Source organism: Streptomyces sp. NPDC096048 (assembly GCF_044763415.1).
GTDB lineage: Bacteria > Actinomycetota > Actinomycetes > Streptomycetales > Streptomycetaceae > Streptomyces.
Map to the genome: position 1 here is coordinate 498,762 of NZ_JBIWGG010000004.1, position 181,684 is coordinate 680,445.

A 181,684-nucleotide genomic window follows, 5' to 3' on the forward strand; every position below is an offset into this window, starting at 1 on the left:
CCTCCTCGGCCGCCGTCGCCGCCGTGTTCGGGGTGCCGCCGCAGGTCGCCCTGGAGCGCATGTACCAGGTGCAGGCGGTCGCCGGGCGCTACGACGTCGTGCAGTTCCAGGGCCGTGACCTGCGTCTGCTGCTCGCCAAGAACCCGGCGGGCTGGCTGGAGACCTTCTCCCTGATCGACCCGCCGCCGACGCCGGTGATCCTCTCGGTGAACGCGCGCGGCGCCGACGGCACGGACACGTCCTGGCTGTGGGACGTGGACTACACCCGGCTGACCGGCCACCCGATCTGCGTGATCGGCGACCGGAAGCTGGACCTCGCGGTGCGCCTGGAGGTCGCGAACCAGCAGTTCCAGGTGTGCGAGGACCTCGACCAGGCGGTGCAGCTGTGCCCGCCCGGCCGGATCGAGGTCATCGCGAACTACACCGCCTTCCAGGACCTGCGCCGCCGCGTCGGCAACTGACCGCGAGACTTCAGGGGACTTTCGTGAGCGACAACCAACTGCGGATCGTCTGGATCTACCCGGACCTCCTCAGCACGTACGGCGACCAGGGCAACGCCCTCGTCGTGGAGCGCCGGGCCCGCCAGCGCGGGCTCGACGTGGCCCGGCTCGACGTGCGCAGCGACCAGCCGATCCCGACCTCCGGTGACATCTACCTGATCGGCGGCGGCGAGGACCGCCCGCAGCGGCTCGCGGCCGAGCGGCTGCGCCGCGACGGGGGGCTGCACCGGGCGGTGGAGAACGGCGCGATCGTCTTCTCCGTCTGCGCCGGCTACCAGATCCTGGGCCACGAGTTCATCAACGACCTGGGCCAGCGCGAGCCGGGCCTCGGCCTGCTCGACGTGGTCTCCACGCGCGGCGAGGGCGCCCGGTGCGTCGGTGACGTCCTCGGCGACATCGACGCGCGCCTGGGGCTGCCGCCGCTGACCGGCTTCGAGAACCACCAGGGCGTCACCCACCTCGGTCCGGGCGCCCGTCCGCTCGCCCAGGTGCGCTTCGGCAACGGCAACGGCACGGGCGACGGCACGGAGGGCGCGTACAACGACACGGTCTTCGGCACGTACATGCACGGCCCGGTGCTGGCGCGCAACCCGCTGATCGCGGACCTGCTGCTGAAGCTGGCCCTCGACGTGAACGCCCTGCCGCCGACCGACGACCGCTGGTACGAGGCGCTCCGCAACGAGCGCATCGCGGCTGCGCAGCAGCCGGCGTAGGTACCGTTGCGCGGCAGCCGGCGTAGGTACCGTTGCGCGGCAGCCTGCGTGACCTTCCTGGGGCGGGCCCGTCTGATGACTCATCCGCACAGGTGAGCGGGCACGTCCAGTAGGCGGACGCACGGTTCGGTCCCGCCCCCCGGTGCCGCTAGGGTGGCGGGGATCGAGCCGGACAGCGCGGTCCGGACCCGTGCCACGTTGAGAAGGTATTTCGGGCTATGCGCATTGGTGTCCTCACGTCCGGCGGCGACTGCCCCGGCCTGAACGCCGTCATCCGGTCCGTCGTGCACCGCGCCGTCGTCGACCACGGCGACGAGGTCATCGGCTTCCGGGACGGCTGGAAAGGCCTCCTGGAGTGCGACTACCTCAAGCTCGACCTGGACGCGGTCGGCGGCATCCTGGCGCGCGGCGGCACGATCCTGGGCTCCTCCCGGGTCCGTCCCGAGCACCTGCGGGACGGCGTCGAGCGCGCCCGGGGCCACGTCGAGGAACTCGGCCTGGACGCGATCATCCCGATCGGCGGCGAGGGCACGCTGAAGGCGGCCCGGCTGCTGTCCGACAACGGTCTGCCGATCGTGGGCGTGCCGAAGACCATCGACAACGACATAGCGGTCACCGACGTCACCTTCGGCTTCGACACGGCCGTGACCGTCGCCACCGAGGCCCTGGACCGGCTGAAGACCACCGCCGAGTCCCACCAGCGGGTGCTGATCGTCGAGGTCATGGGGCGGCACACCGGCTGGATCGCGCTGCACTCGGGCATGGCGGCCGGCGCCCACGCCGTCGTCGTGCCGGAGCGGCCCTTCGACATCGACGAGTTGACCGCGAAGGTCGGCGAGCGGTTCTCGGCGGGCAAGCGGTTCGCGATCGTGGTGGCCGCGGAGGGTGCCAAGCCGAGGGCCGGCACCATGGACTTCGACGAGGGCGGCAAGGACGTCTACGGCCACGAGCGCTTCGCCGGGATCGCCCGTCAGCTCTCGATCGAGCTGGAGGAGCGCCTCGGCAAGGAGGCCCGGCCGGTGATCCTCGGGCACGTCCAGCGCGGCGGCACGCCGACGGCGTACGACCGGGTGCTGGCCACCCGGTTCGGCTGGCACGCGGTGGAGGCCGTGCACCGCGGAGAGTTCGGGATGATGACGGCGCTGCGGGGGACGGACATCGTCACCGTGCCGCTCGCCGACGCGGTCGAGTCGTTGAAGACGGTGCCGGATGCGCGGTACGCGGAGGCGGAGTGCGTGCTGTGATTTGCGGGACCGCTGAGAGCTCGGGACATGAGGTTCGTCGCGGGCTGCGGGCCGTGTGTGGCTGATCGCGCAGTTCCCCGCGCCCCTGACGTGGCGCTGGACCGCCCCCGGTCACAACAGTGGCCGGGGGCGGTTCTAGTCTGGTGCGGACAGACAGCGCTCAACCCCCACGAAACAGGAGCCGGCGGATGGATCACAGCGGGCACGGCATGACGATGAATCTGCCGCCGTTCACGCTGGGGCGAGGTCTCGCGTGGTCGGCGGACCCCTTCTTCCTGATCGCCTGTCTCCTGGGGCTGGCACTGTACGGGTGGGGCGTCGTCCGGCTGGTCCGGCGCGGCGACAAGTGGCCGGTGGGGCGGACCGTGTCCTTCGTCGTCGGTGTACTGAGCATCGTGTTGATGATGTGCACCAAGCTCAACGACTACGGCATGGTCATGTTCAGCGTGCACATGGTGCAGCACATGATGATCAGCATGGTGTCGCCGATCCTGCTCCTGCTCGGTGCCCCGATCACCCTGGCCCTGCGCGCACTGCCCACGGCGGGGCGTGGCCGCAAGGGCCCCCGCGAGGTGCTGCTGATGCTGCTGCACAGCCGCTACATGCGGATCGTCACGCACCCCGCGTTCACCATCCCGCTGTTCATCGCGAGCCTGTACGCGCTGTACTTCACCCCGCTCTTCGACTTCCTGATGGGGTCCAAGGTCGGGCACATCGGGATGATGGTGCACTTCCTCGCCGTCGGTGTGGTGTTCTTCTGGCCGATCATGGGCGTCGACCCGGGCCCGCACCGGCCGGGCTATCTGATGCGGATGCTGGAGCTGTTCGCGGGCATGCCGTTCCACGCGTTCTTCGGCATCGCGCTGATGATGGCGTCCTCGCCCATGGTCGAGACGTTCAGGAACCCGCCCGCGTCGCTCGGCATCGACGCGCTCTCCGACCAGAACGCGGCCGGCGGCATCGCCTGGGCCTTCAGCGAGGTCCCGTCCGTGCTGGTGCTGCTCGCGCTGCTGTTCCAGTGGTACGCCTCGGAGGAGCGGCAGGCCCGGCGCAGCGACCGGGCCGCCGACCGCGACGGGGACAAGGAACTTCAGGCGTACAACGCCTATCTGGCCTCACTGAACACACGCGGCGGCTGACGACGGCTCCGGTCAGTAGCATGTGGCGCGTCGGGGGAAACCGCCCGGGGGGAGCGGTATGTCACGTCACGTGGGCCGGGTCGTCGCCGGCCGCTGTCTGCTGCTGCGCCCGCTCGGCGACGGCGGGTCGGACCGGGTGTGGCTCGCGCACGATCAGCGGCTGGGCTGCGAGGTCGCGCTGAAGACCGCCCGCGCCGGGGCCCGGGACCTGCCACGGCCGCGCGACCATCCGCTCGTGGTGACCGTTCACGACGTGGTGGAGCACGAGGGTGTGCCGTGGACGGTCATGGAGTACGTCGCGGGCGCCGTCGAGCTGAGGCGACTGGTGGCCCGACGCGGTCCGCCGGCCCCGGCCGAGTGCGCCCGGATCGGGCTCGCCGTGCTCTCCGTGCTCGACGCGCCGGCCGGCGGGAACGAGCGGGGTGCGCCGCACCGTCGGGTGGGGCCCGCCGACATCCTGCCGGCACCGGACCACGACGGCGCGCCGTACGGCAGGATCCTGCTCCTGGACCGGGCCGGAGACGGGGACGGTCTCCTCGCGCTGGGCCGCACGCTCCACTACGCCGCCGAGGGCCGCGAGCCCTCCCCCACGGGGGCGCCCGTACGCGCCGGTGCGCTGGGGCCCCTGCTGGAGAGGCTGCTGGACGGGGCCCCGGGGCCGCGCGTCACGGCGGCCGAGGCGGAGGCGGAACTGGCGTGGATCGTCACGCCGCAGACCGACGCGTACGTCCGGCCGCGGACCCACCCGGGATCGCAGCCTCCCTGGTCCGCACCGCCCACGCCCGTGCCCCGACCGGCGCCGCCGATCGCCCGACCGGCGCCGCCGATCGGCCGGCCGCCGCCGCCTCCCCCGCCGGGCACCGGCGTCCGCGCCCACGGGTCCCGCGTGCCGCTCTGGCCGGCGGGCTCGGTCTGGTCCTCGCGCTGGGCGGCGTCTGGTACGCCCTGGCCGACCGGGCGGCCGACGGGACCGGGGCACCGTACGGCGACGCCGTGGGGCTCGTGGCACCGCTGGAGGACGGGGACTGCCTCCGCGCCCGGTGGCCGGGCGGCATCCGGTTCGCGGGGACGCCGCGCCTCACCGTGGACCCGGGCTGCCGAAGCGCGGCGCCCGACGGCCAGGTGATGGCGTTCGTGCCCGCCTCCTCCGCCGAGGAGGCCCGCGAGCTGGGGCCGGCGCGGTGCGAGGAGCGGACGCGCGAGGTCCGGGGTCGGCCGGCCGGGGTGCGCGGTGTGGCGGTGGTGCCGGCCGACGACGGATTCGAGACCGCCCGCAGGCGCACCGCCTGCCTGGTGCTGGGCGCGCACGGGCCGGTGTACGGGCCGCTCGGGCGGCATCGGGAGCCGGGGTCGGTGTTCGCGGACACCGCGACCATGCAGCGCCGGGACTGTCTGGACGTGCACTCCGCGCGGGAGGTCCGGCTGGTGTCCTGCGCGGGCCGGTACGACGCCCAGGTGCTCGGTTTCACCCGATTGGCCTCCGGCGTCACGCTCGCCGAGGCGCCCGGGGCGGCGGACCGGGCGTGTGCGCGGGAGGTGCCGCCGCGCGACTACGGATTCGCCCCCTCCCCGCACGAGGCCGGGTCCCGGACGGCCGCGGGGGCCTGGAAATCCGGCTCATATCTTGCCGTCTGCACCGTAAGGAGGCGGAACGGGGGCACCATGGAGGGGAACGGACCATGAGGAGGGTGTCGCGATGCCCGGTTCCACGGACAGTTCCACGAAGACGATGGGAGCGCTCACCATCGGCGGCCTGGTCGCGGTGACGGCCTACACGGTGGCGCTCGGGAGCAACGGCTGGCTGTGGTTCGGCTGGGTCGTGCTGGGCCTGATCACCTTTGGGATGGTGGCCACCCGCAGCACCTGAGCCCCACGCCGGGGCGTACCAGGCTTCACTCGCGGCCGAGCCTGGCCGCCGAGTGCACGCCCGGCTGGTACTTCGGCAGCCGGACGGTGATCTTCATGCCCGCGCCGACGGCCGTCTCGATGACGAGGCCGTGGTCGTCTCCGTAGACCTGGCGGAGCCGGTCGTCGACGTTGGACAGCCCGATGCCGCCCGACGGGCTCACCTCGCGCGCGAGGATGCGGCGCAGCAGGCCGGGGTCCATGCCGGCGCCGTCGTCCTCGATGACGACCAGCGCCTCGGCGCCCGCGTCCTGCGCGGTGATCTGGATGCGGCACCGGTCGGACTTGCCCTCCAGGCCGTGCTTGACGGCGTTCTCGACGAGCGGCTGGAGGCAGAGGAAGGGCAGGGCGACCGGCAGCACCTCGGGGGCGACCTGGAGGGTGACGGCGAGGCGGTCGCCGAAGCGGGCCCGCACCAGCGCCAGGTAGTGGTCGATGGCGTGCAGTTCGTCGGCGAGGGTGGTGAAGTCGCCGTGCCGGCGGAACGAGTAGCGGGTGAAGTCCGCGAACTCCAGGAGCAGCTCGCGGGCGCGCTCGGGATCGGTGCGCACGAAGGACGCGATCACCGCGAGCGAGTTGAAGATGAAGTGCGGGGAGATCTGGGCGCGCAGGGCCTTGATCTCGGCCTCGATGAGCCGGGTGCGGGACTGGTCGAGGTCGGCCAGCTCCAGCTGGACGGAGACCCAGCGGGCGACCTCGCCGGCGGCCCGGACCAGGACGGCGGACTCGCGGGGCGCGCACGCGACGAGGGCGCCGTGCACCCGGTCGTCGACGGTGAGCGGGGCGACCACCGCCCAGCGCACCGAGCAGTCGGGGGTGTCGCAGGTGAGCGGGAAGGCTTCGCCGCGGCCGGTCTCCAGCGGTCCTGCGAGACGTTCCATGATCTCCGAGCGGTGGTGGGCGCCCACGCCGTCCCAGACCAGAACCTCCTTGAGGTCGGTCAGGCACAGCGCGTCCGTGCCGAGCAGGGAGCGCAGCTTGCGGGCCGACTTTCCCGCGGTCTCCTCGGTCAGGCCGGCGCGCAACGGGGGTGTGGCCAGGGAGGCGGTGTGCAGGGTCTGGAAGGTGGCGTGCTCGACCGGCGTGCCGAGTCCGCCGAGGTGCTGCGGGCGGGCCGTGCGGCGCCCCAGCCAGAAGCCCGCGGCCAGGAGAGGGAGCACGGCGACGACCAGGCCAGCGAGGAAACCGCCCATGGAGCCGCTCACGGGGCCACCTCCTTGCGCAGGTCGTCCGCGGCGCGCCGTTCGTCTCTGCGCAGGTCCTCTCTGCGCAGGTCCTCCGTGCGCAGTTCCTCCGCGCGCAGCTCTTCCGGCAGGTGGAAGCGGGCCAGGATCGCCGCCGTCCCGGCCGGTACCCGGCCCGGGGTGGCCAGGGAGACCAGCACCATGGTGAGGAATCCCAGCGGCACCGACCAGAGCGCGGGCCAGGCCAGCAGCGCGTGCAGCGCACCGCCGTCACCCGGGAAGCCGGCCATGGTGGCGGCGACGGCGCACAGGGCGGAGCCGCCGCCCACCAGCATCCCGGCCGCCGCGCCGGTCGGGGTCAGCCGCCGCCACCAGATGCCGAGGACGAGCAGCGGGCAGAAGGAGGAGGCGGACACGGCGAAGGCGAGGCCGACGGCGTCGGCGACCGGCAGCCCGCCGACCAGCGCGCTCGCCGCGAGCGGTACGGCCATGGCGAGGACGGTGCCGAGCCGGAAGTGCGGTACGGCGCGCGACGGCAGCACGTCCTGGGTGAGCACGCCCGCGACGGCCATGGTCAGCCCGGACGCGGTCGACAGGAAGGCGGCGAAGGCACCGCCCGCCACCAGGGCGCCGAGCAGGTCGCCGCCCACTCCCCCGATCACCCGGTCGGGCAGCAGCAGGACGGCCGCGTCGGCGTCGCCGGTGAGGGTCAGCTCGGGCGCGTACAGGCGGCCGAGGGCGCCGTAGACGGGCGGCAGCAGGTAGAAGGCGCCGATCAGGCCGAGCACGGCGACGGTGGTGCGGCGGGCGGCGACGCCGTGCGGGCTGGTGTAGAAGCGGACCACGACGTGCGGCAGCCCCATGGTGCCGAGGAAGGTGGCGAGGATCAGCCCGTAGGTGGCGTACAGCGGGCGTTCGGTGCGGCTCTCGGCCCGGGAGGGGGACAGGGCGTCGTCGGCGCCGCGTCCGGCGGCCGGGACGGGGGTGTCCTCGGCGAAGGTGAGCCGGGTGCCGGACTCGATGTGATGGGTTCCGGTGGGCAGGCCGATCCGGGCGTCGTCGTGCATGCGGCCGTCCACGGTGCCGTCGACGGTGACGGTCAGCGGACGGTCGAGCTTGAGGGTGAGGCTGTCGTCGACCCGGACGGAGCGCTGCTCGCGGAAGGTGGCGGGTTCGTCGAAGGGCCGGCCGGGGGCGCCGTCACCCTGCCAGGCCAGCACCAGGAAGAGGGCGGGGACGAGCAGGGCGGTGAGTTTCAGCCAGTACTGGAAGGCCTGGACGAAGGTGATGCTGCGCATGCCGCCGGCGGCGACGATGGCGGTGACGACGACGGCGACGATCACCCCGCCCAGCCAGTCGGGGGCGCCGCTCAGCACGGTCAGGGTCAGTCCGGCGCCCTGGAGCTGGGGCAGCAGGTAGAGCCAGCCGACGCCGACGACGAAGGCCCCCGCGAGCCGCCGTACCGCCTGGGAGGCGAGCCGGGCCTCGGCGAAGTCGGGCAGCGTGTAGGCGCCGGAGCGGCGCAGCGGCGCGGCGACGAAGAGCAGCAGGACCAGGTAGCCGGCGGTGTAGCCGACGGGGTACCAGAGCATGTCCGGGCCCTGGACCAGGACCAGGCCCGCGATGCCGAGGAAGGACGCGGCGGAGAGGTACTCGCCGCTGATGGCGGCGGCGTTGAGGCGGGGGCCGACGGTGCGGGAGGCGACGTAGAAGTCGGAGGTGGTGCGGGAGATGCGCAGGCCGAAGGCGCCCACGAGGACGGTGGCGACCACGACGAGGGCGACGGCGGGTATGGCGTAGCTGGAGTTCATGGCGCCTTCACGGCCTGGCTCGACAAGGTCACCGGTCCTCGACGAGGCGGACGAAGTCGCGTTCGTTGCGCTCGGCGCGGCGCACGTACCAGCGGGCGAGGAGGACCAGCGGGGCGTACAGGCCGAAGCCGAGGACGGCCCATTCCAGGCGGCGTGCGTCGGGCATCGCCGCGAACAGCAGCGGCAGCGGCCCGACGAGGAGCCCGAGGACCGCGAAGGCGGTGAGGCCGGCGCGCAGCTGGCTGCGCATCAGGGACCGGACGTAGGTGTGCCCGAGGGTGGTCTGCTCGTCGATCTCGGTGCGCGGGCGGTAGTACCCGGAGGCCCGGCGGGTCCGCCTGGGCGGGCCGGTGACGGTGACGCGGCGTTCGGTGGGGTCCTGGGGCATGTCTCACGGCCTCCGCATGAGCAGGTCCCGCAGTTCGCGGGCGTGGCGCCGGCTGACCTGGAGTTCCTCGGTGCCGACCAGGACGCTGACGGTGCCGGCGTCCAGGCGGAGTTCGCCGATGTGGCGCAGGGCGACGAGGTGCCGGCGGTGGATGCGGACGAAGCCGCGGGCGCGCCAGCGCTCCTCCAGGGTGGACAGGGGGATGCGGACGAGGTGGCTGCCCCGGTCGGTGTGCAGGCGGGCGTAGTCGCCCTGGGCCTCGACGTGGGTGATGTCCTCGACGGGGACGAAGCGGGTGACGCCGCCGAGTTCCACGGTGATGTGGTCGGGGTCGGGTTCGTGCACGGGTATGCGCGGAGCGGGGGCCGTGGTGCCCCGGCGTTCGACGGCGCGGCGGACCGCCTCGGCGAGCCGTTCCCTGCGGACGGGTTTGAGGACGTAGTCGACGGCCTTGAGGTCGAAGGCCTGCACGGCGAAGTCCTCGTGCGCGGTGACGAACACGACCAGCGGCGGCCGGGCGAACCCGCTCAGCAGCCGGGCCAGGTCGAGCCCGTCCAGGCCCGGCATCTGGATGTCGAGGAAGACGACGTCGATGGCGTCCGGACCGTCGGGGCCCGACTCCAGGGCGCGGTTGATGCGGCGCAGCGCCTCGGTCGCGTCGCCCGCGCCCTCCGCCGTGCCGATGCGGGGATCGGCGTTCAGCAGGTACACGAGTTCCTCGAGCGTGGGGCGTTCGTCGTCGACAGCAAGGGCGCGCAGCATGAGGCTGGAGTGTAGGAGCAATCCGTACGCCTGCACACGCCCCGAGGTGGACGTATCCGCTGGATACAGTGCCCTCATGAACAGCAGGCCCGCCTCGTTCGACGAACTCGACCGGAAGATCGTCACCGCCCTGGTGGCGAACGCCAGGACGTCCTTCGCCGAGATCGGCGCGGCGGTCGGGCTGTCCTCGACGGCGGTCAAGCGCCGGGTGGACCGGCTGCGCGAGACGGGCGTGATCACCGGGTTCACGGCGACGGTGCGCCCTTCCGCGCTGGGCTGGCGCACCGAGGCGTACGTGGAGGTGTACTGCGAGGGCGCGGCTCCGCCGAGGCGGCTGGCGGAGGTCGCGCGCGGCTATCCGGAGATCACGGCGGCGATGACGGTGACCGGCGGTGCGGACGCGTTGCTGCATGTGCGGGCGCGGGACGTGGAGCACTTCGAGGAGGTGCTGGAGCGGATCCGGGCCGAGCCGTTCATCCGGAAGACGATCAGCGTGATGGTGCTGTCCCATCTGATCCAGGACGCTCCGGAGGCCGGCGCGAGCCTCCCGGCGCCCGAGGGCGCGGCACCCCACCCGGCCGAGGGCGCAGCAGACGTGCGCTGACCTGGCCCAGGACGCAGTGATCCTGCGCCAACACGCAGCTTTTGTCGCTTGTCGTCCGTCTCCTTCGCTTTCTACCGTGGTGTCATCCCTCAGTCACAGCCCGTCAGGAAGCGGAGGAACCCCTCTGTGCCCGAATCCCGTGTGCCGCGCCGGCGGCGCTTCCTGGTCTGCGAACCCAGACACTTCGCCGTGCAGTACGCGATCAACCCGTGGATGTCGACCGGCCGACCGGTCGACGTCATCCGCGCCCTGGACCAGTGGCAGGCACTGGTCGACGCCTACCGCGCCCACGGCCACACCGTCGACACCGTCGGGGCGGTCCCGGGCCTGCCCGACATGGTCTTCGCCGCGAACTGCGCGGTCGTCGTCGAGGGCCGGGTCTTCGGCTCCCACTTCCACGCGCCCGAGCGCCGTCCCGAGTCCGTGCCCTTCGAGGCGTGGTTCAAGACGGAGGGCTTCGAGGTCCACCACCCCGAGGCGGTCTGCGAGGGCGAGGGCGACCTGGTCCCGGCCGGCCGCTGGATCCTGGCCGGCACGGGATTCCGTACGACCCCTGAGGCGCACCGCGAGGCGCAGGAGTTCTTCGGCGTGCCGGTGATCTCGCTGACGCTCGTGGATCCGTACTTCTACCATCTGGACACGGCCCTGTTCGTGCTCGACGACGGGAAGGACGGGGCCGCCGGGAACGTCGCCTACTACCCCGGGGCCTTCTCGCCCGGCAGCCGTGAGGTGCTGGAGCGGCTCTACCCGGACGCGGTGATCGCCACCCGCGAGGACGCCATGGCGTTCGGGCTCAACTCCGTCTGCGACGGACGGCACGTGTTCATCTCGCCCGGGGCCCGGGGACTCGCCGATCAGCTTGCCGGCCTCGGCTACGTCCCCGTCCCCGTCGACCTGTCCGAGTTCCACAAGGCCGGTGGCGGCATCAAGTGCTGCACCCAGGAGATCCGGGAGATCCGCTCATGACCGTACCCGTCCGCGACCGCGGCTCCGAGGAGCTGATCCGCGCGGAGGAGCCCGTCCTCGCGCACAACTACCACCCGCTGCCCGTGGTCGTGGCCCGTGCGGAGGGCGCCTGGGTCGAGGACGTGGAGGGCCGCCGCTACCTGGACATGCTGGCCGGCTACTCGGCCCTCAACTTCGGCCACCGGCACCCGGCGCTGGTCGAGGCCGCCCACCGCCAGCTGGACCGGCTCACGCTGACCTCGCGCGCCTTCCACAACGACCGGCTCGCGTCCTTCGCCGAGCGGCTGGCCGCGCTGACCGGCACGGACATGGTGCTGCCGATGAACACCGGCGCTGAGGCGGTGGAGAGCGGCATCAAGGTGGCCCGCAAGTGGGCCTACGACGTCAAGGGCGTCCCGGTGGACCGGGCGACGATCGTGGTCGCGGCGGACAACTTCCACGGCCGTACGACGACGATCGTGAGCTTCTCCACGGACGAGACGGCCCGCTCGGGCTTCGGCCCCTTCACTCCCGGCTTCCGGGTCGTCCCGTACAACGACCTGGCGGCGATGGAGGCGGCGGTCGACGAGACGACGGCGGCCGTGCTGATCGAGCCGATCCAGGGCGAGGCGGGCGTGCTGATCCCGGACGACGGCTATCTGGCCGGTGTACGGGAGCTGACCCGCCGGGCCGGGTGCCTCTTCATCGCGGACGAGATCCAGTCGGGCCTCGGCCGCACGGGGCGCACCCTCGCCGTCGCGCACGAGTCGGTGGTGCCGGACGTGGTGCTGCTCGGCAAGGCGCTGGGCGGCGGCATCGTGCCGGTGTCGGCGGTGGTCGGCAGCCGGGAGGTGCTCGGTGTGCTGCATCCGGGCGAGCACGGTTCGACGTTCGGCGGCAATCCGCTGGCGGCCGCGGTCGGCACGGCGGTGGTGGAGTTGCTGGAGACGGGCGAGTTCCAGCGCCGGGCGACGGAGCTGGGAGCGGTGCTGCGCGAGGGTCTGACCGCCCTGGTCGGCAAGGGCGTCGTCGGTTTCCGCGCGCGCGGGCTGTGGGCGGGCGTCGACGTCGACCCGGCGCTCGGCACGGGCCGCGAGGTCAGTGAGCGTCTGATGCGCGAGGGCATCCTCGTCAAGGACACGCACGGCTCCACGATCCGCCTGGCGCCGCCGCTGACCGTCACCGGTGAGGAGCTGGAAGGGGCGCTCGGGACACTGGAGAAGGTCCTCACGTCCTGACCCCGGACGTCCTGACCCCGGACGTCCTGACCCCGCCCGGAGGTCCTGTCACGGAGCGGCTCGGCCCCGGTCGAGCCGCTCCACGTGTGTCACGTTGTCCCGGTCCTCGGCGTCCTCGCTGAGCCCGCCCGCGAACCAGGCGTCGAGGATCTCCCGCAGCAGCGGCGCCGACGTCAGCCGCAGGCTGATCGCGAGCACGTTGGCGTCGTTCCAGCGGCGGGCCCCGTCCGCCGTGTACGCGTCGGCGCACAGGGCCGCCCGTACGCCCGGCACCTTGTTCGCGGCGATCGACGCGCCGGTGCCGGTCCAGCAGCACACCACGGCCTGGTCGGCCGTGCCGTCGGCGACCTCCCGCGCCGCCCGCTCCGAGCACACCGCCCACCGGGGGTCCGCCCCGGGCCGCAGCGCGCCGTGCGCCAGCACCTCGTGGCCCCGTCCGCGCAGCTCGTCGACGAGGAGGCGGGCGACGGGTTCGTCCATGTCGGAGGAGACGGAGATGCGCATGCGGGCAGCGTACCCACCGCGGCCGTCCGCGCGCCGCTCACCTCATCGGCTCAACCACATGACCGAAGTCACGACCATACCCAGCATGATCGGGGGAACGGTACGACCTGAGAAATGTACGACCGAGCAGCACTCCGCCGGGAGCGGCTGCCCGTGGAAAGGGAGTCCGCCACGTCCCCCACCGAGAACGGCCAAGAATCCGACGCCGCGGCGGTCCGCCGCCACCCGGCCCTGTTCCGGGCGATCAAGCGCCGGCAGAACCCCCGGCTGCGCCGGTCGGACATCACCGTCACGGACGAGGCCGCGGTCAAGAGGGCGGTGAAGGCCGCCTCTCTGGGCAACGCCATGGAGTGGTTCGACTTCGGCATCTACGCGTATCTGGCCGGCACCATCGGCCGCGTGTTCTTCCCCTCCGGGAGCGACACCGCGCAGCTGCTCTCCTCGTTCGCCACGTTCGCCGTGGCGTTCCTGGTGCGTCCGCTCGGCGGCATGGTCTTCGGTCCGATGGGTGACAAGGTCGGCCGCAAGAAGGTGCTCGCGCTGACGATGATCCTCATGGCGATCGGCACCGCCGCCATCGGGCTCATCCCCAGCTACGACTCCATCGGCTTCTGGGCTCCCGTCCTGCTGATCCTGTTCCGCCTGCTCCAGGGCTTCTCGACCGGCGGCGAGTACGGCGGTGCCTCCACGTTCATCGCCGAGTACGCGCCCGACAAGCGGCGCGGTTTCTTCGGCAGCTTCCTGGAGCTGGGCACGCTGGCCGGGTACACCGGCGCCGCGAGTCTGGTCACCGGCCTCACGACCTGGCTCGGCAGCGACACCATGGACGCCTGGGGCTGGCGCATCCCCTTCCTCGTCGCGGCGCCGCTCGGCATCGTCGGTATCTACCTGCGGCTGAGGCTGGACGACACGCCCGCGTTCCTGAAGCTGGAGGACTCCAACGTCCACGTCTCGGAGGCGGCGACCGCGGTGGAGACCACCGCGCGGGGCGACCTCGCCAAGATCTTCCGCACGCACTGGCGGCAGCTGGTGCTGTGCATCGCGCTCGTCGGCGCGTACAACATCACCGACTACATGCTGCTGTCGTACATGCCCACGTATCTCTCGGACGAGCTGGACTACAGCGAGAGCCACGGTCTGATGATCCTGGTGGCCACCATGGTGCTGCTGATGCTGATCATCAACCAGGTCGGCCGCCTGTCCGACCGCTACGGCCGCAAGCCCCTCCTCATGACCGGCATGATCGGCTTCCTCGTCCTGTCCGCCCCGGCCTTCGTGCTGGTGCAGGACGGCAGTCTGCTCGCCGTCTCGGCCGGCATGCTGATGCTCGGTCTCTCCCTGGTCTGCCTGCTCGGCACGATGTCGGCGGCGCTCCCGGCGATGTTCCCCACCAACGTCCGGTACGGCTCCCTCTCGGTCGGCTACAACCTGTCCGCGTCGCTGTTCGGCGGGACCACGCCGCTGGTCATCACCGCCCTGATCAGCGTCACCGGCTCCGACATGATGCCCGCCTACTACGCGATGGCCGCGGCCCTGGTCGGAATCGTGGCCGTGGCCTGCATGAAGGAGACGGCCCAGCAGCCCCTCGAAGGCTCCCCGCCGTCGGTGCAGAGCCAGGAGGAGGCGGCGGAGCTGGTCGAGTCGCGGGCCCCCACGCCGAAGTTCTGACCACGCGTCGTCGGGCCGGAACGCGCCCCACCGCCCGGTCGATGCCTCGTTCGATCGAAGAGGGGCTGAACCGGGCCCGGCCCGATCGGCACGGTCCGGGCTACGATCGATCACCGGACGCGGACGTCCCACACGGAGCCGTGCCGTGCCTACCGGGAGAGTGGGAGACACACCGTGTTCTACTACGTGCTCAAGTACGTACTGCTGGGCCCGCTGCTGAGAGTCGTCTTCCGCCCCCGGATCGAGGGCCTGGACCACGTGCCGGCGTCGGGGGCGGCCATCGTCGCGGGCAACCACCTCTCGTTCGCGGACCACTTCCTGATGCCCGCGGTGCTCAGACGCCGCATCACCTTCCTCGCCAAGGCCGAGTACTTCACCGGGCCGGGCCTCAAGGGCCGGCTGACCGCCTTCTTCTTCCGCAGTGCCGGGCAGATCCCCGTCGACCGTGCCGGTAAGGAGGCGGGGCAGGCCGCGATCCGCGAGGGGCTCGGCGTGCTGGGCAAGGACGAGTTGCTCGGCATCTATCCGGAGGGCACCCGCTCGCACGACGGCCGGCTGTACAAGGGCAAGGTCGGAGTCGCCGTGATGGCGCTCAGGGCCGGGGTGCCGGTGGTGCCCTGCGCGATGATCGGCACCTTCGAAGCGCAGCCGCCGGGCCGGAAGATCCCGAGGCTGCACCCCGTGGTGATCCGCTTCGGCGAGCCCCTGGACTTCTCCCGCTACGCCGGCCTGGAACGGGAGAAGGCCGTGCTGCGCGCCGTCACCGACGAGATCATGTACGCCGTCCTGACGCTGTCCGGCCAGGAGTACGTCGACCGGTACGCGGCCGACGTGAAGGCCGAGGAGGCGGCGAAGACGGCGAAGGGGCCGAGGTTCCCCCGGCTGCCGCACCGCTAGGGGGCCGCCGCTCGGGGCTCGTTGCCCGCCGTCGGCGCTCCTCGCGTCTGCCGTCGGCAGAAGGGCGTGGTCGGGTGGCCGGGTGTGCGCCTACGGTCGCCGTATGACACGTGCTGTGGTGGTCGGAGCGACGGGGCAGATCGGCCGGGTGGCGGTGGGGGCGCTGGCCCGCGACGGCTGGGAGGTGACGGCCGTCTCGCGGGGCGGCGAGCGGGACGGGGACTGGCCCGAGGACGTACGTGTGGTGCGGGCCGACCGGGAGGACGACGCGGCCCTGTCGGCGGTGGTGGGTGACGGCTGTGACGTCCTGGTGGACATGGTGGCCTTCGGGGAAGGGCACGCGCGGCAGCTGGGCCGGCTCGCCGGACGGGTCGGCTCGGCGGTGGTGATCTCCAGCGTGTCGGTCTACGAGGACGACAAGGGCCGCAACTTCGACACGCAGGCCGAACCCGACGGCTTCCCCGAGTATCCCGTGCCGCTCACCGAGGAGCAGCGCACGGTCCGTCCGGGCGACACCTCGTACTCCACCCGCAAGGTCGCACTGGAGCGTGAACTCCTCGCGGCGGGCGACCGGTTGCCCGTCACCCTGCTGCGCGCGGGCGCGATCCACGGGCCGCACTGCCGGACCCCGCGCGAGCTGTACTTCGTCAAGCGCAACCTCGACGGCAGGCGTCGGCGCGTCCTCGCGTACGGCGGTGCGAGCCGCTTCCACCCGGCGAGCGTGCACACCATCGCCGAGCTGATCCGGCTGGCCGCCCCGCGGCCGGGGACGCGCGTTCTGAACGCGGTCGACCCGGACGCGCCGACGGTGGCGGAGATCGCGGCGGCGATCGACGCGGTGATGGGCGTGGAGGCCGAGGACGTACTGGTGGACGGTCCGCCGCCCGCGGACGGCGTGGGCGACACGCCGTGGTCGGTGCCCACGCCCGTCGTGTGCGACATGACGGCGGCGGAACGGCAGTTGGGCTACCGCCCGGTGGTCCGGTACGCCGAGACCCTGCCGGACACGGTCGCCTTCCTGGAGGAGCGACTGGCCGGCCGGGACTGGCGGGAGGCGTACCCGAAGATGGCGCGGGCTTACGGCGACCTCTTCGACTACGCGGCGGAGGACACCTGGCTGGCGGCGCGGGAGGGCTGAGGACGGCGGAGGGGGCGGCCGGTCGGACCGGCCGCCCCCTCCTCGTGTCCGCTCGTCGTTACGGCTTGGGCGTGGCGTGCGGGGCGCAGGTCACGTCCCGGGCGTCCACCTTGCCGGTGAGCAGGTAGGTGTCCACCCGGTCGTTGATACACGGGTTGACCAGGCCGGTGACGCCGTGCGAACCGGCGTCCCGTTCGGTGATCAGACGCGATCCCCCGAACCGCTGGTGCAGTTCGACGGCGCCCGCGTACGGGGTGGCCGCGTCCCGCTCGGACTGGACGATCAGCACCGGCGGAAGTCCCTTGCCGCTCTTCACGTTCACCGGGGTCCGCTGCTTGACCGGCCATGTGGCGCACGGCAGGTTCATCCAGGCGTTGGCCCAGGTCATGAACGGGTGGTCGCGGTGCAGCCGGGTGTTGTCCCGGTCCCAGGTGTTCCAGTCGGTGGGCCACTTGGCGTCGGTGCACTCCACGGCGGTGTAGACGGCGTTGCCGTTCTCCGCGGAGGCGTTGCCCGCTGTGTCGGACGGGTCGGGGGCGGCGGCGTCGACGAGGGCCTGGGTGTCACCGGCGGCGTACTTGCCGAAGACGGTCGCGACCGGCACCCACGCGGAGTCGTAGTACGGGGCGCTCTGGAAGAAGGAGATCAGTTCCGCCGGGCCGACGACCCCGCCGAGCGGCTCCTTCTTCGCGGTGGCGCGCAGTTCGAGCCACTTCTCCTGGACCTCGGCGCGGGTGTCGCCGAGGTGGAAGGTGGCGTCGTTCTTCGCGACCCAGTCCTGCCAGTCCTTCCAGCGCCGCTCGAAGGCGACGTCCTGGTCCAGGTTGGCCTGGTACCAGATCTTGTCGCGGGACGGGTTGACGACGCTGTCGACGACCATCCGGCGCACGTGGTCCGGGAAGAGGGTGCCGTAGACGGCGCCGAGGTAGGTGCCGTAGGAGACGCCGAGGAAGTTGAGCTTCTTCTCGCCCAGCGCGGCGCGGACGACGTCGAGGTCGCGCGCGGTGTTCGGCGTGGTCATGTGCGGGAGCATCTCGCCGCTGCGCTCGTAGCAGCCCTCGGCGTACTCGCGGGCGAGCTTGCGCTGGGCGAGCTTGTCGGCCTCGGAGCCGGGCACGGGGTCCATCTTGGGTGCCTTGACGAACTCCTGCGGGTCGACGCAGGAGATGGGCGCGGACTTGCCGACGCCGCGCGGGTCGAAGCCGACGAAGTCGTAGGCCTTGGCCACGTCGGCCCAGACCGCGCTCTTGCCGGTGACGCGGGCCGGGAAGCGCAGGCCGGAGCCGCCCGGGCCGCCGGGGTTGTAGAGGAGCGCGCCCTGGCGCTCGGCCTTGGTGCCGGTGTTGCCGATGCGGTCGACGGCTATCCTGATCTGCTTGCCGAAGGGCTTGGCGTAGTCGAGCGGCACCGTGACGTAGCCGCACTGGATCGGCTTGGGCAGGTTCCAGTCGGCGGGGCAGTCCTGCCAGTCGACACCGGCCCGCGCGGCACGGGCCGCGGCGATGGCGGTGCCGCGGGCCTCGCGGTCCCAGCCCTTCGCGTGTCCGTGGCCGGTGGCCGGAGCGGCGTTCGCGGCGGGCGCCGCGACGGCGCCGGCCACGAGTGTGGCGGTGACCAGTGCTCCGGCCGATCCGAACGCCGCCGTCCTGCGCCCCAGTCTGCTCTTCCTCAAGTGGCCCTCCCCGTACATGATTGCGACAAGTACGGGGATCCTCGCGGCTGTGCGTTCCCTGAGGACAGAGGTGATACTACTTCTTTGCCAATCCGATAAACGGAGAATAATGTTCGATCGCCGGGACCTCAGCCCAGCGCGTCCGACGCCTCCTCCAGCAGCCGCCTGAGCAGCAGGGCGTCCGGGGCCACGGCCGTCACCAGTACGGCGGGCCCGGCGAGCGGCATGACCGCCACGCCCTCGGTGAGGGCCCGCGCCGCCGGTGGTCCGGCCGCGAACTCCGGTCGTACGACGACGAGCTGTCCGACGGCACGGTGCCCCGCCAGCCCGGCGGGGCCGTCCCAGCCGCCCGGGGCGCCGGGACCGCAGGCCAGTTCCTGATCGAGTACGCACCGGCCGGCGATCCGTACGGTCAGACGGCTGGTGAGCCGCCCCGGTTCCTCGCCGGACCGGCCGAGCACTTGTTCCTCCCGCAGCAGGAAGCGGGCGTTGCGGGCGAGGTCGACACGTGTGGTGACGTGCAGGTCGCTACCGTGCGCGGAGATCAACTGCTCCGGCAGCCAGTGGAGTTCGGAGTCGTCGCCGACGGCGAGCTCGACGTCGTAACGGGCCCCGGCCTTGTCCTGCCCCGGCAGGGCGAGGGTGGCGGCGGCCGAGCCGACCCGGAGCCGGGCGCCCCGGTCAGCCTCGGCGGCGACCGTGAAGCGGTCGCCGCCGAGCGGCCCGCTCATCGTGCCGACCAGCATCACCCGGGCCTCGGCACCGCTCCCCCGGGTGCGCCGCACCGCGAGGGGGCCCTCCCCCTCCAGCACCGGCAGGACGGTGCCGCCGCGTCCGTCGCCGTGGGCGAGCACGCGCGCTTTCGCCCGTACGCCGCCCGGAGTGGTCACGCGGTCCACGCGGCGATCCGGTCCCGCACCCAGTCCGCGACCTCCCGCACGCCGCCCTCGCTCCGCAGCGACTGGAGTACGACGGGCAGTTCACCGCGCTGTGCCTTCGCGTCGGCCGCCATGCGCGCGAGGTCCGAGCCGACGTACGGGGCGAGGTCCACCTTGTTCACGATCAACAGGTCGGCGGTGGTGACGCCGGGTCCGCCCTTGCGCGGGATGTCGTCTCCCCCGGCCACGTCGATGACGAAGATCTGGGCGTCGACGAGCCCCTTGGAGAAGGTGGCGGTGAGGTTGTCCCCGCCGGACTCCACCAGGACCAGGTCGAGCGGCCCGGCCTCGTCCTCCAGATCCTCGACGGCCTCCAGGTTGGCGGAGATGTCGTCCCGGATCGCGGTGTGCGGGCAGGCCCCCGTCTCGACGGCACTGATCCGCTCCGGCGGCAGCACCGCCTCCCGGAGCAGGAACTCGGCGTCCTCACGGGTGTAGATGTCGTTGGTGACGACGGCGAGGGAGAAGTCCTCCCGCAGCGCCCGGCAGAGCGCGGCGACGGTCGCGGTCTTCCCGGATCCGACGGGCCCGCCGAGCCCGATCCGCAGGGCGCGGCGGCGTCCGTCGGGCCGGTGGGCGTCGGCGGAGACGGCGGGGAGGTCGTGGTGATGGTCAAGATGCATGCTGCGACTCCTGTACGAGAACTGAGGCCGGCTGTGTCCGGCCCGTCCGGCGTCTGGAAAGCCGAGGCCGGCTGTATCCAGCCCGTGCCGGGGTCTCCCCCTCTGGGGAGTTTGAGGACGAGGCCGTCAAGGCCGACGGGGGTCCAGGGGGCGGGGCTCCCTGGCGGGGCCGAAGGGACAGAGCCCCTGGGGTCGGGAAGGGAAAGGGGCGGCGGGGCGAACCGGCCCCACGAACCGGCCCCCTACGAGGCGAACAACCGCACGGGCCATGCGGCATGCGTCTCCGCCCCGATCTCCAGCAACGGCGCCGACCGCGCGGGCAGCACGTCGACCCCGCCGGTCACGGCCTGCCGCCCCGCCTCCACCGCGTCCCGTGCCACCCGGTCGAGGTCCGGCGCGAGCCGCGCGAGCACACCGGTCGCGTCGAACGGGTCGAGGCTGAGCAGCCGCACCACGGCCGTCGCCGGCCCGCTCACCCCCTCGTAGGCGGAGCAGTACGCCGCGTCCAGCGGCCCGAGCCCGGCCGCGCGCGCGGTCAGCCCGAGCACGACGGGCTGGTGGGCGCCCTTGGGAAACCGCTGCGCCAGCGCGTCGAGTTCGGGATGCGGCCAGGTGGCGCGGGCAGCCCGCAGGAGCTGCCGCCCGAGCCTGCGTGCCGCCAGCCGCAGCGCGGGTGACGGGGTGCGGGCGTCCGCGGCGAGGTCGAGTTCGCTGGGGTCGACGCCGAGGGCCGCGGCCGCCGCGAGGGAGGCCGCGACGGCCCCGCTCGTGTGCAGCCGCCCCCGGCAGAACTCCTCCAGGCTCGCGGCGTCCGTGATGCGTCGGGCCCTTACGGCGGCCTCCGCCCCGCCGGAGTGGGCGTGACCTCCGGCGGGGAAGCGGCCGTCCGCGAGGACGAGCAGTGCTGCGCGGCTCATGTCGGCGCTCAGAAGAGGAAGTACCGCTGCGAGAGCGGTAGTTCGGCGACGGGCGCTGGTTCGACGAGCTCGCCGTCGATGGTCACCGCGAAGGAGTCCGCGGCGACCTCGACGCGTGGCAGGGCGTCGTTCTGCCGCATGTCGGCCTTGGTACGGCCGCGGGTCGACCGGATGGGCACGAACGCCCGCCCGAGACCGAGGCGTTCCGGCAGCCCGGCCTCGATGGTCGCCTCCGCCACGAAGGCGACCGAGTTGGCGGCGGGTGCCGTGCCGAGCGCGCCGAACATAGGGCGCGGCAGGACCGGCTGCGGGGTGGGGATGGAGGCGTTGGCGTCGCCCACCTGCGCGTACGCGATCTGGCCGCCCTTGAGCACCAACTGCGGCTTCACTCCGAAGAACCGCGGGTCCCAGAGCACCAGGTCGGCGAGCTTGCCGGCCTCGACGGAGCCGACCTCGTGCTCGATGCCCTGGGCGACGGCGGGGTTGATGGTGTACTTGGCGACATATCGACGGGCGCGCAGGTTGTCGGCGCGGGTGTCGCCGGGCAGGAAGCCCCGGCGACGTTTCATCACGTGCGCGGTCTGCCAGGTCCGCAGGATCACCTCTCCGATGCGGCCCATGGCCTGGGCGTCCGACGCCATGATGGAGATCGCTCCCATGTCGTGCAGGATGTCCTCGGCCGCGATGGTGCTGGGCCGGATGCGGGACTCCGCGAAGGCCAGGTCCTCGGGGACCGCGGGGTTCAGGTGGTGACAGACCATCAGCATGTCGAGGTGCTCCTCGACGGTGTTGACGGTGTGCGGCCGGGTCGGGTTGGTGGACGCCGGCAGCATGTTGGGCAGCGAGACCGCCGTGATCATGTCAGGCGCGTGGCCGCCGCCGGCACCCTCGACGTGGAAGGCGTGCAGGGTGCGGCCGGCGACGGCGTCGAAGGTGTCGCCGACGAAGCCCGCCTCGTTCAGGGTGTCGGTGTGGACGGCGAGCTGGACTCCGGACTCCTCGCACACGTCCAGACAGGCGGAGATGACGGCCGGGGTGGCGCCCCAGTCCTCGTGGATCTTGAAACCGAGGATGCCGGCGCACAGTTGGTCGCGCATGGACTCCTTGGACATGGTGCTGCCCTTGCCCAGGAAGCCGATGTTGACGGGGCTGGACTCCAGGGCGGCGAACATCCGCGCGAGGTGCCAGGAACCCGGGGTGACGGTGGTCGCCTTGCTGCCCTCGGCGGGGCCCGTGCCGCCGCCGATCAGGGTGGTGACGCCGGAGGCGAGGGCCTCGTCGACGGCGGCCGGCGCGATGAAGTGGACATGCGTGTCGATGCCGCCGGCGGTGACGATCTTGCCGTTGCCCGCGATGACCTCCGTCTCGGGACCGATGACGAGGTCGGGGTGGACGCCGTCCATGGTGTCCGGGTTGCCGGACTTGCCGATGGCGGTGATCCGGCCGTCGCGGATGCCGATGTCGGCCTTGACGACGCCCCAGTGGTCGATGATCACGGCACCGGTGACAACGGTGTCGGGAGCGCCGTCGGCGCGGGTGGCACGGGACTGGCCCATGGACTCGCGCAGCACCTTGCCGCCGCCGAAGACGGCCTCGTCGCCGGAGCGGCCGGGGCCGCCCGAGCGGTCCTCCTCGATCTCCACGAGGAGGTCGGTGTCGGCGAGCCGGACGCGGTCGCCGGTGGTCGGGCCGAACAGGTCGGCGTAGGCGGGACGGGAGAGTTCAGGCATCGAGGGCACCTCCGGTCGCGCCGCGCAGACCCATGACGACGCGGGCACCCGCGAGGGGAACGAGTTCCACGTCGACCGGGATGCCGGGCTCGAACCGGACGGCGGTGCCGGCCGCGATGTTGAGCCGCTTGCCGCGGGCGAGTGCGCGGTCGAGGTCGAGAGCGGGGTTGGCCTCGGCGAAGTGGTAGTGGGAGCCGACCTGGACGGGCCGGTCGGCGGTGTTGAGCACGGTCAGGCGGGTGGTCTCGCACCCCTCGTTGAAGGCGACCGGCCCATCGGCGAAGAGGATCTCTCCGGGAATCATGACCGCCGCCCCGTCAGATGATCGGATCGTGGACGGTGACCAGCTTGGTACCGTCGGGGAAGGTGGCCTCGACCTGCACGTCGTGGATCATCTCGGGGATGCCCTCCATGACCTCGTCACGGTGGAGCACCTTGCGTCCGGAGGCCATGAGTTCGCCGACCGTGCGACCGTCACGGGCGCCTTCGAGGAGGTGCGAGGTGATCAGTGCGACGGCCTCGGGGTAGTTGAGTTTCACGCCTCGGGCACGGCGCTTCTCCGCCACGTCCGCCGCCACATGGATGAGCAGTCTCTCCTGCTCGTGCGGGGTCAGTTGCATTTACCACCTCACAGGGCATGACGCCAGGACCGGGCGGTCCGGCTGCCGCGGCCACCGCGACGGCTCTAGATGTAACACACATGAATGCGCCGGGACGGCACCCGCCTGTGCTCCAGAACCGCAGGTGGATCGAGGTGCAGAGTAGGGCTAGAGTGTTTCGGCCACGTCACCCGGATTTGACCGACTGATTACCGGGGCCCGCGGCGACCTCTCGCATGCTCAACACTCCCCGCATGCCCGCCTGGAGCGCCTCCGGAGAGAAACCGCCGAACAGCGCGTACTGGGCACCGAACCCCTGCACCGTGGCCATCAGCGTCCGGGCCACGGCCTCCGGGTCGACGTCGTCGCGCATCATGCCGGTTTCCTGGTAGCGGACCACGACCTTCGCCCAGGCCGCCGTCACCTTGGTGAACCCTTCACCCAAAAGGGCGGACAGCGCGTCATTGCGCAGCGTCTCACCCCAGGCCTGGATCATGAGCCGCGGGAACAGCCACTCGCCGTCGTCCGTCACGGCCGGCCGCTCCCGCGCCATGTGCGCCAGGGTGCGGGCGATGAGTTCGTCGGGCATGGGCGGCGGGCTCTCCTGCGCGGCACGCTCGTAGACGCTGCGGAGGGCGCCGAGCACCTCGGTGACGATGGCCTCGATCAGCTCCTCCTTGCCGCTGAAGTACCGGTAGACGGCGCCTGCCGAGAGGTCGACCTCTTTCAGCACGTCCTGCATCGACGTGGCGTGGAAGCCGTTGCGGGCGAAGCAGAGCGCGGCGCCGTCGAGGATCTGCCGGCGGCGGGCGTCGAGGTGTTCCTGGGATACGCGGGCCATGACCCCAATCTAAAACGAACGTTCCTTCTTGACAAGGACGCCGAACGGTCGCACGGTGGTGTCCCAAGTAAAACGAACGATCCTTCTTTTTGATAGGAGCTCTCATGGACAGCCGTCGCATGATCGCCGTGATCGTCCTGGTTCCCGTGCTGGTGTCGCTGGCCCTGTGGGCCTTCGCCTGGCCGGCCGCCCGCACGGCGCCCCATGATCTGCCGCTCGGTGTGGCGGGGCCGCCGACCGCGGTCGCGCAGGTGGAGCAGCGGCTCACCCAGCGCGAGGGCGCCTTCGAGATCCACCGCTACGCCGACGAGGACGCGGCCCGCGACGCCGTGGAGGAACGGACCGTGTACGGCGCGGTGATCGCAGGCGACCGGGGCCCGAAGCTGCTCACGGCGTCCGCGGCCGGCCCCGCCGTCGCCCAGCTGCTGCAGCAGGCGGTCACCGGACAGGCCTCCGCCTCGGGGACCCCGGTCCAGGTCGTCGATGTGGTGCCCGCTCCCGAGGCGGACCCGCGCGGCGCGGCCTTCGGCGCGAGCGTGCTGCCGCTGGCGCTGGCCGGGATCGCGACGGGCACGGTGACGACCCTGCTGGGGCTGCGCGGCGCCCGCGCGGTCGCCGCCCTGGTCGGCGCCGCCGGGCTGACCGGCCTGGTCGCGGCGGCGATCGCACACAGCTGGCTCGGGGTGGTCACCGGTGACTGGTGGGCCGTGGCCGGCGTGTTCGGGCTGTCGACCCTGGCCGTCGGCGCGGGTATCGCCGGGCTCGGGGCGCTGCTCGGGCGGGCCGGTCTCGGGTTGGGCGGGGCCGTGATGATGCTGCTGGGCAACCCCTTCTCGGGAGCGTCCTCGGCGCCGGAGATGCTGCCCCAGCCGGCCGGTGCGATCGGCCAGTGGCTGCCGTCGGGCGCGGGCGCCTCGCTGTTGCGCTCGGTGTCCTTCTTCGACGGCGCCGCAGCCGCCGGCCCCGCGCTGACGCTCACGTGGTGGGCCGTGCTGGGTCTGGGCGCGGTACTGCTCGGCGGCGCGCTTCGGCAGCGCGCGCGGGGCGACTCACCGGCGCCCGACCGGGCCCCGGCACCGGCGGCGGCCGCCTGAACGAGCCCGGTCGGCCCGCCCTGGGTGGTGCGGCTTGCGGCCGACGGCAACGCCGCTCGGGCAGCGCTCACACCCGAGAGCCGGTGCGGGGCCGGCACGCGTTCCGCGCACTGACCCGAGGGCCAGTGCGCGAAGGCGTGCCGGCCCCGCGCCCGCGGCACGATCCGCCGGACAGGCCCTACGTCGGGTCCGGCCCCCGGTGTTCCGCCGCGATGCCGAAGCGGTGGGGCTCGCGGGGCGCGGAGGAGGCGGCGTCGCGGACTCCGGTGACCGAGGTGATCACCTGGTCCCCCGGTGCTTCCCGGGGTTCCTCCAGACGTTCGAGGTCGGCGGCGGAGACGAGGGCGACGAGAGGCTTGCCGTGGCGCGTGACGACGACGCGTTCACCGCCGTACACCACCCGGTTGATCAGGTCGGCGAGCTCAGCCCTGGCTTGCGTCACCGGAATCTCGTAGGCCATGCCCCCAGCTTACGGTTCACCTCGCGACGACCGGCTGCGCCGCCGTTCGGCGGGGAGGACGATGGAGGCGGGGGCGAGCACAGGCCACCGGCCCGCGGGAGGTGCCCCATGACAGGCGAACCGTCGTTCTTCGAGCTCGGCGTGGCAGATCCCGAGCGCGGGCGCGCCTTCTACGGCGGCCTGTTCGACTGGGCCCTCGAAGCCGGCCCCACGGGGCGCGGGTTCTCCATCGGCACCGGCGGCGTGCCGGGCGGCCTGCACGGCGGTGACGCGGGAGCCTCGCCGTACCTCTTCTTCCGGGTCGACGACCTGGACGCCGCCCTGGCCAGGGTGCGGGAACTGGGCGGCTCGGTCCAGGACCTCGGCGAGGAGGGCGAGGAAGACGCGGGGTCGGTGGCCCGGTTCGGCCGGTTCGCGCTGTGCCGGGACGACCAGGGCTCCTCTTTCGGCCTGCACGAGCCGCCGACCGGGGGATGAACGCGGCCCTCACCGGTCCTCGAAGGCTCCCTTCCGCTGCCCGCGAACGGCCGAACCCCAACGATTCCCCCCTCTCATAACGTACGTCCTGTACATTTTTTACAGGATGCAGTGCAGCCGAACACGGTTCTGCCACGAGGAGGGGTTCGCCATGACCCGACCGTTCGCCCGTCACGTCCTGCCCGAGTTCACCGAGCGCGCGAGCGCCGGGAACCGGACGACGGACCCGTACTCGAAGCTGCTGGAGGAGCGGATCGTCTTCCTCGGAGCGCCGGTCGACGAGACCTCCGCGAACGACGTGATGGCGCAGTTCATGTATCTGGAACACCAGGCCCCGGACCGGGACATCGCGCTCTACATCAACTCGCCCGGCGGCTCCTTCACCGCGATGACGGCGATCTACGACACCATGCGCTACGTCGCCTGCGACGTGGAGACGACCTGCCTCGGACAGGCCGGCTCGTCCGCCGCGGTGCTGCTGGCGGCGGGCACACCCGGCAAACGCGCCGTCCTGCCGGGCGCGCGGGTGGTCATCCATCAGCCCGCGCTCACCGTCCCGGTGGAAGGGCAGGCGAGCGACCTGGCCATCCGGGCCGACGAGTTGATCCGCGTCCGCGCCCACCTGGAGGAGATCCTCGTACGGCACACAGGGCGCAGCCCCGAACAGGTGAACGCGGACATCGAGCGGGACACCGTCCTGGACGCGCAACAGGCCCTGGAGTACGGACTGGTGGACCGGATCGTGCCCAGTCGCAGGTCCGTGTCCCCGACATCCGGCGCGAGGTGATCCGGCCATGCTGCCACCGGAGCTGCCGCCTCTGCCCGCCCTGACCCGCGCCGAAGCGGAGCTGATCGACCGGTACCTGGACGTCGTCGATCTGCTCGGGCGCATCAACCCCGCGCGGGAGGGCGACACCTACCGCGGGCTGCGGGCCGCCCAGGCGCTGGTCGGCAAGGCGGCCGCCCTGCGCGACGCGCTGGCGCTGATGCACCGGCGGAGCGAGACGGAACTGCACGCCACGACCCTGGCCCGGGCGCTGCGCGTGCTGGACGGTGAACGGCGGACGGCTCGAGTCGGCCTTCCGCCCTGTTCCGGCAGTTGAGGCACCCGCAGTCGAAACGGACCGAACGGCTTACCGCCTTTCGGCGTAGGAACACCTCCGATTTGCGACCGGCCGAGCTTGCGCGACCCGCGTGTCCGGACAGCGGGATGAGCCACTGCGTCGCTGGTCCCGGGGTCGTCACCACACCCATCGATGGCTCGAACACAGCGCCGTCCACCCGAACGGGTGAGTGGTGAGTAACAACACAAAGGGCACGTTCCGTTGGGAATTTCCCCTCGGGCGAGACAAGATCCGTGACTGACGACAAGCCCCCGCCGCAGCGGCGGGGCGGTCCGGGCGGACGCCGAGTCCTGCCGCCGCCCGGACGACCGGTCGACAGGAGTGGATCGGCAGGAGTGGAGGACCCGAGCACGACGGGTCGCCGGAACGGTCGTCTCCGTGGGAGACGCACCGGGCCGAGCAGCCCTTGGGGTGAAGCCGCACTCGTGCGGCCGGGCAACTTCGCCAGCCCGAATCCGACAGGTCATCCTTCACAGGCGGCTGACGAAGGGTTGCGCATGTCCGCGCTCAATCGTGTCCCGTCGCTGATGGCCCGTGCCGGTACGGCCTCGGCCCTCACTCTCGCCGCCGTGGGCGGTTCCGTAGTGGTTCCCGGTGTCGCCTCCGAGGCGGCCGCGGCGAGCCATGCGACGAAGGCCCTCAAGATCGCCGCCTCCAAGAAGGGCGCGCCGTACAAATGGGGCGCCGTCGGACCAAGCAGGTTCGACTGCTCGGGGCTGACGCTGTACTCGTTCAAGAAGGCCGGCAAGACGCTGCCGCGCACCGCCGCCCAGCAGTACAACCAGACCCGTCATATCTCCGCCAAGAACCGCAAGACCGGGGACCTGGTGTTCTTCCACTCGGGCCGCAGCGTCTACCACGTCGGCATCTACGCCGGGAAGGGCAAGATCTGGCACGCCCCGAAGACCGGGGACGTGGTGCGTCTGCAGAAGATCTGGACCGGCAGCGTCTGGTACGGCCGGGTCAAGTAGCCCGCCCGAGGGGGTGACGGCGTCCTGCCCCGCCGTCGCCCCCCTCGGGTGCGCGGTATGCGCCTGGGACGCGCCGGGTGCCGTCGGCGCGTCACCGCCGCGGTTCCTGGCCTCCCACGGCCTGCCCGGCGACCGTGGCCGGTTCGGCGGGCACCGGACCGCCCGGCGGCGCCCAGGGCAGTTCGATGGAGACGGTCTTGCCCCCCTCGCGTGTGGGCCGCACTCTCAGCTTGCCGCCGCACTCCGCCGTCAGCCAGCGGATGATCACCATGCCTCGGCCGTTGTCCTGCTGGACGGCCGCGGGCAGGCGCTTGGGGAACCGCGGGTGGCTGTCGGTGACACCGATGCGCAGCCGCTCGTCACGGTCGAGCACGAGGTCCACGGTGAAGGTGGGTGACTGTCCGAACGTGTGCTGGACCGCGTTGGTCGTCAGCTCGGAAACGATGAGCCGGACGGTTTCGGACACGTCGGTCTCCGGCGGCAGGCCCCACTCCGCCAGTGTCCCGACGACATAGGTACGCGCGGCGGCCACCGAGGCTGGATCGCTCGGCAGAGTGACGGATGCTTCCAGATGGTCTGCCATGGCGACGTCGTCCCTTTCCCACGGGACCGCAGCCGGACACGGAGCGGATGGTTCGAGTACGGTCCCGGACTGGTGCTTCGCCGCCAGACTGCCATCACCGGGCCGGTGAAGGGCGGCGATCCACCAAGATATGCATATATCTGTCGCTCAAAGCGGTGAACTCTGCGACGGCAGAGCGTATTCGGGCGGCCCATAAGGAGTAAGGGAGTGGCCCATGCAGCACGGCCCCGTGGTGCGCCGTCGGAAGCTGGGCGCCGAACTGCGCGCCCTGCGCACGTCGACGGGTATCACCAGCGGCGAGGCGGCCCGGCTGGTGGGCTGGCACCAGTCGAAGGTCAGCCGGATCGAGACCGGGACGAGCGGGGCGAAACCGGCCGACGTGCGGTTACTGCTGGACGCGTACGGCGTGGACGACGACCAGCTGCGGGAGCTGCTGGTGATGCTGGCGGGCTCCGACGACGCGGGCGGCCGGAACCACTGGTGGCACGCCTATCGCGGGGTACTGCCCCCGACCTACCGCGACTTCATCAGCCTGGAGTCCCAGGCGAGCGCGATGCGCACACTGGAGACCACGGTGGTCCCCGGGCTGCTGCAGACACCGGAGTACGCCCGCGCGGTGACGCGCGCCGCGGCGGACGGGCTGCCGGAGGAGCGGCTGGACACGCTGGTGGAGGTCCGGCTGGCCCGGCAGGACGTACTGCGGGCGCAGCCGCCGCTGCTGCTGAGCGCGGTCCTGGACGAGGCGGTGCTGCGCCGCGAGGTGGGCGGCCCCGGTGTCATGTCCCGTCAGCTGGCGCGCCTGGTCGAGGCCGCGCGCCTGCCCCATGTCCGGCTCCAGGTACTGCCGTTTGCCGCCGGGGCGCACATCGGTGTCACCGGCCCTTTCGTAATCTTCTCTTTTTCGAGCACTTCGGATCTGGACGTGGTTGTTCTCGACCACTTGACGAGTAGCCTGCATCTCGAACGGAAAGAAGACCTAGAGGCCTATACCGAGGCCTTCAACGCCCTTCTGATCCATGCCCTTTCGCCCGAGGACTCGTTGGACTTCATCGCCGCGACAGCGGCAGGCGCGTAAGGAGGCACCATGACAGGCTCACCGTCCGCACTCTGTCGGCACATCCCTGCCGGCACCGATCTGCACGGCGTGCGGTGGCTGCGCAGCAGCTACAGCACCGGAGCGAACAACTGCGTGGAGACGGCCCGGCCGTCAGCCGGCCCCTGGGCCGGACTGCTGGCTGTGCGGGACTCCAAGGACCCGGCCGGGCCCGCGCTGCTCTTCTCCCCCGGGAGCTGGGCGACGTTCACGGCCGCCGTCCACCGCGGCTGAACCGGCCCGGCACCGGGCGAAGCACGGCCGTGTCACGCCGACTCATGGTCGCGTTTCGCCGATCACCCGTACAGCGCGTTCGATCTGTTCCCCGGAAAGGTCCGCACGAGCGGTCAGCCTGAGCCGTGAGATGCCGTCGGGTACGGAAGGAGGGCGGAAGCAGCCCACGGACAGGCCGGCCGCACGGCAGTCGGCCGCCCACCGCACGGCCCCCTCCGGGGAGGGGGCGCGCACCGAGACGACCGCGGCGTCCGGACGTACCGCCGAAAGCCCGAGGGCGGTCAGGCGGCTGTGCAGTTCCGCCGCCACCTCGCGTGCCCGCGCCGCCCGCTGGGGCTCTCGGCGCAGCAGGGTGAGCGCCGCCAGCGCCGCGCCCGCCGACGAGGGGGCGAGGCCGGTGTCGAAGATGAAGGTCCGGGCCGCGTTGACCAGGTGGTCGATCACCCGGGCGGGGCCGAGCACGGCACCGCCCTGACCGCCGAGCGACTTGGACAGCGTCACCGTCACGACGACGTCGTCGGCGCCCGCGAGTCCCGCCGCGTGCGGGGCGCCCCGGCCGCCGTCGCCGAGGACACCGAGGCCGTGGGCGTCGTCGAGGACCAGCCCGGCGCCGCGCTCCCGGCACGCCTCGGCGAGCGCGGCGAGCGGCGCGGCGTCGCCGTCGACCGAGAAGACCGTGTCGGAGACGGTGACGGCGGGCCCGTCGTGCGTCGCCAGTGCCTTGCGTACGGCGTCCGGGTCGGCGTGCGCCACGACCTGGGTCGTCCCGCGCGCGAGCCGGCAGCCGTCGATGAGCGAGGCGTGGTTGCCCGCGTCGGAGACGACGAGGGAGCCGTGCGGAGCCAGCGCGGTGACCGCGGCGAGGTTGGCCGCGTAGCCGGAGGAGAAGACGAGCGCGGCCTCGAAGCCGCAGTAGGCGGCCAGTTCGCGTTCGAGCTCGGCGTGGAGTTCGGTCGTGCCGGTCACGAGCCGGGAGCCGGTCGCACCGCCGCCCCAGGTCCGCGCGGCCCGGGCCGCCCCCTCGGTGACCTCCGGGTGCCGGGCCAGGCCGAGGTAGTCGTTGCTCGCCAGGTCCAGCAACGGCGAGTCGGCCGGGCGGGGGCGAAGAATCCGTACGAGCCCGGCCCGGCGGCGCGCCTGGGCCTGCTCGTCGATCCAGCCGAACGCCATGGGTCGGTCCTCCGGAGTTTTGTAGGCAGTGGACAGACATTAGCGGCCCGACAGCCCCCGCGAGGTGTGGCAATACCCACACGGCGATCTGTCAGTGTTGTGCAAAGTCTCCTTGGCCCCGGGCGGCCCCTTAGGACAGGATCGGCTCTCATGGACCTGCTGAACACGCTGGTGGACAAGGGGCTTCGGCGCGAGTCGCCGACCCGCGAGGAGGCTCTTGCCGTCCTCGCCACTTCCGACGACGACCTGCTCGATGTGGTGGCCGCGGCCGGCAAGGTGCGCCGCCACTGGTTCGGCCGACGGGTGAAACTCAACTATCTCGTCAACCTCAAGTCGGGCCTGTGCCCCGAGGACTGCTCCTACTGCTCGCAGCGGCTCGGCTCCAAGGCCGAGATCCTCAAGTACACCTGGCTCAAGCCCGACCAGGCCTCCCAGGCCGCCGCCGCGGGCGTGGCCGGGGGCGCCAAGCGGGTGTGCCTGGTGGCCAGCGGACGCGGTCCGACCGACCGGGACGTGGACCGGGTCTCGGACACCATCAAGGCCATCAAGGAACAGAACGAGGCCGTCGAGGTGTGCGCCTGCCTGGGCCTGCTCTCCGACGGCCAGGCGGAGCGGCTGCGCGAGGCGGGCGCCGACGCCTACAACCACAACCTCAACACGTCCGAGGCGACGTACGGGGACATCACGACCACGCACACGTACGCCGACCGGGTGGACACGGTGAACAAGGCGCACGCGGCCGGGCTGTCCGCCTGCTCGGGACTCATCGCGGGCATGGGCGAGAGCGACGAGGACCTGGTCGACGTGGTCTTCTCGCTGCGTGCGCTGGACCCGGACTCGGTGCCGGTCAACTTCCTGATCCCGATGGAGGGCACGCCGCTGGCCAAGGAGTGGCACCTCACCCCGCAGCGGTGCCTGCGCATCCTGGCGATGACGCGGTTCGTCTGCCCGGACGTCGAGGTGCGCATCGCGGGCGGGCGCGAGGTCCACCTGCGCACGATGCAGCCGCTCGCGCTGAACCTGGCCAACTCCATCTTCCTCGGCGACTACCTCACCAGCGAGGGGCAGGCGGGCCACGCCGACCTGGAGATGATCGCGGACGCCGGGTTCGAGGTGGAGGGCGCCGGCGAGGTGACCCTGCCGGAGCACCGGGCGGCGGAGCGGGGCGGGTGCGGGTCGCACGCGGACGGCGGTGCCTGCGGGTCGCACGCCGAGGGCGGGGGCTGCGGGTCGCACGCGGACGGTGGTGTGTGCGGGTCCGTACCGGCCGGGGCCGGTCGCGGGGCCGGCGCGCCCGCCGAACCGGCGGTGGCCGGCGAAGCCCGTACGGACCTGGTCGCCGTACGCCGCCGCGGTGCCGGCACGGACCTCGCGCCCAATGCCTGAGCCCGCACTGACCGCGGACGACCTGCTGGCCCTCGACCGGCGGCACGTCTGGCATCCCTACGGCCCCATGCCCGGTCGGCAGGACCCGCTCGTCGTGGAGTCGGCGAGCGGGGTGCGGCTGCGTCCGGCCGACGGCTCGGGCGAACTCGTCGACGGCATGTCGTCCTGGTGGTCGGCGATCCACGGCTACAACCACCCGGTGCTGAACGAGGCCGCGCGCGACCAGCTGGGGCGGATGAGCCATGTGATGTTCGGCGGTCTCACCCACGAGCCCGCCGTGCGGCTGGCGAAGCTGCTCGTCGACATGTCCCCCGAGGGCCTGGAGCACGTCTTCCTCGCCGACTCCGGGTCGGTGTCGGTCGAGGTCGCGGTGAAGATGTGCCTGCAGTACTGGCGCTCGCTGGGCCGCCCCGCCAAGCGCCGCCTGCTGACCTGGCGCGGCGGCTATCACGGCGACACCTGGCAGCCCATGTCGGTGTGCGACCCCGAGGGCGGGATGCACGAGCTGTGGGCGGGCGTCCTGCCGCGCCAGGTCTTCGCGGACGCGCCGCCGACGGAGTACGAGGAGTCCTACGCGGATCACCTGCGCGCGCTGGTCGAGCGGCACGCCGACGAACTGGCCGCGGTGATCGTCGAGCCGGTGGTGCAGGGCGCCGGCGGGATGCGGTTCCACTCCCCCGCGTATCTGCGGGTACTGCGGGAGGCGTGCGACGCGCACGGCGTGCTGCTGGTGTTCGACGAGATCGCGACCGGGTTCGGGCGTACGGGCGCGTTGTTCGCGGCGGAGCACGCGGCGGTGACGCCGGATGTGATGTGCGTGGGCAAGGCGCTGACCGGCGGCTATCTGACGATGGCGGCCACGCTGTGCACGTCACGGGTGGCCGACGGCATCTCGCGGGGCGAGGTGCCGGTGCTGGCCCACGGGCCGACGTTCATGGGCAATCCACTGGCGGCGGCCGTGGCCTGCGCCTCCATCGGGCTGCTCCTCGGCCAGGACTGGCTCGGGGAGGTCAGGCGGATCGAGGCGGGCCTGCGTGACGGGCTGGCACCCGCCGCCGAGCTGCCGGGCGTGACCGACGTACGGGTGCTCGGCGCGATCGGCGTGGTGCAGCTCGACCACGCCGTCGACATGCGGGCGGCGACGGAGGCGGCCGTGCGCGAGGGCGTGTGGCTGCGGCCGTTCCGCGACCTGATCTACACCATGCCGCCGTACGTCACGGGCGACGCGGACGTGGCACGGATCGCCCGCGCGGTGTGCACGGCGGCACGGGAGGGATGACATGCCGGTACTGGTGATCACGGGCACGGGCACGGAGATCGGCAAGACGGTCGTGACCGCCGCCGTCGCCGCGGCGGCGCGGGCGGGCGGCCGGTCGGTGGCCGTACTGAAGGCCGCCCAGACGGGTGTACGGCCGGACGAGCCCGGGGACGCCCAGGAGGTGGCGCGCCTCGCGGGTGCCGTGACGGCCGCCGAAGTGGCCCGGTACCCCGAGCCGTTGGCCCCGGGTACGGCCGCGCGCCGGGCCGGCCGGGCTCCGGTGCGCCCGCAGGAGGTGGCGGAGGCCGCGGACAAGCTGGCGACCGAGCACGACCTGGTGCTGGTCGAGGGCGCGGGCGGCCTGCTCGTGCGCTTCGACGCGGCCGGCGGGTCGCTGGCGGACGTCGCCGGGCTCCTCGGAGCGCCGGTGCTGCTGGTGGCGTCGGCCGGGCTGGGCACGCTGAACACCACGGAACTGACGGCGCGTGAGCTGCGTTCCCGTGGGCTGGAGCTGCCGGGCGTCGTGATCGGCAGCTGGCCCGGGGCCCCGGACCTCGCCTCGCGTTGCAATCTCGCGGACCTCCCGGTCGTGGCCGGGGCTCCCCTGCTGGGCGCCCTGCCCGCCGGAGCGGGCTCCCTTCCGCCGGCGGCCTTCCGGTCGACGGCACCGCACTGGCTGGCGCCCCGGCTGGGGGGCACGTGGGACGCGGACGCGTTCCGGGCCCGGGAGGCGCCCTGACCGGGCGCTTACGCACCTCTGAGGCGCCACACCGGCGGCGGCGCCGGGTGCCGGACACGTTCGGGGCCGGACACGTTCGGGGCCGAGGGGCACGCTGACCGGTGGCGGCAGGCCCCCGTCCACCACCAGCGGCCGCCTTCCGGCCGGGGCGCCGCACTGGGCGGCGCCCCGGCCGGGGAAGCCGCGCGCCGGACACGCCTCGGACCCGGAAGGCACCCCGGCTGGCGGTACGGCCTGAGGCTGCCGCCGGGCGGGACGCGGCGGGCTGGGGCCCGCCGCCCCCGCCCTCGTCTCGGGGTCTCTGGGGCCCTGCGGTCGGCGCCCCCGGCCGCCCCAGGGACCCAGAGACCCCGAGACCCAGAGACCCAGGGCACTGACGCTGAGCGCGCGCCACCGCCACCGCCCGGCCCTCGACCGGCCCGGCCCAGCCCGCGGCCGGAAACGAGCCGTCCGCGCGGTGGGTGCGCGGGGCTCGAACGGGGGACAATCGCGGTAAGGCACCACCTCGTGAGGGAGGTCCCATGGCGCTGCGATCCGCCCGTGCCCGCGGGGTGCCGCGGGACGCCGTGCACCATCCGCTGTTCGCCCGCTGCTACGCCCGGTTCAGTGTGGGGGCCGAGACCCGGATGGGAATGGGGAGCGTGCGCGAGCGGCTGCTCGCCGGGCTGTCCGGGCGGGTGATCGAGGTCGGTGCGGGCAACGGGCTGAACTTCTCGCACTACCCGGGCACCGTCTCGGAAGTCGTCGCCATCGAACCTGAGCGCGTGCTGCGGCAGTTGGCCGTCGAGGCGGCGCTGCGTGCCCAGGTGCCGGTCGACGTGGCGCCGGGTGCGGCGGAGGCCCTCCCGGTCAAGAGCGAGGCCTTCGACGCTGCCGTGGTCTCGCTCGTGCTGTGCAGTGTCCGCGACGTACCACGGGCGCTCGGGGAGCTGCGGCGGGTGCTGCGGCCCGGCGGACAGGTCCGGTTCTTCGAGCACGGCCGGGGCGGTGGGCGGGTGATGACCTTCACCCAGCGCGCGCTGGACCGGACGCTGTGGCCTCCGCTGTCCGGCGGCTGCCATCTGTCCCGCGAACCGGTCGCCGCGCTGCGGGACGCGGGGTTCGCGCTCGGGCCCTACCGGCGGGTGATGATGCCGGAGAACGGGCCGGCCCTGCCGAGTTCGTACTGCGTGCTCGGCACGGCCTGGCGGCCGCCCGAAACCGACGCGTAGTCACACGCTCCACCGGCGCAGCTCCTCGGCGATGTCGTCGACCGAGGCTTCACCGCTCTGGACCAGCAGGGCGAGGTCCCGTACCTGCTCGGGCGTGGTGGCGACCTTGACCCCGCCGGCGACCAGGCGGCGCGGGCGTGGGGACCGTCGTAGCCGAGGGTGTCGCATATCTCGGCGCGGTGGCGGGCGACGGCCGCGACGAGCGCTCCCCCAGTCGGTGACCTGTCCGGCAGCAGCGGCAAGGGGGCTCCCGAGCCGACCGGCAACCCGGACCCGCGGGCCGGGCTCCCGCCGCGTGAACGTGCTGGCGGCCGTCGCACACGGCCTGATTGACTCCGCGGACCCCTTGGCCGAAGTCACCTGTCTACGAGGAGAGTTCAAGTCGCGTCCTTCCGCTTCGGCGTCACCCTCATGGCACTGACCGCCCGCCACGCCGCGATCGCCGCCTTCACGGGCGCACGTACGGTGCGAGGCAGTACGACGGGGCAGCCGGCCGTCGTCACCGCCGAGGAGCTCGACGAGCGCGTGGCCCGCTACCGGGAGCCGGCGGCGGATCGTGAGGAGCCGGCGGAGCTGAACCTGCTCGTCCGGATGGTCGTCGTGACCGAGGACCGCGAGGCCGCCGTCCGCCCCCTTCTGGGGCACGTGCCGCACCTGATCATCGACCAGGTGGTGGAGCTGCCCGTCTTCCTGGCCGGGACCCTGGAGCAGATCACCGCGCGGGTGAGGGCGCGGCGCGAGCGGTACGGATTCACCTACCTGGCGGTGCTGGAGCCGTACATGGAGGCCTTCGCTCCGGTGATGCGGGCGCTGCGCGAGGACTGAGGGGCGGTCGGCGCGCGGGCAGGGCGGTCCGTATGCCGGAATGTCGGGTGGCGGCCGGGCGCGCGTGATGGGATCGCCGCATGAGCGAACCGCGTATACGGGCCGCCGGGCCCGAGGATCTGGACGCCGTGCTGGCCTTCTGGAAGGTGGCCGCCGAGGGGACAAGTATCAGCGACGACCGGGAGGGCGTGGAGCGGCTGGTCGCGCGCGACCCCGAGGCGCTGATCCTGGCCGAGCGGGGTGGTGACTTGGTGGGCACGGTGATCGCGGGCTTCGACGGCTGGCGCTGCCATCTGTACCGGCTGGCGGTGCACCCGGACCACCGGCGCCAGGGCATCGGCTCGGTGCTGCTCGCGGCCGCGGAGAAGCGGTTCGTACGGCTGGGCGGGCGGCGCGGGGACGCGATGGTGCTGCGGCGCAACGAGCGGGCCCAGCATGCCTGGCGGGCGGCCGGGTACGCGCCCGAGGAGCAGTGGCGACGCTGGGTGAAGCCCCTCACGGACTGAAAGGTGTGAACACCGGCGCATGAGCGAGTCCGCATCGGCGATCCTCCCGGCGCCCGTCCTGGCGCCTCTGACGGGGCCTCCCACGGCGCTCGCCTCCTCCGGTGCACGACATCGCGCGGTCCTGCGGGTCCTGGCCGATCATGGATCCGAGGTGACCCGATGACCGAAGTGCTCCTGCTGCTGGTGGCGATCCTGCTCTCGCTCGTGTGCGGCGCCTTCGTCGCGGCCGAGTTCTCGCTGACCACCGTCGAACGCGGCGAACTGGAGCGGGCGGCGGCGAGCGGCGAGCGGGGCGCGGCAAGCGCCCTGAAGGCCGTGCGGAACCTGACCTTCCAGCTCTCCGGGGCGCAGCTCGGCATCACGGTCACCAACCTGGTGGTCGGCATGCTCGCCGAGCCCTCGGTCGCCGCGCTCATCTCGGGCCCGCTGGAGAGTGTGGGGGTGTCCCGCTCGGCGGCCTCCTCGCTGGCGCTGGTGCTGGGCACGGCCCTGTCGACGGTCTTCCTGATGATCGTCGGCGAGCTGGTGCCGAAGAACTGGGCGATCTCCTCACCGTTGGCCGTCGCCAGACGGGTGGGCGGCCCGCAGCGCTGGTTCAGCGCCGCCTTCCGGCCCTTCATCACCCACCTGAACAACACGGCCAACCGCATCGTGCGCGTCTTCGGTGTGGAGCCCGCCGAGGAGCTGGCATCCGCGCGTGGGCCGCAGGAGCTGGCGGCGCTCGCCCGGCACTCGGCCAAGGAGGGCGCGCTGGAGGCGGACACCGCCGAGTTGTTCGTCCGGACCCTGAATCTGGCCGACCTGACGGCACAGAACGTGATGACCCCGCGCGTGCAGGTCGTCGCCCTCGACGCCCGGGCGACGTGCGAGGACGTGGCGAACGCGACGCGGGCCACCGGGCTGTCCCGGTTCCCCGTCTACCAGGACACGCTCGACGCCGTGGTGGGCACCGCGCACGTCAAGGACGTCCTGGCGGTGCCCGCCGAGCGGCGGCCCGGCATCCCGGTCGCCGAGCTGATGCGCGAGCCGCTGCTCGTCCCGGAGTCACTGACCGTCGACCGGCTGCTCGACCGGCTCTCCGGGCGGCGCACGATGGCCGTCGTGATCGACGAGTACGGCGGGACGGCGGGCGTGGCCACCCTGGAGGACATCGTCGAAGAGGTCGTCGGCGAGGTGCGGGACGAGCACGATCCGCACGAGACGCCCGAGCTGGACACGGCCGGCACCGACGAGCAGGGCCACGCGCTGTACTGGGCCGACGGCGCGGCACGCGTGGACCGGCTGTCGCGCCTGGGCCTCAGGGTGCCCGACGGGCCGTACGAGACGGTCGCCGGGCTGGTCGCGGCCGGGCTGGGGCGCATCCCGGCCGTCGGCGACACTCTGGAGGTCGCCGGCTGGCGGCTGGACGTCGTGGACGCCACGGGTCGCAGGGCGGCCCGGGTACTGCTGCACGCGCCGCTCGACGACGCGCGCGCCACCGAGGGCGAAGGGGAGACCGGCCGGTGACCGCCGTACAGCTGCTGATCGGTCTGGCGACGCTCGTCGTCAACGCGTTCTTCGTGGGCGCCGAGTTCGCGCTGATCTCCGTGCGCCGCAGCCAGGTGGAGCAGTACGTGGAAGCGGGGGCGGCGGGGGCGGCGGGGGTGGCGGGCGACCGGCGTGCGAAGAGCGTGCTGTGGGGTCTGGAGCACGTGTCGGCGCTGATGGCGGCGGCCCAGCTGGGCATCACGTTGTGCACGCTGGTCCTCGGTGTGGTCGCGGAGCCGGCGATCGAGCACCTGCTGGAGCCGGTGTTCCACGCGGTGGGCATCCCGTCCGGCGCGGGTCACGCGTTGTCCTTCGTGATCGCCCTCGCGCTGGCGACCTATCTGCACATGCTGCTCGGCGAGATGGTTCCGAAGAACATCGCGCTGGCCGAGCCGGTGCGCAGTGCGCTGCTGCTCGGGCCCCCGCTGGTGGCGCTGTCCCGTGCGCTGCGCCCGGTGATCTTCACGATCAACGCCTTCGCGAACGCGCTGCTCAAGCTGCTCAGGGTCGAGACGAAGGACGAGGTCTCGGCGACCTTCACGGACGCGGAGCTGGCCGAGATCGTCAAGGACGCCAGTGAGGCCGGGTTGATCGACGACCGGGCCCAGGAGCGGCTGCACGACGCCCTGGAGCTGGGCCGGCGGCCGGTGCGGGACGTGGTGCTCCCGCTGGAACGCGTCGTCCACGCGCGCGTGGGCATCACCGCGGAGCAGTTGGAGCGACTGTCGGCGGAGTCCGGGTTCTCCCGTTTCCCGGTGGTGGACGACGGGCGCCGGATCGTCGGCTACCTGCATGTGAAGGACGCTTTGGACGCCTCGTCGCGGGACCTGCCGTTCCGGCTGCGGGACATGCGGCCCATCGCGAGGGTCCGGGAGCGGACCCCGCTGGACGACGTGCTCACCGCGATGCGCCGCAGCCGTACGCATCTGGCGGCCGTGATCGGCTCCGACGGACGGCTGGCGGGACTGGTGACCATGGAGGACGTGCTGCGTGAGCTGTTCGGGCAGCGGATCTGAGCCTGCCCGGCCCGGCGGAGGGCGACCGACCGAGGGGTATGTGCAGGCGCTACCATTTCTGTCGCCATGCAGACGAATCCCACTCACGCCAGCCTTGTCACCGTCGGCGACTCCTTCACCGAGGGCATGTCGGACCTGCTGCCCGACGGCTCCTACCGGGGCTGGGCCGACCTTCTCGCCGCTCGGATGGCCGCCCGGTCCCCCGGTTTCCGGTACGCGAACCTCGCGGTGCGCGGGAAGCTGATCGGGCAGATCGTCGATGAGCAGGTCGACGTGGCGGCGGCCATGGGAGCCGACGTGATCACGCTGGTCGGCGGGCTCAACGACACGCTGCGACCCAAGTGCGACATGGCCCGGGTACGGGATCTGCTGACGCAGGCCGTGGAGCGGCTCGCCCCGAACTGCGAGCAGCTGGTGCTGATGCGCAGTCCGGGCCGCCAGGGCCCGGTGCTGGAGCGGTTCCGGCCGCGCATGGAGGCGCTGTTCGCGATCATCGACGATCTGTCCAGGCAGCACGGCGCCGTGGTCGTCGACCTGTACGGGGCCGACTCGCTGGCCGACCCGCGCCTGTGGGACGTGGACCGGCTGCATCTGACCGCCGACGGGCACCGCCGGGTCGCGGAGGCCGTGTGGCAGTCGCTCGGCTACGAACCCGAGGATCCCGAGTGGCACGCGCCGATCCCGGCGACGCCGCCGCCGGGTTGGCTCATGCGCCGGACCGCGGACGTCCGGTTCGCCCGGCAGTACCTGCTGCCCTGGATAGGCCGCAGGCTGACGGGCCGGTCGTCCGGGGACGGACTGCCGCCCAAGCGTCCCGAGCTGCTGCCGTACGAGGACCCGGCGTGACCCCGTTCCGGCCCGTGCCGCAGCCGCCCGGGGGATCTTCGTAGCTTCCGGGGGACCTTCGTAGCTTCCGACGAACAACCCCGCGGCGCTGGCCTGCACGAATCGCCAGTAGAATCCGTTTACGTGACTTCCGCTCCCGCCAAGCCCCGCATCCCGAACGTCCTCGCCGGACGCTACGCCTCCGCCGAGCTCGCCACGCTCTGGTCGCCCGAGCAGAAGGTGAAGCTGGAGCGGCAGCTCTGGCTCGCCGTGCTGCGGGCCCAGAAGGACCTCGGCATCGAGGTGCCCGACGCCGCTCTCGCCGACTACGAGCGCGTCCTCGACCAGGTCGACCTGGCCTCGATCGCCGAGCGCGAGAAGGTCACGCGGCACGACGTGAAAGCGCGGATCGAGGAGTTCAACGACCTCGCCGGGCACGAGCACGTGCACAAGGGCATGACCTCACGCGACCTGACGGAGAACGTCGAGCAGCTCCAGGTCCGGCTCTCGCTGAAGCTGATCCGCGACCGCTCGGTGGCCGTCCTCGCCCGGCTGGGCAAGCTGGCCGGCGAGTACGCCGAGCTGGTCGTGGCCGGCCGCTCCCACAACGTCGCCGCGCAGGCCACGACGCTGGGCAAGCGCTTCGCCACCACCGCCGACGAGCTGCTCGTCGCCTACGGCCGGGTGGAGGAGCTGCTCGGCCGCTACCCGCTGCGCGGCATCAAGGGGCCGGTCGGCACCGCCCAGGACATGCTGGACCTGCTCGGCGGGGACGCGGGCAAGCTCGCGGAGCTGGAGCAGCGGATCGCCGAGCACCTGGGCTTCTCGCAGGCGTTCACCTCGGTCGGCCAGGTCTACCCCCGCTCGCTGGACTACGAGGTCGTCACCGCGCTGGTGCAGCTGGCGGCGGCGCCGTCCTCGCTGGCGAAGACGATCCGGCTGATGGCCGGGCACGAGCTGGTCACGGAGGGCTTCAAGCCCGGCCAGGTCGGCTCCTCGGCGATGCCGCACAAGATGAACACCCGCTCCTGCGAGCGCGTCAACGGCCTGATGGTGATCCTGCGCGGCTACGCGTCGATGACCGGCGAGCTGGCGGGCGACCAGTGGAACGAGGGCGACGTGTCCTGCTCGGTGGTGCGCCGCGTGGCCCTCCCCGACGCGTTCTTCGCCCTCGACGGGCTGCTGGAGACGTTCCTGACCGTGCTCGACGAGTTCGGTGCCTTCCCGGCCGTCGTCGCCCGGGAGCTGGACCGCTACCTGCCGTTCCTCGCCACCACCAAGGTCCTCATGGGCGCGGTGCGGGCCGGCGTCGGCCGCGAGGTCGCGCACGAGGCGATCAAGGAGAACGCCGTGGCCTCCGCGCTGGCGATGCGCGAGCAGGGCGCCGAGCGCAACGAGCTGCTCGACAAGCTGGCCGCCGACGAGCGCATCCCGCTGGACCGGACCGGGCTGGACGCGCTGATGGCCGACAAGCTGTCCTTCACGGGCGCCGCGGCGGACCAGGTCGGCGTCCTCGTCGGCCGGATCGAGGAGATCGTCAAGCAGCACCCGGCGGCCGCGGGCTACACCCCCGGAGCCATCCTCTGACGCGCTTCACCAGGGACGAGCTGGAGGCCGCCCGCGACCGTCTCATACCGGACGTCGTCGCGGACGGTCTCCAGGTGCTGTTCTGCGGGATCAACCCCGGCCTGATGACGGCGGTGACGGGCCACCACTTCGCCCGACCCGGCAACCGCTTCTGGCCGGTCCTGCACCTGTCCGGGTTCACGCCGCGGCTGCTGAAGCCGTCGGAGCAGGGTGAGCTGCCGTCGTACGGGCTCGGCATCACGAACGTCGTCGCGCGGGCCAGCGCGCGGGCGGACGAGCTGACCGCCGAGGAGTACCGCGAGGGCGGCCGGCTGCTGGCGCTGAAAGTGGCGCGGTTGCGGCCCCGTTGGCTGGCCGTGGTCGGTGTCACCGCGTACCGCGCGGCGTTCGACGACCGGAAGGCGCAGGTGGGTCCGCAGGAGCGGACGATCGGGGACACGCGCGTGTGGGTGCTGCCCAACCCCAGCGGGCTCAACGCGCACTGGACGGCGCAGACGATGGCGGAGGAGTTCGCGCGGCTGCGGGTCGCGGCGGAGGCGGAGACGGACGCGTAGGTGCGGGCGTGGGGAGCGGTCACGGTGGCGCCTGCTCCGTGACGACGGCCAGCAGCCGCACCTCGTCCGTCTCGTCCCGGTCGGCGACGGCCACCGCGACCCACCGGCCGGCGCCCTCCGCCTCCCACAGGTACGCCACGTCCGCGCGGGCGCTGAGACCGGCCCACGGCTCGGGTATGTCCTCCGCTTCGGTCCGCAGCAGGACCGTCCGCAGGTTCCAGGGGTCCGTCTCCCCCCAGCGCGGGGCGAGGCGCTCGCAGAGAGCGTCGCGGTACTTCTCGTACTGCTCCACCGTCACCGCCCGCTCCCCCGGGTCGCCGCCGCGCAGGCCATGGCTGCTCTCCAGCACCGCCACGAAGTGGCCCGGCTCCCCTGCGCCCCCGGCCGACGGGCCGTGCTCCGCCGGGAAGGGGCGGAAGCACAGCTCGTCGATGAGGGCGATGTGCCGCGCGATGTCCATGCCGTCCAGTAAACCGGCCGCCACTGACAATTGGCGGGGCGTCAGCCGTCGGCGAGGTCAGGCGTCCCGGCTGCGCAGCCGCCAGGCGCCGGCGAGGAGGGCCGCGGTCGCCCACAGCGCGGTCACCGCGAGTCCCGCCCAGGGCCCCAGAGTTCCCTCGTGCGTCTGATACAGGGCGACTTGCCCCGCCTTGTCCGGCAGGAAGTCCGTGGCGCCACCCGCCACGTCCCCGACCACGAAGGAGATGATGAGGATGAACGGGATCAGGGTGCACAGGGTGGCCAGGCCGCTGCGGAACAGGGCGGTGAGGCCGGCCGCGAGCAGGGCCATCAGCATGAAGTAGATGCCGCAGCCCACGACGCCCCGCACCTGCTCGCCGACGGTGAGTCCGCTCGCCGCCGAGCCGAGGCCCGCCCGGGCCGCGACGAGGGCGACGGACGCGGTGAGCAGCCCCACGGCGAGGGCCGGTACGGCGACGATCACGAGCTTCGCCGCGAACCACCGACCGCGCCGTGGAACGGCGGCCAGGGAGAGCCGGATCCCGTTGCCGTGGTACTCGGACGAGACGACCATGGCCCCGAAGGCGATGGCGGCGATCTGGCCGGGCATGACGCCGGAGAGGGACATGAACAACGGGTCGAAGTCCGGGTCGGAGGTGTCGGAGACCCCGGCCAGCGCGGAGAAGGCGGTGGTGACCGCGAACAGGGCCAGCAGGGTGCCGCACAGCGAGCGCAGGGTGCGGACCTTGAGCGCCTCCGAGCGGAGTACGGGCGTGAAGTACATGGTCAGGCCTCCTGGGGCTGTGCGGTGAACTCGGCCTCGGCGGCCGTAAGGTCGAGATAGGCCTGTTCCAACGTGCCTTCGTCCGACGCCAGTTCGAGAAGGGGTACGCCCGCGCCGGACACGATCCGGCCGATGTCGTCCACGCGCGCGTGGTGCACGGTCCAGTACCCGTCGTCGTGTTCCACGGCGTCGTGGCCGTGCCGGGCGAGGGCGCTCTTCAGCGCGGTGGCGTCGGAGGTGCGGATGCGGACACGCGGCCGCACGCGCGCGTCGATGAACTCCCGCATCGGCGTGTCGGCGAGCAGGCGGCCCCGGCCGAGGACGACCAGGTGGTCGGCGAAGGACGCGGTCTCGTTCATCAGGTGACTGGAGACCAGGACCGTGCGTCCCTCGGCCGCGAGCCGGCGCAGCAGTCCGCGGACCCAGATGATGCCCTCGGGGTCCAGTCCGTTGGAGGGCTCGTCCAGCATCACCACTTCGGGGTCGCCCAGCAGGGCGGCGGCGATGCCCAGCCGCTGGCGCATGCCCAGCGAGTACGTCCGCACCCGGTGGCGTCCCACCGACGCGATGCCCGTCTCCTCCATCACCTCGTCGACCCGGCGCGAGGGTACGCGGTTGCTCGCCGCCAGGACGCGCAGGTGGTCCCGGGCGGTGCGGGAGCCGTGGGCGGCCTGCGCGTCGAGCAGGGCGCCGACGTGCCGCAACGGCTCGTGGAGGGTGGCGTAGGGGCGTCCGCCGACGGTCGCGGTCCCGGAGGTGGGCCGGTCGAGGCCCAGGACGAGCCGCATGGTGGTGGACTTTCCGGCGCCGTTGGGGCCGAGGAAGCCGGTGACCCGGCCGGGGTGCACGGTGAAGGTGAGGTCGACGACGGCTCGTCGGGTGCCGTACTCCTTGGTGAGGTTCTGGACGTCGATGCTGGTCATGGCTGCAGCGTGCCGGTCGGTGCGGGGGCGGGTCCTCCCCCGCACGTGGAGATCGTCTCCCCCGTGCGGGGGAGGTGTGCTGTCAGTGGCGGCTGACAGGATGACGGAATGGTCCGCTTTCTGCGCCCGCTGCTTCGGGGGACGACGTACACACGGCTGCTGCACCTGTGGGTGCCCATGCTCGTGGTGAGCGTGTGGGCGCTCATCGACGACACCAAGCTGTGGGTGCCCGCGGCGGTGCTGGTCCCGGTCGGCTTCATCCCGGCCGTGCGGACCGGCGAGGGCGTGCAGGCCCGGCTGCTTCTCACGCCCGGCTCCGAGGACTCCGCCTTCTCGGTCGCGCCCTCGGCGACCTGGCGCGACCGGCTGCGCACCGTGGTGTGGCTGGAACTGCGCATGCTGCTGGGTGCCTTGACCACGGGCGTCTGCGTCTGGCTGCCCATTCTCACCGTTGACCTGGTCCGGCTCGCCCTGGGACACCGGATCGGCGACATCCCGGTCCTGCGCGACGCCGCGCCGCACTGGGCGTACGCGCTCCTCGCGCCGCTCCCTCTGCTCGCCGCGTACGGCGCCGTGGTCGGCCTCGGCGTCCTGGCGACGGCGGGCGCCCGCGCGTTCCTCGGACCGTCCGCCGCCGAACGGCTCAGCGCCCTGGAGGAACGCACCGAACAACTCCTGGAACGCAACCGCGTCGCCCGCGAGTTGCACGACTCCATCGGCCACGCGCTGACCGTCGCCGTCGTGCAGGCGGGGGCCGCCCGCGCGGCGAACAGCCCCGAGTTCACCGACCGGGCCCTGACCGCGATCGAGGAGACCGGCAGGGCGGCCCTGGAGGACCTGGAGCGGGTGCTCGGCGTCCTGCGGGAGGCGGAGCGGCCCCTGAGCAGCAGACCGACGCTCACGGACGCCGACCGTCTGCTGGAGTCCGCCCGCGCATCCGGGTCGAAGATCGACGCCGAGATCACGGGACCGGTGGAGGCCCTGCCGGGCCCGGTCTCCCGCGAGGGCTACCGCATCCTCCAGGAGGCGCTGACCAATGTGCTGCGACACGCGGGGGCGGTGCCCGCTCGGGTCCGCGTCGAGGTGGCGGACGGCGCGCTCACCCTGGAGGTGCGCAATCCGCTGCCGGACGGGAGGAGGGTCACGCCCGGACGCGGCAGCGGGCTGCGCGGCATACGGGAGCGTGCCGCGCTGCTGGGCGGGCGGGCGCACACGGGACCCGACGAAGCCGGTGACTGGCAGGTGCGCGTCGAGCTGCCGCCCGGCTGATCTACGCTGGCCGGATGCCGGTCAGAGTGCTCCTCGTCGACGACGAACCCCTCGTACGCGCGGGCCTGCGGGCGGTGCTGGAGGCGCAGCCGGACATCGAGGTGGTCGGCGAGGCGGCCGACGGGGCGGCGGTCATTCCACTGGTGCGGCAGGTACGGCCGGACGTGGTCGCCATGGACGTCCGGATGCCGCTGCTGGACGGCATCGAGGCCACGCGCGCACTGCTGCGGACGGTGACCGATCCGCCGAAGATCCTCGTCGTGACGACCTTCGAGAACGACGAGTACGTGTACGAGGCGCTGCGCGCGGGCGCCGACGGGTTCCTGCTGAAGCGGGCCAGGCCGGCCGAGATCGTGCACGCGGTGCGGCTGATCGCCGAGGGCGAGTCCCTGCTGTTCCCGGCCTCGGTGCGGCAGCTCGCCGCCGAGTACGGCGACGGCGGCGGGAACCGCGCGGCGCGCGCCGTGCTGGAGCGGGCGCAGCTGACCGAGCGGGAGGACGAGGTGCTGCGGCTGATGGCGCGCGGGTTGTCGAACGCGGAGATCGCCGCCCGGTTGGTCGTCGGCACGGAGACGGTGAAGTCGCACGTGAGCTCGGTACTGGCGAAGCTGGGGGCACGGGACCGCACGCAGGCGGTGATCACGGCGTACGAGTCGGGTTTCGTGGCGCCGGGGTGAGGCACTCCGGCCGTCCGGGCACGGGCGGACCGGCACTCGCCGGGGCGGAGCGGGCCGAGTACGATCCGGCCAACACGCGCACGAGCTGGGAGGACGGACGTTGGGCGGGCTGACCGGTGGAGATCCGTCGCTGCTGCGGAGGATCAACTCCGCTGTGGTGCTGCACGCGTTGCGTGCCACGGACTGCGCGACGCTGACCGAGATCACCCGGGTGACGGGGCTGTCCCGGCCGACCGTCGAGGGCGTCGTCGAGGGGCTCATCGAGGCCGGTCTCGTCGTCGAGGCGGCGGCCGACGAGGGCACGGCCCGACGGCAGGGGCGGCCCGCGCGGCGGTTCAGGTTCCGGGCGGAGGCCGGGCATCTGCTGGGTCTCGAGATCGGCTCGCACCGCGTCGCCGCGCTCCTGTCCGATCTGGACGGCCGGGTCATCGGCGCCCAGGCCAAGGACGTCGACGAGACCGCCACGGCGGACGAGCGGCTGGAGCGGCTGCGCACCGCGGTCGCCGAACTGCTGCGCCGGGCGGGTGTCGCGCGCGGCTCGCTGCGGGCCGTGGGGGCGGCGACGCCCGGGATCGTCGAGGCGGACGGCACGGTGCGGCTGAGCACCGCGCTGCCCGAGTGGACCGGCCTGCGCCTGGGCGAACGGCTGAGCCGTTCCTTCAAGTGCCCGGTGCTGGTCGAGAACGACGCGAACGCGGCGGCGGTCGCCGAGCACTGGAAGGGCGCCGCCACCGAGTCCGACGACATCGTGTTCGTGCTGGCCGGGCTGAGCCCGGGGGCCGGGGCGCTGATCGGCGGGCGGCTGCACCGGGGGTACGGCGGGGCGGCCGGCGAGATCGGCGCGCTGCATCTGCTGGGGCGCGACGTGACGCCGGAGACGCTGCTGTCCACCACGGGCCGGCCGCTGCACCCGCTGGACGAGCAGGCGGTCGCCCGGGTGTTCGCCGAGGCCCGTGAGGGCGACCAGCGGGCCCGCGCGGCAGTCGAGCGGTTCATCCAGCGGCTGGTGCACGACGTGGCGGCACTGGTGCTGGCCCTGGACCCGGAACTCGTCGTCGTCGGCGGCTGGGCGGCCGGGCTGGACGGCGTACTGGAGCCGCTGCGCCGGGAGCTGGCCCGCTACTGCCTGCGCCCGCCGAAGGTGGCCCTGTCGCTCCTCGGCGAGGCCGCCGTGGCCACGGGCTCGCTGCGGCTGGCCCTCGACCATGTGGAGGAGCAGTTGTTCGCGGTGGAGGGGGCGACGGCCCGGCGCTGAGCCGCGCCGGGCCACGGCGGAGGCGGGTCCGGCCGGCGGGAGGTGTCCGGGGCCGTCCGGGGCTCAGGAGGCGCGGGTCTCGGGGCCGTGGTGGATCTCCACGTCGCCGAAGTCCCCGAACGTCAGCCGACAGGTGTCCGCGCGGTAGGTGGCGACGGAGAGCGCGGCGGTGCGGCCCTCGGCGAGGTAGCGGGTGGTGACCACGAGGACGGGCGCTCCCGGGAGCCGGTCCAGTTCCTTCGCGGCCTCCGCTCCGGCCGACCCCAGCTCCACGGCGCTCTCCCGCCGCTCCAGCTCTCCGCGCTGCAGTTCGCGGAGCACGACCCGCGCGCGTGCGGCGCCGGAGGGCGCGTCGATGGCGGTGAGGTCGGGCACGGAGGAGGGCGGGATGTAGAGCAGCTCCGCCGCTACGGGCTGGCCGTGCGACACCCGGGAGCGGCGGACGATGTGCACGTGTTCGTCCCGGCCGGTGCCCAGGGCGTCGGCGACGGCCGCGGGCGGAGCGGCCGGCACGCAGTCGGCCGGTTCCCAGGCGTCCTCGGCCGTTCCGGGCCAGGCGTGGCGCTCGGTGCCGACGGCCACGCCCACGCGCGGCGGGGCGACGGTCGTACCGACGCCGCGGCGGCGCTGGAGCCTGCCTTCCAGTTCGAGCTGTTCCAGGGCCTGCCGGAGCGTGGCGCGGGCGACGCCGAAGCGGGCGGCGAGGTCGCGCTCGTTGGGCAGGACCTCGCCCACCGAGAACTCCGAGTCCAGGGCCTCGCTGAGCACGGTCCTGAGGTGCCAGTACTTCGGTTCCGGCACCGATTCCAACTGCGTGGTCCCCACCCTGTCCTCCGCAATCGCCGTGGTCCGGCGGCGTTTTGACGCCCTTGTTTATTAAAGGTTGTTGCAGTTCTCTGCGACCATAAAACGGCCCACACCCTTGGTCAAGACCAATCCCGCGACAGGACGGCGAAGCCCCCGTCGCGGGACGGGGGCTCGATCCGTGGCGGAGGGGCGGATGGCGCGGCCGGCTGCCTGCCCTAGGGGGTGTCCAGGGAGCGCAGTTTGTCGGGGTTGCGAATGATGTACACCGACTGGATGCGCCCGTCGGCCACGTCCAGCTGGAAGACGGAGTCGGGCCTGCCGCCGGACAGGGCCAGCAGGGCCGGGCCGCCGTTGAGCTCCAGGAGGCGGAAGGAGAAGTCCGGGATCCCCTTCTGTGCGGCGCCGAGCAGGAAGCGGCCCACCTTGTCGGAGCTCTCCAGTACGCGCAGGGGCGCCTTGGACTTGCCACCGCTGTCGCCGACCAGCCGGACGTCGGGCGCGAGCAGCGCCATCAGCCCTTCCAGGTCGCCGTCGGTCGCGGCGGCGAGGAAGCGTTCGGTGAGGTCCCGGCGCTGCGCCGGGTCGACGTCGTAGCGGGGCCGCCGCTCGTCGACGTGCTTGCGTGCCCGTCCGGCGAGCTGGCGCACCGCGGCCTCACCGCGCTCCAGCATCGCGGCGATCTCGGCGTACGGGTAGCCGAACGCCTCCCTCAGGACGAAGACCGCCCGCTCCAGCGGTGACAGCGACTCCAGGACGACGAGCACGGCGAACGACACCGAGTCGGCGAGCACGGCCCGCTCGGCGGTGTCCGGTACGGCGTCCCCGAAGTCGGTGGCGTAGGGCTCCGGCAGCCAGGGGCCGACGTACGTCTCACCCCGCGACTTGATCTGGCGCAGCCGGTCGATGGCGAGGCGGGTGGTGACGCGCACCAGGTACCCGCGCGCCTCCCGGACACCGGAGCGGTCGGCGCCGGACCAGCGCAGCCAGGCCTCCTGGACCACGTCCTCCGCGTCGGCGAGGCGGCCCAGCATGCGGTAGGCGACCCCCAGGAGGACGGGGCGGTGCTCTTCGAAGACATCGGTCGCGGTTTCGGTGGTCACCGTTCCATCCCAGCGGACGCGTGCGGCCGTGTCCAGGCGGAATCGCCCCACCCGAAGCCGACCGACGACCGGGGTCTACCCGTCGGTAGCTCTTACTGACAAGGTGTCTACGCAACGCCATCGTTCATCTGTTCCCGAAGACATTTGTTCCCGAAGACATCCGTTCCCGTAGACGTGTGTTCCCGCAACACGTGTTCCCGACAAGGAGCCCCATGTCCGCAACGCTCTCCTTCACGGCCCCCACCGAGCACGGCCCGCAGGACATCACCCTCGCCTACGCGCGCGTGGGCGAGGGCGAGCCGCTGCTACTGCTGCACGGCATAGGTCACCACCGGCAGGCCTGGGACCCGGTGGTCGACATCCTCGCGACCGAACGCGAGGTGATAGCCGTGGACCTGCCGGGGTTCGGGCAGTCGTCCGCGCTGCCGCACGGCCTGCCGCACGATCTGCCGACGACGAGCGCGGTGCTCGGCGCCTTCTGCGCGGCGCTGGGGCTCGACCGGCCGCACGTGGCCGGCAACTCGCTGGGCGGTCTGCTGGCCCTGGAGCTCGGCCGCGAGAACCTGGTGCGGTCGGTGACGGCCCTGTCCCCGGCCGGCTTCTGGACGCAGGCCGAGCGGCGCTACGCCTTCGGCGTCCTGCTGGGGATGCGCCGGACCGCCCGGAGCCTGCCCCTCCCCCTGGTCGAGCGGTTGTCCCGCACCGCGGTCGGCCGCACCGCGCTGACGAGTACGATCTACGCCCGCCCCGGCCGCCGCTCCCCCGAGGCGGTCGTCGCCGAGACGCTGGCGCTCGCCCACGCGCAGGGGTTCTCCGAGACGCTCCGGGCCGGACGGGGCGTGCTGTTCACCGATGACGTGCCCGGTGTCCCCGTCACCGTGGCGTGGGGCGACCGGGACCGGCTGCTCCTGCCGCGGCAGGGCATACGCGCCAAGCACGCCATTCCGCGGGCCCGCCTGGTACGGCTGCCCGGCTGCGGCCACGTCCCGATGAACGACGACCCGGCGCTGGTCGCCCGTGTTCTCCTGGACGGCAGCAGGGCTCAGTCGGCCAGGGCCTTGAGGACCTCGTTCAGCACGGTCGCGTTGTAGGGCATGCTCACGTGCGGGGTGTGGTCGTCCGGGTCGATGTCCTGCAGGACGATGTTGTTGACCTAGCGACCCTCGGTCTTCGCGAGGGCGCACGACGTGTACGGAGTGACCACGTCGTCGTACTGGGTGGCGATGACGGTGTGGCGGACGCCCTCCGTCGTCTCGCCGAGACCGGCCAGCTCGCGCTGGAAGGGGTGGTCGTGCTGGAGTTGCGGCCAGGCCGGCACGACCTCCCCGACGGCGCCCTGTTCGAGGAGTCCCACCGCGCCGGCGATCTGGCGGGCGAGGTTCATCCGCCCCTGTGCCGTGACTCCGTGGTTGCTGGGCGCGATGCCGACGAAGTTGTGCGCCTTGGGCCCTCCGCCCAGGGCGTTGAGGTAGTAGCGCGGCATCATGCCGCCCTGCGAGAAGCCGACCAGGTCCACCTGCTGGGCGCCGGTCCGCCGCAGCACCTCGTCGACGAAGTCCGCGAGCTGCCGGGCGGAGTGCTTGATGTCGCCCAGGCCGAAGATCTCGGGGTTGCCGTGGTGGCCGTAGTCGAGCCGGAAGACCCGGTGACCGTGCTGCCGCAGCAGCGGTGCTGCCGTGTTCCAGGTGCAGCCCCGGTTGCCGGGGGGTGCCGTGCACGAGCACCACCGGACGCGGATGCTCCGCGGTGGGCGGGGCGTTCCAGTCGTCCCCCGCCGGACGTCGACGGTCGCGATGACCTGCGCTCCGCCGGCCCGCGCGACCGCACCGGGCGGTGCGGGGTCTCGGTGATGTCCGTGACGACGTCGTCCGAGTCGGCACCGGGGATCCGGGGATTGAGGAAACTCACGGTCTTCTCCCTTGCGTCGGGGAACGGCGCGGAGTTCGTCGACTCCTCAGGCTCCCGTCCGTGGAATTCCGCGGCCGATCGAGCCGGCCTGACCGGACATGCTCACGACGAAGGAGCGGCGGGCTCCCGGGCCGGTTCGGTGGGGCAGCTTCTGAAGGCGAGTACGGCGTTGTGGCCGCCGAAGCCGAAGGAATGGCTCAGGGCGAGGTCGACGGGCTGCGCCCGGCTGGTGCCGGTGACGGCGTTGATCTCGGCGTCTCCTTCCTGTTTTTCGAGGTTGGCCACGGGGGGCACCCGGCCGTGGGCCACGGACAGCGCGGTGATCGCCGCTTCGACCGCCCCGGCCGCGCCGAGCAGATGGCCGAGGGTGCCCTTGACCGAGGTCACGGAGGGCTGGTGAGGGAAGAGGCGACGGATCAGACGGGCCTCGGCGGCGTCGTTGAGCGGCGTGCTGGTGCCGTGCGCGTTGATGTGCTGCACGTCCGCGGGGCGGGCGCCGGCGTCGTCGAGGGCCCGCCGCACGGCGAGGGCGGCGCCCTTGCCCTCGGGGTCGGGTGCCACGGGGTGGTGGGCGTCGGACGATGCTCCGTAGCCGGCCAGCAGAGCGTAGCCGGGGCGTCCGCGGGCCCTGGCCGCAGTCGCCGGCTCCAGGACCAGGGCCGCGCCGCCCTCCGCCATGACGAAGCCGTCCCGGGCGCTGTCGAAGGGCCGGGAGGCGGCCCGCGGGTCGTCGCCGCGGCGGGACAGCGCGCCCATCCGGTCGAAGCCGGTGACCCAGAGGGGCTGTACGACCGCGTCGGAGGCGCCCGCGACGGCGATGTCGCAGGCCCCGGAGCGCAGGAGTTGCAGGGCGGTGCCGATGGCGGTGGCGCCGGAGGCGCAGGCGGTGACCGTGCACAGCGCCGGGCCCCGGGCGCGCAGGTGGATGGTGAGCTGTCCGGTGGCCATGTTGGGCAGGAACATCGGCAGCAGCATCGGTGAGACGCGCGCCGTGCCCTGGTCGAGCAGTTTGCGGTGCTGTTCCAGCATGGTGCCGGTGCCGCCGGCCGAGCTGCCGAAGACCACCGCGACGCGGTCCGCGTCCCAGTCGGCCGGGTCCAGGCCGGCGTCGGAGACCGCCTCCAGGGCGGCGTTTAGGGCGAACTGGGTGAAGCGGTCGTACTGCCAGGGGCGTGAACCGGGGACGTGACCGCGGGGGGAGAAGTCCGGTACGAGGCAGGCGAAGTCGACCGGAAGACCCTTGAGTTCGGGGACGTACCGGGCGGTGGGGCGGCCCGCGCACACGCCGTCCCAGGTGGCCTCGCGGCCGGTGCCGGCCGGAGTGACCAGGCCGATCCCGGTGACGGCGACGTCGGGCCGGGCGCCGGTCACGACTTGACGGCCTGGGCGATGACGTCGGCCACGCCGGCCAGGGTGAGGTCCGGGTCGGCCTCGCCGTCCTGTACTTCGATGCCGAGTTCCTCGGTGAGTACGACGAAGAGCTCCACCACGGCCAGCGAGTCGAGGTCCAGCTGCTCGAAGGTCGCGGTGGGGACGATGGCCTCGGGGGGCACTTCGAACTTCTCGCTGAGAACCGAGGCGAGCAGGTCGTAGGCGCGGCTGTGGGGGGTGGTGTCGGTGGTCATGTCAGGGGTGTCCTTTCCGGTCCGACGGGCGGTACCCCGGGGTGGTGGGGGTCCGTGGTGGTGGGGTTCCGTAGTGGTGGTGTCCCGCGGTGGCGGGGCTCCGTGGTGGCGGGTCGGCGGTCAGCCGAGCGCGGCCGGTGCCTCCAGTTCCGCCTTGACGTCCTCGAGCAGGGCCATCGCGTCCCTGCCGTTGACCACCCGGTGGTCGTAGACCAGGCCGAGGTGGACGAACCGGTGGGTGCGAGGGGTGCCCTGCGCGTCCAGGAGCACCTGGTCGTCGACGGCGCCGATGGAGATCACGCAGGTCTGGCCGGGGAAGACGATGGGGGTGGCCAGGACCATGCCCTCCGTGGTGTGCGGGGCGACCATGATGTTGGCCCCGGCGAGTTCGGCGGCCTGGAACGTGCCCCGGAACGCCTTGCTCCGGAAGCCGGTCAGCAGGTCGGCGATCCGGTCGCTGCTCAGCTCGGCGGCGTCGTGCACCACCGGGGTGTACAGACCTCGGCCCGCGTCCATGGTGACGCCCACATGGGCCCGTTCGCTCTCGCGTACCCCGCCGTCGTCGGTGAGCGCGGCGAACATCAGGGGGTGCGCCGCGTGCCGGCGCGCCACCGCCTTGATCAGCAGGACGGGCAGGGAGACGAAACTGCCGGTGCGCTCGGACAGCTGCCGGGCCAGTTCCTCCGCCTGTCCGACCTCGACCTTGGCGTAGGCGGCCGCGGCCGGAACGGTCCGCATCGACTCGGTCACCACCGCCCCCACCGTCCGCTGCTGCTTGGACAGTTGGCGCTCGGCGGAGGCGGGCGCCGACGCGGCCCGCCGCACCAGGGCCTCGACATCGGCCGTACGGACGACCGTGCGCCCGAGACCGCGCAGCTCGGCCTCGGCCACGCCGTGGTGGTCGGCGAGGGCGCGGGCCGCGTTGGTGATGTTCAGCTCCGTGTCGGGGGACGTGGATGTCGCCGCCGGGGTGGCGGCCGACGCCCGGTAGGAGTCGCGCTCCTCGGCCGACTCGAAGAGGTAGGCGATGGTCTGCCCCGGCCTGCAGTCCTGGCCGCCGCCGACGAGGACGTGCAGGATCCCGGGGCCGGTGCTCTCGATCTCCTCACTGGCCTTGGAGGTCTCCACGACCGCCAGCGGTTCCTCGCCCTCGATGCTGCTGCCGTCGGGGACGAGCCACTCGACCAGGGTGTAGCTGGAGTCGTTCGTGTTGAGCGTGGGCAGCTCGATGCCGATCACTTCGTCGCCTCCATGATCGCGCGGTGGATGGTGGACGGCTGGAGCAGCACGTCGTGCTCCAGGTGCGCCGCGGTCGGTACGATGCTCGGCTCGGCGCTCAGCGGCAGCACCGGGCGGGTCAGCCGGCTCCACAGCTGCTCGTGGAGTTGCTGTGCGAGCAGCTCGCCCCAGGTCCCGTCGGCCGTGGAGTCCTCCATGACACAGATGCGGTCGGCACGGGACAGCACCGGGAGCAGCGCCTTGCTGTCGAAGGGGTAGAGCTGGGAGGGCACCAGCAGTTCACACGTGATCTCCTCTTCGAGGAGCAGGGTGCGCAGGGCGGTGACGGCCCGTTCGGTGAGCCCGCCCGGGGCCAGGACGATCCAGTCGGGGGGCCCGCAGTCCGGCGCGAACACCCGGGCGGTCTCGCTGGGATCGGCCAGCACCTCGTAGCGGAAGAGGTCGTCCACGATCCCCGCCCGGTACATGGCGCGGGTGTAGAGCACCTTGTCCTCGAAGAGCACACCGGGCTCCTCGCGGTCGAGCATCGCGGTCAGGACGCGCTGGTTGTCGTGGAACGGGGAGACTTCCCGCAGGTGCAGCGAGGGAATGCCGAGGAAGTGCTTCTGCAGGCTCTGGCTGTGCGTCGGACCGTACCCGCGGTTGCCGCCGGTGGGGCAGCGGACGACCATGCTCATCGGGACCCTGCGGCCGTACATCGACACGGACTTGGCGGCGAAATTCAGCAGCGGGTCGAAGGCCAGCGCGGCGAAGTCCGAGAACATCATCTCGACCACGGACCGGTTGCCGGCCAGGGCCAGGCCCGCGCCCACGCCGGCGATGCCGCCTTCGCTCAGCGGTGAGGAGAGCACCCGGTCCGGGAAGCGGTCGGAGAGCCCCCGGGTCACTTTGAACGCGCCACCGTAGGGGTCGGCGACGTCCTCGCCGATCAGATAGGTGCCGGAGTGAGCGCCGAGGAGGTGGTGCAGTGCGCTGTTGAGGTTCTCGGCCACGCGCTGGCGCCTGGTCATCGGGCCTCCCATCGGGACGCCGGACGCGCGCCGACCTCTCGTACGACGGCGGCGACGGCCTCCGCCTGTTCCTGGTCGGCGGCGGCGAACTGTGCGGGATGGTCCTGTCGGTAGCGGCGGTACCAGTCGTGCCGGGCCGCTCGCTCACGGACCTCGGCCGCGCGGGTGTCGTCCCCCTTGCTGTGCGGGCCCACGCGGTGGGTGACGCACTCGACCACGTACGGCCGGTGCCGGTCGCGGACCTGCTCGACCACGGGGGCGAGGGCGGCGCGTACGTCGGTCACGTCCACGGAGTCGATCCGCAGGTGGCCGACGCCGAAGGCCGCCGCCCGGGTGGCGACGGTGCCGGACATCTGCCGCTCGGTCGGTGTCGACTGGGCGATCCCGTTGTGCTCCACCACGACGAGCACCGGGACCTGCCACAGCTGCGCCATGTTGAGCGCCTCGTACACGGCGCCCTCGCCCCAGGTGCCGTCGCCGATGTGGACCACCGCGATCCGGCCCGGCTCGGCCCGCTTCAGGTGCAGGCCGACTCCCACGGCGACGGGCAGGCTCTGGCCCTGTACGCCGGTCGACAGGTAGCGGTCGCGGTAGATGTGCTGGCTGCCGCCCACACCGTGGCAGACGGCACCGGCCCGCCCCATGATCTCCGCGAGCAGACCGTGCGGGTCGTGGAAGCGGGCCAGGTAGTGGCCGTGCCCGCGGTGGTTGCTGAAGACGTAGTCGCCCTCGTCCAGCAGCGGGTAGAGCGCGACCGGGATGTACTCCTGGCCGAGGCAGGTGTGCGTGGTGCCGTGCAGCCGGCCCTGGGAGAACAGCTCCAGCACGGCCAGTTCGAAGTGGCGGATCATCAGCAGGGTGCCGAGATCGGCGTCGGACAGACGGGACAGGGGACGGGCCACGACACCGGCTTCGGGTTCGCCGGCGGGCCCGAGGTCGACCGCGGGGGACGCGGACGCGACGTTCATGTGGTGCTCCTTACGGAAGTTCGACCACCTGGGCGCACCAGGTCAGCCCGGCGCCGAAGCCCAGGAGCAGCGCCTTGTCGCCGGGCCGTACGGTGGCCGAGGCGAGCAATGACTCAAGGGCCAGCGGGATGGACGCCGAACTGGTGTTGCCGTCGGTGACGATGCTGCGGGCGATCGCCACGTGCGCGGGCGGGCGCAGTCGGCGCACCATCGCGTCGATCAGCCGCCCGTTGCACTGGTGCGGCACGAAGGCGCCGATGTCGTCCCAGGTGAGCCCGGCCGCGTCGAGTGCGTCCCGGGCGACTTGCGGCATGTGCGAACCGAACCAGCGGACCACCCGGGTGCCGTCCATGTGCATGTACGGGCGGGCGGCATCGGGTTTGGGCGGGGCGCTGGTCATCCAGGGCTCACCAGCGCCGTGGGTTCCCCACACCGCCGGTCCGATCCCGCCGTGCTCGGCGGCGCTGACCACCGCGGCCCCGGCGGCATCGCCGAAGACCATGACGGTCCCGCAGTCGTCGGGGTCGGTGATGTCGCTCAGCCGCTCGGCGGCGACGACCAGGATCTGACGCGCCTGCTGTGCGGCGATGAGCCCGGAGGCCAGGGTCAGCCCGTAACTGAACCCGGCGCAACCGCCGTTGATGTCGAAACCGCCGGCCCGGCCGGCTCCGATGCGGTGGGTGAGACTGGCGGCCCGGCACGATGCCTGGCCGACGCTGCTGGCGGAGGAGAACAGGACACAGTCCAGGTCCTCGGCGAGCACGCCCGCGTGGGCCAGGGCCTTGTCCGCCGCCTGCGCGGCCATCTCGACGAAGGTGTCGTCGGGGTCGGCCTTCAGCCTGGTCCGGATGCCGGTGATCTGCTCGATCCAGCCTTCCTCATGGCCGAACCTGGTGTCGAGTTCGGCGCTGGTGAGCTGGCCACCGGGGCGGTAGACGCCGATGCCGGTCAGCCGTCCCGTGCCCCGGGCCATCAGCGGGCTCCGTCCGACGCGGCGACGGCTGCCCGGCCGTTCACGTACTCGAGGGTCCGCCGGACGGTGCGCAGGTCGTGCACCGCCTCGTCCGGGATGGGAACGCCGTAGCGCTCCTGGATCCGCTCGGCCAGTTCGATGACGGCCATCGAGTCGAACCCCAACGAGGTGAAGGGTGCGTCGGGCGGCTGCTCCGAGAGCGCCCGGGCCGCTTCGGCGCCGGCGATCTCGGCCACCATCGCCGTCAGGTCTTCCAGAGTGAAAGGAGACATGCGGAAACTCCAGCTGATGAGATGCGAGGAGGGGTGCACGGGAGGTGAGGGCCGCGCGTGGGTCACTGGACGGGCAGCATGACGTCGCGGCTCAGGAACGCGAGCACCCTGCGGAAGTAGTCGGAGTCGAGCACGGGCGGGGCGCGGTGCGTGGACGCCGCGGTGGGGCCGGCGGTGTCCTGCCCCGGGGCCGGGATCATCTGCCGGAGGGTCTCGCCGGCCAGCCGCATGGTGCTGCGGGGGACCTCGTCACCCAGGTCGCGAAGCCGCTCCAGCCAGGTGTCGAAGGGAACGAGCGGAAGGTCGACACCCGCGTCCGCGAAGCCCTGGAAGTACGACCGGAAGGGCAGCGGGTCGGGATCGATCACGTGGAACACCTGTCCTCGGGCACGCCGGCTCAGGGACAGGTCGACGATGGCGCGGCTGGTGAAGTCCACCGTGCCCACCGGCAGGAGACCGGGGTGATCGGGGGCGCAGCCGGCGCGGATGCTCGCCGTCGTCAGGTGGACGAACCAGTCCGACTTCCCCACCAGGCCGGTGCGCGAGTCCGCCAGGATCACACCGGGCCGGTGCACCATCGTGGGCGATCCGCGGTCCGCGGCCTGCGCGACCAACTGCTCGGCGACCCATTTGGTGGCGCAGTAACCGGAGACACCGGTCCCGGCCTCGCGCGCCGCCGGGATCACCCCCATCGTCGAAATGTAATGCACGGGAATTCGGCGGGTCCGGGTCGCCAGTCTCAGGATTTCCTGGGTTCCCGACACATTGCAACCGCGCAGGATCGGGTAACTCGCCAGAAGATTGACCCAAGCACCGCAGTGGTAAATGACGTCGATGCCGCGCGAGAGGCCGGAGAACTCCTCGTCGGTCAAGCCGAAACGCGGCTTCGCCAGGCTGCCGGGCACGACGTCGACCCGGGACATGTGATGCACCGGCACATCCCGGGCGCGTAACTGACCGGCGAGCCGCTCCCGGGCCTGCGCGGCCGACTCCGCCCTCACCAGGCAGTGGATTCGAGCGTCGGTCACCTCCAGCAGGTCGGCGAGCAGGAAGCCGCCGAGGAATCCCGTGGCTCCCGTCAGCAGAATTCTCTCGGGCGGTCCTTCGGAAACATCCGGCAGAGACGACGCATCGATCTCCGTCGGAAGTCGCAAATCGTCGGTGATCGGGAAACTGGCCATACCAACACCGCATTTCAGCACAGGCGAGATTCGGTACTGCCCTGAACACTCCCCGCACCTCACGAGGTCTATTACAGAAATCTTCCACCAGTGGGAGCACAGGGCGCATCCTCTCGGCCGTCACCGCACCCACTCCACCACCACGGGTGAGTAGGGCTCATTCATTCGAACAGGCCGCGGCTCCGAAGGGACGGCCGGAACGTACGCCCGGAGCGCGTTGCCAAAATCGCGCGCCGTCGGTTGCGCACCAACGCGCTGACGGGGACCAGGCGTTGGGAAACGGGGGGCGGGGGCGGCCCGAGCGTAAAGACAGATGAGACGGACACAGCCAATGGGTCGCGAGGCAAGGGGGGTTGAGCCATGGCCGCAGGGCCCGAGACGCCGGAGGTCCCCGATCCCGGTGACAACGGGGCGAGTTCACACTCCGTTCCACCGAAGGCGTTGCCCGGGGCGTGGCAGCCGCTGCTCGGCCGCCCGGCCCTCGCGGAGCTGCTCGGGCACCCTCTCGCGGGCGCCGCCCTGACGGAGATGTGCCGGCTCCTGCCACCCCACGTCGCCGTGCACTCCCTGCGGACGTTCCTGCTGGCCGACGCCTGTGCGCGGACCCACGGGACCGCCTACGACCGGGTCGGCCTGCTGGCCGCCGCGGCGTTCCACGACGCCGGGCTGGTAGGGCGCACTCCGCTCGGTCGCGGTGGATTCCCTTGCCTCTCCGCCCAGTTGCTCGACCACTTCCTGGCCCGGCAGCAGGTGGGCACGGTGCGGCGCACGACCCTCACACGTGCGGTGCGCGAGCACATGCGGCCGTTCCCCGCACGCGACGCCGGACCCGAGGCGCGGTTGCTGCACTTCGGCGTGTGGCTGGACGTCACCGGGCGCGGCGAGCGGCAAGTACCCGGTGACCGGCGCACGTTGGCCGGGCTGGCGCCCACCCCCGGGTTCGCCGTGTCCTTCTCCGCCCGGGTGCTGGCCTGCGGGCTGCGCCGGGTGCTGCCGGGCTCCCCCGCCACCCACCGGTGACCAGGGAGCCCGGCGACTCGCTCTTCCCGTCGCGAAAGGAACCGCAGACATGCAAGAAGACCAGCGTGTTTTCGATGTCGCCATCGTCGGAGGCGGCATCGGCGGGACGATGCTGGGGACCGTGCTCGCACGTCACGGCGTGCGCGTGCTGCTGCTCGAAGGCAGCGGCCACCCCCGGTTCGCCATCGGAGAGTCCACCGTCCCCGAGACCACGTTCGGCCTCCGGGTCCTGGCCCGCCGCTACGACGTCCCCGAACTCGAGCACCTGGCGACCAACGCGGCACTGCGCCGCCACGTGTCGTCGAACAGCGGGGTCAAGCGGAACTTCAGCTTCATCTACCACCGGGAAGGTGAGCCCACCCGGCCCGACGAGTGCACCCAGTACCCCACCTGGGGACCCCCGCTCGGTCCCGACTCGCACTACTTCCGGCAGGACGTGGACGCGTACATGTTCCACGTCGCCGTGTCCTACGGCGTGACCGCGTACACCCACACCATGGTCGACGACGTGAAGTTCGAGGAGGACGGCGCGACGCTCGTCACCCGGGACCGGGGCACCTTCCGGGCTTCGTACGTGGTCGACGCCGGCGGCATGCGGGCGGTCCTGCCCGAGCGCCTCGGGCTGCGGCAGGAACCGCCCTACCGCACGAGGTCACGCACGATCTTCACGCACATGGTGGACGTGCGCCCCTTCGACGCCGTGGCGCCTTCGCGTGAACAGCACGGCATGCCCAGCCCGTTCAGCCAGGGAACGCTCCATCACATGTTCCCGGGCGGCTGGTTCTGGGTCATCCCTTTCGACAACCATTCGACCAGCACGAACCAGTTGTGCAGTGTCGGCATCAACCTCGATCTCGACCAGCACCCCCGGCCGGAGGACATCTCGGCGGAGGAGGAGTTCTGGCGGTACGTGCGCCGGTTCCCCAGTGTGGCCCGGCAGTTCGAGGGGGCGCGGGCGGTCCGGCCGTACGTGTCCACCGACCGCACCCAGTTCGCCTCGCAGAAGGTGGTCGGCGACCGGTGGTGCCTGCTGCCGCACGCCAGTGACTTCATCGACCCGCTCTTCTCCAGCGGTCTCGCCGTGACCGTGATGGCGCTGAACGCGCTGAGCCACCGGCTGATCGACGCGGTGCGCCAGGACGACTTCGACACCTCCCGGTTCGCGTACCTGGATCACTGGACCAAGCGCATGTTCCGGTTCTACGACGACCTGGTGTCCTGCAGCTACATCGCCTTCGACGACTTCGACCTGTGGAACGCCTGGAACCGTGTGTGGACCATCACCACGCTGTACGGCACGAACGCCCAGAACCAGGTCGCCGTGACGTTCGAGAAGACGCACGACCCGGCCTGCTTCGACATGCTGGAGATGCCGCCGTACCGAGGTCTCCAGGGTATGGACAACCCGTGGGTGGAGCGGATGTTCGACCAGTCGCGGGACGCCGTACTCGCCTATCGCGCGGGCGAGTTGACGAAGGAGCAGGCGATCGCACGCATCTACGAGGTGCTGGGCGAGAGCGGACTGGCACCGACGGTGTGGGGCACCCTCGACCCCGACGACCGGTGCCCGTCCGGGGTGTTCACCCTCTGGCCGCTGATGAAGATCCTGCTGTGGGGCAAGTACCGCTCACCGCGGCACGTCCGGGGCTCCTACTTCACCGGCGGGGCGCGGCTCGTGGGCAAGGAAGCGCTCCAGGCGTACACCACCGAGCTGCGCGCCGGCAGCTCCCAAGTGCACCAGACCGTACGGGACATGTGGCTCAACTGGAACCGCGACTGGGCACGGCGGCCCGCTCCTCGGAAATGAGCGCGAAAAAACATTCCTGCCGACTGCCGGAGGTGAATATTCCGGTTTGCCGCTCCAGGGCCTCGGGTAGGAAAACCACATGGCCGACAAATGGAAAGTCGGCCACGGTTCTCCCTGCTCGATCCGAGAGACAACGGGCTGCAATCCACGATGGTGCGACATTCCACCTGCCAATCGCCCGCTGAATGCTCCTGGGAAGACATCTTCCAGCATCAGGACCGCCTCATGCGGCTGGTTCGGCGAAGACTACCAAGTTTTCAGGACGCCGAGGACTGCGTTCAGGAAACCATGGCCCGCGCAGCCGCCCACGCCGCGTTGGACAGGAATCGACTCGGTGCCTTTCTGACGTCCGTGGCGCTTCGCCTCTGCATCGACTTCTACCGTGACCTGGAGCGTCGCAGCAGACTCCTCCAGCGCGCGGCGCTCGCGGACACCCCCGGCATGACCGAGGACGACGTCTGCGACGAGGACTTCGGCAGATGGCTGCTCGGCCAAGTACAACACCTGCGGGGGCGGGAGCAGGAGGTCATACTCGCCCGCGCCAAAGGTATTTCCACTGCGGAATTCGCCCGCATACACAACATCTCCGTAAAGGCGGCCGAAGCCGCCTTCACCAGGGGCCGCGCGCGATTGAAAAACGTCTGCGCGAAAGCCTTGTAAGGCTGCGCCCGATAAAACCCGAAACCCACACCTCCCCCATCGCAGAGAAACGGAAAGGGACCACACTCATGGGCAACAGCAAGAACATCCAGGACATCTGCAAGGATTTGGTCGGTGATATGACCGACAGCTGGAAGGAGGCTTTCGACGACCTCCTGAACCGAGACGACGACTCAGGATCGTCGCGCGGCTCCGGCGACGCCGTCAGCACGCTGGCCGGGCTGCCCCCGAACGCCCTCGCCGCACTGGCCGGGGCCGTCAACCCGGCGACCGCGCTCGCGGGTGTCGCCAATCCGCTGGCCGCCCTCGGCGCAGCCGGCAACCCGCTCGCCGGCCTCGCCTCGGGGGCCGCGGGCCCGCTGGGGAACATCGCGGGCGCGGCACAGAACCCCCTGGCCGCGCTCACCGGTGCCGCGGGCGGCGGCAACCCGCTCGCGGCCGCGCTGGGCGGGGCGGGCAACCCCCTGGCCGCGCTGGGCGGGGCGGCCAATCCGCTCGCCGCGGTCGGCGGCGCGGCCGGCGGGCTCGGTCAGCTGGCCGGAGGCCTGGGACACGCGGCGAGCGGGGCGGGCGACCTGATGGCGCTCCCGACCCAGCTCACCCAGCTGCTCCAGGTGCTGCCCAAGCTCCTCGAGGCGGTCCAGAACCTGCAGAACCTGACCAACCTGCCGGCCCAGGCCGGTCAGCAGGGGCTGGCGGCCCTGCAAGGCCTGACCGGTCAGCAGGGGCAGGGCGGACAGCCGTCCCAGGGCGGACAGTCCTCGACCTCGGGCTGACCGGCCGTGCCACCGTCCCGCCCGGCCGTCTCCGTGGTGCACGCCGACCGCCGTTCCGAACCCGGGTCCCGATCTGAGGAGGATCACACACGATGACGTCTGTCGTCGGCGATCGGCTGCGTCTCGTGGTCAGGGTCCTCGGCAGTCTCGTGGCCGACGAGGTGGGACAGGCGACCCGGCTGCGGAGGCGTACGAGGCGGGACACGCGGTCCCCGGCGGAAGGCCTCGTCGGCTCCGCCGGGTCCGCGGCCGAGGCTACCGTCGGGGCGGAGCAGCGCCGCGCCAAGGCGGTACGGCATGCCCTGGAGAGCCTCGGTCCCTTCTATGTGAAGCTGGGCCAGGTCCTCTCCACCCGGCCCGACATGGTCCCCCAGTCCATCCGGGACGAACTGCAGAACCTGCACGACGAGGTCGACGTCCAGCCGTTCTCGGAGTTCGAGCCGGTACTGGCCCGGGACCTCGGGCCGAACTGGAAGCTGCGCTTCGACGACATCGAGACCGTCGCCCCGCTGGGGGCGGCGTCCCTCGCCCAGGTCTACCGCGTGACGCTGCCCGGTGGGCGCGCGGCCGTGGTGAAGATCCAGCGACCCGGCATCCGCGAGGGCGTACTCGCGGACATGGCCCTGATGCGCCGGGCTTCGAAGATCGTGGCCCGTGTCGCTCCCCGGTTCAACGAGGTCATCGACATCGAGGCGATGCTCGGCTCGGTCTTCGACGCCATGGAGCCGGAGCTGGACTTCAACGGCGAGGCCCGCAACATGGAGGAGGCCCGCGAGCAGGTCCGGTCGTTCCGTTCGCTGGAGGTGCCCCGGGTACTGCACGCCAGCCCCCGGGTCCTGGTCCAGTCGCTGGCCGACGGGAAGTCGGTGCGGCACGTCGACCGCGCCCACTTCACGGACGACGAGCGCGTGGAGATCGGCAAGGACCTGCTGCGGTTCATGTACCACGGGTACTTCGTCCATCGCTTCTTCCACGCCGACCCGCACGCCGGCAACGTCTTCGCCGCTCCCGGCGGACCCGCGACGCTGATCGACTGGGGCATGGTCGGCCGCCTGGACCGCAGGACCAGTCTTCAGCTGCTGCCGCTGTTCATGACCTTGGCGCAGAACGACGGGGCCGGGCTGGCGCAGCACTGGGCGGAGATGGGCCGGATGACGTCGTGGGCCAACATGCCCGCGTTCGCCGCCGACATGGCCGCGTTCGTGCCCAAGGTCTCCCATCTCTCACTGGAGGACATGAACTTCGGCGTCGCGCTCACCACCGTGCTGGCCAAGGCGACCAAGCGCGGGATCGGTTCGCCGCCCGCCGTCTCACTGCTGGGCAAGTCCTTCGCGAACCTCGACGGTTCGGTGCGGTGCCTGGCTCCCGAGATCACGCTGCCCGAGGTGTTCCAGGGGGAGGTGCCGAAGATCCTTTTCGCACTGGGCCGCGAGTTCCTCGGCCGCAACCAGTTCGCCCGGAACTCCATGGAGCTACTGCTGGCGGCCGTGACCAGTCCCGAACAGGTCCGGGGCGTCCTCTCCGACGTGGCCAACCGTCAGTTCGCACTGAACGTCCACGAGCCGCGCACCCCCGCCGCGATGGGCGGCCAGCGGCCCACCCGCCCCTCCGGAAGCCTGCTCGCGCTGGGTGCCGCGGCCTTCCTGCTGGGCCGTCGCCGCTCCGGATGATCCGGGCCCGCACGGCCACCCCGCCCCACCTCAAGGAGATCCCATGCCGGAAACCGCACGTCCGCAGTCACCGTTCGCGCCGACCGCCGCAGCCCCGGGCGGCATTCCGTGCGCGGCGCTCTGGACGGCCGCCGCGCACGCGGCGGAGTGCCTCCGGCCCGCGCCGCTCGTCCGCGACCCGTGGGCCGCCGACTTCCTGCACGCGGCCGGGTTCGACGGGGGCCCGCCCGGTGACGGAGCGATGCAGCGCCTGCTGCCCGACTGGCAGGTGGTACGCACCCGGTTCTTCGACGACTACTCCCTCGCCGCGGCCCGTTCGGGCTGCCGCCAGGTGGTGCTGCTCGGCGCCGGGCTGGACACCCGTGCCTTCCGGCTCGACTGGCCGACCGGGGTGCACGTCTTCGAGGTGGAGGATCCGGCCGTACTGGCCTTCAAGGAACACGTACTGGACGGGAGCCGCCTCTCCTGCGGACGCCGCACCGTCGTCGAAGCCGACGGCACGGCATCCTGGAGGGAGGAACTCAGGGCGGCGGGATTCGATCCCGGCAGGCCCACCGCATGGCTCTCCGAGGCACCCTTGTACTTCCTTCGGCCCCCGGAGGTCGAGGCCGTCGTCGCCTCGATGACCGAACTCTCCGCGCCCGGCAGTATGTTCGGCGCCGAGTGCGTGAACTCCGCGACCTCGTCCTCCCCGCTCGTCGCGCCCTTCATGGACGCCCTGTCGACGATCGGACTGGCCTGGAACTGGCAGCTCGCCGAGCCGGAGCGCTGGTGGGCGGAGCACGGCTGGGACGCGCAGGTCGCCGACCTGTTCACGCTGCCGTACGTGGTCGAGCGCCTCTCCCCGTATCTGCCGCTGATCGGCACGGCCGCCGCGGAGTCCGTCTTCCTCACCACCGGAACGCTGCGCGGCACTCCCTGAGACAGCACGCGCGGAGGCCCCGGACGTGCGTCCGGGGCCTCCGCGCGTGGTGCCGTGGCTACGGCCGCTCCAGCTCCAACAGCGCCGCGAGCCACAGGTCGGGGAGTTCGTCCGCGGTCGCCAGGGCCTCGTCGTGAACGACGGTCAGGCACACGGTGTCGTGCTGGGTCGTCAGCGTCGTCACACACCGGATGCCTGACGCGACGCCGGCGAAGACGGCCGCGCGACGGGCCGCGACCCCCTGGTGGACCAGGGCCGTGCCGAAGTTCACGCTGCTCACCGGGCCGGCCACGAACGCCCCGCGGACCAGTCGGGTGCCGACGGCGGCGCCGAGCGACCGCGGGGCGGCGGACAGCAGCAGGCGCATGGCGTCGCGCCGCCGGCTCTCCCGCAGCCGGCCCGTGCGGGCGACGACCCGGGCCAGGGCCCGCTGGGGTGTCTCCTCGTCGCAGGGCAGCAGGAGCCGGGCGGTGACCATGCGGTTGCCCGGGGCGTACTCCTCCCCCGGGGCCCGGACCGACATCGGGATCGACACGGGCAGCGGTGGATGGGCCGCGCCGGTGTCCTTCAGGTACCAGGCGCGGACGGCGTGGGACAGGGCCGCGAGATAGACGTCCGTGACCGTGCCGCCGTGGGCGCGGGCGATGGCGCGCAGCCGGGCGAGCGGGGTGTCGGCGTGGCAGACGTCGACGCGGCCCGTGGATTCTCCGTCGAACGCGGGTTTCGGGGTGGGCGCGCGGAAGGCGGCCACCACCTCGCCCAGGGCGTCCGCGAGGCCGTGTGCGGTGGGCCGGGCGGGACGCTGCGGGGCCGGTCCGCCCTCGGGGTGGTCTCCGAGGAGAGCGCGGGCGGTGTAGGCGGCGCCCATGCCGTCCTGGAAGGTGTGGTCGGTTCGGTAGACCAGGGTGTGGCGGTCCGCCGGGCCGTGGACCAGCCACACGTCCCAGGGCGGCCGGTCGTCCGTGCTCATCGGCCGGGACAGCATCAGGCGGCTGGTCGCCGACCCGTCGGTGTCCTCGGGCAGCCACGCCTCGTGCACATGCCGGTCCACCGCGACCCGGTCCACTCGCCGGAATCTCCTGCGGTCCCGTGCGATGCGGTAGCGCAACGTCGGGACGCGGTGGACGCGTTCGGCGACCCGGGCGCGTACGGAGTCCAGGGTGGGCGCACGGCCGTCGAACCCGAACGTGAACGCGAGGGGCAGGGGGCTGCCGCCCGTCGCCAGGTGGAAGGCGACATCCGCGGTTCCCATGGACAGGTCCGGCGGCAGGCGGCCGTCCGTACCGAGGTGGGGTCGCATGGTGGAACCTCCTGGTCGGGTTCTGAGGGGCTGGGGGGCTGGGGGGCTGGGGGGGGGGCGGCGGCTCGGGTCTGCGGCCTGCGACTCATGGCTTGCGGTCCGCGGTCCGTGGTCCGTGGCTCGCGGTCAGCGGACATGGGGGGCTGCGGAGCTGGAGTCCGCGGTCTGCGGAGCTGGAGTCCGTGGTCTGCGGAGCCTGGGTACGGATGCGGGCCGCGCCCGCCGTCAGCACGTATGCCGAGCGATTCGCCCCATCGCGTCCACGTACGCCCGCAGCAGGGGCCGCACGGGCCCGCGTGCGGGCAGGCGCGGGGCCCGGGAGCGGTGCCACGGGAGCGGTTCGCCGGGTTCCGGCTCGCCCAGCAGGGCCGCGGCCACGTGCGCGCCGTGCGCCACGGACAGGGCCAGTCCGTGCCCGCAGCAGCCCCCGATATACCAGACGTCGTCGAAGCCCGGCACCGGCCCCACCACCGGCAGGTCGTCGCCCGTCATACCGATGCGGCCGGACCAGCGGTGGGTGACCCGTACCCGGGCGAGGTCCGGATGCAGGGACCGCAGCCACCTCTCCAGCCGGGCCCAGGCACGCTCCCTGACGACCTGAAGACGGGGAGCGCCGATACCCGCCGGGACCGTGGCGGTACCGCCACCCGCCACCAGGCCCCGGTCCGGGAGCAGCCGGAAGTACGGTGCCATCGGGACGGCGTCGACGACGGAGTGTCCGGCGCGCCCGCCCAGGGCCTCGTAGGCCGGGGCGCTCAGCGGTTCGGTGGCGACGGCGTACACCTCGAGCGGCAGGACGGTGCCGACCGGCAGGTCCAGTGCCTGCGCGGCGGAGTTGACGGCCAGCACCGCCTGACCGGCGTAGAGCCTGCCGTGCGGGAGGACCAGCTCGGGGCCGACCAGGTCGCCGGGGCGGAGGGCCAGCAGCGGGCTGCGGCCGTAGAACCGCACGCCCTTGTCGGCGCAGGCACGGGCGAGGGCGCAGGTCAGGGCGGCCGGGTCGAGGGTCGCGGCGGGGCGGTGCAGGAGTGCCGCCCGGTAGGGCACGCCGACCCGGTCACGGATGCCGGCCGGGGTGAGGACGGGGACGTCCAGACCGAGTTCGCGGCAGGCGCGGGCCTGGCGGGCGAGTGCCACCAGGCCCGCGGACGACCGCGTGGCCACCAGCTGCTCACCGGGCCGCAGCCCGCAGGGCACGTCGAGCCGGGCGCACAGGTCGAGGACGCCCCGCACCGCCCGCTCGCTGGCCCGGTGCATCCTGCGCGCCGTCTGCGGGCCGAAGCGGCGCACCGCCCGGTCGACGGCGGGGCCGGCCCGGGGGCCCAGCAGACCGGTGCCCCGGCCGCTGGCGCCGGCGGCCGGTGCCTCGGCGTCCACCACCGCGATATCGAGCCCGGGGGCGCGTTCCGCCAGGTGGTAGGCGCAGGACAACCCGGCCAGGCCGGCCCCGACGACGGCCACGTCGGCGGTGACCACGCCGTGCAGCTGGGGCTGCGTCGGCAGTTCCGCGGGGTCCCAGTACGGCGTCCCGGCCGATGGCCTGGTCATCCGGCGGCGTCCGGCGCCGGCTCGGTCAGCGCACCGAACCGGCGGTCGTGCCACAACAGCGGGCGTCCGCCGCCCACGTGCACGGCGGCGACCCGGCCCACGACGAGGTGGTGGTCGCCGTAGCGGCGTACGTCCTCGGTCAGGCACACCGACCAGGCGAGCGCGCCGGCCAGCACGGGGACGCCCAGCACCTGCCGGGTGCCGGTCCCGGCGAACCGCTCGGCCGCGGTCGTCGCCGGGGACGCGAACCGGTCCGCGAGCTCCCGCTGTTCCTCGCGCAGCAGGTGCACGGCGAAGGCCCGCCGGCCGCGGACGGCGGCGAGGGTGCGGGAGCCGTCGCGCAGACAGGCCAGCAGCAGCGGCGGGCGGGCGGAGAGCGAGGTGACGGCGGACACCGTCATACCGAGCGGGCCGTCCGCGCCGCGGGCGGTCACGACGGTCACCCCGGCGGCCAGCTTGGCGTACAGGCCGAGGCAGCGGGCGGCGCCCGGCCCCGGCTCCTCGTGCAGCGGCTCCTCGTGCGGCGGATCGGCGGCCGAGGTGGGGACGCCCGCGACGGCCGCCCGGTCAGCCACGAGCCGCAGCCGCGCGCTCATCGATCACCTCCGCGCCCGCAAGGCCCCGCAGCACGCGGGCCATGTTGGTCCGCACGGCCGACTCGGCCACCGGGTCGAGGATCATGGCCAGGGAAGGGATGCCGAGGTCGAAGGCCGCGGTGAAGACGACGAGCGTCCCGCCGCCCCTCGCTTCGCAGCGCCAGCTCCCCTCGAAGGACCGGAAGTCGCCGCTGATCTGTTCGAAGGCGATGGAGTACGTCTCGGGCGAGTAGGTGTCGCGTTCCCGCCACCGCATCAGGCCGCCCCGGAACTTGACGGTCCAGTCCGAGACCGTGGAGCCGTCGGGCAGCGGAGGCGCGACGTGCACCTCACGGAAGGTGTCGCTGTACTCGGGATAGCGGCGGAAGTCGCTGATGCGGTCGTAGACGTCGGCGGGTGCCAGTCCGTCGGCCAGGGCGTGCAGGACCACGTGGCGCATAGGTCGTTCGGTTCCTTCCCGGAGGGTTTCCGGACGCTGGTGTCCGGAGCTGGTGGCTGGCGCCGGCGCCAGGAGCCGGTGTCAGCTGGTCATACGGTCGGCCGTGCTGCGCAGGGCCGCGCCGAGGGTGGTGAGGAACAGGTCGAGCGCGGAGTCCTCGACCACGGCCGGCGGGGTCAGCCGCAGGACCCGGGTGGAGTTGAGGGAGTTGTTGACGAGCACACCGCGTGAGATCAGTTCCAGCATGAGCTCGCCGACCGCCTGTTCCTCGGCGAACTCGATACCGATCAGCAGACCCCGGCCGCGCACCTCGCGGACCAGTCCGCCCTCGTACGGCGCGCACACGGCCCGTACGGCGGTGAGGATGCGCAGGCCGAGCGCGGCGGCCCGGGCCACGGTGTCCTCCTCCTCCATCGCCCGTAGGGTGGCGAGGGCGGCGGCACAGGCGATCGGTGAGGCGCCGAAGGTGGAGGTGTGCAGGTAGGGGTCGCGGCTGAAGGGGGCGTAGGCCTCCGCGGTGGCGACCATCGCGGCGACCGGTACGACACCGCCGCTGAGTCCCTTACCGACGAGCAGCACGTCCGGACGGACGTCCTCGGCGTCGACGCCCCACCAGGCGCCCAGCCGTCCCATGCCGGTCTGGATCTCGTCGACGACCAGCAGGGCGCCGTACGCGCGGCACAGCGCCCGCACCTGGCTGAGGTAGCCGTGGCGGGGGATGCGTACGCCGCCCTCGCCCTGGACGGGTTCGACGATGACGCAGGCCCGGTCGCGGTGGGCGGCCAGCGCCTGTTCGAGGTCGGCCGGGTCGTCGTAGGCCACCTGGGTGACGTCCGGGAGAAGGGGCTGGAAGGGCGTCTGGTACGTGGCGTTGGCGGTGACGCTCAGTGCGCCGAGGGTCTTGCCGTGGAAGCCGCCGCGGGTGGTGATCACCGAGGTGAGTCCGTGGGCGCGGGCCAGTTTCAGGGCCGCCTCGGTGGCTTCGGTGCCGGAGTTGACGAAGTGGACGTAGTCGAGGCCGGGCGGGGTGCGGGCGGCCAGGGCCTGGGCGGCCAGGGCGGCGACGGGTTCGAGGAAGACGCGGCTGGCCAGCGGGTGGGTGTCGATCTGCCGGTGCACCGCTTCGACGACGGACGGGTGGCGGTGGCCCATGATGAAGACGCCGTAGCCGCCGAAGTCCAGGAAGCGGCGGCCGTCATCGGCGTGGATCCAGGCTCCCTCGGAGCGGACCTCGGCCATGCCGCCCATGACACGGCCCATCACGGCACGGCCGGAGCCGATGTGCTTGAGGTAGAGGTCCACGATGTCGGGCCGGTCGGTCGGCGCGGCGGCCCCGGCGCGCGGGGTGGAGGACTCGCAGGCCGGGGCGGAGGACCCGGAGGACGGCGTGGAGGGCTCGGAGCGCGGGTCGGCAGCCCTGGAGGCGGACCCGGCAGCCCCGGAACCGGAGGCCGGGGTGGTGGTCCCGGAGGCCGGAATGGTGGTCCCGGGGGACGCCGTGGCGGTCCCGGAGCGCGGTCCGGCAGCCTCGGAGGACGACGCGGAGGACCCTGAGGACGGCTCGGTGGTACCGGTGGAGGGGGGCGACACGGTCATGACGCCACCTCCATCGGAGCGGCCGCGGCGGTCCGGTTCCGGGTGAGCAGGCCGGCCCTGTCCCCCGCCCAGCTCTCCGCGTTGCGTACGAGCGCGGCCCTGATGTCGGTCCGGGTCAGGCGGGTGCCGCAGTCGGGTTCGCCGAGGGAGGTGTCGAACGGCAGCTCCCGCTGGAACACCAGCAGCAGTTCCGCGTAGTACTCCAGCCGCCGCCGGAGGGACGCGGGCAGCGAGGCGCCCTCCAGCATGGGCAGGAGCAGCCGGCGCACGGCATCGACGGGGATGAGCCGGGGCCGCTGGGGCCGGGGCAGGCCGTGCCGTACGGCGACGTCCGCGCAGACGTCGGCGAACTCCCGCAGGCCGATGGCCTCCTTGCCGGCCGTCAGCCAGTACTCGCCGTCGGCCACACCGCCCCGGACCAGGTCGCCGATGGCCCGCGAGACGTAGTCCAGGGGCACCATGTCGATCCGGGCCTCGGGGGCTCCGGGCAGCACCGGGACCTGCCCCAGGACCAGCGAGCCGATCGCCCTGGTCAGCCCCTGCTGACCGGCGACCCGCCCGCCGACGGAGTCACCCAGGACGACCGAGGGCCGGACGATGGCGCCGGGCACACCCGCCTCGCGTGTCATCTGTTCGGCCCTGGCCTTGGAGTCGAGGTAGGCGGCGGCACCCGGGAGGCGCCGGCGGTCCTCCTCGGTGCGGGTGTCGGCCACGAACGCGGTACTCACCAGGTACAGCGGGGCGTCGGCCCGGGCCGCCAGGTCGAGCATGTTGTCGGCACCGCGCAGGTTGGTGCGCGTGATGTCCTGTGGCGGAGTACGCCAGTCGGTCTCGGCGGCGCAGTGCAGCACCACGTCCACCTCGAGGGCCAGTTCGTGCCAGGCCAGTGGGCTCAGGCCGAGCCGGGGAGCGACCAGGTCGCCCTGCAGCTCGCGCACCCGCGGATCGCGCAACGGTGTGTCGCGGCGCAGGCACAGCAGGTCGAAGTCGGGTGACAGCTCGTCGATCAGGGCACGCCCGAGTACTCCGGAACCGCCGGTGAGCAGGAGGGAGGGGCGGTCGCGCCGTCCCGAACGGCCGACGGGCAGGAGGGCAAGACGCTGGTTGTCTGACGGCATGGGGGGTGTGTTCTCCCAACGGGTCTCGGCCCACCAGGGACGGTGGGGGACGGGGTCAGGCGATGGCGAGCGGCCGGTCCGCCAGGTACGCGGAGAACGGGGCGGTCATCCGGGAACGCGACGGCGGGTGCAGGGAGAGTCCGTTGGCGCAGGCGGCCAGGTGGCCCACCTCGTCGGACGTCATGAAGTTGAGTCCGCCGAGGAGTTCGACCGCGCGCGGGACGACTCGGGCGATGGCGTCCTGGACGCCGTAGCGCACGTACAACGCCTGTGCGAGCGCCGACTCGTCGAGGTCACCGGCGTCGATGCGCCGGGCGACGCCCTCGGCGGTGGCCATGGCGGCCTCGGTCTCGACGAAGAGGCGTACGCGCTCGTGCTCGGGGATGCGGTCGTTCAGCAGCACCCGCTCCACCAGCGCGCTCGCGGCGCCGAGGTAGCTGCCCGTCATCAGCGTCTGGAACCAGATCAGACCGGCCGTCTGCAGTTCGTCGAGCTGTTCACCGGAGGTCGTCCCGGTGCGCAGCAGGAGTTCCGGCGGGACGAGGACGTCGGTGAGCGTGACCTGTTCGCTCTCGGCCCCGGCGAGGAAGGCGCTGGACCAGAAGCCGCTGACGCTCATACCCTCGCTCTCCGCGGGCACGACGGCTACGGCGAGTTCGTCGCCCTGCCCGTCCTCGCGCGGGATCATCACGCTGGCGGTGAGCACGTCCATGGAGTGGGCCAGGCTGCACGGCCGTTTGACGCCGTTGATCCGGACGCCGTCCGCGGTCACCGTGGCGGTCATCGACGGGTCGAGGATGCCCGCGCCGCTGCGGCCCTCGGCGAAGCCGGAGGCGATCACGCGGTTGGACGAGGCCACGCCCTCGATCAGCATCCACTCCAGGCCGTCGCCGAGGCCGCCGATCCCGACAAGGGTGGCCATGGAGAAGTGATGCATGGTGGTGGCCACGGCCAGGGACGGCGAGCGGCTGCCGATGGCCCGCTGCACCCGCAGGGCATCGAGCGCGGTGGCGCCCCGGCCCTGGTGGGACTCGGGGACAAGCAGTCCTGGACCGCCGCTGTCCCGGAAGTGCCGGATGCCCGGGCTGCCCGGCCGCTCCAGTTCCATCAGCGGGGCCTCGCTCAGGGCGGGGTCCAGTTCGGGCAGCAGCTTCGCGAGAGTGGCGCGTTCACGCTCTAGGAATCTCATCGGCGTGCGGTCCTCCAGGGTGGGATGAATGCGGAATCGGCACGGCACTCGCGCGGCCGTGGACGCGGTGGCTCAGAGGGCGTTGGTGGCGCGCAGCAACTGCCAGACCGCGCCCGGGCGGGGCCTGCCGCGGAAGGCGATGTACTCCGGCAGGACCACGTGCGGGGCCCACTTCTGCTTGTACTCGAGCTGGGAGGCCGCCGGGTAGATCATGTCGCCGCGCTCGGCCAGGAGACGGGTGAAGCGGGTGAACAGACGGCTGGCGCCTGGTAGTTCGTGCTCCGGGTCGAGCCCGGTGAACGGGGTGAAGCCGAAGTGCAGCCAGCCCGCTCCCTCGGCGGTCAGCCGTTCCATCACAGTGGCGTTGAGCGCCTCCATCACGCCGGGCGGAGCGTCCGGGCGGCGCCGGCTGAGGTCGTGCAGCCAGCCGGAGCGGCTGCCGTAGACCGGCGAGTAGTTGATGTAGCCGGCCGTCTCGCCGTCGATCCGGCCGACGAACAGACGGCGGTGCCTCTGCAGGCTCCCGTCGCGTTGGCCGACGAGGAAGCGCAGCTCCTTGGCGTGCCGGCCCTTGTCCCGCAGCCAGCCTTGGTCGATCCGGTCCAGTTCGGCGCAGTCGTCGCCGGCCATGACCTCGGCGACCTCCAGGCCCGCCCGCCGGGCGCGCGAGATCTTGTTCCGCAGCCGGACGAACCGTGAGCCGCGCAGCGTGAACCGGCTCAGGTCGACCGCGTACGACGCCCCGAGCTGGTTGACCGTGAAGCCGTGCGCCGCGTACAGCTCGGCGTCCGCCCGCTGCAGTTGCACGGCGACCAGACGGCGGCCGGCGTGGGCGGCGAACGCGTCCAGCAGGCGTGCACGGTGTTCCTGCGCGGTGAACGGGCCGCCGAATTGCAGGACGTAGCGGCCCGAGGTGCGATAGGCGCAGGCGCCGTCGAAGCCGCCGTCGTGGAAGTAGTCGTTCCCGCTGTTGAGGGCGAGAAAGGAACTGGGGTTGTCGCTGTGCGCGGCGAGTGTGTCAAGCACGGACGGCATCGGCGTCCTCCACGGAAGTCCGCACGGCGGCGCTTTCGCCGGTATCCGCCGCCGCGTGGTACCTCTGCTCGAACCTGCGGAACTCCGGAGTGGTTCGCGGCTCGAAGGCGACGCCGAAGGGTTTGAGGGAGTTCCCGAAGAGGGCCCGGTCGCCCATGAGGTGGATCGGGAGGGCCAGCAGTGCCCATTCCGGCCGGACGAACAGCGCCCACGCCCCGGCCAGGACACCCGCTGTGACCAGGCTGTGCATCGTGTTGTAGGCCACGTAGAAGCCGCGCGGAACGTGTCCGTCCGGGCTGCGCCGGAAGGCGATCGCGCCGGGCAGGTATCCGACGACGTCGATCACCGCGAACAGCAGCACGAAGACAGCCCAGCGGATTTCCGAGAGGTGCTGGAATGCGAGCACGAGCGATACGGTGAGAAATCCCAGCCATTCGAGTCGGGAGAGAGCGAAGGTGGTCTTCGTCTCGAAACGGTTCTTGGAGTCCACGGGCGCTCCTGGATTGCGCGTACGATTCCGGGGCGCGACCTCGGCCTGCCCCCTCGCTGTGGTCTGTCACTACGGTTTACGCACCAGCGGGCCCAACCCCTCGTAAAATGGGGGTGATTGAAAGACACGATGCTGGGGGGACTTCTTTCATGACGCCGTCGACCGGTCGGGGCGGCCCTCCGGGCTCCGCCGACCGAAACGCCCGTCGCGGCGCCCGCCGGGGGTCCCGTCGCGGCGCCGACAGCAGCGCCGCCTGGGAGTTGCTGCTGCCCGCCGCCTCGGCGCCGGCGCGCGCACGTGGGCGCGCGCTTCAGACGGCGCTGCGCGACGCGGTCCGCTCGGGCCGGCTCACGCCGGGCACCCGCCTGCCGTCCAGCCGGGACCTGGCGGCCGACCTCGGGGTGTCGCGGGGGCTGGTGACGGAGGCGTACGAGCAGTTGACGGCCGAGGGTTATCTGCGCAGCGGGCAGGGCGCGGGGACCTGGGTGGGGGACGCCGTGCGGGCCGCCCGTCCGCGCGCGCGTGATCTCGCCCCGCGCTCCCCCGCCGACCGCGTCGACTTCGTGCCGGGAACGCCGGACCTGTCGCTCTTCCCGCGCGCGGCGTGGGCCGCCGCTCAGCGGGGCGTGCTGGCGGAGCTGCCGCACGAGAGCCTCGGCTACCCCGACCCTCGCGGCCTGCCCCGGCTGCGGACCGCGCTGGCCGAGCTGCTCGCTCGGCGCCGGGGCGTGGTGGCCGACCCGGAGCGGATCATGGTGGTCTCCGGGGTGGCGCAGGCGACCGCGCTGCTCGCGAGCGTGCTCCACGCGCGCGGGGTGCGCGCCACCGGCGTCGAGGATCCCGGCAGCCCTCAGCACGACGCCCTGTACGCGGCCGCGGGCGTGGACACCGTGCCGCTGCCGCTGGACGACGAGGGACTCGCCGTCGGCCCGCTGCACGCCTCGGGCGTACGGGCCGTCGTGACGACTCCGGCCCACCAGTTCCCCACCGGGATCGCCTACTCCGCGCGGCGGCGCGTCGAACTGCTGGACTGGGCGCGGTCCGTGGACGGCCTCGTCCTGGAGGACGACTACGACGGCGACTTCCGGTACGACCGTGCCCCGGTGGGCGCGCTCCAGGGGCTCGATCCGGAGCGCGTCGCCTACACGGGGTCGGTCAGCAAGTCCCTCGCCCCGGGGCTGCGGCTGGGCTGGCTGCTGGTGCCGGAGTGGCTGGCGGACGACGTCGTCGAGCGCAAACGCACCACGGACCTCGGCCATCCGGCCCTCGACCAAGCACTCTTCGTCCGCTTCGTGGAACGCGGCGACTACGACCGCCAACTGCGCGTCTGTCAGCGCGCCTACCGTGAGCGGCGCGACGCCCTGGTCGCCGCCCTGGAGGAGCACTTTCCCGGCTCCGAGGTGTCCGGCATCGCCGCCGGACTCCACGCCATCGTCACGCTCCCCGGGCGGTACGGCCCCGAGGAGCACTTCCTCGCACGCGTAGGGGAGGCCGGGGTCGCCGTGCGCTCGCTGGCGGAGTACGGGCACGGGGCGGGTGGTGACAGGGCGGCGGCGAAGGAGGTGCGGCTGGTGCTCGGGTACGCGCACCTGACACCGGCCCGCATTCGTGCGGGGGTGGAGATGATGGGCGGGGCCGTGTGATGCGGGCAAGCCTGTGTGATGTGGGCGAGCCTGTGTGATGCGGGGCTGTGTGATACGGGACGGGGCCGTGTGATGCGGGGCGGTGAGGTGCTTGCGCGGGTGCGGGCGGGGGCGCGAGTGCGAGTGTGGGTGCGGGCGCGGGTGCGGGCGGCCGGTTGTTCACCCGGAATTTCCGTGGTCGCCGCGCCGCACCAGTAGGTCTGGCTCTGCACACTGGCCCGAACACCGGCCGGTTCCCGTCCCTGGAGGCGCATCCATGTCACACCGTCCGTTGCCCGGTCGCCGCAGCGTGCTGCGCGGCTCCCTCGCCGCGTCGGCGGCCCTGACCCTGCCCACCGCCCTCGGGGCGGCGGCGCCCGCGTTCGCCCGTTCCGGGCGGCCGGGAGCGGGCTGGGGCGTGCAGACGGGAGACGTGACCTCCCACTCCGGTCTCGTCTGGGTACGGTCCGACCGGCCGGCCCGGATGATCGTCGAGACGTCCGCCACCGAGTCGTTCCGCAACGCGCGCAGATGGCGCGGCCCGCTGCTCGGAGCGGACACGGACTTCACCGGCACGACCAGGCTGCGTGGGCTGCCGCCTGGTGAGCAGATCCATTACCGCGTGCTCCTCGCCGACCCGGACGACCCGCGCCGCACCGGTGAGCCGGTCCCCGGCACCTTCCGCACGGCGCCGGTCCGCAGGCGCCAGGGGACACGCTTCGTGTGGTCCGGCGACCTGGCCGGCCAGGGCTGGGGCATCAATCCCGACCTCGGCGGTTACCGCATCTACGACGCCATGGGCGCCCTGGACCCGGACTTCTTCCTGTGCAGCGGCGACACCATCTACGCCGACGGCCCCATCGCGGAGACGGCCGCCCTCCCCGACGGCAGCACCTGGCGCAACATCACCACCGAGGAGAAGTCCAAGGTCGCCGAGACCCTCGCCGAGTTCCGCGGCAACTTCCGCTACAACCTGCTCGACGAGAACCTGCGCCGCTTCAACGCCCAGGTCCCGTCCATCATCCAGTGGGACGACCACGAGGTGCGCAACAACTGGTACCCGGGCCAGGTGATCGCGGACACGGACGGCCGCTACACCGAGAAGAGCGTGGACGTACTGGCGGCCCGCGCCCGGCGCGCGTTCGGCGAGTACTTCCCGATCTCCACCCTCCGCCCCGGCGCGCGGGAGGGGCGTGTGCACCGGGTGCTGCGCCAGGGCCCGCTCCTCGACGTGTTCGTGCTGGACATGCGGACGTACCGCGACGCCAACTCCCCTGGTGACCAGACCGTGGACCCACAGGGCATCCTGGGCCGCGAGCAGCTGGAGTGGCTCAAGCGGGAGCTGTCGCGGTCGCGTGCGGTGTGGAAGGTGATCGCGGCCGACATGCCGATCGGCCTGGTCGTGCCCGACGCGACCGAGGGGAAGGCGAACATCGAGGGGGTGGCGCAGGGCGATCCCGGCGCGCCTCTGGGGCGTGAACTGCAGATCGCCGAGCTGCTGCGCCACATCAAGCACCGGCGGATCACCGGCACGGTGTGGCTGACGGCCGACGTGCACCACACCTCGGCGCAGCACTACCAGCCCGCGCGGGCCGCGTTCACCGACTTCGAGCCATTCTGGGAGTTCGTGTCCGGGCCGCTCAACGCGGGTGCGTTCCCGGCCAGCGCCCTCGACGGGACCTTCGGTCCGGAGAGGGTGTTCGTGAAGGCGCCGACCGCTTCGAACGTCTCGCCCGCGGGCGGCTACCAGTTCTTCGGCGAGGTCGACATCGACGGCGACAGCGCCGAGATGACGGTGCGTCTGCGCGAGCGGGACGGCACGGTGCTGTACACGAAAGTGCTCCAGCCGGGCCGGGTCGGCCAGTAGTTCCCGTAGCCTGTCGGCTGTGCCGCGCGCCGGCGTCATCCCCCGGTGCGCGGCTCGCGGCCCCGCCCGCGGCCCCGCCCGCTTTCCCACGCGCCGCACATCCGCCAACTCCTCGCTCTATGACGCGGTTTCCGCAGGTCGGACCCATTGTCAGTGGTCGGCTCTACGGTCTTTGCATGACGCGATCTTTGCAGGCCGTGGCCTATCGACGACCCTCCGTGCTGGAATCCGTGACGGGCGGACAGCGCCTGGGGCTGGAGACCTCCGAGGGGTCGACGCCTTACGGTGCCGTGGACCATCCGCAGTTCTTCTCAGGCTTCCTGACGTCTCCTCAGCAGGCGTCGGCGGCGCTGCTCGCGGTGGCCGACGTGGCAGCCGCCCGGTACCACCAGCCGCGGCTGCGCGCCTCGCTCGACCCGGTGGTGACGGGCAACGGAGACCGGCTGCGTTTCGAGTCCTTCTCCGGCTGCGGAGGGGTGTACGCGCGCCTGGACGTGCTGGAGACGGGACTCGACGGCGGCGAGGTCGGGCGCGGCACGACGAACGTCGACGTCAACAACCCGCTGCGCGAGGCCCTGTCCCGGGTCGGCGCGGATGACCCGCTCCATCTGCGGGTCGGCCCCGAGGAACTGACCGTGACCACGCTGGACGGCCCCGTCGTGGAGAAGAAGGTGCCGCTGCCGGACCGGTGGCTGCGCGGCTTCGCCGAGGCCCAGGTCATAGCGGCCGGCTTCGACCTGCGGGCCGAACTGGACGCCGGTGAGGCGGTCCGCTTCCTGCGCTCGCTGCCCCGCGGCGGCAGGAGCGGGGCGGCCGGCCCCCGGTGGGTCGTGCCGTCCGGGCGTACGCTGCGACCGACGACCCGTGCGGTGCCCGGCGCGGTGTGCCTGCCCGGTTCGGAGCGGCTGGTCGCGCTCCAGCGGGTACTGCGGCACGCCACCGCGCTGCGCGTCTACGGGCCCGCGGTCACCTCCGGAGCCGCCGCCACGGCGTCCGCCTGGGAGGTGTTGCTGCTGGGCATGCGCCTCACCCTCACGCTCTCCCCCGACGCCACCCGTGGGTTCTCCGGCGAGGGCGGGGTCCTGGACGCCCTCGCCACCGACGAGGGCGCCGCGGACGCCGAACTCATCTCGGTGCTTCTCGCCTGGGAGCCACGCATCGACATCGCCGATCTGGCCGCCGACTCCGGGCTGACCACGGAGCGGGTGCGCGCGGCGCTGGTCCGCCTCGGCACGTCGGGGCGCGTCGGGTACGACACGGCGGAGGCGGCGTACTTCCACCGGGAGCTGCCCTACGACGCGGAACGCGTGGAGCGCCACAACCCCCGCCTGCGGTCGGCCCGGTCACTGGTGGCCGCGGGCTCGGTCACCCTTGACGGTGCGATCGGGATGGTCACGGCCGAGGACGGGCACGTGCACCGGGTGCGCGAGGAGGCGGGGGCCCTCACGTGCAGTTGCCTGTGGTGGGCCAGGTACCGGGGCGGACGCGGGCCGTGCAAGCACGCGCTGGCGGTACGGATGGCACGGCGGGGCGACGTGCCGGCGCAGGCGGCGGTTCGGTTCGACGGGGGTGCGCGATGACGGCGACGGCTACGACGGCTACGACGGCTACGACGGCTACGACGGCTACGACGAGTGTGCTGGTGGCGGCGGTGCGAGCCGGGCGAACGGCCGACGTCGTGTCGCTGCTCGACGGCATGACCGACGCCGAGCGGCGTGCGTGCTTCCCGGAGTTGAAGGCCCTCCGCAAGGAGCTCAGGACCGCTCGCTGGTCCGCGGAGTCCCGCCGTGCCCACCCCGCGCTGCACGCGGCCGGTGCTGCGTGCCAGACCGGCGCGGCGGCCGTGGCGAACTGGCTCGCGGCCCTCGACATGCGCTGGTCGCAGGCGTCGCCGTCCGTACTGCTGCACGTCCTGGGCGACCGCGACCCCGGCTGGCTGGCCGACGTGGTCCACCGTCTCGCCCAGCGCCCGGCCGGCTCCAACGCGTCGTACGAGCTGATGGCCGGCCTCGTCCGGCTCTCCGGCTGCCCGGTGCCGACGACGCAGGCATACGTCGAGGGCTGGCTGTTCCACATCGCCGGCGCCTGGCAGCGCGGCGGCACGGTGTGCGACCGCCTGCGGCAGGACCCGCATCTGGCCGAGCTGGTCGCCGCCCTCTTCCGCACCGACGGCATCGGCACACAGCTGGGCCGGCTGGCCGGCGACGGACCGGACAGCTGGCCCAGGGCCCTGGCACAGCTGACGACCGAGGGCGCGCTCGACCGGAAGGCGATGGTCGACGGGTGCGTGGCGCGGCTGCTGCGCGGCGGCACGCCCGCCGAGATCCGGGTGTTCCTGCGCGTGCTCGAGGATCTCGGGCTCACCCGCGAAGAAGAACGGCACCGGGTGTCCGACTGGACGGCGCTCGCCTCGGACGCGGTGTCCGCGGTGGCCTCCTACGCCCAGTCGGTGCTGGGCGCACTGGCCCTGGACGGGAAGCTGCCGCCTCGGCGGCTGGCGGAGCTGACCGACGCGGTGCTGTTCCGCCCGGAGAAGAAGCTCGTGCGCGCCCAGCTGGTACTGCTGGGCAAGGTGCTCGCGCGGGACGCCACCACAGCCGGGGAACTGCTCCCGGCCGTGGCGCAGGCGTTCGGGCACGAGGACTCCGACGTGCAGGAGCGTGCCCTGAAGCTGGTCGAGCGGCACGTCGGCAAGGTCACCGCCACCGGCGTCGCGAGGGAACTGGCGCATGTGGCCGAGCAGTTGATACCCACCTTGCGGTCGCGCGCCGTCCGGACCCTGGGCGCGGCGCCGCCGGCGCCGGAGGCCGTGGCCTACGAGGAGGCGCTCCCTCCCCCGCCGGAGCCGGTGCGCCTGGCCCCGGCCCCCGAGTCGCCGGTCGAAGTCGCCGAGGAGATCGGCGCGTTGCTGGCATCCGGCGGTGATGTGTCCGCCTTCGAGCGCGCCCTGGACGGACTGGTCAGGCATCACCACCACAACCCGGACGCCCTGCTGCGGGCCCTGGAACCGGTGATCGCCCGCCGTTGGTGGGCCGACAGTGAACGGCTCCACGGACGCCGCTCGGACGACTGCTTCGACCACCTCGAACTGCTCGACAGCGGGAGCGCCTTCGACCTCCTCCTCGCGACACTGCGGCGGAACGTGCGCACCACCACGCTTCACCGGGCCGTCCGGCACGAGGACTCGGACCACGGCTGTGTGCACAGCTCCCTGGCCGGCCCGTTCGAGGCCCGCCTGTGGGAGGTGGCCCACCGGCTGCGCACCGATCCGCAGCCCTTCCTGCTGGCCACACCCACCTGGGGCACCGGCCTGCTGGAGCCCGACGAACTGGTGGACCGCCTGGACGCCTACCGGCGCCTGGACGCCCGGGTCGCGGTGGTCGACTTCGGGCAGGCGCTGCTGCGGGTGCGGCGCGGTGACCGTGCGGCGGCCCTGACGGCCGCGGAGCGCGCGTCGGCGCTGGGCACCGAGGAGGGGAAGCGGCTCGCCCGGTGGCTGACCGCCGAGGGGACCGGTCTGCCCGCCTCCCGGCGGACGGCCGACGCCCGCATCCTCGTGGAGTTCGGTGAGGTGCCGGAACTGCGGGACGATCTCCCGGCCGGGCTCCGATCGTTGGGGCGGCCGGTGAGTGTGTACCGGGAGCGCTGGTACTGCCGTCACTGGAACGGCGAGATACGGCAGCACTGGCTCGCCCTGTTGCCGGAGAGGCCGGAGCTGGTGGCCGCGCGCCTGCTGCGGGAGGTGTCCACGGTGGCCGTGGACGACGACCGGGGTGCCACCGCCGTACTGCCGCGCCTCGCCGAGGCGGACGGCGAGGCGGGAGAGGCTGTGCACCTGTGCGTGGCGTACGGTCTGGGGGCCCGGCACGCGGAGGACCGGCTGGCCGCCGTGGACGCCCTGCTGGTGCTGGCGGCGCGCGACCGGCTCGACACCGACCGGCTGGGCGCGGACCTGGGCCAGTTGGTGCGGCGCGGTGCGGTGAAGCCGGTGCGGCTCGCCGACGCGCTGCGCACCGCGGCGGCGACGGGTGCGAACGCCACCATCTGGGGCGTGCTCCGCCAAGTCCTCCCCGTCCTGCTCGCCGATCTCGCCACCGGCCCCACCGGCTCGACCGGCCCCTCGGCCCGCGGGCTCGGCGAGCTGCTCGCCGTGGCCGCCGAGTGCGCCGAGCGGGTGGGCGCCCGGGGCGCCCTGCCGCACCTGTCGGGGGCGGCGGACCGACGCGGTTCGTCCCGGCTGGTGACGCAGGCCCGGCGGCTGCGCGGCGCGCTGGCGGAGAAGGAGCCGGAGGAGGCGGAGGAGAGGGCCGCCGCCTGACACAACACTGGTGAAAAGAGCAACAAATGTCCCGGAAGCCGACTTTACCCATCGGTCACAGAGCGTTCGTGATCACGCAACACCGATCCTTCACAGTGGGTGCATGAGTCGAGACATGTCTGATGTGACGGACGCCGTGACGCACCTCTTCGGGCACGGCCCCGTGGTGCCCGCCATGCTGCTGGCCTCGGTGGCCACCCTGATCGCCACGGCGGGCTTCCACACCTGGTGGACACGCCGCCACGGGCACGCCCCGCCGGTGGACGATACCGGCGCCCGGCCACCGTCCACGGGACGGCAGGCCGGGCCGGGCGACGGGGCAGCGCCGGGGGCGGGAACAGGGGCCGGCTCCGGATCCGGGCCGGCAACCGGTTCCGCAGCCGCCGCGGGCGACAGCGCGCTGTGGCGGATGCGGACGACCGTGCGGGACGCGCCGGGTTCGCTGGCCGTGCTGTGCTCGGCCCTCGCCGACCGGCGGGTCGACATCCTGAGCCTGCAGACGCACCCGCTGGCCGCGGGCACGGTGGACGAGTTCCTGCTCCGCGCCCCGGGTGAGTTGACGGCCTCCGAGCTGGCCGACGTGGTGTCATCGGCGGGCGGTGCACACACCTGGACCGAGCGGGCGGACGCCCACGATCTGGTGGACGCGCCGACCCGGGTGCTGGGGCTGGCCGCTCGCACGGCGCTGGACGCGGCGGAACTCCCGCTGGCGCTCAGGCAGTTGCTGGGCCGGTGCACCATCCGGTCGCTGCCCGCGGCGGTCGGGGGGCGCGCGGCGGACGATGTGCCGCCGGAAGGCGCGCTGGAGGACACCGTGCTGCGGCTGCGGGCGCCGGGGGGCGGAGTGATCAGCGTGGAGCGGCCGTATCTGCCGTTCACCCCGACGGAGTTCGCCCGGGCGCGGGCACTGGTCGAGCTGGACGCCCGGCTCGGTCCGCGCATTCCGCGCAGCCGGGACGTGCTGACGCTCCCCGAGGGGCACGACATCACGGTCCGCCGGGCCGACACGCGTGACGTTCCGGCGGCGAAGGCGATGCACGAGCGGTGCTCGGCGCGGACGCTCGGGATGCGGTACCACGGCCCGGTCGGCGACGCCGACCGGTATCTCAACCATCTCCTCAGCCCGCGCCACGGCCGCACCCTCGCCGTGCAGACCGCCTCGGGGCGCATCGTCGGGCTGGGCCACCTGCTGTGGGACGGGGACGAGACGGAGGTCGCGCTGCTGGTCGAGGACGGGTGGCAGCGCCGTGGCGTCGGCGGCGAACTCCTCGGCCGGCTCGTGGCGATGGCGGCGGAGACGGGCTGCGAGAGCGTGTACGCCGTGACGCGGGCGTCCAACACCGGCATGGTCGCCGCGATGCGCGGCCTGGGCCTCCCCCTCCACTACCAGATCGAGGAGGGGACCCTCGTCATCACGGCCCGCCTGGACCCGGCGGCCCGGGCGGCGGCGCGGCTGCCGCACGGGGAGCCGATCGGCAAGGAGTGAGCCGGCGGCGCGCGGTCACTCGGCCCGCGACAGCGCCTCCCGCAGCGGCATCGCCTCGGCCGCCCGCTCCCCCAGCGCCTGGTCCAGGTCGGCCCACAGGTCGTCGACGTCCTCCAGGCCGACGGACAGCCGCAGCAACCGGTCGCTCACCCCGGCCTCCCGGCGGTCGTCGGCGTCGACGATGCGGTGGCTGATGGACGCCGGGTGCTGGATCAGCGTGTCGACACTGCCGAGGCTCACCGCCGGGGTGATCAGCCGGACCCGGCCGATGATCTCGTGCGGATCGCCGTGGACCTCGAAGGAGACCATCGCGCCGCCGACGCGCGGATAGTGGACGCGGGCCACGCGCGGGTCGGCGGCGAGGCGCTGGACGAGCGCGGCGGCGTTCGCGGAGGCGGCCCGCACCCGCACCGGCAGGGTCGACAGACCACGCAGCAGGAGGTAGCCGGCCAGCGGGTGCAGTACGCCGCCCGTGGCGAAACGGACCTGCCGCAGCCGTCCCGCGAACTCCTCGTCGCAGGCCACCACACCGGCCAGCACGTCCCCGTGCCCGCCGAGGTACTTGGTGGCGCTGTGCAGCACCAGGCGCGCGCCCTGTTCGGCGGGGCGCTGGAGCACGGGCGTGGCGAAGGTGTTGTCCACGAGCAACGGCACCGATCCGCAGGCGTGGGCGACGGCCCGCAGGTCCACCTCGGCCAGCGTGGGGTTGGCCGGTGACTCCACGAGCACCAGGCCGGTGTCCGGGCGCAGCGCGTCCGCGATGCCCGCCGGATCGGTCCAGGTGACCTCGGATCCGAGCAGTCCGGCGGTCAGCAGGTGGTCGCTGCAGCCGTACAGGGGCCGTACGGCCACGACGTGCCGCAGCCCCATCGAGCCGCGGACCAGCAGGACGGCGCTCAGCGCGGCCATGCCGCTGGCGAAGGCGACCGCGGCCTCGGTGCCCTCCAGCCGGGCCAGCGCCGTTTCGAAGCGGGCGACGGTGGGGTTGCCGAGACGGCCGTAGACCGGCGGGCCCTCCGGGTCGGCGCCGGTGGTGGCGAACGCGTCGATGCGGGCGGCCTCGCCGCGGCTGTCGTACGACGGGTAGGTCGTGGACAGGTCGATGGGCGGGGCGTGCAGTCCCCGGCCGGCGAGATCGTCGCGGCCGGCGTGCACGGCCTCGGTGGCCAGTGCCCTGCCCCTGGGAGCGGTGGTGCGTACGTCGTCGGATGGTGACGTGTGCATGCGCGCAGAGTCCATGGACCGAAGAGTGAACACCGACCGGGCTCCTGGGGCCATGGACCGTGCTACGTTCGACGAATGGCCGAATCCGTCGTACTGGATCCGGTGGATCTTCATCTGCTGCGGCTGCTGCAGAACGACGCCCGGACCACCTACCGCGATCTCGCCGCCCAGGTCGGAGTCGCCCCGTCGACCTGCCTGGACCGGGTGACCCGGCTGCGGCGTGCCGGGGTGATCCTCGGCCATCGGCTCGAACTGGACCCGGCCAAGCTGGGGCGCGGACTCCAGGCACTGCTCTCGGTTCAGGTGCGCCCGCACCGGCGGGAGCTGGTCGGCCCGTTCGTGGAGCGGATCCGGGCGCTTCCGGAGTCGCTCACCGTCTTCCACCTCACCGGTCCGGACGACTACCTGGTCCATGTCGCGGTCGCGGACATGACGGATCTGCAGCGGCTGGTCCTGGACGAGTTCACGTCCCGGCGGGAGGTGGCCCGTGTCGAGACGCGGCTCATCTTCCAGCGGTGGGAGTGCGGCCCCCTGCTGCCGCCCGCCGCGCCCGCGGACACGCCCTGAGCGAAATCCGGCCGCCCGCGGTACCGGGCCGGGCAAAGCGGGCTGACGCGGCACCGGTATCCGTATGAGGATGTCCGCATGTCAGAGACCAAGAGCCCGCTGCCCCGCGAGGTCGCCGACGCCTACGTCGACGAGCTCATCGCCCTCGACCCGGTCACCGGTACGTTCCTCGGCGTGCAGGAGAGTTCCAGCCGCCTGCCCGACTTCTCGCCCGCGGGGCAGGAGGCCCTCGCGGAACTGGCGCGGGCCACGCTCGCCCGGCTGGACGAGGCGGAGCGCCGGCCCGGCGGGGACAGCGACGTGGAGCGGCGCTGCGCCCGGCTGCTGCGCGAGCGCCTCACCGCCGAACTCGCCGTGCACGAGGCCGAGGAGGGCCTTCGCTCGGTCGGCAACATGGGCACCGCCGCGCATTCGGTGCGCGAGGTCTTCACGGTGACGCCGACGCAGACGGACGAGGACTGGGCGCGGATCGCCGAGCGGCTGCGCGCGGTGCCCGCGGCGCTGGGGGGTTACCGCGAGTCCCTGGCCCTCGGTCTGGAGCGCAAGCTGTACGCGTCCCCGCGCCCGACCGCCACCTTCGTCGAGCAGCTCGGCGAGTGGGCGGACACGGGTGAGGGACGCGGCTGGTTCGAGGACTTCGCCGCCGCCGGCCCCGACGCGCTGCGCGCGGAGCTGGACGAGGCGGCCCGGGCCGCGACCGCGGCCGTGGTGGAGCTGCGGGACTGGATGCGCGACGTGTACGCGCCGGCGATCGAGGGCGCCCCGGACACGGTGGGCCGCGAGCGCTACGCCCGCTGGTCGCGCTACTACAACGGCACGGACCTGGACCTGGACGAGGCGTACGCGTACGGCTGGGCCGAGTACCACCGCCTGCTCGCCGAGATGAAGCAGGAGGCAGAGAAGATCCTGCCGGGCGCCGGGACGCCGTGGGAGGCGCTGGCGCACCTGGACGAGCACGGCAAGCACATCGAGGGCGTCGACGAGGTCCGCGACTGGTTGCAGGGCCTGATGGACCAGGCGATCGAGACGCTGGACGGCACCCACTTCGAACTCGCCGAGCGAGTGCGGAAGGTGGAGTCGCGGATCGCCCCGCCCGGCAGCGCGGCGGCCCCGTACTACACGCCGCCGTCGGAGGACTTCTCGCGCCCCGGCCGGACCTGGCTGCCGACGATGGGCCTGACCCGGTTCCCGGTCTACGACCTGGTCTCCACCTGGTACCACGAGGGCGTTCCCGGTCACCACCTCCAGCTCGCCCAGTGGGCGCACGTGGCCGAGGACCTCTCCCGCTACCAGGCCTCGGTCGGCATGGTCAGCGCCAACGCCGAGGGCTGGGCGCTGTACGCGGAGCGGCTGATGGACGAGCTGGGCTTCCTCACGGACGCGGAGCAGCGGCTCGGCTACCTGGACGCGCAGATGATGCGGGCCGCCCGGGTGATCGTGGACATCGGCATGCACCTGGAGCTGGAGATCCCGGCCGACTCCCCGTTCCACCCGGGCGAGCGCTGGACGCCGGAGCTGGCGCAGGAGTTCTTCGGCGCGCACAGCAGCCGTCCGGCGGACTTCGTGGAGAGCGAGCTGACCCGGTACCTGACGATCCCGGGCCAGGCGATCGGCTACAAGCTCGGCGAGCGTGCGTGGCTGCTGGGCCGGGAGAACGCCCGCAAGCGGCACGGTGACGCCTTCGACCCGAAGGCCTGGCACATGGCGGCCCTCTCCCAGGGCTCGCTGGGCCTGGACGACCTGGTGGACGAGCTGTCCCAGCTCTGAGCCGGGCCGCTCACCTCCTGAACCCGCCCTCCGAGTCGACGACCTGGCCGGTGACCCACTCCGCCTCGTCCGTGGCGAGCCACGCGACGAGGCGGGCCGGGTCGTCGGGCATGCCCCACCGCCCGGAGGGGAAGAGGGCGGCGATGGCCTCGTAGTCCTCGCCGGTCATGTAGTCGGTGTCCACGGGCCCGGGGTTGACCGCGTTCACGGTGACCGCGTGCTCGGCGAGGGCCGTGGACAGGCTGCGCGTGATGGAGGCGAGCGCGCCCTTCTGCAGGGCGTAGGCGATCTCGCCGGGCATACCGCCGGCGATGTCCTGGCCGGAGGTCATCATCACGACGCGTCCGCCGGGTGTGCGGGGCGGCAGGGCGGCGCGCAGCCGGGCGTAGGCCTGGACGAGCAGCAGTACGGAGCGGGTGTCGACCTGCCAGTGCGCGTCGAGCATGGCGGCGTCGATCGTGTCGAGGGTGCCGTCGGAGCCGCTGAGGGCGTGGTTGGCGACGAGGATGTCCAGTCGCCCGCCGAGCGCTTCGGTGGCGGCGGCGACCAGTTCGCCGGGTGCGCCGGGGTCGGTGAGGTCGCCGGGGCCGGCCGCCACGGTGGCGTCCGGGTCGCCGAGCGCCGCGCGCACGGAGGCGACCACGTCCTCGGGCCGGTCGGCGCCCCAGGGCATGGCGGCGTCGTGCGGGACGTGGTGGTGCAGGTAGACGCTCGCCCCGTACGCGGCGAGCCGCCGGGCGGTGGCGTGGCCGATGCCGCCGCGTCGGCTGGCTCCGGTGACGAGGGCGGTCCGGCCGCGCAGGGGCAGGGGGTCGCGGCGGAGGTCCTCGGGGGCGGGGTGCGGAAGTCGTGGCATGGGCACCCATCATGGCCGGCCCGCCGCAACGACGCAGCCTGATAACCGCGGTGGCCGACGGTCCACTGACCGCGGTGGCCCACGGCCCACTGACACCCGAGCCAACGGCCCGCCGACCGCCCTGGCCAACGGCCCACGCGCCCGCGGCCAACGGCCCGTCGACCGCGGCGGTCAACAGCACCCAGACCGCGGTGGTCGACGGCCCGCCGACCCCCAAAGCCAACGGCCACCGACCGCGGCGGTCAACGGCACCCGACCACTGCGGCCAACGGCCCACCGACCACCGTGGCTAGCGGTCCGCGAGTCGTCGCAGTTGTACGACGTTCAGCCAGGTCTCCGGCCCGGGGTGCACCTCGGCCGCGCGCACCGCGTACCGGCCGGGATCCAGGGCGACCCGCACGTGGTCGGCACGGTCGCAGGCGGTACCGGGCCAGGCCGCGTCGAAGAGGAGCACGGGGCCGGGCACCTGCCAGGACACCTCGGGCTCCCACTCGGCCTCGTCGAGGGCGGCGGGGACGCCGGCCAGCACCTCGTCCTCGGAGTCCGCGGCGCACCAGCGGACGAAGGTGCCGTGGTCGGGCAGGTAGGCGGTGGAGGCGGGTTCGTCGCCGAGCACCAGGGCCGCGCAGTCGCCGACCGGGAGGAGTCCGACGTAGCCGTCGACCTCGCAGGCCCGGTCGTAGTCGGAGTCCGTCTCCTCGCCGTCGGCACCGGTCCAGAACGGCAGGACCGTCTCCGGGACCGCGATGAGCGGACCGCCGCCCGACTCCACCCACTCCACCGCGCCCGGCTCCGCGTATCGCACCATGCCGCAGAACCTACACGCCGCTCAGCAGCCGCAGTCGCCCGCGTCCGCCGGGGCGGTCAGGGGGTCGGCGGCACGGCGCTCGGTGCCCTGCCGGGTCTCGTGCGCGAAGCCCTCGCGCACCCAGTACTCGTAGCCGCCGAGCATCTCCTTGACCCGGTAGCCGAGTTCGGCGAGGGCGAGGACGGCGCGGGACGCACCGTTGCAGCCGGGGCCCCAGCAGTACGTGACCACCGGCACCGCCGGGTCGAGGAGTCGGCCGGCCTGTTCGGGCACGAGGGCGGTGGGCAGGTGGACGGCGCCGGGGACGTGGCCCTGGTCCCAGGACTCGGTGGAACGGCAGTCCACGAGGACGAACCCCGGGTCGCCGTCGGCGGCGAGCGCGGCGGCCACGTCGGAGACGTCGGCGTGGAAGGCGAGGCTCGCCCGGAAGTACGCGGCGGCCTCGGAGGGCGGCGCGGGGGCGGTGCTCAGGACGGGGTTGACGGTGGTGGTGTTCACGGCGCGGCCTCTCCTCGGTGGATCTCCTGGCCAGAAACCTAAGGTCCGCGAGCACCTCTCCAGAAGGCAGTTCTCCTGGTCTGTCCCTTGCCGGGCCGGGGATTCCCTGCTGTTCATGCCGGATGACCGCGTATTCCCCGGACGCCACCGACTGGCTCATCCTCGACGCCCTCCAGCGCGACGGGCGGGCCACTTTCGCCGAGTTGGCCCGTGCGGTCTCGATGTCCGCGAGCGCGGTGACCGAGCGGGTGCGCCGGCTGGAGGAGGCAGGGGTCGTCCAGGGGTACACGGCGGTCGTCGACCCCGAACGGCTGGGGCTGCCGATCCTGGCCTTCGTGCGGCTGCGCTATCCGGTCGCCAACTACAAGCCGTTCCACGATCTGGTCGCGGTCACTCCCGAGATCCTGGAGGCGCACCACGTCACGGGGGACGACTGCTTCGTCATCAAGGTCGCGGCCCGGTCGATGCGGCATCTGGAGGAGGTGTCGGGCCGGATCAGCGCGCTGGGCTCGGTCACCACGAGCGTCGTCTACTCCTCACCGCTCCCCCGCCGGCCGCTGGGCCGCTGAGGCCCCGGAACAACTCAGCCGGTACCCCGCTGCCGCAGCACCGACCCCGACCGCCCCTTCACGACCTCCAGTTGGGCGTGTATCCGCCGCCGCAGGTCGGCGACGTGGCTGACGATGCCGACGCTGCGGTCCCGCTCACGCAGCGAGTCGAGGACGTCCAGAACCTCGTCGAGGGTCTGGTCGTCCAGGCTGCCGAAGCCCTCGTCGATGAAGAGGGTGTCCAGGCGGACGCCGCCCGCCTCGTCCGTGACGACATCGGCGAGGCCGAGCGCGAGGGCGAGCGAGGCGAAGAACGTCTCGCCGCCGGACAACGTGGCCGTGTCGCGCTCGCGGCCGGTCCAGGCGTCGACCACGTGCAGGCCGAGACCGCTGCGACCGCGCCCGGTGCGGTCGTCGGAGTGGACGAGGGTGTAGCGGCCGGAGGACATGCGCTGGAGCCGCGCGGTCGCCGCGGCGGCGACCTGTTCGAGGCGCGCCGCCAGCACGTACGACTCCAGGCGCATCCGGCGTTCGTTGTCCGCGGAGGTGCCGGCCGTGAGGGAGGCGAGGCGGGCGACTCGGCCGTGTTCCTCGCGCAGCGGGGCGAGCCGGCGTACGGAGGTGGCGGCGTGGGCGGACAGCCGGTCCAGTTCGGCGCAGCGGCGGGCGGCGGCGTCGCGGGCCGAGGAGGCGTCGCGCAGGCGCCGGCCCGCGACGGCGGCGGTGTGTTCCGCCGCGGCGAGGCCGGCGGGCGGCTGCTGGGCCGCGGCGGCGGTGTCTGCCTCGGTGAGGACCGCGCGGACGGCCGCCTCCTCCAGGTCCCATGCGTCGAGCCGGCGTTGCAGTTCACGGTGGGCGACGTCGTCGAGCAGCGCGGCGGCGGCGTCCCTGGGGGTGTCGAAGCCGGCGCGGAAGGCGGCGTCGGCGAGTCGGGCGTCGGCGTCCTTGAGGCGCTGGGCTGTGTCCTCGGTGACGCGGGCGGTATCGGCGGCCTCGGTCAGCCGCGTGACCCGGCGCTCCAGCTGCGCGGCCCGCGCGGCCACGCTGTCGGAGTTTCCGCGGGCCCGCGTCAACTCCTCCTCCAGAGCGGTCCGTTCGCTCTCCAGCCGTTCCCGGTTGCCGACCCGGGAGGCGGCCCGGACGGCGGCCTGCTGCTGGGCGGCGATCCGCTGCTCGCGCTCCTGCTCCGCGCGGCGCAGCTCCTCCTGCGCGGCGTGCAGCCCGGACGCGCTCGCCCGCGCTCGCGCGTACCGCCGCTCCAGTTCCTCGGCTTCTTCGGCCAGCCGGGCGGTGGGCGCGTCCCCGGCCTCCGCGGTGGCGGCGGCGAGTGCCTCCCGTACGGTGCCCAGGCGCCGTTCGGCGTCGGCGCGCCGCTCGTCGGCGTCCTGGTAGGCGGCGAGGGCGCGCTCCTCCGCCTCGCGGTCGACATGCCCTGCGACCCTGCGTGCCGGGGCGGGGTGTTCGGTGGCGCCGCACACGGCGCACGGTGCGCCTTCGGTGAGCCCTTCGGCGAGTTCGGCGGCGATGCCGTTCAGCCGCTGTTCCTTGAGGTCGAGCCAGTGGGCGCGGGCCGCGACGGCGTGTTCGGCCGAGGCGAGGGCGTGCCGCTGGGTCTCTTCCGTGTCGGCGGCGTACTGGTCGCGTTGGCGTGCCGCGTTCAGTCGCCGCTGTGCCGGGTCGCGCTGTACGGCGAGCTGTTCGGCGAGGGTCGCCGCCTCCTGCGCGGAGTCGACGCCGGCCTGCAGTCCGGTGCGCGTGGCCTCCCAGTCGGCGAGCCAGGTCTCCGCCTCGTGCAGGACGTCCTCGTCGGCGCGCTCCTGCCGGTCCAGGCGGGTCCGCTCCTCGACCAGTTCCGCGAGGCGCTGTTCGGCGCGGCGGGCCGAGTCCAGCCCGCCCAGTTCCTCGGCGGCCCGGCGGGCGGCCGCGGCGAGTCCCGCGGCACCGGCGTCCGCGAGGTCCTGGGGCAGCAGGGCGCGCGCGCTCGCCTCCGAAGCCGCCGCCCGCCGGTGCTCGGCGTCGGCGGCGTCCCGCAACTCCAGTGCGGGGGCGACCGCTTCGGCCTTGCGGGCGCGCTCCATGCGTTTTTGCGCGGCGCGGTGGGCGTCGGCCCGCTCGGCCAGCCGTGCGGCCCGCTCGTCCGCCTCGGCGAACCGGCGCTGCAGCCGGTCCAGTTCGCGTGCGTCGGCCAGGTCGCGTTCGGCGGCGCGCTGGGCGGACTCGGCGGCCACGAGCCGGCAGTCGGCGATGGCCAGCAGCTCGCGGGCCGTGCTGCGGGCGACGGCGGCGGCGGTGAGGACGGCCTCGGCGAGGCCCGGCTCGCCCGGCGCCAGCTCCGGCGCTTCCATCGTGTCGCCGGCGGCCTGCTGCATCCGGTGGGCGTCGGCCAGCAGCGTGGCGTCCCCCTCCCGCACCCGCGCCTCGGTGGTGCGGCGCCGCTCGGCGAGGCGTTTCTCGACCTCGGCGAAGCGCCGGGTGTCGAAGAGCCGGCCGAGGAGCTTGCCGCGGGCCTCCGCGTCGGCGCGCAGGAAGCGCGCGAAGTCGCCCTGGGGCAACAGCACGACCTGGCAGAACTGCTCGCGGCTCATGCCGAGCAGCTGGGTGATCTCCTCGCCGATCTCCTGGTGGGAACGGCTCAGGTCCTTCCAGGTCCCGGCTCCCGCGTCGTACTCGCGCAGCCAGGTCTGGGCCTTGTCGACGGTCGTGCCCTTGCCGCGCAGCTTCGGGCGCTCCCAAGGTGGCTGCCGGGTGACCTCCAGCCGCCGTCCGGCGACGGTGAGTTCGAGGCGCACCTCGGTGCGCGTACGGCCGTCGGCGTGGTCGCTGCGCAGGGTCATGCCCTGGCCGCTCTGGCGCGCGCCGGGCACCGAGCCGTACAGCGCGTAGCAGACGGCGTCGAGGACGGAGGTCTTGCCGGCGCCGGTGGGTCCGTGCAGCAGGAAGAGTCCGGCCGCCGACAGGTCGTCGAAGTCGACCCCCTGCGATCCGCCGAAGGGCCCGAAAGCGGTGACGTCCAGCCGGTGCAGCCTCACCGGGCCACCTCCCGCAGGGTCTGGTCCGCGCGCACGGCGTCGAAGGCGTCCCGCAGCACGGTCTGCTCGTGGTCGTCGGGCCCGGCACCCCGCACGTGCGTCACGAAGTCCTCCGCGATCTGCTGGTCGCTGCGGCCGGCGAGGCGGCGGGCGTAGGACACGGCCGGGTCGTCCGGGGCCCGCTCGGGGTCGAAGAGGAGACTCAGCGTGTGCGGGAAGCGCTCGGTGAGCCGGGCCATCGGGTCGGCCGGACGCACCGGGTCGGTGAGGGTCGCCTCGACCCACGCCTCCTCGTGCGGGGTCAGCCCCGGGTCGGCGAGCAGCTCCTCCAGGGTGCCGCGCAGCCGCGCCAGGTCGCGGGGCACCGGGCAGTCGATCCGCTCGGCGGTGACCGTGCCGTCGGCGCCCAGGTCGACGAGCCACATGCTCTTGCGATGGCGGTGCTCGGAGAAGGAGTACGGCAGCGGGGAGCCGGAGTAGCGGACCCGCTCGGTGAGGGTCTGGCAGCCGTGCAGGTGCCCGAGCGCCACGTAGTCGACGCCGTCGAAGACACCGGAGGGCACGGCGGCCACGCCTCCGACGGTGATGTCCCGTTCGCTGTCGCTCTGCTCGCCGCCGGTGACGAAGGCGTGCGCGAGGACGACGGAACGCGTTCCCCGCGCGCGGGTGGCGAGGTCGGCGCGGACCCGGTCCATCGCGGCGGCGAGCACGGCCTCGTGGCCCGCCTTCTCGACCCCGAACTCGGTCCTCACCAGTGCCGGTTCGAGATACGGCAGTCCGTAGAAGGCCACCTCTCCGTGCGCGTCCTCCAGCACGACCGGGGTCCCGCATCCCGCCGGGTCGGTGCGCAGGTGGATGCCGGCCCGGTCGATGAGGCCGGCGCCCACGCCCAGGCGGCTGGCCGAGTCGTGGTTCCCGGAGATCATCACCGTCGGCACCCCGAGGTCGGCGAGGCGGTGCAGGGCGTCGTCGAACAGCTCGACGGCGGCCAGCGGCGGCACCGCCCGGTCGTACACGTCCCCCGACACGACCACGGCGTCGACGCCGTGCGCGCGCACGGTCTCGACGAGGTGGCCGATGAACCCGGCCTGGGCGCCGAGCATGTTCACCCGGTGGAACGCCCGGCCGAGATGCCAGTCGGAGGTGTGCAGCAGTCGCATGATCCCCGAGACTAACGGCAGGGTCCGACAGCCCGGGTGGTTACTCCCGTTTCGCCCCTCACCCCTGTTCCACAAAGGGCTGTTATGTCTCGATTGTCCGCCTTGTCAGGCGTCCCCGTACGCCTCGCCGCCCAGTTCGAACCCGGCCGACCCGGCGGTGGCGTCCGCGAGCCAGGAACGGAACGTGTCCACGTCGGCCTCCGGCAGGCCGATCTCGATGGTGACGGCCTCGGCGTACCGCACGTCGCGCACCGCGCGTCCCGCCGTGCGCAGGTCGTTCTGGAGCTTGCCGGCCCGCTGGTGGTCGACGGTGACCGTGGCCAGGCGGAACCGGCGGCGGGTGAGCGTGCCGAGGTCGTCCAGGGCCTCGCCGACCGCGCCGCCGTAGGCGCGGATGAGTCCGCCCGCGCCGAGCTTGACGCCGCCGTAGTAGCGGGTGACGACGGCGACGACGTAGCGCATGTCGCGGCGCAGCAGCATCTGGAGCATCGGGACGCCGGCGGTGCCGCCGGGCTCGCCGTCGTCGCTGGCCTTCTGTACGGCGGCGTCGGCTCCGATGACGTACGCCCAGCAGTTGTGGCTGGCGTCCGCGTGCTCCTTGCGTACGGCCGCGACGAACGCCTGGGCGTCCTGCTCGGTGGCGGCCGGGGCGAGGGCGCACAGGAAGCGGGAGCGGTTGATCTCGGTTTCGTGCACACCCGCGCGGGCGACCGTGCGGTACTCGTCCTGCATCCGGCCAGCCTATGCGCTCACCGTCACCCGCCCCGCGGCACGGTCATCGCGGTCAGCAGGGCCGCGCCGGGGGCAAGGGCCCGCCAGGCGGTGCCGTGCCAGTCCGGTACGGCGATCGCCGACGTGGGGTACTTCGCGCGGACCCGGTCCAGCGTGTCGTCGAGGGCGTCCCCGGCCAGCGCGAGGACGAGCTCCTCCAGGCCTGGACTGTGGCCCACCAGGAGCAGCGTCTCGATGTCGGCGGGCACCTCGCGCACCGCTCAAGCAGCTCCGGTACGCCGGCCGCGTACAGGCGCGCGTCATAGTGCACGGGCGGCGGCGTGCCCCACTGGGCGGAGACCAGTTCCCAGGTCTGCCGGGCGCGTACGGCGGTGGAGGACAGGGCGAGGTCCGGCAGCCGGTCGGACTGGGCGAGGGCCCGTCCGGCGGCGGGGGCGTCGCGGCGACCGCGCCCGGCGAGCGGACGGTCGTGGTCGGCGACGCCTCCGGGGCGCGCCGACTTGGCGTGCCGCAGGACGACCGGACGGCGCGGCGGGCCCGACCCCGGGCGCGCGATCACGCCGGGGCTCCGATGTCCCGGGCGAGGTGCAGGCCGAGGAACCGGTCGGCGTAGGCGTAGGTCTCGAACCGGGCTCCGTCCGGAAGGTCCGCGTCCGTCTCCACCCGGCGCAGGACCCGCAGCACCGCGGGGGCGTCCAGGTCGTCCTCCCAGGCCGCGCGCAGCTGGTCGCGCACCTCGCCCGGGACGGGACGCGACGGCTGCCGCGCCCAGGCGGCGACCTCGCGGCGCCAGCGTGCGAGCGTGTCCCGGGCGTCGTCCAGCACGGCCCCGTCGAGCTCCACGCGCGCGTGGTGGTGCCGCTCCAGCAGGGCGAGACGCAGGGCGTCGGGGTCGGCGGTGGCCGCCTGTCCGGCCGCGTCCACGGGGGCGACGGCGACCGTCGTCCCGTCCGGAGCGACCGCGCCCTCGCGCACGACGTGCACGGCCTGGCCCGCGCCCGGACCGGTGCCGGTGGCGCCACCGTCCTCGAAGGGCCGGATGCCGAGGGCCGCGGCGTCCGCACGCAGCTCCGCTCTCTCGTTCGCACCGGTCAGCAGGGCCCACGTGGGCGTGCCGTCGAGTTCCAGGGCGCGGACCAGCAGGTCGGCGACGAGCAGCACACGCAGTCCGGTCGTGTCGCGGCCCGGCGCGTGCGCCTCGACACGGGTCGGCCCCCGTCGGGCGGGGACGGCGGGGGCGGGTTCTGAGGTCCGGGCGTCGATGATGCGCAGCACGGAGCGAGCGTAGGCGGGACGGGGCGCCGGCGCACAGGGGGCGCGCTCGCCACCCTCCCCGCCGCACGGGGAATCTCCGCGCGCCGCCGTCCGTTGTCCCGACCGGAGGACGCGACACGCGACACGCGAGTCGTCCAGGAGCACAAGGAGGCCGCCGGTGTACGGCGACGAGGCAACCGTCCGCAAGATCCTCACCGAGCTCGGCGACACCTGGGCCGTGGTGGGTCTCTCGTCCAACCGGGAACGCGCGGCGTACGGCGTCGCCGAGGTCCTGCGGCGCTTCGGCAAGCGCGTCGTGCCGGTGCATCCCAAGGCCGAGACGGTGCACGGCGAGCGGGGGTACGCCTCCCTCGCGGACGTCCCCTTCGACGTGGACGTCGTCGACGTCTTCGTCAACAGCGCCCTGGCCGGACCGGTCGCCGACGAGGCGGTCGCGAAGGGTGCCGGGGCCGTCTGGTTCCAGCTCGGCGTGATCGACGAGGCCGCGTACGAGCGGACCCGGGCCGCGGGCCTGGAGATGGTGATGGACCGCTGCCCGGCGATCGAGATCCCGCGACTGGGCTGACCCCCGCGACGCCTCACCGGCCGCCTGCCGGGTCCGAGCCGCGGCAGGGTCGCCCGGGGCCAGATTCCGCCCAGGCCCCGGAGGACGACGTCATGGTCGTGGGTCCACTGAAGATGGACGAATCGGTTGGCCAACGGCGGGCTCAGCTCCCAGCCGTCGGCCGCCGAGGACCGCGGGTTGGCGGCGGCCACGATCCTCACCCCCGGCGCCGTCCCACACGGCCAGGCTGATCCGCTGGCCGCCTTCCGCCCGGGCGGGCGGTGTCCGGACCACGAGATGCACCGGAGGCGATCCGTCGCGTCCCGCGATGCCGTACCGCGCCAGGGTGAGCGTGAGGCCCGGGCGGAGCAGCCCGTCCGGAGCGATTCTCGGCATGTGCCAGCGCAGCAGGTCGGGAGCGAGGTGGCGCAGATCGGCCCGGACGCGAGCCGCGAGGTCGTGACCGTGTGTCCGCGCCAGGGAACGCAGGTTGAGGTCGACGTCGATGCCCGCGGCGGCGCACGCCCCGGCCCAGTCCCCGGCACGGCGGCGGGCGGTCGCGGCATCGATCATGGACGGCGGCACGGCGAACTCGCGCACGCGCGGCCAGAAGGAGAGGCGGGAGTCCCCGTTCGCGAGGTGAGTGGGCATCAGCACTCACCTTGCGCGGACAGGTCCCCCAATCTGAAGACAGGAGGAGTAGTCATCGCGGGGAGCATAGCCGCGCCGACAACGGACTGACAGGCGTTTTCCGCGCGGAGGGCCGCCCGGAGCATTCCCGTGGACCGCGTGCCACCGACATAATATTTCGAGTGAACTCTGCCTCCCCCAGCGCCAACTCACCTGCTCCACAACGCTTTTCGGTCGTCGTCGTGGGCGCCGGCCCCGCCGGGCTCACCGTCGGCACCATCCTGCGCGCGGCGGGCGTCGACTGTCTCGTCCTGGAGACCGGGACCCGGGAGGTCATCGAGCGGCGGCCCCGCGCCGGGGTCATCGAGGAGTGGGCCGTACGCGGGCTGGAACGGCGCGGACTGGCGCGGAACCTGTTGGAGCGGGCACAGGCGCACACCGAGTGCGAGTTCCGGTTCGGCGGGGAGCGGTACCGGTTCGAGTACACCGGGCTGACCGGTCGTCACCACTTTGTCTACCCGCAGCAGTTCCTGGTGACGGACCTGGTCCGGGAGTACGCGGACGTGCGGGGCGGGGAGATCCGCTTCGGTGTACGTGACGTCCGCCTGCACGGGCTGGAAGCCGGCCGACCGTCGGTCTCGTACGTGTGCCCTGTTACCGGTGAACGGCGTTTCGCGGAAGCCGACTTCATCGCCGGTTGCGACGGTGCGCGCGGTGTGTCGCGGGCGGCACTGCCGTCCGATCGCGTCCGTGTCGCACGCCGCGATTACGGCGTCGGCTGGCTGGCGCTGCTGGCTCAGGCGCCGCCGTCCGCGGACTGTGTCGTCTTCGGCATGCATCCGCGCGGTTTCGCCGGCCACATGGCGCGCAGTCCCGAGGTGACCCGCTACTACCTCCAGTGCCCGCCGGGCGACGACCCGGAGAACTGGCCGCACGATCGGGTCTGGGCGGAGTTGCGGGAACGGCTCGGCGCGGTCGGCGCACCGCCGCTCAAGGAGGGGCGGCTGATCGAGAGGCGCGTCCTGGACATGCACGGTTACGTCGTCGAGCCGATGGCCCACGGGCGCCTCTTCCTGGCCGGGGACGCGGCCCACCTCACCGCCCCCATCGCCGCCAAGGGCCTGAATCTCGCCCTGCACGACGCCTTCCTGCTGGGCGACGGGCTGGTCGCCCACCTCACGAAGGGCGACGACACCGGCCTGTCCGGCTACTCGGCCACGTGTCTTGCCCGGGTGTGGGACTACCAGGAGTTCTCCGAGTGGCTCGCGGAGATGTACCACGGGACGGCGTCGGGCGACCCGTTCCGCGCGGGTGCCGCACTGGCCCGGCTCCGGCGGCTGTTCGACTCACCCGTCGCGGCGACGGCGTTCGCCGAGCAGTACCTCGGCGCCCGCACCAGCGGCTGAGACTCCCTCTCAGTCGTGGAGCGGCCGGTCGCCGAGCCGGTGGTCGGCCACGTTCAGCGCCTCGTCGACCAGGCGGCGCAGGTGCCCGTCACGCAGCGCGTACACGACCCGCCGGCCCTCCTTGCGCGTGCTCACCAGCCCCGCGAGCCGCAGCCGGGCCAGGTGCTGGCTGACCGCGGGCCGGGCGGCCTCGCATGCCTCGGTGAGGGTGGTGACGTCGGCCTCCCCGGCGGTCAGGGCGTGCAGCAGGGTCAGACGGGTGCGGTCGCCGAGCAGGGCGAGGACCTCGGCGGCGAGCGCGAACTGCTCCTCGCCGGGTGTGCGCGGGTGCGCATCGTCCGCAGGTGACAGGTGCATGCGTGCGCTCATACGCACATAATGGCGTGTTGGACGCCGGGCGTCCACCACCGCACCGGAACACCGGAAGGGGCACCCCGTGAGCGACCCGCACCGGCAGCACCAGCACCAGCACCAGCACCAGCACCATGCTCATGACCACGACCACGACCACGACCACGACCACGACCACGACCATCATCACCGCCACCACGACGACGACGCCCACACCCCCGGCCACCACTCCCCCGCCCGCCCGTGGCACCGCCTCGCACACCGACTCACCCCGCACTCCCACGAGAGCGCCGACAAGCTGGACCCGGCGCTGGAGTCCTCGGCCCGTGGGCTGCGCGCCCTGTGGGTGTCGCTGGCGGTGCTCGGCGCGACGGCGGCGGCGCAGGCGGCCGTGGTGGTGGTCTCCGGGTCGGTGGCCCTGCTCGGCGACACCGTGCACAACACCGCGGACGCGCTGACCGCCGTACCGCTGGGCATCGCCTTCGTCCTGGGCCGGCGCGCGGCCACCCGGCGCTTCACGTACGGCTACGGGCGGGCGGAGGACCTCGCGGGCATCGTCATCGTCCTGACGATCGCCGCGTCCGCGGTCCTGGCGGCGTGGACTGCGGTGGACCGGTTGCTCGATCCGCGCCCCGTCGCACACGTCCCGGCGGTGGCCGTCGCCGCCCTGGTCGGCTTCGCCGGCAACGAGTGGGTGGCCCGCTACCGGATGCGCGTGGGACGGTCGATCGGCTCCGCCGCGCTGGTCGCCGACGGACTGCACGCCCGGACGGACGGTTACACGTCACTGGCCGTGCTGCTGGGCGCGGGCGGCGCGGCGCTGGGGTGGCGGCTCGCCGACCCGGTCGTGGGGCTGGCAATCACGGCCGCGATCGTGCTGGTCCTGCGGGACGCGGCACGCGAGGTGTTCCGGCGGCTGATGGACGCCGTCGATCCGGCGCTGGTGGACCGGGCCGAGCGCGTACTGACCGAGGTGCCCGGCGTGCGCGGGGTGAGTGAGCTGCGGCTGCGCTGGATCGGGCACCGGCTGCGCGCCGAGGTGGCCCTGGTGGTGGACGGCGAGGCGACGGTCCGGCAGGCACATCGCATCGCCGTCGAGGCGGAGCACGCCCTTCTCCACGCCGTCCCGCGGCTCGCCGCCGCCCTCGTCCACGCCGACCCGGCACCGGCCCCGGGCGAGACGGATCCGCACCTGACGCTGGCCCACCACGCCACCGCGTGAACGGTCAGGCGACGCCCAGCCCCTCCAGCACCACGGCTCCCGGCAGTTCCGCGAAGGCCTTGCCCGGCACCAGCAGCTTGCCGCGCCGGCGTCCGCTGCCGACGAGGACGTACGGCAGGTCGACCACGGCCGAGTCCACCAGAACCGGCCAGTCACCGGGCAGGCCGACCGGGGTGATGCCCCCGTACTCCATGCCGGTCTCGCCGGTCGCCGTGTCCATCGAGGCGAAGGAGGCCTTGCGCGCGCCGAGGTGGCGGCGTACGACACCGTTGACGTCGACCCGGGTGGTGGAGAGCACCACACAGGCGGCCAACGTCGTACCGCCGCCCCGCTTGCCGGTGACCACCACGCAGTTGGCGGACTGTTCGAGCAACTCACGGCCGTAGTGCTCGACGAAGGTTGCCGTGTCGGCCCACTCCGGGTCGGTGTCGACGTAGACGATCTGGTCGGCGGGGACGCTGCCGCGCCAGTGACGTACGGCGTCGGCGACCGGCCGGGTCAGTTCGTCGAGGGCGTCCGGGGCGGGCGTGGCACTGTCGAAGTTCCCGATGGGTGCGTGCATGGCCGCACGCTAACAACAGCGGCCGGTACGGCGAACGGGCGTCTCAGCGGACGGGCGGCACCGGCATCAGCGGACGGACGGCACCGGCACCGGCACCGGGACCGGGACCGCCGTGGTCAGCTCTCGGCGGCCGGCTCCGCGAGCCTGCCCGGCCCTGCCACCCGGTCGTCCAGCTCGGCGAGCCGGGCCACCGCCTCGTCGTCCAGCTTCGACAGCGCCCGCAGCTGTCCCGGCGTGACCCCGTCGGGGATCGGCACCGGAGCCGGTGTCCGCAACGGCGGCTGCCAGCCCTCGTCGGGCGTCCAGCGCCGTACGACACGGGCCGGCGCGCCCGCCACCACGGCGTGGTCGGGGACCGCGCCCCGGACCACGGCACCGGCGGCGACCACCACGTTCCGCCCGATCCGCGCACCGGGCAGGATCACCGCGCCGGTGCCGATCCAGCAGCCGGAACCGATCTCGACCGGGTCCATCCGGGGCCACTGCTTGCCGATGGGCTGGTGCGGGTCGTCGTAGGAGTGGTTGGTGGAGGTGACGTAGACGTAGGGGCCGAAGTAGCAGTCGCTGCCGATGGTGACCGTGGTGTCCGCGATGACGTGGCTGCCGCGGCCCAGGACGACTCCGTCGCCGATGCGCAGGATGGGCTCGGGGCCGAGGTCGAGGTCGGGCATGAGTCCGGCGGTCAGGGTGACCTGCTCGCCGATGATGCAATGGGCACCGACGTGGATCCAGGGCTCGCCGAAGACCGTGCCGAGCGGGAAGGCGAGCCGGGTGCCCGTGCCCAGCGCCCCGAAGCGGAAGCGTCCGGGGTGTGCGGCGGTGACGGAGCCGGTGCGCTGCACCCAGGCCCAGCCGGCGTGGACGGCCCGCTGCGCGAGGCGGCCCCGCCAGGACGAGAACGTGTTCTTGCGCTTGGGCACCCGCCCACGGTAGTGGGCACGCGGTGCGGGCATGGCTTCGGAGGCCTGTGATCTTCACCCCACCGGGTGGCGTACGGTGCCGTACACCACCCGAGCAGGAGGCGATGATGACGCAGCAGGCGCTGATCACGGGCATCGGCGGTAAGGACCCGAAGGTGGACGCGGAGGCCTTCGTGGCGCCGACGTCCTCGGTCATCGGGGACGTGACGCTCCACGCGGGGGCGAGCGTCTGGTACGGCGCGGTGCTGCGCGGCGACGTCGAGCGGATCTCCGTCGGCGCGGACAGCAACGTCCAGGACAACTGCACGCTCCACGCCGACCCCGGCTTCCCCGTCACCGTCGGTGAGCGCGTCTCCATCGGGCACAACGCCGTGGTGCACGGCGCGACCGTGAAGGACGACTGCCTGATCGGCATGGGCGCCACGGTCCTCAACGGCGCGGTGATCGGTGCCGGGTCGCTGGTCGCCGCGCAGGCGTTGGTGCCCCAGGGGATGGAGGTGCCGCCGGGCTCGCTGGTGGCGGGGGTGCCGGCGAAGGTGAAGCGGGAACTGACGGAGGAGGAGCGTCAGGGGGTCACGCTGAACGGGACGATGTACGCGGCGCTGGCCTCGCAGCATCGGGATGCGCATACCGGCTGACGGCGAGAGGCCCTCTGCTGATCGTTCGTGGTTGCTCGCGCCGTTCTTGCTCGCGCCGTTCCCCGCGCCCCTTCGGGGGCGCCTCAGTCCCCGGCGGTCAGAGGCTGGGCCTTGGCCGCCTTGCGCTTCAGGACCAGCATCGACGCGACGCCGATGCCCACGGCCACCACCAGGCCCAGCCAGGAGAAGCGCTTCAGCCAGGACTCGGCGACGACGCCGACGTAGTAGATGACGGCGGTGGTGCCGCCCGCCCAGACGATGCCGCCGAGGACGTTGGCGATCAGGAACTTCCAGTACGGCATCCGCAGCACACCGGCCAGCGGGCCCGCGAAGATGCGCAACAGGGCGACGAAGCGGCCGAAGAACACGGCCCACATGCCCCACTTCTGGAAGGACCGTTCAGCGGTGGCGATGTGCCCTTCGCTGAAGTGCCTGGGGAATTTCCCGCCCAGCCAGGCCAGGAGCGGCCGGCCTCCCTTGCGGCCGATGGCGTACCCGATGGAGTCGCCGATCACCGCGCCCGCGCTGGCACAGGCGCCCAGGACCAGCGGGTCGACGCCGCCGTGCTGCGAGGACAGCAGGGCGGCCGAGACCAGGATGATCTCGCCCGGCAACGGGATACCCAGGCTCTCCAGACCGATGACCAGTCCGACGACGGCGTAGACGGCCGCCGCGGGCACCGTGTCGAGCCACTCCTGGACGTGCAAGGCCAGACCCTCCGATTCGCGCCCCCGCTGGGTTCCGGGTGGGTCTCGCGCCGCTTCCCGGGTCGCCTCGAACGAGGCGACCCGGGAAGCCTACCGGTTCGACGGGCGTCAGCTGTTGGGACGCAGGGTCCATATGACGGTCATCTCACTGGTCACGGCACCGTCCTCGCGCTGAATAACGACGCTCACCGGGAACTCGGGGCGGCTGCCCTCGTCCAGCTCCGCGACGACCTCGGCGACGGGGCGGCCGAGTGTCGCGGTGGCCGTGACCGGACCGAGCGCGATCTTCTTGAAGGCGATCTCCGCGGTGACCGGCAGCGGCACCGCCCGGGAGAGCTGGTCGCCGAAGGCGGCCAGCACGATCGCACCGCTGGCCGACTCGCCCAGCGTGAACATGGCTCCGGCGTGCGGCCCGCCGACGTGGTTGCGGTACTCGCTCTGGTCCGGAAGGGCCAGCACGGCCTTCTCCGGAGTGGTCTCCAGGTACTCGAGGTTCAGGGTCCGGACCATCGGCACCGTGGCGGCGAGCAACTCGCCGATCGACATCTGATCTGCGCTCATGACGGAAGGTTACCCATGAGTAGCATCCTCGTGCCAGGCATCCGGGGTGATCGCCGTAAGCTGTCCGGCCATGTGGCCAGGAGAGCAGCCCCCCGCCGGCGGACCGGACCCGCGACAGCCCGACCCGTACCAGCAGCCTGGCCACCAGCAGCAACAGCCTTACGCCGGGCAGCAACCCGCCTCCTGGAACGCGCCCACGGTCACGGCCGCCCCACCACCCGGTGGGGGGCCGGGCGGCCGTACGAAGCCGGTGGCGATCATCGCCGCCACGGTCGTCGTGGTGGCCGCCGCCGTGACCGGGGCCGTCCTTCTGGGCGGCGGTGAGGACGACCGGGCCGAGCCCGGCCCCACCGCCTCCTCGGCACGGGCGTCCGCCGCAGACAACCCGCGCGACGGGGACGACGGCCCGAGGCCGACCGTCGCCGGCTGGCGTGTCGTGGCCAACCCCGGCCAGGGCATCGCCTTCGACGTGCCGGCCTCCTGGGCGCTCCAGTCCCGCGACTGGGTCACCTACGTCGCCGAGGACGACGACCCCGAGGAGAAGCCGCTGGTCGCCATGAAGGCCCCGGCCGTCCTCGAGGAGAAGTGGTGCGGCGCCGACGCCGACCGGGACGGCTCGGTCGGCCACACACCGCTGGCGAGCGCGGGCACCCGCGGCAACAACGGTGCGCGGAGCACCGAGGAGATCGCCCGGACCGACTCGGCGGCCTGGGTCTACGGGGCCTTCGCCCAGCCGGCCCGGGACAAGGTCGCGACGGGACCGGTGACCTCCTTCACCACCGCCTCCGGCATCAAGGGCAGCATCGCCACCTCCCGTTCGTCCGGGGTCGAGAAGAAGGACGAGTGCGACGTGGACGGCAAGGCGACGACGTTCGCCTTCGAGTCCGCCGACGGCGACCTCGTCTCCTGGTCGTTCTTCGGCGCCGCGGACGTCGGCGACGAGGTTCCGGACGCCACCGTCCGGAAGATCCTCGCCACCGTCAGGGAGTACACCCCGGCGGAGTCCTGAGGCCCCGACCCGGGTCGACGGGGAGCGGAAGGGCTGCTGCCGGGGCGCGGGGTGCCGACTTCGGTACGTCCCTGACAAGGGCCGGTGACCGAATCGTGTCCTGAGCGGCATTAGGGTGACCTCTCATGTGGCCAGGACAGCAGCCGCCCGGGGGCGAGCAGAACCCGCAGAACAATCCGTATCAGCAGCCGGGGTACCAGCAGCCGAATCCGTATCAGCAGCCCGGCTACCAGCAGCAGCCCGGTGCGTACGGGCAGCAGCAGTGGGGTGCTCCGCAGCCCCCCGGGGCTCCGCAGCCGTCTTCGGGTGGTGGCGGGGGCGGCAACCGGACGAAGGTGGTCGCGATCGTCGCGGCGCTCGCCGTGGTGGTGGCCGCCGGTGTCACCGGGTTCCTCGTGCTGGGCGGTGACAAGGACGACCAGGCGGACGACGGCAAGGACAAGAAGCCGTCCGCGAGCGCGTCCGCCGACAAGTCCGAGACCCCGTCCACCGACCCGAGCGCGTCCGGCGGCGAGGACAACCCGCGGGGCGGCGACGGGCTGAAGGCGACCATCGACGGCTGGAAGGTCGTCGCCAACCCGCGCTTCGGCACCATGTTCGACGTGCCCGCCGACTGGGAGATCGACAGCACCGACACCAGCGTCGGCTTCGAGTGGGAGGAGAAGGGCAAGACCGACCGCACCACAGTCACCGCCCCCGCCTACCTGAAGTCCGAGTGGTGCACGACCGACGAGAACAAGGACGGCCGCAAGGAGAGCACCGCCCTCGCCACCACCGGTACCCGCGGTGAGAGCGGCGCCAAGGACACCGACATGGCGGCCGAGACGCGGGTGCCCTGGTGGATCTTCGGCGGTTACACCCAGCCGGACAAGAAGAGCGTGAAGTACGGCAAGCCGAAGGCGTACACCACGACGTCCGGTATCAAGGGCAGCGTCATCACGGCGTACTCGCAGGGCACGCCCCAGAAGGGGAAGTGCGACAGCGAGGGCAAGGCGATCACCTTCGCCTTCAAGAACAGCGCGGGCGACTTCGTCACCTGGAACCTGTACGGCGCCAAGGGCGTCGACGACGAGGTCCCGGAGGCGACGATCCAGAAGATCCTGAGCACCGTGCGCCTCACCGAGGAACCGCCGACCGAGTCGTAGGCGCACCGCGCCGGGCGGCGCCGCGCGCCGCTCAGCCGATGCCGAACGCCCCGGCGGGAGGCTCGGGTGACGGTACGGCGTCCTCGTCGCGCACCGGCCGCGCGTCGCCGATGAGGTCCCGAAGGGCGGGCCCGTGCTCGACCCTGGCCGGGAAGGCGTCGGCGGCGGTGCGCCGGGCCAGCGCGGCCGTGTCGAGCGGTCGGTGCGCGGCGACGAGGACGGCGTTGCCGAAGCGGCGCCCGCGCAGCACGCCCGGTTCGGCGATCAGCGCCAGCTCCTCGAAGAGCGTGGCGAACCCGGCCAGTTGCGGGCGCAGGAAGGCGAACGGCGCGGAGTCGGCCAGGTTGGCCACGTACACGCCGTCGGCGCGCAGGACCCGCGCCGCCGCACGGGCGTAGTCGACGGAGGTCAGGTGCGCGGGCACCCGGGAACCACCGAAGACGTCGGCGACCAGGACGTCGGCCGAGTCGGCGGGCGCGGCCTCCAGCCAGGCGCGGGCATCGGCACCGTGCGCGGTGATGTCCGCGCCGTCCGGAAGCGGCAGGTGCTCGGCGACCAGGTCCAGCAGCCCCCGGTCGGCCTCCACGACGTCCTGCCGCGAGCCGGGGCGGGTCGCGGCCAGGTACCGGGGCAGGGTGAACGCGCCGCCGCCGAGATGCAGCACGTCCAGCGCGCGCCCCGGCTCGGCGACCGTGTCCAGGACGTGGCCGAGCCGGCGCGTGTACTCGAACTCCAGGTGCGCGGGCTCGTCCAGGTCGACGTACGACTGCGGCGCCCCGTCGACGGTGAGCAGCCAGGCCCGCTTCCGGTCGACGTCGGGCATGAGCTTGGCGGTGCCGTGGTCGGTGACACGGCTGAGCGGGATGGCTTCCTCCACCTCTTCATTGTGCCTGTGCGAAGCGCCCCCGAAGGGGCGCGGGACTGCATCGATGTGCGGCTCCGCCGCGTGGACGCGACCAGCCACAACGGGCCCCGCGGTCCCCCACGCACGGCCAGGGGCGCTCACCCCACCGAGGTCACGGTCCCCGCCCCCACGGTCCGTCCGCCCTCACGGATGGCGAACCCGAGCCCCGTCTCCAGGGGCACGTCCCGCCCCAGCTCCACCGTCATCGTGACCGTGTCCCCGGGCCGCGCCACCGCCACCTCGCCGAGGTCGACGTCTCCGACGACATCAGCCGTACGGATGTAGAACTGCGGCCGGTATCCCGTGGCGACCGGCGTCGAACGCCCGCCCTCGCGCGCCGACAGCACGTACACCCGCGCCGAGAAGCGCCGCGCGGGCACGACACTGCCGGGTGCGGCGACCACGTGGCCCCGACGCACCGTGTCGCGGGCGACACCGCGCAGCAGCAGCGCCACGTTGTCCCCGGCCTGGGCCTCCTCCATCGGCTTGCCGAAGGTCTCGAGGCCGGTGACGACCGTCTCGACGGACGCGCCGAGTACCTCGATCCGGTCGCCGACGTGGACGGTGCCGCGCTCGACGGCGCCGGTGACGACCGTGCCGCGGCCGGTGATGGTGAGCACGTTCTCCACCGACAGCAGGAACGGCGCGTCCAGATACCGCTCGGGCATGGGCACGTACGTGTCCACCGCGTCCAGCAGCGCCTCGACGGACGCCGTCCAGCGTGGGTCGCCCTCCAGCGCCTTCAGCCCCGAGACCCGTACGACGGGCACGGAGTCGCCGCCGTAGCCGTGCGCGGTGAGCAGGTCGCGCACCTCCAGCTCGACCAGGTCGGTCAGTACCGTGTCCTCGCCGTCCTCGACGGCGTCCGCCTTGTTGAGCGCGACCACGATGTGGTCGACACCCACCTGCCGGGCGAGCAGGACGTGTTCGGCGGTCTGCGGCATGATCCCGTCCAGCGCGGAGACGACGAGGATCGCCCCGTCGAGCTGGGCGGCGCCGGTGACCATGTTCTTGACGTACGTGGTTCGCGCACCCTGTCATACTGTCGCCAAGCGCAACGAGGGGCGGGAACGTGGAGGAGATCGACCTCTACTTGAGGAAGAGCAAAATCGTACGGGAGGGCACGGAGGCACTGACCTTCGAGACGCAGGAGGCTAGGGGGAGGGAGTGGGCGAGTCGTCACGACTACCGTGTCCGGAAGGTCTGGAAAGACAACCTCAGTGCATGGACTGACGCGAAGCGGCCCGACTTCGAGAAGGCGCTAGCAGCGCTTCGACGAAAGGAAGTGCCGGCTCTGTGGTGCTACGCCGTGGACCGGTTCGACCGTAAGGGCGCGTTCTCTGTCCTCCAACTCCTCGACTCCGGTGTCCGGATCATCTTCGACTACGAGCGATTGGACAGCGCGGACCCCCGGGACCGCGAGCGCATCGTCAGCGACGCGGAGCGTGCGAAGGCAGCGTCAGACCTCTTGTCGCACCGTGTGCGCGATACAAAGCAGGTACAACGACGTAGGGGCGTTTGGTTGGGAGCCGCTCCGTTCGGTCTAAGCAAGGACAGGCACGGCAAGTTGCGGCACGCCAGAGAGTGGCCCACCGTGCTCCGCATCCTGAATGAGGTCGCTGACGGAACAGCCCCCCGTGCCGTCGCCCGTCACCTGACAGAAGACCGGAAGCCGTCGCCCAAGGGTGGCCCCTGGAATGCGTCGACTGTCCGCCGCATCGTCTACAACCCGGTGTACGAGGGGTGGCAAGTCGTCGCCCTTTCACGGGAGTACACGTGGCCCGTGGCCTACCGCAATGAGGCCGGAGAGCGCGTCCCCGTGTTCGCTGACGAAGTCGAGCCAGTAGACGCGGACCTTGTCGCAAAGGCGCGACGCGTACACGCTGGCCACCAGCGCGGAGCGCTAGGGCCGCGCGTCGGTAGAGCGACCCACCTCCTGACCGACCTCCTCCGATGCGGCGGGTGCGGAGCAAAGATGCCGACGAGCGGACGCTCCTACGTCTGCAACGGGCACCAAATGGGCAAGCCGTGCCCGGCCCCCGCATCAGCCATGCGCGCACGTATTGAGGAGTACGTCTACCACGCGTGGGTCGGGGCGGTTAGCGCGGCCGACGTCGACGCAGGCGACCCGCTCATGATCGCCGTAGCGGAGCGGTGGGCGGCTCTCGTAGCCCCAGCGGAGACCGAGGAGGCACAGGAAGCCATCGGTGCCGTTAAGGCAGCGGAGGCGGCCGTCGAGCGTCTCGCCAACGACCGCGCAAAGGGCCTGTACGACGGTGCCATGGGGAAGCACTTTTCCCGCCTCGTCGCGGAAGCGGAGGAGACTCTCCGGGAGGCGCAAGAGCGCGCCGACGATCTCAACGGACGCAGCATCGATCTCACGATGTTCGATGATGTCGCCATGCTCGAAGAGGCGTGGGAAGCGGCCGACTTGCCCATGCGCCGCGACCTCCTCCGCGTAGCCATCGAGAAGATCACCGTGACGCAGGCGGCTCGTCGTGGGGTCCCGTTCGACGGTGACACCCGATGTGACATCGAATGGGCGACGCCGGACGAGGGCTAGCCACGTACGCAAGAGCCCCCGCCGGACTTCCGACGGGGGCTTTGTGTCATTCAGCAGGCGGTGTGCTCCACGGACCGGCGGGAGGTCGTGGAGGCTGTGTAGCGCCAGGGCGCCGACAGTAGTAGGCGACGAAGCGACGCAGCACGTCAGAGCGGTCCGTGTCGTCGGGTACGGCGTCACCGAACGCTTGCCACAGCTCCGCTTCGATGCGGAAACGACTAATAGGTGTCTTCGGTTGGTTGGGCATAGGAGCACCGTAGCAGAGGTGTAGCCACACCAAAGGGGTTGCGGTGTAGCCACACCTAGGCTTACGGTGTAGCCACACCCCGACGCAGCGAGGCAAAGGGCCCGCGAGATCATGGCGGATGCAGGCGGGCCCTTGTCTCCATCACTGGAGGTTCTCAGTATGTCGTACACCCCCGCTCAGCGTGACGGCCGCTCCTGCATCGTCTGCGACGGCTTCGACGGAGCGATGATCCCCGCCGGCATGGTCGACGGCTGCCAGGTCTTCGTTCACCCGGCGTGCGACGAGCCGGCCCCGGCGCCCTCCGTCCCCACGGTTCTCGTCGTTGGCGACGCCACGTCCCCCGTCGCTCTCGAAGACCTCGAAGCTTTCGCGCACGACTGTGCCGACCGCCTCCAGGTCCCCGCGAAGGTCGCCATCGGCCGTGACTACGACGTCACCGAGTACGCCGGCGTGGTGCTGGACGCCACGTGGCTGGACTCGGTTGACTCCGCCGTTCTGGGCGTGGAGGCGCAGGAGGCCGACATGTTCTGCATCGACGCTGAGACCCTGCGCGCCTACGAGTCGTCGCGGGTGTGCAACCACTGCTACGAGGACGCGGAGGCGTCGCCGATGCTCGTCGGGGACACCTGGACCACGGCCGTCTGCCGCTCCTGCGTCGACGTCCACGTCCGCGGGGGCCTTCCCGTCGGCGTCCTCCCCGCCATCGTGTAGTTCACTCTGCGTGACATAGAGCCGCTTTCCCTCGTCGGGGAGGCGGCTCTCGCGCGTTCGCCGGAGCTGGCTCGACGGGGCGCGAGCAGTGACGCGTGCACCTGGCACGTAAGCTATTGCTACGGAGAGTGCTCGAACATGCCTCCATCGTCACCCTCCGCTTCCGCCGGTGCCATTCTGAGGGTCAAAGTGTCGAACTAACCCCCCTTCTCCAACTTCTCTCTAACGCGTAGGGAGTAAAAGGAAAATGGCAGTTAGTTTGACCAGATTGGCCAAACCTGACCACGGGAGGCGGAGTCGCCCGTCTCGACGGAATCGGACGGAGGGCGGGAGGCGGAAGGGGCTCAGGAAGGCCCCTGCGTGCCCGTCTAAGCGCCGAACTCGTGCCCAGCGTCCCCGTGGGACCCCTGAAATGCTCTCAGGGGCGCTCAGGGATTCTGCCAGCTCGCGCCCCGTATTCCGGCGGCTCCGACCATGATCACACACAGTAGTTGATCTCCCGGGCAAACATCTCCCGGTGCACGCGCCATAACAACGGTAGGGGTTCGTCGTCTCGCGTCACATCCGGGCGCCATTACGACATAACCCCTGTGTAAGCCGCTTCCGGCTCACCGACGACAAGGGGAACTGTGATGAATGACTTCGGCGGCCGACGTCCTACCCGGCGCTCCTATGAAGACCTGGAGATGGAAGCCTTCGTGCAGGAGCTGGAAGCGGGCGGGGCGTACGTCTCGCCTGGCTACACCACCCCATGGAGGGGGCTCAGCTCCCGGGACCTCCTTGAAGAGGAAGACCCCTTTGAGCGTGGTGAGCGGCTCTTCGATGAGTGGCACGACCTCTCAGAGAATCCGGAGGAGCGTCCGGAGCGGAGACGTCCCGGACGCGCGGCCGACGTAGAGCCGCCGTACGTCGACGAAGTGAGCGTCACCGTCGATCCGGAGATTGCACGACGTCACGCGGAGCGCCAGGCGGAACGCCAGGCAGCGACGGCACGGCCCATGGAGTACGAGACGGCCGGCGGCAAGGTCGTCGTCGAAGGACTGACGAAGGTGTGGCGCGGTCCGTGTGCTCAGTGCTCGACGGAGTGGGAGCAGCGGCGCCCCGTATCGCAGCGTCGAAGGTGGGGACGGCTGTGCTCCGACCTCTGCAAGGCGGCGTGGGAGCGTGATCGCGCCCGCGAGCGCAAGCAGCGTCAGAGAGGCGACGAGGCAGCCTAGTCACGGGTTTCTATCTCTAATGGAGGGGGTGCCGCACAGTCGCCCCCTCCTCGTCGCGTAGCGGAATCTCCGGCCCGGAATGCCGTTGAGATCCCCTTGCCGGCGTGACGTTGACCTCTCTCCCGACGTCACGCCTGAGCCCTCACCACCCGTGTCCCTCCGGGGAGCGCGTAGAGCACCGGTTCTTCCTTCGGCCGCGACGCTCCGCGCTCGCTATTCCACGGGTGGTGAGGGCTTCTTTATGCCCAAAATTCGAGCCATAGAGCGAAGACCACGGACGGAGACACGATGCGCGTTACTGACGTGTCCGGTCCCGGCAAGCGGCCGTGCCGAACGTGCGGGGAAGTCTTCCCGATCACGCTGGACTACTGGCCGTTCGACGCCGCGGGACGAAACGGCACACGACCCCACTGCATCCCCTGCTACCGCGCGAATCGCCGCGAGGCGTACGCGATCAACCCCGAACCCATACGCCGACGTAACCGCGAGCGCTACGCCGCGCGTGCAGAGCACTTCCGAACGGCCTTGACCCCATGTGGGCAGGGCCGTTCGGCGTTTTCCGACACGGAGGAAGAAGCATGAGTAACCCGGAGCTGGACGCCGCCGTTGCGACGGTCCCTGACATCGCGCGAACGCGACAGCTACATGAAGACGCGAAGAAGCGCCTCCGTGAGCACCCCATGGGCGACGTCCCCGACGTCGCACGCAATAACGTCGTCGACGACGCCGTACGCACCTTCCAGGCTGACGGCTCCTGGCCGGCGGACCTGGGCAAGCGCGCGGCGAAGGCGTACACGGCCGCACTGGAGTGGGAGGCGGAGCGGCTGGCCCGTGTGCGTGCGAAGGACGCCACGGAGCTGCTCGCCTACGACACTCGTCAGGCGCTCGCCTCCGACGCACTGGAGCACCTGGGGACGAGGCTGGACGCCATCCTGAGCGACGCCAGGAAGGCCGCTGAGACGCTGGGCGACGTCCGGTCTGCCGACGCTGCCATCAAGTGCGGAGGCGCCGTTGTAGCGGCGTGGAGCAAGGTACAGAGCCTCACCGAAGACCTGACGAACGTGCGTCAGGCTCAGTGGACGCTTCTGGACCCTGCGCCCCGACCTCGTTCGATAGCCGGCGAAGGCGACACGGACGAGCGGCGGAAGCTCCGCGAGTGGAAGCGGCAGGGATACGGCGAAGTCCGCAGGCGCCTCGACGACGTCCCCGCGTTCGTCCAGGACGCCACCCGCTCCGGGCGCTACTCGGAGGAGGTTCTCCTGTGGCTTGCGAGCGTCGAGACGGCTTACGTGCCGACGTCCTTCGAAGACCTGCGGGACGACGCGGAAATTGGGGACCTCGTCGACGTCTCCGCGCACGCCGACGGCCCGATCGATGACCGGTACCAGCCCACCGTTCTTCCTCCGCTGGAGCCCAAGCCAACACGGACCTACTCCCACTCCCGTACGCCGGACATCGACTTCTCACAGTCTGCGCCGGAGCGTCCGCAGGTGAACTCTGCGACCCCGGGCGTTGAGCGCACCACCGACGACTACTTCAGCTAGGAGCAACCATGTCCGAACTCACCCCTGAGCAGGAGCGCGACAACGCGCTCACCGAACTTGCCCGCCTTCGTGCCGGCATGGCTGCGGGCCTGAGCGTCGAGCAGTCCACCCGTATCCAGGGCACCACGCTGGAGGAGATGACGGCCGACGCCGAAGCCTTCGCCGCGGAGCTGGGGCTCACTGGCCCGCCGGCTCCTGCGCCCCGTTCCGGCGGCCCGCGTGGCATCGAAGTCGGGAACGGAGCCGGGACCGTGGCCGGAGGCGCTGAGCGCTTCCGGGCGAAGCACCCCCGACGCGAAGTGACGCCGGAGGCGCAGCAGCGTCGTACGAACCCCTACGTCGAAAACGGCTACACCATGGAGAACCGATGACTGACTACGTGCAGGGAATCAAGACGCAGGCCGTAGCGATGAACGGCCAGAACGTCACGGTGAATCTCGTCGGGGGGCAGACCCTGACGGGGACACTGGCCTACGCGACGACGGAGGCGGCGTACAGCGTGCGCTACCCGGAGGTGCTGACGGTGACCGTCGCGACGAAGGCCCACACCGTACGTGTGGACCACGTGTCGAGCATCGGCCAGGGCTAACCCTCACCTGCGCCAGAACCGCCAGAAGTCAGCAAGGGCGCGGATGATGTCTGGCCGATCCTTGGCGTCGGAACCACGCAAACTCAAAGGCAGGGAGACAAGCGCCATCAGGAACAGTGAGCCCAGCAACACGGCAAGCAACCACGGTGCAGCTAGAGCTAGTTCTCCCAACACGGACCACACGGTTAGCACTCCTCGGCAACGGTGTACGTCACTGTCGCGAGGAGGAAGCGGTGGCTACCTCAACGACGACAGTTGACCTGTCAGTACGCAGGGCCCACTGCTGCGTGCTGCACCGTTGCGGTGCATGTCGTTGAGGTCCACGAGAGACCATCGTCGATGTGTGGAGATCCAAGAGCGACACTGGTCGCTGACGATCCCCGATGTTTCGGGCCGTCATCTGCACTGGCCAATGACCAAAGTGCTCCGTTGCGGAGCGGCGGCGATCCCGTTGCGGGTTCGCGTCCCAGTCATCGGCACTGGGTTGCGGCTTCGACCGTGTCGGTCTCCACGCTTCGACGCTAGCACAGTCACCCGCCCCAGGGGGGTGATCCCCTCCGGATCACCTTGCACACCGTTAAGGTGCTGGGCCTCGCTGTCTGTACGGGTCTGGGGATCTGGCGGTAACACTTCGCTTCGGCCCTCTGAGAGGCCGGTAGACGCCCACACAGGGCTTTCTAGGGGCATCTGAGCAGCACGCCAGGCCCCATCACTTCGCGTGCGTACACTGTCACGCTTTCTGCAAATTCGCAGGTCAAATCGCGTATGGCCGTTACAAAGCCCCGGATGAGCAAATCTCCGGGGCTCTTCCTATTCCAAGGGAATTCCCCATGACAGAGGAACTCTGCGCACGGCCGGCGTGCGCGTTCGTACCCATGCCGAAGATGAATGACGCGGGCGCGCTGGAAAGCTCCTCATTCTGCTCCGTCGCCTGTGAGCGTTTCACCATATGGGCCGCCGTGTTGGCCGGTGCGGAACCGTGCGACGAGACAGAACGACAGTTGCTGATGATGTTTCATCAGGGCGTGTTGCTCAGCCTGCGGCTCTATCCAGGCGAATTCGACGCAGCGCCCGAAAACGTCGAACCAACGGCGGTAAACGATGGCATCTGACGTCGATATCGTCGGAACGGTCGGCGTTGACGTCGTTCCCGTCGCTCCGCAGTTCCACGAAAGGCTGAAAGCTCTCGCTCTTCCCGCATCTCAGAGGGTGGGAGAGGAGGCGGGCCGCCGCTTCGGCGAAGCGATGTCACGGCACATCACCGTGGCTATCCCAAACGCCATCACAAACGGTGGCAACGCTGCCCGCAACGCGTCAACGCGCGCAGGCAACGACAATGCCGGCGCGTTTGGTCGAGCGTTTCGGAGCCGTCTGGAGATTGCGTTCCGTTCTCTTCCGCGGCCCGACGTTCGCATCAATGACACGGGATTCAACGCCGACCTAGCACGTATCCGGGCGCGAATGGAGACCCTGAGCGGGAAGCGAATAGGCGTCGATATCGACGACGAAACCGCCTTCGCTGAACTGGAAGCCATTGACGCCAAACTGGCGGAACTAGGTTCACGCTCGCCGAACATCCAAGTGCGCTCAGACATCGCAACCGCGCGGGCGGAACTCGCGGCTATGCAGCGCCAAGTCAATGACCTGGACCGCGATGATGTGAACATCCGCGTCCGCGCCAACACGGGACCGGCACACGCCGCCCTCCTCCAGCTTGGCGTAGCGATCGGAGTGGTAGCGGCTCTCCCCGTTATTCCAGTTGCCGCAGCCGGCATTGGAGCTATTGCCAGCGCTGCGGCCGTCGCTGCCGCTGGAGTCGGCTCCCTGGCGCTCGTCGCCATCCCCGCTATCAAGGGCGTGACGTCGGTCATTCAGGCCAAGTCCGCGGCGGAGAAGGAAGCCACCACCGCCACGAGCAACAGCGCAGCCGCCAGCGTCAAGGCCGCACAGAGCGCCATGCAACAGGCCAGCGCTCAGGCGGCCCTCCGGACCGCACACCGTCAGGCAGCGAAGAGTATTGCCGACGCCAACCGGGCCGTAGAAGACGCGGAACGCGCTCTAGGCCAGGCGGCAGCGCGAGCCATGGAGCAGCGCCGCCAGGCAGCGGAAGCCGTAGAGCGCGCGGAGGAGTCACTCGCCGACGCCAAGAGGCGGAGCCAGGACGCGGAGCAAGACCTCACACGGGCACGCAAGGACGCTGCTCGACAGCTCGAAGACCTGAACGACCGCCTGACGGCCGGCTCGCTCGACGAGCGGGACGCCGCCCTGCGGGTGCAGGAAGCCTACGAGGAACTGAACCGCACGCTCGCCGATCCGACGTCGACAGAGCTTCAGCGTCAGCGCTCGCAGTTGGCCTACGACGAGGCCCTCCAGGCTCAGAAGCAACAGGGCAAGGAATACGCCCGCCTGAAGACGGAGGCAGCGGAGGCCGCGAAGGCAGGCGTCGACGGGAACGAAAACGTCAAGCGCGCGGCTGAGGCCGTAGCCGACGCTCAGGACAACGTCCGGGACCAGACCGGCGCCCTAGCCGACGCCCACCGCGAAGCAGCGCGAGCACAGGCGGACGCCGCGCAGACGGTAGCCGACGCCCAGCGCGCAATGTCCGATTCCGTACAGAACGCCGCTGACGCGCAGGTCCAAGCAGCCGAAAGCATCGCTACCGCGGAACGCGGCGTCGAGTCCGCCCGCCTGTCGAGCATCGACACGACCGCACAGGCAGCGTCGAAGGCCGACGGCTACCGGGAGGCGCTCGCCAAGCTCACGCCGGCGCAGCGGGACCTTTATGACTCGCTCGCGGGTCCCAAGGGCCTCATCCCTGCGTACAAGGAATGGGCGAAGAGCCTCGCTCCCGACGTCCTCCCGCTCTTTACCCGAATGGTCGACGGTGCGAAGCGCTCGCTTCCCGGTCTGACGCCACTGGTGAAGAATTCTGCGGATGCCGTCGGTGAACTCATGGATCGGGCGAGTCGGGACCTGAAGAACCCATTTTGGACCCGTTTCAAAAAGGGTGTCGCCGAGAGCGCGAAGCCTGCGATTGTCGGGCTGGGCGTAGCCTTTGGTAACACCTTCAAGGGGATGGCGGGCATCCTCGACGCCTTCTTCCCGCACATGGACTCCATATCGGAGCGTATGCAGCGGGTAACCGATCGCTTCGCCGACTGGGGAACTGGCCTGCGTGGCTCCCCGGAATTCGAGGCTTTCCTCCGGTACGCCAATGAGGCCGGCCCGGGAGTCGCTGACGCACTCGGCGAAATCTTCAACGCCGGATTCGAGATAGCGCACACGCTGACCCCCATAGCAGGGCCGTTGCTCGACGCCATCGCCGCCATAGCCAACGGCATTGCGACAGTGGCGGAGGAGGCTCCATGGCTCGTCCAGGCAGTCTACGGCATCATCATCGCGACGAAGTTGTGGGCGATCGCCCAGTGGGCTTTGAACGCTGCGATGACTGCAAATCCCATCGGCCTCATCGTGTTCGCCATTGCGGCTCTGACGGCCGCCGTGGTCGTCGCCTGGAATAAATGGCCTGGCTTCCGGGAGGCCGTAACCGCAGCCTGGAGCGCGATCCAGTCCGCAACGTCGGTGCTCTGGGAGCGCTACCTCCGCCCGTTCTTCGAGTGGTTCGGCGGAATCGTGGTCTGGCTCTGGGACCACGTCCTGAAGCCGTACATCGACTTCATGATTGCCTACTGGCAGCGTGTGGCCGACGTGATCACGTGGCTTTGGGAGGGCGTGTTCTCGCCCATCTTCGGCTTCATCGGCGCACTCATCGTGTGGTGGTACAACAACATCGTGAAGCGCTATTTCGGCTTCGTGATGGATATCCTCCGCGCCGTCGGTGGAGTCTTCAAATGGCTCTACGACAAGGGCGTGAAGCCGCACCTGGACTTCATAGCTGACAAGGTCAGTTGGGTCTGGGAGAAGGGAATCAAGCCAGCCTTCGAGAAGATCAAGGAGGGCGTCAAATTCGTCGGAGACGCTTTCAAGAGCGCGAAGAAGGTCGTCGAAAAGAACTGGAGTGACATCGCAAAGACGGCCGTCAGCCCCGTAAACTGGCTGATCGAGACGGTTTACGACAACGGCATCAAGAAGCTCTTCGACAGCGTCAGTAAGTACGTCGGTATGGATCCGCTCCCGAAGGGTCCGCGTCTCCTTGACGAGCCAGAGAAGTTTGCCCACGGAGGACGCACCCGCGGAGGCATCCCGGGTAAGGACTCCATCCCTGCATTGCTGATGGAGGACGAGTACGTCGTAAAGCGAGATAGCGCCCGAAAGGTTGGCTTCGGCGTCCTGGAGTACATCAACAGGACCGGAGCCTTGCCTGACGTACAGCGGTTCGCGGACGGTGGCATCGTTGGCGGAGCGTGGGACTGGACGAAGGATGTTGTCTCCGGCGCCGTGTCGACGGGCATCGACTGGGCGAAGACTGCCGCCGACCTGATGACCAACCCGTCGAAGGTCTTCGACAAGCTCATGAAGCCCGTGCTCGACATGCTGTCCGGAGCCGGCGACTACCCAATGGCGCAAGCTGTCGCGAAGCTCCCCGTCAAGATGATCAGCGGCCTGAAGGACAAGGTCGTAGAGGCTGCCGCCGGGCTCTTTAGCGGAGGCGGAAACGCTCCGAAGGGTAGCGGGCAGTGGGCCCTCCCTGTAAACGCCCCGCTCGGTACCCGATTCGGTGTCGCAGGCTCGATGTGGTCCAGCGGCTATCACACGGGGCTCGACTTCCCCGCCATGACGGGGACGCCGATCCGCGCTGCGGACGACGGACGAGTGACCACCGCCAGGAGCGGAGGACCGTACGGCCGACACGTCATCATCGACCACGGCGGGGGACTCTCTTCCCTCTACGCCCACATGTCGCAGATGGCGGCCGACGTCGGCGACGCGATCACCCGCGGAGAAGGCATCGGCAAGGTTGGTGCCACGGGCAACGTCACTGGACCTCACCTCCACTTCGAGGCTCGACGAGGCGGACGCACCGTCGACCCGATGCCGTACCTCTACGACGACGGTGGTTACCTCCCGCCCGGTATCTCCCTCGTCGCGAACGGCACTGGGAAGCCGGAACCGATCATGACGGCTCAGCAGTGGTCGGACATCCGCGCACTGAAGAACGGCGGAGAGTCGGTCCACAACCATCACGTCCGCGTCTTCGTCGGTGACCGCGAGATCACCGACATAGTCCGCACGGAGATCAACACGCACGACGAAGAAGTGGCCCGCGATCTCAACATCGGTCGCTGGGTCTGACGCACACACCACGCACACCGCAGGCCCGCACCCGCCACGGGTGCGGGCCCTTTTTCATGCCCGCCGGCCGTCAGGGTCGGTGGGCTCCCAGACTTCAGGAGGAACCATGCTCGGACAGCCGGCCAAGAGCCACACCGTCACGTGCCCGCACTGCGGGGAGGACGTCGAGCAGAAGCCAGGAGCGGGCCGCCTGCGGCTGTACTGCGACCCGGAGGCGGGCCGTCAGTGGCGACAGCGTATGCGGGCACTTGGGTTCCCGGTCTAGGCACCCTTGACGCCCGCCCCCGTCGGCGTGATGGTCGTAGAACATTGCGCAATCCGCGTGACGACGGAGGACACCATGGCTCTACGCTCATTCGGCAAGGACCCTGAGACCAACGGCGACCACTGCCCTACGGTGTGGCTCGACGAGGACAAGGGAGAAATCGTGTTCCAGGGCTGGAGGGCGGACGACGCTCTCCAGGCAGAATGCCTTGCAACGGGGTCCATCCCCGACACGGAGGCAGTCGTCCGGCTGCCTCTCCGCATGGCTGAGCAGATCAGGGAGGCGCTCAATGCCGCAGACGGTTCCTCCGTTCGCTGAGCTGCTCGCCGGCTGTAGCCGTTCCGCGGTCCACCTGGAGACCCGTGACGTCTACGGAGTTGCGGAGGAGGACGCCGACTTCGCTGCGTGGCGCGACGGTTGGGAGTACGACCACGACGACCGCTCGTCGTGGTGGAACGGCTTCCATCAGTCCGTCGCGGATGCCGTCGCGCGCGGCGTCGCTGTACGCCGTGCTCGCGTCGTATCGGAACCCGCGAGCGAGTACATCCGCTACGAGCACTCGTGTACGCGGCAGAACGTCACGGCCGGCGAAGAGGTCCGGTGGCTTCCTCGTCGCTTGGCGTCGGACTTGCTCCTCCCGGGCAACGATTTGTGGATCCTCGATGACCGGCTCATCCGTTTCAGTCTCTTCGGAGGCGACGGGCGGTTCGTCGCTGACGTCCTGGAGGACGCGGCCGACGTCGTGAAGCGCCACGCGGAAGCGTTCGAAGCCATCTGGGAGCGCGCCATCCCGCACCAGGACTACCGGATCTGAGCGACGCACACCGATGCAGAGTCCCTACCCGTCGACGGCACTTGACGCCGCACGTCGCGCCATCGCGGATCAGCTCCGGGAGATCCGGCGCGACGCCGGGTTGACGGGTAGGGACGTCGCCACCCGCGCAGGGTGGCAGCCGTCGAAGGTCTCCCGACTCCAGAGCGCTACGACGCCCCCGTCAGACGACGACATCCGCGCGTGGTGCGCCGTCTGTGGCGCAGAGGACAAGATCCCGGATCTCCTCGCAGCCAACCGTACGGCAGACTCCATGTATCTGGAGTGGCGCCGGGTCCAGCGCTCAGGACTCCGACGGCTCCAGGAGTCACGCATCCCGCTGTACGAGCGAACGCGACAGTTCCGCGTCTACAGCTCCACCGTGATCCCGGGGTTCCTCCAGACCTACGAGTACGCGGCAGCGCTCCTGGGGAGCATTGCGCGCGTCCACGGGACGCCTGACGACGTCGACGAGGCGGCAGCCGCGCGCGTCGAGCGCTCCCACATCATCCGCGAGGGCAACCACCGCTTCGGGATCCTCCTGGAGGAGAGCGTCCTCCATCACGTCGTCGGCGACGCTGCCACGATGGCCGGCCAACTGGGCTACCTCCTTTCCGTCATGGCACTGCCCGCCGTATCCGTCGGCGTCGTCCCCGCAGGACGCCCGCGGGACATGTGGACGCTGGAGACGTTCACGGTGTTCGACGAGGCCCGCGTTCACGTCGAGCTACTCACGGCAGCAGTGACCGTGACGACGCCCGGAGAGATCACGCAGTACGCCCACGCCTTCGAGGAGATGGCGGCACTAGCGGTCTACGGATCCGGCGCACGGTCACTCATCTCAGCCGCGATTGACGCTCTCGACTGAAGTTGCGTAGAACCTCGTAGAACTTTGTGGAACTCCGCTTCCTCCCGCACCTAGCTTCGAGGCATAGAAGAGGCGAACCCGGAGGTGGGGGAATGGCGTTAGAGAAGACGTGCGACGAACCGGTGCAGCTCTCCGACCCGATCTTCTTGCGACCCACGCCGGTCCCCGGCTGCGACGTATGCGGGGCGCTATTCCGGCAGTGGCAGGCGGTAGGGCGCAAGCAGAGTTCGGGCTACGACCCGTCAAAGGCGTCAGATCTCCTCGTCGAGATCGGCCGGCACCCGCACGAGGGGGCGAAATGACGGGCGTCACGAGCTACGTGTACCCGGAAGTTCGGGACCGCATCATCGTCGACGACCTCCCCGCCAGGCGGTGGGTGGAGTGCGCGTCCTGCATTGAGTCGCAGGACATTCGCGAGAGCTACGAGGCGGAGGAGTGGGCGCGCAAGCACCACACCGACAACCCTCGGCACGATCGCTTCCGTGTCGTCCGCCAGACGGGCTGGAAGTTCGTACCGCCGGCTGACGAGTCGGCAACTCCCTAGACCCGCGGACCGGGCGCCCGTGCGCCTGGCTCGCGGAGGGTGCGGCGGCAAGGCTGGGTTGAGGCTGGTGAGGTCGGCCGACTCCCCACGCCCCCGTCGCGCTCGAAGGGCCTCCTCCTCGTGTGGCTACCTCACCATCGGGGAGGAGGTCCGCCCTCGTCCCGGCGTCTTCTCCTCCGTCGGGGCGAGGATCCGCCCGACGCCGACACCCCTAGTCCAGCCGGGGGTAGGGCGGATGAAGCCCCGTTCACCTCCTGTTCTGCCGAGGGGGAGGTGAACGGGGCTTTCGCGTGTCCTGGCCTGCACTGATAGCATCATGCCAGGGTGAGCAGTCCACGTAGTCGGCGTGACCCGGCATGTCGACGTGCGCGTAGTGCCGGGTGTCGGTCTCGTACTCGACGTGCGCGATGTCGATGGTGATGCCGCGCGCCGCCTCCTCCGGAGCGCGGTCGATGCGGTCGAACGAGACGTACTGGGTGGTGCCGCCGGCGCCGCGCTCGGCGAGCACCTTGGTGATGGCGGCGGTCAGGGTGGTCTTGCCGTGGTCGACATGGCCCATCGTGCCGATGTTCAGATGCGGTTTGGTGCGGACGTACGCCGTCTTGGACATGGCGGTACCTCGAAGCCTCGTGGCGATGGTGGGGACCCCGGGGGCCGGCCGACCCTCCCCCTTCGGGGTCCGCCGGACGATCCGGGGAGGGTCAGCTTCGGGCGCCGTCGGCGGCGGCCGGGAAGAAGGGGACGGCAGCCTTCGGGACATCCGCGACCGCGGATGCTGCGAGGTGGAAGGCGTACCGGAACATGACGCCGATCCTTGCCGACGTTTTGTCCCACGTCGAATGGTTTTCATGGCACGGGAGTTCGAGTGCCGGGTCCGTCCGCTACGGCCCGATGTTGCGCAGCGCCTCCCGCACGGACAGCGGCGCGAGGCGCCGCCCGTGCTCGGTCACGAAGGCGCGTACGGCGTCCGGGGCGGTCTTGGCGTACTCGCGCAGGCACCAGCCGATGGCCTTGCGGACGAAGAAGTCGCCGTGGCCGGACCGGCGCAGGCAGTAGCCGAAGAGGCGGTCGGTGTCGGTGCGTTCCCGGTAGCGAAGTTGGTGGAGCAGGGCCGCGCGGACCAGCCACCGGTCCTCGTCCGCACTCCAGGCGTCCATGTCGGCCGTGAGGTCGCGGTCGGCCGCGACCAGCCCCCCGACGACGTGCGCGGCGAGCGGGTCGACGGTGTCCCACCACGGCACCGCGGTGAGCAGCTGCCGGACCACGGGCAGGAAACCGGAAGAGCAATGCGTCACATACCGTCGCAGGTAATCGACGGCGAAGTAGTGGTACTCGCGCTCGGGAAGCCGCCAGCAGCGGAGCGCGACCGCGGTGCAGTCCGACTCGCCCGGGCGGGGCAGACCCTCCAGGACGGTGCGGGACAGGGAGCGGCGAACAGGGGAGGTCATGCCCAGGAAGGGGGCCACGTCCTTCATGTACGCCCGCTGGGTCACGGCCCGCTCGGGGTCGGCCGCGGCGGCGTACACGACGGTGAGCCGCTCCACCACGGTGTCGGCGAGAGGGCTGCGCGGCACGTCCGGAATTCCCTTGGCTGTGACGCTCATGAGACGCACCATACGGCGATCACACACATTTGTCGGTTAGTGTCACCGGATGTTCGATGCCACCACCCGCTCTGGGGGCACCGCCACGGTCTCTCCCCGGACCGCCGCAACGGAGCTCGCCGTCGCCACGGCCGCCGGGCCGGTCTCCCCGGTCGCACCGACCGGCTTCGCCGCCCGCGTGACGAGAGTCCTGCTCTCTCCGTGGTCCCGCTTCTCCCTGCTCGTCGCCCTGCTGGCGTCGGCCGCGACCACTGTTCTGCTGTTCCGGCCGCAGCAGTTGCTGACCGACGGCTGGCCGCCGCAGCTCGGGGGTGCCGCCGCGGCGGTCGCGTACGCGGTGGCGTACGGACTGTGCACCGTCGCCTTCGTGCCGCGTCCGCTGCTGAACCTGGCCGCGGGCGCCCTGTTCGGTTCCCAGCTGGGCCTCGCCTCGGCGTTGGCGGGGACGGTGCTCGGCGCCGGGATCGCCTTCTGCCTCGGCCGGATGCTGGGCCAGGAGGCGCTGCGCCCGCTGCTGCGGGGCAAGTGGCTGAAGGCCGCGGACGGGCAGCTCAGCCGGCACGGTTTCCGCTCGATGCTGGCGGCGCGGCTGTTCCCCGGGGTGCCGTTCGCCGCCGCCAACTACTGCGCGGCCGTCTCCCGTATGGGCCTGCTGCCCTTCCTGCTGGCGACCGCGCTGGGGTCGATCCCCAACACCGCCGCCTACGTCGTCGCCGGTGCCCGCGCCTCGACACCGACCTCCCCCGCCTTCCTGATCGCGCTGGCCTGCATCGCCCTGCCGGGGCTGGCGGGCGCCGTGGTGGCCTGGCGCAAGCGGCACCAGCTGCGCCGCCGCTGACCGGGCGTCACACGGCCTCCAGGACCATCGCGTTGGCGAGCCCGCCCGCCTCGCACATCGTCTGCAGGCCGTAGCGGGCGCCGCGCTCGTGCATGGCGTGGACGAGCGTCGTGGTGAGCCGGGTGCCGCTCGCGCCGAGGGGATGGCCGAGGGCGATCGCCCCGCCGTGCACGTTCACCCGGCCCAGGTCGGCGCCGGTCTCCTGCTGCCAGGCCAGCACCACGCTCGCGAAGGCCTCGTTGACCTCGAACAGGTCGATGTCGCCGAGGGAGAGCGACGCCCTGCGCAGCACCTTCTCGGTGGCCGGTATCACTCCCGTCAGCATCAGCAGCGGGTCGGAGCCGGTGACGGCGAAGCCGCGCAGGCGGGCGAGCGGGCGCAGGCCGAGGCGGGCGGCGGTCTCGCTCGACGTGATCAGCACGGCCGAGGCGCCGTCGTTGACCGGGCTGGCGTTGCCCGCGGTGACGTTCCACTCGATCTGCGGGAAGCGTTCGGCGAAGGCCGGGTCGCGGTAGGCGGGCTCGAGGCCGGCGAGGACCTCGACGGTGCTGGCGGGGCGTACGCACTCGTCGCGCGAGACGCCGTCGAGGGGCGCGATCTCGGCGTCGAAACGGCCGGTGTCCCATGCCTCGGCGGCCTTGTGGTGGGAGTGGACGGCGAAGGCGTCCATCCGCTCCCGCGTGAGCGACCACTTGGCGGCGATCAGCTCGGCGCTGACGCCCTGCGGGACGAGTCCCTCCGGGTAGCGGGCGGCGACGCCGGGGCCGAAGGGGTCCTTGCCGGGCGGCACGTTGGCCCACATCGGCACCCGGCTCATCGACTCGACCCCACAGGCGACGACGAGGTCGTACGCCCCGGCCATGACGCCCTGCGCGGCGAAGTGGACGGCTTGCTGGGAGGAGCCGCACTGACGGTCCACGGTGGTCGCGGGGACGGACTCGGGGAAGCCGGCCGACAGGAGGGCGTAGCGGGTGGTGTTCATGGCCTGCTCGCCGACCTGGTCGACGGTGCCGCCGATGACGTCGTCGATCAGCACCGGGTCGACGCCCGACCGCTCGACGAGGGTGCGCAGCGTGTGCGCGAGGAGTTCCACGGGATGGACGTGCGCGAGGGCGCCGTTCGGTCTGCCCTTGCCCATGGGGGTGCGTACGGCTTCGACGACGACTGCGTCACGCATGGTGCGGACCTCCGATGGCCGGCGACTACCAGTAAGTAGGAAATCTGGACTCACCATAGCTCGGCGAGTTGGAAAAACAAACCCTCGATTAGACTGGCGCCATGCCCGCCGCCCCCAAGAACCCGCGCCCCTGCTCGATCGCCGACGCCCTGGCACTCGTCGGCGAGAAGTACTCCCTGCTGGTCCTGCGCGAGGTGTGTCTCGGCAACGGCCGCTTCGACCAGCTGGTGCGCAACATCGGCGCCCCGCGCGACATCCTCGCCACCCGGCTGCGGCGGCTCGTCGACGCGGGGATCCTGACCAGGCAGCCGTACAGCGAACGCCCGCAGCGCTTCGAGTACCGGCCCACCAGGGCGGGCCTCGAGCTGGAGCCGGTCCTGATGACCCTCATGGAATGGGGCGACCGGCACCTGCGCGCGGACGACGACCGCCCCATGGTGATCGAGCACGCCTGCGGCAGCGAACTCGTCCCGCAGGTGACCTGCCGGGCCTGCGGTGACACCGTCCGGCACGAGGACCTGACCGCCCATCCGCAGGCCCCCGGCTGGACGGTGACGGGCCCGACGGCGGCCTAGGGGCCCCTCCACCCCTGTGGGCTGATCTTCACTTTGGGGCGCTACGCTGCCCCTCGGCACGCCTGATCCCGATCACCGCACACGGTGCTTCGGCGTGCCCGTCGCCCGTTTCTCGATCGGCACTTGGACCCCGTAACCTCATGTCTTGGTTTGAATCACTCATCCTCGGACTCGTCCAGGGGCTGACCGAGTTCCTCCCCGTGTCCTCCAGCGCGCACCTGCGCCTGACCGCGGCGTTCTCCGGCTGGCACGACCCGGGCGCGGCTTTCACGGCGATCACCCAGATCGGCACCGAGGCCGCCGTGCTCATCTACTTCCGCAAGGACATCGGGCGGATCATCTCGGCGTGGACGCGGTCGCTCACCGACAAGTCGATGCGGCGCGACCCCGACGCGCGCATGGGCTGGCTCGTGATCGTCGGCTCGATCCCGATCGGCGTGCTCGGCCTGACGCTGAAGGACCAGATCGAGGGCCCGTTCCGCGACCTGCGGATCACGGCGACCATGCTCATCGTCGTCGGTGTGATCATCGGCATCGCGGACCGGATGGCCGCGCGGGACGAGAAGGGCGGCCGGCACCGCGCGCCCAAGCAGCGCAAGGAACTGGAGAACCTGAGCGTCCGGGACGGCCTGATCTACGGTCTCTGCCAGGCGGCGGCCCTCATTCCCGGCGTCTCCCGCTCCGGGGCGACCATCAGCGGCGGCCTCTTCATGGGCTACCGCCGCGAGGCGGCGGCCCGTTACTCGTTCCTGCTCGCGATCCCGGCGGTGCTCGCCTCCGGCCTGTTCGAGCTCACGGACGCGATGGAGAGCGACCACGTCTCCTGGGGGCCGACGCTGTTCGCGACCGTCATCGCCTTCGCCACCGGGTACGTGGTCATCGCCTGGTTCATGAAGTTCATCTCCACCAAGAGCTTCATGCCGTTCGTCTGGTACCGCATCGGGCTCGGCATCGTCATCATCGCCCTGGTCGCGACGGGTGCCCTCAGCCCGCACGCCGCGGAGTCGGCCGGCTGACCGCAACCGCTTCTGTAGCCGTCCGGTAGCGCACTGTCAGCGCTTGCCCCTAGGCTTGTCCGCATGTCCCCCGATTCCGTGACCCCTGGTTCCGTGCGGTCCGCCGCGGAGCTGAACGACCAGATCCGCGCGCTGTGGCGGCGTGCGGGCGGGACCCTGTCGGCGCAGGAGCGTGTGGAGTACGAGTTGCTGGTGGTCGAGTGGGCGATCGCGATCCGCGGCGAGGTCATCAAGGCGGCCTGACCGGCCGGGGCGGTCAGCGCCCGCCGGCCACCCTGAGCACCGCCCCCGTCGTGTACGACGCGTCCGGCGACATCAGCCAGGCGATCGCCGCGGCGATCTCCTCCGCCCGGCCCGCGCGCCCCAGCGGCACGGCGGACCCCATCCGCCGGGCACGCTCCGGGTCCCCCATCGCGGCGTGCATCTCGGTGTCGATGACCCCGGGGGCCACCGCGTTGACGCGGACGCCGTCCGGGCCGAGTTCCTTGGCCAGGCCCAGGGTCAGGGCGTCGACGCCCGCCTTGCTCGCCGCGTAGTGCACGTACTCCCCGGGGCTGCCGATGGTCGCGGCGCCCGACGAGACGTTCACGATCGCGCCGCTTCCCCGCGCGGTCATCAGCCGCGCGGCACGCCGGGCGCACAGCAGCACGCCGAGCAGGTTGACGTCGAGGACCCGGCGCAGGATCGCGGTGTCGCTGTCGGCGAGCCGGCCCAGCGGCCCGGTCACCGCCGCGTTGTTCACCAGCCCCGTCACCGGCCCGAGCCGCTCCTCCGCGACCTCGAAGAGCCGCTCGACGTCGGCCTCGACCGACGTGTCGGCCCGGACCGCGAGGCCCCGGCCGCCGGCCTCGCGCACCCCCGCGACGACCGCCTCCGCAGCCTCCGAGTCCCGGACATAGCCAACGACGACGTCGTGCCCGTCCGCCGCGAGCCGCAGGCAGGCCGCCGCGCCGATCCCCCGGCTGCCGCCGGTGACCACCGTGATGGGACGCTCCATGAGTACCTCCGCAGTAGATCGTCGTGGGACCGAGAGGCGCACGTCCGAGGCGCACGTTCCGCCTGTTGATCGATCATCGATCATCTTAGGTGAGGCCACGCTTCCCCGGAGCCGGACACCCGATGTGATCAACTGCAATCCGCCCTCGTCGAGCGCGCACACTGAAGAGACCACGGGGTAGGGAGGCGCCTATGAAGACGCTCGACCGCTGGCTCACCTCTCCGTGGCGGCGCTCGGCCGCCGCCGCGGTGGCCGGCGCGCTGCCCGTGCTCGCCTTTCCGGGCCCGGCCCTGTGGTGGTGGGCCTGGCTCGCCCTCGTGCCCTGGCTGTTGCTGGCCCGTACCGCGCCGACCTGGACGCGGGCGGCGTACGACGGGTGGTGCGGCGGGTTCGGATTCATGCTGGCCATGCATCACTGGCTGCTGCCCAACCTGCATGTGTTCACGTTCGTCATCGCCGCGCTGCTCGGCGCGCTGTGGGCGCCGTGGGGCTGGCTGGTGCGCCGGCTGCTGGGCGGGGCGCCCTCGGCCCGCAGGGTCGCCGCGTCGCTCGTGGTGCTGCCGTCGGGCTGGCTGGCGGTGGAGCTGATCCGCTCCTGGGAGGGGCTCGGCGGCCCCTGGGGCGTCCTCGGCGCGAGTCAGTGGCAGGTGGCGCCGACGCTGCGGCTCGCCTCGGTGGGCGGGGTGTGGCTGCTGAGCTTCCTGGTGGTGGCCGTCAACGTCGCCGTCGCCGTGCTCGTCGCCGTCCGCCGGGCCCGGGTGCCCGCCCTGGCCGGGCTGGTCGCCACCGCCGCCGCCACTTCCGCGGCCTGGCTCTGGTCACCGCGCCCCGATGCCGGCGAGCGGGTCGCGATCGCCGTGGTGCAGCCGGGAATCGTCGCCGGCCGGGACAGTGCAGACCGCCGCTTCGACCGCGAGGAGGAGCTGACCCGCCGGCTCGCCGACCGGGACCTCGACCTGATCGTCTGGGGCGAGAGCAGCGTCGGATTCGACCTGGACGACCGGCCCGACCTGGCCCGGCGGCTCGCGGCGCTGTCGCGGGAGACCGGCGCGGACATCCTGGTCAACGTGGACGCGCGGCGCTCCGACAAGCCCGGTATCTACAAGAGTTCGGTGCTCGTCGGCCCCGACGGCCCGACCGGCGAGCGGTACGACAAGATGCGGCTCGTCCCGTTCGGCGAGTACGTCCCGGCCCGCTCACTGCTCGGCTGGGCCACCTCCGTCGGCGAGGCGGCGGGCGAGGACCGCAGGCGGGGCTCCGAACAGGTGGTGATGGACGCCGGCGACGGGCTGCGGATCGGCCCGATGGTGTGCTTCGAGAGCGCGTTCCCCGACATGAGCCGCCGGCTCGCCGCCGACGGGGCCGAGGTGCTGCTCGCCCAGTCCTCGACGTCGACTTTTCAGCACACCTGGGCGCCCGAGCAGCACGCCTCGCTCGCCGCGCTGCGCGCGGCCGAGACCGGCCGTCCCATGGTGCACGCGACCCTGACCGGCGTCTCCGCCGTCTACGACGCGAACGGCGCCCGGATCGGGGCGTGGCTCGGCACCGACGCGAGCGCGTCGCGGGTGTACGAGGTGCCGCTCACCCACGGCAGCACGCCGTACGTCCGCTACGGCGACTGGGCACCGCACGCGGCGCTGCTGATCCTCGCGGCCTGGGCCGCCGCCGAGGGTGCACGGGCGGTGCGCCTCAGGCGGAGCGCTCCGCGACCGCCCGCACCACCCGCTCGCACAGCTCATGGGTCCGGAGCGCGTCCCGGGCACTGAGCACCTGGCCGGTGCGCACGGCGTCGAGGAAGGCGAGCACCGCCTGCTCGATGCCGCGCTGGCGGGCCACCGGGACCCAGTCGCCGCGCCGCCGCACGCTCGGCTGGCCCTTGTGGTCGATCACCTCGGCGAGGTTGACGACCTGACGCTTGGTGTCCTGGCCGGACACCTCCAGGATCTCCTCCGCCGAACCGCTGAGCCGGTTCATGACGCCGAGCGCGGTGAAACCGTCCCCGGCGAGCTGGAGCACGACGTGGTGGAGCAGGCCGTCCTGGACGCGGGCGCGGACGGTCACGTCGTCGACCGGACCTGGCGCCAGGAAGCGCAGCGTGTCGACGACGTGGATGAAGTCGTCGAGGATCATCGTGCGCGGTTCCTCGGGCAGGCCTGTGCGGTTCTTCTGCATGAGGATCAGCTCGCGCGGGTGCTCGGCGCACTGCGCGTACCCGGGGGCGTGGCGCCGGTTGAAGCCGACGGCGAGGCCGGTGTTCCGCTCCTCGGCGAGGGCCACCAGGCGCTCGGAGTCGGCGAATTCGTAGGCGAGCGGCTTGTCGACGTAGGTCGGGACGCCGGCTTCCAGCAGCCGGGTCACGATCTGCGGGTGGACGGCCGTCGGCGCGTGCACGAAGGCGGCGTCGAGGCCCTCGGCGAGGAGCGGGCCGAGGTCGGCGTGGCGCTGCCCGCCCGGGAGGCGCAGTCCGTCGGCGACGCGGGTGAGCGTCGCCGGGGTGCGGGTCTGCAGGTGCAGTTCGACCCCGGGCAGCGTGGCGAGCACCGGCAGGTAGGCCTTCTGCGCGATGTCGCCGAGTCCGATGACGCCGACCTTCACGGGATGTGCTCCTCTAACGCTCGCCGACCTGGGTCTGCTGGGAGCATACGGCTTCCCCCGCTCCCGGCTTCGTTCGAGCGGGAGGAGCCGCCATCGGGGGCCGCCAGTCGGCGATGCCGTCGAAGCCGCGCAGGAAGAGCGCCGGTCCGGCCTTGGACAGCGCGGCGATCGCGGTGTCGCGTACGGCGATCCCGGCGCGGTTGGTCATCAGGTTGAGCCGGGCGACCTTGACGGCCTGGCGGACGACGCCGGTCGTACGGGGCAGGCGCGCGGCGGTGTAGGCGGCGAGGTCGTCCTGATGGTGGGCGAGCACGACCGCGTCCTCGATGGCCTGGTTGCCGCCCTGGCCGAGGGTCGGCGGCATGGCGTGCGCGGCGTCCCCGATGAGGACGGCCCTGCCTCGGTGATGGGCGGGCAGGGGCTCGGCGAGGTAGTGGACGTCGTGGCGCAGAACGTCCTCGGGGCGGGCGGCGGCGAGGACGGCGGGGACCGGATCGTGCCAGTCGCCGTACCGGTGCAGCAGTTCCGCCTTCTCGTCGGCCGCGTGTCCGCCCGCCGGGGTGATCGCGGCGGCGTAGGCGTAGACCCGGCCGTCCTTGAGCGGATGCGTCCCCCAGATGCGGCCCCGGCCCCAGGTCTCGTGGGAGGCGAACTCGACGCCGGGCACCGGGATCACCACACGCCAGGTGGTGAAGCCGGAGTAGACGGGGCCCGGGTGGTGCGGGAACAGCGTGCCGCGCAGGGCGGAGCGGATGCCGTCGGCTCCGACGACCAGGTCCGCCTCCAGTTCGCCGTCGGGGGTGCGCACCCGGGCCGGCCGGTCACTGTCGCCGGGATCGGCGAGCATCGCTTCGGCGGCGGTGCGGACGACGTCGGACGGCAACCGCGCGGCCAGCCGGTCGATGAGGGTGGCCCGGTGCAGCATCACGAGCGGTCCCCCGAACCGGGCCGCCGCGGCCTCGGCGCTGGAGCGGGAGAGCCAGCGCCCGCTCGGGGTGCGCAGGCCTCCGTCACCCTGCCAGGCGGCCAGGTCGCGGATCTCGTCGCCGAGACCGATGACGTCCAGGGCGCGCAGCGCGTTGGGGGACAAAGAGATGGCCGCGCCGATCGGCTGGAGCGAGGGGGCGCGTTCCAGGACGGTGACCCGCAGGCCGCGGCGGTGCAGGGCCACCGCCGCGGTCAGCCCGCCGATTCCGCCGCCGATCACGACGGCCTGCCGTGTCCGTGCCATGGCTCCTCCTCGCACACGCCACCCGTTCACTACAGTTGTAGTGAAGCTTTCACCTCGACTGTACTACAGCCGTAGTGCGGCGGGTAGGTTGATCTCCATGTCCGCACGCACCGCACCTCCCGTGCCCCCCGCCGGCGCCTCCCGCGCCGGCCTCGTCGCCGACGCCGCTCTGGCCCTGCTCGCCGAGCGCGGCATGCGCGGGCTCACGCACCGGGCCGTCGACGAGGCGGCCGGACTCCCCCAGGGCTCCACGTCCAACCTCGCGCGGACCCGGCAGGCGCTCCTGGAACTGGCGGTGCGGCGCCTGGCCGACCGGGAGGCGCGGGTGCTGGGGCTGAACGAGATGCCGGACCCGCGCCACGGCCTGGAGGCGCTGGTGGACGCGCTGGCACTGGCGACGCACCGCGCCCTGACCCGTAACCGCGAACTGACGCTGGCCCGGTACGAACTGGCCCTGGAGGCCACGCGCCGACCGGAGCTACGAGCCCACTTCGACGCGGCGGGCGCCCGCTTCCGGGAGCAACTCGGCGCCCTCGTCACGGCGATGGGCTCGGCCTCCCCGGCACGCCATGTGCTGTCCCTGGTCGCCTGGGCGGACGGGCTGATGTTCAGCTGCGTGGCCGGGTCCTTCCACGCGGAGGTGCCGAGCTTCGACGAGGTGCGGGCCGGCCTGCGCGAGGTGCTGGACGGCATGCTGGGCGGCTGAAATCCCCTGGTGGGCGGGGGTCTTCATCGGCGAGGATGCCGACATGACGACCGAACGCCGCGAACCCGCCGTCGACGCCGACGAACGCACCATGCTGGAGGGCTGGCTGGAGTACCACCGGCAGACCCTCGCCCGGAAGTGCGAGGGCCTCACCGACGCCCAGCTCAGGACCGCCTCCGTGCCCCCGTCCACGTTGTCCCTGATGGGGCTGGTGCGGCACATGGCGGAGGTGGAGCGGAGCTGGTACCGCAGGGTGCTGGCGGACGAGGACGCGGACCCGATCTACTACAGCGACGAGGACCCGGACGGCGAGTTCCGGCTGACCGAGGCGGACACCTGGCAGGAGGCCTACGCCACCTGGCAGGCCGAGATCGACGTGGCCCGGCGCAACGCGGCGGGCCCCGGCCTCGACGAACCGACCCGCGGCCGGCACCGGCGCACCGGCGAGCGCTACACCCTGCGCTGGATCCACACCCACATGATCGAGGAGTACGCCCGCCACAACGGTCACGCCGACCTGATCCGCGAGAGCATCGACGGCGCAACGGGCGACTGACGTCACCCTCGGCGGCCCCGGGGCCTCCGTACGGGGCCGGAGATCACCCGTGCGGGGCAACCTCCGCTTGTCCGGCGCCGTGGACGGGGCCCGACCCAGCAGAGTGACGCGGGTGCATCGAACGACGACCACCGCAACGCTTCTGGTGACCGTGGCGGTCTCGGCCCTGACCGGCTGTACGACGGTCCAGGGCCCGACCGGGGCCGACCCGTCGGCGACCGGCGCCCGTTCCTCGGCGCCGCGCCCGGACGGCCCGTCCGAGCCCCGGGTCGTGCAGGCCCCGGCCCGTGAGGCGCTGGAGATGATCGGACCTTCCCGGACTCCGGACCGCGCCTCCGACGAGCCGCGCCGTGCGCCGTCCCCGGAGGCGGCCCCACCGCAGCGGAAGCCCCCCGCCGCCCGCGCCCGTCCGGAACAACAGCCGCGGCCCGCCCGCCCCAGGGCACCGGAGCGGGAGCAGGGCCGGGAGCGATCTCGCGTCGAGGTCCCCGAGATTCCCCGTCCGAGCGGCCGGGGCAGCGGAGAGAACGCCGACGTGTGCTCGCTCGGCAAGCAGTACGGCGGCTGGCGGCCGGGCAGCCCCGAGGCGGTCATCTGCGAGCAGGCGTACGGCCACTGAACGGCTGCGCCCACCGAAATGGGCCGCTACTGCTGCACGGGCCGCCACCGCTGAACGGGCCGGTACTGCCGAACGCCGGTGCTACGGCCGCTGCCGTGGTGGCCCCCACCGCCCGTCGGGTCGGTCCGGCGGCCAGTCCGTGGTGGGGCCGGTGCCGCCGAGCCGTTGCTCCAGTCGGTCGATGGCCGCGCGTACGCCCTCGCCGTAGCGGTCGGGCGCGAGGGACTCCGCCGCCCCGCGGGCGCGCCGCAGGTGCACGCGGGCGGCCTCGCGGTGGCCGAGCCGGTCGTAGTCGGCGGCCAGGTTCAGGTGCAGCGAGGGGTAGAGGGCGCGTGCGGCGAGTGTGCCCTCGTGCCGGTCGGCGGGCCGGTCCGCGAAACGATCCTCCGTGAGTTCCTCGGCCGCCGACAGGGCCCGCAGGTCCCAGGCCAGTTCGTCCCCAGGGTCGTCCTGGGTGTCGGCCAGGTAATGGGCCAGGGTGCAGCGGTGCAGCGGGTCGCCGTGCTCGCCGATCTCCGCCCACAGGCCGAGGAAGCGGTGGCGGGCCTCCTCGCGGTCGCCCGCGTGGTGCAGCATGACGACCTGCCCGATCCGCGTCAGCACGGCGTCCGGCGCCGCCTGCTCCTGTCCTTTGGCCACCGCGTCCTCCGTGCCCGTCGTCGCTGTCCCCGACGACGCTAACCGCACGTACCGGTATTCCCGGGCAGGCGACCCGTGACGCGCGCGGGCCGGTCGGTGGCCGACCGGCCGGCCCGCCGTCGGCTCAGCCCAGGTTCGGGAGGGTCCAGTCGATCGGCTCGTGGCCCTGCTTCGCGACCGCCTCGTTGATCTGCGTGAACGGACGGGAGCCGAAGAACTTCTTCGCCGACAGCGGCGAGGGGTGCGCGCCCTTGACCACCACGTGCCGCGTCTCGTCGATCAGCGGCAGCTTCTTCTGCGCGTAGTTGCCCCACAGCACGAACACCGCCGGGTCGGTCCGGTCGGCCACCGCGCGGATCACGGCGTCGGTGAACAGCTCCCAGCCGCGGGCCTTGTGCGAGTTCGCCTCGCCGGCCCGAACCGTGAGCACCGCGTTGAGCAGCAGGACGCCCTGCTCCGCCCACGGCATCAGATAGCCGTTGTCCGGAATCGGGGTGTCCAGCTCCGCGTGCATCTCCTTGTAGATGTTCCGCAGGGACGGCGGCACCTTCACACCGGGCCGGACCGAGAAGCACAACCCGTGGCCCTGCCCCTCGCCGTGGTACGGATCCTGCCCGAGGACCAGCACCTTCACCCGGTCGTACGGCGTGGCCTCCAGCGCGGCGAAGACCTCCTCGCGCGGCGGGTAGACGGGGCCGTTCGCCCGCTCCTCCTCGACGAACTCCATCAGCTCCTTGAAGTAGGGCTGCTGCAGCTCGCCGCCCAGCACCTCGCGCCAGGACTCGGGCAGCATGGCGGTGTCGGTCACGTCAACTTCCTTACGCTGTGCGGTCGATTCCGGTCCTGAAGAATCTACCGGCGACCACTGACAACGGACGCGCCCACCCGCGCGTACCGGCACCTACCAGCTGGTCTTCCGGTACAGCTGCCACATCAGCATGATCGTCGAGGGGTCCATGGCCCGCTCCGCGCCCGAGATGTCCGTGCTGGCGGCGACGTACTGCTTGCCCTGCCACAGCGGCAGCAGCCGGGCGTCGTCCACGAGGATCTGCTGCGCCCGCTCGAACTCCTTCTCCACGTTGGCGCGGTCACTCTCCCGGCGTGAGCGCGGCAGCAGCTCGCCGGTGATCTCCGGCACGAGGTAGGGCGTGCCGAGCGCGTTCTGCTTGCCGACGAAGGGCGCGATGAAGTTCTCCGCGTCCGGGAAGTCGGGGGACCAGCCACGCCCGAACACCGGGTACTCGCCCTTCTGGTAGCCCGCGACGTACGTCTTCCACGGGCGGTTCTCGAGGGTGACCGTGAACAGTTCGGACGCCTCTAGCTGGCGCTTGATCTCCTTGAACTCCAGCGCCGTCTCGGAGCCGTAGCGGTCGCTGGTGTACCAGAGGGTGAGGGGGACGGGCTCGGTGATGCCGGCGTCGGTGAGGATCTCGCGGGCCTTGGGGACGCTCGGGTCGCCGTAGTCGTCGAAGAAGCCCGTGGTGTGACCGGTCAGGCCCTTGGGGACCATCGAGTACAGCGGGTCGACGGTGTCCTGGTAGATCTTGTGGGCGATCGCGGCACGGTCGATCACCTGGGCGACGGCCTGGCGCACTTCCTTCTTGCCCGCCCACGGGTCCTTGGGGTTGAAGACGAGGTAGCGGATCTCCGTGCCACTGCCCTCGACCAGCTGGAGGTCCTCGTCCTTGCTGGTCCTGCCCTGCAGCGTGATGACGTCGTCGGCCGCGAGACCGCGGTAGGTGACCTGGATCTCCCCGTCGCGCAGTGCCTCCACCATGCCGGCGGAGTCCTTGAAGTAGCGCACGGTGACCGCGTTGTTGTGGCGGTCGGCGAAGCCCTTGTAGCGGTCGTTGCGGACCAGTTCGGCCCGCTCGCCGTCCTCGTACGACTGGAGCGTGTACGGGCCGGAGCCGACGACCTCGCCGTCCTCGCGCAGGGCGTCGGCCGGGTAGCCGCCGGGTTCGACGATCGACATGGCGGGCGTGGCGAGCACGAACGGGAAGGTGGCGTCGGGCTTGTTGAGGTGGAAGACCACCTCGCGCTCGCTCGGCGCCTGGACACGTTCGAGGCTGCCCAGCAGACCGGCGGGACCGCCGTTGACGTTGATGTCCTTGATCCGGTCGATCGAGTGCTTGACGGCCCCCGCGTCCAGCCGGTCCCCGTTGGAGAAGGTCAGGCCCTCGCGCAGCTCGCAGCGGTAGACCTGGTTCGTGGAATCGGTGAACGCGCACCGCTCGGCGGCGTCGGGCTCGGGCGCGGCCGCACCGCTGGGGTAGCTGAGGAGCGTCTGGTAGATGTTGCGGAACAGCTCCCACGAACCGTCCCAGGAAGCGGCCGGATCCAGCGTGCTGGGGGCGCTGGTCGTCCCCACCACGATCGGCCCCTCGTCCTCCGAACCGTCGGACGACAGGATGCCGCAGCCGGTCACCAGCGACGATATGGACACGATGGCCGCCACCCGCCGCAGGCCTCGGTTCCGGTTGAACACGCGCACGCTCCTCGATCCGCCGTGCCAAGGGTCGGCAGACCATACCGCAGCGCCACGCCACCTGAACCCCCTTCTGAACAGGGGTTTTGATCATTTGGCGATGACTACGTTGTCATCTCCCCCGTGGTCTCGAAACGCGGACACGGACGCCGTTTTCGTCAACGGCGTCCGTGTCCGGGACCGATCTTGAGGGTCGGCGACAGCCGATATCAGGCCACGCCGGCGTTCAGGAAGATGCCGCCGTCGACGACGAGCGTCTGACCGGTGACCCAGCCGGACTGCTCCGAGGTGAGGAAGGCGGCGGCGCCGCCGATGTCGGAGGGCACGCCCAGCCGGCCCAGCGGGTAGCCCGCGGCGGCCTCCTCCTCGCGGCCCTCGTACAGGGCGGCGGCGAACTTGGTCTTCACGACGGCCGGGGCGATCGCGTTGACCCGCACCCCGGGCGCGAACTCGTGCGCCAGTTGGGCGGTGAGGTTGATCAGCGCGGCCTTGCTGACGCCGTACGCGGCGATGAAGGGCGAGGGCGACAGGCCCGCGACGGAGGCGATGTTGACGATCGCGCCGCCGTTGTCCTTCTGCCAGGCGTGCCAGGTGCGCTGGGCGAAGCCGAGCGCGGAGACCACATTGGTCTCGAAGACCTTGCGCGCGACGTTCAGGTCGAGGTCGGCGATCGGCCCGAACACCGGGTTGGTGCCAGCGTTGTTGACCAGGAAGTCGACGCGGCCGAAGGCCTCCATCGTGCGCTCGACGGCGACGGCCTGGTGGGCCTCGTCGTGCGCCTTGCCGGCGACGCCGATGACCCGGTCGGAGCCGAGCTTGTCGACGGCCTCCTTCAGGGCGTCCTCGTTGCGGCCGGTGATGCAGACGCGGTCACCGCGCGCGACGAGCGCCTCGGCGACGCCGTAGCCGATGCCGCGGCTGGCGCCCGTGACGAGCGCGACCTTGCCGGAGAGTCCGGGGAGTTCAGTCATGTCAGTGGTCCCAGTGTTCCCTAGTCTCCGTGTTCCCTAGTCGAGCGGTCCGCCGGCCACGTACAGGACCTGGCCGGAGACGAAGCCGGCCGCCTCGCCGGTGAAGAAGGCGATGGCGTTGGCGATGTCCTCGGGCTCGCCGACACGCGCGACCGGGATCTGGGTGGCGGCGGCGGCCTTGAAGTCGTCGAAGCCCATGCCGACGCGGTCGGCGGTGGCCTTGGTCATCTCGGTGGCGATGAAGCCGGGGGCGACGGAGTTGGCGGTGACGCCGAACTTGCCGAGCTCCTTGGCGAGGGTCTTGGTGAAGCCCTGGAGACCGGCCTTGGCGGCGGAGTAGTTGACCTGGCCGCGGTTGCCGAGCGCGGAGGAGGAGGAGAGGTTGACGATGCGGCCGAAGCCGGCGTCCACCATGTGCTTCTGGCAGGCCTTCGACATCAGGAAGGCGCCGCGCAGGTGCACGTTCATGACGGTGTCCCAGTCGGAGGCGCTCATCTTGAACAGCAGGTTGTCGCGCAGCACGCCCGCGTTGTTGACGAGGATCACCGGCGCGCCCAGTTCCTCGGCGATCCGCGCGACGGCCGCCTCGACCTGCGCCTCGTCGGAGACGTCGCAACCGACCGCGATCGCCTTGCCGCCGGCCGCGGTGATCTTCTCGACGGTCTCCTTGCAGGCCGCCTCGTCGAGGTCGATGACGGCGACGGCACGGCCCTCGGCGGCCATGCGTACGGCGGTCGCGGCGCCGATGCCGCGCGCGGCTCCGGTGACTACGGCGACCCGCTGCTCAGTGGTGGACATTGCTGCTTCTCCTCGTCCTGGGGATGCGGCCCATGCGGAGCGTCGCGGGCCGCCCGGTGGTGAGCGACCGCTTAGTACCTTCCGCAGACGTGACGCTAGAAGCCCTGGCACCCGGTGTCAACGGGACACCGGGCCGGTGTGATCCATTACCTCGGCTCCCTGGTACGTCGTCACGCCCGGCCCACCCGATCGGACCAGCGCTGCGGGCCCGCACGCCACCGGCGTCCTAGCGTCGAAGCGCGAGCCACTCGTGGCTGGAAAAGGAGGCGTCCATGCGCCGTCGTACCGGGGCCGCAGGCATAGCCGTCGCGATCGCCGCGATCGTGCCGCTGGCCTACCCCGCACACCCCCAGGAATCGGACTCCTGGAATCTCACCCACCAGAAGACGTCCCAGCCCGTCATCGACAGCGGACCGGTCGACCCGGACCCGTTCGCCCCTGGCTCCCTGGCTCCGGACGCACTCGCTCCGGACGCACTCGCCGAGGACCCGTCCGACGGGAGCCGACCCGACGGAAGCGGAGCCGACGGCAGCGGAGCCGACGAAGGCCGGCTCGACCAAGGCGCGCTCGACACGGGCCGGCTCGACGAGTACCGGCCCGACGAAGGCGGATTCGACGACGGCGGAAGCGGCGAGGGCGGCCTCGACTCGGGTCGACCCGATCAGGGCGGAAACGGACACGGCCAGGGCGGAAACGGCCAGAACGTCGGCCAGGGCGGCATGAACCAGAGCCGACCCGACGAGAACCGACTCGACCAGGGCGGAATCGAAGCCGCCCGGAAGCCGGACGGCGGCCCGGCCGGCGGGGCACCGAGGCGGGACTCCGCCCCGACCATCTCCGCGACCTCCATGCCGCGTCCCACCCCGACCGCACCGGCTCCGGTCACCACCACGCCGGCTCCCGCCGTCTCCCCCACCGTCGCGCCGACGCGCGGCACACAGGGCGGTCTGGGCGGCGCGTCGGGCATCGGGCCGAGCAACTGGGACATCGGGATCGGACTGAGCTGCGTGGCGAGCGCCATGCTGGCCGCGGCCTACGTGCTCAGGCGCCGCCGACGCGCCTGAGGCGAGGCGCGCGGGACACCGCTACCGCACCAGCCGCGCGGGCACCGCTACCGCAACAGCCGCGCGGGGCACGGCTACCGCACCAGCAGGTCGAGCAGCCGTTCCGCCTCGGCCGCCGGGTCGGCCGTGAGGCCGGTGTGGACGGGGCCGGGCTGGACGATCGTGGAGCGGGGGGCGATCAGCCACCGGAAGCGGCGGCCGGGATCGTCACCGGCCGCCTGACCCGCCGCGTCCCCACCGGTGCACACGCCCTCGACGGCACGCAGGACGGCGCGCACGCCCGGCAGATCGACCTCCGGGTCGAGGGCCAGCAGCCTGCGCTCGTCGAGGTGGGTCCGGGCACCCACGTAGGACTTGCCCCGGCAGTACACGAGCACCCCGGCGTTGACGCACTCCCCGCGCTCGACTCGGGGCACGACGCGCAGCAGCGCGTACTCGAAGACGTGGCGGTCGCTCACCGGTCCCCCTGGATGCGGTCGTGGATCGCGGCGGCCCGCGCGAGCAGGGGCCGGGCGTAGGCCCGCCGGAGGTCGTCGGGCGTGGCGAAGCCGGGCTCGTCCAGCAGCCAGACGTCCGGGATCTCGGCGGTGACCTCGGCGAGGAGTTCCTCGGTCACCAGGGGGGCGAGCGCGGCGGCGGCCGAGCGGACGTCCGGCTCGAAGCGTGCGAGGGCGTGGTCGGAGGCGTCGTAGGGGCGGGCGGCGGAGGTCTCGACGCCGGGCCAGTTGTGGTGCCAGATCATGGTCGCGCCGTGGTCGATGAGCCACACCTCGCCCCGCCACCTCAGCAGGTTGGGGTTGCGCCAGGACCGGTCGACGTTGTTCACCAGCGCGTCGAACCACACGATCCGTCCGGCCTCCTCCGGGCTCACCTCGAAGGCGAGCGGGTCGAACCCGAGCGCGCCGGAGAGGAAGTCCATGCCGAGGTTGGTGCCGCCGCTCGACTTGAGCAGTTCCTGCACCTGCTGGTCGGGCTCACCGAGCCCCAGCACCGGATCGAGGTCGACCGTCACCAGACGGGGGACCCGGAAGCCCAGTCGGCGGGCCAGTCCACCGCAGACCACCTCGGCGACGAGTGTCTTGCGTCCCTGCCCCGCGCCGGTGAACTTCAGCACGTACGTGCCCAGGTCGTCGGCCTCGACGATGCCCGGGAGCGAGCCACCCTCACGCAAGGGCGCGATGTAGCGGGTGACGGTGACCTCTCTCAACACTTCTCCGGGCCATCCGTCTCTTCAGCCTCGTGGGTTCGACAACGCTCCATAATAACCGAGGGTGATCGTCGGCGAGGAGTGCACGAGTGGGATGGGGAGGGGCGACCGAGGCGCCTGCCCCTCCCGCGCCGCGGTATCAGGCCTGACCGACCTTGTAGAGGCTGCACTCGATGATGCGGTAACCGTCGTACTCACCGATGCAGGCCGCCACCTCTACGCGCTGACCCTCGGGAATATCGAAGTCGACGGTACGCGTCGTCCCCGCACCGTTCGGGTTCCAGTACACCTTCGTGCCGTCGCCGTAGTAGATTTTGGCCACGGCGGAGTGCCCATCCGACGAATCATCCTTGATGAGCAGCTTTTCCCCGTAGTTCTGGAATGTCGCGGTAGCCCCATTCCCGTAGGCAACGCAGTCATAACCGGCGAACGCCGAACCCGAACCGAACATCCCGATGGCGACCGCGGCTGGAACGACAAGGGAACGGAGCAGGACACGCGCACGACGCCCCTTGGCCGACGTCTTCGTTTCGGTGTTCCGCTTCATCTTTTTCATTCCTCGCTCAGACTCGCTCGATCGACAATGAGGCGTAAATGGGCAGGGCCGGTTTCCACTTGTACGCGGCCTGCGCCGCCATACTGTGTGGCGTGTCGCGAAGTGCGGCAGCCGTTTTCCGGATCGCCTCGAACAGCGAGCATCCTTCCACTTGGTGCCAGACACACGCAAGTCCTCAAAGAGGCCTGCCGACCACGTCGTTCCGACACTCGGATGCCGCGAAACAACGGATTGCACATGGGGACTTTGCCCACCATTGCACACACAACCACTCCCCATGCCACTAGAGGGCCGAGTGATACCGCAATAGGTACCTGAACAGCGAAGTCTGCGAGTTTGCGCCACGTTGTTCGTCACGTGCCGTGGCGAGTTCCACTGATTGCTTCTCCGTGGCCGGGGCCGAACCGACAGCGAATCGACAGCCGTTTTTTACGCCCGCCCGACCGGCGGCACGACAGCATCACGGCACGGTCTGAACAGCACGTGCCTCGGGGCCGTACCTCTCGGCAGATCATCACGCATCCACCCCGGAAGGGACCCCAGCATGACCAGCGCATCGTTTCACCCCGCAGCGGGACCGGCCCGTCGTACCGTCGTGGCGGCGGCCGGAGCGGCGGGGCTCGCCGTCGCGCTGACCGCGTGCGGCGGCTCGGGCGACGACGCGTCGAGCGACACCGGCGCCGCTGACCCGGCGCCGGCCACCGAATCGGCGGGCGGCGGTGAGAACGCCGGCGCCGGAGCCGCGCTCGCGGCGACCGCCGACATCCCCGAGGGCGGCGGAAAGGTCTTCGCCGACCAGAAGGTGGTGGTCACCCAGCCCGCGGCGGGCGAGTTCAAGGCGTTCTCCGCCACCTGCACCCACCAGGGGTGCGCCGTGAAGAGCGTGACCGACGGCGTCATCAACTGCCCCTGTCACAACAGCAATTTCTCGATCACCGACGGCAGCGTGCAGAGCGGTCCGGCGCCCAAGCCGCTGCCCGCCGTGCAGATCACGGTCAGCGGGGACTCGATCCAGTTGGCCGGATGACCGTCCCCCAGCGCCGGGGCCGGAAGATCATGATGACTCCCGGCGAGCTGGACGCGTTCCTCACCACCCAGCGCACCTGCCGGGTCGCCACGGTCTCGCCCGACGGCACACCGCACGTGAGCACGCTCTGGTTCGCCTGGGACGGCTCCTCGATGTGGCTGTACTCGGTCGTGCGCAGCCGGCGTTGGGCGGAGCTGCGGCGCGACCCCCGGGTGGCGATCGTGGTGGACACCGGCGAGGAGTACGACGAGTTGCGGGGTGCGGAGCTGTCGGGCCGGGTGGAGTTCGTGGGCGAGGCACCGCGCACCGGCGAGCTGTACGCCGAACTCGACTTCCCCGAGACGCTGTTCGCCCGCAAGAACTTCGGCCTGGAGGAGATGCCGCACGACGGCCGGCACGCCTGGCTGCGGCTGACGCCCGAGAAGGTCGTCTCCTGGGACTTCCGCAAGCTGTCGTCGCCTTGACCGGCTCGGCTCACCCCGCGTTGCCCGGCTCCCCCGCGTTGCCCGCCTCCCCCACCTCCCCCGCCGTCGACCGCAACGCCTCCACCGCCGCCCGGATCGACGGGCGGCGGTCGGCGTCCGCGCGCCAGACGACGTACACGTGCCGGCGCACCCGCTGCTTCAGCGGTGCCGTGACGACGTCGGCCGGCATCGGATGGCGACCGAGCAACGGTGCGATGCACACACCGAGCCCCGCGGCGACCAGGCCGAGCTGGGTGTGGGTCTCGGCGGCGCGATGGCCGACGATGGGCTCGATGCCCTTGGAGCGCAGGGTGAACATCAGCCACTCGTGGCAGAACTCGCCCTCGCCCCAGGTGATCCACTCGTCCTCGGCGAACTCGGCGAGGTCCACCTCGTCGCGGTCCGCGAGCCGGTGGCCGACCGGCATGGCCACGTCCGCGGGATCGTCCAGGAGCGGCGCCTTGACCAGGCCCTCGGGCAGCGGCATCGGCTTGTTGTACCAGTCGAGTACGACGGCCAGGTCGAGGTCTCCGCGCACCACGCCGTTGATGCCGCGCTCCGGCTCCAGCTCGCAGGAGCGGATGCGCAGCGCCGGGTGCCGGGTGCGCAGGGCGGCCAGCGCGCCGGGGAAGAGTCCGCGGGCAGCCGTCGGGAACGCCGACAGCCTCAGCTCCCCCACTACCTGCCCGCGTTGGGCCTCCAGGTCGGCCTGGGCGAGTTCGACCTGGGAGAGGATGCGGGCCGCGTGCTCGGCGAGCAGCCGGCCCGCGTCCGTGAGCCGCACGCCCCGCCCGTTCTTGGCGAGCAGCTGCTGGCCCGCCTCGCGCTCCAGTTTGGCCAGCTGCTGGGAGACGGCCGAGGTGGTGATGTGCAGGCCGCCGGCGGCGCCGCTCACCGATCCGTGCCGGGCGAGGGCGTCGAGGGTGCGCAGGCGCTCCAGGTTCAACATGTAAGCAATGCTACGAGATACTCCGGGCGTAATCTCGATTGTGCTACGAGGACGGCTGCATCATCGTTGTCCGCATGAGCAGCGGTGTCACGTCCTCCCCCGCAGCCCGCCGCGTCTTCGACTGGCGGCTGCGCTTCGGGCTCCTCTCCCTCGTCTGGGGTTTCAGCTTCCTCTTCATGAAGGTGGGGACGGAGAGTTTCGCCCCTTTCCAGGTCACGCTGGGGAGGCTGGTGTTCGGGACCGCCGTGGTCGCCGCGGCCATGGCGGTGAAGCGTGAGCGGTTGCCGCGCGGGGCGTGGACCTGGGTCCATCTGGGGGTCGCCGGGTTCCTGCTCAACGCGCTGCCGTTCTCCCTGTTCGCCTTCTCGGAGCTGACGATCCCGTCGTCGCTCGCGGGCATCTGCAACGCGACCTCACCCCTGTGGGGCATGGCCCTGTCGCTGGTCGCCCTCTCCGAGGACCGGCCGACGCGGCGACGGGTGGCCGGGCTCGGCATCGGCTTCCTCGGTGTTCTGACGGTGCTGGGTGTCTGGCAGGGCTTCCACGGCCTGGACGTCACGGGCACGGCGCTCGCCCTGCTGGCCTCGCTCAGCTATCCGATCGGCTGGATCTACGTCCGCCGCACGCTGGCCGGCTCCCGCCACTCCCACCTCTCGTTGACCGGCGCCCAGCTGGGGCTCGCCACGGTCCAACTGGCCGTCGTGACGCCGCTGTTCACCTCGATGCCGACCAGTTTCCCGGCCATGCCGCTGCTGGCGGTGGTGGCGCTGGGCACGCTGGGCACCGGGCTCGCCTTCCTGATCCAGTACGACCTGGTGGCCGAGGTCGGCCCGACGACAGCGCAGATGGTCACGTACTTCACCCCGGTCATCGCCACGGCCGCGGGCGTCGCGCTGCTCGGCGAGTCGCTGTCCTGGTCGACGCCGGTCGGCGCGGCGATCGTCCTCGCGGGTGCGGCGCTGACCCAGACACGGCCCAAGGCGGCCATCGGCACCACGGAACCGGCCCGGCGGGCACGGGAGCGCGCCAAGGCCACCACGTAGCCGGGGACGAGGGCGAGGACGCAGGCGGGCCCACGCGTCAGACGTAGCTCCGCAGCGGCCCCGCCCCCGGCCCCACCGCCGCCGCGACCGCGTCCGCCAGAGGGCCGGCGTCCTGCTCCGTCAGCGTCGAGACGGTGACGCGGATGCCGGGCGGGGCGCTCACGCGGAAGCGGGCGCCGGGGGCCACGGCCCACCCGGCGTGCAGCAGCCGGGCGACGGCGCCGGTCTCGTCCGGCACCGGGATCCACACGTTCATGCCGCTGCGCCCATAAGCGGCGATCCCGCGCTCCGCGAGGGCGCCGAGCAGGGCGTTCCGGCGACGCCCGTAGGCCGCCGCCACCGCGTGCGCGTCCACGGAGCCGTCCGCCCACAGCCGGGTCACGGCCCGCTGGGTGATGCGGCTGACCCAGCCGGGGCCCAGCCGCTGCCGCCCGCGCACCCGGTCCAGCGTGACGGCGTCCCCGGTGAGCACGGCGAGGCGCAGGTCGGGGCCGTACGCCTTGGCGGCCGAGCGGACGAAGGCCCAGTTGTGCGTCGTACCGGCGAGGGGGTGCAGGGGCAGGTCGACGATGCGGTGACCGTGGTCGTCCTCCATCAGCAGCGTCCGAGGATGCTCGCGCAGCACGGCACGCAGGGCACGCGCGCGCGTGGCGCTCACCGCGGCGCCCGTCGGGTTCTGCGCGCGGTCCGTGACGACCAGGGCGCGGGCGCCGGCCGCGAGGACCCGCCGTACGTCGTCGGGCAGCGGTCCCTCGTCGTCGACGCCGACGGCGACCGTGCGCAGGCCGAGAGCGGGGACGAGGTCGAGGAGGCTGCCCCAGCCCGGGTCCTCGACGGCGACGGCGTCGCCCGGTCTGAGGTGGGTCGCCAGCACCCGTTCCATGGCGTCCAGCGAGCCGGACGTGACGGCCACGGGCCCCTCCGGCACCCCGTCGGCGGCCAGTTCGGCGCGTGCGAGGCGCACCAGTTCCGGTTCCACGGGCGCGTGCCCGTACAGGACGGGCTCCCGGTCGCCCTGTTCGGCCGCCGCGGCGAACACGGGCCCCAGGGCGGGCAGCAGCGCCGGGTCCGGATTGCCGTCGGACACGTCGCGCACGCCCTCCGGCACCTCGACCCGGATGAACTCGCGCCCCGTGGTGGCCGGCTTCGAGCGCACCCGGCTGCCCCGCCGCCCGGCGGTCTCGATGACCCCGCGCTCGCGCAGGGTGCGGTAGGCGGCGGCCACGGTGTTCGGGTTCACCCCGAGCCGCTCCGCCAGCTCCCGCATGGGTGGCAGCGGCTGCCCCGGCTCCAGCTCTCCCGAGGCCACCGCGCGCTCGACACTCGCGGAGATCTCCGCTGCGCCCCGCCCTGTGATCCGATACTCTCCTAGCACAAAGCCAATTATGCACTAGTGCAATGGAGAGCGCCATGCAGGGGACCTCGCAGACGCGGACGCCGTCGCAACCCGCCGCCGCGTACACGCCCACCGACCGCACCGTCCCCACCCGCTCCCCCGACCGGGCCTCCTACGACAAGGAGCTGGTGCACTCGATACTCGACGAGGGTTACGTCTGCCATCTCGGCTTCGTCCGCGACGGCGCCCCGGTGGTGCTGCCGACGCTCTACGGCCGGGTGGGCGACCGGCTCTACGTGCACGGCTCGACGGGCTCCCGCCCGCTGCGGATGACGGGCGCGGCCGACCCGGGCCTGCCGGTGTGCCTGACGGTGACGCATGTGGACGCGCTGGTGCTGGCCCGTTCGGCCTTCCACCACTCGCTCAACTACCGGTCGGTCGTCGTGCACGGCACCGCGTACGACGTGACGGACCCCGACGAGAAGCGCACGGCCCTGGACGCCTTGGTCGACCATGTCGTGCCCGGCCGCTCCGCCGACTCCCGGCCGGCCAACAAGAAGGAGCTGGCCGCCACCGCCGTGATCCGCCTCGACCTGGACGAGGTCTCCGCCAAGCTCCGCACCGGCGGCGTGAACGACGAGCCCGAGGACCTCGCCCTCCCCCACTGGGCCGGCCTGGTCCCGCTGCGCAAGGGGTACGACGCCCCGATCGCCGACCCGGACCTGGACGCCGGCACGGGGCTGCCCGGCTACCTTTCGGCTCCGTGATGCTGGTCCACCCCTGGGACGCGCCGCACGACGACGCCGAGTGGCGGCGGTGGCTGTCCCTGCACGACTTCGGCCAGCTCGCGGTGAACGGCCCGCCCGGCGAGCCGCCCCACGTCCAGCCCCTGCACTTTGCCTACGACGCCGGGTTCGGCGAGTACGGCGAGGTGGTCACGCACCTCGCGCGGCCCAACCCGCTGTGGCCCGCGCTGGAGGCGGACCCCGTCGTCCTGCTGAGCGTGGTCGACGACTACGTGTACGTCCCCGGCCCCTGGCAGGCCGCCCCGGACGGCCCGCCCGAGCACGGCGTGCCGACCAGCTTCTACGCGGCCGTCCAGCTCCGCTGCCACGCCCGTGTCGTGGACGACTCGGCGGGTAAGGCCGGCCTGCTCGACCGCCAGGTCGGCCACTTCCAGCCGGAGGGGGGCTCCGCGCGGGCCACGGCGGGCGAGGCACCGTACGGCAGGCTCCTGTCGGGCCTTCGCGGGCTGCGGCTGGAGGTGACTGGCGTGCGGGCGAAGTTCAAGTACGCCGGCAAGCGCCCCGAGGAGGTCTGGGACCGCATCGCGGCCGGGCTGGCCGAGCGGAACGGTCCGCGTGACGACGCCGCCCGCGAGCACCTGGTGCGCCGCAGCGGCAGCGGGGACTGACCGAAGACGTCCCCGTGCCCTGCCGACGGGGGCACAGCCCGGTCTGGCGGAAGGCGACCCCCGCCCCCCTGCCGGCAGAGGGCCGCAGCGGGCCCGGCCGAAGACGGCTCACCTCCCCACGCGGAGAAGGGGCCTCTCTCGTCGAGAGGCCCCCCGCCGTCACGCCGGCGCCGGCCTCGTCCGTGCCTGCCGAGTCTCCGCCACCGCGAGCCCCGCGACCGAACCGAGCATCAGCAGCGTTCCGGCCAGGGTCGCCGCCGTGAGGTGCTCGCCGAGCAGCAGGACGGCCAGCGCCGCCGCGCTGACCGGTTCGAGCAGCATGATCACGGAGACGGTGGCGGACCGGACGACGGCCGCGCCGGCGAAGTAGAGCCCGTAGGCGAGGGCGGTCGGGACCGCGGCGACGTAGGCAAGCAGCCACAGGAGCCGCACCGGCTCGTCGGTGTGCGGCACCAGTCCCTCCGCGAGGGCGAGCGGCAGCAGGCACAGGCTGGTGACGGCGAACGCCCCGACGGACGTACTGGCGGCGTCCGCCCCGCCGCCGCGCCCCCACCAGCGGATGAGCAGGGTCATCACCGAGTATCCGGCCGCGGACAGCAGCGCGAGCAGTACGCCCGCCACACGGACCGTCGCGCTTCCGCCGCCGAGCACGAGCACCACGAGCCCGGCGAGCGCTCCGACCACGGCGGCGGCCCCGCCCCGGCCCAGGTGTTCCCCGAGGGCGAGCCGCGCGCCGAGCGCGATCAGCACCGGGCCGGCGCCGAGGGTGACGATGGTGGCCACGGCGAGGCCGGTGGACTGCACCGCGGCGAAGTAGGCGGTCTGGAACACCGCGAGGCCGAGGCCGGTGACAACGGCCCGCGGTGCCTTGCGGCGGAACGGCACGCGTACCGCCGTGCGTGCGCGCGAACGCAGCGGACGGACGGCGAGCAGCAGGACGAGCCCGGCCGCGCAACGCCAGAACGACAGCGCGACGGGCCCCATGTCGCCGGCCCGGTAGACCAGCGAGGCGGCGGCACCGGCGGTGCCCCAGGCGACACCGGCGACGATCAGATAGAGGAGGCCACGCCCGACGGGCAGGCCTGAGACGGCATTCGACACGAGTTCTCTCCGCAGACGCGCACAGGGCGCGGAAGTTCGAAGCGGCCCCGGAAGGACCGGGAGCGCGGGGACTGCGTCTGCGGGCAGCACCGTCCGGCCCGGCGACAGCGCGCCGGGCTGATCAGAGGGGCCCGCCTCAGGCGGCCGGAGGCGGGAGGACGAGTACGTCGGAATGCATGATCAGCACCTTAGGTCGCCGTTCCACGGCTGGACAACTCCCTTTCGGGTCCCCCGCTCGCCACCGGGTCCGTGGAGCCCTTCGCCGGTGTCGACGACTGGGCGATGAAGGCGCCCACCAGGACCACCACGCCGCCGATGATCTGCGGGGCGGAGAGGTGCTCGCCCAGCAGCACCCAGGCAAGGACGGTCGCGATGACCGCTTCGAGGCAGGCCACGACGCCCGCGACCTGCGGCGACAGACGGCGTACGGCGACGATGCCGGTGACGTAGGCGAGGACCGTGGCGATGAGCACGATCCAGGCCAGCAGCAGGCCGGCGGCGACGGGTGTGCCGTCCATGGGAACGTCGTGGGTGAGGACGGACCAGTCCATCGACCAGGGGCGGGCGACGACGGTCAGCACGGCGGCCCCGACGAGCAGGCCGTAGGCGATGACGCCGAGCGGGTCAGGCGCCTCCTCTCCTGCCTCGCTGCCCTGGTCGGACAGGACGAAGTAGCCGACCTGGCAGCAGGCGGCGCCGAGCGCGAGGAGCAGTCCGAGGGCGTCGAAGCCCAGCCCCGACCAGACCTCCACGACGCAGGCGAGTCCGCCGACCGCGAGGACCACACCGAGCGCCGCCGCCCGCGTCACCGGCCGCCGCTGCACGAACCGCACCCAACCGAGGACCAAGGCGGGCGCCAGGTACTCGACGAGCAGCGCGACGCCGACGGGGATGCGGGAGATCGCGGCGAAGTAACAGGCCTGGACACCCGCCACGGCCAGCAGCCCGAAGCCGGCGAGCAGTCCGGGCCGTCGGCGCAGCAGCGCACGGTGGCGCACGGCGAGCGGCAGCATCACCAGGGCCGCGCCGGCCACGCGCAGCCACACCACGTGGAGCGGGTCGAGGCCCGCCTCGATCAGCGGCTTGGCCGCGACCCCGGACCCTCCGAAGGCGACCGCGGACGCGAGCGCCAGGCCGAGCCCGGCCCCCTTGCCGCGGCGGACGCGAGCACTGTCAGACGTATGCACCGGCACATGATGACAGGGGACGACATGACCGTCACCCCTAATGACACCTGTCTCACCGACTGGACGGGCGGGTGACCGAGGGGACGGGCGGGTGACCGACGGGCCAGGGGGTGGCGGGTGACCGACGGGCCAGGGGATCAGGTCGTCGGCTCGAAGTGGTTCTCCACGCGGGCGAGCACCGTACGCGGCTCGACGGCGGCGCGGCCGAGCACCTCGACGGCCCGCGCCTGCGGGTCCGTGACGAGGGCCGCGAGCAGATCGACACCGCAGGCCCGGTCCATTCCCCGCCGGGCGGCACGGACGCAGGCGTCCTCCATGGCCGCGGCGGCCAGCGGCGAGAAGCCCGCGACCCCGCTCACCACGGGTACGGCGCCCGAGTCCTCCACAGTGCTCTGCCAGCGCAGGCCGTAGCCGATGCTGCGCTGCACGAGGTAGCCGAGCAGCCGGGCGACCTGGGGACCGTCGCCGAGGACGGCGCGGGCCTCGGGGTCGTACTCGAGGAGGGAGTGCAGCAGATGGGCCGTGTCGATCTGCCGGTCCCCGTCCCGTACCGCTCTGCGGCGGGCGCCAGTGACCACCGATGCCAGTTCTTCGCTGAACCGGGTATCGAGGCCGGGGCCGTCCGGGCGCCGGACGTCCTGCTCGCCGGCCGACTGCCGGGGGATACGGGATTGCACGTCCCTAGCTCATCAGCCCCTCAAGAGCGGGTCATCCCCGAAGGGAAGCATTCTCGCGTCCCACGCAGAGTGGACGCACTCGGCCGGAATCTCCTCCTTGCGGATGAGATCAAGCCGTTTCGCCCCGCCGGGCGCGCGCCCCCTTGCCTCGCGCCTCCCCGGACAACCGAAGCGTGCCGTCGCGGGTCAGACACGGGTATGAGGAGCAGGTGCTGGCTCGTGGCCCTGCCGGCGGTCGACGGCAGGCAGTACGTGTACCGGGTGGACGCCCCGGCGGAGGCGCTGCTCGCCGACTTGTTCTGGGAGGCGTGGCACTGCCACGACGAGAGCGCCTTCCCGCGCGCGTGGGATCTCTTCGACGCGGCGGTGATACGGCGGGTCGACTGAGCGGTCGGCCGGGCAGGTCGCCTGAGCGGCCGGGCAGGTCGGCCGGGCAGGTCGGCTCAGCGCGCCCACGCGCGAAGGTGCCCCGCGGATCGCTCCGCGGGGCACCTCGTGGCGACGGCCGTGCCGGGTCGGGTCAGTCCTCGTCGGCGAGGATCAGGTACAGCTTCTTGCGGGCGTCACCGATGACGGCGAGCGCCTTCTCCCGCTGCTCCTTGCTGCCGGTCTTCCAGACCTGGCCGAAGGCCTCCATCAGACCGAAGCCGGCCTGCCTGATGTCGTTCAGGGCCTCCCAGTCGACACCCCGCGAGGCCTCTTCCCAGGGAGCGTCGGGGCCTTCCTCGGCCGCGGTGCGGCCCGCCTCGGTGAGCGCGAAGAGCTTCTTCCCGCCCTCGCTCTCGCTGGCGATCAGGCCCTCGTCCTCCAGCAACTGGAGGGTGGGGTACACCGAACCGGGGCTGGGCTTCCACGCCCCGCCGCTGCGCTCGGCGATCTCCTGGATCATCTCGTAGCCGTGCATCGGCCGGTCCTTCAGCAGGGCCAGGATCGACGCCCGTACGTCGCCGCGCCGTGCCCTCCCCCTGGGGCCGCCGCGTCCGCGGCCTCCCCAGGGCCCTCCGTGGCCGAATCCCGGTCCGAAGGGACCGCCGGGGCCACCACCACCGGGACCGCCCGGCCCGAAGGGACCGAAGGCCGCACGCCGGCCGTCGAAGCCGCCGTGACCGAAGAGGCCGTCCTCTCCGCGACCGTGCCCACCGTGTCCACGCTCGTATCCGTGGTTACGCATCGTCATCACTCCGTTCAGTCATTGATCTGTCGCGAGTCTATCGCGATGCCTCAACGATATATCGGAACGTATCGGCTGGCAAGCCCCTCCCGGTGTGATCGGAGCCGTGGGCCATGCCCGATGCCGATCGGCTTCGCCGTCACGGCGCGTCTGATGGTCCGGCGGGAAATCCGGTCCAGAACTCACGCATTGGCCTTGGTCCGCGGATTCGTGGAGCGTCTAGCGTCGGGGCATGCGCATCCGAATCGTCGACGCCTTCACCGACCGGCCCTTCGCCGGGAACCCCGCCGGGGTCCTGCTCCTCGACGCCTTCCCGGACGACGACCGGCTCCAACAGGTCGCCCTGGAGGTCAATCACGCCGAGACCGCGTTCGCCCACCGCTTGCCCGAGGGTGGCGAGGCCGACTGGGCGCTGCGCTGGTTCACCCCGGCCACCGAGGTCGCGATGTGCGGCCACGCGACACTCGCCACGGCCCATGTCCTGCACACCACCGGAGCCCACGAGGGCGTGGTGCGGTTCGCCACCCGCAGCGGCGTCCTCGTCGCGACGCCCGGCCAGGACGGCTCGATCACCCTGGACTTCCCCACCGCGCCGCTCACCCCGGTCGAGGCCCCGAAGGGCGTCGCCGAGGCCCTGGGGGCCGAGCCCCGCACGGTCCTGGACACCGGACCGGACATCGGGGACCTGCTGGTCGAGATGGCCGACGAGACGACGGTCCGCGGCCTGACCCCGGACCACAAGGCACTCGCCGCGTACTCGGAGCGCGGCATCATCGCCACCGCCCGTGCGGAGGACCCCGCCCGTGGCTACGACTACGTCTCCCGCTGCTTCTTCCCGAACGTCGGCATCGACGAGGACCCGGTCACCGGCAGCGCCCACACGGCCCTCGCGCCCTTCTGGTCCGAGCGCCTCGGCCGCCCCGGCCTCACCGGACTGCAGGCCTCGCCCCGCTCCGGCCGGGTCCGCACGGAACTGCGCGGCGGGCGCACGCTGCTGAGCGGGCGCGCGGTGACCGTGATCGAGGGCGAGCTGCTGGCCTGAGGGGCGTCGTTCGGCTCTTGCCGGGGTCGCGGGGGCCCGTCCGGATGGAGGGGGCGCGGCGAAAGGGTGCCCGCCGCCGCCTCCCCGTCACGCCGTCGGCAGCCAGTCCACCTTCCCGGCCAGCAGCGCGTAGCCCACGAAGGCACCGATGTCGAGCAGCGAGTGCGCCACCACCAGCGGGCCCACGCGCCCCCACCGGCGGTACAGGTACACGAACACGACGCCCATCACCATGTTGCCGATGAAGCCGCCGATGCCCTGGTAGAGGTGGTACGACCCGCGCAGTACCGAACTGGCCGCGAGCGACGCGCCCGGGCTCCAGCCGAGCTGGTCGAGCCGGCGCAGCAGGTAGCCGACGACGATGACCTCCTCCAGGACGGAGTTCTGCACCGCCGAGAGGATCAGTACGGGGTACTTCCACCACACCTCCGGCAGCGCCTCGGGCACCACGGTGAGGTTGAAGCCGAGGCCCCGGGCGGCCAGGTAGAAGGCGATGCCGGTGCTGCCGATGACCGCGGCGAGGGCGGCACCGCGGCCCAGGTCCGGCCACGGACGGGTGCGGTCGAAGCCGAGGGTGCGCAGGCCGCGTCCCTCCCGCAGCAGGAAGTGTGCGACCAGGGCGACCGGGACGAGCGCCGTGGTGATCCCGAAGAGCTGCCAGGCCAGGTCCAGCCACGGACGGCCGGGTGCGGCGGAGGCGTTGAGGGTGGCCGCCTGGTCCTTGAGCCCGCCGGGCCGGGTGACCGAGCCGACGAAGCTGATGAGGGCGGACACCCCGCTGGCGCCGAGCGACAGCGCCAGGACGAGCAGGGTCTCGTCACGCAGGACCCGTCGCGGGAGCCGCTCCTGAGGAGCCGGCCCTCCATGAAGTGGCTTCTGAGAGAACGAATCGTCCACCGGGCCCGCCTCCGCCATGCACACCTGCCTCCAGCTGGGACGTCACAGCTTGCCCGATCAGTATGAGGCGACGCGCGGCGGGGGCGGCCCCGGTGCTCACCGGCGCCGGTTCTCTCCGGCGCCACCGCTCTCCGGCGCCACCGCTCTCCGGCGCCGGTGCTCTCCGGCCCCGGCGCTCGCCCGCGCCGGTCCTCACCGACACCAACGCCCAGCGCTCACCGGGCCCCGGCGCGTTCACGGCCCTGGTCCCGCCGGTCTCAGCCCAGCGGCGCCGGTTCCGGCAGGCCCACCGGCCACAGGTGCACGGGATCGCCCTCGCGCATGAGCTCGACGTAGCGGCGGGTCGTGGCGGCCAGCGCGGCCTCCCGGGACAGGCCGGCCTCCAGCCCCCGGTGGAACGTGGCCGCCTGCCAGGACGCGCCGTTGACCCGGCGCCGGCACCGCTCCTCGATCACGCCGAGGTACAGGTCCCGGTCGGCGGGCTCCACGCCCCACGCGTCGAGACCGGCCTCGGCGAGCGGCAGCAGTTCGTCGCGTACCAGGACGGCGGCGTCGACCTCGGTGGTGCCGCCCAGCCGACCGCGCTTGGGCCACTCGAAGCGGGCGTCGATGCCGTGGCGGCACGCCGCCTCGAAGTTGGCGGCGGCGGCCTCGAACGGCAGCCGGGTCCACAGCGGCCTCGGCTCCTCGGCGAGCGCGCGCACGACGCCGTAGTAGAAGGCCGCGTTGGCGATGACATCGGTGACGGTGGGCCCGGCGGGCAGGACGCGGTTCTCCACGCGCAGGTGCGGGACGCCGTCGGCGATGTCGTAGACCGGGCGGTTCCAGCGGTAGACGGTGCCGTTGTGCAGGACGAGTTCGGACAGGGAGGGCACGCCGCCCGCGTCCAGGACCTCCAGCGGGTCCTCGTCGTCGCAGATCGGCAGCAGCGCCGGGAAATAGCGCCGGTTCTCCTCGAACAGGTCGTACGCCGAGGTCACCCACCGCTCACCGAACCAGGTGCGCGGCCGGACGCCCTGGGCCTGCAGTTCGGGCGGGCGGGTGTCGGTGGACTGCTGGAACAGCGGGGGCCGCGACTCGCGCCACAGCTCGCGGCCGAACAGGAAGGGAGCGTTGGCGCCGACGGCGATCTGCGCGGCGGTGACCGCCTGGGCCGCGTTCCACACGTCCGCGAAGCGGTCCGGGGTGACCTGGAGGTGCAACTGCACCGAGGTGCAGGCGGCCTCGGGGGCGATGGACTTGGAGGTGCAGGTCAGGCGCTCGACACCCTCGATGTCGAGGGTGAAGTCCTCGCCGCGGGCGGCCACGATCTGCTCGTTGAGGAGCGCGTAGCGGTCGACGGCGGAGAGATTGGACGAGACCAGGTCGTCCCGGTCCAGCGTCGGCAGAATGCCGATCATCGCGATTCCCGCGTCGACCTCGCCGGCCTTGCGGTCCGCATATGCCAGCGACGTACGGATCTCCTCTGCCAGGCGGTCGAATACCCGGCCGCCCAGTCGGTGTGGAGCGATGTTGACTTCCAGGTTGAACATGGCGAGTTCCGTCTGGAAGTCGCGGCTCGCGATGCGCTCCAGGACTTGCGCATTCAACATTTTCGGCATCCCGTCGGTACCGACGAGATTCAATTCGATCTCCAGCCCCATCAGGTTCTTCGGACGGTCGAACCGCTTCTCCGCCAGAAGTCGCTCCAGGCCCGTCAGGCACCGCTGGAGCTTCTCGCGGTAGCGCTGGCGATCGGACAGGTCGAACTGACCTGCCACGACCTTCTCCCCCATGGAAGAGTCCCTTCTCGGAGCGGTGATTCGAAGATCCGGCCGCCGGGGGCCGGTCAGGTGGGATGATGCCCAGCCGAAGCGATCGATAACGTCCCCGCACCGGCCCGGCACCCGCTAGTGTGTGCCGATGTGACCGGTGGCACATTCAGTGGGCATGTCACGTCGAGCAGTTTCCACGGCCGGGAAGTCGTGAAAACCGCCGACGACAATTGGCCGACCGCTCGATGAACATTCCCCGAGGTCACCGTCGCACACCCGGCGCGAAATCCGGATGATTCCCGCATATCGACGGCCGAATGCAACCTTGTACGGGTTGCCGGAATCGGCTAGCCGAAACACAGTCTGAACACATGTCGTATAAACTCCGCGGACAAGGCAGATGACCGGCGCCCACGGTCGATGGATCCTGCCGCCGAGCTGACGCGCGGCAGGCCTCACCCCCTTCTCGGTTCCCGGACCCGGCCTCTGCCTCCCCAGCCCCGTGAGCTGACAGCGTCGTCCGCCCCCGCCCCGCCCTCGCGCCACCGTGCCTTCGAATGAGAGGCGACCCATCATGCCCCTGCATGTCCCCCCGGCTCCCGCGCCCGCCCTGCGCTCCGTCCTCACCGCACTCTCGTCTCCCACCGCGGTCCGCGAGGCCAGGACCCCGTCCCTGCTCGGAGCCCAGGGACCCACCACGCCCGAACTGCCGCTGCCCGTGCACGTCCTGGACCGGATCACGGCGGAGGGCGTGGCGGTGACGCGGCTGACGGGGTGGCGGTTCCTGATCCGCTGCGGCGACCGCGCGGTGGCGGCGGCGGAGACCATGCTGACCCCCGACGGGTGGGCGTTCTCGCGCTTCTTCGAGGGCCCCTACGTCACCTCGACCGAGCACGCGCTGCGCCAGGCCGAGTCGGTGTCCCAGGCCTACCAGCCGCGTCTGCTGTCGGTCCCCGGGCTCTACATGCTCACGCTGTGGCTGCACGGCGACCGCACCGCGGACGCCGCCGCCGGACACCCCGCGGCCACCGACCTGCTGGTGCCGCTGGCCCCGGCCCCTCCCGGCATCGCGGCCCACCGGCCGCACCGGGTCGCCGAGCTGCTGCCGGTCCTCACCCACCGGGTGACGCCGACCCGGCTGCTGCGCTCCCCCGCCTGACCGCCCTCTCCAGCCGGCCGCCTCCCGACCCGAGCGGACTAGCCCCATAGGGCCATGTCGAACCATCCGAAGTGACAGTGCAGTTGGGATGAACCGTCCGCGCGGGTGACGCGTCATCAACCTGTGAGAAGCGGTGCTGCGAAATACCTGCGGATCGAGGCCCGTGGGGCAACACTGGGTTCGGACCGACTTACACCACGGGGGGCGGCCATGAACGAAGCTTCACGCCGCGGGACAGACCAGACAGCGACCTCGCCCGACTCAACAGACCGAGAGACCCCACTCATGTGCCAGCACCAGCCACCGTGCCCTTCAGCCGACTCCGCCGACCGGGAATCCGCCCGCCTCGTGGCGCACCACCCGGAGCAGGGTTGGAGCCTGCTGTGCAACGGCGTCGTCCTCTTCGAGGACACCGGTGAGCTCCTGCCGGACGGCCAGGTCATCGCCCCGCACCGCCCTGTCGGTGCGGGTTTGATGTCCGCCGCCTGAGTACCGGCCGGGCGGTGTGACACCCACTCCGCCCGGCGATCCATGGGGCCGGCCCGCGGGCAGCGACTGCGAACCGGCCCCGACGTGTGTCCGGGGCGTGCGGGCGGAAGCACTCAGCCCTTCGTCACCAGCTCCTCGAGGGCGATGTTCAGTCCGAGGACGTTGAGCCGCGGCTCGCCGATGAAGCCGAGGGTGCGGCCCTCGGTGTGGCGGTCGACCAGCCCCTGTACCTTCGCGACGGGCAGGCCGTTCTCCCGGGCGACCCGGGGAACCTGCAGCTCGGCGTAGTCCGGCGAGATGTCCGGGTCCAGCCCCGAGCCGGAGGAGGTCACCGCGTCGGCGGGGATGTCGGACCGCTCGACGGGGTGGCCGGGGACCGAGTTGTCCTTGATGACGGCGGCCTGCGCCGCCCTCACCTGCTCGACGAGTTCCGGGTTGTCGGCGGCCAGGTTGGTGGCGCCGGACAGGATCAGGCGGTACTGGGTGTTGATGGTGTTCTCCCCCAGACCGTTGGCCGGGCGGCCCTGGAACCACTTCAGGTCGGGTTCCGGAGTCTCCTGCCCCGGTTTCAGCGGCAGGTTGTACGACTGCCCGATCAGCTCGGAGCCCACGACACGGCCGTCCGCCGAGACCTCCGAGCCGTTCGCCTTGCCGTTGAACAGCGCCTGGGCGACGCCCGTGACCACCAGTGGGTAGATGACGCCCGTGACCAGGGTCAGCACGAGAAGGGCACGCAGGCCGGCCCCCAGCAACCGGGCGGTGTTCGATATCGAGTTGTTCATGGCGGTCAACCGATTCCGGGGATGAGGGACAGGAGCATGTCGATGATCTTGATGCCGAGGAAGGGGGCGACCAGTCCGCCCAGGCCGTAGACCGCGAGGTTGCGCCGGAGCATCCGGTCCGCGCTCATCGGCCTGTAGCGCACGCCGCGCAGGGCGAGCGGCACCAGCACGACGATGACCAGCGCGTTGAAGACGACCGCCGACAGGACGGCCGAGTCCGGCGAGGACAGACGCATGATGTTGAGCTTGTCCAGGCCGGGGTAGACCGCCGCGAACAGCGCCGGAATGATCGCGAAGTACTTGGCGACGTCGTTGGCGATGGAGAACGTGGTGAGCGCGCCCCGCGTGATGAGGAGCTGCTTGCCGATCTCGACGATCTCGATGAGCTTCGTCGGGTCGGAGTCGAGGTCGACCATGTTGCCGGCCTCCTTGGCCGCCGACGTACCGGTGTTCATCGCCACCCCGACGTCGGCCTGCGCGAGCGCGGGCGCGTCGTTGGTGCCGTCGCCGGTCATCGCGACCAGCTTGCCGCCGGCCTGCTCCCGCTTGATCAGGGCCATCTTGTCCTCGGGCGTGGCCTCGGCGAGGAACTCGTCGACACCTGCCTCGTCGGCTATCGCCTTGGCCGTCAACGGGTTGTCGCCCGTGATCATGACGGTCTTGATGCCCATGCCCCGCAGTTCCCCGAACCGCTCCCGCATGCCCTGCTTGACGACGTCCTTCAGGTGGATCACCCCGAGGACGCGGGCCCCGGCACCGTCCTCGACGGCGACCAGCAGTGGCGTGCCGCCCGCCTCGGAGATGCCGTCGGCCAGCCGCTCCGTGTCCTCGGCGACCTCGCCGCCGCGCTCGCGCACCCAGGCGGTCACCGAACCGGCCGCTCCCTTGCGGATCCTCCGGCCGTCGACATCGACGCCGGACATGCGGGTCTGTGCGGTGAACGCGATCCATTCGGCGCTGGTCAGTTCGCCCTGGTGCCGCTCGCGCAGCCCGTACCTCTCCTTGGCGAGGACGACGACCGAGCGGCCCTCGGGCGTCTCGTCGGCCAGTGAGGAAAGCTGGGCGGCGTCCGCCACCTGCGCCTCGGTGGTGCCGCGCACCGGCACGAACTCGGCCGCCTGCCGGTTGCCGAGCGTGATCGTGCCGGTCTTGTCCAGCAGCAGCGTGGAGACGTCACCGGCCGCCTCGACGGCACGGCCCGACATGGCCAGCACGTTGCGCTGGACCAGGCGGTCCATGCCCGCGATGCCGATCGCGGAGAGCAGGGCGCCGATCGTGGTCGGGATCAGGCAGACCAGCAGCGCCACCAGGACGACCATCGTCAGTTCGGCGCCCGCGTAGTCGGCGAACGGCGTCAGCGTGGCGCAGGCCAGCAGGAAGACGATGGTCAGCGAGGCCAGCAGGATGTTCAGCGCGGTCTCGTTCGGCGTCTTCTGCCGTGCCGCGCCCTCGACCAGGTTGATCATCCGGTCGATGAAGGTCTCGCCCGGCTTCGTGGTGATCCTGACGACGATCCGGTCGGAGAGGACCTTCGTCCCGCCGGTGACGGCGCTGCGGTCGCCGCCCGACTCGCGGATGACCGGCGCCGACTCCCCTGTGATGGCCGACTCGTCGACCGAGGCGACACCCTCGACGACGTCGCCGTCGCCCGGGATGACGTCCCCGGCCTCGCAGACCACCAGGTCGCCGATGCCCAGCTCGGTGCCGGGGACCGTGCTCCCGTCCACCCGGCGGGCGACCGTGCCGCTCTTGGCCCTGCGCAGCGTGTCGGCCTGGGCCTTGCCCCGGCCTTCGGCGACGGCCTCCGCCAGGTTGGCGAAGAGCACGGTCAGCCAGAGCCAGGCGCTGACGGTCCAGCCGAACCAGTCTCCGGGGTCCGTGAAGGAGAAGACGGTGGTCAGCACCGAGCCGATCCACACCACGAACATCACGGGCGACTTGACCATCACCCTCGGATCGAGCTTGCGGAACGCCTCGGGCAGCGATGCGGCCAGTTGCGTGGGCTCGAAGAGCCCCCCGCCGACACGGCCCTCGGCGGACGTCCGGCCGGTAGGCACGTCGCTGTGCGGCGCCCGGTTCTCGGTGGCGGTGGTGGAGGCGGCCGTGGTGGAGGCGGCTGTGGTGGAGGCGGCTGTGGACATGGAGTCCTCTTGCTTCTGTGTACGAGCGGTCATCACGCCAGCCCTTCGGCCAGCGGGCCCAGGGCCAGCACCGGGAAGTAGGTGAGACCGACGATGATCAGGATCGCGCCCACCAGCAGGCCGGTGAACATCGGCTTCTCGGTGCGCAGGGTGCCCGCGGTCGCCGGCACCGGCTGCTGCCCGGCCAGCGAGCCGGCCAGCGCCAGGACGAACACCATCGGCAGGAAGCGGCCGAGCAGCATCGCCAGTCCGGTCGTGGTGTTGAACCAGTCGGTGTTCGCGTTCAGGCCGGCGAAGGCCGAGCCGTTGTTGTTCGCGGCGGAGGTGAAGGCGTACAGCACCTCGGAGAAGCCGTGGGCGCCTGGGTTGAGCATCGAGTTCGGCGGCGTCGGCAGGGCCATCGACAGTGAGGTGAACACCAGCACCAGCGCCGGAGTGATCAGGATGTAGACGGCCGCCAGCTTGATCTCGCGGGGGCCGATCTTCTTGCCGAGGTACTCCGGCGTGCGACCGACCATGAGCCCCGCGATGAACACCGCGATGATCGCCATGATCAGCATGCCGTAGAGCCCGGAGCCGACACCGCCGGGCGCGATCTCGCCCAGCATCATGCCCAGCATCGTGATGCCGCCGCCGAAGCCGGTGTACGACGAGTGGAAGGAGTCGACGGCGCCGGTGGAGGTGAGCGTCGTGGTCACCGCGAAGATCGACGAGCCGCCGACCCCGAAGCGCAGTTCCTTGCCCTCCATCGCGGCGCCGGCCACCTGCGGCGCGAGGCCCTGGTGGGCGAACTCGGTCCACATCATCAGGGCGACGAAGCCGACCCAGATGGTGGCCATGGTCGCGAGGATCGCGTAGCCCTGGCGCACCGAGCCGACCATGACGCCGAAGGTCCGGGTCAGGGAGACCGGGATGAGCAGGATCAGGAAGATCTCGAAGAGGTTGGTGAACGGCGTCGGGTTCTCGAAGGGGTGGGCGCTGTTGGCGTTGAAGTACCCACCGCCGTTGGTGCCCAGTTCCTTGATGGCCTCCTGCGAGGCGACGGCGCCGCCGTTCCACTGCTGGGAGCCGCCCGTGAACTGGCCGACCTCGTGGATGCCGGAGAAGTTCTGGATGACTCCGCAGGCGACCAGCACGAGCGCGCCGAGGATGGCCAGCGGCACCAGCACGCGGGTGACGCCGCGCACCAGGTCCGCCCAGAAGTTGCCCAGCTCCCCGGTGCGCGCGCGGGCGAAGCCCCGGACGAGGGCTACGGCCACGGCCATGCCGACCGCCGCGGAGACGAAGTTCTGCACGGCCAGACCGGCGGTCTGCACGACGTGCCCCATGGTCTGTTCGCCGTAGTACGACTGCCAGTTGGTGTTGGCCACGAAGGAAGCGGCGGTGTTGAAGGCCTGCGCCGGCTCCACCGAGTCGAAGCCGAGCGAGCCCGGCAGGACGCCCTGGACGCGCTGGAGCAGGTAGAGGAAGAGGACACCGGCGAAGGAGAAGGCGAGCACGCCGCGCAAGTACGCGGTCCAGCGCATCTCCGTGTCCGGATCGGCACCGATGCCCTTGTAGATCCACTTCTCGACCCGCAGGTGCTCGGGGGAGGAGTAGACCCGGGCCATGTGATTGCCCAGTGGGGCGTGCACGACAGCCAGCGCGCCGATGAGGGCGAGCAGCTGAAGCACGCCGGCGGTTACGGGACCCATGGGACTCTCAGAACCTCTCCGGGAAGATCAGGGCGAGGACGAGATAGCCCAGCAGGGCGACGGCCACGAACAGGCCGACGATGTTCTCGGCGGTCACAGCTTCGTCACCCCCTTGGCGACGAGAGCCACCAGCGCGAAGACCGCGATCGTGGTGACGACGAAGGCCGGATCGGCCATCGTGAGCTCCTGGAGTGAGGTTCGGTTGTGACTAGGACGCTTCGAGCAAAGCCCCTGTCACGACCGGAAACGACCACCGTTGACGGGTCCCATACGGCGGTCTGTGCCCCTTTGACGGATCTCTTACGGCGCCCGGAGCGGGGCGCCCGGCAGCCGCTCGCCCGCCCGCGAGGCACGGGCCCGCTGCGGAGACGTGAAGAACGACGACACGCACGTCAGAGCCACATCAAGGCCCTCCGCCCGGCGCCCTCCACCCGCGCGGTCCCCACGCTCGCCTCCATGACATAGCCGTACGACACGCCGTACGACACGCCGCACGACCGCCCCTGGGCGAGGGGCCTGTACACGGACCCACCGGGTGAGCCGTGCCTACGCCCTTCTCCCGAACCCGCGACGCGCCGAACGCACCACGACCTTCCCCCAACTGATCTCGCCCGTGACCCGCACCCGCAGCACCTCTGGCGCGCCGGTGTCGACGGCCCGCGCCGTCTTCACCTCGGCATAGCTCGCCACCAGCGCGTCGGTGTCCACCACGATGCCGGGTCGGGTCACGAGCTTCAGCGCACCGGCGCGCATGTCGAGGTCGACGTGGAGGGTGTCGTGGGTGATCACGGCACGGTCGAGGTCGAGCGTCACCTCGCCCCAGCTCGACCGGATCTCCATCCGCCGCGGCACCACCCAGCCGTCGCCACGCCGGGTGGACGCCCCCTCCTGCTCGATGCGGACGACGTCCTTCACCTCGACCGCCGGGCCCCCGACCGGCACCACCGGCAGGTCGGCGGTCAGGACCGCCAGCTCTCCCAGCGTCCGCGCGGTGAGCGCCGCCTCCACCCGCTCGTCCAGTTCCTCGGCGGTCAACCGGCCGTCCCCGGCGGCACCGCTCAGCACCTCCACGACCTGGTCCCGGTCCGCGTGCGAGGCCCGCAGTCCGGGCGACTCGCCGACTCGCGAGGGCTGCACCGTCATCGCTCCACCCCGATCTTCCGGGGCGCCCGAGCCAGCACCCCACCGTCACCCCACCGTCACCCCACCGTCACCCCACCGTCACCGCACAGACTAACGCTATATCGCGTTATACCCAAGGGCCCGCCCCGCGTCACCACCACGTCCTCCCGGCGCCCTATCGTGACCGGCATGCATTCCTACACGATCGGCCAGGCGGCGCGGCTGCTCGGCGTCAGCCCGGACACCGCCCGCCGCTGGGCCGACGCGGGCCGGATCACCACCCATCGCGACGAGGGCGGGCGGCGGCTCGTCGACGGGCGCGACCTGGCCGCGTTCTCGGTCGACCTGGCCCGGTCCGGCGGCGCCGACGAGGAGACTCCGTACACCTCGGTCCGCAACGCCTTCCCCGGCATCGTGACCGCGATCAAGCTCGGCGACGTGGCGGCCCAGGTCGAGATCCAGGCCGGCCCGCACCGGCTGGTCTCCCTGCTGACCCGGGAGGCGGTCGAGGAACTCGGCCTGGAGGTCGGCATGGAGGCCACCGCCCGCGTGAAGTCGACGAACGTCCATATCGACAGGGCCTGACCCGCCACCCCCACCCCCGCCAGTCCCATCATTTCCGTACGGCCCCACCGGCCCCACCGGCTCCACTGTCCCCGTACGAACGCACATGCCAGCCATTTCTCCCCGCTGGCTCGCTCATGCGATGCGACAGCAGACTTATCCCTCGCAGATGCGGAAGTATGATCGGCGCAACGGAGAGCCCGCCGTGCCCCCGGTCACCCAGCCCGGCCGCGGACCGTCGGACTCCTGCCCCAGACACCGAGGGAGTGGCCCGTGATGACCCGTGCCGTGTCCAGGACCCGCCGCATCCGCCGCATCCGCCGGAGCCTGCGGATGACCGGTGCGGGGGCCGCCGTGCTGCTGGCCCTGAGCGCGTGCTCGACGTCGTCCGGCTCGGACGCGGGCTCGGATTCCGCCGGTTCCTCGTCGTCCTCCTCGGCGAAGGTCTCCGGCCAGGTCACCGTCTTCGCCGCGGCATCGCTCAAGGAGAGCTTCACGACCCTCGGCGAGCAGTTCGAGAAGCGGCACCCGGGCACCGAGGTCGCCTTCAACTTCGCCGGCAGCGACTCCCTCGCCGCCAGCGTCACCAGCGGCGCCCCGGCGGACGTGTTCGCCTCCGCCAGCCCCAGGACGATGGCCACCGTCACCGACGCCGGGGCCACGGACGGCACCCCGTCCACCTTCGTGCGCAACCAGCTGGAGATCGCCACCCTCCCGGGCAACCCCGACAAGATTTCCTCCCTCGAGGACCTCACGGACTCCGGCCTCAAGGTCGTGCTGTGCGACAAGTCGGTACCCTGCGGCGCGGCGGCGCAGAAGGCGCTGGAGGCCGGCGGCCTCCGGCTCACCCCGGTCTCGTACGAGCAGGACGTCAAGGCCGCCCTGACCAAGGTCGAACTCGACGAGGCCGACGCCGCCGTCGTCTACAGGACCGACGTGCAGGCGGCCGGTGGCAAGGTGACCGGCGTGGCCTTCCCCGAGTCGGCGAAGGCCGTCAACGACTACCCGATCGCCCTCCTCGAGGAGGCTCCCAACCCCGAGGCGGCGAAGGCCTTCATCGAGCTGGTGAGGTCCGCCGAGGGGCAGCGGGTGCTGACCGCGGCCGGGTTCCGCACGCCATGAGGAAGACCGACGTGCCCAGGTCCGGTGCCCGCATGGTGCCGGTCCCGCTGCTGGTACCCGCCCTCGTCGGCCTGGCGTTCCTGCTGCTGCCCCTGATCGCCCTGCTGGTACGGGCACCGTGGCGCGACCTGCCCGAGCAGCTGGCCAGCCCGGAGGTGTGGCAGGCCCTGCGGCTGTCGCTGCTGTGCGCCACGTCGGCGACCGCGCTGAGCCTGGTCGTCGGCGTGCCGCTGGCCTGGCTACTGGCCCGCACGGAGTTCCCCGGCCGCGGCCTCGTCCGCGCGCTGGTGACGCTGCCGCTGGTACTTCCCCCGGTGGTGGGCGGCGTGGCGCTCCTGCTGGCGTTCGGGCGCAACGGCGTCGTCGGGCAGTGGCTGGACGCGTGGTTCGGGATCACGCTGCCGTTCACGACGACGGGCGTCGTCCTCGCGGAGACGTTCGTGGCGATGCCGTTCCTGGTCATCAGCGTGGAGGGCACCCTGCGCGCCGCCGATCCGCGCTTCGAGGAGGCCGCCACGACGCTGGGCGCCTCCCGCTTCACCGCGTTCCGCCGGGTCACGCTGCCCCTGATCGCGCCGGGTATCGCGGCGGGCGCGGTGCTCGCGTGGGCGCGTGCGCTGGGCGAGTTCGGCGCGACGATCACGTTCGCGGGCAACTTCCCGGGCCGGACCCAGACCATGCCACTGGCGGTCTATCTCGCCCTGCAGAACGACCCGGCGGCGGCGATCGCCCTCAGCCTGGTGCTGCTGGCCGTCTCCATCGCCGTACTGGCCGGTCTCCGGGACCGCTGGATGAGGGCATCATGACCGGCCGGACGACGCGCCCGTCCGGCCTGACGACGCGCCCGACCGGCCGGACGAGGACGACATGACCGACACCGACGAACCGCCCACCTCCATGGACCCCACCGACGGCCGCGCGCCTGGCGGCGGCCTCGACGCCCGGCTCGTCGTGGACCGCGGCACCTTCCACCTGGACGTCGCGCTGACCGCCGCGCCCGGCGACGTCGTCGCCCTGCTCGGCCCCAACGGCGCCGGCAAGACCACCGCCCTGCGCGCGCTCGCCGGTCTGGTACCGCTCACGGACGGCCGGCTGCGCCTCGACGGCACCGCGCTCGACCGTACGCCGCCCGAGTCCCGGCCGGTCGGCGTGGTCTTCCAGGACTACCTGCTCTTCCCGCACCTCACCGCGCTCGACAACGTCGCCTTCGGACCGCGCTGCCGGGGCGCGAGCAGGACCGAGGCCCGGGCGCGGGCCGCCGCGTGGCTGGACCGCATGGGCCTCGCCGACCACGCGGGCGCCAAGCCGCGCCGCCTCTCCGGCGGCCAGGCCCAGCGCGTCGCACTCGCCCGCGCCCTGGCCACCGATCCCCGGCTGCTGCTCCTGGACGAGCCCCTCGCGGCGCTGGACGCCCGGACGCGGCTCGAGGTACGGGCCCAGCTCCGCCGCCATCTCGCCGAGTTCGAGGCCGTGGCCGTACTGGTCACGCACGACCCGCTGGACGCCATGGTGCTGGCCGACCGGCTGGTCGTCGTCGAGAACGGCAGGGTCGTCCAGGAGGGCGGCCCCGCCGAGATCGCCCGTCGGCCCCGCACGGACTACGTCGCACAGCTGGTCGGCCTGAACCTCTACCGCGGGCGGGCCGACGGCCACACCGTGCGGCTCGACGCCGGTCCCGCCCTCACCACCACCGAGGACCTCTCCGGCCCGGTCTTCGTGGCGTTCCCGCCGGGCGCCGTGACCCTGTACGGGGAACGCCCCACCGGCTCCAGCGCCCGCAACCTGTGGCGCTGCGAGGTCGTCGGCCTGGAGACCCACGGCGACCGGATCCGCGTGGACCTCACCGGCGAACTCCCGCTCGCCGCCGACCTCACCACGGTCGCGGCGGCCGAGCTCGGGCTCCACCCGGGCGCACCGGTGTGGGCGACGGTCAAGGCGACGCAGACACACGCATACCCGGCATGACGCCCCCATCGGGCTACGGTGCCCTCATGAGCCTGAGCATCCGCAACCAGCTCCCCGGCACCGTCACCGCCGTCACGCCGGGCGAGGCCATGGCGACGGTCAGGGTCCGCCTCTCGGGCGGCCAGGACCTCACCGCGGCGATCACCCGGGACGCCGCCGACGACCTGTCCCTCACCGCCGGGGCCGAGGTCCGCGCCCTGGTGAAGTCCACGGAGGTGTCCGTCGCGACCGGTCGCGTCGAGGGCCTGTCCATCCGCAACCGGCTGCCCGGTACGGTCACCGCCCTCACCGCCGGCGACGCCATGGCCTCCGTCAGGGTCGCCGTCGAGGGCGCCGAACTGACCGCGGTGATCACCCGGGAGGCCGCCGACGACCTGGGTCTGTCCGCCGGCGTTCCCGTCGTCGCGCTGGTCAAGTCGACGGAGGTGTCGCTCGCCACCGCGTGAGACACGGCATGGGACACGGCATGGGACACGGCGAGAGGCTCCGCGCGAGGCCGTTCCGGGCCTGCACGGAGCCTCTCGGGTACCGGCGGCTCAGTCCTCGTAGGCGTCCAGCGGCGGGCAGGAGCAGACCAGGTTCCGGTCACCGAAGGCCTGGTCGATGCGGCGCACCGGCGGCCAGTACTTCTCCGCGGCGGACACCCCGGCCGGGAAGACGGCCTCCTCGCGCGTGTACGCGTGGTCCCACTCACCGCCCAGCGCACCGGCGGTGTGCGGCGCACCCCGCAGCGGGTTGTCGTCCGCGGACCAGGCGCCGGAACCGACCTTCTCGATCTCCGCGCGGATGGCGATCATCGCCTCGCAGAAACGGTCCAGCTCGGCCAGGTCCTCGGACTCGGTCGGCTCGATCATCAGCGTGCCGGCCACCGGGAACGACATCGTCGGCGCGTGGAATCCGTAGTCGATCAGCCGCTTGGCGACGTCGTCGACGCTCACGCCGGTCGCCTTGGTCAGCGGGCGCAGGTCGATGATGCACTCGTGCGCGACCAGCCCGCCGGGGCCGTTGTAGAGCACCGGGAAGTGCGGCTCCAGGCGCTTGGCGATGTAGTTGGCGGACAGCACGGCCACCTGCGTGGCGCGCTTGAGCCCCTCGCCGCCCATCAGCCGGACGTACGACCACGAGATCGGCAGGATGCCGGCCGATCCCCACGGCGCCGCCGAGATCGGGCCGACGCCCGTCTGCGGACCGGCCGCGGGCTGCAGCGGGTGGTTGGGCAGGTACGGCGCCAGGTGCGACCGTACGGCCACGGGGCCGACGCCGGGACCGCCGCCGCCGTGCGGGATGCAGAAGGTCTTGTGCAGGTTCAGGTGCGAGACGTCGCCGCCGAAGTGACCGGGCTTGGCGAGTCCGACCAGGGCGTTGAGGTTGGCGCCGTCCACGTAGACCTGGCCGCCGGCGTCGTGCACCCGGGCGCAGATGTCGGCGACGTGCTCCTCGAAGACACCGTGCGTGGAGGGGTACGTGATCATCAGCACGGACAGCTCGTCGCGGTGCTTCTCGATCTTGGCGCGCAGGTCCTCGACGTCGATCTCGCCATCCTCGGCGGTCTTGACGACGACGACCTTCATACCGGCCATGACGGCGCTCGCGGCGTTGGTGCCGTGCGCTGAGGACGGGATGAGGCAGACGGTGCGCTGGTCGTCGCCGTTGGCCCGGTGATAGGCGCGTACGGCGAGCAGACCGGCGAACTCGCCCTGCGACCCGGCGTTCGGCTGGAGCGAGACCTTGTCGTACCCGGTGACCTCGGCGAGCCGCTCCTCCAGCTCACGGATGAGCGTGAGGTAGCCCTGCGCCTGCTCGGCGGGCGCGAAGGGGTGCAGCTGCCCGAACTCGGACCAGGTGACCGGCTCCATCTCGGTGGTCGCGTTGAGCTTCATGGTGCAGGAGCCCAGCGGGATCATGCCCCGGTCCAGCGCGTAGTCCCGGTCGGCGAGGCGGCGCAGGTAGCGCAGCATCGCGGTCTCGGAGCGGTGCTGGTGGAAGACGGGGTGGGTGAGGAAGTCGTCGGTGCGCAGCAGCGCCTCGGGCAGCGTCTCCTCGGTCGCCGCGTCCAGCGACTCGATGTCGCCCTCGACGCCGAAGGCGTTCCACACGCCGCCGACCTGGGCGCGCGTGGTGGTCTCGTCGCAGGCGAACGACACGTGGTCGGCGTCGACGAGGCGCAGGTTGACGCCGTTCTCGCGGGCGGCGTGCACGACCTCGGCGGCCCGGCCCGGCACCCGCGCGGTGACCGTGTCGAAGTAGGCGCCGTGGACGATCTCGACCCCGCCGGCCGCGAGGCCCGCGGCGGTGATGGAGGCGTACCGGTGGGTGCGCCGCGCGATGGCCCGCAGTCCCTCGGGGCCGTGGTAGACGGCGTACATGCCGGCCATCACGGCGAGCAGCACCTGCGCGGTGCAGATGTTGCTGGTGGCCTTCTCGCGGCGGATGTGCTGCTCGCGGGTCTGCAGGGCGAGGCGGTAGGCCTTGTTGCCGTCGGCGTCCACGGAGACGCCGACCAGGCGGCCCGGCAGGCTGCGCGCGAAGTTCTCGTGCACCGCCATGTAGCCGGCGTGCGGTCCGCCGAAGCCCATCGGCACACCGAAGCGCTGCGTCGTGCCGATGGCGATGTCCGCGCCCAGCTCGCCGGGCGAGGTGAGCAGCGCCAGGGCGAGCAGGTCGGCGGCGACGGTGACCAGGGCGCCGAGCTCGTGCGCCCGGTCGATCACCGGCTTGATGTCGCGGACGGCACCGGAGGCGCCCGGGTACTGGATCAGGACGCCGTTGATCTCCCGCTCGGCGACCTCGGCCGGGATGCCCTCGCCCAGGTCGGCGACGACGACCTCGACGCCGGCCGGCTCGGCGCGGGTCTGGATCACGGCGATGGTCTGCGGCAGGGCGTCCGCGTCGACCAGGAACAGACCCTTCTTGTTCTTGCCCATGCGCCGGGAAAGGGCCATCGCCTCGGCGGCGGCAGTGCCCTCGTCGAGCAGCGAGGCGCCCGAGGTGGGCAGGCCGGTCAGCTCGGCGACCATCGTCTGGAAGTTCAGCAGGGCCTCCAGGCGGCCCTGCGAGATCTCCGGCTGGTACGGCGTGTACGCCGTGTACCAGGCCGGGTTCTCCATGACGTTGCGCAGGATGACCGGCGGGGTGAACGTGCCGTAGTAGCCGAGGCCGATCATGGAATCGAGGACCTGGTTGCGGTCGGCCAGCGAACGCAGCTCGGCCAGCACCTCGGCCTCGGAGCGCGCGCCGGGCAGGTCCAGCGCGTCTGCGTTCTTGATCACATCCGGCACCGCGGCGGTCGTCAGCTCGTCGAGCGAACCGTAACCGACCTGCGCGAGCATCTTGGCCCGTGCCTCGTGGTCGGGGCCGATGTGGCGCTGCTCGAAAGGCATTGCCTGTTCGAGCTCGGAGAGCGGGGTGCGATGGGCGGTCATTGCGGAGGCCTCCTGGTCTGACGACCTTCGAGGGGCACCACGGCGCGGGTACCCGAACGGCCTCCCCCTCTGTCATCTCAACCTGAGAGCTTCACCGGGCGGGCCCGAGGGCGCTCCCGGCTTTCACCGTCGGTGAGAGCGGAAGCCGTCGACACCCGCCCTGCTTTCCAGAGTGACCTCGTCCGTGCGGTACGTGAGCCTGAGAGATTCCGGGGAGGATTTGCTCCTTCGGCGCCTCCGATGGTGTCCGGAGGACTCTCCCGCGCGGGGTCAGCAGCCGTTTGCCAGCGTACCAGCGAGGCCGGCGCACGAACCTTCGAGTGGCCGACCGGCCATATGTGCTCTTTTGTAGTACTACGGATGATTTGGATGATTTCGGCGGCTGGTGGGTCGGCTGGTGCGCGACCCCAGTGCGACCAAGTGGAGGGCCCCGTGCGTACCGACATCGACCCGCGCAACCTGATCGGCCGCAAAGCGTTCGACCGCAACGGCACCCGGATCGGAACCGTCGACGAGGTCTATCTCGACGACGCCACCGGCGTCCCCGAGTGGGCGGCCATACGCACCGGCCTGTTCAGCCGGGACGCCTTCGTGCCCCTGGAGCCGAGCGAACTGCTCGACGGCACCTTGCGCGTGCCCTTCGACCGGTCCTTGATCAAGGAGGCCCCCGACTTCGGCGTCGGCCGCCACCTCTCACCGGAACAGGAACTCCAGCTCTACCACCACTACGGTCTCGACGTCGCCGCCCCTCCCCCGCACCCCGACCACGACTTCGGCAAGCTGGCGGGCCAGGGCAAGGAGGAGGGCTGACGATCCGGCCCTACGGCCCCTGCCGCCCGGGCGGCCTGTCCAGCGGAACACGCCGCGGCGGCCCGGCCGCGCCGATCCGGCGCCGCGGACTTCCCGCGACCTGTAGCTGCCCGACAAGGACAGGGACAAGGTCCTAGCCGGGAGCCAGATGCGCGGGCCCCTCCGGGCCGGTCTCCGCGTCGGTGCCCCCGCCGAGGCCAGGGCCGGCCTCCGTGGTCGTCGGCCCGCCCGCCCCGGGTCTTCGGGGCACGGTCGGGACCAGCGGCAGCGGTTCCGCCGGTGTCAGATCGGGGTCGTCCACCGGGAAGGTCCGCACCCGGCCGGTCTCCGAGTACGGCGTCTCGAACCGCACGGTGACCCGCCCCAGCCCGCTGCCCTGCACCCACCCGTGTCCGTACTCCGCGTGCCGCACGTCGTGCCCCGACGGCCACCGGCGCTCGGCGGGGGCCGGCCGGTCCTCCTGGACGGGCTCGGCGTCGGGCTCCTCGGCGACTTCGTCGACCCGGTCGCCCGCCGCCTGCGCGAACAGGTCCTCCTGCGTGTAGTCGGCGAGCCCGCTGACGCCGACCCCGAGCAGCCGCACGCCGCCGGTGGTGTCCACGGAGTCCAGCAGCCGGGCCGCGGCCTCCCGCACCACCGCCGGGTCGTCCGTGGGCCCCCGCAGCGTCTCGGAGCGCGTCAGCGTGGAGAAGTCGTACCTGCGCACCTTGAGCACGATGGTCCGCCCGGACAGCCCCGAGCCGCGCAGCCGCCGCACGCACCGGTCGGCCAGCCGCCCCACCTCCACACCGACCCGCACCCGGTCGTGGATGTCGACGTCGTAGGTGTCCTCGACCGACACCGACTTGGTCTCCCGCTCGGCCACCACAGGTCGCTCGTCACGGGCCAGTGCCATGGCGTGGAGGGCGTGCCCGTGCGCCTTGCCCAGCAGCCGTACGAGCTCGTCCTCGCCCGCCTCGGCGATGTCGCCCACCGTGGTGATCCCGGCCCGCCGCAAATGGTCTCCCGTGGCCGGCCCCACGCCGGGCAGCGTCCGCACGGTCATCGGTTCCAGCATGGCCCGCTCCGACCCCGGCGGGATCAGGACCAGCCCGTCGGGTTTGGCCTCCTCCGAGGCGATCTTGGCGAGCATCTTGGAGGCGGCCAGCCCCACGGAACCGGTGAGGCCGGTGACGGCGCGGATGTCCGTACGCAGCTTCGCCCCGGCCAGCCGCGCCGACTCCGCGTCCCAGGCCGCCCCGCCGGCCTCCAGGTCCACGAAGGCCTCGTCCAGGCTCAGCGGCTCCACCAGCGGCGACAGCCCGCGCAGGAGCCGCATCACCTGCTCGCTGATCGACCGGTAGAGCTCGAAGCGCGGGACCAGGTACGCGGCGTGGGGGGCCAGCCGCCGGGCCTGGCCCATGGGCATCGCCGAGTGGACGCCGAAGACCCGCGCCTCGTACGAGCAGGTGGCGACCACACCCCGCGGTCCGAGACCGCCCACGACGACGGCCTTCCCGCGCAGACTCGGCTTGGACGCCTGCTCCACCGAGGCGAAGAAGGCATCCATGTCGAGATGCAGGATCGTGGGCGAGGTTCTCACATCTCCGATGCTGCCCTACGCCACTGACAATGCCCGTCCGAGCACGGGGGTGTGCCGGGTGCGGCGGTCTTCAGACCGCCCGGTTGCGCCGCCGCGCCAGCTCGTCCGCCGGGTTGTGCCCGACCAGGGTCTCCCCCGTGTCGATCCGCTCCCCGTGCAGCTGCGACAGCGCGCTCTCCACATCCCGCCAGACCACGCCGACGGCGATCCCGAAGATGCCCTGGCCGCCCTGGAGCAGGGCGTGCACCTCGTCGGGCGAGGTGCACTCGTAGACCGTGGCTCCGTCGCTCATCAGCGTCATCCGCTCCAGGTCGCGGAAGCCACGCTCCCTGAGATGCTGGACGGCGGTGCGGATGTTCTGCAGTGACACCCCGGTGTCGAGGAAGCGCTTGACGATCTTCAGCACGACCACGTCGCGGAAGCTGTACAGGCGCTGCGTCCCGGAACCGTGTGCGGGTCTCACACCGGGTTCGACCAGGCCTGTACGAGCCCAGTAGTCGAGCTGCCGGTAGGTGATACCGGCGGCAGCGCAGGCCGTCGGCCCGCGGTAGCCGATCTGCTCGGACGCCATGGACGTCGCCCCTCCGCTGCTCGGGACGGCAGCCGTTCGCTGCGGAACAGGGTCGGCCGCCACACCGTGCTGGGGATGCCCCCCGCCGGCGCGGAGCCGAGAGTTCGTGGGAGGGTACGGACCGCTTGCCCCGAAGCTCTGCCCGGGGCCACCCCCAGCCGTACCGTCGCCGCTGATTCTCACGCCGACCTCCGTCCTTGACCTGCCTCCTCGACGGTAGGCAGTCACCAAGGGTGCGTCAACGATCGCCACACTCGGCACGCCGAGTGATAATCACCCTACGAGTGGTTTCGCGTACCCGATCGCGGGGAAAGGCTAGCCGAATGTGCCCGGAGGGGCCGCGCGGCCCCCGGTACCGCTCCGGTCCCCGCGGCTCACTGGTTACTGGTCCCGAAGTCCTCCGGCGAGATCTGGTCGAGGAACTCGCGGAACTTCTCCACCTCGTCCTCCTGCTCGTCCGGGATGGCGATACCAGCGTCGTCGAGCACCGTGTCGCTGCCGTAGATCGGCGTTCCGGTGCGCAGGGCCAGCGCTATGGCGTCGGACGGCCTGGCGCTCACCTCGACGCCGCTCGCGAAGACCAGCTCGGCGTAGAAGACCCCGTCACGCAGGTCCGTGATGCGTACTTCCGTGAGCTCCTGGCCGACGGCCTCCAGCACGTCCTTGAACAGGTCGTGGGTCAGCGGCCGCGCGGGAGCCATGCCCTGCTGGGCGAAGGCGATCGCCGTCGCCTCCCCCGGCCCGATCCAGATGGGGAGGTAGCGGTCGCCCCCCACCTCGCGCAGCAGCACGATCGGTTGGTTGGAGGGCATCTCGACCCGGACACCTACGACATCGAGCTCGTTCACACAGCAACCCTAGGCCGTGCCCGGGACATTTGGGTAGTCGGGCCGGGGTCGGGGTGGTCGTTCCGGGCTCCGGGTGCGCCGTTTCAGGGCAGCCGCACGCCGAGGGCGGTCTGCACCAGCGCCGCGTGCAGCTTCACCGCCAGCCCCGCCAGCTCCTTGGTGCGGGCCTCCGCGTGTGCCCTGGTCTGCGGGTTGCGGTGTCGCCTCAGCGGCGCCACCACCTGGTCCACGAGGCCCGCCTCCCGGTCGGCGGCGGCCTTCATCACCCGCAGGTGCCGCGGCTCGATACCGAACCGCCCCAGCTCCACCACCAGTGAGGCCACGGTGACCGCCTCGGCGTCGTACGCCCCGTCGGGCAGCGGAGCGAGGAGCCCGTACGACTCCCACTCCTTCAGCTCCTGGTCGCCGATCCGGGCGGCGGCGAGCAACTCGTCCCGCCCGATCCGGGCCGCCGTGGGTCCCTCGGCGGGCTCCAGTACGGCCTCCCCGTCCCGCGGCCGGCCCAGCGTCGGCAACGGCACGGCCTCGCCGCGTTCCATCGCGTCCAGGTGTTCGCGGATCACCTTCAGCGGCAGGTAGTGGTCCCGCTGCATGCGCAGCACCTGGCCGAGGCGCTCGACGTCGTGCGCGCTGAACTTGCGGTACCCGGCCGGGGTCCGTCGCGGCTCGACGAGGCCCTCCGACTCCAGAAAACGGATCTTGGAGATGGTGACGTCGGGAAACTCGTCACGCAGCGCGTTCAGCACGGCGCCGATGCTCATCAGCCCACTGTCCGTGGCGACGGTGCCGTGGCCGACACCGCCGCTCGGTGTTTGCAGCATGGACCTTCCCTGGAGGTTCCCCGGGCGCTTGCCCGGGGGCGGGTCAGTAACCCCGCTGGCTCGCGTAGAAGACCAGCCGGTACTTGCCGATCTGCACCTCGTCACCGTTCGACAGAGCGACCTGGTCGATGCGCTCGCGGTTGACGTACGTGCCGTTCAGGCTGCCGACGTCGGCCACCGTGAACGAGGCGTCCGGACCGCGGCGGAACTCCACGTGCCGGCGCGAGACCGTCACGTCGTCCAGGAAAATGTCGCTCTGCGGGTGACGTCCGGCGGTGGTCAGCTCACCGTCCAGCAGGAAGCGGCTGCCGGAGTTCGGACCACGGCGCACGACCAGGAGCGCCGAGCCGAGCGGCAGCGCGTCGACGGCCGCCTGCGCCTCGGGAGAAAGCGCCGGCATCGCCGTCTGGCCGGTGACCTCGGCGTCGTACGCCTCCAGGCCGGAGATGGAGATCGTGGAGGTCGTCTCGGAGGCACGCTCCGGAACCGCCCCGGCACGCAGTGGCGCGCCGCAGTTGGAGCAGAAGCGGCTGTTCTCCGCGTTGCGGTTACCGCACCTCGTACAGACCAGGGCCGACATGGACGGATCCTCCTGCCGCGACTGCCCCGCCGGGGCGTTCGACGCGTACGGGCCGGGGGTAAACCCTCCACCCGTACCTGAGGTCGACGGTTGCCCGAAACCTATGTCGCCGGACTGTGCAGGGTCAACAGACGGCGCGCCCTGACCACCGGAAATGCCACCGCCCGGACCAGCCACCTGGTCCCGGAACATCGGGCGCCCGCCCTCCGCATCAGGCTGTGCCCGATGGCGAGCGGTCGCGTTCTCGCGACCCTCTCGCGCACTCTTGCCGAACAACTTCGCAAACAACTTCACGGGCGATTCCCCTTGACCGAAACAGACCCGCCCGTGGGGCAGGACGAACCCTGACTGACCGTACTGACCGACCCGGACACCTTCACAACGTCCGTCTCCACCAGACAGTTTCCACCACGCACCACCCAATCGGTGCGCCGACCCCCCGCAACCTCATGCCCCCGCCGGTCGCCCCCCATGCACCGCCGGTTCACTGGGAGGACGACCGAGCGTAGTCAGGCCGCTTCACCGCTCGCAAGGCGTCCACGACGATCTTGCTCGACCGCTCAACCGTAACGGTGGCCTGTTCCTTCTCCAGAGTCTGCACCACGCCTCCAGGAATGTTGAGAGCCGGTTCGAGGTCCTGCGGCTTGCCGATGACCTGGAAACGATAGGGCGCGTTGATCTTGTTCCCGTCGACGCTCACGGTCTTGTCCGAGTCCGTGAGGTACGTGCCGGCGACGACCCGTACGCCGTTCACCTGGATCGCCTCCGCGCCCGCCGCGCGGAGCTCCTGTATCGCGTCGAGCAGCATGTCCGCCTCGACCGCCCCCTTCGTGTCCTCGATCGTCACCGTGATGCCGGGCCCCTGCGCGGCCACGGTGCCCGCGAGAATGCCCAGTTGCCGCTCCTTCTCGAGCGTCTGCTTGCGGGCCTCTTCTGCCTGGTCGGAGCTGTTCTCCAACTCGTCCCGCTGCTTCTCGAGGCCCTGCTTCTCGTCTTCAAGACGCTGAGTACGGTCGTCCAGTTCATCGAGGATGCGGACCAGATCCTCCTGCCGGGCGCCGCGCAGCGCTCCGTCACTGTCACTGTTCGACGCCACCTGGACCGCCAGGCCGAAACCGAGGCCGAACAGGAGCAGGGCGACGATGAGTTGGGCCCGGGTGAGACGCGGCGGCCACAGCCCTTGGAAGAGCCGCTGCCTACCGGTCAGCCCCGGCCCCGGATCGGGCCGCCGCTCGACTCGCTCCTCGACCGGGGCGTCGGCGTCCGGTGCCTCCCCCGCCGGGGACCGCGTCGGGGACGCCGCCGCCGGCACCTCGTCGGGCAGTTCCCTGCGCAGCCTGTTCGCGCTCTGCTCTTCGTGGTCGCTCATCGGCCTCACGCCCGGAAGACGTGGCGTCGGATCGCCGCGGCGTTGGAGAAGATCCGGATACCGAGCACGACCACCACGCCGGTGGACAGCTGGGCCCCGACGCCCAGCTTGTCGCCCAGGAACACGATCAGTGCGGCCACGACCACGTTCGACAGGAACGACACCACGAAGACCTTGTCGTCGAAGATGCCGTCGAGCATGGCCCGCAGACCACCGAAGACGGCGTCCAGCGCCGCCACGACGGCGATCGGCAGATAAGGCTCGACGGCCGCCGGCACCTCGGGCCGGACCAACAGGCCGGCCACGACTCCCACGACGAGGCCCAGTACGGCGATCACGATGTGCCCTTCTCGGTTATCGGCTGTGCTGTACGTACGATCAAGCTCGTCGCGGCCGGCAGCTCGAGGTCGTCCGCGACGGAGATGGCGGTCCGGATGCCGTAGTTCTCCTGGAGGGCATGCAGATACAGCCCGTCGGCGCTGTCCTGGAACCGGGAGCTGAGCCCCTCGCCGTCCCCCACCGCGAGCACCGCGTACGGCGGCACCAGCGGCCTGTTGTCGACCAGTATCGCGTCCCCCGCGGCCCTGATCGCGGACAGCGCTGTCAGCCGCTGCCCGTTGATGGAGATCGCCTCGGCTCCCGACTCCCACAGCCCGTTGACCACGCGCTGCATGTCCCGGTCCCGAACCCGGCCCGTGTCGGAGAACCCGGAGGTGCCACGCGGCTGACCGTCACCGCCCGTGCTCGTGTCCTTGGCGTCGTTCACCACGAGCTTCACACCCGGGCCGTGCACCTGGACCGCGCCCGACAGGACGCCCATCAGGTCGGAGCGGTCACTGTCGCCGTTCTTCTCGAGCGCCTCGCGCTGCCGCGCGCTCACGTCCTCGCGCAGCTTGTCGACGCTCTCCTCGAGCTTGTCGGCCGTGGAGGTCTCGCCCTCTATCCGGTCGATGAGCTCTTCGCGCTCCTTGGCGACGGCCGGAGCCGCGACCCGCGCCTGGGCCGCGCCGACCGTGACGACCAGGGCGGCCATCACCAGCCCGGCGGCCAGTCCGAGCTTGGCGCGGAGGGTCTTGGGCATACCGCCCGTGCCCTCGGCCTTCTTGCGCGCGGCGGCCTCGGCGTATCCGTCGTCGAGGCTGTGGTCCATGACGTTGGTGAGCAACGACATGGACGCATCCGGGCGCGCGGGCCGCGTGAATGTGCTCCGAACGGGGGGTTGCTGCGGCATGCCGCACATCGTCGCACGCCACGGCCGCTACCTCCGAACGGCCCCACCGGCGTGCCGGACAGGCCCCCTTGGGGACACTTGTCCGGCACGCACGCGTGCGGCGCGTTCTAACGGCCCGCGCTGTCCACCACCGCGGACCACTCGTCGAGCAGCGCCTGCGCGGACGCGTCGTCGGGACCCTCGGCCCACAGATGGGTGACCGCCTCGGCCGGGTCGGGCAGCACCATCACCCAGCGCCCGTCGGTCTCCACCACACGCACGCCGTCCGTGGTGTCCACGAAGCGGTCTCCGGCCGCCTCGACGACCCGCCGCATCACCAGACCCTTGACCGCCCACGGAGTGGCAAGATCACGCTTCAGGACGTGCGCCCGCGGGATCCGCGCGTCGATCTGGCTCAACGTGAGCTGCGTCCGGGCCACCAGCCCGATCAGCCGCACGAAGGCGGCCGTACCGTCGTAGACGCTGCTGAACTCCGGGACGATGAAGCCGCCCTTGCCGTCACCGCCGAAGATCGCCCCTTCCTCGCCGCCGACCCGCGTCAGGTCGTCGGGAGAGGTGGTCGTCCACTCGACCTGGGTGCCGTGGTAGGCCGCCACCTGCTCGGCGATCCTGGTGGTCGTCACCGGCAGCGCGACCCGGCCGCTGCGCCGCTCGGCCGCGATCAGGTCGAGCAGCACCAGCAGCGCACGGTCGTCCTCGATGATGCGGCCCTTCTCGTCGACGAGCGACAGCCGCTCACCGACCGGGTCGAACCGCACACCGAACGCGGCCCGGGAGGACGCCACGATCTCCCCGAGACGCACCAGCCCCGACCGCCGCACGTCGGCCGACTCGGTCGGCCGGGACTCGTCGAGACCGGGATTGATCGTCAGCGAGTCGACCCCGAGCTTCCCGAGCAGACTGGGCAGGACCAGCCCCGAACTGCCGTTGGACGCGTCCACGACCACCTTGAGCCCGGACTCCGCGATCCCTGTGATGTCGACGTTCCGCAGCAGCGACCCGGTGTACGAGTCGAAGACGCTGGACGGGAAGTGCAGGTCCCCGATCTCTCCGGGGAACGCGCGCCGGTACTCCTGCCGCGCGAAGACCCGGTCCAGCTTCCGCTGACTGCCCTGGGACAGGTCGGCACCCTGTCCGTCGAAGAACATGATGTCGACGGAGTCCGGCACCCCGGGCGTGGTCCGGATCATGATCCCGCCGGCACTGCCCCGCGCGGTCTGCTGCCGCGCCACGGGCAGCGGTACGTTCTCCAGGTCCCGTACGTCGATGGCGCTGGCCTGCAGCGCGGAGATCACCGCCCGCTTCAGCGCTCGGGCACCACGTGAGTGGTCGCGGGCCGTGGTGACGGTGGAGCCCTTCTTCAACGTGGTCGCGTAGGCGCCGGCCAGCCGTACCGCCAGCTCCGGCGTGATCTCCACGTTCAGGATGCCGGAAACCCCGCGGGCGCCGAAGAGGTGCGCCTGGCCCCGGGACTCCCAGATGACCGACGTGTTGACGAAGGCACCGGCCTCGATGGTCTTGAACGGGTAGACCCGGACGTTGCCCTGGATGATCGATTCTTCACCGACCAGGCACTCGTCCCCGATGACCGCGCCGTCCTCGATCCGCGCGGCGCGCATGATGTCGGTGTTCTTACCGACGACGCAGCCCCGCAGGTTGCTGTGCGGTCCGACGTACACGTTGTCGGCGACGACGGCCTTGTGCAGGAAGGCGCCGCTCTTGACGACGACGTTGGAGCCGACGACCGTGTGTTCCCGAATTTCGGCGCCGGCCTCGACCTTGGCGTAGTCGCCGATGTAGAGGGGCCCGCGGAGCACCGCGTCGGGATGCACCTCGGCGCCCTCGGCCACCCAGACGCCGGGCGAGATCTCGAAGCCGTCGATGTCGACGTCGACCTTGCGCTCCAGTACGTCGGCCTGGGCCTTCACATAACTCTCGTGGGTGCCGACGTCCTCCCAGTAGCCCTCGGCGATGTAGCCGTAGACGGGCTTGCCTTCCTTCATCAGCTGCGGGAAGACGTCACCGGACCAGTCCACGGGCACGTCGGGGTCGACGTAGTCGAATACCTCGGGCTCCATGACGTAGATACCGGTGTTCACGGTGTCCGAGAAGACCTGGCCCCAGGTCGGCTTCTCCAGGAAGCGCTCGACCTTGCCCTCTTCGTCGACGATGGTGATGCCGAATTCCAGCGGGTTGGGCACGCGTGTCAGACACACGGTGACGAGCGCACCCTTTTCCTTGTGAAAATTGATCAGGTCGGTGAGGTCGAAGTCGGTCAGGGCGTCGCCGGAAATAACGAGGAACGCATCGTCCTTCAGCGCTTCCTCGGCGTTCTTGACGCTTCCGGCGGTACCGAGTGGCTTCTCCTCATTGGCATACGTGAGCTCCATCCCGAGCTCCTCGCCGTCACCGAAGTAGTTCTTGACCAGCGAGGCCAGGAACTGGACGGTGACGACGGTCTCGTTGAGCCCATGCCTTTTGAGCAGCCTCAGAACGTGCTCCATGATCGGCCGGTTGGCCACCGGCAGGAGCGGCTTGGGCATGCTCGAGGTCATGGGACGAAGGCGTGTGCCTTCGCCTCCAGCCATCACGACGGCCTTCATGTCGGAAGCGTCCTCCTCTAAGAGACGACGGATTGACCGACTTCACCCGACCAGACTCCCGCACTTTTGCCGTGGGGGCCATCCGGCCACTGGGGCCGCACAATCGGCGAGTTCAATCGGTCATGGTGTCCGCACGGACCAAACGGCGGACCTGTACTACGTAGAGAACACCTGCCCACCAATACAGGGTTGTACCCCATCCGGCGAACGCCCATCCGAAAACTGCGGCGAGTGACGCGATCCACCCGCTTCCGTCACTGAGAAGAAGCAGAGGGAAGGCGTACATGAGGTTGAAGGTGGCGGCCTTCCCCAGGAAGTTCACCTGCGGCGGCGGATAGCCGTGACGTCGCAGGATGCCCACCATCACGAGCAGGACCGCTTCCCGGGCAAGCAGTACAAGGGTCAACCAGAGCGGGAGAATCTCGCGCCAGGTGAGGCCCACCAGAGTGGACAGAATGTAGAGCCGGTCGGCGGCGGGGTCGAGGAACCGGCCGAGGCTGCTGATCTGGTTCCAGCGCCGCGCGAGCTTCCCGTCCAGGTAGTCGCTGACTCCGCTCAGGGCCAGCACCAACAGCGCCCAGCCGTCACTCTGCGGGCCGCCGAACTCGGGACGGAGGATCAGCCACAGGAAGAGCGGTACGCCGGCGAGGCGCGCCATGCTCAGGATGTTCGGGATGGTGAGGACCCGGTCGGTCTGCACGCGGGTCTCCTGGACCTCCACGCGGGGGCCTCCTGGGGTGAAACGAGCCAATGATGCTCCCTGACCTTACCTCAACGCAAAAAAGCTCTGGCTCTCGGGCTGCATGCCCAAGAGCCAGAGCTCTAAGAGGAGTTCGGCGGCGTCCTACTCTCCCACAGGGTCCCCCCTGCAGTACCATCGGCGCTGTAAGGCTTAGCTTCCGGGTTCGAAATGTAACCGGGCGTTT

The 181,684-nt window shown here is 71.9% G+C and carries 181 protein-coding genes, 1 rRNA gene, 7 pseudogenes and 2 riboswitches (1 of these 191 running past the window's edge); of the genes and pseudogenes, 92 read left to right on the forward strand and 97 right to left on the reverse strand.

Annotation, left to right across the window (positions count from 1 at the left end):
- The 7 genes from ACIQ6R_RS13525 to ACIQ6R_RS13555 all read left to right on the forward strand — a co-directional run.
- Positions 1-461, forward strand: the 3' end of a protein-coding gene (locus tag ACIQ6R_RS13525) for a MurT ligase domain-containing protein (RefSeq protein ID WP_404180741.1). 778 nt of this gene lie to the left of the window's left edge; 461 of the gene's 1,239 nt are visible here — the last part of the coding sequence; the start codon falls outside the window, past its left edge; its stop codon occupies positions 459-461.
- A gap of 23 nt (positions 462-484) precedes the next feature.
- A complete protein-coding gene (locus tag ACIQ6R_RS13530; RefSeq protein ID WP_404180744.1) occupies positions 485-1,213 on the forward strand; it encodes a type 1 glutamine amidotransferase in 729 nt (242 codons plus the stop codon).
- A 218-nt stretch (positions 1,214-1,431) separates the two neighbouring features.
- Positions 1,432-2,457: a 6-phosphofructokinase gene (locus ACIQ6R_RS13535; RefSeq protein WP_404221078.1), complete on the forward strand. Its 1,026-nt coding sequence runs from the start codon at positions 1,432-1,434 to the stop codon at positions 2,455-2,457.
- A gap of 188 nt (positions 2,458-2,645) precedes the next feature.
- Positions 2,646-3,596 (forward strand): cytochrome c oxidase assembly protein, encoded by a 951-nt coding sequence (locus tag ACIQ6R_RS13540; protein WP_404221080.1) that lies wholly within the window; start codon positions 2,646-2,648, stop codon positions 3,594-3,596.
- A 58-nt stretch (positions 3,597-3,654) separates the two neighbouring features.
- Complete coding sequence (locus ACIQ6R_RS13545) at positions 3,655-4,722, forward strand: hypothetical protein (RefSeq protein WP_404221082.1); 1,068 nt, start codon at positions 3,655-3,657, stop codon at positions 4,720-4,722.
- The gene (locus ACIQ6R_RS13550; protein ID WP_404221084.1) at positions 4,722-5,279 is read left to right on the forward strand and encodes a septum formation family protein; all 558 of its coding nucleotides are present in this window, start codon (positions 4,722-4,724) and stop codon (positions 5,277-5,279) included. Before ACIQ6R_RS13545 ends, ACIQ6R_RS13550 begins: the two co-directional genes overlap by 1 nt.
- A 13-nt stretch (positions 5,280-5,292) precedes the next feature.
- On the forward strand, positions 5,293-5,463 hold the full coding sequence (locus ACIQ6R_RS13555) for a hypothetical protein (RefSeq protein WP_404180758.1): 171 nt from the start codon (positions 5,293-5,295) through the stop codon (positions 5,461-5,463).
- A gap of 25 nt (positions 5,464-5,488) precedes the next feature.
- Here the strand turns inward: ACIQ6R_RS13555 and ACIQ6R_RS13560 are convergent, their stop codons facing one another.
- From ACIQ6R_RS13560 to ACIQ6R_RS13575, 4 genes are read right to left on the reverse strand one after another with little or no spacing between them, the layout of a single operon-like run.
- Entirely contained in the window at positions 5,489-6,694 is a 1,206-nt protein-coding gene (locus tag ACIQ6R_RS13560) for a sensor histidine kinase (protein ID WP_404221366.1), read from the reverse strand.
- A gap of 8 nt (positions 6,695-6,702) precedes the next feature.
- Positions 6,703-8,496, reverse strand: a complete 1,794-nt coding sequence (locus ACIQ6R_RS13565) for a cation acetate symporter (RefSeq protein ID WP_404221086.1) — start codon at positions 8,494-8,496, stop codon at positions 6,703-6,705.
- 28 nt (positions 8,497-8,524) lie between these two features.
- Complete coding sequence (locus ACIQ6R_RS13570; protein WP_310874557.1) at positions 8,525-8,884, reverse strand: hypothetical protein; 360 nt, start codon at positions 8,882-8,884, stop codon at positions 8,525-8,527.
- A gap of 3 nt (positions 8,885-8,887) precedes the next feature.
- Complete coding sequence (locus ACIQ6R_RS13575; protein ID WP_404180764.1) at positions 8,888-9,646, reverse strand: LytR/AlgR family response regulator transcription factor; 759 nt, start codon at positions 9,644-9,646, stop codon at positions 8,888-8,890.
- A 76-nt stretch (positions 9,647-9,722) separates the two neighbouring features.
- Here ACIQ6R_RS13575 and ACIQ6R_RS13580 point away from each other — a divergent pair, with 76 nt between their 5' ends.
- The 3 genes from ACIQ6R_RS13580 (at position 9,723) to rocD (ending at position 12,433) form a co-directional block, all read left to right on the forward strand.
- Positions 9,723-10,250: an Lrp/AsnC family transcriptional regulator gene (locus ACIQ6R_RS13580; protein ID WP_404221088.1), complete on the forward strand. Its 528-nt coding sequence runs from the start codon at positions 9,723-9,725 to the stop codon at positions 10,248-10,250.
- A gap of 126 nt (positions 10,251-10,376) precedes the next feature.
- Complete coding sequence (gene ddaH, locus ACIQ6R_RS13585; RefSeq protein ID WP_404221090.1) at positions 10,377-11,216, forward strand: dimethylargininase; 840 nt, start codon at positions 10,377-10,379, stop codon at positions 11,214-11,216.
- Positions 11,213-12,433 carry an ornithine--oxo-acid transaminase gene (gene rocD / locus ACIQ6R_RS13590; RefSeq protein ID WP_404221092.1) on the forward strand — a complete coding sequence of 407 codons (1,221 nt, stop codon included), beginning with the start codon at positions 11,213-11,215 and terminating at the stop codon, positions 12,431-12,433. The genes ddaH and rocD overlap by 4 nt, the downstream gene beginning before the upstream one ends.
- Positions 12,434-12,481: 48 nt before the next feature.
- Here the strand turns inward: rocD and ACIQ6R_RS13595 are convergent, their stop codons facing one another.
- Positions 12,482-12,937, reverse strand: a complete 456-nt coding sequence (locus tag ACIQ6R_RS13595; RefSeq protein WP_404180775.1) for an RpiB/LacA/LacB family sugar-phosphate isomerase — start codon at positions 12,935-12,937, stop codon at positions 12,482-12,484.
- Positions 12,938-13,090: 153 nt separating this feature from the next.
- On the opposite strand from ACIQ6R_RS13595, the gene proP reads away from it, so the two are divergent.
- The 3 genes from proP (at position 13,091) to ACIQ6R_RS13610 (ending at position 16,640) form a co-directional block, all read left to right on the forward strand.
- Positions 13,091-14,605, forward strand: a complete 1,515-nt coding sequence (gene proP, locus ACIQ6R_RS13600) for a glycine betaine/L-proline transporter ProP (protein ID WP_404221368.1) — start codon at positions 13,091-13,093, stop codon at positions 14,603-14,605.
- Between the two features lie 174 nt (positions 14,606-14,779).
- Positions 14,780-15,502 carry a lysophospholipid acyltransferase family protein gene (locus ACIQ6R_RS13605; protein WP_404221094.1) on the forward strand — a complete coding sequence of 241 codons (723 nt, stop codon included), beginning with the start codon at positions 14,780-14,782 and terminating at the stop codon, positions 15,500-15,502.
- A gap of 103 nt (positions 15,503-15,605) precedes the next feature.
- Positions 15,606-16,640, forward strand: a complete 1,035-nt coding sequence (locus tag ACIQ6R_RS13610; RefSeq protein ID WP_404221095.1) for an NAD-dependent epimerase/dehydratase family protein — start codon at positions 15,606-15,608, stop codon at positions 16,638-16,640.
- A 58-nt stretch (positions 16,641-16,698) separates the two neighbouring features.
- Here ACIQ6R_RS13610 and ACIQ6R_RS13615 read toward each other — a convergent pair whose 3' ends face one another.
- The 8 genes from ACIQ6R_RS13615 to ACIQ6R_RS13650 all read right to left on the reverse strand — a co-directional run bounded on the left by ACIQ6R_RS13615 (position 16,699) and on the right by ACIQ6R_RS13650 (position 23,960).
- Complete coding sequence (locus tag ACIQ6R_RS13615; RefSeq protein WP_404221098.1) at positions 16,699-18,312, reverse strand: alpha/beta hydrolase; 1,614 nt, start codon at positions 18,310-18,312, stop codon at positions 16,699-16,701.
- 128 nt (positions 18,313-18,440) lie between these two features.
- The gene (locus ACIQ6R_RS13620) at positions 18,441-19,211 is read right to left on the reverse strand and encodes an urease accessory protein UreD (RefSeq protein ID WP_404221100.1); all 771 of its coding nucleotides are present in this window, start codon (positions 19,209-19,211) and stop codon (positions 18,441-18,443) included.
- Positions 19,199-19,873 (reverse strand): urease accessory protein UreG, encoded by a 675-nt coding sequence (gene ureG, locus ACIQ6R_RS13625; protein ID WP_404221103.1) that lies wholly within the window; start codon positions 19,871-19,873, stop codon positions 19,199-19,201. The genes ACIQ6R_RS13620 and ureG overlap by 13 nt, the downstream gene beginning before the upstream one ends.
- A 242-nt stretch (positions 19,874-20,115) precedes the next feature.
- The gene (locus ACIQ6R_RS13630; RefSeq protein ID WP_404221105.1) at positions 20,116-20,790 is read right to left on the reverse strand and encodes an urease accessory protein UreF; all 675 of its coding nucleotides are present in this window, start codon (positions 20,788-20,790) and stop codon (positions 20,116-20,118) included.
- Positions 20,791-20,798: 8 nt separating this feature from the next.
- Positions 20,799-22,520: an urease subunit alpha gene (locus ACIQ6R_RS13635; RefSeq protein WP_404221107.1), complete on the reverse strand. Its 1,722-nt coding sequence runs from the start codon at positions 22,518-22,520 to the stop codon at positions 20,799-20,801.
- A complete protein-coding gene (locus tag ACIQ6R_RS13640) occupies positions 22,513-22,824 on the reverse strand; it encodes an urease subunit beta (RefSeq protein ID WP_404180799.1) in 312 nt (103 codons plus the stop codon). The genes ACIQ6R_RS13635 and ACIQ6R_RS13640 overlap by 8 nt, the downstream gene beginning before the upstream one ends.
- Positions 22,825-22,837: 13 nt before the next feature.
- Entirely contained in the window at positions 22,838-23,140 is a 303-nt protein-coding gene (locus ACIQ6R_RS13645) for an urease subunit gamma (RefSeq protein ID WP_404180801.1), read from the reverse strand.
- 166 nt (positions 23,141-23,306) lie between these two features.
- Entirely contained in the window at positions 23,307-23,960 is a 654-nt protein-coding gene (locus tag ACIQ6R_RS13650) for a TetR/AcrR family transcriptional regulator (RefSeq protein WP_404221109.1), read from the reverse strand.
- A 104-nt stretch (positions 23,961-24,064) separates the two neighbouring features.
- Here ACIQ6R_RS13650 and ACIQ6R_RS13655 point away from each other — a divergent pair, with 104 nt between their 5' ends.
- The gene (locus ACIQ6R_RS13655; RefSeq protein ID WP_404221111.1) at positions 24,065-25,054 is read left to right on the forward strand and encodes an ABC transporter permease; all 990 of its coding nucleotides are present in this window, start codon (positions 24,065-24,067) and stop codon (positions 25,052-25,054) included.
- Between the two features lie 178 nt (positions 25,055-25,232).
- On the opposite strand, the gene ACIQ6R_RS13660 is transcribed toward ACIQ6R_RS13655, so the two are convergent.
- Positions 25,233-25,514, reverse strand: coding sequence for a type II toxin-antitoxin system Phd/YefM family antitoxin (locus tag ACIQ6R_RS13660; protein WP_404221113.1), 282 nt, complete (start codon positions 25,512-25,514; stop codon positions 25,233-25,235).
- A gap of 108 nt (positions 25,515-25,622) precedes the next feature.
- Here ACIQ6R_RS13660 and ACIQ6R_RS13665 point away from each other — a divergent pair, with 108 nt between their 5' ends.
- The 4 genes from ACIQ6R_RS13665 to ACIQ6R_RS13680 all read left to right on the forward strand — a co-directional run bounded on the left by ACIQ6R_RS13665 (position 25,623) and on the right by ACIQ6R_RS13680 (position 28,086).
- Positions 25,623-25,991, forward strand: coding sequence for a VOC family protein (locus ACIQ6R_RS13665; protein ID WP_404180812.1), 369 nt, complete (start codon positions 25,623-25,625; stop codon positions 25,989-25,991).
- Between the two features lie 151 nt (positions 25,992-26,142).
- Positions 26,143-26,778 carry an ATP-dependent Clp protease proteolytic subunit gene (locus tag ACIQ6R_RS13670; protein ID WP_404221116.1) on the forward strand — a complete coding sequence of 212 codons (636 nt, stop codon included), beginning with the start codon at positions 26,143-26,145 and terminating at the stop codon, positions 26,776-26,778.
- A 7-nt stretch (positions 26,779-26,785) separates the two neighbouring features.
- A complete protein-coding gene (locus tag ACIQ6R_RS13675) occupies positions 26,786-27,094 on the forward strand; it encodes a hypothetical protein (RefSeq protein WP_404180818.1) in 309 nt (102 codons plus the stop codon).
- 370 nt (positions 27,095-27,464) lie between these two features.
- Positions 27,465-27,609, forward strand: a riboswitch (cyclic di-AMP (ydaO/yuaA leader).
- A 3-nt stretch (positions 27,610-27,612) separates the two neighbouring features.
- Positions 27,613-28,086, forward strand: coding sequence for a C40 family peptidase (locus ACIQ6R_RS13680; protein WP_404221118.1), 474 nt, complete (start codon positions 27,613-27,615; stop codon positions 28,084-28,086).
- Positions 28,087-28,177: 91 nt separating this feature from the next.
- Here ACIQ6R_RS13680 and ACIQ6R_RS13685 read toward each other — a convergent pair whose 3' ends face one another.
- Positions 28,178-28,669, reverse strand: a complete 492-nt coding sequence (locus tag ACIQ6R_RS13685; protein ID WP_404221121.1) for an ATP-binding protein — start codon at positions 28,667-28,669, stop codon at positions 28,178-28,180.
- Between the two features lie 214 nt (positions 28,670-28,883).
- On the opposite strand from ACIQ6R_RS13685, the gene ACIQ6R_RS13690 reads away from it, so the two are divergent.
- A complete protein-coding gene (locus tag ACIQ6R_RS13690; protein WP_404180827.1) occupies positions 28,884-29,744 on the forward strand; it encodes a helix-turn-helix domain-containing protein in 861 nt (286 codons plus the stop codon).
- Positions 29,745-29,753: 9 nt separating this feature from the next.
- Positions 29,754-29,996 carry a DUF397 domain-containing protein gene (locus tag ACIQ6R_RS13695; protein ID WP_404180830.1) on the forward strand — a complete coding sequence of 81 codons (243 nt, stop codon included), beginning with the start codon at positions 29,754-29,756 and terminating at the stop codon, positions 29,994-29,996.
- Between the two features lie 42 nt (positions 29,997-30,038).
- Here the strand turns inward: ACIQ6R_RS13695 and ACIQ6R_RS13700 are convergent, their stop codons facing one another.
- Complete coding sequence (locus ACIQ6R_RS13700; RefSeq protein WP_404180833.1) at positions 30,039-31,166, reverse strand: 8-amino-7-oxononanoate synthase; 1,128 nt, start codon at positions 31,164-31,166, stop codon at positions 30,039-30,041.
- Between the two features lie 150 nt (positions 31,167-31,316).
- Here ACIQ6R_RS13700 and bioB point away from each other — a divergent pair, with 150 nt between their 5' ends.
- The 4 genes from bioB (at position 31,317) to ACIQ6R_RS13720 (ending at position 35,760) form a co-directional block, all read left to right on the forward strand.
- Complete coding sequence (gene bioB / locus ACIQ6R_RS13705) at positions 31,317-32,552, forward strand: biotin synthase BioB (protein ID WP_404180836.1); 1,236 nt, start codon at positions 31,317-31,319, stop codon at positions 32,550-32,552.
- Positions 32,545-33,831: an adenosylmethionine--8-amino-7-oxononanoate transaminase gene (locus ACIQ6R_RS13710; protein WP_404221123.1), complete on the forward strand. Its 1,287-nt coding sequence runs from the start codon at positions 32,545-32,547 to the stop codon at positions 33,829-33,831. The genes bioB and ACIQ6R_RS13710 overlap by 8 nt, the downstream gene beginning before the upstream one ends.
- A 1-nt stretch (position 33,832) precedes the next feature.
- The gene (bioD, locus tag ACIQ6R_RS13715; protein ID WP_404180842.1) at positions 33,833-34,549 is read left to right on the forward strand and encodes a dethiobiotin synthase; all 717 of its coding nucleotides are present in this window, start codon (positions 33,833-33,835) and stop codon (positions 34,547-34,549) included.
- A gap of 521 nt (positions 34,550-35,070) precedes the next feature.
- On the forward strand, positions 35,071-35,760 hold the full coding sequence (locus ACIQ6R_RS13720; protein WP_404221125.1) for a class I SAM-dependent methyltransferase: 690 nt from the start codon (positions 35,071-35,073) through the stop codon (positions 35,758-35,760).
- Here ACIQ6R_RS13720 and ACIQ6R_RS13725 read toward each other — a convergent pair.
- Positions 35,761-35,985, reverse strand: a pseudogene (locus tag ACIQ6R_RS13725) (fic family toxin-antitoxin system, toxin component); the annotation flags it as partial. It lies immediately after the preceding gene.
- A 186-nt stretch (positions 35,986-36,171) separates the two neighbouring features.
- Between ACIQ6R_RS13725 and ACIQ6R_RS13730 the strand changes: the two are divergent.
- The 7 genes from ACIQ6R_RS13730 to mug all read left to right on the forward strand — a co-directional run bounded on the left by ACIQ6R_RS13730 (position 36,172) and on the right by mug (position 42,600).
- Entirely contained in the window at positions 36,172-36,585 is a 414-nt protein-coding gene (locus tag ACIQ6R_RS13730; RefSeq protein ID WP_404221127.1) for a hypothetical protein, read from the forward strand.
- A gap of 80 nt (positions 36,586-36,665) precedes the next feature.
- Complete coding sequence (locus ACIQ6R_RS13735; RefSeq protein WP_404180851.1) at positions 36,666-37,091, forward strand: GNAT family N-acetyltransferase; 426 nt, start codon at positions 36,666-36,668, stop codon at positions 37,089-37,091.
- Positions 37,092-37,250: 159 nt separating this feature from the next.
- On the forward strand, positions 37,251-38,597 hold the full coding sequence (locus tag ACIQ6R_RS13740; protein WP_404180854.1) for a hemolysin family protein: 1,347 nt from the start codon (positions 37,251-37,253) through the stop codon (positions 38,595-38,597).
- Positions 38,594-39,634: a hemolysin family protein gene (locus ACIQ6R_RS13745; protein ID WP_404221129.1), complete on the forward strand. Its 1,041-nt coding sequence runs from the start codon at positions 38,594-38,596 to the stop codon at positions 39,632-39,634. Before ACIQ6R_RS13740 ends, ACIQ6R_RS13745 begins: the two co-directional genes overlap by 4 nt.
- Positions 39,635-39,700: 66 nt before the next feature.
- Positions 39,701-40,480, forward strand: a complete 780-nt coding sequence (locus tag ACIQ6R_RS13750; protein WP_404221131.1) for an SGNH/GDSL hydrolase family protein — start codon at positions 39,701-39,703, stop codon at positions 40,478-40,480.
- A 123-nt stretch (positions 40,481-40,603) separates the two neighbouring features.
- On the forward strand, positions 40,604-42,046 hold the full coding sequence (purB, locus tag ACIQ6R_RS13755) for an adenylosuccinate lyase (RefSeq protein ID WP_404221133.1): 1,443 nt from the start codon (positions 40,604-40,606) through the stop codon (positions 42,044-42,046).
- Positions 42,043-42,600, forward strand: coding sequence for a G/U mismatch-specific DNA glycosylase (gene mug, locus ACIQ6R_RS13760; protein WP_404221370.1), 558 nt, complete (start codon positions 42,043-42,045; stop codon positions 42,598-42,600). The genes purB and mug overlap by 4 nt, the downstream gene beginning before the upstream one ends.
- Positions 42,601-42,619: 19 nt before the next feature.
- On the opposite strand, the gene ACIQ6R_RS13765 is transcribed toward mug, so the two are convergent.
- The 3 genes from ACIQ6R_RS13765 to ACIQ6R_RS13775 are packed head-to-tail and all read right to left on the reverse strand — an operon-like array spanning position 42,620 to position 44,766.
- Complete coding sequence (locus tag ACIQ6R_RS13765; RefSeq protein ID WP_404221135.1) at positions 42,620-43,060, reverse strand: hypothetical protein; 441 nt, start codon at positions 43,058-43,060, stop codon at positions 42,620-42,622.
- Positions 43,061-43,117: 57 nt separating this feature from the next.
- Entirely contained in the window at positions 43,118-43,843 is a 726-nt protein-coding gene (locus tag ACIQ6R_RS13770; RefSeq protein WP_404221137.1) for an ABC transporter permease, read from the reverse strand.
- A gap of 2 nt (positions 43,844-43,845) precedes the next feature.
- Positions 43,846-44,766, reverse strand: coding sequence for an ATP-binding cassette domain-containing protein (locus ACIQ6R_RS13775; RefSeq protein ID WP_404221139.1), 921 nt, complete (start codon positions 44,764-44,766; stop codon positions 43,846-43,848).
- Between the two features lie 108 nt (positions 44,767-44,874).
- Here ACIQ6R_RS13775 and ACIQ6R_RS13780 point away from each other — a divergent pair, with 108 nt between their 5' ends.
- The 3 genes from ACIQ6R_RS13780 to ACIQ6R_RS13790 all read left to right on the forward strand — a co-directional run bounded on the left by ACIQ6R_RS13780 (position 44,875) and on the right by ACIQ6R_RS13790 (position 47,967).
- Positions 44,875-46,035, forward strand: coding sequence for a sensor histidine kinase (locus ACIQ6R_RS13780; protein WP_404221141.1), 1,161 nt, complete (start codon positions 44,875-44,877; stop codon positions 46,033-46,035).
- A gap of 14 nt (positions 46,036-46,049) precedes the next feature.
- Positions 46,050-46,712 carry a response regulator gene (locus ACIQ6R_RS13785; RefSeq protein ID WP_404181006.1) on the forward strand — a complete coding sequence of 221 codons (663 nt, stop codon included), beginning with the start codon at positions 46,050-46,052 and terminating at the stop codon, positions 46,710-46,712.
- Positions 46,713-46,812: 100 nt separating this feature from the next.
- Positions 46,813-47,967, forward strand: coding sequence for an ROK family transcriptional regulator (locus ACIQ6R_RS13790; RefSeq protein ID WP_404181009.1), 1,155 nt, complete (start codon positions 46,813-46,815; stop codon positions 47,965-47,967).
- A gap of 63 nt (positions 47,968-48,030) precedes the next feature.
- On the opposite strand, the gene ACIQ6R_RS13795 is transcribed toward ACIQ6R_RS13790, so the two are convergent.
- Together ACIQ6R_RS13795 and ACIQ6R_RS13800 are read right to left on the reverse strand one after the other, a co-directional pair.
- Positions 48,031-48,792, reverse strand: coding sequence for a GntR family transcriptional regulator (locus tag ACIQ6R_RS13795; protein WP_404221143.1), 762 nt, complete (start codon positions 48,790-48,792; stop codon positions 48,031-48,033).
- Between the two features lie 197 nt (positions 48,793-48,989).
- Positions 48,990-49,874 (reverse strand): RNA polymerase sigma-70 factor, encoded by an 885-nt coding sequence (locus ACIQ6R_RS13800; protein ID WP_404221145.1) that lies wholly within the window; start codon positions 49,872-49,874, stop codon positions 48,990-48,992.
- Positions 49,875-50,086: 212 nt separating this feature from the next.
- Between ACIQ6R_RS13800 and ACIQ6R_RS13805 the strand changes: the two genes are divergently transcribed.
- Positions 50,087-50,965 (forward strand): alpha/beta fold hydrolase, encoded by an 879-nt coding sequence (locus ACIQ6R_RS13805; RefSeq protein ID WP_404221147.1) that lies wholly within the window; start codon positions 50,087-50,089, stop codon positions 50,963-50,965.
- Between the two features lie 62 nt (positions 50,966-51,027).
- Here the strand turns inward: ACIQ6R_RS13805 and ACIQ6R_RS13810 are convergent, their stop codons facing one another.
- The 9 genes from ACIQ6R_RS13810 to ACIQ6R_RS13850 form a co-directional block, all read right to left on the reverse strand.
- Positions 51,028-51,669, reverse strand: a complete 642-nt coding sequence (locus ACIQ6R_RS13810) for an esterase/lipase family protein (RefSeq protein ID WP_404221372.1) — start codon at positions 51,667-51,669, stop codon at positions 51,028-51,030.
- A gap of 215 nt (positions 51,670-51,884) precedes the next feature.
- The gene (locus ACIQ6R_RS13815; protein WP_404221149.1) at positions 51,885-53,153 is read right to left on the reverse strand and encodes a beta-ketoacyl-[acyl-carrier-protein] synthase family protein; all 1,269 of its coding nucleotides are present in this window, start codon (positions 53,151-53,153) and stop codon (positions 51,885-51,887) included.
- Entirely contained in the window at positions 53,150-53,407 is a 258-nt protein-coding gene (locus tag ACIQ6R_RS13820; RefSeq protein WP_404221151.1) for an acyl carrier protein, read from the reverse strand. Before ACIQ6R_RS13820 ends, ACIQ6R_RS13815 begins: the two co-directional genes overlap by 4 nt.
- Before the next feature lie 120 nt (positions 53,408-53,527).
- Entirely contained in the window at positions 53,528-54,646 is a 1,119-nt protein-coding gene (locus ACIQ6R_RS13825; RefSeq protein WP_404221153.1) for a 2-oxo acid dehydrogenase subunit E2, read from the reverse strand.
- The gene (locus tag ACIQ6R_RS13830; RefSeq protein ID WP_404221155.1) at positions 54,643-55,656 is read right to left on the reverse strand and encodes an alpha-ketoacid dehydrogenase subunit beta; all 1,014 of its coding nucleotides are present in this window, start codon (positions 55,654-55,656) and stop codon (positions 54,643-54,645) included. The genes ACIQ6R_RS13825 and ACIQ6R_RS13830 overlap by 4 nt, the downstream gene beginning before the upstream one ends.
- A complete protein-coding gene (locus ACIQ6R_RS13835) occupies positions 55,653-56,624 on the reverse strand; it encodes a thiamine pyrophosphate-dependent dehydrogenase E1 component subunit alpha (RefSeq protein WP_404221158.1) in 972 nt (323 codons plus the stop codon). Before ACIQ6R_RS13835 ends, ACIQ6R_RS13830 begins: the two co-directional genes overlap by 4 nt.
- A 10-nt stretch (positions 56,625-56,634) precedes the next feature.
- Positions 56,635-57,597, reverse strand: coding sequence for a ketoacyl-ACP synthase III (locus ACIQ6R_RS13840; protein WP_404221160.1), 963 nt, complete (start codon positions 57,595-57,597; stop codon positions 56,635-56,637).
- Positions 57,597-57,869 (reverse strand): acyl carrier protein, encoded by a 273-nt coding sequence (locus ACIQ6R_RS13845; protein WP_404181041.1) that lies wholly within the window; start codon positions 57,867-57,869, stop codon positions 57,597-57,599. The genes ACIQ6R_RS13840 and ACIQ6R_RS13845 overlap by 1 nt, the downstream gene beginning before the upstream one ends.
- A gap of 62 nt (positions 57,870-57,931) precedes the next feature.
- Complete coding sequence (locus ACIQ6R_RS13850) at positions 57,932-59,113, reverse strand: thioester reductase domain-containing protein (RefSeq protein WP_404221163.1); 1,182 nt, start codon at positions 59,111-59,113, stop codon at positions 57,932-57,934.
- Positions 59,114-59,410: 297 nt separating this feature from the next.
- Between ACIQ6R_RS13850 and ACIQ6R_RS13855 the strand changes: the two genes are divergently transcribed.
- The 6 genes from ACIQ6R_RS13855 to ACIQ6R_RS13880 all read left to right on the forward strand — a co-directional run bounded on the left by ACIQ6R_RS13855 (position 59,411) and on the right by ACIQ6R_RS13880 (position 65,905).
- Entirely contained in the window at positions 59,411-60,070 is a 660-nt protein-coding gene (locus ACIQ6R_RS13855) for an HD domain-containing protein (RefSeq protein ID WP_404221165.1), read from the forward strand.
- A 49-nt stretch (positions 60,071-60,119) separates the two neighbouring features.
- Complete coding sequence (locus ACIQ6R_RS13860; protein WP_404181052.1) at positions 60,120-61,877, forward strand: NAD(P)/FAD-dependent oxidoreductase; 1,758 nt, start codon at positions 60,120-60,122, stop codon at positions 61,875-61,877.
- A 90-nt stretch (positions 61,878-61,967) separates the two neighbouring features.
- Positions 61,968-62,537, forward strand: coding sequence for an RNA polymerase sigma factor (locus tag ACIQ6R_RS13865; protein ID WP_404221167.1), 570 nt, complete (start codon positions 61,968-61,970; stop codon positions 62,535-62,537).
- A 68-nt stretch (positions 62,538-62,605) separates the two neighbouring features.
- Positions 62,606-63,313, forward strand: coding sequence for a hypothetical protein (locus ACIQ6R_RS13870; protein WP_404221169.1), 708 nt, complete (start codon positions 62,606-62,608; stop codon positions 63,311-63,313).
- A 92-nt stretch (positions 63,314-63,405) separates the two neighbouring features.
- A complete protein-coding gene (locus ACIQ6R_RS13875) occupies positions 63,406-64,983 on the forward strand; it encodes an ABC1 kinase family protein (protein ID WP_404221171.1) in 1,578 nt (525 codons plus the stop codon).
- A 43-nt stretch (positions 64,984-65,026) separates the two neighbouring features.
- Positions 65,027-65,905, forward strand: coding sequence for an SAM-dependent methyltransferase (locus tag ACIQ6R_RS13880; protein ID WP_404221173.1), 879 nt, complete (start codon positions 65,027-65,029; stop codon positions 65,903-65,905).
- 58 nt (positions 65,906-65,963) lie between these two features.
- On the opposite strand, the gene ACIQ6R_RS13885 is transcribed toward ACIQ6R_RS13880, so the two are convergent.
- The 9 genes from ACIQ6R_RS13885 to ACIQ6R_RS13925 form a co-directional block, all read right to left on the reverse strand.
- Positions 65,964-67,205: a wax ester/triacylglycerol synthase domain-containing protein gene (locus tag ACIQ6R_RS13885; RefSeq protein WP_404221175.1), complete on the reverse strand. Its 1,242-nt coding sequence runs from the start codon at positions 67,203-67,205 to the stop codon at positions 65,964-65,966.
- 225 nt (positions 67,206-67,430) lie between these two features.
- Complete coding sequence (locus tag ACIQ6R_RS13890) at positions 67,431-68,753, reverse strand: NAD(P)/FAD-dependent oxidoreductase (RefSeq protein ID WP_404221177.1); 1,323 nt, start codon at positions 68,751-68,753, stop codon at positions 67,431-67,433.
- Positions 68,750-69,349 carry a flavin reductase family protein gene (locus ACIQ6R_RS13895; RefSeq protein WP_404221179.1) on the reverse strand — a complete coding sequence of 200 codons (600 nt, stop codon included), beginning with the start codon at positions 69,347-69,349 and terminating at the stop codon, positions 68,750-68,752. Before ACIQ6R_RS13895 ends, ACIQ6R_RS13890 begins: the two co-directional genes overlap by 4 nt.
- Positions 69,321-69,788: an aromatase/cyclase gene (locus ACIQ6R_RS13900; RefSeq protein WP_404221181.1), complete on the reverse strand. Its 468-nt coding sequence runs from the start codon at positions 69,786-69,788 to the stop codon at positions 69,321-69,323. The genes ACIQ6R_RS13895 and ACIQ6R_RS13900 overlap by 29 nt, the downstream gene beginning before the upstream one ends.
- 81 nt (positions 69,789-69,869) lie before the next feature.
- Complete coding sequence (locus ACIQ6R_RS13905) at positions 69,870-71,384, reverse strand: aspartate aminotransferase family protein (RefSeq protein WP_404221183.1); 1,515 nt, start codon at positions 71,382-71,384, stop codon at positions 69,870-69,872.
- Positions 71,381-72,502, reverse strand: a complete 1,122-nt coding sequence (locus ACIQ6R_RS13910) for an SDR family oxidoreductase (protein ID WP_404221185.1) — start codon at positions 72,500-72,502, stop codon at positions 71,381-71,383. Before ACIQ6R_RS13910 ends, ACIQ6R_RS13905 begins: the two co-directional genes overlap by 4 nt.
- Positions 72,503-72,557: 55 nt before the next feature.
- Positions 72,558-73,691, reverse strand: a complete 1,134-nt coding sequence (locus ACIQ6R_RS13915) for an acyl-CoA dehydrogenase (RefSeq protein ID WP_404181085.1) — start codon at positions 73,689-73,691, stop codon at positions 72,558-72,560.
- 72 nt (positions 73,692-73,763) lie between these two features.
- Positions 73,764-74,726, reverse strand: coding sequence for a bifunctional lysylphosphatidylglycerol flippase/synthetase MprF (locus tag ACIQ6R_RS13920; RefSeq protein WP_404221187.1), 963 nt, complete (start codon positions 74,724-74,726; stop codon positions 73,764-73,766).
- Positions 74,710-75,216 carry a hypothetical protein gene (locus tag ACIQ6R_RS13925; protein ID WP_404221189.1) on the reverse strand — a complete coding sequence of 169 codons (507 nt, stop codon included), beginning with the start codon at positions 75,214-75,216 and terminating at the stop codon, positions 74,710-74,712. Before ACIQ6R_RS13925 ends, ACIQ6R_RS13920 begins: the two co-directional genes overlap by 17 nt.
- Before the next feature lie 149 nt (positions 75,217-75,365).
- Here ACIQ6R_RS13925 and ACIQ6R_RS13930 point away from each other — a divergent pair, with 149 nt between their 5' ends.
- From ACIQ6R_RS13930 to ACIQ6R_RS13950, 5 genes are all read left to right on the forward strand, one after another.
- Positions 75,366-76,859, forward strand: a complete 1,494-nt coding sequence (locus ACIQ6R_RS13930; protein ID WP_404221191.1) for a PLP-dependent aminotransferase family protein — start codon at positions 75,366-75,368, stop codon at positions 76,857-76,859.
- A gap of 256 nt (positions 76,860-77,115) precedes the next feature.
- Complete coding sequence (locus ACIQ6R_RS13935; protein ID WP_404181096.1) at positions 77,116-78,705, forward strand: alkaline phosphatase D family protein; 1,590 nt, start codon at positions 77,116-77,118, stop codon at positions 78,703-78,705.
- Positions 78,706-78,881: 176 nt separating this feature from the next.
- Positions 78,882-80,285, forward strand: coding sequence for an SWIM zinc finger family protein (locus ACIQ6R_RS13940; protein ID WP_404221193.1), 1,404 nt, complete (start codon positions 78,882-78,884; stop codon positions 80,283-80,285).
- A complete protein-coding gene (locus ACIQ6R_RS13945) occupies positions 80,282-83,023 on the forward strand; it encodes a DUF6493 family protein (RefSeq protein WP_404221195.1) in 2,742 nt (913 codons plus the stop codon). The genes ACIQ6R_RS13940 and ACIQ6R_RS13945 overlap by 4 nt, the downstream gene beginning before the upstream one ends.
- Positions 83,024-83,138: 115 nt before the next feature.
- Positions 83,139-84,509 (forward strand): GNAT family N-acetyltransferase, encoded by a 1,371-nt coding sequence (locus ACIQ6R_RS13950; RefSeq protein ID WP_404221198.1) that lies wholly within the window; start codon positions 83,139-83,141, stop codon positions 84,507-84,509.
- Between the two features lie 15 nt (positions 84,510-84,524).
- On the opposite strand, the gene ACIQ6R_RS13955 is transcribed toward ACIQ6R_RS13950, so the two are convergent.
- Complete coding sequence (locus ACIQ6R_RS13955; RefSeq protein ID WP_404221200.1) at positions 84,525-85,748, reverse strand: trans-sulfuration enzyme family protein; 1,224 nt, start codon at positions 85,746-85,748, stop codon at positions 84,525-84,527.
- 60 nt (positions 85,749-85,808) lie between these two features.
- On the opposite strand from ACIQ6R_RS13955, the gene ACIQ6R_RS13960 reads away from it, so the two are divergent.
- A complete protein-coding gene (locus ACIQ6R_RS13960) occupies positions 85,809-86,300 on the forward strand; it encodes an Lrp/AsnC family transcriptional regulator (protein ID WP_404181110.1) in 492 nt (163 codons plus the stop codon).
- Positions 86,301-86,378: 78 nt separating this feature from the next.
- Complete coding sequence (locus tag ACIQ6R_RS13965) at positions 86,379-88,067, forward strand: DUF885 domain-containing protein (protein WP_404181113.1); 1,689 nt, start codon at positions 86,379-86,381, stop codon at positions 88,065-88,067.
- Between the two features lie 10 nt (positions 88,068-88,077).
- Here the strand turns inward: ACIQ6R_RS13965 and ACIQ6R_RS13970 are convergent, their stop codons facing one another.
- From ACIQ6R_RS13970 to ACIQ6R_RS13980, 3 genes are all read right to left on the reverse strand, one after another.
- On the reverse strand, positions 88,078-88,923 hold the full coding sequence (locus ACIQ6R_RS13970; protein WP_404181116.1) for an SDR family oxidoreductase: 846 nt from the start codon (positions 88,921-88,923) through the stop codon (positions 88,078-88,080).
- A gap of 289 nt (positions 88,924-89,212) precedes the next feature.
- Positions 89,213-89,731: an immunity 21 family protein gene (locus tag ACIQ6R_RS13975; RefSeq protein WP_404221202.1), complete on the reverse strand. Its 519-nt coding sequence runs from the start codon at positions 89,729-89,731 to the stop codon at positions 89,213-89,215.
- A 21-nt stretch (positions 89,732-89,752) separates the two neighbouring features.
- Positions 89,753-90,229 carry a rhodanese-like domain-containing protein gene (locus ACIQ6R_RS13980; protein WP_404221204.1) on the reverse strand — a complete coding sequence of 159 codons (477 nt, stop codon included), beginning with the start codon at positions 90,227-90,229 and terminating at the stop codon, positions 89,753-89,755.
- A 122-nt stretch (positions 90,230-90,351) separates the two neighbouring features.
- Here ACIQ6R_RS13980 and ACIQ6R_RS13985 point away from each other — a divergent pair, with 122 nt between their 5' ends.
- A complete protein-coding gene (locus ACIQ6R_RS13985) occupies positions 90,352-90,798 on the forward strand; it encodes an Lrp/AsnC family transcriptional regulator (RefSeq protein ID WP_404181125.1) in 447 nt (148 codons plus the stop codon).
- 14 nt (positions 90,799-90,812) lie between these two features.
- Here the strand turns inward: ACIQ6R_RS13985 and ACIQ6R_RS13990 are convergent, their stop codons facing one another.
- The 5 genes and pseudogenes from ACIQ6R_RS13990 to ACIQ6R_RS14010 form a co-directional block, all read right to left on the reverse strand.
- The gene (locus tag ACIQ6R_RS13990; protein ID WP_404221206.1) at positions 90,813-93,806 is read right to left on the reverse strand and encodes an AAA family ATPase; all 2,994 of its coding nucleotides are present in this window, start codon (positions 93,804-93,806) and stop codon (positions 90,813-90,815) included.
- Positions 93,803-94,966: an exonuclease SbcCD subunit D gene (locus ACIQ6R_RS13995; RefSeq protein ID WP_404221208.1), complete on the reverse strand. Its 1,164-nt coding sequence runs from the start codon at positions 94,964-94,966 to the stop codon at positions 93,803-93,805. The genes ACIQ6R_RS13990 and ACIQ6R_RS13995 overlap by 4 nt, the downstream gene beginning before the upstream one ends.
- Positions 94,967-95,071: 105 nt before the next feature.
- A complete protein-coding gene (locus tag ACIQ6R_RS14000; RefSeq protein WP_404221210.1) occupies positions 95,072-95,698 on the reverse strand; it encodes a YigZ family protein in 627 nt (208 codons plus the stop codon).
- Between the two features lie 23 nt (positions 95,699-95,721).
- A pseudogene (locus tag ACIQ6R_RS14005) lies at positions 95,722-96,257 on the reverse strand (SixA phosphatase family protein).
- Positions 96,254-96,973, reverse strand: coding sequence for a hypothetical protein (locus tag ACIQ6R_RS14010; protein WP_404221375.1), 720 nt, complete (start codon positions 96,971-96,973; stop codon positions 96,254-96,256). The pseudogene ACIQ6R_RS14005 and the gene ACIQ6R_RS14010 overlap by 4 nt, the downstream one beginning before the upstream one ends.
- A gap of 157 nt (positions 96,974-97,130) precedes the next feature.
- On the opposite strand from ACIQ6R_RS14010, the gene ACIQ6R_RS14015 reads away from it, so the two are divergent.
- A complete protein-coding gene (locus ACIQ6R_RS14015) occupies positions 97,131-97,538 on the forward strand; it encodes a CoA-binding protein (RefSeq protein WP_404181141.1) in 408 nt (135 codons plus the stop codon).
- A 25-nt stretch (positions 97,539-97,563) separates the two neighbouring features.
- Here the strand turns inward: ACIQ6R_RS14015 and ACIQ6R_RS14020 are convergent.
- Positions 97,564-97,744: pseudogene (locus ACIQ6R_RS14020) on the reverse strand (AAA family ATPase); the annotation flags it as partial.
- Positions 97,692-98,168, reverse strand: a pseudogene (locus tag ACIQ6R_RS14025) (hypothetical protein); the annotation flags it as partial. The pseudogenes ACIQ6R_RS14020 and ACIQ6R_RS14025, both read right to left, overlap by 53 nt.
- Before the next feature lie 161 nt (positions 98,169-98,329).
- Between ACIQ6R_RS14025 and ACIQ6R_RS14030 the strand changes: the two are divergent.
- Positions 98,330-99,553 carry a 4-hydroxybenzoate 3-monooxygenase gene (locus ACIQ6R_RS14030; RefSeq protein ID WP_404221212.1) on the forward strand — a complete coding sequence of 408 codons (1,224 nt, stop codon included), beginning with the start codon at positions 98,330-98,332 and terminating at the stop codon, positions 99,551-99,553.
- Between the two features lie 9 nt (positions 99,554-99,562).
- Here the strand turns inward: ACIQ6R_RS14030 and ACIQ6R_RS14035 are convergent, their stop codons facing one another.
- Positions 99,563-99,922, reverse strand: coding sequence for an ArsR/SmtB family transcription factor (locus ACIQ6R_RS14035; protein WP_404181146.1), 360 nt, complete (start codon positions 99,920-99,922; stop codon positions 99,563-99,565).
- Between the two features lie 67 nt (positions 99,923-99,989).
- Between ACIQ6R_RS14035 and ACIQ6R_RS14040 the strand changes: the two genes are divergently transcribed.
- Positions 99,990-101,126: a cation diffusion facilitator family transporter gene (locus tag ACIQ6R_RS14040; protein ID WP_404221214.1), complete on the forward strand. Its 1,137-nt coding sequence runs from the start codon at positions 99,990-99,992 to the stop codon at positions 101,124-101,126.
- 4 nt (positions 101,127-101,130) lie between these two features.
- Here the strand turns inward: ACIQ6R_RS14040 and ACIQ6R_RS14045 are convergent, their stop codons facing one another.
- Both ACIQ6R_RS14045 and ACIQ6R_RS14050 read right to left on the reverse strand, forming a co-directional pair.
- The gene (locus ACIQ6R_RS14045) at positions 101,131-101,688 is read right to left on the reverse strand and encodes a YbaK/EbsC family protein (RefSeq protein WP_404221216.1); all 558 of its coding nucleotides are present in this window, start codon (positions 101,686-101,688) and stop codon (positions 101,131-101,133) included.
- A gap of 116 nt (positions 101,689-101,804) precedes the next feature.
- Entirely contained in the window at positions 101,805-102,608 is an 804-nt protein-coding gene (locus ACIQ6R_RS14050; protein WP_404221218.1) for an acyltransferase, read from the reverse strand.
- 107 nt (positions 102,609-102,715) lie between these two features.
- Here ACIQ6R_RS14050 and ACIQ6R_RS14055 point away from each other — a divergent pair, with 107 nt between their 5' ends.
- On the forward strand, positions 102,716-103,246 hold the full coding sequence (locus ACIQ6R_RS14055; RefSeq protein WP_404221377.1) for a gamma carbonic anhydrase family protein: 531 nt from the start codon (positions 102,716-102,718) through the stop codon (positions 103,244-103,246).
- Between the two features lie 83 nt (positions 103,247-103,329).
- On the opposite strand, the gene ACIQ6R_RS14060 is transcribed toward ACIQ6R_RS14055, so the two are convergent.
- Together ACIQ6R_RS14060 and ACIQ6R_RS14065 are read right to left on the reverse strand one after the other, a co-directional pair.
- Entirely contained in the window at positions 103,330-103,953 is a 624-nt protein-coding gene (locus tag ACIQ6R_RS14060; RefSeq protein WP_404221220.1) for a DedA family protein, read from the reverse strand.
- 108 nt (positions 103,954-104,061) lie between these two features.
- Positions 104,062-104,499 (reverse strand): DUF4442 domain-containing protein, encoded by a 438-nt coding sequence (locus tag ACIQ6R_RS14065; protein WP_404181385.1) that lies wholly within the window; start codon positions 104,497-104,499, stop codon positions 104,062-104,064.
- Positions 104,500-104,584: 85 nt separating this feature from the next.
- Between ACIQ6R_RS14065 and ACIQ6R_RS14070 the strand changes: the two genes are divergently transcribed.
- Both ACIQ6R_RS14070 and ACIQ6R_RS14075 read left to right on the forward strand, forming a co-directional pair.
- Positions 104,585-105,523 (forward strand): hypothetical protein, encoded by a 939-nt coding sequence (locus ACIQ6R_RS14070; RefSeq protein ID WP_404221223.1) that lies wholly within the window; start codon positions 104,585-104,587, stop codon positions 105,521-105,523.
- Positions 105,524-105,648: 125 nt separating this feature from the next.
- Positions 105,649-106,668, forward strand: coding sequence for a hypothetical protein (locus ACIQ6R_RS14075; RefSeq protein WP_404221225.1), 1,020 nt, complete (start codon positions 105,649-105,651; stop codon positions 106,666-106,668).
- Between the two features lie 31 nt (positions 106,669-106,699).
- Here ACIQ6R_RS14075 and ACIQ6R_RS14080 read toward each other — a convergent pair whose 3' ends face one another.
- Complete coding sequence (locus ACIQ6R_RS14080; protein WP_404221227.1) at positions 106,700-107,545, reverse strand: spermidine synthase; 846 nt, start codon at positions 107,543-107,545, stop codon at positions 106,700-106,702.
- A gap of 125 nt (positions 107,546-107,670) precedes the next feature.
- Positions 107,671-108,591, reverse strand: a pseudogene (locus ACIQ6R_RS14085) (elongation factor Tu); the annotation flags it as partial.
- 53 nt (positions 108,592-108,644) lie between these two features.
- Between ACIQ6R_RS14085 and ACIQ6R_RS14090 the strand changes: the two are divergent.
- From ACIQ6R_RS14090 to ACIQ6R_RS14150, 13 genes are all read left to right on the forward strand, one after another.
- Positions 108,645-110,135: a recombinase family protein gene (locus tag ACIQ6R_RS14090; protein ID WP_404221229.1), complete on the forward strand. Its 1,491-nt coding sequence runs from the start codon at positions 108,645-108,647 to the stop codon at positions 110,133-110,135.
- A 406-nt stretch (positions 110,136-110,541) separates the two neighbouring features.
- Positions 110,542-111,093, forward strand: coding sequence for a hypothetical protein (locus ACIQ6R_RS14095; RefSeq protein ID WP_404221231.1), 552 nt, complete (start codon positions 110,542-110,544; stop codon positions 111,091-111,093).
- A 686-nt stretch (positions 111,094-111,779) separates the two neighbouring features.
- Positions 111,780-112,310 (forward strand): hypothetical protein, encoded by a 531-nt coding sequence (locus ACIQ6R_RS14100; RefSeq protein ID WP_404221233.1) that lies wholly within the window; start codon positions 111,780-111,782, stop codon positions 112,308-112,310.
- Positions 112,311-112,888: 578 nt separating this feature from the next.
- Positions 112,889-113,854 (forward strand): hypothetical protein, encoded by a 966-nt coding sequence (locus ACIQ6R_RS14105; protein ID WP_404221235.1) that lies wholly within the window; start codon positions 112,889-112,891, stop codon positions 113,852-113,854.
- 8 nt (positions 113,855-113,862) lie between these two features.
- Positions 113,863-114,225 (forward strand): hypothetical protein, encoded by a 363-nt coding sequence (locus tag ACIQ6R_RS14110; RefSeq protein ID WP_404221237.1) that lies wholly within the window; start codon positions 113,863-113,865, stop codon positions 114,223-114,225.
- Positions 114,222-114,443 (forward strand): hypothetical protein, encoded by a 222-nt coding sequence (locus ACIQ6R_RS14115; protein WP_404221239.1) that lies wholly within the window; start codon positions 114,222-114,224, stop codon positions 114,441-114,443. Before ACIQ6R_RS14110 ends, ACIQ6R_RS14115 begins: the two co-directional genes overlap by 4 nt.
- 830 nt (positions 114,444-115,273) lie before the next feature.
- Positions 115,274-115,555: a hypothetical protein gene (locus ACIQ6R_RS14120; protein ID WP_404221241.1), complete on the forward strand. Its 282-nt coding sequence runs from the start codon at positions 115,274-115,276 to the stop codon at positions 115,553-115,555.
- Positions 115,545-119,696, forward strand: a complete 4,152-nt coding sequence (locus tag ACIQ6R_RS14125) for a peptidoglycan DD-metalloendopeptidase family protein (RefSeq protein ID WP_404221243.1) — start codon at positions 115,545-115,547, stop codon at positions 119,694-119,696. The genes ACIQ6R_RS14120 and ACIQ6R_RS14125 overlap by 11 nt, the downstream gene beginning before the upstream one ends.
- Before the next feature lie 106 nt (positions 119,697-119,802).
- Positions 119,803-119,961, forward strand: a complete 159-nt coding sequence (locus ACIQ6R_RS14130) for a hypothetical protein (protein WP_404221245.1) — start codon at positions 119,803-119,805, stop codon at positions 119,959-119,961.
- 57 nt (positions 119,962-120,018) lie between these two features.
- Positions 120,019-120,279 carry a hypothetical protein gene (locus ACIQ6R_RS14135; protein ID WP_404221247.1) on the forward strand — a complete coding sequence of 87 codons (261 nt, stop codon included), beginning with the start codon at positions 120,019-120,021 and terminating at the stop codon, positions 120,277-120,279.
- Positions 120,251-120,775 carry a DUF6879 family protein gene (locus ACIQ6R_RS14140; protein WP_404221249.1) on the forward strand — a complete coding sequence of 175 codons (525 nt, stop codon included), beginning with the start codon at positions 120,251-120,253 and terminating at the stop codon, positions 120,773-120,775. The genes ACIQ6R_RS14135 and ACIQ6R_RS14140 overlap by 29 nt, the downstream gene beginning before the upstream one ends.
- A gap of 13 nt (positions 120,776-120,788) precedes the next feature.
- Positions 120,789-121,640 carry a helix-turn-helix domain-containing protein gene (locus ACIQ6R_RS14145; RefSeq protein WP_404221251.1) on the forward strand — a complete coding sequence of 284 codons (852 nt, stop codon included), beginning with the start codon at positions 120,789-120,791 and terminating at the stop codon, positions 121,638-121,640.
- A 298-nt stretch (positions 121,641-121,938) separates the two neighbouring features.
- On the forward strand, positions 121,939-122,184 hold the full coding sequence (locus ACIQ6R_RS14150) for a hypothetical protein (RefSeq protein WP_404221254.1): 246 nt from the start codon (positions 121,939-121,941) through the stop codon (positions 122,182-122,184).
- A 334-nt stretch (positions 122,185-122,518) separates the two neighbouring features.
- Here ACIQ6R_RS14150 and ACIQ6R_RS14155 read toward each other — a convergent pair.
- Both ACIQ6R_RS14155 and ACIQ6R_RS14160 read right to left on the reverse strand, forming a co-directional pair.
- Positions 122,519-122,794, reverse strand: a pseudogene (locus ACIQ6R_RS14155) (GTP-binding protein); the annotation flags it as partial.
- Between the two features lie 271 nt (positions 122,795-123,065).
- Positions 123,066-123,788, reverse strand: coding sequence for a DNA alkylation repair protein (locus tag ACIQ6R_RS14160; RefSeq protein ID WP_404221256.1), 723 nt, complete (start codon positions 123,786-123,788; stop codon positions 123,066-123,068).
- Between the two features lie 49 nt (positions 123,789-123,837).
- Here ACIQ6R_RS14160 and ACIQ6R_RS14165 point away from each other — a divergent pair, with 49 nt between their 5' ends.
- The gene (locus tag ACIQ6R_RS14165; RefSeq protein ID WP_404221257.1) at positions 123,838-124,626 is read left to right on the forward strand and encodes a TVP38/TMEM64 family protein; all 789 of its coding nucleotides are present in this window, start codon (positions 123,838-123,840) and stop codon (positions 124,624-124,626) included.
- Positions 124,627-124,633: 7 nt separating this feature from the next.
- Here ACIQ6R_RS14165 and ACIQ6R_RS14170 read toward each other — a convergent pair whose 3' ends face one another.
- Entirely contained in the window at positions 124,634-125,803 is a 1,170-nt protein-coding gene (locus tag ACIQ6R_RS14170) for a thiolase family protein (protein WP_404221259.1), read from the reverse strand.
- A 101-nt stretch (positions 125,804-125,904) separates the two neighbouring features.
- Here ACIQ6R_RS14170 and ACIQ6R_RS14175 point away from each other — a divergent pair, with 101 nt between their 5' ends.
- The 3 genes from ACIQ6R_RS14175 (at position 125,905) to ACIQ6R_RS14185 (ending at position 127,637) form a co-directional block, all read left to right on the forward strand.
- Positions 125,905-126,378: a winged helix-turn-helix transcriptional regulator gene (locus tag ACIQ6R_RS14175; protein WP_404181180.1), complete on the forward strand. Its 474-nt coding sequence runs from the start codon at positions 125,905-125,907 to the stop codon at positions 126,376-126,378.
- Positions 126,379-126,518: 140 nt separating this feature from the next.
- Entirely contained in the window at positions 126,519-127,394 is an 876-nt protein-coding gene (locus ACIQ6R_RS14180; RefSeq protein ID WP_404221261.1) for an undecaprenyl-diphosphate phosphatase, read from the forward strand.
- A gap of 63 nt (positions 127,395-127,457) precedes the next feature.
- Complete coding sequence (locus ACIQ6R_RS14185) at positions 127,458-127,637, forward strand: hypothetical protein (RefSeq protein ID WP_404181186.1); 180 nt, start codon at positions 127,458-127,460, stop codon at positions 127,635-127,637.
- Positions 127,638-127,650: 13 nt separating this feature from the next.
- On the opposite strand, the gene ACIQ6R_RS14190 is transcribed toward ACIQ6R_RS14185, so the two are convergent.
- Entirely contained in the window at positions 127,651-128,391 is a 741-nt protein-coding gene (locus ACIQ6R_RS14190; protein WP_404181189.1) for an SDR family oxidoreductase, read from the reverse strand.
- Between the two features lie 191 nt (positions 128,392-128,582).
- Here ACIQ6R_RS14190 and lnt point away from each other — a divergent pair, with 191 nt between their 5' ends.
- Positions 128,583-130,157, forward strand: coding sequence for an apolipoprotein N-acyltransferase (lnt, locus tag ACIQ6R_RS14195; RefSeq protein WP_404221263.1), 1,575 nt, complete (start codon positions 128,583-128,585; stop codon positions 130,155-130,157).
- Here lnt and ACIQ6R_RS14200 read toward each other — a convergent pair.
- Positions 130,081-130,986 carry a Gfo/Idh/MocA family protein gene (locus ACIQ6R_RS14200; protein WP_404221265.1) on the reverse strand — a complete coding sequence of 302 codons (906 nt, stop codon included), beginning with the start codon at positions 130,984-130,986 and terminating at the stop codon, positions 130,081-130,083. The two genes, lnt and ACIQ6R_RS14200, sit on opposite strands and share 77 nt — an antisense overlap.
- Positions 130,987-130,999: 13 nt before the next feature.
- On the reverse strand, positions 131,000-132,217 hold the full coding sequence (locus tag ACIQ6R_RS14205; protein WP_404221267.1) for an FAD-dependent monooxygenase: 1,218 nt from the start codon (positions 132,215-132,217) through the stop codon (positions 131,000-131,002).
- A gap of 97 nt (positions 132,218-132,314) precedes the next feature.
- On the opposite strand from ACIQ6R_RS14205, the gene ACIQ6R_RS14210 reads away from it, so the two are divergent.
- From ACIQ6R_RS14210 to ACIQ6R_RS14220, 3 genes are all read left to right on the forward strand, one after another.
- Positions 132,315-132,923, forward strand: a complete 609-nt coding sequence (locus ACIQ6R_RS14210; RefSeq protein WP_404221269.1) for a TetR/AcrR family transcriptional regulator — start codon at positions 132,315-132,317, stop codon at positions 132,921-132,923.
- 43 nt (positions 132,924-132,966) lie between these two features.
- Entirely contained in the window at positions 132,967-133,479 is a 513-nt protein-coding gene (locus tag ACIQ6R_RS14215) for a DinB family protein (RefSeq protein ID WP_404221271.1), read from the forward strand.
- Between the two features lie 112 nt (positions 133,480-133,591).
- Positions 133,592-134,098 carry a hypothetical protein gene (locus tag ACIQ6R_RS14220; protein WP_404181207.1) on the forward strand — a complete coding sequence of 169 codons (507 nt, stop codon included), beginning with the start codon at positions 133,592-133,594 and terminating at the stop codon, positions 134,096-134,098.
- A gap of 81 nt (positions 134,099-134,179) precedes the next feature.
- Here ACIQ6R_RS14220 and ACIQ6R_RS14225 read toward each other — a convergent pair whose 3' ends face one another.
- From ACIQ6R_RS14225 to fabG, 5 genes are all read right to left on the reverse strand, one after another.
- Positions 134,180-134,737: a hypothetical protein gene (locus ACIQ6R_RS14225; protein WP_404181210.1), complete on the reverse strand. Its 558-nt coding sequence runs from the start codon at positions 134,735-134,737 to the stop codon at positions 134,180-134,182.
- A 124-nt stretch (positions 134,738-134,861) separates the two neighbouring features.
- Positions 134,862-135,545, reverse strand: a complete 684-nt coding sequence (ung, locus tag ACIQ6R_RS14230) for a uracil-DNA glycosylase (RefSeq protein ID WP_404181213.1) — start codon at positions 135,543-135,545, stop codon at positions 134,862-134,864.
- A 93-nt stretch (positions 135,546-135,638) separates the two neighbouring features.
- Complete coding sequence (locus tag ACIQ6R_RS14235) at positions 135,639-137,225, reverse strand: ABC transporter substrate-binding protein (protein ID WP_404181216.1); 1,587 nt, start codon at positions 137,223-137,225, stop codon at positions 135,639-135,641.
- A gap of 209 nt (positions 137,226-137,434) precedes the next feature.
- Complete coding sequence (locus tag ACIQ6R_RS14240; RefSeq protein ID WP_404181219.1) at positions 137,435-138,196, reverse strand: SDR family oxidoreductase; 762 nt, start codon at positions 138,194-138,196, stop codon at positions 137,435-137,437.
- 36 nt (positions 138,197-138,232) lie between these two features.
- Entirely contained in the window at positions 138,233-138,994 is a 762-nt protein-coding gene (gene fabG / locus ACIQ6R_RS14245; protein ID WP_404221273.1) for a 3-oxoacyl-ACP reductase FabG, read from the reverse strand.
- A gap of 272 nt (positions 138,995-139,266) precedes the next feature.
- On the opposite strand from fabG, the gene ACIQ6R_RS14250 reads away from it, so the two are divergent.
- Positions 139,267-140,058, forward strand: coding sequence for a hypothetical protein (locus ACIQ6R_RS14250; protein ID WP_404221275.1), 792 nt, complete (start codon positions 139,267-139,269; stop codon positions 140,056-140,058).
- Between the two features lie 74 nt (positions 140,059-140,132).
- On the opposite strand, the gene ACIQ6R_RS14255 is transcribed toward ACIQ6R_RS14250, so the two are convergent.
- The 3 genes from ACIQ6R_RS14255 to ACIQ6R_RS14265 all read right to left on the reverse strand — a co-directional run bounded on the left by ACIQ6R_RS14255 (position 140,133) and on the right by ACIQ6R_RS14265 (position 141,812).
- A complete protein-coding gene (locus tag ACIQ6R_RS14255) occupies positions 140,133-140,516 on the reverse strand; it encodes a DUF3037 domain-containing protein (RefSeq protein WP_404181228.1) in 384 nt (127 codons plus the stop codon).
- Positions 140,513-141,268: a HipA family kinase gene (locus ACIQ6R_RS14260; protein WP_404221277.1), complete on the reverse strand. Its 756-nt coding sequence runs from the start codon at positions 141,266-141,268 to the stop codon at positions 140,513-140,515. The genes ACIQ6R_RS14255 and ACIQ6R_RS14260 overlap by 4 nt, the downstream gene beginning before the upstream one ends.
- Before the next feature lie 136 nt (positions 141,269-141,404).
- A complete protein-coding gene (locus ACIQ6R_RS14265; RefSeq protein ID WP_404221279.1) occupies positions 141,405-141,812 on the reverse strand; it encodes a hypothetical protein in 408 nt (135 codons plus the stop codon).
- Positions 141,813-142,365: 553 nt separating this feature from the next.
- Between ACIQ6R_RS14265 and ACIQ6R_RS14270 the strand changes: the two genes are divergently transcribed.
- The gene (locus tag ACIQ6R_RS14270; protein WP_404181237.1) at positions 142,366-142,848 is read left to right on the forward strand and encodes a Rieske (2Fe-2S) protein; all 483 of its coding nucleotides are present in this window, start codon (positions 142,366-142,368) and stop codon (positions 142,846-142,848) included.
- The gene (locus ACIQ6R_RS14275; protein ID WP_404221281.1) at positions 142,845-143,312 is read left to right on the forward strand and encodes a pyridoxamine 5'-phosphate oxidase family protein; all 468 of its coding nucleotides are present in this window, start codon (positions 142,845-142,847) and stop codon (positions 143,310-143,312) included. The genes ACIQ6R_RS14270 and ACIQ6R_RS14275 overlap by 4 nt, the downstream gene beginning before the upstream one ends.
- Before the next feature lie 10 nt (positions 143,313-143,322).
- On the opposite strand, the gene ACIQ6R_RS14280 is transcribed toward ACIQ6R_RS14275, so the two are convergent.
- Positions 143,323-144,261, reverse strand: a complete 939-nt coding sequence (locus tag ACIQ6R_RS14280) for a LysR family transcriptional regulator (RefSeq protein WP_404221283.1) — start codon at positions 144,259-144,261, stop codon at positions 143,323-143,325.
- A gap of 74 nt (positions 144,262-144,335) precedes the next feature.
- Here ACIQ6R_RS14280 and ACIQ6R_RS14285 point away from each other — a divergent pair, with 74 nt between their 5' ends.
- On the forward strand, positions 144,336-145,304 hold the full coding sequence (locus tag ACIQ6R_RS14285) for a DMT family transporter (RefSeq protein ID WP_404221285.1): 969 nt from the start codon (positions 144,336-144,338) through the stop codon (positions 145,302-145,304).
- 37 nt (positions 145,305-145,341) lie between these two features.
- Here the strand turns inward: ACIQ6R_RS14285 and ACIQ6R_RS14290 are convergent, their stop codons facing one another.
- Complete coding sequence (locus tag ACIQ6R_RS14290; protein WP_404221287.1) at positions 145,342-146,679, reverse strand: aminotransferase class I/II-fold pyridoxal phosphate-dependent enzyme; 1,338 nt, start codon at positions 146,677-146,679, stop codon at positions 145,342-145,344.
- Positions 146,680-146,714: 35 nt separating this feature from the next.
- On the opposite strand from ACIQ6R_RS14290, the gene ACIQ6R_RS14295 reads away from it, so the two are divergent.
- Together ACIQ6R_RS14295 and ACIQ6R_RS14300 are read left to right on the forward strand one after the other, a co-directional pair.
- Positions 146,715-147,407: a pyridoxamine 5'-phosphate oxidase family protein gene (locus tag ACIQ6R_RS14295; RefSeq protein WP_404221289.1), complete on the forward strand. Its 693-nt coding sequence runs from the start codon at positions 146,715-146,717 to the stop codon at positions 147,405-147,407.
- On the forward strand, positions 147,407-148,054 hold the full coding sequence (locus ACIQ6R_RS14300; RefSeq protein ID WP_404221379.1) for an FMN-binding negative transcriptional regulator: 648 nt from the start codon (positions 147,407-147,409) through the stop codon (positions 148,052-148,054). Before ACIQ6R_RS14295 ends, ACIQ6R_RS14300 begins: the two co-directional genes overlap by 1 nt.
- A gap of 159 nt (positions 148,055-148,213) precedes the next feature.
- On the opposite strand, the gene ACIQ6R_RS14305 is transcribed toward ACIQ6R_RS14300, so the two are convergent.
- The 3 genes from ACIQ6R_RS14305 to ACIQ6R_RS14315 form a co-directional block, all read right to left on the reverse strand.
- Complete coding sequence (locus ACIQ6R_RS14305) at positions 148,214-149,155, reverse strand: DMT family transporter (protein WP_404181258.1); 942 nt, start codon at positions 149,153-149,155, stop codon at positions 148,214-148,216.
- Between the two features lie 188 nt (positions 149,156-149,343).
- Positions 149,344-150,348: an EamA family transporter gene (locus tag ACIQ6R_RS14310; RefSeq protein ID WP_404221291.1), complete on the reverse strand. Its 1,005-nt coding sequence runs from the start codon at positions 150,346-150,348 to the stop codon at positions 149,344-149,346.
- Between the two features lie 131 nt (positions 150,349-150,479).
- Positions 150,480-151,019, reverse strand: a complete 540-nt coding sequence (locus ACIQ6R_RS14315) for a Clp protease N-terminal domain-containing protein (RefSeq protein ID WP_404221293.1) — start codon at positions 151,017-151,019, stop codon at positions 150,480-150,482.
- A gap of 219 nt (positions 151,020-151,238) precedes the next feature.
- Here ACIQ6R_RS14315 and ACIQ6R_RS14320 point away from each other — a divergent pair, with 219 nt between their 5' ends.
- Positions 151,239-151,406 carry a hypothetical protein gene (locus tag ACIQ6R_RS14320; RefSeq protein WP_217169758.1) on the forward strand — a complete coding sequence of 56 codons (168 nt, stop codon included), beginning with the start codon at positions 151,239-151,241 and terminating at the stop codon, positions 151,404-151,406.
- Between the two features lie 133 nt (positions 151,407-151,539).
- On the opposite strand, the gene ACIQ6R_RS14325 is transcribed toward ACIQ6R_RS14320, so the two are convergent.
- Positions 151,540-152,190, reverse strand: a complete 651-nt coding sequence (locus ACIQ6R_RS14325) for a PadR family transcriptional regulator (protein WP_404221295.1) — start codon at positions 152,188-152,190, stop codon at positions 151,540-151,542.
- Positions 152,191-152,422: 232 nt separating this feature from the next.
- Here ACIQ6R_RS14325 and ACIQ6R_RS14330 point away from each other — a divergent pair, with 232 nt between their 5' ends.
- Positions 152,423-153,232, forward strand: coding sequence for a PhzF family phenazine biosynthesis protein (locus ACIQ6R_RS14330; RefSeq protein ID WP_404221297.1), 810 nt, complete (start codon positions 152,423-152,425; stop codon positions 153,230-153,232).
- Positions 153,233-153,319: 87 nt separating this feature from the next.
- On the opposite strand, the gene ACIQ6R_RS14335 is transcribed toward ACIQ6R_RS14330, so the two are convergent.
- Entirely contained in the window at positions 153,320-154,147 is an 828-nt protein-coding gene (locus tag ACIQ6R_RS14335) for a CPBP family intramembrane glutamic endopeptidase (protein ID WP_404221299.1), read from the reverse strand.
- A gap of 239 nt (positions 154,148-154,386) precedes the next feature.
- On the reverse strand, positions 154,387-155,904 hold the full coding sequence (locus ACIQ6R_RS14340; RefSeq protein WP_404221301.1) for a glutamate--cysteine ligase: 1,518 nt from the start codon (positions 155,902-155,904) through the stop codon (positions 154,387-154,389).
- 553 nt (positions 155,905-156,457) lie between these two features.
- Between ACIQ6R_RS14340 and ACIQ6R_RS14345 the strand changes: the two genes are divergently transcribed.
- Positions 156,458-157,042: a hypothetical protein gene (locus ACIQ6R_RS14345; protein WP_404221303.1), complete on the forward strand. Its 585-nt coding sequence runs from the start codon at positions 156,458-156,460 to the stop codon at positions 157,040-157,042.
- Positions 157,043-157,327: 285 nt separating this feature from the next.
- Entirely contained in the window at positions 157,328-157,531 is a 204-nt protein-coding gene (locus tag ACIQ6R_RS14350) for a DUF5999 family protein (protein ID WP_404181283.1), read from the forward strand.
- A gap of 113 nt (positions 157,532-157,644) precedes the next feature.
- Here the strand turns inward: ACIQ6R_RS14350 and ACIQ6R_RS14355 are convergent, their stop codons facing one another.
- The 5 genes from ACIQ6R_RS14355 to ACIQ6R_RS14375 form a co-directional block, all read right to left on the reverse strand.
- The gene (locus tag ACIQ6R_RS14355; protein WP_404221305.1) at positions 157,645-158,313 is read right to left on the reverse strand and encodes a potassium-transporting ATPase subunit C; all 669 of its coding nucleotides are present in this window, start codon (positions 158,311-158,313) and stop codon (positions 157,645-157,647) included.
- A gap of 5 nt (positions 158,314-158,318) precedes the next feature.
- On the reverse strand, positions 158,319-160,487 hold the full coding sequence (kdpB, locus tag ACIQ6R_RS14360; protein ID WP_404221307.1) for a potassium-transporting ATPase subunit KdpB: 2,169 nt from the start codon (positions 160,485-160,487) through the stop codon (positions 158,319-158,321).
- The gene (kdpA, locus tag ACIQ6R_RS14365) at positions 160,487-162,148 is read right to left on the reverse strand and encodes a potassium-transporting ATPase subunit KdpA (protein ID WP_404221309.1); all 1,662 of its coding nucleotides are present in this window, start codon (positions 162,146-162,148) and stop codon (positions 160,487-160,489) included. The genes kdpB and kdpA overlap by 1 nt, the downstream gene beginning before the upstream one ends.
- Before the next feature lie 7 nt (positions 162,149-162,155).
- Positions 162,156-162,245, reverse strand: coding sequence for a K(+)-transporting ATPase subunit F (gene kdpF / locus ACIQ6R_RS14370; protein WP_121745801.1), 90 nt, complete (start codon positions 162,243-162,245; stop codon positions 162,156-162,158).
- A gap of 449 nt (positions 162,246-162,694) precedes the next feature.
- Positions 162,695-163,291 carry a DUF1707 domain-containing protein gene (locus tag ACIQ6R_RS14375; RefSeq protein WP_404221311.1) on the reverse strand — a complete coding sequence of 199 codons (597 nt, stop codon included), beginning with the start codon at positions 163,289-163,291 and terminating at the stop codon, positions 162,695-162,697.
- Between the two features lie 168 nt (positions 163,292-163,459).
- Between ACIQ6R_RS14375 and ACIQ6R_RS14380 the strand changes: the two genes are divergently transcribed.
- The 5 genes from ACIQ6R_RS14380 (at position 163,460) to ACIQ6R_RS14400 (ending at position 167,367) form a co-directional block, all read left to right on the forward strand.
- Positions 163,460-163,855, forward strand: a complete 396-nt coding sequence (locus tag ACIQ6R_RS14380; protein WP_404221313.1) for a molybdopterin-binding protein — start codon at positions 163,460-163,462, stop codon at positions 163,853-163,855.
- A 255-nt stretch (positions 163,856-164,110) separates the two neighbouring features.
- Positions 164,111-164,956 carry a molybdate ABC transporter substrate-binding protein gene (gene modA, locus ACIQ6R_RS14385; protein ID WP_404221315.1) on the forward strand — a complete coding sequence of 282 codons (846 nt, stop codon included), beginning with the start codon at positions 164,111-164,113 and terminating at the stop codon, positions 164,954-164,956.
- Positions 164,953-165,762, forward strand: coding sequence for an ABC transporter permease (locus ACIQ6R_RS14390; RefSeq protein ID WP_404221317.1), 810 nt, complete (start codon positions 164,953-164,955; stop codon positions 165,760-165,762). Before modA ends, ACIQ6R_RS14390 begins: the two co-directional genes overlap by 4 nt.
- A 61-nt stretch (positions 165,763-165,823) precedes the next feature.
- The gene (locus ACIQ6R_RS14395) at positions 165,824-166,921 is read left to right on the forward strand and encodes an ABC transporter ATP-binding protein (protein WP_404221319.1); all 1,098 of its coding nucleotides are present in this window, start codon (positions 165,824-165,826) and stop codon (positions 166,919-166,921) included.
- A gap of 26 nt (positions 166,922-166,947) precedes the next feature.
- Positions 166,948-167,367 (forward strand): molybdopterin-binding protein, encoded by a 420-nt coding sequence (locus ACIQ6R_RS14400; protein ID WP_404181308.1) that lies wholly within the window; start codon positions 166,948-166,950, stop codon positions 167,365-167,367.
- Between the two features lie 90 nt (positions 167,368-167,457).
- Here the strand turns inward: ACIQ6R_RS14400 and gcvP are convergent, their stop codons facing one another.
- The gene (gene gcvP / locus ACIQ6R_RS14405; RefSeq protein ID WP_404221321.1) at positions 167,458-170,343 is read right to left on the reverse strand and encodes an aminomethyl-transferring glycine dehydrogenase; all 2,886 of its coding nucleotides are present in this window, start codon (positions 170,341-170,343) and stop codon (positions 167,458-167,460) included.
- Positions 170,344-170,520: 177 nt separating this feature from the next.
- A riboswitch (glycine riboswitch) is annotated at positions 170,521-170,616 on the reverse strand.
- Between the two features lie 159 nt (positions 170,617-170,775).
- Here gcvP and ACIQ6R_RS14410 point away from each other — a divergent pair.
- The gene (locus tag ACIQ6R_RS14410; protein WP_404181314.1) at positions 170,776-171,153 is read left to right on the forward strand and encodes a PRC-barrel domain-containing protein; all 378 of its coding nucleotides are present in this window, start codon (positions 170,776-170,778) and stop codon (positions 171,151-171,153) included.
- A gap of 155 nt (positions 171,154-171,308) precedes the next feature.
- Here the strand turns inward: ACIQ6R_RS14410 and ACIQ6R_RS14415 are convergent.
- From ACIQ6R_RS14415 to rrf, 11 genes and pseudogenes are all read right to left on the reverse strand, one after another.
- A pseudogene (locus ACIQ6R_RS14415) lies at positions 171,309-172,735 on the reverse strand (DNA polymerase IV); the annotation flags it as partial.
- A 70-nt stretch (positions 172,736-172,805) separates the two neighbouring features.
- Positions 172,806-173,489 carry a MerR family transcriptional regulator gene (locus ACIQ6R_RS14420; protein WP_404221323.1) on the reverse strand — a complete coding sequence of 228 codons (684 nt, stop codon included), beginning with the start codon at positions 173,487-173,489 and terminating at the stop codon, positions 172,806-172,808.
- Positions 173,490-173,680: 191 nt separating this feature from the next.
- Positions 173,681-174,154, reverse strand: coding sequence for a bifunctional nuclease family protein (locus ACIQ6R_RS14425; protein WP_030189411.1), 474 nt, complete (start codon positions 174,152-174,154; stop codon positions 173,681-173,683).
- A gap of 83 nt (positions 174,155-174,237) precedes the next feature.
- Entirely contained in the window at positions 174,238-174,975 is a 738-nt protein-coding gene (locus tag ACIQ6R_RS14430; protein WP_404221325.1) for a MerR family transcriptional regulator, read from the reverse strand.
- Positions 174,976-175,018: 43 nt separating this feature from the next.
- On the reverse strand, positions 175,019-175,978 hold the full coding sequence (locus ACIQ6R_RS14435) for an FHA domain-containing protein (RefSeq protein ID WP_404221327.1): 960 nt from the start codon (positions 175,976-175,978) through the stop codon (positions 175,019-175,021).
- A 61-nt stretch (positions 175,979-176,039) separates the two neighbouring features.
- Positions 176,040-176,924 carry a DUF881 domain-containing protein gene (locus ACIQ6R_RS14440; RefSeq protein ID WP_404181325.1) on the reverse strand — a complete coding sequence of 295 codons (885 nt, stop codon included), beginning with the start codon at positions 176,922-176,924 and terminating at the stop codon, positions 176,040-176,042.
- Between the two features lie 5 nt (positions 176,925-176,929).
- On the reverse strand, positions 176,930-177,262 hold the full coding sequence (locus ACIQ6R_RS14445; protein WP_003977440.1) for a small basic family protein: 333 nt from the start codon (positions 177,260-177,262) through the stop codon (positions 176,930-176,932).
- Positions 177,259-178,095 (reverse strand): DUF881 domain-containing protein, encoded by an 837-nt coding sequence (locus ACIQ6R_RS14450; protein WP_404221329.1) that lies wholly within the window; start codon positions 178,093-178,095, stop codon positions 177,259-177,261. Before ACIQ6R_RS14450 ends, ACIQ6R_RS14445 begins: the two co-directional genes overlap by 4 nt.
- A gap of 167 nt (positions 178,096-178,262) precedes the next feature.
- On the reverse strand, positions 178,263-180,758 hold the full coding sequence (locus tag ACIQ6R_RS14455; protein WP_404181331.1) for a sugar phosphate nucleotidyltransferase: 2,496 nt from the start codon (positions 180,756-180,758) through the stop codon (positions 178,263-178,265).
- Positions 180,759-180,870: 112 nt separating this feature from the next.
- Positions 180,871-181,479, reverse strand: a complete 609-nt coding sequence (locus tag ACIQ6R_RS14460; RefSeq protein ID WP_404181334.1) for a CDP-alcohol phosphatidyltransferase family protein — start codon at positions 181,477-181,479, stop codon at positions 180,871-180,873.
- Between the two features lie 110 nt (positions 181,480-181,589).
- Positions 181,590-181,684: ribosomal RNA gene (rrf, locus tag ACIQ6R_RS14465) — 5S ribosomal RNA — on the reverse strand; the annotation flags it as partial.

Coding starts and splice junctions, on each gene's coding strand:
- ACIQ6R_RS13535 (WP_404221078.1), top strand. CDS start 1,432: ATGCGCATTGGTGTCCTCACGTCCGGCGGCGACTGCCCCGGCCTGAAC.
- ACIQ6R_RS13540 (WP_404221080.1), top strand. CDS start 2,646: ATGGATCACAGCGGGCACGGCATGACGATGAATCTGCCGCCGTTCACG.
- ACIQ6R_RS13545 (WP_404221082.1), top strand. CDS start 3,655: ATGTCACGTCACGTGGGCCGGGTCGTCGCCGGCCGCTGTCTGCTGCTG.
- ACIQ6R_RS13550 (WP_404221084.1), top strand. CDS start 4,722: ATGGCGTTCGTGCCCGCCTCCTCCGCCGAGGAGGCCCGCGAGCTGGGG.
- ACIQ6R_RS13555 (WP_404180758.1), top strand. CDS start 5,293: ATGCCCGGTTCCACGGACAGTTCCACGAAGACGATGGGAGCGCTCACC.
- ACIQ6R_RS13560 (WP_404221366.1), bottom strand. CDS start 6,694: ATGGGCGGTTTCCTCGCTGGCCTGGTCGTCGCCGTGCTCCCTCTCCTG.
- ACIQ6R_RS13565 (WP_404221086.1), bottom strand. CDS start 8,496: ATGAACTCCAGCTACGCCATACCCGCCGTCGCCCTCGTCGTGGTCGCC.
- ACIQ6R_RS13570 (WP_310874557.1), bottom strand. CDS start 8,884: ATGCCCCAGGACCCCACCGAACGCCGCGTCACCGTCACCGGCCCGCCC.
- ACIQ6R_RS13575 (WP_404180764.1), bottom strand. CDS start 9,646: ATGCTGCGCGCCCTTGCTGTCGACGACGAACGCCCCACGCTCGAGGAA.
- ACIQ6R_RS13580 (WP_404221088.1), top strand. CDS start 9,723: ATGAACAGCAGGCCCGCCTCGTTCGACGAACTCGACCGGAAGATCGTC.
- rocD (WP_404221092.1), top strand. CDS start 11,213: ATGACCGTACCCGTCCGCGACCGCGGCTCCGAGGAGCTGATCCGCGCG.
- ACIQ6R_RS13595 (WP_404180775.1), bottom strand. CDS start 12,937: ATGCGCATCTCCGTCTCCTCCGACATGGACGAACCCGTCGCCCGCCTC.
- ACIQ6R_RS13610 (WP_404221095.1), top strand. CDS start 15,606: ATGACACGTGCTGTGGTGGTCGGAGCGACGGGGCAGATCGGCCGGGTG.
- ureG (WP_404221103.1), bottom strand. CDS start 19,873: ATGCATCTTGACCATCACCACGACCTCCCCGCCGTCTCCGCCGACGCC.
- ACIQ6R_RS13630 (WP_404221105.1), bottom strand. CDS start 20,790: ATGAGCCGCGCAGCACTGCTCGTCCTCGCGGACGGCCGCTTCCCCGCC.
- ACIQ6R_RS13635 (WP_404221107.1), bottom strand. CDS start 22,520: ATGCCTGAACTCTCCCGTCCCGCCTACGCCGACCTGTTCGGCCCGACC.
- ACIQ6R_RS13640 (WP_404180799.1), bottom strand. CDS start 22,824: ATGATTCCCGGAGAGATCCTCTTCGCCGATGGGCCGGTCGCCTTCAAC.
- ACIQ6R_RS13645 (WP_404180801.1), bottom strand. CDS start 23,140: ATGCAACTGACCCCGCACGAGCAGGAGAGACTGCTCATCCATGTGGCG.
- ACIQ6R_RS13650 (WP_404221109.1), bottom strand. CDS start 23,960: ATGGCCCGCGTATCCCAGGAACACCTCGACGCCCGCCGCCGGCAGATC.
- ACIQ6R_RS13655 (WP_404221111.1), top strand. CDS start 24,065: ATGGACAGCCGTCGCATGATCGCCGTGATCGTCCTGGTTCCCGTGCTG.
- ACIQ6R_RS13660 (WP_404221113.1), bottom strand. CDS start 25,514: ATGGCCTACGAGATTCCGGTGACGCAAGCCAGGGCTGAGCTCGCCGAC.
- ACIQ6R_RS13665 (WP_404180812.1), top strand. CDS start 25,623: ATGACAGGCGAACCGTCGTTCTTCGAGCTCGGCGTGGCAGATCCCGAG.
- ACIQ6R_RS13670 (WP_404221116.1), top strand. CDS start 26,143: ATGACCCGACCGTTCGCCCGTCACGTCCTGCCCGAGTTCACCGAGCGC.
- ACIQ6R_RS13675 (WP_404180818.1), top strand. CDS start 26,786: ATGCTGCCACCGGAGCTGCCGCCTCTGCCCGCCCTGACCCGCGCCGAA.
- ACIQ6R_RS13680 (WP_404221118.1), top strand. CDS start 27,613: ATGTCCGCGCTCAATCGTGTCCCGTCGCTGATGGCCCGTGCCGGTACG.
- ACIQ6R_RS13685 (WP_404221121.1), bottom strand. CDS start 28,669: ATGGCAGACCATCTGGAAGCATCCGTCACTCTGCCGAGCGATCCAGCC.
- ACIQ6R_RS13690 (WP_404180827.1), top strand. CDS start 28,884: ATGCAGCACGGCCCCGTGGTGCGCCGTCGGAAGCTGGGCGCCGAACTG.
- ACIQ6R_RS13695 (WP_404180830.1), top strand. CDS start 29,754: ATGACAGGCTCACCGTCCGCACTCTGTCGGCACATCCCTGCCGGCACC.
- ACIQ6R_RS13700 (WP_404180833.1), bottom strand. CDS start 31,166: ATGGCGTTCGGCTGGATCGACGAGCAGGCCCAGGCGCGCCGCCGGGCC.
- bioB (WP_404180836.1), top strand. CDS start 31,317: ATGGACCTGCTGAACACGCTGGTGGACAAGGGGCTTCGGCGCGAGTCG.
- ACIQ6R_RS13710 (WP_404221123.1), top strand. CDS start 32,545: ATGCCTGAGCCCGCACTGACCGCGGACGACCTGCTGGCCCTCGACCGG.
- bioD (WP_404180842.1), top strand. CDS start 33,833: ATGCCGGTACTGGTGATCACGGGCACGGGCACGGAGATCGGCAAGACG.
- ACIQ6R_RS13720 (WP_404221125.1), top strand. CDS start 35,071: ATGGCGCTGCGATCCGCCCGTGCCCGCGGGGTGCCGCGGGACGCCGTG.
- ACIQ6R_RS13730 (WP_404221127.1), top strand. CDS start 36,172: ATGGCACTGACCGCCCGCCACGCCGCGATCGCCGCCTTCACGGGCGCA.
- ACIQ6R_RS13735 (WP_404180851.1), top strand. CDS start 36,666: ATGAGCGAACCGCGTATACGGGCCGCCGGGCCCGAGGATCTGGACGCC.
- ACIQ6R_RS13740 (WP_404180854.1), top strand. CDS start 37,251: ATGACCGAAGTGCTCCTGCTGCTGGTGGCGATCCTGCTCTCGCTCGTG.
- ACIQ6R_RS13750 (WP_404221131.1), top strand. CDS start 39,701: ATGCAGACGAATCCCACTCACGCCAGCCTTGTCACCGTCGGCGACTCC.
- ACIQ6R_RS13765 (WP_404221135.1), bottom strand. CDS start 43,060: ATGGACATCGCGCGGCACATCGCCCTCATCGACGAGCTGTGCTTCCGC.
- ACIQ6R_RS13770 (WP_404221137.1), bottom strand. CDS start 43,843: ATGTACTTCACGCCCGTACTCCGCTCGGAGGCGCTCAAGGTCCGCACC.
- ACIQ6R_RS13775 (WP_404221139.1), bottom strand. CDS start 44,766: ATGACCAGCATCGACGTCCAGAACCTCACCAAGGAGTACGGCACCCGA.
- ACIQ6R_RS13780 (WP_404221141.1), top strand. CDS start 44,875: ATGGTCCGCTTTCTGCGCCCGCTGCTTCGGGGGACGACGTACACACGG.
- ACIQ6R_RS13785 (WP_404181006.1), top strand. CDS start 46,050: ATGCCGGTCAGAGTGCTCCTCGTCGACGACGAACCCCTCGTACGCGCG.
- ACIQ6R_RS13805 (WP_404221147.1), top strand. CDS start 50,087: ATGTCCGCAACGCTCTCCTTCACGGCCCCCACCGAGCACGGCCCGCAG.
- ACIQ6R_RS13820 (WP_404221151.1), bottom strand. CDS start 53,407: ATGACCACCGACACCACCCCCCACAGCCGCGCCTACGACCTGCTCGCC.
- ACIQ6R_RS13830 (WP_404221155.1), bottom strand. CDS start 55,656: ATGACCAGGCGCCAGCGCGTGGCCGAGAACCTCAACAGCGCACTGCAC.
- ACIQ6R_RS13835 (WP_404221158.1), bottom strand. CDS start 56,624: ATGAACGTCGCGTCCGCGTCCCCCGCGGTCGACCTCGGGCCCGCCGGC.
- ACIQ6R_RS13840 (WP_404221160.1), bottom strand. CDS start 57,597: ATGGCCCGGGGCACGGGACGGCTGACCGGCATCGGCGTCTACCGCCCC.
- ACIQ6R_RS13845 (WP_404181041.1), bottom strand. CDS start 57,869: ATGTCTCCTTTCACTCTGGAAGACCTGACGGCGATGGTGGCCGAGATC.
- ACIQ6R_RS13855 (WP_404221165.1), top strand. CDS start 59,411: ATGGCCGCAGGGCCCGAGACGCCGGAGGTCCCCGATCCCGGTGACAAC.
- ACIQ6R_RS13860 (WP_404181052.1), top strand. CDS start 60,120: ATGCAAGAAGACCAGCGTGTTTTCGATGTCGCCATCGTCGGAGGCGGC.
- ACIQ6R_RS13865 (WP_404221167.1), top strand. CDS start 61,968: ATGGAAAGTCGGCCACGGTTCTCCCTGCTCGATCCGAGAGACAACGGG.
- ACIQ6R_RS13870 (WP_404221169.1), top strand. CDS start 62,606: ATGGGCAACAGCAAGAACATCCAGGACATCTGCAAGGATTTGGTCGGT.
- ACIQ6R_RS13875 (WP_404221171.1), top strand. CDS start 63,406: ATGACGTCTGTCGTCGGCGATCGGCTGCGTCTCGTGGTCAGGGTCCTC.
- ACIQ6R_RS13880 (WP_404221173.1), top strand. CDS start 65,027: ATGCCGGAAACCGCACGTCCGCAGTCACCGTTCGCGCCGACCGCCGCA.
- ACIQ6R_RS13885 (WP_404221175.1), bottom strand. CDS start 67,205: ATGCGACCCCACCTCGGTACGGACGGCCGCCTGCCGCCGGACCTGTCC.
- ACIQ6R_RS13890 (WP_404221177.1), bottom strand. CDS start 68,753: ATGACCAGGCCATCGGCCGGGACGCCGTACTGGGACCCCGCGGAACTG.
- ACIQ6R_RS13895 (WP_404221179.1), bottom strand. CDS start 69,349: ATGAGCGCGCGGCTGCGGCTCGTGGCTGACCGGGCGGCCGTCGCGGGC.
- ACIQ6R_RS13900 (WP_404221181.1), bottom strand. CDS start 69,788: ATGCGCCACGTGGTCCTGCACGCCCTGGCCGACGGACTGGCACCCGCC.
- ACIQ6R_RS13905 (WP_404221183.1), bottom strand. CDS start 71,384: ATGACCGTGTCGCCCCCCTCCACCGGTACCACCGAGCCGTCCTCAGGG.
- ACIQ6R_RS13910 (WP_404221185.1), bottom strand. CDS start 72,502: ATGCCGTCAGACAACCAGCGTCTTGCCCTCCTGCCCGTCGGCCGTTCG.
- ACIQ6R_RS13915 (WP_404181085.1), bottom strand. CDS start 73,691: ATGAGATTCCTAGAGCGTGAACGCGCCACTCTCGCGAAGCTGCTGCCC.
- ACIQ6R_RS13920 (WP_404221187.1), bottom strand. CDS start 74,726: ATGCCGTCCGTGCTTGACACACTCGCCGCGCACAGCGACAACCCCAGT.
- ACIQ6R_RS13930 (WP_404221191.1), top strand. CDS start 75,366: ATGACGCCGTCGACCGGTCGGGGCGGCCCTCCGGGCTCCGCCGACCGA.
- ACIQ6R_RS13935 (WP_404181096.1), top strand. CDS start 77,116: ATGTCACACCGTCCGTTGCCCGGTCGCCGCAGCGTGCTGCGCGGCTCC.
- ACIQ6R_RS13940 (WP_404221193.1), top strand. CDS start 78,882: ATGACGCGATCTTTGCAGGCCGTGGCCTATCGACGACCCTCCGTGCTG.
- ACIQ6R_RS13945 (WP_404221195.1), top strand. CDS start 80,282: ATGACGGCGACGGCTACGACGGCTACGACGGCTACGACGGCTACGACG.
- ACIQ6R_RS13950 (WP_404221198.1), top strand. CDS start 83,139: ATGTCTGATGTGACGGACGCCGTGACGCACCTCTTCGGGCACGGCCCC.
- ACIQ6R_RS13955 (WP_404221200.1), bottom strand. CDS start 85,748: ATGGACTCTGCGCGCATGCACACGTCACCATCCGACGACGTACGCACC.
- ACIQ6R_RS13960 (WP_404181110.1), top strand. CDS start 85,809: ATGGCCGAATCCGTCGTACTGGATCCGGTGGATCTTCATCTGCTGCGG.
- ACIQ6R_RS13965 (WP_404181113.1), top strand. CDS start 86,379: ATGTCAGAGACCAAGAGCCCGCTGCCCCGCGAGGTCGCCGACGCCTAC.
- ACIQ6R_RS13970 (WP_404181116.1), bottom strand. CDS start 88,923: ATGCCACGACTTCCGCACCCCGCCCCCGAGGACCTCCGCCGCGACCCC.
- ACIQ6R_RS13975 (WP_404221202.1), bottom strand. CDS start 89,731: ATGGTGCGATACGCGGAGCCGGGCGCGGTGGAGTGGGTGGAGTCGGGC.
- ACIQ6R_RS13985 (WP_404181125.1), top strand. CDS start 90,352: ATGACCGCGTATTCCCCGGACGCCACCGACTGGCTCATCCTCGACGCC.
- ACIQ6R_RS13995 (WP_404221208.1), bottom strand. CDS start 94,966: ATGCGACTGCTGCACACCTCCGACTGGCATCTCGGCCGGGCGTTCCAC.
- ACIQ6R_RS14000 (WP_404221210.1), bottom strand. CDS start 95,698: ATGCAGGACGAGTACCGCACGGTCGCCCGCGCGGGTGTGCACGAAACC.
- ACIQ6R_RS14035 (WP_404181146.1), bottom strand. CDS start 99,922: ATGAGCGCACGCATGCACCTGTCACCTGCGGACGATGCGCACCCGCGC.
- ACIQ6R_RS14045 (WP_404221216.1), bottom strand. CDS start 101,688: ATGCACGCACCCATCGGGAACTTCGACAGTGCCACGCCCGCCCCGGAC.
- ACIQ6R_RS14055 (WP_404221377.1), top strand. CDS start 102,716: ATGACGCAGCAGGCGCTGATCACGGGCATCGGCGGTAAGGACCCGAAG.
- ACIQ6R_RS14065 (WP_404181385.1), bottom strand. CDS start 104,499: ATGTCGATCGGCGAGTTGCTCGCCGCCACGGTGCCGATGGTCCGGACC.
- ACIQ6R_RS14070 (WP_404221223.1), top strand. CDS start 104,585: ATGTGGCCAGGAGAGCAGCCCCCCGCCGGCGGACCGGACCCGCGACAG.
- ACIQ6R_RS14075 (WP_404221225.1), top strand. CDS start 105,649: ATGTGGCCAGGACAGCAGCCGCCCGGGGGCGAGCAGAACCCGCAGAAC.
- ACIQ6R_RS14095 (WP_404221231.1), top strand. CDS start 110,542: ATGTCGTACACCCCCGCTCAGCGTGACGGCCGCTCCTGCATCGTCTGC.
- ACIQ6R_RS14100 (WP_404221233.1), top strand. CDS start 111,780: ATGGAAGCCTTCGTGCAGGAGCTGGAAGCGGGCGGGGCGTACGTCTCG.
- ACIQ6R_RS14105 (WP_404221235.1), top strand. CDS start 112,889: ATGAGTAACCCGGAGCTGGACGCCGCCGTTGCGACGGTCCCTGACATC.
- ACIQ6R_RS14110 (WP_404221237.1), top strand. CDS start 113,863: ATGTCCGAACTCACCCCTGAGCAGGAGCGCGACAACGCGCTCACCGAA.
- ACIQ6R_RS14115 (WP_404221239.1), top strand. CDS start 114,222: ATGACTGACTACGTGCAGGGAATCAAGACGCAGGCCGTAGCGATGAAC.
- ACIQ6R_RS14120 (WP_404221241.1), top strand. CDS start 115,274: ATGACAGAGGAACTCTGCGCACGGCCGGCGTGCGCGTTCGTACCCATG.
- ACIQ6R_RS14125 (WP_404221243.1), top strand. CDS start 115,545: ATGGCATCTGACGTCGATATCGTCGGAACGGTCGGCGTTGACGTCGTT.
- ACIQ6R_RS14130 (WP_404221245.1), top strand. CDS start 119,803: ATGCTCGGACAGCCGGCCAAGAGCCACACCGTCACGTGCCCGCACTGC.
- ACIQ6R_RS14140 (WP_404221249.1), top strand. CDS start 120,251: ATGCCGCAGACGGTTCCTCCGTTCGCTGAGCTGCTCGCCGGCTGTAGC.
- ACIQ6R_RS14145 (WP_404221251.1), top strand. CDS start 120,789: ATGCAGAGTCCCTACCCGTCGACGGCACTTGACGCCGCACGTCGCGCC.
- ACIQ6R_RS14150 (WP_404221254.1), top strand. CDS start 121,939: ATGACGGGCGTCACGAGCTACGTGTACCCGGAAGTTCGGGACCGCATC.
- ACIQ6R_RS14160 (WP_404221256.1), bottom strand. CDS start 123,788: ATGAGCGTCACAGCCAAGGGAATTCCGGACGTGCCGCGCAGCCCTCTC.
- ACIQ6R_RS14165 (WP_404221257.1), top strand. CDS start 123,838: ATGTTCGATGCCACCACCCGCTCTGGGGGCACCGCCACGGTCTCTCCC.
- ACIQ6R_RS14170 (WP_404221259.1), bottom strand. CDS start 125,803: ATGCGTGACGCAGTCGTCGTCGAAGCCGTACGCACCCCCATGGGCAAG.
- ACIQ6R_RS14175 (WP_404181180.1), top strand. CDS start 125,905: ATGCCCGCCGCCCCCAAGAACCCGCGCCCCTGCTCGATCGCCGACGCC.
- ACIQ6R_RS14180 (WP_404221261.1), top strand. CDS start 126,519: ATGTCTTGGTTTGAATCACTCATCCTCGGACTCGTCCAGGGGCTGACC.
- ACIQ6R_RS14185 (WP_404181186.1), top strand. CDS start 127,458: ATGTCCCCCGATTCCGTGACCCCTGGTTCCGTGCGGTCCGCCGCGGAG.
- ACIQ6R_RS14190 (WP_404181189.1), bottom strand. CDS start 128,391: ATGGAGCGTCCCATCACGGTGGTCACCGGCGGCAGCCGGGGGATCGGC.
- lnt (WP_404221263.1), top strand. CDS start 128,583: ATGAAGACGCTCGACCGCTGGCTCACCTCTCCGTGGCGGCGCTCGGCC.
- ACIQ6R_RS14205 (WP_404221267.1), bottom strand. CDS start 132,217: ATGGCACGGACACGGCAGGCCGTCGTGATCGGCGGCGGAATCGGCGGG.
- ACIQ6R_RS14210 (WP_404221269.1), top strand. CDS start 132,315: ATGTCCGCACGCACCGCACCTCCCGTGCCCCCCGCCGGCGCCTCCCGC.
- ACIQ6R_RS14215 (WP_404221271.1), top strand. CDS start 132,967: ATGACGACCGAACGCCGCGAACCCGCCGTCGACGCCGACGAACGCACC.
- ACIQ6R_RS14240 (WP_404181219.1), bottom strand. CDS start 138,196: ATGACTGAACTCCCCGGACTCTCCGGCAAGGTCGCGCTCGTCACGGGC.
- fabG (WP_404221273.1), bottom strand. CDS start 138,994: ATGTCCACCACTGAGCAGCGGGTCGCCGTAGTCACCGGAGCCGCGCGC.
- ACIQ6R_RS14250 (WP_404221275.1), top strand. CDS start 139,267: ATGCGCCGTCGTACCGGGGCCGCAGGCATAGCCGTCGCGATCGCCGCG.
- ACIQ6R_RS14265 (WP_404221279.1), bottom strand. CDS start 141,812: ATGAAGCGGAACACCGAAACGAAGACGTCGGCCAAGGGGCGTCGTGCG.
- ACIQ6R_RS14270 (WP_404181237.1), top strand. CDS start 142,366: ATGACCAGCGCATCGTTTCACCCCGCAGCGGGACCGGCCCGTCGTACC.
- ACIQ6R_RS14275 (WP_404221281.1), top strand. CDS start 142,845: ATGACCGTCCCCCAGCGCCGGGGCCGGAAGATCATGATGACTCCCGGC.
- ACIQ6R_RS14280 (WP_404221283.1), bottom strand. CDS start 144,261: ATGTTGAACCTGGAGCGCCTGCGCACCCTCGACGCCCTCGCCCGGCAC.
- ACIQ6R_RS14285 (WP_404221285.1), top strand. CDS start 144,336: ATGAGCAGCGGTGTCACGTCCTCCCCCGCAGCCCGCCGCGTCTTCGAC.
- ACIQ6R_RS14295 (WP_404221289.1), top strand. CDS start 146,715: ATGCAGGGGACCTCGCAGACGCGGACGCCGTCGCAACCCGCCGCCGCG.
- ACIQ6R_RS14300 (WP_404221379.1), top strand. CDS start 147,407: ATGCTGGTCCACCCCTGGGACGCGCCGCACGACGACGCCGAGTGGCGG.
- ACIQ6R_RS14325 (WP_404221295.1), bottom strand. CDS start 152,190: ATGCGTAACCACGGATACGAGCGTGGACACGGTGGGCACGGTCGCGGA.
- ACIQ6R_RS14330 (WP_404221297.1), top strand. CDS start 152,423: ATGCGCATCCGAATCGTCGACGCCTTCACCGACCGGCCCTTCGCCGGG.
- ACIQ6R_RS14335 (WP_404221299.1), bottom strand. CDS start 154,147: ATGGCGGAGGCGGGCCCGGTGGACGATTCGTTCTCTCAGAAGCCACTT.
- ACIQ6R_RS14340 (WP_404221301.1), bottom strand. CDS start 155,904: ATGGGGGAGAAGGTCGTGGCAGGTCAGTTCGACCTGTCCGATCGCCAG.
- ACIQ6R_RS14345 (WP_404221303.1), top strand. CDS start 156,458: ATGCCCCTGCATGTCCCCCCGGCTCCCGCGCCCGCCCTGCGCTCCGTC.
- ACIQ6R_RS14350 (WP_404181283.1), top strand. CDS start 157,328: ATGTGCCAGCACCAGCCACCGTGCCCTTCAGCCGACTCCGCCGACCGG.
- ACIQ6R_RS14355 (WP_404221305.1), bottom strand. CDS start 158,313: ATGAACAACTCGATATCGAACACCGCCCGGTTGCTGGGGGCCGGCCTG.
- kdpB (WP_404221307.1), bottom strand. CDS start 160,487: ATGACCGCTCGTACACAGAAGCAAGAGGACTCCATGTCCACAGCCGCC.
- kdpA (WP_404221309.1), bottom strand. CDS start 162,148: ATGGGTCCCGTAACCGCCGGCGTGCTTCAGCTGCTCGCCCTCATCGGC.
- ACIQ6R_RS14375 (WP_404221311.1), bottom strand. CDS start 163,291: ATGACGGTGCAGCCCTCGCGAGTCGGCGAGTCGCCCGGACTGCGGGCC.
- ACIQ6R_RS14380 (WP_404221313.1), top strand. CDS start 163,460: ATGCATTCCTACACGATCGGCCAGGCGGCGCGGCTGCTCGGCGTCAGC.
- modA (WP_404221315.1), top strand. CDS start 164,111: ATGACCCGTGCCGTGTCCAGGACCCGCCGCATCCGCCGCATCCGCCGG.
- ACIQ6R_RS14390 (WP_404221317.1), top strand. CDS start 164,953: ATGAGGAAGACCGACGTGCCCAGGTCCGGTGCCCGCATGGTGCCGGTC.
- ACIQ6R_RS14395 (WP_404221319.1), top strand. CDS start 165,824: ATGACCGACACCGACGAACCGCCCACCTCCATGGACCCCACCGACGGC.
- ACIQ6R_RS14400 (WP_404181308.1), top strand. CDS start 166,948: ATGAGCCTGAGCATCCGCAACCAGCTCCCCGGCACCGTCACCGCCGTC.
- gcvP (WP_404221321.1), bottom strand. CDS start 170,343: ATGACCGCCCATCGCACCCCGCTCTCCGAGCTCGAACAGGCAATGCCT.
- ACIQ6R_RS14430 (WP_404221325.1), bottom strand. CDS start 174,975: ATGCTGCAAACACCGAGCGGCGGTGTCGGCCACGGCACCGTCGCCACG.
- ACIQ6R_RS14440 (WP_404181325.1), bottom strand. CDS start 176,924: ATGAGCGACCACGAAGAGCAGAGCGCGAACAGGCTGCGCAGGGAACTG.
- ACIQ6R_RS14450 (WP_404221329.1), bottom strand. CDS start 178,095: ATGTCGTTGCTCACCAACGTCATGGACCACAGCCTCGACGACGGATAC.
- ACIQ6R_RS14455 (WP_404181331.1), bottom strand. CDS start 180,758: ATGAAGGCCGTCGTGATGGCTGGAGGCGAAGGCACACGCCTTCGTCCC.